Origin of the sequence: Arenibacter hampyeongensis, from assembly GCF_002909255.1 — a bacterium.
Taxonomy (GTDB): Bacteria; Bacteroidota; Bacteroidia; order Flavobacteriales; family Flavobacteriaceae; genus Arenibacter; species Arenibacter hampyeongensis.
Genome location: NZ_PIOB01000002.1, coordinates 288,357 through 519,042 on the forward strand (window position 1 = coordinate 288,357; position 230,686 = coordinate 519,042).

Annotated in this window: 190 protein-coding genes, 2 tRNA genes, 1 other RNA gene, 1 pseudogene and 1 riboswitch (2 of these 195 only partly in view); of the genes and pseudogenes, 111 read left to right on the top strand and 83 right to left on the bottom strand. The window is 38.8% G+C overall.

Annotation, left to right across the window (positions count from 1 at the left end):
- Together CWD91_RS06125 and truA are read right to left on the bottom strand one after the other, a co-directional pair.
- On the bottom strand, window positions 1–1,044 hold the 5' portion of the coding sequence (locus CWD91_RS06125) for an ABC transporter ATP-binding protein (RefSeq protein WP_103440099.1). 723 nt of this gene lie to the left of the window's left edge; only the first 1,044 of its 1,767 coding nucleotides appear in the window; it begins with the start codon at window positions 1,042–1,044; its stop codon lies off the left edge, out of view.
- On the bottom strand, window positions 1,037–1,789 hold the full coding sequence (gene truA / locus CWD91_RS06130) for a tRNA pseudouridine(38-40) synthase TruA (protein ID WP_103440100.1): 753 nt from the start codon (window positions 1,787–1,789) through the stop codon (window positions 1,037–1,039). Before truA ends, CWD91_RS06125 begins: the two co-directional genes overlap by 8 nt.
- 187 nt (window positions 1,790–1,976) lie before the next feature.
- On the opposite strand from truA, the gene CWD91_RS06135 reads away from it, so the two are divergent.
- Entirely contained in the window at window positions 1,977–2,474 is a 498-nt protein-coding gene (locus CWD91_RS06135; RefSeq protein ID WP_103440101.1) for a metallophosphoesterase family protein, read from the top strand.
- 178 nt (window positions 2,475–2,652) lie between these two features.
- On the opposite strand, the gene CWD91_RS06140 is transcribed toward CWD91_RS06135, so the two are convergent.
- Complete coding sequence (locus CWD91_RS06140; RefSeq protein WP_103440102.1) at window positions 2,653–3,063, bottom strand: DUF4293 domain-containing protein; 411 nt, start codon at window positions 3,061–3,063, stop codon at window positions 2,653–2,655.
- A 196-nt stretch (window positions 3,064–3,259) separates the two neighbouring features.
- On the opposite strand from CWD91_RS06140, the gene rho reads away from it, so the two are divergent.
- The 3 genes from rho to CWD91_RS06160 all read left to right on the top strand — a co-directional run bounded on the left by rho (window position 3,260) and on the right by CWD91_RS06160 (window position 6,589).
- A complete protein-coding gene (gene rho / locus CWD91_RS06145; RefSeq protein WP_103440103.1) occupies window positions 3,260–4,942 on the top strand; it encodes a transcription termination factor Rho in 1,683 nt (560 codons plus the stop codon).
- Between the two features lie 234 nt (window positions 4,943–5,176).
- On the top strand, window positions 5,177–5,869 hold the full coding sequence (locus CWD91_RS06155; protein ID WP_157943734.1) for a hypothetical protein: 693 nt from the start codon (window positions 5,177–5,179) through the stop codon (window positions 5,867–5,869).
- A gap of 30 nt (window positions 5,870–5,899) precedes the next feature.
- Window positions 5,900–6,589 (top strand): hypothetical protein, encoded by a 690-nt coding sequence (locus CWD91_RS06160; RefSeq protein ID WP_103440106.1) that lies wholly within the window; start codon window positions 5,900–5,902, stop codon window positions 6,587–6,589.
- Window positions 6,590–6,733: 144 nt separating this feature from the next.
- On the opposite strand, the gene CWD91_RS06165 is transcribed toward CWD91_RS06160, so the two are convergent.
- Window positions 6,734–8,095, bottom strand: a complete 1,362-nt coding sequence (locus CWD91_RS06165) for an NAD-dependent succinate-semialdehyde dehydrogenase (RefSeq protein WP_103440107.1) — start codon at window positions 8,093–8,095, stop codon at window positions 6,734–6,736.
- 107 nt (window positions 8,096–8,202) lie between these two features.
- Window positions 8,203–9,486, bottom strand: a complete 1,284-nt coding sequence (locus tag CWD91_RS06170) for a DUF2254 domain-containing protein (RefSeq protein ID WP_103440108.1) — start codon at window positions 9,484–9,486, stop codon at window positions 8,203–8,205.
- Window positions 9,487–9,968: 482 nt separating this feature from the next.
- Here CWD91_RS06170 and CWD91_RS06175 point away from each other — a divergent pair, with 482 nt between their 5' ends.
- The 12 genes from CWD91_RS06175 to CWD91_RS06220 all read left to right on the top strand — a co-directional run bounded on the left by CWD91_RS06175 (window position 9,969) and on the right by CWD91_RS06220 (window position 19,217).
- A complete protein-coding gene (locus CWD91_RS06175; RefSeq protein WP_103440109.1) occupies window positions 9,969–10,841 on the top strand; it encodes a mechanosensitive ion channel family protein in 873 nt (290 codons plus the stop codon).
- A gap of 320 nt (window positions 10,842–11,161) precedes the next feature.
- The gene (locus CWD91_RS06180; protein ID WP_103440110.1) at window positions 11,162–11,611 is read left to right on the top strand and encodes a ferritin-like domain-containing protein; all 450 of its coding nucleotides are present in this window, start codon (window positions 11,162–11,164) and stop codon (window positions 11,609–11,611) included.
- Window positions 11,612–11,670: 59 nt separating this feature from the next.
- On the top strand, window positions 11,671–12,408 hold the full coding sequence (locus tag CWD91_RS06185; protein WP_103440111.1) for an SOS response-associated peptidase: 738 nt from the start codon (window positions 11,671–11,673) through the stop codon (window positions 12,406–12,408).
- A 309-nt stretch (window positions 12,409–12,717) separates the two neighbouring features.
- Window positions 12,718–12,879: a DUF1328 family protein gene (locus tag CWD91_RS06190; RefSeq protein WP_031443085.1), complete on the top strand. Its 162-nt coding sequence runs from the start codon at window positions 12,718–12,720 to the stop codon at window positions 12,877–12,879.
- Window positions 12,880–12,959: 80 nt separating this feature from the next.
- Window positions 12,960–13,151 carry a hypothetical protein gene (locus CWD91_RS06195; protein WP_103440112.1) on the top strand — a complete coding sequence of 64 codons (192 nt, stop codon included), beginning with the start codon at window positions 12,960–12,962 and terminating at the stop codon, window positions 13,149–13,151.
- Between the two features lie 211 nt (window positions 13,152–13,362).
- Window positions 13,363–13,698 (top strand): hypothetical protein, encoded by a 336-nt coding sequence (locus CWD91_RS06200; protein WP_103440113.1) that lies wholly within the window; start codon window positions 13,363–13,365, stop codon window positions 13,696–13,698.
- A 236-nt stretch (window positions 13,699–13,934) separates the two neighbouring features.
- Window positions 13,935–14,498, top strand: a complete 564-nt coding sequence (locus tag CWD91_RS06205) for a helix-turn-helix domain-containing protein (protein WP_103440114.1) — start codon at window positions 13,935–13,937, stop codon at window positions 14,496–14,498.
- 12 nt (window positions 14,499–14,510) lie between these two features.
- A complete protein-coding gene (locus CWD91_RS06210) occupies window positions 14,511–14,957 on the top strand; it encodes a response regulator (RefSeq protein ID WP_103440115.1) in 447 nt (148 codons plus the stop codon).
- Between the two features lie 12 nt (window positions 14,958–14,969).
- Window positions 14,970–17,549: an ATP-binding protein gene (locus CWD91_RS06215; protein WP_103440116.1), complete on the top strand. Its 2,580-nt coding sequence runs from the start codon at window positions 14,970–14,972 to the stop codon at window positions 17,547–17,549.
- Window positions 17,550–17,815: 266 nt separating this feature from the next.
- Window positions 17,816–17,956, top strand: coding sequence for a hypothetical protein (locus tag CWD91_RS22625; protein ID WP_157943735.1), 141 nt, complete (start codon window positions 17,816–17,818; stop codon window positions 17,954–17,956).
- A gap of 57 nt (window positions 17,957–18,013) precedes the next feature.
- Window positions 18,014–18,157, top strand: coding sequence for a DUF5670 family protein (locus CWD91_RS22630; protein WP_157943736.1), 144 nt, complete (start codon window positions 18,014–18,016; stop codon window positions 18,155–18,157).
- Between the two features lie 28 nt (window positions 18,158–18,185).
- On the top strand, window positions 18,186–19,217 hold the full coding sequence (locus CWD91_RS06220) for an AraC family transcriptional regulator (protein WP_103440117.1): 1,032 nt from the start codon (window positions 18,186–18,188) through the stop codon (window positions 19,215–19,217).
- A gap of 375 nt (window positions 19,218–19,592) precedes the next feature.
- Here CWD91_RS06220 and CWD91_RS06225 read toward each other — a convergent pair whose 3' ends face one another.
- The 3 genes from CWD91_RS06225 to CWD91_RS06235 all read right to left on the bottom strand — a co-directional run bounded on the left by CWD91_RS06225 (window position 19,593) and on the right by CWD91_RS06235 (window position 22,144).
- Window positions 19,593–20,084 carry a Dps family protein gene (locus CWD91_RS06225; protein WP_103440118.1) on the bottom strand — a complete coding sequence of 164 codons (492 nt, stop codon included), beginning with the start codon at window positions 20,082–20,084 and terminating at the stop codon, window positions 19,593–19,595.
- 248 nt (window positions 20,085–20,332) lie between these two features.
- Entirely contained in the window at window positions 20,333–20,656 is a 324-nt protein-coding gene (locus CWD91_RS06230) for a hypothetical protein (RefSeq protein ID WP_103440119.1), read from the bottom strand.
- A 57-nt stretch (window positions 20,657–20,713) separates the two neighbouring features.
- Window positions 20,714–22,144 (bottom strand): hypothetical protein, encoded by a 1,431-nt coding sequence (locus CWD91_RS06235; RefSeq protein ID WP_157943737.1) that lies wholly within the window; start codon window positions 22,142–22,144, stop codon window positions 20,714–20,716.
- A 320-nt stretch (window positions 22,145–22,464) separates the two neighbouring features.
- Here CWD91_RS06235 and CWD91_RS06240 point away from each other — a divergent pair, with 320 nt between their 5' ends.
- Entirely contained in the window at window positions 22,465–22,968 is a 504-nt protein-coding gene (locus CWD91_RS06240) for a hypothetical protein (protein ID WP_103440121.1), read from the top strand.
- A gap of 73 nt (window positions 22,969–23,041) precedes the next feature.
- Here CWD91_RS06240 and CWD91_RS06245 read toward each other — a convergent pair whose 3' ends face one another.
- Window positions 23,042–23,620, bottom strand: coding sequence for a TetR/AcrR family transcriptional regulator (locus CWD91_RS06245; RefSeq protein ID WP_103440122.1), 579 nt, complete (start codon window positions 23,618–23,620; stop codon window positions 23,042–23,044).
- A 706-nt stretch (window positions 23,621–24,326) separates the two neighbouring features.
- Here CWD91_RS06245 and CWD91_RS06250 point away from each other — a divergent pair.
- The 10 genes from CWD91_RS06250 (at window position 24,327) to CWD91_RS06295 (ending at window position 49,873) form a co-directional block, all read left to right on the top strand.
- Window positions 24,327–39,299 carry an Ig-like domain-containing protein gene (locus CWD91_RS06250; RefSeq protein ID WP_157943738.1) on the top strand — a complete coding sequence of 4,991 codons (14,973 nt, stop codon included), beginning with the start codon at window positions 24,327–24,329 and terminating at the stop codon, window positions 39,297–39,299.
- 36 nt (window positions 39,300–39,335) lie between these two features.
- A complete protein-coding gene (locus CWD91_RS06255; protein ID WP_103440124.1) occupies window positions 39,336–40,271 on the top strand; it encodes a PorP/SprF family type IX secretion system membrane protein in 936 nt (311 codons plus the stop codon).
- A gap of 9 nt (window positions 40,272–40,280) precedes the next feature.
- Window positions 40,281–42,224, top strand: a complete 1,944-nt coding sequence (locus tag CWD91_RS06260; protein ID WP_103440125.1) for an OmpA family protein — start codon at window positions 40,281–40,283, stop codon at window positions 42,222–42,224.
- A gap of 54 nt (window positions 42,225–42,278) precedes the next feature.
- Window positions 42,279–42,674 (top strand): hypothetical protein, encoded by a 396-nt coding sequence (locus CWD91_RS06265; protein WP_103440126.1) that lies wholly within the window; start codon window positions 42,279–42,281, stop codon window positions 42,672–42,674.
- A 284-nt stretch (window positions 42,675–42,958) separates the two neighbouring features.
- Window positions 42,959–43,702: a 3-oxoacyl-ACP reductase FabG gene (fabG, locus tag CWD91_RS06270; RefSeq protein ID WP_103440127.1), complete on the top strand. Its 744-nt coding sequence runs from the start codon at window positions 42,959–42,961 to the stop codon at window positions 43,700–43,702.
- 85 nt (window positions 43,703–43,787) lie between these two features.
- Window positions 43,788–44,576: a glucose 1-dehydrogenase gene (locus tag CWD91_RS06275; RefSeq protein WP_103440128.1), complete on the top strand. Its 789-nt coding sequence runs from the start codon at window positions 43,788–43,790 to the stop codon at window positions 44,574–44,576.
- A gap of 67 nt (window positions 44,577–44,643) precedes the next feature.
- Entirely contained in the window at window positions 44,644–45,978 is a 1,335-nt protein-coding gene (locus CWD91_RS06280) for an enoyl-CoA hydratase-related protein (protein ID WP_103440129.1), read from the top strand.
- Between the two features lie 91 nt (window positions 45,979–46,069).
- Complete coding sequence (locus tag CWD91_RS06285; protein ID WP_103440130.1) at window positions 46,070–47,248, top strand: acyl-CoA dehydrogenase family protein; 1,179 nt, start codon at window positions 46,070–46,072, stop codon at window positions 47,246–47,248.
- Between the two features lie 48 nt (window positions 47,249–47,296).
- Window positions 47,297–48,379 (top strand): phosphotransferase family protein, encoded by a 1,083-nt coding sequence (locus tag CWD91_RS06290; RefSeq protein WP_103440131.1) that lies wholly within the window; start codon window positions 47,297–47,299, stop codon window positions 48,377–48,379.
- Between the two features lie 72 nt (window positions 48,380–48,451).
- Window positions 48,452–49,873, top strand: a complete 1,422-nt coding sequence (locus CWD91_RS06295; RefSeq protein ID WP_103440132.1) for a sulfatase family protein — start codon at window positions 48,452–48,454, stop codon at window positions 49,871–49,873.
- 79 nt (window positions 49,874–49,952) lie between these two features.
- On the opposite strand, the gene CWD91_RS06300 is transcribed toward CWD91_RS06295, so the two are convergent.
- The 3 genes from CWD91_RS06300 to CWD91_RS06310 form a co-directional block, all read right to left on the bottom strand.
- Complete coding sequence (locus tag CWD91_RS06300; RefSeq protein WP_103440133.1) at window positions 49,953–50,921, bottom strand: bile acid:sodium symporter family protein; 969 nt, start codon at window positions 50,919–50,921, stop codon at window positions 49,953–49,955.
- Window positions 50,922–51,139: 218 nt separating this feature from the next.
- A complete protein-coding gene (locus CWD91_RS06305) occupies window positions 51,140–52,222 on the bottom strand; it encodes a DUF6544 family protein (RefSeq protein ID WP_103440134.1) in 1,083 nt (360 codons plus the stop codon).
- A gap of 70 nt (window positions 52,223–52,292) precedes the next feature.
- Window positions 52,293–52,742, bottom strand: a complete 450-nt coding sequence (locus CWD91_RS06310; RefSeq protein ID WP_103440135.1) for a hypothetical protein — start codon at window positions 52,740–52,742, stop codon at window positions 52,293–52,295.
- A 157-nt stretch (window positions 52,743–52,899) separates the two neighbouring features.
- Here CWD91_RS06310 and CWD91_RS06315 point away from each other — a divergent pair, with 157 nt between their 5' ends.
- Complete coding sequence (locus CWD91_RS06315) at window positions 52,900–53,742, top strand: universal stress protein (protein WP_103440136.1); 843 nt, start codon at window positions 52,900–52,902, stop codon at window positions 53,740–53,742.
- 273 nt (window positions 53,743–54,015) lie between these two features.
- On the opposite strand, the gene nhaA is transcribed toward CWD91_RS06315, so the two are convergent.
- Together nhaA and CWD91_RS06325 are read right to left on the bottom strand one after the other, a co-directional pair.
- Window positions 54,016–55,323, bottom strand: a complete 1,308-nt coding sequence (gene nhaA / locus CWD91_RS06320; protein WP_103440137.1) for a Na+/H+ antiporter NhaA — start codon at window positions 55,321–55,323, stop codon at window positions 54,016–54,018.
- Window positions 55,324–55,566: 243 nt separating this feature from the next.
- Window positions 55,567–57,801: an FUSC family protein gene (locus tag CWD91_RS06325; protein WP_103440138.1), complete on the bottom strand. Its 2,235-nt coding sequence runs from the start codon at window positions 57,799–57,801 to the stop codon at window positions 55,567–55,569.
- Between the two features lie 204 nt (window positions 57,802–58,005).
- Between CWD91_RS06325 and CWD91_RS06330 the strand changes: the two genes are divergently transcribed.
- The 11 genes and pseudogenes from CWD91_RS06330 to CWD91_RS06375 all read left to right on the top strand — a co-directional run bounded on the left by CWD91_RS06330 (window position 58,006) and on the right by CWD91_RS06375 (window position 67,716).
- Complete coding sequence (locus CWD91_RS06330; RefSeq protein WP_103440139.1) at window positions 58,006–58,905, top strand: MerR family transcriptional regulator; 900 nt, start codon at window positions 58,006–58,008, stop codon at window positions 58,903–58,905.
- A 284-nt stretch (window positions 58,906–59,189) separates the two neighbouring features.
- On the top strand, window positions 59,190–59,846 hold the full coding sequence (locus CWD91_RS06335; protein ID WP_103440140.1) for a TetR family transcriptional regulator C-terminal domain-containing protein: 657 nt from the start codon (window positions 59,190–59,192) through the stop codon (window positions 59,844–59,846).
- Between the two features lie 8 nt (window positions 59,847–59,854).
- Entirely contained in the window at window positions 59,855–61,168 is a 1,314-nt protein-coding gene (locus CWD91_RS06340) for an ABC1 kinase family protein (RefSeq protein WP_103440141.1), read from the top strand.
- Between the two features lie 40 nt (window positions 61,169–61,208).
- A complete protein-coding gene (locus tag CWD91_RS06345) occupies window positions 61,209–62,633 on the top strand; it encodes an SDR family oxidoreductase (protein ID WP_103440142.1) in 1,425 nt (474 codons plus the stop codon).
- A 116-nt stretch (window positions 62,634–62,749) separates the two neighbouring features.
- Window positions 62,750–63,181 carry a hypothetical protein gene (locus tag CWD91_RS06350; protein WP_103440143.1) on the top strand — a complete coding sequence of 144 codons (432 nt, stop codon included), beginning with the start codon at window positions 62,750–62,752 and terminating at the stop codon, window positions 63,179–63,181.
- A gap of 112 nt (window positions 63,182–63,293) precedes the next feature.
- Entirely contained in the window at window positions 63,294–63,371 is a 78-nt protein-coding gene (locus CWD91_RS22945) for a DUF2805 domain-containing protein (protein WP_103440505.1), read from the top strand.
- Window positions 63,372–63,452: 81 nt separating this feature from the next.
- The gene (locus tag CWD91_RS06360; RefSeq protein ID WP_103440144.1) at window positions 63,453–63,683 is read left to right on the top strand and encodes a hypothetical protein; all 231 of its coding nucleotides are present in this window, start codon (window positions 63,453–63,455) and stop codon (window positions 63,681–63,683) included.
- Window positions 63,684–63,695: 12 nt separating this feature from the next.
- Entirely contained in the window at window positions 63,696–64,379 is a 684-nt protein-coding gene (locus tag CWD91_RS06365; protein ID WP_103440145.1) for an SDR family NAD(P)-dependent oxidoreductase, read from the top strand.
- A 3-nt stretch (window positions 64,380–64,382) separates the two neighbouring features.
- Window positions 64,383–64,922 (top strand): glutathione peroxidase, encoded by a 540-nt coding sequence (locus tag CWD91_RS06370; RefSeq protein WP_103440146.1) that lies wholly within the window; start codon window positions 64,383–64,385, stop codon window positions 64,920–64,922.
- A gap of 50 nt (window positions 64,923–64,972) precedes the next feature.
- Window positions 64,973–65,077, top strand: a pseudogene (locus CWD91_RS22635) (hypothetical protein); the annotation flags it as partial.
- A gap of 377 nt (window positions 65,078–65,454) precedes the next feature.
- Entirely contained in the window at window positions 65,455–67,716 is a 2,262-nt protein-coding gene (locus CWD91_RS06375) for a carbohydrate binding family 9 domain-containing protein (RefSeq protein ID WP_103440147.1), read from the top strand.
- 251 nt (window positions 67,717–67,967) lie between these two features.
- Here CWD91_RS06375 and CWD91_RS06380 read toward each other — a convergent pair whose 3' ends face one another.
- From CWD91_RS06380 to CWD91_RS06390, 3 genes are all read right to left on the bottom strand, one after another.
- Window positions 67,968–68,984 (bottom strand): acyl-CoA dehydrogenase family protein, encoded by a 1,017-nt coding sequence (locus CWD91_RS06380; protein ID WP_103440148.1) that lies wholly within the window; start codon window positions 68,982–68,984, stop codon window positions 67,968–67,970.
- Window positions 68,953–69,555 (bottom strand): nicotinamide riboside transporter PnuC, encoded by a 603-nt coding sequence (gene pnuC, locus CWD91_RS06385; protein WP_103440149.1) that lies wholly within the window; start codon window positions 69,553–69,555, stop codon window positions 68,953–68,955. The genes CWD91_RS06380 and pnuC overlap by 32 nt, the downstream gene beginning before the upstream one ends.
- 60 nt (window positions 69,556–69,615) lie before the next feature.
- Window positions 69,616–69,727, bottom strand: a riboswitch (TPP riboswitch).
- Between the two features lie 145 nt (window positions 69,728–69,872).
- Complete coding sequence (locus tag CWD91_RS06390; RefSeq protein ID WP_262509676.1) at window positions 69,873–70,742, bottom strand: DMT family transporter; 870 nt, start codon at window positions 70,740–70,742, stop codon at window positions 69,873–69,875.
- 331 nt (window positions 70,743–71,073) lie between these two features.
- Between CWD91_RS06390 and CWD91_RS06395 the strand changes: the two genes are divergently transcribed.
- From CWD91_RS06395 to CWD91_RS06410, 4 genes are all read left to right on the top strand, one after another.
- Window positions 71,074–71,736: an adenylate/guanylate cyclase domain-containing protein gene (locus CWD91_RS06395; protein WP_103440150.1), complete on the top strand. Its 663-nt coding sequence runs from the start codon at window positions 71,074–71,076 to the stop codon at window positions 71,734–71,736.
- Between the two features lie 44 nt (window positions 71,737–71,780).
- A complete protein-coding gene (locus tag CWD91_RS06400; protein ID WP_103440151.1) occupies window positions 71,781–72,179 on the top strand; it encodes a DUF6010 family protein in 399 nt (132 codons plus the stop codon).
- A gap of 62 nt (window positions 72,180–72,241) precedes the next feature.
- Window positions 72,242–72,760: a helix-turn-helix domain-containing protein gene (locus CWD91_RS06405; protein WP_239985676.1), complete on the top strand. Its 519-nt coding sequence runs from the start codon at window positions 72,242–72,244 to the stop codon at window positions 72,758–72,760.
- A gap of 348 nt (window positions 72,761–73,108) precedes the next feature.
- Window positions 73,109–74,083 (top strand): GlxA family transcriptional regulator, encoded by a 975-nt coding sequence (locus CWD91_RS06410; protein WP_205164606.1) that lies wholly within the window; start codon window positions 73,109–73,111, stop codon window positions 74,081–74,083.
- 1,029 nt (window positions 74,084–75,112) lie between these two features.
- Here CWD91_RS06410 and CWD91_RS06415 read toward each other — a convergent pair.
- From CWD91_RS06415 to CWD91_RS06425, 3 genes are all read right to left on the bottom strand, one after another.
- Window positions 75,113–75,187, bottom strand: a tRNA-Pro gene (locus tag CWD91_RS06415).
- Window positions 75,188–75,335: 148 nt separating this feature from the next.
- Window positions 75,336–75,419: transfer RNA gene (locus CWD91_RS06420), tRNA-Ser, on the bottom strand.
- Between the two features lie 156 nt (window positions 75,420–75,575).
- Entirely contained in the window at window positions 75,576–77,624 is a 2,049-nt protein-coding gene (locus CWD91_RS06425) for an HD family phosphohydrolase (protein WP_103440152.1), read from the bottom strand.
- 238 nt (window positions 77,625–77,862) lie between these two features.
- Between CWD91_RS06425 and CWD91_RS06430 the strand changes: the two genes are divergently transcribed.
- Entirely contained in the window at window positions 77,863–79,038 is a 1,176-nt protein-coding gene (locus tag CWD91_RS06430; RefSeq protein WP_103440153.1) for an acetyl-CoA C-acyltransferase, read from the top strand.
- Window positions 79,039–79,060: 22 nt separating this feature from the next.
- Entirely contained in the window at window positions 79,061–79,813 is a 753-nt protein-coding gene (locus tag CWD91_RS06435) for a C40 family peptidase (protein WP_103440154.1), read from the top strand.
- Window positions 79,814–79,866: 53 nt separating this feature from the next.
- Here the strand turns inward: CWD91_RS06435 and CWD91_RS06440 are convergent, their stop codons facing one another.
- Together CWD91_RS06440 and gyrA are read right to left on the bottom strand one after the other, a co-directional pair.
- Window positions 79,867–81,129: a tetratricopeptide repeat protein gene (locus CWD91_RS06440; protein ID WP_103440155.1), complete on the bottom strand. Its 1,263-nt coding sequence runs from the start codon at window positions 81,127–81,129 to the stop codon at window positions 79,867–79,869.
- Window positions 81,130–81,163: 34 nt separating this feature from the next.
- Complete coding sequence (gene gyrA, locus CWD91_RS06445) at window positions 81,164–83,695, bottom strand: DNA gyrase subunit A (RefSeq protein ID WP_103440156.1); 2,532 nt, start codon at window positions 83,693–83,695, stop codon at window positions 81,164–81,166.
- Between the two features lie 257 nt (window positions 83,696–83,952).
- Between gyrA and CWD91_RS06450 the strand changes: the two genes are divergently transcribed.
- Window positions 83,953–86,505 (top strand): ATP-dependent Clp protease ATP-binding subunit, encoded by a 2,553-nt coding sequence (locus CWD91_RS06450; RefSeq protein ID WP_103440157.1) that lies wholly within the window; start codon window positions 83,953–83,955, stop codon window positions 86,503–86,505.
- Window positions 86,506–86,710: 205 nt separating this feature from the next.
- A complete protein-coding gene (locus CWD91_RS06455; protein ID WP_103440158.1) occupies window positions 86,711–87,121 on the top strand; it encodes an STAS/SEC14 domain-containing protein in 411 nt (136 codons plus the stop codon).
- 33 nt (window positions 87,122–87,154) lie between these two features.
- On the opposite strand, the gene CWD91_RS06460 is transcribed toward CWD91_RS06455, so the two are convergent.
- Together CWD91_RS06460 and CWD91_RS22640 are read right to left on the bottom strand one after the other, a co-directional pair.
- Window positions 87,155–88,699 carry an NAD(P)H-hydrate dehydratase gene (locus CWD91_RS06460; RefSeq protein ID WP_103440509.1) on the bottom strand — a complete coding sequence of 515 codons (1,545 nt, stop codon included), beginning with the start codon at window positions 88,697–88,699 and terminating at the stop codon, window positions 87,155–87,157.
- 75 nt (window positions 88,700–88,774) lie between these two features.
- Complete coding sequence (locus tag CWD91_RS22640) at window positions 88,775–88,918, bottom strand: hypothetical protein (protein ID WP_157943739.1); 144 nt, start codon at window positions 88,916–88,918, stop codon at window positions 88,775–88,777.
- Between the two features lie 49 nt (window positions 88,919–88,967).
- Between CWD91_RS22640 and thrA the strand changes: the two genes are divergently transcribed.
- The 3 genes from thrA to thrC all read left to right on the top strand — a co-directional run bounded on the left by thrA (window position 88,968) and on the right by thrC (window position 93,745).
- Entirely contained in the window at window positions 88,968–91,412 is a 2,445-nt protein-coding gene (gene thrA / locus CWD91_RS06465) for a bifunctional aspartate kinase/homoserine dehydrogenase I (RefSeq protein ID WP_103440159.1), read from the top strand.
- Between the two features lie 36 nt (window positions 91,413–91,448).
- Window positions 91,449–92,381, top strand: coding sequence for a homoserine kinase (locus CWD91_RS06470; RefSeq protein WP_103440160.1), 933 nt, complete (start codon window positions 91,449–91,451; stop codon window positions 92,379–92,381).
- A gap of 68 nt (window positions 92,382–92,449) precedes the next feature.
- Window positions 92,450–93,745, top strand: coding sequence for a threonine synthase (gene thrC, locus CWD91_RS06475; protein WP_103440161.1), 1,296 nt, complete (start codon window positions 92,450–92,452; stop codon window positions 93,743–93,745).
- A gap of 7 nt (window positions 93,746–93,752) precedes the next feature.
- Here thrC and glf read toward each other — a convergent pair whose 3' ends face one another.
- Complete coding sequence (gene glf, locus CWD91_RS06480) at window positions 93,753–94,850, bottom strand: UDP-galactopyranose mutase (protein WP_103440162.1); 1,098 nt, start codon at window positions 94,848–94,850, stop codon at window positions 93,753–93,755.
- Between the two features lie 139 nt (window positions 94,851–94,989).
- Here glf and CWD91_RS06485 point away from each other — a divergent pair, with 139 nt between their 5' ends.
- A complete protein-coding gene (locus CWD91_RS06485) occupies window positions 94,990–96,033 on the top strand; it encodes a beta-1,6-galactofuranosyltransferase (RefSeq protein ID WP_103440163.1) in 1,044 nt (347 codons plus the stop codon).
- An 18-nt stretch (window positions 96,034–96,051) separates the two neighbouring features.
- Here the strand turns inward: CWD91_RS06485 and CWD91_RS06490 are convergent, their stop codons facing one another.
- On the bottom strand, window positions 96,052–97,665 hold the full coding sequence (locus tag CWD91_RS06490) for an aminopeptidase P N-terminal domain-containing protein (protein ID WP_103440164.1): 1,614 nt from the start codon (window positions 97,663–97,665) through the stop codon (window positions 96,052–96,054).
- A 252-nt stretch (window positions 97,666–97,917) separates the two neighbouring features.
- Here CWD91_RS06490 and gcvT point away from each other — a divergent pair, with 252 nt between their 5' ends.
- From gcvT to CWD91_RS06510, 4 genes are all read left to right on the top strand, one after another.
- Window positions 97,918–99,003, top strand: a complete 1,086-nt coding sequence (gcvT, locus tag CWD91_RS06495) for a glycine cleavage system aminomethyltransferase GcvT (RefSeq protein ID WP_103440165.1) — start codon at window positions 97,918–97,920, stop codon at window positions 99,001–99,003.
- Between the two features lie 39 nt (window positions 99,004–99,042).
- A complete protein-coding gene (locus tag CWD91_RS06500; protein WP_103440166.1) occupies window positions 99,043–99,861 on the top strand; it encodes a sugar nucleotide-binding protein in 819 nt (272 codons plus the stop codon).
- Window positions 99,862–99,909: 48 nt separating this feature from the next.
- Window positions 99,910–100,197 (top strand): 4a-hydroxytetrahydrobiopterin dehydratase, encoded by a 288-nt coding sequence (locus tag CWD91_RS06505; RefSeq protein ID WP_103440510.1) that lies wholly within the window; start codon window positions 99,910–99,912, stop codon window positions 100,195–100,197.
- 67 nt (window positions 100,198–100,264) lie between these two features.
- Window positions 100,265–100,975: a YebC/PmpR family DNA-binding transcriptional regulator gene (locus tag CWD91_RS06510; protein ID WP_103440167.1), complete on the top strand. Its 711-nt coding sequence runs from the start codon at window positions 100,265–100,267 to the stop codon at window positions 100,973–100,975.
- Window positions 100,976–101,208: 233 nt separating this feature from the next.
- Here the strand turns inward: CWD91_RS06510 and CWD91_RS06515 are convergent, their stop codons facing one another.
- The 9 genes from CWD91_RS06515 to CWD91_RS06555 form a co-directional block, all read right to left on the bottom strand.
- The gene (locus tag CWD91_RS06515; protein ID WP_103440168.1) at window positions 101,209–102,303 is read right to left on the bottom strand and encodes a hypothetical protein; all 1,095 of its coding nucleotides are present in this window, start codon (window positions 102,301–102,303) and stop codon (window positions 101,209–101,211) included.
- Between the two features lie 415 nt (window positions 102,304–102,718).
- Window positions 102,719–103,606 (bottom strand): PorP/SprF family type IX secretion system membrane protein, encoded by an 888-nt coding sequence (locus CWD91_RS06520; RefSeq protein ID WP_103440169.1) that lies wholly within the window; start codon window positions 103,604–103,606, stop codon window positions 102,719–102,721.
- 34 nt (window positions 103,607–103,640) lie between these two features.
- Window positions 103,641–107,321 carry a thrombospondin type 3 repeat-containing protein gene (locus tag CWD91_RS23125; protein WP_103440170.1) on the bottom strand — a complete coding sequence of 1,227 codons (3,681 nt, stop codon included), beginning with the start codon at window positions 107,319–107,321 and terminating at the stop codon, window positions 103,641–103,643.
- A 400-nt stretch (window positions 107,322–107,721) separates the two neighbouring features.
- Window positions 107,722–108,261 carry a 1-acyl-sn-glycerol-3-phosphate acyltransferase gene (locus CWD91_RS06530; RefSeq protein WP_103440171.1) on the bottom strand — a complete coding sequence of 180 codons (540 nt, stop codon included), beginning with the start codon at window positions 108,259–108,261 and terminating at the stop codon, window positions 107,722–107,724.
- 139 nt (window positions 108,262–108,400) lie between these two features.
- A complete protein-coding gene (locus CWD91_RS06535; protein ID WP_239985677.1) occupies window positions 108,401–109,528 on the bottom strand; it encodes an iron-containing alcohol dehydrogenase family protein in 1,128 nt (375 codons plus the stop codon).
- Window positions 109,529–109,532: 4 nt separating this feature from the next.
- Window positions 109,533–110,234, bottom strand: a complete 702-nt coding sequence (locus CWD91_RS06540) for an HAD family hydrolase (RefSeq protein WP_103440172.1) — start codon at window positions 110,232–110,234, stop codon at window positions 109,533–109,535.
- Window positions 110,225–110,953: a 3-deoxy-manno-octulosonate cytidylyltransferase gene (gene kdsB / locus CWD91_RS06545; protein WP_103440173.1), complete on the bottom strand. Its 729-nt coding sequence runs from the start codon at window positions 110,951–110,953 to the stop codon at window positions 110,225–110,227. The genes CWD91_RS06540 and kdsB overlap by 10 nt, the downstream gene beginning before the upstream one ends.
- Before the next feature lie 116 nt (window positions 110,954–111,069).
- Window positions 111,070–111,633, bottom strand: coding sequence for a DUF4126 domain-containing protein (locus tag CWD91_RS06550; protein ID WP_103440174.1), 564 nt, complete (start codon window positions 111,631–111,633; stop codon window positions 111,070–111,072).
- A 33-nt stretch (window positions 111,634–111,666) separates the two neighbouring features.
- Window positions 111,667–113,100 (bottom strand): ATP-dependent DNA helicase, encoded by a 1,434-nt coding sequence (locus tag CWD91_RS06555; protein WP_103440175.1) that lies wholly within the window; start codon window positions 113,098–113,100, stop codon window positions 111,667–111,669.
- Between the two features lie 101 nt (window positions 113,101–113,201).
- Here CWD91_RS06555 and CWD91_RS06560 point away from each other — a divergent pair, with 101 nt between their 5' ends.
- The 3 genes from CWD91_RS06560 to CWD91_RS06570 are packed head-to-tail and all read left to right on the top strand — an operon-like array spanning window position 113,202 to window position 115,214.
- Window positions 113,202–113,852, top strand: a complete 651-nt coding sequence (locus CWD91_RS06560) for a hypothetical protein (RefSeq protein ID WP_103440176.1) — start codon at window positions 113,202–113,204, stop codon at window positions 113,850–113,852.
- A complete protein-coding gene (locus CWD91_RS06565) occupies window positions 113,830–114,666 on the top strand; it encodes a DUF3822 family protein (RefSeq protein ID WP_103440177.1) in 837 nt (278 codons plus the stop codon). Before CWD91_RS06560 ends, CWD91_RS06565 begins: the two co-directional genes overlap by 23 nt.
- Entirely contained in the window at window positions 114,666–115,214 is a 549-nt protein-coding gene (locus CWD91_RS06570) for an RsmD family RNA methyltransferase (protein WP_103440178.1), read from the top strand. The genes CWD91_RS06565 and CWD91_RS06570 overlap by 1 nt, the downstream gene beginning before the upstream one ends.
- 515 nt (window positions 115,215–115,729) lie before the next feature.
- Here the strand turns inward: CWD91_RS06570 and rnpB are convergent.
- Window positions 115,730–116,046: RNase P RNA component class A (rnpB, locus tag CWD91_RS06575), an RNA gene on the bottom strand.
- 132 nt (window positions 116,047–116,178) lie between these two features.
- Here rnpB and CWD91_RS06580 point away from each other — a divergent pair.
- The gene (locus CWD91_RS06580; RefSeq protein WP_103440179.1) at window positions 116,179–118,026 is read left to right on the top strand and encodes a DNA polymerase III subunit gamma/tau; all 1,848 of its coding nucleotides are present in this window, start codon (window positions 116,179–116,181) and stop codon (window positions 118,024–118,026) included.
- Here CWD91_RS06580 and CWD91_RS06585 read toward each other — a convergent pair.
- From CWD91_RS06585 to CWD91_RS06615, 7 genes are all read right to left on the bottom strand, one after another.
- Window positions 118,023–118,376, bottom strand: a complete 354-nt coding sequence (locus CWD91_RS06585) for a transmembrane 220 family protein (RefSeq protein WP_103440180.1) — start codon at window positions 118,374–118,376, stop codon at window positions 118,023–118,025. The two genes, CWD91_RS06580 and CWD91_RS06585, sit on opposite strands and share 4 nt — an antisense overlap.
- Before the next feature lies 1 nt (window position 118,377).
- Window positions 118,378–119,754: an alkaline phosphatase family protein gene (locus tag CWD91_RS06590; RefSeq protein WP_103440181.1), complete on the bottom strand. Its 1,377-nt coding sequence runs from the start codon at window positions 119,752–119,754 to the stop codon at window positions 118,378–118,380.
- 3 nt (window positions 119,755–119,757) lie between these two features.
- Window positions 119,758–120,951 (bottom strand): metabolite traffic protein EboE, encoded by a 1,194-nt coding sequence (gene eboE / locus CWD91_RS06595; RefSeq protein ID WP_103440182.1) that lies wholly within the window; start codon window positions 120,949–120,951, stop codon window positions 119,758–119,760.
- Complete coding sequence (locus CWD91_RS06600; RefSeq protein ID WP_103440183.1) at window positions 120,945–122,126, bottom strand: 3-dehydroquinate synthase; 1,182 nt, start codon at window positions 122,124–122,126, stop codon at window positions 120,945–120,947. Before CWD91_RS06600 ends, eboE begins: the two co-directional genes overlap by 7 nt.
- Before the next feature lie 11 nt (window positions 122,127–122,137).
- Window positions 122,138–123,037: a UbiA-like protein EboC gene (eboC, locus tag CWD91_RS06605; RefSeq protein ID WP_103440184.1), complete on the bottom strand. Its 900-nt coding sequence runs from the start codon at window positions 123,035–123,037 to the stop codon at window positions 122,138–122,140.
- Entirely contained in the window at window positions 123,037–123,945 is a 909-nt protein-coding gene (locus CWD91_RS06610) for a TatD family hydrolase (protein WP_103440185.1), read from the bottom strand. The genes eboC and CWD91_RS06610 overlap by 1 nt, the downstream gene beginning before the upstream one ends.
- A 248-nt stretch (window positions 123,946–124,193) precedes the next feature.
- Window positions 124,194–127,544 (bottom strand): ThuA domain-containing protein, encoded by a 3,351-nt coding sequence (locus CWD91_RS06615; protein WP_103440186.1) that lies wholly within the window; start codon window positions 127,542–127,544, stop codon window positions 124,194–124,196.
- A gap of 448 nt (window positions 127,545–127,992) precedes the next feature.
- On the opposite strand from CWD91_RS06615, the gene CWD91_RS06620 reads away from it, so the two are divergent.
- Together CWD91_RS06620 and CWD91_RS06625 are read left to right on the top strand one after the other, a co-directional pair.
- Entirely contained in the window at window positions 127,993–129,882 is a 1,890-nt protein-coding gene (locus CWD91_RS06620) for a family 16 glycoside hydrolase (RefSeq protein ID WP_103440187.1), read from the top strand.
- A 5-nt stretch (window positions 129,883–129,887) separates the two neighbouring features.
- The gene (locus tag CWD91_RS06625; RefSeq protein ID WP_103440188.1) at window positions 129,888–131,834 is read left to right on the top strand and encodes a hypothetical protein; all 1,947 of its coding nucleotides are present in this window, start codon (window positions 129,888–129,890) and stop codon (window positions 131,832–131,834) included.
- 88 nt (window positions 131,835–131,922) lie between these two features.
- Here CWD91_RS06625 and CWD91_RS06630 read toward each other — a convergent pair whose 3' ends face one another.
- The gene (locus CWD91_RS06630; RefSeq protein WP_103440189.1) at window positions 131,923–132,780 is read right to left on the bottom strand and encodes an EboA domain-containing protein; all 858 of its coding nucleotides are present in this window, start codon (window positions 132,778–132,780) and stop codon (window positions 131,923–131,925) included.
- 176 nt (window positions 132,781–132,956) lie between these two features.
- On the opposite strand from CWD91_RS06630, the gene miaE reads away from it, so the two are divergent.
- Window positions 132,957–133,538, top strand: a complete 582-nt coding sequence (gene miaE, locus CWD91_RS06635; protein WP_103440190.1) for a tRNA-(ms[2]io[6]A)-hydroxylase — start codon at window positions 132,957–132,959, stop codon at window positions 133,536–133,538.
- A 41-nt stretch (window positions 133,539–133,579) separates the two neighbouring features.
- On the opposite strand, the gene CWD91_RS06640 is transcribed toward miaE, so the two are convergent.
- From CWD91_RS06640 to rpsA, 9 genes are all read right to left on the bottom strand, one after another.
- On the bottom strand, window positions 133,580–134,467 hold the full coding sequence (locus tag CWD91_RS06640; RefSeq protein WP_103440191.1) for a Ppx/GppA phosphatase family protein: 888 nt from the start codon (window positions 134,465–134,467) through the stop codon (window positions 133,580–133,582).
- A gap of 13 nt (window positions 134,468–134,480) precedes the next feature.
- On the bottom strand, window positions 134,481–136,559 hold the full coding sequence (gene ppk1, locus CWD91_RS06645) for a polyphosphate kinase 1 (RefSeq protein WP_103440192.1): 2,079 nt from the start codon (window positions 136,557–136,559) through the stop codon (window positions 134,481–134,483).
- Entirely contained in the window at window positions 136,552–137,043 is a 492-nt protein-coding gene (locus tag CWD91_RS06650; protein WP_103440193.1) for a SixA phosphatase family protein, read from the bottom strand. The genes ppk1 and CWD91_RS06650 overlap by 8 nt, the downstream gene beginning before the upstream one ends.
- Window positions 137,044–137,205: 162 nt before the next feature.
- Window positions 137,206–137,853 (bottom strand): pyridoxamine 5'-phosphate oxidase, encoded by a 648-nt coding sequence (pdxH, locus tag CWD91_RS06655; protein WP_103440194.1) that lies wholly within the window; start codon window positions 137,851–137,853, stop codon window positions 137,206–137,208.
- 268 nt (window positions 137,854–138,121) lie between these two features.
- Entirely contained in the window at window positions 138,122–139,027 is a 906-nt protein-coding gene (locus CWD91_RS06660; RefSeq protein WP_103440195.1) for a ribonuclease Z, read from the bottom strand.
- A 149-nt stretch (window positions 139,028–139,176) separates the two neighbouring features.
- The gene (locus CWD91_RS06665; RefSeq protein ID WP_103440196.1) at window positions 139,177–139,509 is read right to left on the bottom strand and encodes a ribonuclease Z; all 333 of its coding nucleotides are present in this window, start codon (window positions 139,507–139,509) and stop codon (window positions 139,177–139,179) included.
- A gap of 7 nt (window positions 139,510–139,516) precedes the next feature.
- Window positions 139,517–140,443 carry an aspartate carbamoyltransferase catalytic subunit gene (locus tag CWD91_RS06670; RefSeq protein ID WP_103440197.1) on the bottom strand — a complete coding sequence of 309 codons (927 nt, stop codon included), beginning with the start codon at window positions 140,441–140,443 and terminating at the stop codon, window positions 139,517–139,519.
- A gap of 3 nt (window positions 140,444–140,446) precedes the next feature.
- On the bottom strand, window positions 140,447–140,986 hold the full coding sequence (gene pyrR, locus CWD91_RS06675) for a bifunctional pyr operon transcriptional regulator/uracil phosphoribosyltransferase PyrR (RefSeq protein ID WP_103440198.1): 540 nt from the start codon (window positions 140,984–140,986) through the stop codon (window positions 140,447–140,449).
- 283 nt (window positions 140,987–141,269) lie between these two features.
- The gene (gene rpsA / locus CWD91_RS06680; protein ID WP_103440199.1) at window positions 141,270–143,111 is read right to left on the bottom strand and encodes a 30S ribosomal protein S1; all 1,842 of its coding nucleotides are present in this window, start codon (window positions 143,109–143,111) and stop codon (window positions 141,270–141,272) included.
- Between the two features lie 262 nt (window positions 143,112–143,373).
- On the opposite strand from rpsA, the gene CWD91_RS06685 reads away from it, so the two are divergent.
- A complete protein-coding gene (locus CWD91_RS06685) occupies window positions 143,374–143,751 on the top strand; it encodes a LysM peptidoglycan-binding domain-containing protein (protein ID WP_103440200.1) in 378 nt (125 codons plus the stop codon).
- Between the two features lie 104 nt (window positions 143,752–143,855).
- Here CWD91_RS06685 and cmk read toward each other — a convergent pair whose 3' ends face one another.
- Both cmk and lon read right to left on the bottom strand, forming a co-directional pair.
- Window positions 143,856–144,545: a (d)CMP kinase gene (cmk, locus tag CWD91_RS06690; RefSeq protein ID WP_103440201.1), complete on the bottom strand. Its 690-nt coding sequence runs from the start codon at window positions 144,543–144,545 to the stop codon at window positions 143,856–143,858.
- Between the two features lie 203 nt (window positions 144,546–144,748).
- The gene (gene lon / locus CWD91_RS06695; protein ID WP_192877643.1) at window positions 144,749–147,166 is read right to left on the bottom strand and encodes an endopeptidase La; all 2,418 of its coding nucleotides are present in this window, start codon (window positions 147,164–147,166) and stop codon (window positions 144,749–144,751) included.
- A gap of 250 nt (window positions 147,167–147,416) precedes the next feature.
- Between lon and CWD91_RS06700 the strand changes: the two genes are divergently transcribed.
- From CWD91_RS06700 to CWD91_RS06715, 4 genes are read left to right on the top strand one after another with little or no spacing between them, the layout of a single operon-like run.
- Entirely contained in the window at window positions 147,417–147,980 is a 564-nt protein-coding gene (locus CWD91_RS06700) for an RNA polymerase sigma factor (RefSeq protein WP_103440203.1), read from the top strand.
- Entirely contained in the window at window positions 147,970–148,530 is a 561-nt protein-coding gene (locus tag CWD91_RS06705; RefSeq protein ID WP_103440204.1) for a hypothetical protein, read from the top strand. The genes CWD91_RS06700 and CWD91_RS06705 overlap by 11 nt, the downstream gene beginning before the upstream one ends.
- Complete coding sequence (locus CWD91_RS06710; RefSeq protein ID WP_103440205.1) at window positions 148,511–149,602, top strand: hypothetical protein; 1,092 nt, start codon at window positions 148,511–148,513, stop codon at window positions 149,600–149,602. The genes CWD91_RS06705 and CWD91_RS06710 overlap by 20 nt, the downstream gene beginning before the upstream one ends.
- Before the next feature lie 15 nt (window positions 149,603–149,617).
- The gene (locus CWD91_RS06715) at window positions 149,618–150,343 is read left to right on the top strand and encodes a head GIN domain-containing protein (protein ID WP_103440206.1); all 726 of its coding nucleotides are present in this window, start codon (window positions 149,618–149,620) and stop codon (window positions 150,341–150,343) included.
- Between the two features lie 114 nt (window positions 150,344–150,457).
- Here CWD91_RS06715 and CWD91_RS06720 read toward each other — a convergent pair whose 3' ends face one another.
- The 4 genes from CWD91_RS06720 to glgB form a co-directional block, all read right to left on the bottom strand.
- Complete coding sequence (locus CWD91_RS06720) at window positions 150,458–151,786, bottom strand: MFS transporter (RefSeq protein ID WP_103440512.1); 1,329 nt, start codon at window positions 151,784–151,786, stop codon at window positions 150,458–150,460.
- Between the two features lie 76 nt (window positions 151,787–151,862).
- Entirely contained in the window at window positions 151,863–152,672 is an 810-nt protein-coding gene (locus CWD91_RS06725) for a M48 family metallopeptidase (RefSeq protein ID WP_103440207.1), read from the bottom strand.
- Window positions 152,673–152,712: 40 nt separating this feature from the next.
- Window positions 152,713–155,112: a glycoside hydrolase family 31 protein gene (locus tag CWD91_RS06730; RefSeq protein ID WP_103440208.1), complete on the bottom strand. Its 2,400-nt coding sequence runs from the start codon at window positions 155,110–155,112 to the stop codon at window positions 152,713–152,715.
- A 99-nt stretch (window positions 155,113–155,211) separates the two neighbouring features.
- Window positions 155,212–157,107, bottom strand: a complete 1,896-nt coding sequence (glgB, locus tag CWD91_RS06735) for a 1,4-alpha-glucan branching protein GlgB (RefSeq protein ID WP_103440209.1) — start codon at window positions 157,105–157,107, stop codon at window positions 155,212–155,214.
- Window positions 157,108–157,286: 179 nt separating this feature from the next.
- Between glgB and CWD91_RS06740 the strand changes: the two genes are divergently transcribed.
- The 4 genes from CWD91_RS06740 (at window position 157,287) to CWD91_RS06755 (ending at window position 160,458) form a co-directional block, all read left to right on the top strand.
- Complete coding sequence (locus CWD91_RS06740) at window positions 157,287–157,871, top strand: collagen-like protein (RefSeq protein WP_103440210.1); 585 nt, start codon at window positions 157,287–157,289, stop codon at window positions 157,869–157,871.
- Between the two features lie 152 nt (window positions 157,872–158,023).
- A complete protein-coding gene (gene msrB, locus CWD91_RS06745) occupies window positions 158,024–158,518 on the top strand; it encodes a peptide-methionine (R)-S-oxide reductase MsrB (RefSeq protein ID WP_103440211.1) in 495 nt (164 codons plus the stop codon).
- A gap of 164 nt (window positions 158,519–158,682) precedes the next feature.
- Window positions 158,683–160,074 carry a dihydrolipoyl dehydrogenase gene (gene lpdA / locus CWD91_RS06750; RefSeq protein WP_103440212.1) on the top strand — a complete coding sequence of 464 codons (1,392 nt, stop codon included), beginning with the start codon at window positions 158,683–158,685 and terminating at the stop codon, window positions 160,072–160,074.
- Between the two features lie 99 nt (window positions 160,075–160,173).
- Window positions 160,174–160,458: a DUF3817 domain-containing protein gene (locus CWD91_RS06755; RefSeq protein WP_103440213.1), complete on the top strand. Its 285-nt coding sequence runs from the start codon at window positions 160,174–160,176 to the stop codon at window positions 160,456–160,458.
- Between the two features lie 151 nt (window positions 160,459–160,609).
- Here the strand turns inward: CWD91_RS06755 and aroQ are convergent, their stop codons facing one another.
- A complete protein-coding gene (gene aroQ / locus CWD91_RS06760) occupies window positions 160,610–161,035 on the bottom strand; it encodes a type II 3-dehydroquinate dehydratase (RefSeq protein WP_103440214.1) in 426 nt (141 codons plus the stop codon).
- A gap of 266 nt (window positions 161,036–161,301) precedes the next feature.
- Here aroQ and xerD point away from each other — a divergent pair, with 266 nt between their 5' ends.
- Window positions 161,302–162,204 carry a site-specific tyrosine recombinase XerD gene (xerD, locus tag CWD91_RS06765; RefSeq protein WP_103440215.1) on the top strand — a complete coding sequence of 301 codons (903 nt, stop codon included), beginning with the start codon at window positions 161,302–161,304 and terminating at the stop codon, window positions 162,202–162,204.
- A gap of 36 nt (window positions 162,205–162,240) precedes the next feature.
- Here xerD and CWD91_RS06770 read toward each other — a convergent pair whose 3' ends face one another.
- Entirely contained in the window at window positions 162,241–163,533 is a 1,293-nt protein-coding gene (locus tag CWD91_RS06770; RefSeq protein ID WP_103440216.1) for an NAD(P)/FAD-dependent oxidoreductase, read from the bottom strand.
- Between the two features lie 275 nt (window positions 163,534–163,808).
- On the opposite strand from CWD91_RS06770, the gene CWD91_RS06775 reads away from it, so the two are divergent.
- Together CWD91_RS06775 and CWD91_RS06780 are read left to right on the top strand one after the other, a co-directional pair.
- The gene (locus CWD91_RS06775; RefSeq protein WP_103440217.1) at window positions 163,809–164,303 is read left to right on the top strand and encodes an RNA polymerase sigma factor; all 495 of its coding nucleotides are present in this window, start codon (window positions 163,809–163,811) and stop codon (window positions 164,301–164,303) included.
- A 4-nt stretch (window positions 164,304–164,307) separates the two neighbouring features.
- The gene (locus tag CWD91_RS06780; protein WP_103440218.1) at window positions 164,308–164,955 is read left to right on the top strand and encodes a hypothetical protein; all 648 of its coding nucleotides are present in this window, start codon (window positions 164,308–164,310) and stop codon (window positions 164,953–164,955) included.
- On the opposite strand, the gene CWD91_RS06785 is transcribed toward CWD91_RS06780, so the two are convergent.
- Complete coding sequence (locus CWD91_RS06785; RefSeq protein WP_103440219.1) at window positions 164,952–165,755, bottom strand: lysophospholipid acyltransferase family protein; 804 nt, start codon at window positions 165,753–165,755, stop codon at window positions 164,952–164,954. The two genes, CWD91_RS06780 and CWD91_RS06785, sit on opposite strands and share 4 nt — an antisense overlap.
- Window positions 165,756–165,794: 39 nt before the next feature.
- Window positions 165,795–166,436, bottom strand: coding sequence for an NUDIX hydrolase (locus CWD91_RS06790; protein WP_103440220.1), 642 nt, complete (start codon window positions 166,434–166,436; stop codon window positions 165,795–165,797).
- A 101-nt stretch (window positions 166,437–166,537) separates the two neighbouring features.
- On the opposite strand from CWD91_RS06790, the gene CWD91_RS06795 reads away from it, so the two are divergent.
- On the top strand, window positions 166,538–167,257 hold the full coding sequence (locus CWD91_RS06795; protein WP_103440221.1) for a peptidylprolyl isomerase: 720 nt from the start codon (window positions 166,538–166,540) through the stop codon (window positions 167,255–167,257).
- A 99-nt stretch (window positions 167,258–167,356) separates the two neighbouring features.
- Here CWD91_RS06795 and CWD91_RS06800 read toward each other — a convergent pair whose 3' ends face one another.
- Together CWD91_RS06800 and CWD91_RS06805 are read right to left on the bottom strand one after the other, a co-directional pair.
- Window positions 167,357–167,968, bottom strand: coding sequence for a trimeric intracellular cation channel family protein (locus CWD91_RS06800; RefSeq protein WP_103440222.1), 612 nt, complete (start codon window positions 167,966–167,968; stop codon window positions 167,357–167,359).
- 3 nt (window positions 167,969–167,971) lie between these two features.
- Window positions 167,972–168,697 carry an RDD family protein gene (locus tag CWD91_RS06805; protein ID WP_103440223.1) on the bottom strand — a complete coding sequence of 242 codons (726 nt, stop codon included), beginning with the start codon at window positions 168,695–168,697 and terminating at the stop codon, window positions 167,972–167,974.
- Between the two features lie 38 nt (window positions 168,698–168,735).
- Here CWD91_RS06805 and CWD91_RS06810 point away from each other — a divergent pair, with 38 nt between their 5' ends.
- The 6 genes from CWD91_RS06810 to CWD91_RS06835 all read left to right on the top strand — a co-directional run bounded on the left by CWD91_RS06810 (window position 168,736) and on the right by CWD91_RS06835 (window position 174,968).
- The gene (locus tag CWD91_RS06810) at window positions 168,736–169,716 is read left to right on the top strand and encodes a stage II sporulation protein M (RefSeq protein ID WP_103440224.1); all 981 of its coding nucleotides are present in this window, start codon (window positions 168,736–168,738) and stop codon (window positions 169,714–169,716) included.
- Window positions 169,685–170,635, top strand: a complete 951-nt coding sequence (locus CWD91_RS06815; protein WP_157943740.1) for a hypothetical protein — start codon at window positions 169,685–169,687, stop codon at window positions 170,633–170,635. The genes CWD91_RS06810 and CWD91_RS06815 overlap by 32 nt, the downstream gene beginning before the upstream one ends.
- Before the next feature lie 71 nt (window positions 170,636–170,706).
- On the top strand, window positions 170,707–171,360 hold the full coding sequence (locus CWD91_RS06820; protein ID WP_157943741.1) for a hypothetical protein: 654 nt from the start codon (window positions 170,707–170,709) through the stop codon (window positions 171,358–171,360).
- Complete coding sequence (locus CWD91_RS06825) at window positions 171,353–172,543, top strand: DUF4350 domain-containing protein (RefSeq protein ID WP_103440227.1); 1,191 nt, start codon at window positions 171,353–171,355, stop codon at window positions 172,541–172,543. The genes CWD91_RS06820 and CWD91_RS06825 overlap by 8 nt, the downstream gene beginning before the upstream one ends.
- 3 nt (window positions 172,544–172,546) lie before the next feature.
- Window positions 172,547–173,551: an AAA family ATPase gene (locus CWD91_RS06830; RefSeq protein ID WP_103440228.1), complete on the top strand. Its 1,005-nt coding sequence runs from the start codon at window positions 172,547–172,549 to the stop codon at window positions 173,549–173,551.
- Between the two features lie 82 nt (window positions 173,552–173,633).
- Window positions 173,634–174,968: a DUF58 domain-containing protein gene (locus CWD91_RS06835; protein WP_103440229.1), complete on the top strand. Its 1,335-nt coding sequence runs from the start codon at window positions 173,634–173,636 to the stop codon at window positions 174,966–174,968.
- Window positions 174,969–175,014: 46 nt separating this feature from the next.
- On the opposite strand, the gene CWD91_RS06840 is transcribed toward CWD91_RS06835, so the two are convergent.
- Window positions 175,015–175,398 (bottom strand): hypothetical protein, encoded by a 384-nt coding sequence (locus CWD91_RS06840; RefSeq protein ID WP_103440513.1) that lies wholly within the window; start codon window positions 175,396–175,398, stop codon window positions 175,015–175,017.
- Window positions 175,399–175,494: 96 nt separating this feature from the next.
- On the opposite strand from CWD91_RS06840, the gene CWD91_RS06845 reads away from it, so the two are divergent.
- Both CWD91_RS06845 and CWD91_RS06850 read left to right on the top strand, forming a co-directional pair.
- The gene (locus CWD91_RS06845; protein ID WP_103440230.1) at window positions 175,495–175,734 is read left to right on the top strand and encodes a putative signal transducing protein; all 240 of its coding nucleotides are present in this window, start codon (window positions 175,495–175,497) and stop codon (window positions 175,732–175,734) included.
- Window positions 175,735–176,197: 463 nt separating this feature from the next.
- Complete coding sequence (locus tag CWD91_RS06850) at window positions 176,198–177,928, top strand: tetratricopeptide repeat protein (protein ID WP_103440231.1); 1,731 nt, start codon at window positions 176,198–176,200, stop codon at window positions 177,926–177,928.
- A 119-nt stretch (window positions 177,929–178,047) separates the two neighbouring features.
- Here CWD91_RS06850 and CWD91_RS06855 read toward each other — a convergent pair whose 3' ends face one another.
- The 7 genes from CWD91_RS06855 to CWD91_RS06885 all read right to left on the bottom strand — a co-directional run bounded on the left by CWD91_RS06855 (window position 178,048) and on the right by CWD91_RS06885 (window position 186,909).
- Complete coding sequence (locus CWD91_RS06855; RefSeq protein ID WP_103440232.1) at window positions 178,048–178,989, bottom strand: NAD(P)H-dependent flavin oxidoreductase; 942 nt, start codon at window positions 178,987–178,989, stop codon at window positions 178,048–178,050.
- Window positions 178,989–180,611: a S8 family serine peptidase gene (locus CWD91_RS06860; protein ID WP_103440233.1), complete on the bottom strand. Its 1,623-nt coding sequence runs from the start codon at window positions 180,609–180,611 to the stop codon at window positions 178,989–178,991. Before CWD91_RS06860 ends, CWD91_RS06855 begins: the two co-directional genes overlap by 1 nt.
- Window position 180,612: 1 nt before the next feature.
- Window positions 180,613–181,854, bottom strand: coding sequence for a tRNA 2-thiouridine(34) synthase MnmA (gene mnmA, locus CWD91_RS06865; protein WP_262509677.1), 1,242 nt, complete (start codon window positions 181,852–181,854; stop codon window positions 180,613–180,615).
- A 400-nt stretch (window positions 181,855–182,254) separates the two neighbouring features.
- Window positions 182,255–182,809, bottom strand: a complete 555-nt coding sequence (locus tag CWD91_RS06870; protein WP_103440234.1) for a DUF6515 family protein — start codon at window positions 182,807–182,809, stop codon at window positions 182,255–182,257.
- 201 nt (window positions 182,810–183,010) lie between these two features.
- Window positions 183,011–184,867 carry a membrane protein insertase YidC gene (gene yidC / locus CWD91_RS06875; protein WP_103440235.1) on the bottom strand — a complete coding sequence of 619 codons (1,857 nt, stop codon included), beginning with the start codon at window positions 184,865–184,867 and terminating at the stop codon, window positions 183,011–183,013.
- A gap of 119 nt (window positions 184,868–184,986) precedes the next feature.
- Window positions 184,987–186,612, bottom strand: a complete 1,626-nt coding sequence (locus CWD91_RS06880) for a CTP synthase (RefSeq protein WP_103440236.1) — start codon at window positions 186,610–186,612, stop codon at window positions 184,987–184,989.
- 60 nt (window positions 186,613–186,672) lie between these two features.
- The gene (locus tag CWD91_RS06885; RefSeq protein WP_103440515.1) at window positions 186,673–186,909 is read right to left on the bottom strand and encodes a DUF3820 family protein; all 237 of its coding nucleotides are present in this window, start codon (window positions 186,907–186,909) and stop codon (window positions 186,673–186,675) included.
- 304 nt (window positions 186,910–187,213) lie between these two features.
- Between CWD91_RS06885 and CWD91_RS06890 the strand changes: the two genes are divergently transcribed.
- Complete coding sequence (locus CWD91_RS06890; RefSeq protein ID WP_103440237.1) at window positions 187,214–188,083, top strand: hydroxypyruvate isomerase family protein; 870 nt, start codon at window positions 187,214–187,216, stop codon at window positions 188,081–188,083.
- Window positions 188,084–188,149: 66 nt separating this feature from the next.
- On the opposite strand, the gene CWD91_RS06895 is transcribed toward CWD91_RS06890, so the two are convergent.
- The 4 genes from CWD91_RS06895 to guaA form a co-directional block, all read right to left on the bottom strand.
- Window positions 188,150–188,680: a DUF922 domain-containing protein gene (locus tag CWD91_RS06895; RefSeq protein ID WP_239985678.1), complete on the bottom strand. Its 531-nt coding sequence runs from the start codon at window positions 188,678–188,680 to the stop codon at window positions 188,150–188,152.
- A gap of 13 nt (window positions 188,681–188,693) precedes the next feature.
- On the bottom strand, window positions 188,694–189,071 hold the full coding sequence (locus tag CWD91_RS06900) for an osmotically inducible protein OsmC (protein ID WP_103440238.1): 378 nt from the start codon (window positions 189,069–189,071) through the stop codon (window positions 188,694–188,696).
- Window positions 189,052–191,217 carry a PBP1 and LysM peptidoglycan-binding domain-containing protein gene (locus tag CWD91_RS06905; protein ID WP_239985679.1) on the bottom strand — a complete coding sequence of 722 codons (2,166 nt, stop codon included), beginning with the start codon at window positions 191,215–191,217 and terminating at the stop codon, window positions 189,052–189,054. The genes CWD91_RS06900 and CWD91_RS06905 overlap by 20 nt, the downstream gene beginning before the upstream one ends.
- A gap of 123 nt (window positions 191,218–191,340) precedes the next feature.
- Window positions 191,341–192,873, bottom strand: a complete 1,533-nt coding sequence (guaA, locus tag CWD91_RS06910) for a glutamine-hydrolyzing GMP synthase (RefSeq protein WP_103440517.1) — start codon at window positions 192,871–192,873, stop codon at window positions 191,341–191,343.
- Between the two features lie 423 nt (window positions 192,874–193,296).
- Between guaA and CWD91_RS06915 the strand changes: the two genes are divergently transcribed.
- The gene (locus CWD91_RS06915) at window positions 193,297–193,842 is read left to right on the top strand and encodes a pyridoxamine 5'-phosphate oxidase family protein (RefSeq protein ID WP_103440240.1); all 546 of its coding nucleotides are present in this window, start codon (window positions 193,297–193,299) and stop codon (window positions 193,840–193,842) included.
- Window positions 193,843–193,868: 26 nt separating this feature from the next.
- Here the strand turns inward: CWD91_RS06915 and CWD91_RS06920 are convergent, their stop codons facing one another.
- Both CWD91_RS06920 and bshC read right to left on the bottom strand, forming a co-directional pair.
- Complete coding sequence (locus CWD91_RS06920) at window positions 193,869–195,239, bottom strand: pyridoxal phosphate-dependent decarboxylase family protein (RefSeq protein ID WP_103440518.1); 1,371 nt, start codon at window positions 195,237–195,239, stop codon at window positions 193,869–193,871.
- Between the two features lie 80 nt (window positions 195,240–195,319).
- Window positions 195,320–196,921: a bacillithiol biosynthesis cysteine-adding enzyme BshC gene (bshC, locus tag CWD91_RS06925; RefSeq protein WP_103440241.1), complete on the bottom strand. Its 1,602-nt coding sequence runs from the start codon at window positions 196,919–196,921 to the stop codon at window positions 195,320–195,322.
- A gap of 202 nt (window positions 196,922–197,123) precedes the next feature.
- Here bshC and CWD91_RS06930 point away from each other — a divergent pair, with 202 nt between their 5' ends.
- From CWD91_RS06930 to CWD91_RS06965, 7 genes are all read left to right on the top strand, one after another.
- Window positions 197,124–199,580 carry a M14 family zinc carboxypeptidase gene (locus CWD91_RS06930; protein ID WP_103440242.1) on the top strand — a complete coding sequence of 819 codons (2,457 nt, stop codon included), beginning with the start codon at window positions 197,124–197,126 and terminating at the stop codon, window positions 199,578–199,580.
- A 274-nt stretch (window positions 199,581–199,854) separates the two neighbouring features.
- Window positions 199,855–200,307, top strand: a complete 453-nt coding sequence (locus CWD91_RS06940) for a DUF1569 domain-containing protein (protein ID WP_103440244.1) — start codon at window positions 199,855–199,857, stop codon at window positions 200,305–200,307.
- 160 nt (window positions 200,308–200,467) lie between these two features.
- Window positions 200,468–202,567, top strand: a complete 2,100-nt coding sequence (locus tag CWD91_RS06945; RefSeq protein ID WP_103440245.1) for a beta-N-acetylhexosaminidase — start codon at window positions 200,468–200,470, stop codon at window positions 202,565–202,567.
- Window positions 202,568–202,712: 145 nt separating this feature from the next.
- Window positions 202,713–203,447 (top strand): 23S rRNA pseudouridine(2604) synthase RluF, encoded by a 735-nt coding sequence (gene rluF / locus CWD91_RS06950; protein WP_103440246.1) that lies wholly within the window; start codon window positions 202,713–202,715, stop codon window positions 203,445–203,447.
- A 43-nt stretch (window positions 203,448–203,490) separates the two neighbouring features.
- A complete protein-coding gene (locus CWD91_RS06955; RefSeq protein WP_103440247.1) occupies window positions 203,491–205,020 on the top strand; it encodes a carbon-nitrogen hydrolase family protein in 1,530 nt (509 codons plus the stop codon).
- Between the two features lie 462 nt (window positions 205,021–205,482).
- Complete coding sequence (locus CWD91_RS06960) at window positions 205,483–206,820, top strand: carboxypeptidase-like regulatory domain-containing protein (protein WP_103440248.1); 1,338 nt, start codon at window positions 205,483–205,485, stop codon at window positions 206,818–206,820.
- A gap of 97 nt (window positions 206,821–206,917) precedes the next feature.
- Window positions 206,918–207,970, top strand: coding sequence for a S66 peptidase family protein (locus CWD91_RS06965; RefSeq protein WP_103440249.1), 1,053 nt, complete (start codon window positions 206,918–206,920; stop codon window positions 207,968–207,970).
- Window positions 207,971–208,088: 118 nt separating this feature from the next.
- Here the strand turns inward: CWD91_RS06965 and recQ are convergent, their stop codons facing one another.
- Window positions 208,089–210,290, bottom strand: a complete 2,202-nt coding sequence (gene recQ, locus CWD91_RS06970) for a DNA helicase RecQ (protein ID WP_103440519.1) — start codon at window positions 210,288–210,290, stop codon at window positions 208,089–208,091.
- A gap of 210 nt (window positions 210,291–210,500) precedes the next feature.
- Here recQ and CWD91_RS06975 point away from each other — a divergent pair, with 210 nt between their 5' ends.
- The 4 genes from CWD91_RS06975 to lptB all read left to right on the top strand — a co-directional run bounded on the left by CWD91_RS06975 (window position 210,501) and on the right by lptB (window position 213,444).
- Entirely contained in the window at window positions 210,501–211,466 is a 966-nt protein-coding gene (locus CWD91_RS06975) for a KpsF/GutQ family sugar-phosphate isomerase (RefSeq protein ID WP_103440250.1), read from the top strand.
- Complete coding sequence (tatC, locus tag CWD91_RS06980) at window positions 211,466–212,305, top strand: twin-arginine translocase subunit TatC (protein WP_103440251.1); 840 nt, start codon at window positions 211,466–211,468, stop codon at window positions 212,303–212,305. The genes CWD91_RS06975 and tatC overlap by 1 nt, the downstream gene beginning before the upstream one ends.
- On the top strand, window positions 212,289–212,639 hold the full coding sequence (locus tag CWD91_RS06985) for a carboxymuconolactone decarboxylase family protein (protein ID WP_103440252.1): 351 nt from the start codon (window positions 212,289–212,291) through the stop codon (window positions 212,637–212,639). Before tatC ends, CWD91_RS06985 begins: the two co-directional genes overlap by 17 nt.
- A 64-nt stretch (window positions 212,640–212,703) precedes the next feature.
- On the top strand, window positions 212,704–213,444 hold the full coding sequence (gene lptB / locus CWD91_RS06990; RefSeq protein ID WP_103440253.1) for an LPS export ABC transporter ATP-binding protein: 741 nt from the start codon (window positions 212,704–212,706) through the stop codon (window positions 213,442–213,444).
- 127 nt (window positions 213,445–213,571) lie between these two features.
- On the opposite strand, the gene CWD91_RS06995 is transcribed toward lptB, so the two are convergent.
- Window positions 213,572–214,333, bottom strand: coding sequence for a CDP-alcohol phosphatidyltransferase family protein (locus CWD91_RS06995; protein WP_103440254.1), 762 nt, complete (start codon window positions 214,331–214,333; stop codon window positions 213,572–213,574).
- A gap of 180 nt (window positions 214,334–214,513) precedes the next feature.
- Here CWD91_RS06995 and CWD91_RS07000 point away from each other — a divergent pair, with 180 nt between their 5' ends.
- The 8 genes from CWD91_RS07000 (at window position 214,514) to CWD91_RS07030 (ending at window position 224,439) form a co-directional block, all read left to right on the top strand.
- Complete coding sequence (locus CWD91_RS07000; protein WP_239985680.1) at window positions 214,514–215,713, top strand: lipoprotein N-acyltransferase Lnb domain-containing protein; 1,200 nt, start codon at window positions 214,514–214,516, stop codon at window positions 215,711–215,713.
- Between the two features lie 8 nt (window positions 215,714–215,721).
- The gene (locus tag CWD91_RS07005; RefSeq protein WP_103440256.1) at window positions 215,722–217,602 is read left to right on the top strand and encodes an ABC-F family ATP-binding cassette domain-containing protein; all 1,881 of its coding nucleotides are present in this window, start codon (window positions 215,722–215,724) and stop codon (window positions 217,600–217,602) included.
- Window positions 217,603–217,804: 202 nt separating this feature from the next.
- Window positions 217,805–218,131 carry a hypothetical protein gene (locus tag CWD91_RS07010; RefSeq protein ID WP_103440257.1) on the top strand — a complete coding sequence of 109 codons (327 nt, stop codon included), beginning with the start codon at window positions 217,805–217,807 and terminating at the stop codon, window positions 218,129–218,131.
- A gap of 46 nt (window positions 218,132–218,177) precedes the next feature.
- On the top strand, window positions 218,178–218,327 hold the full coding sequence (locus tag CWD91_RS22645) for a hypothetical protein (RefSeq protein ID WP_157943742.1): 150 nt from the start codon (window positions 218,178–218,180) through the stop codon (window positions 218,325–218,327).
- A 125-nt stretch (window positions 218,328–218,452) separates the two neighbouring features.
- Complete coding sequence (locus CWD91_RS07015) at window positions 218,453–219,031, top strand: cob(I)yrinic acid a,c-diamide adenosyltransferase (RefSeq protein WP_103440258.1); 579 nt, start codon at window positions 218,453–218,455, stop codon at window positions 219,029–219,031.
- Between the two features lie 133 nt (window positions 219,032–219,164).
- The gene (locus CWD91_RS07020) at window positions 219,165–219,389 is read left to right on the top strand and encodes a DUF2795 domain-containing protein (RefSeq protein ID WP_013994285.1); all 225 of its coding nucleotides are present in this window, start codon (window positions 219,165–219,167) and stop codon (window positions 219,387–219,389) included.
- Between the two features lie 174 nt (window positions 219,390–219,563).
- Window positions 219,564–222,923 carry a preprotein translocase subunit SecA gene (gene secA / locus CWD91_RS07025; RefSeq protein ID WP_103440259.1) on the top strand — a complete coding sequence of 1,120 codons (3,360 nt, stop codon included), beginning with the start codon at window positions 219,564–219,566 and terminating at the stop codon, window positions 222,921–222,923.
- A 307-nt stretch (window positions 222,924–223,230) separates the two neighbouring features.
- The gene (locus tag CWD91_RS07030; protein WP_103440260.1) at window positions 223,231–224,439 is read left to right on the top strand and encodes a sensor histidine kinase; all 1,209 of its coding nucleotides are present in this window, start codon (window positions 223,231–223,233) and stop codon (window positions 224,437–224,439) included.
- Window positions 224,440–224,718: 279 nt separating this feature from the next.
- On the opposite strand, the gene CWD91_RS07035 is transcribed toward CWD91_RS07030, so the two are convergent.
- Complete coding sequence (locus CWD91_RS07035; protein ID WP_103440261.1) at window positions 224,719–224,943, bottom strand: hypothetical protein; 225 nt, start codon at window positions 224,941–224,943, stop codon at window positions 224,719–224,721.
- Window positions 224,944–225,330: 387 nt separating this feature from the next.
- Between CWD91_RS07035 and CWD91_RS07040 the strand changes: the two genes are divergently transcribed.
- The 6 genes from CWD91_RS07040 (at window position 225,331) to CWD91_RS07065 (ending at window position 229,660) form a co-directional block, all read left to right on the top strand.
- Entirely contained in the window at window positions 225,331–225,894 is a 564-nt protein-coding gene (locus CWD91_RS07040) for a TetR/AcrR family transcriptional regulator (RefSeq protein ID WP_103440262.1), read from the top strand.
- A gap of 74 nt (window positions 225,895–225,968) precedes the next feature.
- On the top strand, window positions 225,969–226,532 hold the full coding sequence (locus CWD91_RS07045) for a carboxymuconolactone decarboxylase family protein (RefSeq protein WP_103440263.1): 564 nt from the start codon (window positions 225,969–225,971) through the stop codon (window positions 226,530–226,532).
- A 104-nt stretch (window positions 226,533–226,636) separates the two neighbouring features.
- Window positions 226,637–226,942, top strand: a complete 306-nt coding sequence (locus CWD91_RS07050) for an EthD family reductase (protein WP_103440264.1) — start codon at window positions 226,637–226,639, stop codon at window positions 226,940–226,942.
- Between the two features lie 87 nt (window positions 226,943–227,029).
- Complete coding sequence (locus CWD91_RS07055; RefSeq protein WP_103440520.1) at window positions 227,030–227,677, top strand: DsbA family oxidoreductase; 648 nt, start codon at window positions 227,030–227,032, stop codon at window positions 227,675–227,677.
- A gap of 39 nt (window positions 227,678–227,716) precedes the next feature.
- Window positions 227,717–228,958 (top strand): beta-ketoacyl-ACP synthase II, encoded by a 1,242-nt coding sequence (gene fabF, locus CWD91_RS07060; protein ID WP_103440265.1) that lies wholly within the window; start codon window positions 227,717–227,719, stop codon window positions 228,956–228,958.
- Between the two features lie 462 nt (window positions 228,959–229,420).
- Window positions 229,421–229,660, top strand: coding sequence for a DUF1059 domain-containing protein (locus tag CWD91_RS07065; protein WP_103440266.1), 240 nt, complete (start codon window positions 229,421–229,423; stop codon window positions 229,658–229,660).
- Window positions 229,661–229,835: 175 nt separating this feature from the next.
- Here the strand turns inward: CWD91_RS07065 and CWD91_RS07070 are convergent, their stop codons facing one another.
- Complete coding sequence (locus CWD91_RS07070; RefSeq protein WP_103440267.1) at window positions 229,836–230,075, bottom strand: hypothetical protein; 240 nt, start codon at window positions 230,073–230,075, stop codon at window positions 229,836–229,838.
- Window positions 230,076–230,400: 325 nt separating this feature from the next.
- On the opposite strand from CWD91_RS07070, the gene CWD91_RS07075 reads away from it, so the two are divergent.
- Window positions 230,401–230,686, top strand: partial view of a class I SAM-dependent methyltransferase gene (locus CWD91_RS07075; protein ID WP_103440268.1) — the 5' portion only. The gene runs 362 nt beyond the window's last position; 286 of the gene's 648 nt are visible here — the first part of the coding sequence; its start codon is at window positions 230,401–230,403; its stop codon lies beyond the right edge, outside the window.

Consider the following 230,686-nt stretch of genomic DNA (forward strand, 5'->3'; position numbering starts at 1 on the left):
AAATTCTATATCCCCAATTACACTTTCCTTATCAATTGTCCCTATATCCTGAATATTACTGTCCGTGTCCAAAATTTTAAACACCCTATTCGCAGCTACCATTCCCATTTGCAGGGTATTAAACTTATCCGCTATTTGCCGTAAGGGGCGGAACAACATGCTGGACAATAAAATAAACATAAAAATGGTACCGTATTCCTCTTGGCTAATATTTGCGACATTCTGCAACCCCCCGTACCACACGATCAAACCCACAGTAATGGATGAAACAATTTCGGCGACCGGAAAAAAAATGGAGTTGTACCACACCGTTTTTAACCAAGCATTTTGGTGTTTCTCATTGATTTCCCTAAACTTTTCCTTCTCTATTTCCTCCCTTGTAAATAACTGCACTATCTTCATGCCGGTTATACGTTCCTGTACAAATGAATTTAAGTTGGAAACCTGTGCCCTAACCTCTATAAAAGCTACCTTCATGGCCTTTTGAAAAAGCCTTGTGGCGTATAATATAATGGGTAAAACGGCAAATACGATCAAGGAGAGTTTCCAATTTGCCACCAGCATTACTATGGCTACGACCAACATTTTAAGAAGGTCTGATACGATTACAAAGAATCCCTCACTAAAAATCTCACCAATCCTTTGCATATCGGTCACAGCACGAGTAACCAATAATCCAATGGAAGAATTGTCATAATATTTCATCTTAAACCCCATAAGATGATTGAATAACTTTATCCGAATATCCTTTATAACCGATTCTCCCAACCAGTTGGCGTAATAATTAAAATACAGCTGGCTTAAAACTTCCCCTAGTAAAACACCTACCATGGCCAAGGTCAATGTCAATAATCTTTGACTATCCTTATTGGTGATGGCGTTATCCACTATCTCTCCCACCAGTATAGGGGTGAGCACAGCAAAACCTGATAGTAGTATTGCCGCTATGGCAACGCCATAAAAGGTTAATTTATATGGTCTAACATGTCTAAGCAGTCGCTTAAACAATCTGTAATCAAATGCCTTTCCTGTATCCTTATCCATTGTGATCCATAATATTTTTTGGATATTTTATTGATGTCAAATATAATCCTTTTGCAGGCACCGACACCCCTGCATTGCCCCTATCCTTACTGGCCAAAATAGACTCTATGTCCTCTAGGGAAGATTTACCCAATCCAACATCTACTAGAGTCCCTACGATAGCACGTACCATATTTCGCAAAAATCTATCTGCGCTAATGGTAAAAACCAACTTATCGCCTTCCTTAACCCATAGGGCCTTTCTAACATCGCAGAAATAGGTTTTTACATCGGTATTGGACTTTGAAAAACATTTAAAATCCTTATGTTCCACTAAAATAGCAGCCGCTTTGTTCATCTGCTCTATATTTAACGGATATTTCACATAATAGGCCGCATCCGCCAAAAATGGATTCTTATCCTGTACTATCCAATATTCGTATATACGTTCCAATGCATCAAAGCGGGCGTGTGCATCTGCGGGAACTCCAAGAATTTCCATTATGGCAATATCATCGGGAAGGAAGGCGTTTAATCGGTAAACCAAATCTTTACCAATAATAAGTTTATCGGAATCAAAATGCGCGTACATTACCTTGGCATGTACCCCTGTGTCGGTCCGCCCCGCCCCTGTCAAGGCTACCGGTTCCTGCAGGATCAAGCTCATCGCATTTTCCAAAACCTCCTGCACCGTAATCGCATTAGGTTGTTTTTGCCAACCGTGATACACCTTGCCTTTATAAGAAAATTGGACGAAATATCTCAAATGAATGCTTTAGTTTTGTAATTGGCAAAGATACTTGTTCTAATGGAGAAAAACAGAATGCGGAAGCGTTTTACAAAGATGAAATTGTAGTTTTGCGCTCATTTAATTATTTTTTTGGCTTGACCGGTTTAACCATCCGAATCTTTATACCTAGTGTTCAACAAGCCTTAATATTTTACAGCACTATATGAAAAAAATACTCTTGCTCTCCGATACCCATGGCCATATGGACGAAAAAATTCTAAAATATGCCAAGGTCGCAGATGAAATTTGGCACGCAGGGGACATTGGCAATTTGGAGGTAATGGATACGCTACAAAAAATAAAGCCTATAAAAGGAGTATATGGAAATATAGATGAATATAAGGTCCAATTGGAGTACCCGTTGGACAACCGATTCACATGTGAGGATGTTGATGTCTGGATAACCCATATAGGAGGATATCCCAATAAGTATAATGTGCGGATCAAGGAAGAAATCAAAAGGAATCCTCCGAAACTATTTATCTCCGGACACTCCCATATTCTAAAAGTAATGTGGGATAAAAAGTTGAACCTGCTACATATGAACCCAGGGGCATGTGGAATACATGGTTTTCACCAAATACGGACTATGCTGCGATTTGTAATTGATCAAGAGAACATTAAGGATTTGGAAATTATAGAACTTGGAAAAAGAGGATAATTCATAGTAGCCTTTATGGTTCTATAATACTAAACCACTATGCCCCGCTAAAAAAGCGGGATTAGTTCTACCAACAGTTTTAAATTAGTTGTAATCAACTTTTTAAAACTGAGTTTCACTAATAAAAAACCCGGGCACTACCCCGGGTTCACGCACTAATACTACTAAGATGTTAGGTTTAACGTAAACGATCCACAGATTTTACAAGATCTTCATCCTTTTTTATTGCCCTGTTGGCCAGGACTAAAAAAACGATAGAAAATACAGGAATCAGCATCCCAATACCCTTCTCAGAAACAATAGTTTCTCCGGATAAGTTTAGTGATCGGTAAACGAAAAATCCTAGTAAAAAAAGATTCAATATCATATTCAACCTGTTTACCACAAATTGATTTTGTCTATTCTTAAATAAAACTATGGCCAATAGTCCAAGGACAGCCACAATATAAAAAGCTATGGAAAGGAATATTTCATTTTCAGCGAATATTTCATTTCCCCCGGCATCAGACCATAGATTTACAAAAAACGGTACAACCGCCCCTAATAGTATAACTACGATTAAATAAAGTGTCTGAATTCTTTGAATCATGCTTTTTAATACAATTGAAAAGCAAAAATAAGTGTCTTTTTAAAAATTATCACCTAAATATTGAAAATAATTTGTAATATTGCTACGTTATAAGTCAGATTACTTACCAACAGGGGATTTCATTCCCTTTATTATCCATAACAAGAACAACATACACTTCATATTTTCGTAATAAGTATAATTTATTCAAAACTTAATGTTTGAGATTTCAGATTTAAAATCAAAAAAGCTTCCTGAGCTTCAGGAAATAGCCCAGGGACTTAATGTTGCCAAGTTTAAAACTTTAAAAAAGCTAGATTTGGTATATCAAATTTTGGATGTACAAGCATCCAACCCCAAAATTGTCCAGGAAAGAACCGAGATAGCTTCAGAGGAGAGCACCGCTCCCAAGCCCAAGAGGTCCAGAATAGCAAATGACAAGTCTAAGCCAGCCGTTACAAAGTCGCCAGTTGCCATTAGACCGGAAACTAAATCTGTAGAAATAATAGAAAAACCTACTGAGCAGGAGGAAAAACCTGTGACAGTCGAGGACAAGAAGGAGGACAAACCCGAAAGAAAACCTCGCCAACACAATAAACCCGTTCCGGCAAAAAAGGAGTTTCAAAAGGCTGCACCTCAACTAAATACATCGCAACAAAATACTCCCCAATCCAACAAACCTCAACATAAAAAAAATCCACACCATCAAAAAAATAGCGTTGACAAAATCAACAGTAATTTTGACAAGGATCTAAAAAATAAATACAAAGAACCTGAATTTGAGTTCGACAGTATTATTGAAAGTGAAGGTGTACTGGATATTATGCAGGATGGCTACGGATTTTTAAGATCTTCGGATTACAACTATCTTTCTTCACCGGATGATATTTATGTATCCCAGTCCCAAATAAGATTATTTGGACTAAAAACTGGAGATACGGTACTAGGTAATGTACGCCCACCCAAAGAAGGTGAAAAGTATTTCCCTCTCATTAAAGTGAATAAGATAAACGGGATAGATCCTCAAATAGTTAGGGATAGGGTGTCTTTTGAACACTTGACCCCATTATTCCCTCAGGAAAAATTTAACCTCGCCGAAAGGCAGAGCACCATTTCCACGAGAATAATAGATTTATTCTCCCCTATCGGAAAAGGACAAAGGGGCATGATCGTTTCCCAGCCTAAAACTGGTAAGACTATGCTCCTAAAGGATATTGCCAATGGTATCGCCGCCAATCATCCTGAAGTTTACCAAATTATTCTTTTGATAGATGAACGTCCAGAGGAAGTTACCGATATGCAACGCAATGTTCGCGGTGAGGTTGTTGCCTCTACTTTTGACAAGGAGGCTACAGAACATGTTCGGGTTGCCAATATTGTTTTGGAAAAAGCAAAACGTTTGGTAGAATGTGGACACGATGTTGTCATCTTATTGGATTCCATTACACGTCTGGCACGCGCCTACAATACTGTACAACCTGCCTCAGGAAAAGTCTTGAGTGGTGGTGTGGATGCCAATGCACTTCACAAACCAAAACGTTTCTTTGGTGCTGCACGTAATATTGAAGGAGGAGGTTCCTTAACCATTATTGCAACTGCACTTACCGAAACCGGCTCTAAAATGGATGAAGTCATCTTTGAGGAATTCAAAGGAACAGGAAACATGGAATTACAACTGGATAGGAAAATATCCAACCGTAGAATATTCCCTGCTATCGACCTTACTTCTTCGAGTACAAGGCGTGATGATCTTTTATTGGATGAAAACACCATTCAGAGAATGTGGATCATGAGAAAGTATCTAGCAGATATGAATCCCGTGGAGGCCATGGAATTTATTGAACAAAGATTTAGGCAAACAAAGAACAACGAAGAGTTTTTATTGACCATGAATCAATAAGCCATAATAGAAAGATCCCCGTAAAATGGGGTAAAGTTTAAAATCCCATTTGGTTAAAAGGCCAAATGGGATTTTTTTTGTTTCAATTCTTGGCATTTAAATTCACTTATTTTTTTAAGTGATTTTTTTAGATGTACAATAATCAGTAATTTAACATATAATTTAACAAGTGTTTTCCCCCAACGCTTATCACAAAATTCACTTTTTTTAACACTAACTGTAAAAATTTGACTTATGAAAAATCTAAAAAGAATTTGTACAAAATTATGTTGTGGTGCCCTAGTTATTTTTGGTTTCATGTCCTGCGAACAAAAAAAGGAAAAACCGCCCGTACAAGAACAGGAACCCAGTGAAATTATGGCCCCTAAACAAATTGTTACCGTGGCCCAAGCCAAAACTATGTACGACTCCTACGGTGAGCGTAGGGTGGGCCTAATTGAAAAATACGAAAATGAACTTGCGCCGGAAAAAAAATTCGATGTGGCCCGTTTTGGATATTATGATTACAACACCATTAAAGAATACATGAACTATATTGAACAGGAAGCGAAAAAGGCAAATGTGGAGATTTCCTCACTGCGTTTTTATTTTTCCAATTATCCAGATAAAAAAACATTTGAGGATGGTAGGGAAATAAAACATCCTAAACAAAATTCATTTTTTATCATTCCTGCCACAAAGGTTGAAAACAATCGTGAGTATGGCTTTTATATTATGGAAGAGGACAATGGAAAAAACATTCCTGTTTTGCTTACCGATAATTTGGAACCAAAAAAAGACGGAGATATGGACAGACAGCAGTCGGGAGCAGCCAAATCGGAGGCCTCCTTTATGCCTACGTCCTCTCCCGCTCCCTTCTATGTTAAAAACAAAAGTCTTGTTTTAAACGAGGCCAATATGGTACCACCTCCCTACCATACCGATTAGTAAAACCGGACAACCCCAATCGAAGCAAAAATGGAAGTATTGGATACTATTTTAGAGAACGCGAGTGAGCCGCTCTATGCCGTAACCTTATTGATAGCACTAATAAAATACCCAAAATATTACAGTAGTCCATTAAAGTATTTTCCCGTTCTGTTAATGTATACCTTCTTAACAGAATTATTAGGTTATTTTACAAAGAACTACGAAGTGTTCCATATTTCCATTTTTACTTCTATTGTTAATCACAATGTTTTTATTTATAATATTTACAATTTAGTATTCTTTCTCTATTTTTTTTACGTGTATTGGAATTATATAGAAAATACAAAATACAAGAACTACATATTGTACGGCGGCATATTTTATCTACTTATCTCCCTTTTGAATCCTTTTTTTCAAAATTTTAAATTGGAATCCCAAATCTTTAGTTACCTGGCCGGGGCACTTACCGTTTTGATATGCATAATTCTCTTTTTTTGGGAACACCGTTATGCAACCAAAAGATTGGATTATAGGTATACGGGAATTAAATGGATAAGCATTGGTCTCTTAATTTTCCATATAGGTTATGTCCCCATTAAAGCTTCCCGATTTTACAACTACATAAACCAAATAAACGAATACGTGCATTTTAGAAGAATCCACCTAACGCTAATAATAATAATGTATATCTGTTTTATGGTTGGTTTCTTAAGAATGAAACGCAAGTTCTGGATTTGATCTGGGCATGGCATTTTTCACACCTTTAAATTAAAGAGACTGAATTTCCCCAAAACCTATCCTCTTTCGTCTATATAAAGACAACACCAAGGATTTAGACAACAATTTAACTTAAATATATAGGGCAAAAGCCTCTATTCCCGCCTACTTTTTAATATAAACCGTCTTTTTGTTCACAAACTCCAACATACCCTCCATAGACAATTCCCTACCATACCCTGATGTTTTGGTACCTCCAAAAGGCAATCTGGGGTCGGACTTTACCATTTCATTTATAAAAAATGCCCCATCGGGTATATCCCCAATTATTTTTCTTGCTGAAGTTATATCCTCCGTGAACAGCATGGAACCCAGTCCAAACTTAGAGTTTGCGGCCAAGGCAATGGCTTCCTCCCTATCCTTTGCTTTTACGATGGCCGCCACAGGCCCAAAGAGTTCCTCATCAAAGGCCGGCATCCCTGGAACTACTTCTGTAAGTATAGTAGGCTCATAATAGGAACCACTCTGGTTATTGCCAAATAAAACCTTGGCACCCTTATCTACTGACCTCTTTACCTGTTGCGCAAGGGTTTTTGCTAGGTCCTCTCTTGCCATTACACCTATTTCTGTTTGATTGTCCATTGGGTCCCCAGATTTCAGACTATGGACTTTATTCCGAAATTTCATTAAGAACTCTTCATAAATAGCCTCCACCACTATAAATCTTTTTGCCGCTATACAACTTTGTCCGGTATTCTGCATTCTGGCCATTACCATGGTATCCATATGGGAATCCAAATCGGCATCTTCCCAAACAATACAGGAATTATTGCCACCGAGTTCCATGACGGATTTTTTTAAATACTTTCCTGCCTGCGCCGCTATTGCCCTACCTGCTTTCTCACTCCCTGTAAGGGTAACCCCCTGTACAATTGGATTGCCAATTATAGACTCCAACTGTTTATGGTCTGCAAGAATAAACTGGAAGCTTCCTTCAGGATAACCTGCCGATTTAAATAATTCCTGAAGTGCCAATCCACATCCAGGAACATTACTGGCATGTTTTAAAATTACTGTATTACCGGCAGTGAGAGTAGGGGCTGCAAAACGGATAACCTGCCAAAAAGGAAAATTCCAAGGCATAATGGCCAATACGCAACCAATGGGGTCATAACTAATAAAACTTTCGTCGGCCTCTGTTTCTATTAGATCATCCGCAAGGAATCCAGCTGCATTCTTAGCATAAAAATCACAGGCCCATGCGCATTTTTCAATTTCAGCAATACCCTGACTTATAGGTTTGCCCATTTCTTTGGTCATTAATTGGGCATAATTTGTTTTATTTTTCAATAAAGCCTTGGCTAAATTTTTTAATAATCCCGCTCTATTTTCTACAGCTTCATTTTTCCAAGTTTTAAATACTGACTCCGCCCTTTCCATTACTGTTTCAATTTCCCCATCAGAATAGATTCTATACTTTTCCAATGGCTTTCCATCATATGGATTTACTGACACTATATATTCCATTTGTTGTAGTTTTAGTATTTGTAATCAATTCAATATAAAGGGATCGTTTTTATTGCTTAAGCAATACTATAAATGTTGAATGGTATTGCTATTCCAAATTTCTTGATCTATACAAACAAGGCCAAAATTTTCTCCCGGTCAAATTTATTGGCAATGTTTTCCTCGACATCCATTTTTAACGCCTCCAATTCCTTTTGAACTTCTTCCTTGTTTTCCTTTGAGATTTTCGTATCCTGGGCCATATACTTTAAGGCACCCATAAGGGCAAGCACCACCGAGCTATCCTTTTTTGCATACAACCTGATTGGCTGAATAATCATTTGCAATAATTCCTTTGCTCTGAGGTTATTTGTTACTAAAATTATCTTTCCTTCCCTCAATGAGTTGGACGTTTTATTCGGAAACCTCATTGTTTTCATAAGCAATGGGGCCAATTTATTAATGGCATCAATGGCAGTCCCTGGGTCATTTATTCCCGGCGACATGGCTTTGACCGCAATTTCCATTAATTTAATAAATCCACCAATACCCTTGTTATTATCTGCTCGATTATTGGACATATCTACACAAAATAATAGGTCTTCCAAATCCTTGCCTTCAATCGACTTCTGAACCTGTATAAGCGGCATACCCTCCCACATATGCTTCCCAACAAATGGCAATACTTCTATATGGTGGCCTTCGTCAATTAGGGAATCACCTAATAGTGAGGCATCAAACCCCCTATAGTAGCCAGATTTATGTGAATAAATGGTTTCAAAATTATTCAACCGCAGTTCTTGTAGTCCAACTTTCAAGGAGTTAAAATCTTTATATTCCTCATCCAAATATCTTGAGCTGGAGCGAAATATATTATCGATTATATTTTGAATTTGAATGGATGTAGAAATGCTATGAATAAAATACACAAACAATCCAATACAGAACACTCCCGAAATTGCGGCGAACATAGTTGAAAACCCCACGGAATGTGCATCTATTCCCTGCGCTCCAAGAAAAATCAGAATTATGATACAGTATAAAAGAGTACCTATATATACCCCCAAAATTAATTGATGCCTTTTATTGGAGACCAAACTTGGCAATAATCTTGGCGAAAAATTGGAAGATGCTTGACTTAGCACAACCATAACCATGGTAAAACTAAATACTGTCAAAGAAAGAATACCACCAACAAGGGTTGTTAATATGGCCCTAGCCGTTTCATAATCCTCGATAAAAAAGTAAGGCATCCGTTGTTTTAAGTCTTTAACCAACTCCAAACTTTCCAATTCCAATATCTTGAAGGCCAATAATAAAAACCCAACCGAAATCAGGACTGGATAAAAGGCAATACTTTGCAAAACCCTACTATAAAGATTCTTCAATAATTTTATAGCCGATTTCAACATAGGAATATCAATTTTATTGATATTTAAAGGTAGTACATTCCCATTTTTGGAATAGCACTATACCTATAAATTGTATCACAAACGATTGGAAATAAATGAAATGCACCACTTACAGTACAGTAAGTGGAATCTGTTGTGTAAAAGAGTTAATAATAATTAGAATACAGCACGGGTATTTTAACTTTCTTAAATAAATTTGACATAACAAAGGACGATTGCCTTCTACGAATTGGCAATTGGAAAAGCCTAAATTTCGGGGGACATTTAGGATAAAAAGTATTCTGTTTTGAATTACTACGAACTACAAAAGTAATTCAAGGTTAGATGGTTAGGTTGGTTGTTAATTAATGGTTCCGATATTTCAATACGTCGGAACCATTTTTATAACCTTAGCTCCCTAAAATTCGGTATATTTATATGCCATAAGGGTGAATAAAAATAATCTTCTTAAATTCTATACCAAAGACTAAACAATAACTATTATGGATTTAAATATTGACGAGGCTTGGAAGGAAATGATAAATAGACTAACAACCTGGTTAGATAGTTTAATTGTGAATCTGCCAAACTTCATTCTTGCCTTGGTCGTATTCACCCTTGTTATTATTCTTTCTAAATATGTCTCCAAACTCACCTGGAAACTACTGGAAAATAGTAGTCTTCAGAAATCCATGAAAAATGTTATTGCCAAGCTACTTTCTATTCTAGTAATACTGACTGGACTATTTTTGGTACTTGGAATATTGGATTTAAGCAAAACCCTAAACACTATTTTAGCGGGTGCCGGAGTGGCCGGCCTTGCTGTTGGTCTTGCCCTACAGGGAGCCTTGGCCAACACCTTCTCCGGAATTGTCCTCTCTTATATAAAACATATTAAATTTGGGGATTGGATAGAAAGCAACAATTATGAAGGCGAGGTAATCGACATAGATTTAAGGGCAGTGACCATTAAACAATCGGATAATAATTTGGTTTACATTCCCAATAAATTGGTATTGGAAAATCCTTTACGAAACTTCTCAACTACGGCCCAATCCCGAGTAATCCTAAAATGTGGCGTGGGTTATTCGTCCGATTTGGAATTTGTCCGTGATTTGGTCTGCAAAACAATTAAATCCAATTTTGATAATATAGAGAATTCCAAGGAAGTGATTTTTCTATATACCGAATTTGGCGATAGCTCCATTAATTTTGAAACGCGGTTTTGGATACAATCCACTTCAGCCATAGAATTGTTGAAAGCAAAAACTACAGCCATGATTGCCATTAAAAAGGCATTTGACCAAAATGGTATCAACATTCCTTTTCCCATTCGCACATTGGATTTTCCTAAAGATTTCATGAAGTCCACATAATATTATCCAAAGCGTAACGATTTTTTTCTTCTGAACTTAAATGGATCATTGGCAAAGCTTCTAAAACTCATTTTACAACAGTTATCCGCCCAAATTAGTATGGGGAAATAATTCATTGCCATATACCTTGACCCTGCTTGGGACACTCTCATAGGAACGAAAAAGCCACACCTCCAGAATGCACTTAAAGCGATGGAACAAAAATTATATTTTATAGCGTTAACACTCTCCTTAACAACATATTAACTTAGCCTTAGTCTGATGCCATTCAGGAGGCATCATTAAAAAAACTCTTTGATAACTATAAAACCCTAATTAAAATGAGCACATATACGGAAACTATAAGTGAAAAGTTAAATGATCTTCTAGAAAAAACATACGATGCCGAAAAGGGATACAAAAAAGCGTACAACAACACGGACAACCCCTTTCTAAAATCCTTCTTTGACAAAAAGAGTACGGAAAGGAATAATTTTGGAACGGAGCTGAAAAGTGAAATTACAAATTTTGGACAAAAATGGGAAAAAGATGGAAGTGTAACAGGGGCGTTACACCGAACATGGATGGATGTTAGGTCGCTCTTTTCTACTAAGGATGACGAAGCCATGTTGGAAGAAGCCATTAGAGGTGAAAAAGCATCAGTACAAGAATATAGTGAGGTGCTTGCGGACACAAGCTTACCCCCTAGCACGGTTACGATTTTGACCCAACAAATGAACCAAATTCAGGCCGACCTGAATCAGGTAAAGCGTTTGGAAGATTTAAATTAATTAATTGTTAGACTAAAACTAAAGCACCCAAAAAATATAGATTTCGCTAAATTAGTATTATGTACCATAAACTATCCAATACAGCTAGTGCTACAACATTGGAAAAGGAATTCAATAGGCGCTTTAAATACCCCTATTTATTTCAAAAACAAGTGTTGATCAACGGCATGGACGAAGTTACAATACCCATAATACCTATGGAGGAAGCAGAATTACTGGTTCCTGCCATTTGGGGCCTATTACCTGAAGGATACAAGGATGATTGGAATGCATTTCAAGATATCTTCAATTCCTTAAACCTCAACATCAACTCTTTGAAAAACCCGTCATGGTATTCCAGTGCACTATTAAATAGAAGGTGCCTTATTCCTGTTACTGGATTTTTTACATCATACCTTATCAATGGTATGCTTTATCCTTACTATTTTCACAGAAGTTCCAGTTTGCCATTTTGCTTGGCGGGAATCTACAATAAACTGGATGATGGTTTCCTAAGCTGCTCCATTATCACAACCCATGGCCATCAAGGTCTAAAAGCAATTAAAAATATTGACGGTACCTTTCCTTTGATGCTACCCAAAGACCTTAACAGCACATGGCTAAGTCAAGATTTAAATAAAAACGACATCCAAAATCTCTTTAATATTACCCCTAACTTCGAGTTAATAGCTCATCCCATTTCAAAGGAATTTTTTAAAAATAATATTTCATACTCCTCCATGTTGGAGCCAGTATACTATGAGGCTGTACCAACTGGAATGATCCTTAAACACGGTGTAGAATTGCTTTCCTTATAATTAAGTAAGCTTAGCACACAATTTTGTAACCTTTGTGGGGTTTAAATTTCAGTACAAAAGGTACAAAGTCAAAGCCCTGATCCAAAAATAGACCATAGTAGTATTGGAATAGTTCTGACAAACTTATTCAACTACACTTCTCAACTACAACAGCAACTACTTCAATATTAAATCGTTACCAATTACCTTTTATAGCTATCTGAGTTAAACATTAACTGGATACCGCAAAGGAATTTGGGAAAATACTTGGACATTTGTATAAAGGGCATCGAATAGTGGCCCACAATATTAACCTTAAAAACACATACTATGTTACGTTGGACAGTCACATTTGTAATATTGGCAATTATAGCCGCCATTTTCGGATTTGGTGGAATTGCGGCAGGAGCTGCCAGCATTGCTAAAATCTTATTTTTTATTTTCTTGATACTTTTTGTAATCTCATTGTTTACGGGACGAAGCAAAATATAAACACAGATCTTTACACCATAATTAAGCTTATGGCATATAAACAATAGTACTTTTTAAACTAATCTAAAATCTAGACAATCATGAGAAAATCGTTATTATATTTTGTATTCACACTATTATTCACCGTTTCGCTTACCGCCTTAAATGGCTGTAGGGAAGACAAATCTGCCGGAGAAAAAATTAAAGATGGGGTGGAAAAGGTAGGTGAGGACATTGAAGAAGGTGTAGAAGAAATTGGGGATGAAATAGATGATGCTACGGACGATAATTAAAACATCATTATTAACTGGCTTATTTTTAATCGAAACGGACATTTTCCTTACAGGACCATGTCCGTTTTTTAATTTAAAAATTAGAATCGAATAGGAACCCGCACTCAATAAAATTGGATGAAATAAAATACTTGAATGACAATAACCTTGTAGGATATACAACAATAAGTGTAAATACTAAGAACTGCACATCAATTTTAAATCTAATGACATGAAAAATAAGTTCGCCAAACATGAAAGGGAAATAATTGACAAATATCAGAAGAAGGGATACACAGGCAACTATAGGGTTGACTACAATAGTTTAGTGGATTTGGACACCAAAATTAATTATCCCCCGCAAAATGTATATATAGTTGCCGAATACAGGTTCGAAGGAATGAGCAATCCTTCGGATATGTCCATATTGTACATATTGGAGACCAAGGATGGCAGCAAGGGAACTGTTTTGGCAAATTACAGCCCAGCCAGAAATCTAGAAACTGCCGAATTTTTCAAACAAATTCCTAAAGAAAACTATTTAAAGGATAATACCAAGGCGCAGTAGTGCCGACAGATGTTAACTACATTTTTTTAATTTCAAATTATATGTTCCGAAGAACACAAGCCAATAGAAAAGTAAAATAGCCCCAATAAATGGCATGGAACATGGAGTCTATGGATAAAAAAATGATTTAGGAACTATAATTCAAATCAAAAAATCATCATCTTTGTTTATAAGGCCAATTCTTCATATTTTAAAAGAATTTAAAGGTCTTTTCAACCTATAATGGCAAACAATTGATGAGAGTCTATTTGAAATTCGATTTTAATACTATCTGTAAAACTGTTTTACGGGAACAATTGGATATATTGGGTATTGATTATACCATACACGGTGTTGGTGAAATTGAATTTATTAGACAACCCACTGGGATCGAAGAACAGAAAATAAGTAATATGTTGGGCAATTATGGCATAGAAATTATGGATGATCAGCAAGTAGCTTTGGTGCAGCGCATAAAAGATACCGTTACGGAATGGATACATGATGAAGAGAACCCAAAACGAATTAACTTCTCTACTTATCTTTCGGAAAAACTGGACTATACCTATACGTACTTGTCATCAATCTTTTCGGAAACTACCTATTCCTCTATAGAGAATTTTGTGATTTTGAAAAAAATTGATTATGCTAAAAACCTCATAAGTCAAAATGATTCAACTCTAACGGAAATAGCATACAAACTTAATTATAGTAGTGTAGCCCATTTATCTGCCCAATTCAAAAAAACTACTGGTCTTACCCCCTCCACATTTTTGAAGATAATTCAAAAACGAAAAGAAAGATCTATAACCAAAGAATAACCGAATAAGATTATGCCTTTACGTACCATGAATATTGCCTTGGCAGATGATGATGAGGACGACAGAATGTTGTTTAAAGAGGCCATTGAAGAGATTAAAATCAATACCAATCTATCATTATTCAACAACGGCCAAGAATTAATGGATTATTTGACCTTGCCCAAGGTAGTATTACCGCAAATTATTTTTTTGGACTTGAACATGCCCATAAAAAATGGAATGCAATGTCTCAATGAAATTAGAAACAACTCCTGCCTTAAAGAGTTAATGGTCGCCATATATTCAACGTCTTCCTCGGAAGCGGATATTGAGGAGACCTTTATAAACGGGGCCAATATCTATATTAATAAACCAAACAGTTTTGGAGGTCTTAAAAATGCCATAGATAAAGTGTTACAGTTAAATTGGCAATACCATACCTCCGCTTTAAACCGGGATAATTTTTTGTTACGTATTTAATGGTCCAATAGTATGACATTTAAAAAATTGGCTTCTTCATCAAAATTTTTTGCGGTCCTGCTAATCTTGGCCATTGCCCTCTTAATGTTTATTGGGAGCGTAAGTTACAAACAGGTTGTACGCTTAGGTGAATCGGCAAATTGGGTAACCCATACTCTGCAGATAAATAAGGAAATAAACCAACTTTTTACTTACTATGACCAAATGCAATCTACGGAATTCAAAAACGTATTGCTACGGGACACCTTGGGCATATCCTCATTTAAAGTTTACCAACCGGAGGTATTGGCGTCTTTCAAAAAATTAAAGGAACTTACGGGCCATAACCCCACACAACAAAAAACTCTTCTTAAGGTAAGCCAATGGCAGGATAGTCTCTACCAGGCCCTTAGTGTCATCTCACAAATTCCTTATCAAAAATCAACTTATTCTGAAGGTGATCAAAATAAAATAACCGATGTATCCAGTGCAGTGACACAGTTGAACTTGCTTGAAAATCAAATGCAGCGAGAAATGCAACTGCAACTTACAAAACGAACGGAAGAATATAAATCACAGATTTTTTTCACCCCTATAATGACCCTTTTGTTAGGAACGTTTGCATTGTTCATATTCGTAATTTCCTTTTTGCAGATCAATGCCCAAAGAAAGAAAACAGTTACCGCAGAGAGATTTATGCAAAAAATTATTGCCAGTACAGACAACATTATCAGTTATTTTTTGCCCGTATATGACGCTTCAGGGGAAATTAAGGATTTCATCATAGAGTTTACCAACGAAAAGATAGAGGTTGTGTTGGGAGAAAAATCCAAGGATATAGCTCATAGAAAAATGTCGGAGCTTATTCCCATAAATTTTCAGAATGGCATTTTTGAAGAATTGGTAGCTGTTATAAAAGAAGGTACCCCCCGTAAATTTGAAAAGTTGTTTGATTATAATGGGAATTCATTTTGGTTTAAGACCACAGCAGTGATAATGGAGAAAGGTGTTCTAACTACCTCTACCGACATCACCGCTGAGCAGCAGCACGCCAAGCACTTGAAAATCTTGAACGAAAAGTTGGAAACACAAAACAATCAACTTGAGGAAACCAAGGCGTTATTGAACAATATCCTTGAAAGTACAAGCAACACCATCAGCCATTTAAGTACGGAAAGAGATTTAAATGGGAAGGTTTCCGATTTTAAATATTTATTTACAAACAAGGAAAGTGAAAGGCTTACTGGAAAACAAACAAGCGAGGTCATAGGTAATTCCATCTCTAAAATCTTTCCGTTTGTTCATGAAAGTGGATTGTTTGATCTAATGGTAAAGTGCGCTGACAAAGGAATTATTGCAACCCATGAAGCTCAATATACTTTGAAGGGAGAGGCAGTTTGGATACACACTACCATGAACAAATTGGACAATGGCATTACTCTAACTTCATATGACATTACCCAAATTGTAACTTCAAAACAACGTCTGTTGGAGTTAAATGAACAATTGACGATTCAGAATTCCATTTTGAACGACGCCGAAACGGAAGCAAATATTGGCAGTTACCGATTGAAAATTACAAATATGGAGTCGCACATGTCCGACAATTTTTACCGGTTATTGGAATGTGAACCCAACGAATTTATACTCAGCCCTGAAAACTATAGGCCATTTATACATCCCAAAGATCTAAAAATTTATGACGAGAAAGTAAAATTGGCCATTGAGGATAAGATCATCAGCAATTTTAGATATCGCATTATAACGAAATCCGGAAAGGTCAAATATTTACAGAATACAGGACACTACCTTCAAAACGAATTTATAGGGGTGGTAAGGGATATCACCAAAGAGTTACAAAACGAACAAAAATTAAAGGATAAAAACCTAGAATTAAAACACTCCAACAATGAATTGGAATCCTTTAACCGAGTTGCCAGTCATGACCTTCAGGAACCACTCAGAAAAATACAATTATTCATCTCCCGGATTACGGATAGTGGTTCCGATAATTTTTCCGGACAGCAAGAGGAATATTTAAACAAAATAGCCATATCTGCCAATAGGATGCAAACCCTTATAAAGTATCTTCTATCCTATTCCCGGATTAATATCAGTAAAAAGGATTATGTCTTGGTTGATTTGAACCTGGTTATGGAAAAGGTTCTGGATGATCTTGAAGCACCTATCAAAGAATCGGGAATGGAAATCCAAATAGCAGATCTTCCCGAAGTAAAAGGAGTACCCTTCCAATTGGAACAGCTCTTTAGTAACCTGGTTTCAAACTCGGTTAAATATCACAGTACCCAACAAAGTCCTAAGGTCACAATCGACTGCAGAAAATTGGAACGCAGTGAGATTCAACATGACTTTAGAAAAAAAGCCAAACAATATTACTGTATTTCAATTGAAGACAACGGCATTGGATTTGATCAGAAAGATTCCGACAAAATATTTGAACTTTTCCAACGTCTTCACCACAAAAATGAATATTCGGGATCAGGAATTGGACTGGCTATCTGCAAGAAAATAGTAGGAAAGCATAAAGGCCATATTGTGGCTCAAAGTGAACCCAATAAAGGAGCTTCATTTTTCATTTACCTACCCGCCTAAATTATCCCAGATCGTACTCTTAAGCGACCAAAAGCTTCTTCATTATCTCTTCCTTGAATCCACTTTCGGAATAAGGTAATTCCACACCCCTTATAATATAACCGTCCAAAAACATTGGCTCAAGCCATAAAATTACTGCCGTTTTTGGTCAAAACACCTCATTTTCGTCGAATTATATAACAGAATATAAAAATTGTATAACACAAAAGGCTCCCTCTATATCGAAATTTGTACAACACATTAACAAACATTTAAAGACAACAACCATGAAAAAGACAATAAATCAAATTCCATTGAATTCGAAAGTCGGAAAAAGTTGGACGTTGGAATCCAACCCTAACCAAAGTAGTGGTCTGCCTGAGAATTTTATTATGGGAATGACCAATCAAAAAGTTGAATCCGATTAGGATTAAAATCAATATGCAATGACTTGGTAAGTCATTTTTATTTACCAAATACAAATAATGTCCAAAATGTTGATTGTTGTAGCCTTAATTATGCTCATTATTTGGGTAATAGGCCTTTTTATGTTGGATATGGGCATTAAAATACATTTTTTCCTATTGGTAGCTGTAGGACTTTGTATTGCAAGGGTGATAAGAGAGTAATAAAGAAATTAACTTAAAACAAGGAACCATGAAAATAGTATATCTAAAATCGAATAATATAGACAATATTTTTAATCAGTTACAACAAGATTTAGGAGGTAGTTTAGTCGCCCGTCCACAAGAATATAACCTGCAACTGGACAACAATTTTGTTCGTGGTGAAATTAGGGGAATCTCATTTAAGAACAACATTGCCTTTATGGAATTTGATCTTATTTTTAGTGAAGATACCATTATCATAAACAATATGCCGGTATCCAATCCCATTCATTTTATGTACTGCGCTCAAGGAAAAGTATCCCATAGTTTTGGAATTAAGGGGGAGAAAAGAATCCTGAACCAGTTTCAAACCGGAATCTTTTCTTGCGACCCCAACAAGGATACCACCTTATTTTTTGAAGAAAATGTAAATATTAAGCTTTCCAACATCATGGTAGACACCCACGAGGTGACTTCCAACGATGAGGGCAGCGACCTATTGCAAAAGCAATTATTAAAGACCTTTATGCCCAAAAACAACAATGAAACATTTGCCTATACAGGGTCTTATAACTTACAAATAGCAGAAAGAATGCAACAACTGGAAGCTATTACCCAAAAAGGCTTGGTACGAAACTTATTGACCAAAGGTATAGTCCACCTTATTCTGGCGATGGAAATACAACAGCATAAAGAAGATAAGAAAAATGCAAAAAACAATTTTGGGTCATTGAGCAGGGAAGAGATTGAGGATATAAATGAATTGGCCAATTTTATTAAAAATTATCCTGAAATTCAATATAGTCTCAAATACCTTAGCACTAAAACCGGCCTATCGCCAGCAAAGCTACAGGAAGGATTTAAATTGATATTTGATAGGACCGTAACGGATTACATAAGGAACATAAGGGTTGAAACTGCAGAACATCTTATTAAAACTACAGACCTCAACATTTCTGAGATTGTATATAGCGTAGGATTGACCAGTAGAAGTTATTTCTCCAAAATATTTAAGGAGAAATATAACTGTAGCCCTAAATTCTATCAGGATCACCAAAACCCGATAGCTGCAACAGCTTAATATATTTTTGTTTGATAGGTTTATCAACAACCAGTCCTTAGGGCTGGTTTTTTTTTGTTTTCAACCAGTAATCTTACCTTATTACCGATCATACTTTTAATTATACAACTTATGGTCGAATGGATGGGTTGTAAATTGTAAATGGAAATTAAATGGGCAGTCAAGAGGGGTGTAATTTTATACTCTAAAGGAATAAGGGCTTATAAAATTTAAGTACTTAGAGCAATTAACTATATGACAAGTAAGTGGTGTACCATAAAAACGCTTTGGGCAATTAATTAATGGATTGCCAACCTCAGGAACCTATTCACGTATAATACAAAACGGCAAGAAAAATATTCATGCCGTTTGCTATTGTTGAGTATGGTATATCTACTATTTAAATGTTTTTAAGGATGCCCTAAGCATCCAGGACATCTGCTCATGAACTTGCATAATCCCTGTTATAAAATCTGCAGTACCCTCATCGTTATGCTCTTCTGTATTTTCCCCAATACTCTTTCTAATAAACTGTATAATGGTTGTATGATCCTTTAATAAGACCTCCATAAAGCTATAACTATCATTCTTTTTTGGACTTTCATCGTTTAGATGTGAAAGATCTAAAAACTCATTTAAGGTTCCAGGGGAATAAAATCCCAACATACGAATTCGCTCGGCGACCTCATCCACAATTTTTTCAATTTTATTGTATTCTTCCTCAAAAAACACATGCTTGGTATGGAAGTCTATTCCCTCAACATTCCAGTGGGCATTCCTAAGTTTGGTATAAAGCAAATATTCGTCCGCCAAAAGTTTACGAAGCATTTCTACCACGGCCTTTCTGTTATCTTTCTTAATTCCGATGTCGGTTTGTGTTGTTTCCATAATGATTTTTATTTTTTGTTAATATCTATTATATTAAGGTTCCCTTTTTGGATACCTTGATCGGAACCATTTTTTGATTTGCTCTATTGCATTCAAGCCTAACATTATTGCAGTCCAAAGATTTCCTTTGGTACGCCTAACTTATGCCAATGCCTAAATCATCCAATTCCAGCAATTCAACGCACACCGAATAAGTTTTTATTGGGATATATATGTCGTCTATAATTACTATAGGGCAATTGAGCAATTCAGACCGGTTTTAAGTATTTATAGCCCTTCATCCTCCACCATTTGCAAATTCCCTTTTCTAAATTTTGTCCTGGAATCCGTATGGTCCTTATTAATAAGATCAGCTCTTTCGATGTCCAAACCATCCCGCATTTCAATACATTAAGTGCACCTAAGGTGATTTTTGTAATATCAATGGTCAGAATATAATTTTTCGATGAAACAACATAGGCAAAGGTTAACTTTCCCCTAGAGTTTTCGGAGTGGTAATACAGTATAATTTGTTCCCTGTCTTTTGAAATGGCTCCCATATAACTTTTAGCTAAAAGTGATTTGAAAACCATGATTTGAAATGTTATTTACCATTTTTTAATTAATACCATTAAACTTCCTGAAATAACCTAATCCTTTTTACCATCTCCGGTTAGGGTATTCATAATACCATCCATAACATTGAGCCATAAATAATTAAAGAACGATTTGGTGGTATCCCTTTCAACGTATATCTCTCCGTACCTATATCCCATATCATCTGTTTTAGAACCGTCATTGGTGATCATATTACCTAAAAATGTTAAAAACTTATTGACACCCAATCTATCCTTTTTCAGAACCATAAAACGAAAATCCCGATACTTCATTTTTATATCCCCCTTAGAACTTGTATTATCCCCGCTAATAGTGAAATAAAGCTCATTTATACTACCTTCTGCCTTCGTCCGAAGATTGGATTTTAAAAATTGGTTGATACTTTCGGATTCAAAATCCTTAACAATTCCAGATACGTAAAAAGCATCATTTTCCTTACTCGGGCGAAAATTCCACTGGAGTTGAATTGGGGAACTTCCCATAAGAAGCGCCCTAGCCTCTATCTTGGCCTCCTCCATATTCCCATCAGTATTTGAAATGTTCTTCAAGCTTGCATCCAAATCCGAAAACACAAGTTCCCCTGGCAAACTCCCTTCATTAACCAATTCTGCATACGATATATATCCATTTATAATACTGATCTCGGAAATATCCAAATCCATTCGCATTTCCCTTAATTTTTGGCTGTATAATTTTTTCTGCATCAAATCATCGGCAACTAATTTGTCACGATAAATGGATAGAATGGGTTGTTGAACTACCATTGAGCCGGACTTTAAAAAAAAACGTTCAGAATTAAATCCAAAATCTATTTTGGACAATTTAACTTCCTCGACGGTCAAATCGAGGTGGTCGTGTTCTTTCTTCAATCTTTGGGAAAATTCTTTTCTATCGTACTTGGTCTTTAAGTTTAAATTGGACAATTGAAGCTCATTCCCCTCTACTATGGAACCTTTAATCGTTAATATTTCAAATGGGTCAATATCCAAAAACATTCTCCCCGTACTCAGGGAATACTTTCCATAGGCAAAGGGGATTTTCATTTTGAACAAACTTCTATCGGTTTTTAAATCTTCGACAGATAGATTCAATTTTTCCGCCATTAACTTTATGGTGTTGGTTTCTTTTCGAATAACTACAATTTCACCGTCCACAATTTCCAAACGGTCCAATGTAAAAACCTTCTCAGTTCCGGCCAATAAAATGCTATCTGAATTAATTTCCTTCGAAGAATTATTGCTATAATAACGTACCTTAGGGTTAAGCAACTTTATTTTATTGGCCCCAATAGTGTTACCGAAAAAATAGTTGAAATATCCAAAGCCTTTCAACCTAATGGCTTCCATTTGCATTTCTGTAAGTATAACACCTGAATCCCTATTGCTTATACCTAAGGTAATATCCTGTAATTGAATAACGCCAGCAACAAGGTTTACTTCTATTTCCCCGTACACCAAATGCATATGGTTCGGTATTTTTTTATCAAGGAAATTGACAATATATTTTTTGACTGCGAATTGAAAGATCACAATCATCATAAAAAATATTGCAATCGCAATAACACTTATTCTGAACAATCTATTTTTAAAAATTACGAATGCCATGTTTGGTAGTAAAAGACCATTATTAACAAAATTGGGGACTTAATAACATATTTAATGGTCCAACAAAATTTAAAATTAACTGAATTGAACAATAAGCTATTGCGTTATAATTTATTTTGATGGCATCCTTTTTGATCCCAATTTTTGACTAATCTTGCAATCAAATTAAAAATATAATAATGAAAAAAATATTTAGTGTATTAGCAATTGTTGCAATAACAATGGTTACGGCCAATGCCCAATCCATTTCCAAAAATGCCCTAGGATTGAGATTAGGTGACAATGACGGTTTTGGCGGTGAAATATCTTACCAAGCACGCTTAAGCACTACCCATAGGTTGGAATTGGACTTGGGTTGGAGAGATGGTAAAAATTATGATGGATTTAAACTTGCCGGCCTTCACCAATGGGTCTGGAATATTGAAAATGGTTTTAATTGGTATGTTGGACTTGGTGGTGGTATTGGATCCTATAGTTTTAATGACAACAAAAACTTTAATGATGGTAATGATTATACCGATACTTTTGTTTTTGGAGCAGGAGATATAGGAATTGAATACAATTTTGATATCCCCTTGTTAATTTCTTTAGACTTTAGGCCCGAAATAGCTTTTGGTGACGAACGTTATAACAACAACGATTTGGGACTGGATATTGCCCTTGGTTTAAGGTATCAATTTTAAATAAATATACCCTAGGAATCAATTGAACGAAACCTAGGGTATTCTTTTCTTATTAAGATTTCAATAATAAAATTTACTGCTTGGAAATTCCAAGAAAAATAAAATCCATAAGCTGTTTCTCCATTTCAATCGGGTTAATTTTTTCATTTTCATTGATAACCATATTAAACAACCATCTCATTGATGAAAATATCATAAAAGTAGAGAACGCAGTATTCATGTGCCTTAAATCCCCATTTTCTATACCCTCCGAAATTAAATGTTCAACTTTCTTCATATAGCTTATCCTCATCTCCTCAAACTCCTTAAGCTTCGGTTGATTTAAGTTTCTCCACTCATTCACAAAAAGAGATATCACATAAGGTTTCATAGCGGTATACTGCACATGTCTGGAAATAACTAGCTTCAATTTTTCCACTGGCGAATAGGAGGATGATACAATGTTATCCAAATATTCAGTGAAATCAACTAGGACATCGAAAAGATAATTTTCTAGGAGCGAATCTTTGGATTCAATATAATTATAAATGTTGGCTACTTCAAAATCCATTCTCTCGGCAATATCCCGCATTGTAGTTGCCTTAAAACCTTTTTCACTTATTAACTTTAATGTCTCGTCAAAAAACTTCTCCTTTTTGGTAATAATTTTCATGGTAGCTGAAATAATTTGGTAAATAGATTGGTTGTTATCTATTGCATTAAGAATAGTTGCTAATATATTAACAAACGTTCATACTGTGTTTTATTGTACCTTATATTTAAGATTTTTTTGTTCATTAATCTCTAACCCATTTATTTTTAAATAGATGGCGTATCCAATATTCATCGTAATATCAGCTGAAGGCAATACAGTAAAACATTGGGGATTACATGTATATACCCAATAATTTCGGCCAACAATGGGCATGCTATCATAATTTTCCTACTATAATTTATTTCGGTTTATCAGGGTAGGTATTACATATACCTTTTATATTATTCTGTCAATCCCCTATTAACAAGTCGTTATATATGTTCATATATAAGTGAACATCTATAATTATTATCATACATAACAATTCCAATTAACATTATTTTTGTAGTCTAATTTTATTATTGTGTAGGATTTTAACAATACAGGCTTATATTTTAGCAGAGTTTACATACAAATTTTTCCTGTTCACAACAAAAAGTATATAATACTGGCTTCTTCCAGTATTTTTGGAATAATTGTTAATTGTTATATATACAAACGTTCATTTTATATTAGTTCACTTTTAACAAACTGGCGAATAGGATTTTAATCAAATCCATTGCCGGTAATACTTAAAATCAATCAAAATAAAAGAAACAGTTTAATTAAGCTTGCCAACTTGGTTATGAAATTTATCCCCACTTCCCTAGTACGAAAATTAAAAAATGCAACAATAGCCGACTTCAATAATTTATTTACCCTGCCGAATTACAGATTTTTGGTGCTTTTGGTCATTTATTCCTTTATTGGCCTGCAGACAATAAGCGCGCAAGGTCCAACCTGTCCTAAGGCAGAAATTCTTTGTACACCCAATGCCGCCTTTCCTGCAAGAACATCAGGACCTAATTTTGGAGCTGTGCCATCATGTGCAGGAAACCAAGCCGTAAATAATTGCACAAGTTGTACTGTAAATTCAACCGCTAATTCCGCTTTTTACACTTTAACAATTGTAAAGTCAGGAAATCTATATCTTACATTATCCAACTCGGGTTTAAGGGACGTAGATTTTGCTATATGGGGCCCCTATACCAGTCCAGATGCCGTTGCCAACTGTTCTGGGGGCAATTTTCCTCCAGGCAATCCATTTGATTGTAGCTACAGTGGGGGTGCCACGGAGCAAATTGATATACCGAATGTTAAAAGAGGTGAATCATATATACTTCTAATAGCCAATTATTCAGGAAGATCAACCAACATAACCCTAGTACCCAATAATATTAACGGAACCAATACGGCTGGAATGGGAGGGCCTTTGGCATTTTCCGAATCTCAGCCACAGGAAATCTTGATAAACTCGGCTCCGGCCAACTTACAGACCAATCCGCCAATTGGAAATCCAAACCTTTCCAATGTGAATTTTAGTGGATCGGGAATTACAAATTCATCAACTGGAACTTTCGATCCAGCAATTGCGGGTTTAGGCTCCCATGCTATAACTGTTACCGGTGATTCTTGGGGATGTCCGGTAACCACCACAATCGATATTTTGGTGGAGGAAGATACCGATGGAGATGGAATTTATAATTCAACAGACACTGATGATGATAATGATGGGGTGCTTGACGGTTCGGACAACGCACCACTAAACCCTTCTAGTTGCCGAGATGTGGATGGTGATGGTTGTGACGATTGTTCTGCCACTGCCGCTAATGATTTTACGCCTGGAGCAAATTTTAATACCGCTAACGATGGCCTAGATTCTGATAATGATGGAATTTGTAATGATAGAGATCCAGATGACGATAATGATGGTAATCCGGACGGCTCTGACCCCAATCCGTTGGTTGCTACTGCAGTTGATGATTTTTCAACAATGATTCAAGGAGTTTTAGGGAACGTCAATATAGTTTCGAATGATGATTTTTCCCCTGGCCTAAATACAACCTTGACTAGAGTTGGAGGTACCGCTAGCGGAATTGTTGGGCTGGATAATATTAGTGGTGAATTGGCCTATACGGCCACAGCTGGTGAAACAGGGACTACAGTAACTATAATCTATAGAATATGCAATACAGCAGTTTCCCCATCTGTTTGTTCAGATGCTACTGTAAATATTTTAATTGACATTGATACTGATGGAGATGGGGATCTAAATTCAGTAGATAGCGATGATGATAACGATGGGGTTGCTGACGGATCCGATGCCGCACCACTAGATCCTTCCATATGTCAAGATGTGGACAGTGATGGTTGTGACGACTGTTCGGCAACATCCAATACAGACTTTACCGCCGGAAACAATATCGACCCTGCCAATGACGGTACCGATACCGATGGGGATGGTATCTGTGATGATGGTGATACGGATAATGATAACGATGGGGTATTGGATGGTGATGACACAGATCCTTTAGACCCTTCTATTTGCCAAGATCTGGATGGTGATGGTTGCGACGACTGTTCCGCAACATCAAATACAGACTTTACCGCCGGAAACAATTTTGACCCTGCCAATGACGGTACCGATACCGATGGGGATGGCATCTGTGATGCCAGCGATACCGATGACGATAACGATGGGGTGTTGGATGGCGTGGATACTGCGCCATTTGATCCTTCTATTTGCCAAGATCTGGACAGTGATGGTTGCGACGACTGTTCCGCAACATCAAATACAGACTTTACTGCCGGAAACAATTTCGACCCTGCCAATGACGGTACCGATACCGATGGGGATGGTATCTGTGATGATGGTGATACGGATAATGATAACGATGGAGTATTGGATGGTGATGATTCCGATCCTTTAGACCCTTCTATTTGCCAAGATCTGGATGGTGATGGTTGCGACGACTGTTCCGCAACATCCAATACAGACTTTACCGCCGGAAACAATTTCGACCCTGCCAATGACGGTACCGATACCGATGGGGATGGTATCTGTGATGCCAGCGATACCGACGATGATAACGATGGGGTTGCTGACGGATCCGATGCCGCACCTCTAGATCCCTCCATCTGCCAAGATGTGGATGCTGATGGTTGCGACGACTGTTCCGCAACATCCAATACCGACTTTACCGCCGGAAACAATTTCGACCCTGCCAATGACGGTACCGATACCGATGGGGATGGAATTTGTGATTCAAGCGATAGCGACGATGATAACGATGGGGTTGCTGACGGATCCGATGCCGCACCTCTAGATCCCTCCATCTGCCAAGATGTGGATGGTGATGGTTGCGACGACTGTTCCGCAACATCCAATACCGACTTTACCGCCGGAAACAATTTCGACCCTGCCAATGACGGTACCGATACCGATGGGGATGGAATTTGTGATTCAAGCGATACCGATGATGATAACGATGGGGTTGCTGACGGATCCGATGCCGCACCTCTAGATCCTTCCATCTGTCAAGATGTGGACAGTGATGGTTGCGACGACTGTTCGGCAACATCCAATACAGACTTTACGGCCGGAAACAATTTCGACCCTGCCAATGACGGTACCGATACCGATGGGGATGGTATCTGTGATGCCAGCGATACCGACGATGATAACGATGGGGTGTTGGATGGTGTGGATACTGCGCCATTGGATCCTTCCATTTGTCAAGATCTGGATGGTGATGGTTGTGATGATTGCTCGGCAACATCCAATACAGACTTTACCACCGGAAACAATTTTGACCCTGCCAATGACGGTACCGATACCGATGGGGATGGTATCTGTGATGCCAGCGATAGCGACGATGATAACGATGGGGTTGCTGACGGATCCGATGCCGCACCTCTAGATCCTTCCATTTGTCAAGATCTGGATGGTGATGGTTGTGATGATTGCTCGGCAACATCCAATACAGACTTTACCACCGGAAACAATTTTGACCCTGCCAATGACGGTACCGATACCGATGGGGATGGTATCTGTGATGCCAGCGATAGCGACGATGATAACGATGGGGTTGCTGACGGATCCGATGCCGCTCCTCTAGATCCTTCCATCTGTCAAGATGTGGACAGTGATGGTTGTGACGACTGTTCCGCAACATCCAATACCGACTTTACAGCCGGAAACAATTTTGACCCTGCCAATGACGGTACCGATACCGATGGGGATGGTATCTGTGATGCCAGCGATACCGATGATGATAACGATGGGGTTGCTGACGGATCCGATACAGCACCACTAGATCCTTCCATATGTCAAGATTTGGACAGTGATGGTTGCGACGACTGTTCGGCAACATCCAATACAGACTTCACCGCCGGAAACAATTTCGACCCTGCCAATGACGGTACCGATACCGATGGGGATGGTATCTGTGATGATGGTGATACGGATAATGATAACGACGGGGTGTTGGATGGTGATGATACCGATCCTTTAGACCCTTCTATTTGCCAAGATCTGGATGCTGATGGTTGTGACGACTGTTCCGCAACATCCAATACCGACTTTACCGCCGGAAACAATTTTGACCCTGCCAATGACGGTACCGATACCGATGGGGATGGTATCTGTGATGCCAGTGATACCGACGATGATAACGATGGGGTTGCTGACGAATCCGATGCCGCACCTCTAGATCCTTCCATCTGTCAAGATGTGGATGGCGATGGTTGTGATGATTGCTCGGCAACATCGAATATAGACTTTACGGCCGGAAACAATTTCGACCCTGCCAACGACGGTACCGATACCGATGGGGATGGAATTTGTGACGATAGTGATACGGATAATGATAACGACGGGGTGTTGGATGGTGATGATACCGATCCTTTAGATCCTTCTATTTGCCAAGATGTCGATGGTGATGGTTGCGACGACTGTTCTGCAACATCCAATACCGACTTTACCGCCGGAAACAATTTCGACCCTGCCAACGACGGTACCGATACCGATGGAGATGGTATCTGTGATGCCAGCGATACCGACGATGATAACGATGGGGTGTTGGATGGTGATGATACCGATCCTTTAGACCCTTCTATTTGCCAAGATCTGGATGCTGATGGTTGTGACGACTGTTCGGCAACATCAAATACCGACTTTGCCGCCGGAAACAATTTCGATCCTGCCAATGATGGCACCGATACCGATGGGGATGGTCTTTGTAATAGTACAGATGAAGATGATGATAACGATGGAATAACCGACACCGTTGAAGGATCAACAGATTTTGATAATGATGGCATTCCTAATCATGAAGATTTAGATAGTGATAATGATGGTATTCCTGATGTAGTAGAAACAGGAAATGGTAGTTTCGACATAGATGGTAATGGATCTATTGATGCCGCAGAAAGCAGTGTTGGCACAAATGGTATTCCAGATGTAATAGAGGCTGGCAGTGTTGACGGCGCAGGGGTGACTGCAGTTCCTGTGAATAGTGACAATTTAGGAGGCGCCAATTATTTGGATATTGATTCTGATAATGATGGTATAAAGGATTTAGTTGAATCTCAGACGGATGATGAATTGGTACAAGCATCTGGTAATGATTCCGATAATGATGGAATCGATGATGTTTTTGATATCGACAACGGTGGTAATTTTACAAATGTGCTCGAAAATTATGATTCGGATGCCCATCCTGACTATTTGGATTTGGATTCTGATGCCGATGGGATAGTGGATAATATAGAATGGCAATCTACTTCTGGGTATCTTAGACCAAGTGCTGACACTGATGGAAATGGACTAGCGGATAATTACGAAACAGCCCCAGGATCAGGGCAATCCATTTATCAACCTATAAATTTTGGTGGCCTAAGTAATCCTGATTTTAGGGATGACAATTCGGATAATGATTTGTATAGTGATCTAATAGAAGCGTACGACCTTGATGGCGACAATATTTCCGAAATTACCCCATCAGGAAATGACATAGATAATGATGGATTAGATGATGCTTTTGATCTAAGTATAAGTCCCACTAATGGAATAGCGGATGTAAATGGAGCTACCAATAACAACCAGGATGTCACCCTGTTTCCCAATGACCAAAATCCGGCTACAAGTGAAGTCGATTTTAGGGAAACCATAGGGTTTTCTGATGCTGTAGATACCGATGGAGATGGGATTAACAATGATATAGACATTGACGATGATAATGATGGTATTCTGGATTATGTTGGATCCTTAGGCTTTAAACCTACAGATACCCAAGGGGATGATTGTGGCATCCCCCCTGGTTCTTTTGTCGGAGGAACTTATGTTACAGGTACAGGCTCTGGACCGGGCACTATAAATGCTGAGTATCGGTTCTCAAGTGTTGTTACCTCAAGCCTAGGAGTATTGGACGCCATTGTTGTAATTTCAGCAATGAATAATGCTACTTTGAACTCCATTGATGATACTTCCACCGGAAACAATGATGCTTGGCAACCGAGTTTTGATGTAGGAAGTGTAGCTAGTGTAGCTGGTGAGACAGGAAGTATAACCTTTAATGTAATTTTGGTAGCCGCTGGAACTAGTTTTCAAGTTACTCTTATTCGATTTGGTGGTGTAATTTATGATATTGACGGAGCAAACACCAAAGAAAGTGTTACCCTTGCACGTCCCGGGTTATATGCCGTAGATAACAACAGCCTGCTAAGCGTTACAGAAAATTTAGCTGCAGGTACAACATCCTTCGACGGACCTGCACAGACATGGCCAGGGGTTAATCTTGGCCCGAAACTAGCTGTATACTTTAATTATTATGATACAGCGGATTTAACCATCACATTTTCAGGAGAGCTGCAATCTGGTTTTACTTCAAATGATTATTTAGGTTCTGTTTTATTTCAAACATGTGATATAAATGGGTTGTTCGATCCATCAAATACCACATCTTCAACTAATACTGCTGGTTCACCTGCTGGTGTAGCTTCAGGCCCTGGTTCTTTTCCAATATTTACAGTAAATGATGGAATAGATTCTGATGAAGATGGTATTTCAGATGCATTGGATATCGATGCCGACAATGATGGTATTCCGGATAATGTAGAATATCAAACTACCCTATCTTATATCGCTCCAGGCACACTGGATACTGATAATGATGGTTTATTGGACGCCTACGAAGGCTCTGGAAATGAGGGTTTAACATTTATTGACACAGATTCGGATGGTATTCCTGATTATGTGGATTTGGACTCCGATAATGATGGAATATCTGATACTAAGGAGGCGGGCTTTGCCCTAGCTACAAACAATACGGATTTTGATCAAGATGGCTTACTTAACGCATATGACAACGTTGATACTACTGGGGGCCTATTCGATTCAAATGACGATCAGGACAATGGCACTTCAGACTTACCAAATATTGCAATCAGTTCAACTCCCGAAGTAGATTTTAGAGAAGTTGGTGTTGATGATAATGATTTGGATGGAATCCCTGATTCAGTCGATTTAGATGATGATAATGATGGAATATTAGATACATTAGAGACTTCAGGAGGTATTGACCCAAGCGTTGATACAGATGCTGACGGAATACTGAATTATAGAGACCTTGATTTTGGGGTTGATGCAAATTCCGATGGAATTGTAGATATTTTTGATACTGATTCCGATGGGGTACCTAATCATTTTGATTTGGATGCTGATAATGATGGAATTTATGATGTAGTCGAATCTGGTGGTGGACAACTTTTTTCCATTGGACGTTTAAATGGAGCTGTAGGAACCGACGGTATACCGAATTCAGTTCAAGCGGGCGGGCAACAGAATAGTGGAACGGTAAATTATACCCTTTTAGACTCTGAAACTTCTGCAGATGGTATTGCAGATTATTTAGAATTGGATGCTGATGGTGATTTATGCCCTGATGTTGTTGAAGCCGGTTATACTGATCTTGACACCGATGGAATTTTAGGGGATGCTCCAACCATAGTAGATGTTAACGGTCTTGTTACAGGTGCCAACGTTTCTGACGGTTATACCACACCTAATAATGCAGATAGTGCTTCTAATTCACAGTACGATTTTCAACAACCGGGCGTTGCACCAACTATAGCAACAGGAACAGAGCAACCGCAAGATATTCTTACGAATGGTAGTGCACCTGAAACCTTTTCAGTAACCGCTACTGGTACAAGTTTAGCATATCAATGGCAGGTAGATGATCAACAAGGATCTGGTTTTATAGATATTGATGCGGCAAATACTTCTGATATATATACCGGAAGTAATACCAGTGCATTAACATTAACGGCCGTTACTAGTACCGAAAGTGGATATGAATTTAGGGTGATAATCACCGAAACTTCTTTCCTTTGTTCACCTATTAACTCCAATAATGCATTATTAACCGTTGATGTAACTCCACCAGCAATACCAACTGTCGAAACTCTAATTACCAATGACACAACACCGGTACTCAGCGGTACGGCCGAGATTGGAAGTACCGTTACCGTAGTGGTAGCGGGTGCAACCTATACGACTACGGCTGATGGTTCCGGAGACTGGAGCATTGATACGGAAACGGCAACACCAGTTAGTGGGGCTTTTAATCCCAATGTGAACGGTACCAATGAAGTAACGGTGACCAGTACGGATGCTGCCGGGAACAGTACTGTGGATACGTCTTCCATGGAGTTGACCATAGATACTACGGATCCTGCAGAACCAACAGTTGTGAGTCAGACTACGAATGACACAACACCTGTACTCAGTGGTACGGCCGAGATTGGAAGTTCCCTTACCGTAGTGGTAGCGGGTGCAACCTATATTACTACCGCTGATGGTTCCGGAGACTGGAGCATTGATACGGAATCGGCTGTTCCTGATAGTGGAACTTTTAATCCAAATGTGAACGGTACCAATGAAGTAACGGCGACCAGTACGGATGCTGCCGGGAACAGTACTGTGGATACATCTACCTTGGAGTTGACCATAGATACTACGGATCCTGCCGAACCCACAGTTGTGAGTCAAATTACCAACGACACAACACCGGTACTCAGTGGTACGGCCGAGATTGGAAGTATCCTTACCGTAGTGGTAGCGGGTGCAACCTATACGACTACGGCTGATGGTTCCGGAGACTGGAGTATTGATACGGAAACGGCAACACCGGATAGTGGTACTTTTGCACCAAATGTGAACGGTACCAATGAAGTAGCGGTGACCAGCACGGATGCTGCTGGGAACAGTTCTGTGGATACGTCTACCTTGGAGTTGACCATGGATACCAACGATCCTGCCGAGCCAACAGTTGTGAGTCAAATTACCAACGACACAACACCGGTACTCAGCGGAACGGCCGAGATTGGAAGTACCCTTACCGTAGTGGTAGCGGGTGCAACCTATACTACTACGGCTGATAGTTCCGGAGACTGGAGCGTTGATACAGAAACGGCAACACCGGATAGTGGGGCTTTTAATCCCAATGTGAACGGTACCAATGAAGTAACGGTGACCAGTACGGATGCTGCTGGCAACAGTACTGTGGATACCTCTACCTTGGAGTTGACCATAGATACTACGGATCCTGCAGAACCAACAGTTGTGAGTCAGACTACGAATGACACAACACCGGTACTCAGCGGTACGGCCGAAATTGGAAGTACCGTTACCGTAGTGGTAGCCGGTGCAACCTATACGACTATAGCAAATGGTCTAGGTAACTGGAGCGTTGATACGGAAACAACGACACCGGATAGTGGAGCTTTTGCACCAGATGTTAACGGTACCAATGAAGTAGTGGTGACCAGTATGGATGCTGCAGGGAACAGTTCTGCGGATACCTCTACCTTGGAGTTGACCATGGATACTATCGACCCTGCCGAACCAACCGTCGCAACTCAAATTACCAACGACACAACACCAGTAATTGAAGGTACTGCAGAAGCAAATTCTGGAATAACTATCATTGTAGCGGGTGCAAACTATACCACTACAACAGATGGTTCGGGAGACTGGAGCATTGATACGGAAACAGCTACCCCAATTAGTGGAGCTTTTAATCCAAATGTGAACGGTACCAATGAAGTAGCGGTGACCAGTACGGATCCTGCCGGGAACAGTACCGAGGATACGTCTACCTTGGAGTTGACCATAGATACCACCGATCCTGCCGAACCAACCGTCGAAACTCAAATTACAAATGACACAACACCGGTACTCAGCGGTACGGCCGAAATTGGAAGTACCCTTACCGTAGTGGTAGCGGGTGCAACCTATACGATTACAGCGGATGGTTCCGGAGACTGGAGCGTTGATACAGAAACGGCAACACCAGTTAGTGGGGCTTTTAATCCCAATGTGAACGGTACCAATGAAGTAACGGTGACCAGTACGGATGCTGCCGGGAACAGTACTGTGGATACCTCTACCTTGGAGTTGACCATAGATACTACGGATCCTGCAGAACCAACAGTTGCAAATCAAATTACCAACGACACAACACCGATACTCAGCGGTACGGCCGAGATTGGAAGTACCCTTACCGTAGTGGTAGCCGGTGCAACCTATACGATTACAGCGGATGGTTCCGGAGACTGGAACATTGATACGGAAATAGCAACACCAGTTAGTGGAGCTTTTAATCCAAATGTGAATGGTACCAATGAAGTAGTAGTGACCAGTACGGATGCTGCAGGCAATAGTACTGTAGATGCAACAACTTTAGAGTTGACCATCGATGCAACTCCACCAGCTGTACCAACAATAGTGAGTCAGATTACCAACGACACAACACCGGTACTCAGCGGTACGGCCGAGATTGGAAGTACCCTTACCGTAGTGGTAGCCGGTGCAACCTATACGACTACGGCTGATGGTTCCGGAGACTGGAACATTGATACGGAAATAGCAACACCAGTTAGTGGTACTTTTGCACCAAATGTGAACGGCACCAATGAAGTAGCGGTGACCAGCACGGATGCTGCTGGCAACAGTACTATGGATACCTCTACCTTGGAGTTGACCATGGATACCAACGATCCTGCCGAGCCAACAGTTGTGAGTCAAATTACCAACGACACAACACCGGTACTCAGCGGTACGGCCGAGATTGGAAGTACCCTTACCGTAGTGGTCGCAGGTGCAACCTATACGACTACGGCTGATGGTTCCGGAGACTGGAGCATTGATACGGAATCGGCTGTTCCTGATAGTGGAACTTTTGCACCAGATGTGAACGGCACCAATGAGGTAACGGTGACCAGTACGGATGCTGCTGGCAATAGTACTGTGGACACTACTACCTTGGAGTTGACCATGGATACCACCGATCCTGCCGAACCAACCGTCGAAACTCAAATAACCAACAACACAACACCAGTAATTGAAGGAACTGCCGAGATTGGAAGTACCCTTACCGTAGTGGTAGCCGGTGCAACCTATACGACTACGGCTAATGGTTCCGGAGACTGGAGCGTTGATACAGAAACAACGACACCAGTTAGTGGGGCTTTTAATCCAAATGTGAACGGTACCAATGAAGTAGCGGTGACCAGTACGGATGCTGCCGGGAACAGTACTGTGGATACCTCTACCTTGGAGTTGACCATGGATACTACGGATCCTGCCGAACCTACTGTAGAATCTCAAATTACAAATGACACAACACCAGTACTCAGTGGTACGGCCGAGATTGGAAGTACCGTAACCGTAGTGGTAGCCGGTGCAACCTATACGACTACGGCTGATGGTTCCGGAGACTGGAGCATTGATATAGAAACGGCAACACCAGTTAGTGGGGCTTTTAATCCAAATGTGAACGGTACCAATGAAGTAGCAGTGACCAGCACGGATGCTGCCGGGAACAGTTCTGTGGATACCTCTACCTTGGAGTTGACCATGGATACCACCGATCCTGCCGAACCAACCGTCGAAACTCAAATTACAAATGACACAACTCCGGTACTCAGCGGTACGGCCGAAATTGGAAGTAACCTTACCGTAGTGTTAGCGGGTGCAACCTATACGATTACAGCGGATGGTTCCGGAGACTGGACCATAGATACGGAAACGGCAACACCAGTTAGTGGAGCTTTTGCACCAGATGTGAACGGTACCAATGAGGTGGCGGTGACCAGTACGGATGCTGCAGGGAACAGTTCTGTGGATACGTCTACCTTGGAGTTGACCATAGATACTACGGATCCTGCCGAGCCAACCGTCGAAATTCAAATTACAAATGACACAACACCGATACTCAGCGGTACGGCCGAGATTGGAAGTACCCTTACCGTAGTGGTAGCCGGTGCAACCTATACGATTACAGCGGATGGTTCCGGAGACTGGAACATTGATACGGAAATAGCAACACCAGTTAGTGGAGCTTTTAATCCAAATGTGAATGGTACCAATGAAGTAGTAGTGACCAGTACGGATGCTGCAGGCAATAGTACTGTAGATGCAACAACTTTAGAGTTGACCATCGATGCAACTCCACCAGCTGTACCAACAATAGTGAGTCAGATTACCAACGACACAACACCGGTACTCAGTGGTACGGCCGAGATTGGAAGTACCCTTACCGTAGTGGTTGCGGGTGCAACCTATTCTACTACCGCTGATGGTTCCGGAAATTGGAGCATTGATACGGAATCGGCTGTTCCTGATAGTGGAACTTTTGCACCAAATGTGAACGGTACCAATGAAGTAGCGGTGACCAGTACGGATGCTGCAGGGCACAGTACTGTAGATGTAACAACTTTAGAGTTGACCATAGACATTACAGATCCTTCCGAGCCAACAGTTGTGAGTCAGATTACGAATGACACAACACCGGTACTCAGTGGTACTGCCGAAATTGGAAGTACCCTTACCGTAGTGGTAGCGGGTGCAACCTATATTACTACCGCCGATGGTTCCGGAGACTGGAGCATAGATACGGAAATAGCAAAACCTGATGATGGCGTCTTTGCACTAAATGTGAACGGTACCAATGAGGTAGAGGTGACCAGTACGGATGCTGCAGGCAACAGTACTGTGGATACCTCTACCTTGGAGTTGACCATAGATACTACGGATCCTGCCGAGCCAACAGTTGTGAGTCAGATTACGAATGACACAACACCGGTACTCAGCGGTACGGCCGAGATTGGAAGTACCGTAACCGTAGTGGTAGCCGGTGCAACCTATACGATTACAGCGGATGGTTCGGGAGACTGGAATATTGATACGGAAATAGCAACACCAGTTAGTGGAGCTTTTAATCCAAATGTGAACGGTACCAATGAAGTAGCGGTGACCAGTACGGATGCTGCTGGCAATAGTACTGTGGACACTACTACCTTGGAGTTGACCTTGGATACCACCGATCCTGCCGAACCAACCGTCGAAATTCAAATTACAAATGACACAACACCGGTACTCAGTGGTACGGCCGAGATTGGAAGTACCCTTACCGTAGTGGTAGCCGGTGCAACCTATACGACTACGGCTGATGGTTCCGGAGACTGGAACATTGATACGGAAATAGCAACACCAGTTAGTGGTACTTTTGCACCAAATGTGAACGGCACCAATGAAGTAGCGGTGACCAGCACGGATGCTGCTGGCAACAGTACTATGGATACCTCTACCTTGGAGTTGACCATGGATACCAACGATCCTGCCGAGCCAACAGTTGTGAGTCAAATTACCAACGACACAACACCGGTACTCAGCGGTACGGCCGAGATTGGAAGTACCCTTACCGTAGTGGTCGCAGGTGCAACCTATACGACTACGGCTGATGGTTCCGGAGACTGGAGCATTGATACGGAATCGGCTGTTCCTGATAGTGGAACTTTTGCACCAGATGTGAACGGCACCAATGAAGTAACGGTGACCAATACGGATGCTGCTGGGAACAGTACTGTGGATACATCTACCTTGGAGTTGACCATAGATACCAACGATCCTGCCGAACCAACCGTCGCAATTCAAATTACAAATGACACAACACCAGTACTCAACGGTACGGCCGAGATTGGAAGTACCGTAACCGTAGTGGTAGCCGGTGCAACCTATACGACTATGGCTAATGGTTCCGGAGACTGGAGCATTGATACGGAAACAACGACACCAGTTAGTGGAGCTTTTGCACCAGATGTTAACGGTACCAATGAAGTAGCGGTGACCAGTACGGATGCTGCTGGGAACAGTACTGTGGATGCAACTACTTTAGAGTTGAGCATCGATACAACGCCACCAGCTGTACCAACAATTGCGAGTCAGATCACCAATGACATTACCCCAGTACTAAACGGCACGGCCGAGACTGGTAGTACTGTAACCGTAGTTGTAGCGGGTGCAACCTATACGACTACGGCTGATGGTTCCGGAGACTGGAGCATTGATACAGAAACGGCAACACCAGTTAGTGGGGCTTTTAATCCAAATGTGAACGGTACCAATGAAGTAGCGGTGACCAGTACGGATACAGCTGGGAACAGTATGGATGACACAACAACTTTAGAGCTGACCTTCGATACTACTGCTCCTGTTATTCCTGCTTTTACTGGCATTAGTGACGATTCTGGAGCAGATAATACAGATGGGGTCACCAATGACAATACGCTGTCCTTCAATGGAACCGCAGAACCAAATTCTTCCGTGGAAGTGTTCGTGTTCGGTACTGGCATTGGAACCGTGACTGCCGATTCAACTGGCAACTGGCTCTTTGACTATACTGCTACCTCACTTGCCGATGGCAATTATGAAATTACCTCACAAGCAACCGATGCGGGTGGTAACACGAGTGAAATATCCAATGTACTTCAAATTGTAGTGGATACAAACTCACCAACTGTGGATAATACCGCTGCTATGGTCACAAGGCCTGTATTAACGGGACAGGGAGGGCCCAATGAGGCCTTGGTCATCGAAATTGATACCGATGAAGATAATATTGCAGATGTTTCTTATATCGTAATTACAGATGTAAACGGTAATTGGAATCTAGATACTGGAGTTGTGACTCCGGATAACGGCACCCTTCCTACATTGGGCAACGAGGATGTTTTAAATATTTCGGTTATTGATACAGCTGGAAATACTGGTGTGGGAACCATAACCATTTCATTGGATGATGATGGGGACGGTCTGGCCAACGAAGAAGAAACCGTTTTAGGCACCGATCCCAATAATCCTGACACTGACAACGATGGTATAAGTGATGGCCTAGAAGTTATTGATAATACCAATCCTTTAGATGATTGCGATTCCCTTGGCGGTACTCCACAAGGCTCCAGCGATTGTGATTCTGATGGCCTTACCACCAATGAAGAAGACAACTTGGGCACAGATCCTGCAAATGAAGATACGGATGGTGATGGCATTTTGGATGGCCAGGAGGTCATAGATGGTACGAGCCCTCTCGACGCATGTGATTCAATTGGAGGGAATCCACCGGCTGGAACGGCCTGTGACATTGCAATTGAAAGCGATTTGGTAACACCAAATTCCAATGACGGTATATTCAAAATCAACTTTATAGAATTGTTCCCAGAAAATACAGTTGAAATTTATAATCGTTGGGGTGTAAAAGTATCTGAAATCAAGGGGTACAACAACAATTCCAATGCCTTTAGGGGAACATCCAATGGCAGGGCCACTTTACGAGCTAATGAAGAGCTTCCCGTTGGAGTCTACTTCTACATTATTAAATATGTCGCCAATGGGGACGGTAAGACCATGTCCGGTTATTTATACATCAACAGATAAACTGCAAATTCATTATAATAAAATATTAAAGAGACCATGAAAAAATTAATTTTAACAATTGTACTTACTATAGGCTTTGTGGTAGCAGCCACCGCCCAGCAGGATGCCCAATATACGCAGTACATGTACAATACCATAGGTATCAACCCTGCCTATGCCGGTTCACGTGGAGTGTTGAGCATTGCCGCCTTACACCGTTCCCAATGGGTGGGCCTCGATGGAGCCCCCAATACCCAGACACTAAACCTGCATACCCCTATAACACAAAGGGTTGGATTAGGGTTTTCCATCGTAAATGATGAAATTGGCAATGGCACAAATCAAGATACTTATTTTGATGCTGCCTTCTCGTATACCATACCGCTATCTGAATCGGAGAGACTATCATTTGGGCTAAAGGCCGGTGGACATCTTCTTAATTTGGATTTCAATAAGCTTAGAAATTACAATGGGGAGGAAGTGTCCGGAACCAATGGAATAGATAAACGTTTCTCTCCCAATTTTGGAGCCGGAATCTATTATCATACAGACCGTTTCTATGCTGGACTTTCTGTACCCAATTTCCTGGAGACCGAACATTTCGATGGTTCCGGAGAAAATAGCTCCTATTTGGCCAAGGAGCGCATGAACTGGTACCTGATAGTAGGGAATATATTTGATTTGAATCCCAATCTAAAATTAAAGCCAGCCGCTCTTTTAAAGGTAGTTACCGGTGCACCCCTTCAAATAGACCTATCCGCCACATTCCTTTTGAACGAAAAATTTTCTCTCGGTGCCGCTTATCGTTGGGATGCCGCACTAAGTGTTTTATTTGGTTTTCAAATGAACGATAAGATCATGTTAGGGCTCGCTTATGATAAGGAGACAACAGAATTGGGCGCTACACAGTTCAACGATGGGTCCTTCGAGATATTTCTCCGATACGAGTTTCTCACAAGGCATAGAAGAGTAGTGGCGCCAAGATTCTTTTAAAATAAAAAAATGTGCAAAAAGTTATCATACATTCTATGTGTCTCGGCTTTGGTCTGTTTCCCTTCCGGTGCACAAGAAAAAAAAGTGGACAAAGCCAATTCGGACTTTAGCCAATATGCCTATTCTAATGCTATAGGCTCTTATGAAGACCTAGTGAAAAAAGGGATGTCCTCTAGAGAAATCTATAAAAGACTCGGGGATGCCAACTTTTACAACGCCCGGTATACAGAGGCCGCTCTTTGGTACGAAAAATTATATATCCTTGATAAGGAAAAGATGGAAAGCGATTTCTACCACCGCTATGCACTCACTTTAAAATCCCTTGAAAAATACAGAGAATCAGACCTTGTAATGGAAAGGTTGCGGGGTTTGGACAATTATGACAGTCGCGTGCAACAGTTTAACAAGAATCCAGATTACAGGGAAAGCATAGGTAAGAATTCAGGTAGATACACCATAAATAATATTTCCATCAACTCCGATAAATCCGATTATGCCCCAGCAATTTATCTTGACCAACTGGTTTTCTCAACTGCCCGGGACACAGGTATTGTATCCAGGAACATAAATGAATGGGACGGTAATCCTTTCAACAATCTCTATTCTGCAACTGTAAGTGAAAACGGGGAACTTGTCGGCACCGCAAAGTTCTCTCCCAATTTGAATACTAGGACCCATGAGGCATCGGCAATATTTACCAAAGATGGCAGCACTATTTATTTTACTAGGAACAACTCCAGGAATGGGAAATTTGCAAGGGATGGAGACGGAGTCAGCCGACTCAAAATATATAAAGCAGAACTACGCAATGGTGATTGGACAGACATTACCGAACTCCCCTTCAATAGCGATGGCCATTCCGTGGCACATCCCTGTCTAAGCGCGGACGAAAAAACATTGTACTTCGCCTCCGATATGCCTGGTACCAAAGGTGCCTCCGATATCTTTTCCGTAACCATCAATGCGGATGGATCTTACGGCCCTCCTACAAACCTGGAAAGCCCGATCAATACCGAATCAAGGGAAACCTTTCCCTTTGTTTCAAGCGATAACATTTTGTACTTCGCATCAGACGGTCACCCTGGTCTAGGCGGGCTCGACGTATTTGCCACCCCATTGAAGAGCACATCGGAAATACAGGTGCTTAACCTGGGCAAGCCCATAAACAGCACAATGGATGATTTCTCGTACATTATTGACATGGACACCAACAAGGGATACTTCGCATCAAACAGGAAAGGTGGAGTTGGAAGTGATGACATATACAGCTTTGTCCAACTCAGTTCAATTCCGTTTTCATGTTCAAACTTAATTACCGGAACCGTCAGGGATAGTAGAACCGGTGAGTTCCTTGCAGGCACTGAATTGGTCCTAACGAAAAGAGAAGGAGAATCAATTGTCAAAAATATCACTTCCAAAAACGGCACATTTACTTTGGAAGCAGGCTGTAGCATAGGGAATCATAACATAATAGCAACCAAGACCGGATATGAAACAGAGAACACACCTGTAACCCTTAGAAATACTACTAAAAATAAGGAGTTGGAAATACTCCTTTCCGCCAATATTGAAGAGGTAAAAATAGGTACCGACCTGGCCATAAGCCTAGACTTGGAGCCTGTCTATTTCGATCTTGACAGATCTGTAATCACGAAAGACGCTAAAATTGGTCTGAACGAAGTAGTGGCCTATATGAAACAATACCCACACTCCTCCATACAGATTCGTTCACACACCGATGCCCTAGGGGATGCAGCATACAATTTGCAACTTTCCAAAAAAAGGGCGCACGCCACAATGGCGTACTTGATTGAAAAAGGGATAGAACCAACTAGATTATCGTCCGAAGGCTTTGGGGAAACAAGACCAACGAACCATTGCCACTCCGGTGTAAAATGTTCAGAAGATGAATACCTCAAAAACCGAAGATCCGAATTTATTGTCACGGAATAAAAATCTGAGCAAATATTAATAGTAATGAACATTCAAATTAACTATTAAAAAGAAATGAAAGTCTACATCTTATCCAAGGATAATATTTTCCTCTATCTGACCAAAAGGTCAATAGAAAAAATCCCTAACCTTCATTATGACAATAATTTCTTCGCGACACAGGACCTTATCATTTACATCACTCAAAATCATTCGGACATGACCTCTGTACCGATTATCATATTGGTGGATTTCGACAATTTAGCCAACGAAAGTTGTAGCTTTCTTAATGAAATAAGCAAAATAAAACCAGATTTTAAAGATAGGATTCATCTCTATGCCTGTACTTCTTTTATTCCTTCAAATGACATATTAGAGGCTTTAGAAAATAATATAATATTAGATTATTTTACTAAACCACTTAATCACTTAAAATGGCAAAAAATTGTTGACCGATCATATGCTAGATGAATAATCCCTACCTATTGTAGAGCAAAAAAATAAGTCGTGTAAATGATTTACTTTATATACTTCAATTTCAAATCCAATTTTCGTCCTTGGCACATCTGAACAAAATGTTTCCAATTTTGTAGGAATAAATCAATTTACATTCAATAATTATTCTCCTAGACTATTTCCGATCGTATAAAAGGTAAAGGTTAAGGCTTTCAGACCATAATACTTGTTCCTTCATTAGAGTTTGTCTTCAAAGTTTTTTAAATTACTGAATTAAAATCGGTCAAACTTTAATAAAAATGAAAAAACTGGAGGGACAGCTCGTCATCGTTACAGGTGGGGCAAGAGGAATTGGTGAAGGAATCTGCAAGGTATTTTGTAATGAAGGCGCAACTGTAGCCCTTTGGGATGTTTTGCAGGATGGCCAACAAACTGCCGACAAAATTACTAAGGCTGGAGGCAAAATATTCTTTCAAAAGGTAGATGTTGGCAACCAGGAATCCGTTGACAATGCCGTTGCCAAGATCATATCAGATCATGGCAAAATAGATGTCCTGATCAACAATGCAGGAATTATTCGCGACCGCTCCATCTTAAAAATGAGTCGTGAGGAATGGGACCAAGTAATGCGGGTGAATGTCGATTCCTTATACATCACTGCCAAGGCGGTAGTACCACATATGAAGGCAGCCAATTATGGGAGGATAATTTCGGCATCCTCAATAAATGCCTTCCAGGGAGCATTTGGACAAACTAATTACAGTGCCAGTAAGGCGGCCATAGTGGGCTTTACACATGCCCTCTGCAGGGAAGTTGGCAAATACAATATTACCGTAAACGCAGTTGCCCCAGGATTTATAAAAACCGAAATGACAGATTCCATGCCCGACGATGTAATTCAGGCTGGGATTTCTACGATACCGGTGGGCCGAATAGGCACCCCTGAAGATATGGGACATGCCTATCTGTTCCTAGCCTCAAAAGAAGCCGGTTTTATAAGTGGTCATACATTGCATGCCAATGGTGGTGCCATGCCGGTGTAATAGAAATAATTAATGCTTTGTAAAAAGGCAATTTTAGGTGCCATAACAAATTCAACACTCATAACGCCTTGCAATTAAAACCATCATGACAACAAGAATAAAACAAAAATTCGATTTAAAGGACAAAGTGGCCATAATTACAGGGGCTAGTAAAGGCATTGGTGAATCAATTGCCAGAGGTCTGGCCGAATATGGTGCCAAAGTCGTCATAAGCTCCAGAAGCCAGGAGGCCGTTGACCTAGTGGCCCACAATTTAAAAACAGATGGACTGGAAGCAATGGGGATAGCATGCCATGTTGGAGATGAAAAACAAATCCACAATTTGTTGGAACAAACCCTTAATGCCTACGGAGGCGTGGATATATTAGTGAACAACGCCGCGACCAATCCATTTTATGGCACATTGGATACTATGGATTATGCCCTTTTCGATAAAATAATGGATATAAATGTTAAGGCGCCCTTCCTTTTGGCCAATCATTGTTATCCGATCATGAAAAAAAGGGGAGGCGGTAGTATAATCAATATTGCCTCGGTAGAAGGAATGAAACCTACTGCTGGATTGGGATTATACAGTGTAAGCAAGGCTGCGGTCATAATGTTGACCAAATCACAAGCAGTGGAATGGGGCAAATTTGGCATCCGTGCCAATGCCATTTGTCCGGGTCTAATAAAGACCAAATTTAGTTCCGCCCTTTGGCAAAATGAAAAAATATTGGCCAGGGCAACAAGTGATTTACCTTCAGGGAGAATGGCCTTACCCGATGAAATGGCAGGCCTGGCCTGTTTTTTGGCGTCCGAAGCTTCAAGTTATTGTACCGGATCGGTATTTACGGCTGATGGGGGCCATATGATTGCGGGTGGATTTAATTAAAAATTACATATAACCGAGCATTCCAAGTTACATAAAAGAAAATATTTTTAGATATAATACTTACAATATGGCAGAAGAGAAAGTAATAGACAAGGCGTATTCCACTAAAATTCCAAATCTATCAGACTTGACCCATTATCAAGGTAAAGAGCTGGGATTATCCAATTGGATGACCATAACCCAAGAAATGATCGACACTTTTGCCAGAACCACGGACGACAACCAATGGATTCATGTCAATCCTGAAAAATCCGCCAAATACTCCCCCTACAAAAAAACGGTGGCACATGGTTTTTTGGTCTTATCGTTGGCCTCCAAATTCTGTTATGAAACCTTCAAAATATTGGACGTAGCCATGGGAGTAAATTACGGGTTGGACAAGGTTCGTTTTATGAATGCCACCCCGGTAGGCGCCTTTTTAAGGGCGAGAGTGTCTTTAATGGAATTCAGCCCTATTGAAGGCGGGGCCAAATACAAATTAAAGATTGTATTTGAGCTAAAAGGGGAAGAGAAACCAGCCTGTGTTGCAGAATTTATTGCACAGGTATACTCCGATCCCAATAAGAAACAAGAAAATTCTGCAACCAACAAGGAAACTTCCAAGACCATCCAAAAAAATGACAACAATACCGTTCTTTTTGAAAAAGAAGGTGACATCGGAATTATAACCCTTAATAGGCCAGAAAGATATAATGCGGTTACCGATGATGTTGTAAACGGGATTACAAATGCCATAAACTTAATTCGCAAGGATGATGATATACGTGCCGTAGTAATAACTGGTGCAGGCAAAGGGTTTTGTGCCGGCGCCGATATGGCGGTCTTCGGTCAAATTACACCTGAAGAAGGCCGTGCTTATATTACCAAAACCTACCTACCCTTAATGCGCACTTTTTTTACACTTCGCAAGCCTATTATCGGGGCAATAAACGGAACGGCTGCCGGTGTAGGTGCCTCGATTGCCCTCGCCTGTGATTTTAGGGTAATGTCCAAAAGCAGTTCCCTATTATATGCCTTTGTAAATATAGGTTTGGGCCCAGACGGTGGGGGAAGCTGGCTTTTGGCAAGACAAGTGGGCTATAGCAAAGCCCTACAGATAGCTGTGGAAGGAAAAAAAGTAACAGCGCAGGAGTGTTTAAGCCTTGGTTTAACCAATAAATTGGTTGAGGATGATGCCGAATTGCTTTCGAGCACTAAAACCTGGGCCCATGAATTGGCCAAGCGCCCAACACTGGCAGTAGGCATTACAAAGGAAGATATGTCCTATGCCATGGGCCATGATTTATATGAAACCATTGCTTTTGAGGCCGAAAAACAAGTAACCACTTTCGGAAGTCACGATTTTGCAGAAGGTGTAAGTGCCTTTTTAGAAAAACGTCCAGCCAAATTTATTGGTAAATAACCATAAATTAAAAGGCAGCAACCAACCACTTATAAAAGATACCCTAAGCCGATTTTACTTATTAATTGGAGTTTCCAAAAAATAAAAAAAAATGAATTTCGAAGAGATAAAGAGTAATATTCGTGCCTTTGTACGAGAGGAATTATTTCCCTTGGAACCATGGATTTTAAATTGTAGTTGGGAGGAAAAATTACCAAAACTGAATGAACTTCGCAAAAAAGTAAAAACGCTGGGCCTTTGGCTGCCACAGATTCCTCAAGAATACGGTGGCTTAGGACTTACAAATTCCGAGCACGGGGAAATTAGTGAAATCCTAGGGGCTAGTCCCTATGGACATTACACCTTTAATTGCCAAGCTCCTGACGCTGGCAACATGGAAATATTGATCGAATTTGGAACCAAGGAACAAAAAGAAAAATACCTATACCCTCTATTGGCCGGGGATATTAGGAGTTGTTTTGCAATGACAGAGCCAGATTATGCCGGCTCCAATCCTGTAGATATGGGGACAATGGCATTTAAAAAAGAAGGCAATTATGTAATAAATGGCCATAAATGGTTTACCACTGGCTTTGATGGTGCTGCCTTTGCCATTGTGATGTTGGTAACTAATCCCGATGCTTCGGATGCGCATAAAAAAGCTAGTCAAGTTATTGTACCAACCGATGGCGAAGGTGTAAAATTGATTAGGAACATACCCCTTATGGGACATCCCGGTAGTGGCTGGGAAAGTCATTCCGAAATAAAATTTCAGGATGTAACAGTACCACAGCGCAATATACTGGGTGCCGAAGGCGAGGGCTTTACCATTGCCCAAAACCGATTGGGGCCAGGGCGTATTCACCATTGCATGCGATGGATGGGTATTTGCGAGCGTTCTTTTGATCTAATGTGCAAACGTGCAGTTGCAAGGGAATTGGCACATGGCAAAACATTGGCAGATAAACAGACCGTTCAAAACTGGATTGCCGAATCCAGAGCCGAAATTAATGCTGCCCGCTTGTTGATTCAGGATGCCGCAAAAAAAATTGATACACAAGGAGCCTACAAAACAAGAAAGGAGATATCGATAATAAAATTTTATTGCGCCAACGTACTCCAAAGAGTAGTAGACAAGGCCATTCAGGTCCATGGTGCCTTAGGCCTTACTGACGATACCATTTTGGCTTTCTATTATAGGCATGAACGCGCTGCCCGAATTTATGACGGTGCGGACGAAGTACACAAAAGCAGTTTGGCCAGACAGATTTTGAAAGAATATAGAACATAATAACCAAATGGTTTTAATAACCTCCTTGGTCCAGAAAAAGCAACAAACATGTTAAACACTTGGAACGATACATCGGCGACGGTCCGCCAAGGGGAAGAATTACCAATGGATAAATTGCAATCCTATTTAAAGCAATTCTTTACCATCGACGGAGATTTTAGACTAAGCCAATTTCCAAGTGGCTATTCCAACCTAACTTATCTCCTGCACATAGGAAAAAGGGAATACGTGTTGAGAAGACCGCCTATAGGTGCCAATATTAAATCCGGTCACGATATGAAGCGTGAGTACGAAATTTTAACGGCCTTAAAACCAAATTACAGTAAAGTACCCACTCCTATACTTTACTGTGAAGATGAAACTATTTTAGGCTGTCCCTTCTACCTGATGGAGCGAATGGAAGGTGTCATTTTAAGGGCAAAAATGCCATTGGAAATGATTCCCGATCCAGAGCTAATGCTACGCATATCAAATAGTTATGTAGATACCTTGGTAGACCTACACAAACTGGACGTAAGGAAAATTGGATTGAATGATTTTGGCAAGCCAGAAGGGTATATGCAACGTCAGATTGAAGGTTGGACCAGGCGTTACTACAAATCCAAAACAGACGAAATACCAAGAATTGAATCAGCAGCAAAATGGTTGAACGAGAATATGCCGAAGGAACCAAAACACTTTTCTTTGATTCATAACGATTTTAAATACGATAATTTAGTGTTGGATACCCAGGATTGGACCAAAATCAATGCCGTACTGGATTGGGAAATGGCCACAATTGGAAACCCATTAATGGACTTGGGTACCTCCCTTGGTTATTGGATAAACCCTAAAGATCCAGATTTTATGAAGGTCTTGAACCTAACACCTACAAATCTTCCGGGAAACCTATCCCGGGAAGAAGTGGTACAGCAATACGCTCTAAAAAGTGGACGGGAGGTAAACAATATTGTCTTTTACTACGTTTATGGATTATTCAAAATAGCGGTGATTATTCAACAAATATACTACCGATACAAAAAGGGAATTACTCAGGACCAACGTTTTGCAAAACTAATTGATGGGGTAAACCTGCTTGGTGAAATAGCCCATATGGCCATAGCAAAAAAAAGATTGGACAATCTTTTTTAAACTGAGGTAGTTATCTAATTTACCTAAAATCTTTTTTTTATCTTCCAACCTAAATAAACTAGAGACAGTTCCATGATAAAACCCAAGCACGCCGCAGATCAAATTCCTAAAATTCTAATGACCCTTTTGTTCATTGCCGCATTATACAGCAATGGCTACAGCCAAGAAAACTTGGGAAAAACTCCTAATTTCATTATCATCTTTGCGGATGATTTGGGGTATGGTGACATAGGCGCTTATGGTCACCCTACCATCAAAACCCCACATCTTGATCAAATGGCGGCGGAAGGGCAAAAATGGACCAATTTTTACGTAGGGGCCAGTGTCTGTACCCCTAGCAGGGCAGCCTTATTAACCGGAAGATTACCAGTTAGAAGCGGTATGGCCAGCGATACAAAAAGGGTATTGTTCCCAAACTCCAAATATGGATTACCAAGCTCGGAGATAACCTTGGCAGAACAATTGAAGAAAGCCGGATATAATTCCGCCTGTATAGGTAAGTGGCACTTAGGACATAAAGAGGAATACCTACCTACAAACAACGGTTTTGATTACTATTTTGGCATCCCCTACTCCAATGATATGGATTTTGTTGGCGATTATAAGGCCTTTAAGGAATCAAAAGGAAATTTACCCACCGAAAATTTTAATGTTCCTTTGATGAGGAATACCGAAATCATTGAAAGGCCTGCCAATCAAAATACAATAACCAAAAGATACGCTGAAGAGGCCATAGCCTACATTAAAAAAAACAAGGATAACCCCTTCTTTATTTACTTGGCCCACAATCTGCCCCATATACCACTATTTGCCTCCAAAGATTTTTTGGGCAAAAGTAAAAGGGGTATTTATGGCGATGTTTTAGAGGAAATTGATCATGGTATTGGCCAAATAATTGCTGCCTTAAAGGAGGAAGGATTGGACAAGAATACCATTGTTGTCTTTACCTCGGACAACGGCCCATGGCTTTCCTATGGGGTTAATGGTGGAAGTGCAGGATTGCTGAAAGCTGGAAAGGGTATGACCTGGGAAGGCGGTATGAGGGAACCTTGCATTTTTTGGTCCCCAAACAATATTAAACCAGCTGTTATATCCGAATTGGGTACCACTATGGACCTTTTCTCTACATTTAGTGCCTTGGCCGGTGTACCAATGCCCAAGGACAGGATCATGGATGGTTATGACCTAAGTGGTACGTTATTTAAGGGCGATCCAACTCCAAGAAAGGGTGTTTTCTACTATAGGGGAACACAGTTGTATGCCGCCCGACTTGGAGATTACAAGGCACATTATATTACGGAGGGTTCCTATGGGCAGTTTGGCGAAAGGGAGGTACACGATCCACCTATCCTATACAATTTAAGTGTGGACCCATCTGAAAAATTTGATTTAGGCGCAGGTCACCCAGAAATTCTTGCCGAAATTGATCTTATGGTCAAGGAGCACCAATCCAAATTGGTAAAAGGAAAAGACCAACTGGCAGATATAGAATAAATTATGGTAGGGAAACAGCCCTAAAGTTCAATGGAAATTTAGTCTATTAAGCTTTGGGCTATTCTTTTACTATAGATTACTACTCATCCAGCCTAGTGGCCCGCTTTCCAGCAATTAAACTTAAGATCAAAATCTGCGTAGCATGGAATATCATAAGGGGCAGTAAAATGATCCCTATGGAAGCCATATTGCCAAACAGAATTTTTGAAAAAACGGTCCCGTGCACCAAGGATTTTTTTGTGCCGCAAAATTGGGCGGTAATCTGGTCCTCCATATTAAATTTCAATTTTTTAGCTACAAAACCTGTTAAAAAAAATGCTACATAAAACAATGCCAATACCGCTACAAAAAGTATCAACAATTCCAAAAAAGACACAGTACTAAATATGTCATTTCCGAACGATTGAGCAAAACTTTTATAAATAATGAGCAAAATAATCGACTTGTCAAAGAGCGACAATTGACCGCTATATTTTTGTGCAATAAACCCTAAAAAGCGTTGTAATAATAAACCCATGAAAACGGGAAACAAAATTTGCAGTATTAGCTTTGTGTATATTTCCATAAAGTCGAAATCCGTATGGGTTTTCTGCACAAAAAGTCCCATCCATAATGGGGTGAGGACTATCCCTATGACACCGGAAATACTGGCATTAAAAATTGCAGCCGGGATGTTACCTTTGGCCATGGAGACCATGACCACCGAGGAAGATACCGTGGATGGTAAGGCAGCCAAAAAGAAGAACGCCAACCAAAGGGTCTGTTGCCCTACACTATGTATGAGGGGATAAAATGCCAAAACAATTAAGGGAAAAATCAAAAAAGTGGATGCCTGTACCAATAAGTGCAACTTCCAGTTCTTAAGTCCGGCCTTTAATTTATGTGGACTCAATTTTAATCCGTAAAAAAAGAAGATAAATGAAATTCCTATCACACTAATTGTATCGATCGGAACGCCACTATCTGCCATACCCCAATGTGGAAAAAAATAAGCTATCCCTATGACAGCTATTATGGATAGGACAAACCCATCGATCTTAATTTTCATATTAGATTTCTATTTTATGATTGGTCTGGTTTAAAATATGAAGTAATCCCATTTTGGATAAATTTATAACACCAGAACCTAAGGCCAATAAAAATTCGAATCCTTACCATTTTGACTTCAAACAAGCGGGCATTGCGGCATCAAAAATAGAATATTATTTTGTAAGTTGGTAACTGTTTCTACTTCCAATACATCATTCAAAAAATAATCTATAAATTCTAATCGGAAACATTGTATTCGATATTCATAACCTTGAATTTCCCATAAACAAATTCCCCCTTAGAATAGTGCCATATCGCCTCGCCATAGGTAGGTAATTTATAACCATTAACATCCTTATAATTGCTTGCAGGAGTGCTAAAAGGGAAAGCCTTCATTTCTGGTATGGAATAACGGTCATGGGATATGAAGTTTACCAATTGACCTGCTTCATTAAAGTATAAAATGGCAGTTATTATGGTTCCATGGTTATTAAAGGTTGCTTTTGCGCTCAAGGCATCCAAGCTTTCCCAGCTAATACTATCAGCAATAAGGGCTGCCGGGGCAAATAAACACAGTTCGTTGAAGTAGGTAACGGTTTCCGTAGGATACATTTCAGAATCGTGAATATCCACAACCGAAAATAAGGATAGGAGTTTGATATTCATACCGGCTCCTTCCCTATTGTATTTATGGTAACCATTTGTAGGAAGTCCATTTACCTTGGCCTTCATAAAGAACAATCTCGCGGGCGAACCAAAAAAATTATATTGTTCTGAAGTAAATTTAAACCAAGCCTTTCCCCTTTCCCTCATTTCTCCCTCAAAGATAATTTTCATATTATAAATTTTTGGCTTTCCTACTGCCCCCACATAACGCAGATAGTTCTGGACGCATTCTGGCAAATGTTCCAAATCTTTTTCATTTAAAGTTTCATGAATTGGGGCCACTGCCTTAAGTGCAGTATCAACATCCCGGGTATAACTCCCCTCAAATGTCAAATTGGATTGGCCTATTATGGCCGCTCCCAAAATAATGACATTGACAATAGTCCCATATTTGGCATCTGCCCAGGTTATAAAAATCAAGCATTGGGAAAGAATCACTATAACAATGCCAAGTAATGGCCACCAGTCCTTTCTTAAAAAGAATCCAATTGCCGTCACTATAGAGAGTAAGGCCGCTAAAATCCAAAGTAAGCCCATTGGCCTTGAAATTTCTCTGGCAAATTGTGACATCTCCCCAAATTGGAAAGCTTTGGCAAAACCCAGCAAATGTATAAGGCCGTGTAAGATCATTAATAACACCAACGCAATGCGCATATTCCACTCCTTTAAAATTAACAATAAACAAATCTAAAAATAGCCACTTGTGTCAGCGATGTTGTTTAATTCAATGGTCCAGTAAATTGGCGAGGGACTCACTATCGATTATAAATTCTGTTATGGCAAAGGCCCCTTTCCTATTAGTACGAAACAGTTTCACGAAATTCTCCACCTCCTCTTCAAGATGTTCATGCTCTGTCCTAATTATGCCAGCATCGACTTTATTATGATTTGCAACCATTTGTCCTAATGTATTCTTATGTCTTCCAACTTTCTCAAGTAAATCCCTATTTTTTTTCTTTAAGTCATACAATCCAGCTTTTAGTTTTTTCACCATATCCAAATTCTCAGGCCTGGTAATCCACATAAAATATTTATCTATTAAATGATGTATAAAGCGAAGATCATCCCTGTAGAACTCCAGATCCGATTTCCAGTGCTCGGTCAGTACATACAGCTCGGACCATGGCCCGTCCTTAACAAATTGAGCTTCCCTATTGTTTTCCATGTTTTGCATGACGATAATTTTTAAGGATTATAGCATTAAAATTAGACCGTATAGAGGTCTTTGAAAATGATATAAATCATATGGCCTTTTAATACGTATGACAAAGGTCATTGGTAAATTGGGAATATTGATTTAGTTTCAAGAACGCAACTCAAAGCATTATGAAATGAAAACCATTCTTTACGCTACAGACTTTTCCCGGCAGGCGGTCGCCGCATTAAGGTTGGCCTACCTAATGTCTGAAAATTTCAACTGCAAATTAATTGTAATGCACGTATTTAGTATTCCAATAACCCTTAGTACCGTCTCCGTAAGCCACATTAATAAAGAAAAAAGATTATTGTCCGAAAATCACAGCAAATTGAGAGACTATTGTACCCGTTACCTTGGGGAAATTCGGGAAAGTAGCAATATTGATTTTGTAGTCGAGGAAAACGTTTCGATCACAGACGGAATCATAGGGAAAGCGATAGAATTTGATGCTGACCTCATCACTGTAGGAACCAAAGGTGCAAGTGCCATTAAGGAATTTCTATTGGGAAGTACAACCAAGGGTTTGATCAAAAAAGCGTCTTGTACAGTTTTGTCGGTTCCCGAAATGTCTAGAACCGATTCCTTCAAAACCATGGTCTATGCCACCGACTTTGAACAGGCCGATATTTTTGCCATTAAAAAACTTGAGATAATCGCCAGTATCTTCGACGCCCAAATAAGGATAGTTCATATTTCTTCCAAAGAAGAATATGCGGGAGATCAACAAATGGAATGGTTTAAAGGTATGTTACAGCAAAATGTACGGTATGGAAAAATAACTTTCGATTTAATATTCTCCGATCAAATTTTTGAGGAATTAAATGGTTACTTGGATAAATCCGAAGCCAACTTGTTAGCCATGCTGGAACGAAAGGACAACTCATTTCTACAGAGATACTTGCGTAAAGATCTGGTACAAAAAATGGTATCCAATATTGCCATTCCCCTCTTAAGTTTTAACACTGCCGGATTATAAACTGTAATGTAAACCCCTTTGCTCCAAGCAATAGTTAAGTCTAAAAGTCATATTATCCTTCCTGTGAAGAAAAATGATGTTTATACGATTACAAAAACCAAAACTTCCAGGTTCTCACCCGTAATAACCGATAAGCCTGTACTGGACAGGGATAGTACAATAATCCTTATTTGGATCAACAAACTGAAAAAATTAAATCAAAAAAGCTACTACCGGCATTGGCTAAAGAACTATTTCTAAACTTTCAGCACTTTTAAGATAAGGCAAGGGCCATTAACGGCCCTCTTCCCTTCCGCCTGCATATCTCAGTACCAGATATCCTACCAAACCGGAAACAACCGAGCCGATCAAGATACCCACCTTAGCAGAGTCTATGAGTAATACGTTATCTGAAAATGCCAGGTTAGCAATAAAAATAGACATAGTAAAGCCCACCCCCGCCAAAATAGCTATTCCGGAAACCTGTATAAAATTCATGTCATCGGGCAATAGGGCTAACTTGAATTTAACACCCAACCAAGACATCAATGTAATACCTACCAATTTACCGAAAAACAAGGCCAAAGCGATATTTATCATCAAAGAGGTATCAAACTCTACATTGGTACTGAAAACCACTCCTGCATTGGCCAAGGCAAAAACCGGCATAATAAAATAAGCCACCCAACCATGAAGTCGATGCTCCAACCTTTGAAGTGGCGATGTAAATTTATCGGTCAAGTCTTCCAAGTCGTCCATATGTTCTATTTGTTCTTTGGATAAGACTGGAACCTTTTCGTTATTCGATCTGGAAATACCTTCAATTATTTTGGATAGGTTCTCATTAAAATAATTCATATCGATCTTTTGCCGTATGGGCACTGTAAAGGCCACTAGCACACCTGCTATTGTAGGATGTATACCCGATTTCAAAAATAACAACCAAATAATAAATCCAAGAATTACAGTCAAATATTTGGAATAAATACCTTTAAAACCGAGATAAGAAAGCACTAGAAAGGGAATCAAAGAATATAAAATTAGAAGCCAATCAACCCCACCGCTATAAAAAATAGCAATTACCAAGACAGCACCTAAATCGTCCACTATGGCAAAAGCCGTAAGGAATATCTTTAAACTTAAGGGCACTCTTTTGCCTAGGAGCTGAAGAATTGCTAATGAAAAAGCAATATCGGTTGCCATTGGAATCCCCCATCCCGGAGCCGTTTGGGGCTGATTATTCAATAAAAGAAATAAAGCCAGTGGAAAGAGCATTCCCCCCATTGCTGCAAACAACGGAAATATAGCTTTACGGAGTTCGTTAAGTTCTCCAATCAGCAATTCTCTTTTTATTTCCAAACCGATTAAAAAGAAAAATAAGGCCATGAGCCCATCGTTGATCCAAAGAGAAAGCGGTTTTGTAAGCTTAAAAGCGTCTGAACTGATACCTATATTATATTGCCATAAGGAATTGTAAGATTCACTAAACCCAGAATTTGCCCAAATCATGGCTATGAGTGTGGCACTAAACAAGAGAATACCACTTAAACTCTCGATTTTTACAAATTTTTGAAACGGTGTAAGAATAATTCTTTTAATCATATAATTTAAAAGTGTGTGAACGGAAATGCCATGAGTGTATAAAAATACATAAATGCCACCAATAGCAAAGGACAAGTCTTTATTCCTATATCGGAATTCTCCACCAAGTCATAGGGATAACAATCAAAAAATCATTAAGATCCGGTTTAAATCAAATTATTTCCAAGGCACTTAAAAGCATTAGGCTTGCCATAGTTTCCCTTCTTTTCCCTTTGGTCATAAACCTTATGTCTGGACGGGTTATTAATCAAACTCGATTTTTGATATCAACCTTAGCATTTTCCCGCTTAGGGCAAATAGCCACTGCATTTGCTCCGTAACTAGATGGGCTTCTTGAAGATCTCGATCCAATCGAATATCCAAATTGGGGGAAAGCTCTATATTCTGTGGAACAAAGGTTGGAAGCTGTTCCTTAGAAAATTCATCCAAGTGCTGGTCGTTGGGCGCATCGTTTGATTCCGAATCTTTCAAGGCCATTAGTACTTGCCCCAGGTTTTGATCAATTTTAGAAATAAAGTCTTTGAATTTTACAGAGGCCTCTGTGGTAGGATTGTTCTGGATATAGGTACTAAACGATGCCAATGATGATAGAAAGGTATGGTTCAGCACTACCAATTCGTAAATTTTATCCAAATATTTTTGTTTGGACACGGGTTCTTGTGCCATTCGTTGAAATGCAGAACTAAGGTTGGAAGTTTCTACGAATGCTTTCTTGCGTGACACCTTGTAGGTGGTAGTCACTTTTCCCTTGAGTTCATAATAAAGGGCTATTTGGACCAGGAACTCCCTATTGGCTCTAACGCTATTTTCCAATTGCTGCCTTATTTCCATGAATCCCCAAGCCGGCCAAATCCATAACATGGCCACAAGGGAAAGTCCCGCACCGATTAATGTATCCAGTACTCGGAATTGGATAACTGTTAGCACATCCGGGCGGATAATGGCGTATATAAAAACTACACTCAAGGTTATAAAGGTTGCCCCTGCCCTATAATTCTTCTGAACCATAGAAAATGCAATAACCAATGATATCACTCCCAGAACTCCAAATACATAGGGATTCTGAGTTAGAAAAACAAAGCCTGTTGCAATGGCACCGCCTATAAGAGTTCCAATAATTCTATCCTTTGAACGCGATTTGGTAAGACCGTAACTGGGCCGCATAATTACGATAATGGTCAAGAGAATCCAATAAGGATTCTGAAAATCGAAGTAAGAACCAAGAGCGTACCCAATCATAACAGTAACGGCTAACCTCAATGAATGTTTAAATATGGTGGACTTAAAACTGAAGTTCCTTATCAATAGTTTGTGATCATAATCTTGGTGAACTATAAAACGCCTGGAAGCAGTCTGATCCACTAAATCGACCGAACCCATATCTGGATTCCCTAGAAGCCATTTTATCTTTTTAAGTTTTTCAAATTGCTTTTCCTGATATTCCAAAAGGTTTTGCAGCATTAAGAAACCCTCGTAATCCGAAGCTTCCCTCTCCTTCCTTAATAAAGCTACTTCCTGCTTTACCTTGGCAAAACATTCGGACAGTTTGGAGTTATTCGGAAACTTACTTTGGTCGGTTCCCACTTCGGCCATTATCCTTAATTGGCGGGACATTTCAAAAATTAGGTTTTGAAAACTCCTAATATACTCCGGATGGTCGTTAAAAAGAGCATCCATTTTGTCATAATTCACAGGGTTGGCGATTGCCGTTTCTAGCATATCTACCAATTCAACAAATACCAATAATCGTTTGGCCTGATAGTTAGATCGGCCTGAGCTTCTTCGTGACAGAAGCAAAATTTCCCTTAGGGTTTCGTGATGTTCAATTAATTTACTTTGTACCTCATATAATTTGGACTGCAATTCCTTTCGAACGGCATGTGGTCCTACTAAATTACCTCTAGTTTCCAGAAATTGAGCAGTAAGAACAAAGGTTTCTCCAAAAAGTTCCTCGGTCTGCGCTTTTGGGTTTATACGGTACCAAAGGACTGCCAATAATAAATACCAAAGTCCACCAACACCAACCAACAACGCATATTGATAGATTTCCAATTCCTGGGAATCATGGGCGAAACTCAACACCAGGGCCAATAATCCCGAAAAACTAATTAGCGAAGCCCTAAACCCATAAATAGAGATAAATGCAATTGCAAATGTTAAAATTCCTAAAATTGGCAGCATCAACCATGTCTCGAACTTCAAATATCCGCCAATGAAACTCACTACCATGACCAATGCAGCAGAAAACAGGATTCCGAACTTTTTGTGGCGGTAGCTTCCACTTACATCACTGGGGGAACTCCAAAAAGCTCCCAAGCTAAGAGCCAATCCAATTTCTAAATGTCCGAACAAAATACCCCCTAAAATAGGCACGGTAACTGCAATGGCGATGAGTATGGCCTTGGAGAAACTAGTACTTTTCAAGAACTGCAACAGCTCCTTACTATAAGAGGTAATGATTTGGGAAATTGATTTCAAAATGTATTATTTCAGCTTTAAAGATACAATTTGCCCAAGTGCACAACAAATATTAAAACCTAGTATTTGTTGGGTTTCCAAGTTTTAAGCTAACAAAGCAGCCTAAAAAAACCAAAGGGCTGAGCTACATTGAAATTAGCTTAGGCCCCAACTTTGAAATAAGTCATAAAAACTATATTTTTGTTTAACCTTTTTTTAGAAAAAATGAACAACGTTAAAAGTAACTTTAGCATCAAGGACCTTGAAAATCTCTCTGGCATAAAGGCCCATACTATTAGAATATGGGAAAAGCGTTACAATCTTTTTCAACCGAACAGAACGGATACCAACATAAGGTGTTACAATATAGAGAACCTTCAAAAACTGCTTAACGTTACGTTTCTCTATAATAACGGTTATAAAATTTCCAAGATATCGCAACTTGGAGGGGATAAAATTCCGAAGGTTGTGAGAGATTTGGTTTCAGAACAAAGTAACAACGGACATGTTTTAAATTCCTTTAAAATGTCCATGATGAATTTTGACCAAGCCCTGTTCTTCAAAACTTATAACGAGCTATTAAAAGAAAAATCTTTTAGGAATATTTTCTATGAAGATTTTATCCCCTTTTTACATGAATTGGGCCTACTTTGGCAGACAGATACCATAACGCCCTCCCACGAACATTTTATATGCGCCTTGATAAAGCAAAAGATTTTGGTGAATACTGAAAAATTGCAAATTAATACGCACACCAAAACCTGCAAAACCTTTGTACTGTATCTTCCTGATAACGAAATTCATGAGTTGGGCCTAATGTTTCTCAATCATGAAATCCTATCAAAAGGATATCAGGCTATTTTTCTTGGACAAAGTATCCCAATATATAGTTTAAAGGATTTAAAGCCTCTATATGACAATATTGTATTCGTTTCCTATTTTACAGTTCAACCGGGCAAAGATAATATAATGTCATATCTCAAAGATTTTCATGATTTGCTATTGGCAGACAATACCTCAGAGCTATGGCTATTGGGCAAAATGCTTAAGGAAATAAACCAAGGAGATTTGCCCAAGTCTATAGTTCCTTTTTCCAAAATTGAAGAATTGGTAAAAAAGCTTTAGTCCACATTATATTGATGTAAAATTACATACATATCCAACATTGCTTTCCAAAAATTATTAGCGTTATAAGCGGTTATTCTTACATTAAGAACACTCCAGATTTAAATCAAGGGGTTAAAACCTGATTTCGGCCAATACTTGAGCCTGTATACATTTATGGGGAATCGCTTTTGGTCTAAAAAGCCCACAATAAACCACCAAATTCCAAAATCACGTTAAATTTTGTTTAATATTTAAAACAAAAGGTTAAACATTTTGTATCTTGTGCTATACAATCCAAAGTCATGGCAAAAAAGAAAACAATTTCAGAAAACGACATCATTTCAACATACATGGATTTTGTTCTTGAACATAATGAAAACCCAAAATCGGTCTACGCCTTTGCAAAAGCCTACAACTTTGAAGAATCTAAATTTTATCAATTTTTTGGTTCTTTTGAAGCTATTGAGAAACATGTTTTTAAAGCTTTTTTCGACAATACACTTTCTGTTATGGAGAAAAGCGATGATTACAAATCTTTCGATGCCCGAAATAAACTATTGAGTTTCTACTTCACTTTTTTTGAAAATTTGACTGCCAATAGAAGTTATGTAGTTTATGCACTGGATAGGCATAAAAACGGTCTAAAAAGATTAACCATATTGTCGGAACTAAAAAAGAGTTTTACCGCCTACATTGAAGGTCTGGACATAAAAACTCTTGAAATTAAACAAGAGCAAATAGATAAAATTCAGCGGCGAGCGCTTCAAGAATCGGCTTGGCTGCAATTACTCTTGACCATGAAATTCTGGATAGACGACACCTCCTCCTCTTTTGAAAAGACCGATATTTTTATAGAGAAATCGGTCAACACTAGTTTTGATATTTTAAATATAGCTCCTCTTAAAAGTGTGATCGACTTTGGAAAATTCATTTTCAAGGAAAGGATGCACACGAATTAAAATCCAAAATGAAATCAATAGACAATATACCTGTTTCAAAAATTCATCGTGCCTCAAAATTAGTGTCCACCGGCGCTCGTGTTGGGGTTAATTATCTCAAGTACTACGGCGATAAAATTACCAAAACCGAAATTGAGGCTAGGACACGACTCAATGAAAACAATGCCGAGGATATTTATGACAGCCTTAAACTACTTAAAGGAAGTGCCCTTAAAGTGGCTCAAATGTTAAGTATGGAAAAAAGCATAATGCCCCAAGCGTATGTAGAAAAATTTTCCTTGGCTCAGTTTTCCGTACCACCCTTGTCGCCCCCTTTGGTACTTAAAACCTTTAAAAAATATTTTGGCAAATTGCCAAATGAATTATTTGATTCCTTCAACACAACTTCAGTAAACGCCGCTAGCATTGGACAAGTCCATGAGGCAGTAAAAGATGGGAAAAAACTCGCTGTGAAAATCCAATATCCTGGAGTTGCCGAGAGTATAGCATCCGATTTAGCCTTGGTTAAACCCATTGCTATTAAAATGTTTAACATAAAAGGTAAAGACTCCGACAAGTACTTTAAGGAAGTTGAAGGAAAACTATTTGAGGAAACAAATTATGTTTTGGAAATGAAACAGAGCAAGGAAATTGTGAAGTCCTGCTCCTTTATTCCCAATCTTTTGTTTCCTCAATATTATGAAGAACTATCCTCTGATCGTTTTATTACTATGGACTATATGAAAGGAGAACACCTTTCTGAATTTACGGCCTACAATACCGATCAATCAAAAGCAAATAAATTAGGGCAAGCACTTTGGGATTTTTATATGTTCCAAATACATAATTTAAGAAAAGTACATGCAGATCCACATCCAGGAAATTTCTTGGTGTCCGAGGAAGGTGAATTGATCGCATTGGATTTTGGCTGCATAAAGACTATTCCCAATGAATTCTATATCCCCTACTTTGAACTGGCCAAACCAGAAAGTATAAGTGATCATAATTTTTTTGTATCTAAATTATACGAACTGGAAATTTTGCGTGAGGACGATTCTAAGGAAGAAACCGAATTTTTTACAAGTATGTTCCATGAATTGTTGAGCCTTTTCACCCAACCGTTTCATGTAGAAACCTTTGACTTTTCGGATGGGGAATTCTTCGGAAAAATCACCGAACTTGGACAACGTTATTCTAAAAGTACCGAATTGCGAAAAATGAATGGCAATAGAGGTTCCAAGCATTTTATTTATATCAACAGGACGTTTTTTGGATTATATAACCTCATGTTCGATTTAAAAGCCAACAATATCAAGATCAATAATTTTATTGACTTGCAATAATAAGTTGTTCTTAAACAATATATCTAATTTAATGTAATAGATGAAAATTCTCGTAACTGGTGCAACAGGGTATATCGGAAAACGATTGATCCCCATTTTAATCAACGAAGGTCATCATGTGGTCTGTGCCGTAAGAGATAAATTAAGAGCTGACAAAAATTATCTTGAAGATGAACACATCACTATAGTTGAGGCAGATTTTTTAAAGCAAGACACGCTAAATAATATTCCTAAAGATATTGATGTAGCCTATTATTTAATCCACTCAATGTCTAACTCTTCCAACAACTTTGAACGCTTGGAAGCAGTTTGTGCGGCTAATTTCAAGTCCTATTTTTCATCTACCCAATTAAAACAGGTGATTTATTTAAGTGGCATAACCAACGATGAGCAACTTTCCAAACATTTACAATCCAGGAAAAATGTAGAAGATATTTTGGCTTCGGATTCATATGGCCTTACCATCTTAAAGGCAGGTATCATCGTGGGATCAGGAAGTTCATCCTTTGAGATTATTAGGGACTTAGTAGAAAAATTACCTGTCATGGTAGCGCCAAAATGGCTCAATACCAAAACACAACCATTGGCGGTAAGGGATGTCTTGGCGTTTTTATCACGAGCAAAGGGTAAAAAAGAGTTTTTCAACACTTCATATGATATTTTTGGTCCCGAAATTTTGACCTATAAGCAAATGCTCTTGGAGTTTGCAAAGATAAGGGACCTAAAGCGCTATATCTTAACGGTGCCGGTTATGACTCCAAAACTTTCTTCGTATTGGCTGTATTTTGTTACCTCCACCTCCTACAAATTGGCAACAGCACTAGTAGATAGTATGGGAGTCCAAATTGTTGGGAAACCAAGCAATATAAATCAACTTCTGGAGGTGAAACCAATAACCTACAAAGAAGCTGTGGAATTGGCTTTTGAGAAAATTGAACAAAACAGCATTGTATCAAGTTGGAAAGATTCCATGGTAAGTAGTGGCCGCTTAAAGAATAGTCTGCACAAATATATTAATGTACCCAAATACGGATGCTTTAAAGACTATAAAGAACGTAAAGTCCAAAATGAGAAAGATACCATCAAAAAAATCTGGTCCATTGGAGGCACGACAGGTTGGTATTACGGAAACTTTCTATGGAAAATAAGGGGTTACCTAGACAAACTAGTAGGCGGTATTGGATTACGTCGTGGTAGAACCCATAATTCCGAATTGGATGCGGGAGACGCCCTTGATTTTTGGCGCGTGATTTTCAGTGATAAAAAAGAAAAAAAACTATTGCTCTATGCCGAAATGAAGCTGCCGGGAGAGGCTTGGCTGGAATTCAAAATTGATGAAGGTCTACTTAAACAAACTGCAACCTTTAGGCCGCGTGGACTTGCTGGCCGTTTGTATTGGTACAGCGTATATCCTTTCCACGGTTTTATCTTCACTGGATTGATCAATAAACTCGTTTCCAAATAGAACATTTTTATATAGTAATAGCCTATACTGTCATAAGCAAATAATATCCAATTCTGTTTAACAAATTTTTACATTTCTTAAACGTTTTGTAACTTTGATAACAGGGTTAAATCAAGATGATTTTAGAAACTTCACATAAAAACAAAGGCATTTCCTTACTTATCAATGATGTTGTAGGGAAGCCTTTCAGTTTTATAAAAATCATAAAAATGAAAGGGTGCAGTTCTAAAAGAATGATTATCGAAGATTCCAGTCCCAATTTGAAAGCCTACCAAAACCGGGCCAATGACCCTACCTATGCAAATATAGAATTACGCCCCTTGGGAATCCTAATAAGAATTATAAAAGGCCTGAGCAATTTTACTTGGGTAATTCCCTATTATCAATTGGTTATTTACAAAAGTAACAACAGCCATATATATTCTCAAGGACGTTTTATTCGATTTAGGGCAGACAAGAACTTCGAAGGGAACAAGGACTTCTTTCAGAAGCTTATGGATCAAAAAGAAAAGTATGAGGCCAAATTTGGTTATCTAAATTTTAAATGATCAATAACGAAAGGGTATTGATTATACTATTGAAATGGCCTCGGAATATAGAATGCCCTTTGAAACCATTGAAAATTAGTTTTCAATTTCTAAACTGGAGGAAATATAACTGATGCATTGGGAAATACGGCCAAGTAGTTTTAAAAGGTGGAGTTCACGTATTAATGGTCGGACTACCAAACACCAATAATTAAGAACGTTTGGCAAAGTGCGCTTTAAACGCACAATACAAAAATATCGGAATTACAGAACAATCTTAAAAATTAATAATATGGATCTCATAAACGAAGCATTGGAATTTGAACAAAGAAAACTAAAATCGCTTTCAACTAGTGACAGGATTGAAATTTCACGAAAAGCAAAAGCATTAATTTTGGGCTTGAACGAAATCTATAAGAGCAAAAAAGACGATAAGATCATGGAGATCATGAAACGCCTTACCGCCATTAAACGGAAAGTAGAAAAAAGATTAAAGGGCAGGCCCTTGATTTCCAATACATAAGACATCCTTAAAATGAGAACAGTAGTTATCATTGGAGGCAGCAAAGGGATAGGTAATGCTATTCTTGAAACTTTGGTTGATTCCCATAATATAGTCAACATTAGTAGGTCCGTTCCTAAACAGACCCACTCCAATTTAACACATTTCAATTGTGATATACTTAAGGACGAATTACCAGAAATTACGGCTATGGATGCCTTGGTATACTGTCCAGGAAGTATCAATTTAAAACCTATTGGCCGATTAAGCTTGGAAGACTTTAGGGAAGACTTTGAAATAAATGTTATTGGGGCAGTAAAGGTTATTCAAAAGTATTTGAACGTATTAAAAAAAGGCGAACGGCCCTCGGTTTTACTCTTTAGCACGGTAGCTTCCAAATTAGGTATGCCTTACCACGCCAGTATTGCCACGGCCAAATCCGGTGTGGAAGGACTGGTAAAATCCTTGGGTGCGGAATTGGCACCAACCTTACGCATAAATGCCATTGCACCTACGGTTACAGATACGCAATTGGCTTCAAAGCTTCTGCGCAACGATAAGATGATCGAAAATATTAAGGACCGACATCCGTTAAAAAAATTCCTAAATCCTAAGGAGGTAGCAGATACGGCAGAATTTTTATTATCGGACAAAGCCTCCTCTTTCTCGGGACAAATCTTTGAAATGGACTGCGGAATAGTAACTTTTAAAATTTAATGTATGAATCCGTTCAAAATATTTGCGGCAACTCTATTCTCGGGTCCAAAACCTGCAGAAAAGCTAGATTTGCAAACCCTACATCACATCAATTTAAATGACTTAAGCAGTAGGCCTATACACCTCAAGGACTTTGAAGGAAAGCATGTTTTATTTGTAAACGTAGCATCAAAATGCGGCTTTACTCCCCAATACAAGGAACTACAAGAACTTCATGAAGCCTATAAAAACAAATTGGTGGTCATAGGATTGCCATGCAATCAGTTTGGGGGCCAGGAACCTGGCAAGGCTAAAGACATTGAGGTGTTTTGTGAAGTGAACTACGGGGTAAAATTCCTCATAACTGAAAAGCTTGATGTGAAAGGCAAAAACCAGCATCCCGTGTATCGATGGCTTACGAACAAAGCTTTAAACGGTGTTAAAAATTCGACGGTAAAATGGAATTTTCAAAAATATCTTGTGGACGACAAAGGAATTTTAATCGATTATTTTTTCTCAAATATCAGTCCCATGAGTACTAAGATTACAAAATATTTAAAATAATGGTCATGTTCGGAATATTCAAAAATAAATCCAAATAAGAAAAGTATAACGGCCTTATGAAGGAATGGCATACACTTTCTAGTATCCATAAAGCGGAAAGCCACAAAAAATATGTAGAAGCGCAGGAAGTTTTGGAAGAACTCGTGGCCATGTAAATTAATTGAACCCAACAGTCTATTTTCCTTGAACAAAACAATTTCAAAGCATCACATAATAATTTGGCCAAGCATCTGCTACAACCGCTTCCTAAAACTCTTCTCGCCCAATATCTTTAAATCGCCAATTATTGCCCTTTCCATTTCCCTTTCATTGATTTTTTCCCTAGGTTACAAAAGAATCGTGTTTTATACCCCATGACCAATTCTGATTTTTTAATGTATTTTAAATTCACAATGGCCTTGGCCACAATTTTCCTTTCCATTATTTCTTTAAGTAAATCCAAAGGTCAGATGGACAGCGACTCCAATAAAAAATTACCGTAAATATTATATCTTTAGAACTGATAGTATTCAAACTAATTAATTCAGAATAGATGAAGTTATCAGTACTTTTGGCCTTTCTTTTATTATACTCAGTGGGATATGCCCAAAACATTCCTGGAACAAAATTAAATATCAAAAAATTCAATGGGGAAATTGTATTGGATGGAGTCTTGGATGAAGTTGCTTGGAAGGAGGCCGATGTTGCCGACAATTGGTATCAAAACTTTCCCGTAGATAGTTTGCCTTCCCCCTTTCAAACAGAGGCACGAATGACCTTTAATGATGAATTTCTGTATGTCTCGTTTGTCTGTTATGATGATGATACCCCAGATGTTGTAAGTACGCTTCGTAGGGATTTCAAGTATGCCATCAACGATAATGTTTCCTTCATATTCGGACCCTACAATGACCGTTTGAACGGTTATTTTTTTAATGTCACGGCCATCGGGGCGCAAAGGGAAGGTACCGTCTCCAGTGGTGGCAATGGTGAAAATGCCTTCAATATATATTGGGACAACAAGTGGTACTCCAAGGTTGTTAGGTACAAGGATAAATGGATTGCCGAATTAGCAATCCCATTCAAAAGTTTTAAGTATAAGAGTGATGTAAACCAATGGAACGTCACCTTTGATAGGCTGGATAAAAAACGAAATATTAAGTCGGCATGGGTACGCACCCCTAGACAATTCTATACAGGCACATTTGCCTATGCAGGCCAGCTGGTATGGGAAGATCCCATTCCTGCTGCCAGTACCAATATTTCACTTATACCCTATGTTTCGGGAGGGGCGTTCCAAGATCGAGAGCTAGACCCTATTGAATCCTCTACAGAAATACAGACCGGTTTCGATGCCAAAATAGGCATTACACCTTCTATGAATTTAGACCTCACCGTAAACCCCGATTTCTCCCAAATCGAAGTAGATGAACAAATTCTCAATTTATCCAGATTCGAATTTCGGTTTCCCGAGCGAAGACAATTCTTCTTGGAAAATAGCGACCTTTTTGACAACGCCGGTTTTGATTCGGCCAGACCATTTTTCTCAAGACGTATAGGCATAATTCAGGATACATCCGGAATAGCGCAAAAAGTACCTATAATGTACGGCGCTAGACTCAGTGGTACCATAAATCAAAAATGGCGCTTGGGCCTTATGAATATGCAAACCAAGAAAATGTTGGAATTGGGACTACCTGGCCAAAACTATACTGTGGCAACCGTGCAAAGGATGTTCTATGAACAATCCAGTTTTTCCATGACCTTTGTGAACAAACAAAGTCTAGGGGTTTCGGAAAGTGATTCCTTGAAATATTTCCATCCCAGTATTTTTGGCCGGCCTACTATGGCCGAGCGTGTTCGGCCAAACACTTACAATAGGGTCATTGATGCCGATCTAGTGTTGAGAAGTAAAGATAATAGGTGGTACCATAGTTCTTTTTTAGCCCAATCTTTTGACGATAGAAATAAGGCAAAGACCATGTCCGGTTCGGCCTTTTTCCAGTATTCCGACCGTAGTCTCCTGGCCAATTTAGGAACCTTTTTTGTTAATAAAAACTTTAATGCCGAAGTTGGCTATGTACCGGGAAGCATGGTATACCCCGGGCAAATGGGCTATTATTCTGAATTGGCCTATAAAATCTACCCTGAGAATAATAGTTTGCTTTATTCTGGGCCTCAGGCTAGAATAAATGATACCTATTTACCAAACGGTACCTTGGTAGATAGAGAATATGCCATAGGATATGCATTTGAATTTAAAAACTCTTCTAACCTTAGCTTGGATTTAGAACGTGTTTTTCAACAACTGACCTTTGATTTCAATCCCGTGAACGACGCGGAGTCCAGAAAATTTTTGGAAGGGGAAGAATATAGCTGGAATACTATTTCTGCTACATATCAAAGTAACACTACAAAGAAAATGAATTTCTTGTTGAATTCCACTTATGGCGGATTTTACAACGGCACCAATCTTAATATAGCCGGACAGCTCGATATGAGATTTCAACCCTATGTAAATATTGCTATGCGTTTCGACTATAATAATCTAAAATTGGATGAAGACTATGGAAGCGCAGAGTTAATACTTTTAGGACCAAAGTTGGATGTTACCTTTACGGACAAACTTTTCTTTACAGGTTATTACCAGTACAATAATTTAACGGACAATATGAATTTGAACGCAAGGTTTCAATGGAGATATAAGCCCGCTTCGGATTTCTACATAGTTTATACGGAAAATTATTTCCCCTCTAATTTTACAAGCAAGAATAGGGCATTGGTTTTTAAACTTACCTATTGGATCAATCTCTAACCAACTTTTTGTATATAAAGGGCAACCAAACAACCTTACCCTTTTTAAAGAGGATTGAGTAGGCCGTACTGCAATTCTGACCTATCGTTGATAACGATGTTTTTTATAAAGTGCACCTATACCCTTTTTACTTATTTTATAGTCAATTACCACAGGGTAAGCCAACGAGGCATCGGATGGACGCTACCGATAACATTTCGACGCCCGCCCGAACGGAACGGGGGGCAAGCGTCGGGGCATTCAAATCTCACCTAGTGAGTAAAAATATGATGCTGTGTCGCAGTGAAATAATCACAAAAAATTTGGTTTAACGGATGGTTTTTTCTACTTGCTTTTACTCCTAAATAAGGGAAGATTTCTATAATTTCCCTAGAAATATTTTTCACGGAATTTGCTGCTTCTGTATGTATTAGTTCCATATAATCCTTTTTAAAAAACATTCCATCATCTAATCCTTTCTCTATTTCCGCAGCGTAATAAGTTACCTTTTGCCCTGAAACCTCAACAATACCTTCCAAATCTGTCATTTTCCCATTTGTCCCGCAAATTGCAGCTTCTTCCAATAAATGTTCTGCCATTCCAATATAATTAACCCAAAGCGTTAAATCCGCAAAAAGGCCAAATGGAATTTTAAAAATGGGGTGAGGCAAATAATTCTCGTTATACCGAAAACTACAGTCATTGTGGACCATAAGATCCTTAACTTCAAAAGAATGGGTAGCCGAAGCCTTCAAGCCCATGGCATTCCAGTCTTCAATAATCTGTACCCCATCTTTGGGAATAACAAATGATAGCACTTTTGGTGAACCATCATCATTTATAAATTTATTTCCGTTTTCAAAAATTTCGGCATTTAAGGTAAAATGTGTAAGATAAGGAGCTCCCGTAGCATAGCGCCATTTTCCTGATATGCTATAATGATCGTCACATATCACAGCTGTTCCAGAAACACCCCCACTTCCTCCCAAACAAACAGGTACCTTGGAATTTAGAAAAATATCACGGGCTTTAAATTCCTTTAAGTTTCCAATAAAATAGTTGGCACCGCTGCAAAGTGTAACCGTCCATCCAAGGCTTGCATCGATCCTGGCCAATTCCTTCAGTTTATCCAGTCCTTCAGTTAGGGACAGCTCCAATCCTCCATATGTTCTAGGGACCCATAAACTCCATAGGTTTTCCTCCCCTATCCAATCCAAAACTTTTTTAGGAAAAATTTCTATTCCCAAACAAAGTTCCCTAAGCTCTTGCAGTTTGTCTACCTGTATCATGCATAATTATTTTTCTCCATTTAAAATATCCCGAGGTTCCCACTATGAATAAGAAAATGGTAAGTGCGGCGTATATGTAAAGTTCTTTATAAAAGAGAAGGGGGATAGCCACAATATTGCTAATATTTAGATAGATCCAGTTTTCCATCTTTCTTTTGGCCATGAGCCACATCCCGGCCCATGCAAAGGCACTTACAGCTGCATCCCAAATGGGAACATCCGTATTGGTGTAAAATACCAGCCAAAAACACATAAGTGCGAAACAAATCAGTACAATGCCCATTGCAGTTATACGTTCCGTGGTGTTGGCATAAGAAATTGGAGTTTCTTCTTTTTGTATACCGAATTTCCAATAAAACCAACCATAGAAACTCATAACCAGATAATAAAGGTGGAGTATAATGTCTCCATACAGCTTTGATTGATAAAGCACCCAGATACCGATCAAAATAGAAGCAATCCCAAATAAATAATTATGAATATTGTTATTCCGCGCCAAGAGCACTTGTGTTACGCCAAAAGCAGTACCCAAGGATTGTAACAAGGTAATATGCGTGAAAAAATTGTCCATCGATTCCCATTCTTAAATTAATGAAATGGAAAGATGAAGAAAGTATGGATGTGCAAAAGTGCTACATCACACTAAAATCCCTACGCCGGCATTATCCGGATCAGGTTCAGAGTAAAAACTCCTGGGTATCATCTCAGCCTGCGGTTTATGGCAAGCACCCCATTTCAAAAACAAATCTAAAACTATTTTTATGATTTGTTATTCATTTTAGAACAATTATAAAAAAAAGAAGATCTCTTAGAAAAATTTCGATATTTATAAAAACAGCTGTAGAAGTTGATAGATGAAGCATCCACCAAAGTTAGAATACTTCGGTTTTAATCTTTTTTCACCAAAGTATTCAAGATCAAGGCCGAGATAATCATAAACAGCCCTATAAAGCTATAGATGGAGTAGGCTTCATTGAACCAAAAAACACCAATTGAAATGGTAAAAATCACTTCAATGTATTTTAGCGGAGCTACAAGATTGGTCTTTGCAATTTGAAATGCCTTGGTCATATATATTTGTCCCATAAAACCAAAAATACCTAGGAGAAATAAAAATGCCCATTCATAACCAATGGGTTGTACCCATACGGTAATAGCCAAAAGTCCGCCAATTGCAGTTCCTACGAACATAAAATAATTTACTACAACTGCAGGATGGTCCGACACCCCTATTTTTCTAATAACTACATATACCATTCCACTAAAAACAGATGCAGTAAGGATTAAAGTTAGCCCTGTAGTATTAATATTGCCATCAAATCCTTTTAAAACCAGCACCCCGGCAAAAGCCGTAATAAAGAAAAGCCATTGAATATTTTTTAATTTTTCCTTTAGCAAGAAAACGGCAAAAATAGCCGCAAAAATAGGAGCAATATAGCGCAATGAAACTGCTGTGCCTACGTGTAGGTGTTTTAAGGAAAGGAAGAACAAACTCATAGCCGTTAAGCCGAGGATAGCTCTTAACAGCATTAGTCTACGCTTGTTACCAAATATTGGAATCCCTTTTATCAAAATAAAAGTAGTTGCCAGTACAAAGGAACCAAAACATCTAAAAAATACAATTTGGAATGTTGGGATACGGGCCAAATATTTTACGGAAACATTCATCAAAGCAAATGAAAAGGTGCTGATGACCATAAAAAGCAATGCTTTTTTTAAATCCAATCCGGAAGGTTTACTCCATTTAATATTTAACAAAATAGGGCTATTATTTAGCCAAAAGTAAGGTCCATTGGCTTAAAAACGCTAAGGTATGAATACCTCACCTTTACTAACGCCTATAGCCGAATAAATTCCAAGATTCAATATTATTAGGTTTTGGCGCTGTCTGTGGTTTTCAAGCTTAATGAAGGTGACGAAATAACCTCAAAGTGTTAAGAGAAGTTGGTTTCGGATTTACTTAAGTCGAGGGTTAATCAACTTCCAACTCACTTCTGACAAAACAAAATTAATGTTGTCCGTTTTTGACATATTGTTGTCCATATCATGCGTAAAATCTTAGATACATTTGTATTATAAAACAAAAATTATGGAAAAGAATATAGCTATTCTAATGGCAGATTTATCAGGGTATACCGCGCTTACGGAAACCCATGGCGCTACCTCTGCCGCTGATTTAATTGATAAATATATCAGTATTGCAGAAAATTGCCTAGTTGGCGACAGTAAACTGCATCAACGAACAGGGGATGAATTAATGTTCGTCTCGGACTATCCAGACTTTTTACTTGCTACTGCACTTAATTTAGAGGCCAAAACAACAAAAGAAGAAAATTTTCTTCAAATCCATGGCGGATTACATTTTGGTAAAGTTTTGAACAGGGCGAATAGTTATTTTGGATCTACTGTTAATCTGGCGTCAAGAATTGCCGCTAAAGCCTTGGCAGGTACCTTTTGGTGTTCTGATGACTTTGTAAGATCATTAACGAATAAATCTATTTGTGCATTTAAATCGAAAGGCAGTCATCTTTTTAAAAATATTAATGGACAAAAAGAAATATTTGAAGTGAATATAGAAAAAGCAAGGACCACCTATATCGATCCCATTTGCCGTATGTTGATCGTCAACCCTCAAAATGCAATCCATCATCCAAATGAAATCGAGCTTTATTTTTGCTCCGCACAATGTCGCGAAGAATATAATAAAAGCCATAGTATAGTTCAATGTATAGAAATGCAAGAGCATTCTTAAAACCAGTTAATTTCTAATAAAGTCTATCTAAAAAACAAAATACTATGATACCAATCACTATCGGAATATCCTCTGGACTACTGATTATATTAGTGTTTAGCATATTAAAACAATTGGATAAAATGACAGTCTATGGGCTTATTCTATCCGGAATCGGATTCCTCTATGTAGGTTTTGTCTGGACAGATTTACAAACATTGGTGGTAAATTCCACCCAAGCAGTTTTGTTCCTATTATTAGCCTATTACGGTATAAAAAAAGGAGTTCATATACTAGCTCTTGGCTATTTTCTGCATGGATGTTGGGATGTTGCCTATAATTTTTTTTCGGACCCAGGATTGATTCCTCCAAGCTACGATATGTTTTGCTCCTCACTTGATTTTACTGTAGGTGCCTATATTTTAGTCTTCAACAACCAGTTCAAAGTGAATATTAATAAATAGGTATAATGACTACAACCACCCTACTCGTCAAAAATATGGTGTGCCACCGCTGTATACTTGCAGTGGAAAATATTTTAAAAAATATTTTAATCCCTTATCAAAAAGTCAATATTGGGGAAATTAGGTTAATGGTAGTGCCTTCAAGAAATGAAAAAGAACGGCTTAATAAAGAACTCAATGCAGTAGGATTCGAAATTATTGATAATAATACCGGGCGACTTATTGAAAAAATTAAAAACTTGGTAATAAAAATGGCACGCAATGAAGTGGATGAAGAAGTAAACAGGATAAATTTGTCCACTTACCTCTCTTCCAACGTTCATCATGAGTATACTTACTTGAGCAGTTTATTCTCATTTATTGAAGGAAGAACAATTGAGAATTATTTTATTGAACAGCGCATTGAAAAGGCGAAAGAGTTGTTGACCTATGACCAGATGACATTATCTCAAATTGCCTGTGAACTAAATTATTGTGGTGTTTCCCATCTATCAAAACAGTTTAAAAATATTACTGGATTAACTCCCTCTTTATTTAAGAGCCAGGGTATTGCCCAACGTTTCCCAATTGACAAGATTTAACCCAAAACTATACAATCAATTCCCAAAGAAGTATAACAAATACATCCTTGCATAAGCTAATTTTACTTTATTAAAAAACAATAAAAAAACATATTATGAAAACAACAACAGTAAACAAAGGTGCTCAAAAAACAAGCAATGTAAAATGTGGAAATCCAAATTGTAAATGTGTCAATTGCAATTGCGATTCAACATGTACCTGTGTAAATTGCATTTAAACAATTTTTGGTTAAATTTTAAAGGCCGTTCATTAGTGGACGGCTTTTCTTGTCTATTTAGATCCACTACATCTTTTGGAATTATCAAATTCCGGTCAACGATCAGGGATTGGCTGAAATTGACGCTTTAATGTCTGATATTAGAATTAGACTTGGCTTATCTTTATTAAATAGATTTAAAAACAAGAATATGCACAAGGTCGCTTTTATTATTCCGCCAACTGTTGAATTACTCGACCTTGCCGGGCCAGTACAAGTTTTTACCGAAGCTAGGTTTTACGGCCTTCAATTGGATATTGAATTTTATCAATTCAAGGATAAACCGGTAAGTACGGCAGGATTAGGGTTTGAAAAAATCAAGAACTATAGCGAAGCAAAATTAAATGATGGGAATTTTGTCTTTGTTCCAGGAATGAATTTTGATTATGTTAGCAGTATTGCTTTTAAGGCAGAAAGAGAATTTTTTAAATGGCTCCAAGATTGTTCAGAGAAAGGGATAACGGTGTGTTCCATTTGTAACGGAGCTTTTGCTTTGGGGTATGCAGGTTTATTAAAGGATACAGAATGTACTACACATTGGCGAAGAATAAATGAGCTGCAACTCCAATTTCCAACGGCAAAGGTTGTAGCCGATATTTTATATATTAAGAGTAATAATGTATATACCAGTGCCGGCATTAGTGCAGGAATCGATCTAGCCTTGGCCATTATCGAAGATTTAAAAGGTCCTCTATTTACGCATAAGGTAGCAAGAGGGCTTGTTGTATACCATAGGAGGAGTGGTAAACACAAACAGCAAAGTATTTACCTCGATTATAGAAACCATATCAATCCACATGTACATCAAGTTCAAGACTTCCTTATTGAGAATCTTTCGAAAGAGAATGACATAGAATCCCTAGCGTCACTTGTTGGGATGAGTTCTCGAAATCTTAGTAGGGTATTTAAAGACAGGACAGGGTTAACGGTATTGGAATACCTAACGCTATTGCGAAAAGAATATGCCAATACCATGCTTAATAATCCCGACTATACTATTGAATATATAGCCTCTAAATGTGGATTTAAAAGTGCAAGGCAATTACAAAGAATTTTAAAAAAGTAAACTATTACATACGCACCAGATGTTGGCAAGGACAATGAAATCGAAATATATTAATAATTTTGAGAAAAGCCTATTGGATCAATCCTAAAAGTTGTGTGTGAATTAGAAAAAGATAGGATAGACTTGCCCAGAGTTTGTGTTCTGTTCATTTTTTGCATCGCCCAAAAAACGAACCAAAAAACGCTAGGCCGATTTTCCGTAAACCTACATAATGTAGATAAATCATTATCATTAATTTAATGTCATTGAACATTGTCTTCAAAGCCTATGGTCTGGTTGGTCTTCTTCCGTAGTGGAGATGTCATGGCCGTTAAGAATTATTGAAGCCTTGGAGATAATTTAGGCCATGGCAGCGGTCCATAAAATCCCGAGATTTTAGGGGCCACCTAGTGAAGAAGGGTCTTTTCTTTTGTTTAGCTCATGGCCGGTTATTTTCTTAAATATGAATTCGTGAACCAGCGGTTTCGTTTTATTCATTGCCCGTTTATTTTGGAATAAGGTATTCATAAACCTCCTGCGTCGGTTTCTTTGGACAGCAAAGAAATCGAAGATTCAGGAAATCCAATTAAAAACAATAAAAACCACTTGAGTAAAATGAAAGAATAATTCTAACAATAATTTCATTCGATTTTGACCAATAAACAAAGCTAAAATCAAAAAACACGAAATATTATGTTCATCCTAATTTTTGAAGAAACACAACAAATAAGTATGATCCAGCCTATTAGAGGAAAAAAATTGCAAGGCCAAGCTGCGGTCTTAGAACCCAGTCCCCACTTACAGGACTCGATATGAACCTAGTCTGGGCGCTTTTAGCACCTAGTGTTACCAACTATAAATATAATAGTTCATTTCGTTCCAGGATTACCTCACTGCGCTCGGTGAACCTGTTTAAGGGGCGGTGCTCATGAAAATCCAGCACAGGCTGGCGCCTGTACGTCTTTTTTGTTTTACACCGCTTAAGCACCTAGCGGTGCTACGCAGTGGAAAACAAAAAATCCGATCACATATGTGATCGGATTTTCTTAGTCGGGGTGGCAGGATTCGAACCTGCGACCTCCGCGTCCCAAACGCGGCGCGATAACCGGGCTACGCTACACCCCGAATTTTAATAGAACTGAATGTTTTAATTGGGAAATTCAATCCTATTTTTTTATTTACAACTGTTTGAGCATAGTTTATGTCATACATTACACGGTACTACACCCGGAAATGGCAAAACCATCTCAACAATACTTCTTTAAAAAAAAAGCGGAGAGACAGGGATTCGAACCCTGGCGACAGTTACCCGTCGACAGATTAGCAATCTGCTCCGTTACCACTCCGGCACCTCTCCAATAATTTTAAAGATCACGCATTAAAAATGCGGTTGCAAATGTACTTTTTCATTCATAAGAACGCAACATTTTTTTAATATTTTTTTCACTTCTTATATCTTATTGGGCATTTCTTGGACCTATCTTATTAACCCTCAAACAATTCATAAAATCAACTAGTCAGGATATTCCACTCTTAAATGGTAAATATTGACCAATTTCTGCTTTAATATCTTCTTGATCGCCTCAATTTCCTTAAAAGTAATATTGGCATTTAAAAATTGATCTGCCTTTATCTGGCCCTCAATAATCCTTTCCACAAATTCATCGATTATCAAAAAAGTTGGATTCTTTAAACTCTTGGAAGCTGCCTCCACAGAGTCTGCCATCATTAATATGGCAGTTTCCTTGGAAAACGGAATTGGTCCCGGATATCTAAAATCCTCTTCATTGACCTCTCCGTCCAATGCCTCTTGTTTCTTGTAAAAATAAAAAACCAGAGAAGTGCCATGGTGGGTCCTAATAAAGTCTATTACACGGTCCGGCACCTTATTTTTACGCGCAATTTCTATACCTTCAATGACGTGGTTGATAATAATGGCAGCAGCATCCATAGGCTCCAAATCGTCATGTGGGTTTACATTGGTAATTTGGTTTTCCGTAAAATAGGTTGGATTGTTCATTTTACCAATATCGTGATAAAGCGCTCCTACCCTAACCAACATAGCATTAGCCCCAATTTCATTGGCGGCCGCTTCCGCCAAATTGGCCACCTGTAGGGAATGGTGAAAGGTTCCTGGAGCCTTATTGGACAATTCCTTTAATAATTTTGAATTGGTATCGGACAATTCCAAGAGAGATACATCGGAAACCAATCCAAATATTTTTTCATGAATATAAATCAATGGCTGAACAAACAATGTTATCATGCCATTAAGAAAAAAATATCCAAAAGCCATCCATTGAATATCGTCCAAGTTGCCTTCGTGAATCATATGAAATGCAAAATATCCAACAATATAAATCAGGGTGATCTGACCTACGGATATAAATAAATTAGCCCTTTTATACAGTTCCGATACCGACAAGATGGTTACAATTCCCGCCAGGGTCTGTAGAAATATATATTCAAAACTGTTGGGCACCACAAAACCCAGAATTAAAACGGTAAGAACATGGACAAAAAGCCCCAATCTAGCATCAAAAAAAGTCTTGAGTACCAATGGCAGGATACACAAAGGAACCACAAAAACATACTCTACATTGTATTTAACCACCATTGTGGTCATAAATACCATTATTAGAATATTGACTATAATAAAGGTAACTCTAGTATTATCCTTAAAGATTTCCGGGCGATATTTTTTTAGAAATAAAAAAAACATCATTAATACCATTGCCACCAACAAGGTGTACCCGAAAAGTATTAAATACTGGTTATTTTCTTCCCATAATTCGGACTCGAACTCACTTTTCAGCGAATCCAATACCCTAAGGTCCCCTTCCTCCACTACCTCACCTTTGGCAATAATAAGTTTGCCCTCGTCCACATTACCTAAACTATAAGAAATCTTGGAATATTCCGATTCCAACTCCTTGTTCGACAAATCATTATCGAAACTAACATTGGGTTTAATAAAATTAAAGAATAGCTCCTGAAATGAAGGTTCATAAACAGACAATCTACTTTGTGCCAATTTTCTTCTTACAACTCCTTCTACATCCGATAGGCTATATACTTCATCAAACTTTAGCTTTACAGCTTCATTGTTCCTAACCAGGTAAAGGTTATTCTTGTTACTTCGCCGCTCAATTTTGGACAGGATACCATTTGCATAGAGATCGACCAAAACATCTTTGGCCACACTCTTTATCCCATCCAGTTCGTTCCTATCAAAATCGGATGAATTAAAGACCTTGGTCAATTCCCTTTGTATGGTGCTATCTACTTCCGCTGGAATATTGGCATCATAGCTATAGTAGTCAATGTGATCACTTTCAATTTCCTCTCTCTCTTTTGTAATTTCCTCTTCGCTCTTGTTTACCGAAAAATCGAACGGGGCATAAAAGTTATTGTATTGCCAAGGTTTGCCTTTTTGGTATTCATATTTAAATTTTCCTCCTCTGGGGAAAAAAAATACAATAAAGAATACAGCCAAGAAATATAAAAGATACTTATAAACCAGTGAATGATTTTTATAAAGGCTGTCCAAAAAAGTGCGCATACGGAAAGTATATATGGTCAAAAATAGAAAAATATAAACTTAAAATGACACTTTACATAAATAACACAGTTTTTGAAAAGCGACATATAATATTTTACACGGGGCAAGAGGATATGTTTCCCAAATTACACCTACTATAATTACTCCCGTATATTCATAAAAAACTTGGAATATTCCTCCGTTGCACACCTCATTGCACATTAATTTATTAAATTCGCAAATAATAAATTTGAACTCGATGAAAGATGTTGTAATCGTTTCTGCCGCAAGGACACCCATAGGAAGCTTTATGGGCTCATTGTCCACTATTACGGCACCTGAACTTGGTGCAATTGCAATTAAAGGGGCATTGAATAAAATAAAATTGGACCCCTCCATGGTGGAGGAAGTCCTTATGGGGAATGTTGTTCAAGCAGGGACTGGTCAGGCTCCGGCCAGACAAGCTGCCATTTACGCTGGAATACCAAATACTGTACCCTGCACCACTGTTAATAAAGTTTGTGCTTCCGGAATGAAGTCGGTTATGATGGCCGCCCAGTCCATAGCCTTGGGAGACAATGACATTGTTGTTGCGGGAGGTATGGAAAACATGAGTCTAATACCCCATTATATTCATTTGAGGAACGGTCAAAAATTTGGACCTGCCACTTTAATAGATGGCTTGCAAAAAGATGGGTTGGTAGACGCCTATGATCAGCAAGCCATGGGAACTTGTGCAGATGCCTGTGCCAAAGAATACCAATTTAGTAGGGAAGATCAAGATAATTTTGCCATACAATCTTACCAAAGATCAACAGAAGCTTGGGCGAATGGAAAATTTGCCAATGAAGTAGTTCCTGTAGAAGTTCCTCAGAGAAGGGGTGAGCCCATACTGGTAAGTGAGGATGAAGAATTTAAAAATGTAAAACTGGACAAAATTCCTGGATTGCGCCCAGCATTTTCAAAGGATGGCACTGTAACGGCAGCCAACGCCTCAACTATTAATGATGGGGCCGCAGCCTTGGTATTAATGAGTAGTGAAAAAGCAAAGGAACTAGGATTAAAGCCTTTGGCCACTATAAAAAGCTATGCAGATGCAGCGCAGGAACCAAAATGGTTTACTACGGCGCCAGCAAAGGCACTTCCAAAAGCCTTGAACAAAGCGGGCATTGGTATTAAGGACGTGGATTATTTTGAGTTTAACGAAGCCTTTTCTGTAGTTGGCCTTGCCAATATGAAAATACTTGGCCTTAATGACAAAAACGTAAATGTTAATGGTGGAGCCGTTTCCTTGGGCCACCCCTTAGGTTGTTCTGGAGCCAGAATCATAATTACATTGCTCAACGTACTTGAACAAAACAATGCCAAAATTGGAGCAGCGGCCATTTGTAACGGTGGTGGTGGAGCTTCCGCCATAATTATAGAAAAAAATTAATAAGTTCTTGTAAAGCAAACCCATGCAATACGGTATTTGCCACCTTAGTATTGTCCCAGTGCGTTCCATTGCAGATGACACTAGCGAAATGGTATCCCAACTTTTGTACGGTGAACATTTTAAGGTTTTGGAACAAAGAAAAAAATGGAGCAAGATTCGAAATGCCTTCGACAATTTCGAGGGCTGGATAAGCAACCAGCAATTTACGATAATTGAAGAGGACCTTTATACGGAATTGGAAAGTTCGGATTGTAAAAAGGTATCGTCTGAGCTTATTTCATTTATAGAAACCGATCACAATATACTGCTCCCGATTGTACTTGGCTCGAACGTACAACATAATTGCTTTTTAAATCACAAGTTCGATGGCTCATTGGCCTCAGGACAGCAAGATAAAGACCAACTAGTACATAAGGCGCTTCTCTATTTAAATGCCCCTTACCTATGGGGTGGAAAAACTGCATTTGGAATTGATGGCCCTGGTTTTACCCAAATGGTCTACAAAATAAATGGACATCGTCTCCTTAGAGGCGCCCAACAGCAATCTACCCAAGGGGAAGCTTTAAGTTTCATTGAAGAAAGTGAGCCTGGTGATTTAGCCTTTTTTGACAACAACGATGGCATTATAGATCATGTGGGAATCATAATGGAGAACAACTATGTTATCCATGCCTTTGGCAAGGTCAGGATAGACCGTATAGACCATACAGGCATCTTCAATACCGAAACCAACACCTACACCCATAAACTAAGGGTAATTAAAAAGATCATATAAAAAAAGGGCCTTCGTAATGCGATGGCCCTTTATCATTTTTATAAATATTTCATTTACTCCCCAGCAAGTTTTTTAAGACGCAGGAAGTTTTCGTTGTCGCCTAATGCACCGTAAATATTCTTAAGTTGGGAAAGAATACTTTGGTTATCAGGATTCAATTTTAGTGCATCTTCCAAGATTATGGCACCATCGCGGAACAAACTATCTTTTTGCTCTTTTAGCTCGTCATATCTAGCGATATCCTTTTTGGAATTTCCAAGAGAATTCATTTCATCTATCAAACCATTGCCTTCATTAACATAGGTGGTAGAAAGATTTAATTGCGCATTTACATACCCTGGGTTAATTTCGATCGCCCTTCTATAAGCCTTTCTTGCCTCTTCTATGTTGTCTTGTTCCATGTTGATAACACCAACATTATAGAATAAATCTGGATTATCCGGAGCTACTTCTGAAGCTTCAGCCATTAAAGCTTTAAATTTATCCTTATCACCCAATTTGTAATAAAGGTTCGCTTCGTTCAAAATTAGGTTTACATCCTTGGGATCTTTTGCCCTGGCATCCTTGTAAGCATCCAATGCCTTGTCATCTTGACCCAATTGCGTATATATCAAAGCAATATTCTTAACTATTTCTGTAGTTTTAGAAGGTGTTTTTTCATCCTCTGGATCTTTATATGCCCCAGATTTAACCATTAACTCTCTTTGAGTTTTCTCCATTTCCTCGACCTCACCGGTAGAAACATTGGTAGCCTTGTAGACAATTCCTCCACCATCATAACCTAAATCCTTTAACTCATTGTAGTATTTAAGCGCTTTTTCATAGTGACCTCCATTAACTGCACTACTGGCAGCGTAATATAGATAAACGGTATCCATTGGACTTAGCTGGTAACCCATATAAAGTTTGCCAGCCGCTTCCTCATAATTTTTGTTATTGTTGTCTTCTACAGCAGAATTAATTAGATCGGCAGTCATACTGGAAAGCTTTTGCTTGGCTTCAGATCCGTATTTGGCCTTTCCACTTTTCTCCTCCACTTCACTAACTTTTTTTAGGGAAGTAATAGCCTCATCAAAAGCACCCTCGGTACCTTTTTTTGCCAATTCGGCATAAGCACTCCCCCTTAGGAAGTAATATTGAGCCTGCATTTTTTCATCCGCACCGTTAATTAGTGAAGATGCTCCGTCCAAAGCTGTTTTAGCAGCCATGGCGTCACCAGACTTTAATGCCTTATCAGCTGTTTTGATCTCATCCTTTTGAGCAATTCCGACTACTGAACAAAACATAGCCGCGATTATTAAAATATTTGTTTTCATTTCAATAAAATATTTATGTATTAGTGTTTAATTGTTATTCTTTGGTTTCCGCACTATCATTATCAAGAGCCGTGCCATCTTCTTCGCTGGCATCTACCTCCAAGGTGGTAATATCATCTATTTCATCTTCATCCTTCATTACTTTGGCCACTGCAGCAATGGAATCGTTGCCTTTAATATTAATGAGTCGAACACCCTGTGTTGCCCTTCCCATTACCCTTAAATCTTCGACACTCATCCTAATTGCGATTCCCGATTTGTTGATAATCATTAAATCATCGGAGTCAGAGACATTTTTAATGGCTACCAAACCACCTGTTTTATCGGTAATGGAAATGGTCTTCACCCCTTTACCCCCTCTATTGGTAATCCTGTAATCTTCGATACTGGAACGTTTTCCGTAACCATTCTCCGACACCACCAATATTTCTTCCTCAAAATTGTGTACGGCCACCATTCCTATTACCTCATCCTTATCATTCGCCAAAGTTATACCGCGAACACCAGAGGCATTTCTACCCATTGGCCTGGTCTTTACCTCTTCGAACCTAATGGCCTTGCCCGACTTAAGCCCCAAGAATATCTGGCTGGCCCCAGTAGTAAGTTTTGCTTCCAAAAGTTCATCATCCTCACGAATACTTATGGCATTAATTCCATTCTGTCTTGGCCTTGAATATTGTTCCAAAGATGTCTTTTTAACAATACCCTTTTTAGTGGCCATTATAACATAATGACTGTTTACGTATTCCTCATCCTTTAAATCCTGAGTACAGATAAAAGCCTTCACCATATCGTCATTCTCAATGTTGATCAAGTTTTGGATGGCTCTACCTTTGGACGTTTTTGTACCTTCCGGTATTTCATAGACCCGCATCCAGAAACATTTTCCCTTTTGGGTAAAGAACAACATATATTGGTGGTTGGTACCTACAAATAGGTGTTCCAAGAAATCTTCAGTCCTCGTGGAGGTTGCCTTTTGGCCAACACCACCTCTATTTTGTGTCTTGTATTCGGAAAGCGGTGTTCTTTTAATATAACCGGCATGCGAAATGGTAATAACCACTTGCTCATCTGGAATCATATCTTCCATACTAAGATCCCCGCCCGCAAAATTAATTTCGGAACGTCTGTTATCCCCGTACTTATCCTTAACTTCCAGCAACTCATCTTTGATTATCTGCATCCTGCGCTCCTTTTTAGCAAGGATATCCTTCAAATCGGCTATGGTCAAGATTATTTCGTCGTACTCCGTTCTTAATTTATCCTGCTCCAGACCTGTCAATTGACGTAAACGCATTTCAACAATGGCCTTGGCTTGAATTTCACTAAGCTTGAAACGCTCCATAAGATTTTCCCTGGCCTCATCGGCATTGGAAGAAGCTCTAATAATAGCAATAACCTCGTCTATATTATCCGAGGCTATGATAAGACCCTCTAGGATATGCGCCCTGTCTTCAGCCTTTTTCAATTCAAACTCTGTACGCCTAACTACCACTTCATGACGATGCTCCACAAAATAATGGATCATCTCCTTAACGTTCAATAATTGCGGTCTTCCCTTGACCAAAGCAATATTATTGACACTAAAAGAGGTCTGCAACGATGTGTATTTGTACAGGGTATTTAGAACGATGTTTGGAATAGCATCCCTTTTCAAGATATAAACGATTCGCATACCGTTCCTATCCGATTCATCCCTTATGGTGGAAATCCCCTCTATCTTTTTTTCATTGACCAGATCGGCAGTCTTCTTGATCATGTCCGCCTTGTTGACCTGATATGGAATTTCGGTAACAATAATGCTCTCCCTTCCCTGTACTTCCTCAAAACTGGCCTTTGCCCTCATAACAACACGACCACGTCCGGTATGAAAAGCCTCCTTAACCCCATCATAGCCATAAATAATTCCGCCGGTTGGAAAATCCGGTGCTTTTATATGGGTAATTAGCTCATCGATTTCAATATCGTTGTTCTCAATATAGGCCACAGTGCCGTCCACTACTTCGGAAAGGTTATGTGGCGGCATATTGGTCGCCATACCTACAGCAATACCTGAGGCACCATTTATCAACAAATTTGGTATCCTTGTGGGCAGTACCGTTGGCTCCTGCAAAGAATCATCAAAATTAAGTTGATGATCAACAGTATCCTTGTCTATATCGGCCAACATATCATCCGCAATCTTGCGCATACGGGCCTCCGTATATCGCATTGCCGCCGGACTGTCGCCATCAATGGAACCAAAGTTACCTTGACCATCGACCAACATATACCTTAAACTCCATTCCTGGGCCATACGTACCATGGAATCATAAACTGAGGTATCACCATGTGGATGATACTTACCCAGAACCTCCCCGACGATACGGGCAGATTTTTTATGGGCACTATTTGACCTAACACCTAACTCGTGCATTCCGAACAAAACCCTTCTATGCACTGGCTTTAAACCATCCCTAACATCTGGCAGGGCACGTGACACAATGACCGACATTGAATAATCAATGTAAGCAGATTTCATTTCATCTTCAATGTTAATCGGAATTAATTTTTCTCCTTCTGCCATTTAAAATCTTCTATTTATTTTATGTTAAAAAAGCACGACAATATACGTAAAATCGATACTATACAAGTATTTAGGGCATACTTTTGTAAAGAATTTATCAACACTTTCAATATCGGCCATGGTTAACAAATTGATTGTTAATTTTTTTGTAATTCATGGATTTTTTCGTCACTTAGACCGTCTTTAACGAATATTAGGTATAGTATTTGCCATAGATTGGTATAGATTTACTATTTTTAAAGTTGAAAGGATATTTTATGGACGACAATTTTTCCCCTAGAGTAAAAGATGTAATTGCTTACAGCAAGGAAGAGGCCTTAAGATTGGGCCACGACTTCATTGGTACTGAGCACTTAATGCTTGGATTACTGCGTGATGGCAATGGAAAAGCAATAAGCATTTTAGACGCATTGGATGTGGACTTGGATCACCTGAGAAGAAAAGTGGAGATATTAAGTCCTGCCAATCCAAACGCTGGTAGTGCACAAAAGGACAAAAAGAACCTGCATTTGACCAGACAGGCGGAGCGTGCTCTGAAAACAACATTTCTGGAAGCTAAATTATTTCAAAGCTCCTCTATCAATACAGCCCATTTATTACTGTGTATTCTGCGCAATGAGAACGACCCTACCACCAAATTATTGCATAAATTAAAAGTGGATTACGATGGGGTAAAGGACCAATTTAAATCAATGATAACCAGTGATGACGATTATATAGACTCTCCAACTTCCGAATCCTTTCCCAGTGATTCAGACGAACCCAATGAGGAAAAAGAAGGAAGTTTCGGCACCTCAGGAACAGGACAAAAAGGAAGTAAAAAATCCAAAACCCCCGTTTTGGACAATTTTGGGCGCGACCTTACCAAAATGGCCGAGGAAAACAAGTTGGACCCAGTCGTGGGCCGTGAAAAAGAGATAGAAAGGGTTTCGCAAATCCTTAGTAGAAGAAAAAAGAACAATCCCCTATTAATTGGAGAACCTGGTGTTGGTAAAAGTGCCATTGCCGAAGGTCTTGCCCTGAGAATTATTAACAAGAAAGTCTCAAGAATTCTTTACAATAAGAGAGTTGTAACCTTGGACTTGGCATCCTTGGTGGCCGGCACCAAATATCGCGGCCAATTTGAAGAAAGAATGAAGGCGGTCATGAACGAATTGGAAAAAAACGATGACGTTATTTTATTCATTGATGAGATCCATACCATTGTAGGAGCAGGCGGAGCAACTGGTAGTTTGGATGCCTCCAATATGTTTAAGCCAGCTTTGGCAAGGGGAGAAATTCAATGTATAGGAGCCACTACTCTTGACGAGTACAGACAATACATAGAAAAAGATGGTGCATTGGAAAGGCGCTTTCAAAAAGTAATTGTTGAACCTACAACCGTCACGGAAACCATTGAAATATTAAAAAACATTAAAGGCAAATACGAGGACCACCATAATGTAATTTATACTGACGAAGCTATAATTGCCTGTGTAAAACTTACAAACAGGTATATGACCGATAGATTTCTTCCAGACAAGGCCATTGATGCCCTGGACGAAGCCGGATCTCGTGTCCACATCGTAAACATGGATGTTCCAAAACAAATCTTGGAATTGGAAAAACAGTTGGAAGACGTTCGTGAATTAAAGAATACGGTCGTTAAAAAACAGAAATACGAGGAAGCTGCAAAGCTGAGGGACGATGAAAAAAGGATAGAAAAAGATTTGGCCATTGCCCAGGAAAGATGGGAAGAGGACAGTAAACTTCACAAGGAAACCGTTACTGAGGATAATGTTGCGGACGTGGTATCCATGATGAGCGGTATTCCCGTGAACAGGATTGCACAAACAGAAAGCAACAAATTGGCAGAATTGCCAAAGCTTATCAAGAGCAATGTAATAGGGCAGGATGATGCAGTTGCCAAGGTAGCCAAGGCTATTCAACGTAACCGTGCCGGTCTTAAAGATCCGAACAAACCTATTGGCTCCTTTATCTTTTTAGGACAGACAGGAGTTGGTAAAACACAGCTTGCCAAAGTATTGGCTAAAGAATTATTTGATTCCGAGGACGCCTTGATCAGAGTGGATATGAGCGAGTATATGGAGAAATTCGCCATATCCAGACTAGTTGGTGCACCTCCGGGATACGTAGGATACGAGGAAGGTGGACAGTTGACCGAAAAAGTACGCCGTAAGCCTTATTCCGTTATTTTGTTGGATGAAATTGAAAAGGCCCACCCAGATGTATTCAACATGCTTCTACAAGTGTTGGATGACGGCTATTTAACAGATAGTCTTGGCAGAAAGATCGATTTTAGAAATACCATCATCATAATGACCTCGAACATTGGGGCAAGACAACTTAAGGATTTTGGTCAGGGAGTTGGTTTTGGTACCTCAGCAAAAAAGGCCCAAGCAGACACCCATCAAAAAAGTGTTATTGAAAATGCCTTAAAAAAGGCCTTTGCTCCGGAATTCTTGAACAGAATTGATGACGTAATTGTATTCAACGCACTGGAACGTGAGGATATTCATAGGATAATAGATATTGAACTTAACAAATTGTTCCTTAGAATTAAGGACATAGGATACGATTTACAACTTACCGACAAGGCCAAAGATTATATTGCTGAAAAAGGCTTTGACAGGCAATACGGTGCAAGACCGCTTAAGAGAGCCATTCAAAAATACATTGAAGATGCCTTGGCCGAAGAAATCGTAAATTCCAAATTAGAGGAAGGTGATACTATCCACATGGATTTGGATGAAGCAAAAGAAGAGCTTACCATTAACATCAAAAAAGCAGAAAAGTCGTCCAAAACCTAGTTTGGACCACAATATAAAAGAAAAAAGGAGTAGCCATTGGCTACTCCTTTTTTTTTAGGTATTCCCCAAGCTTTGTAAGAAATAAAACACAGTAATCCAATTTCCACTCCACATAAACGATTAAAGTGTCTTTTATCTAATAATTTTTTAAATAGTTCCACTTAATTCTACATTCGCTCCAGACACACTATATAAAATACGAAGAATGAAAGTCGGACGACCCAAGAAGACTATTATCGTACGAGAATATCAACTGGACATTGGAAAAGTACAGGTATTTGACGATTACATGGTTTCTATTTTTGATGAAGGAAGCACTATTACCAAGGAACGCGTTTTTCAAATTATTGGTATCATGGAAATTCATTTCAGAAATAAAAATTTCGGTTACATAAGTTTAAGAAAAAATTCCTATGCCATTGACCCAATGGTATACAGTCAGATCAGGGAAATAGATAATCTCAAAGCTTTCGCCGTAGTTTCTATCAAAGAAATAGACATGCACAATTTTAATATTGAGAGACTGTTTTACAAAAAATCCATGAAATTTTTCATTGACCAGGACAATGCCCTTGCATGGATTAAAAGGCGTGTAAAAACAGCGAATATTGACTAAATTATGTCATTATCATGAATTGATAATGACATACTATTTTTCACTTTCCCTCTGGACACCTTCAGGTTCCGGTACATGAAAGAGGTCCAAATAAGCCTTGCCAATATTATCGATTATCCCACTTGCAATTAAGGCCTGAAAACCACAGTTCTCTACGGCAATATCAGCCGCTTTACCATGAATATACACTCCAAATATAGCCGCATTTAAGGGCAAATATCCCTGTGCAATAAGCCCAGTTATAATTCCAGTCAGCACATCGCCACTTCCACCAGTTGCCATTCCCGGATTCCCAGTAGTATTTACATAGCCTTTATCCCCATATATTATGATGGTATTAGCGCCCTTAATTATAACGATACAATCGTATTTTTTGGAAAATTCCTTGGTCTTTTTCAACTTGTCAAAATCATCCTTCCATTTTCCAATGATGCGCTCCAACTCCTTGGGATGTGGCGTTAAAACGGTTTTCGATGGCATTTTTTTGAACAAATCAGGATTCATGGAAAGTATGTTCAGGCCGTCCGCATCTATAACCAAAGGAACCTTATTCCTATTCAGAAATTCGGAAAACGCCTCAACGGAAGACTTACTTGTACCAATGCCGACCCCAATACCAATTACACTCGGGGACAAACTAAAATCAATATTTGTAATTTCCCCCTCTTGGCTATCCGTTAAGACCATTGCTTCGGGCAAGGCCGTTTGCAAGGGCAAATAGCCACATTTAGGTACATAGGCAGTGACCAATCCGCTGCCTGCGCACATACAACCTTTGGCAGCCAAAACAACAGCCCCGATCTTGCCATAACTGCCCCCGATAATCAAAGAATGTCCATAACTGCCCTTATGGGAATATTTTTCCCGAGGCATATACATTGATAACGTTTCACTTTTGCCAACCAATTCATATTCAGATTCTGAATTGGCTAAAAATTCCTGATCCAAACCAATATCCAAAATCTCCCAGTGACCTATATATTTACCGGTTTCGGGAAGAAAAAACACGAGTTTCGGTACTTGAAAAGTAAGCACATAATTTGCCCTTATTACCCCATCCTTATTAGGTAGTCCACTTTCCATGAAGAGTCCGGAAGGCAGGTCAATTGAAAGTATAAATGCACTTGAACCATTAAGGTGTTGCATTAGTTTAACAACCCAAAGATCAGGTAGCCTGTTCAATCCAATTCCGAAAATGGCATCGACCACAATATCCTCTTGCCCAATAACTGGTAATTCAGATTCTTCGTTCAAAAAATTGGGCCATATCTTTATTTCCTTTAATCTATCAAGATTTATTAAAAAATCTTTTGACCTATGCTCACTATAGTTAACTACATGAACCTCAATATTATATCCGTGTTCCCGTAAATGCCGGGCTAGCACCAACCCATCACCTCCATTATTACCAATCCCACTGAACAAATAAATCTTTGTTTGCGCACCTTGCAACCGCGAATGTATCCAGTTAAAAATCTGAATTGCAGCCCTTTCCATGAGTTGGTCACTGGATATCCTCTCCTTATCTATTGTGAATTTATCAGCATCGTATATCTGTTTGGTATTAAAAATCTTCATTCCATAAGATTGTTTAGTAAAAATTGATGATTTAGTAAAAATCCCTCCAAACGTTTGATTGGGCATTCAAAAATACTACATTTGATTCTTTATATTTATGATGACATTTAACAATCTGGACATAAAACTACCTAAATCACCATTATTTGATGGTTGCATTGCTATTACCGTTATCAGCAACACTACCCCATTGGGGTAAGCTACTACATATACGTCCATTACACAATTTTATCAAAATACAGTTTTTATTACTTAATCCTATTGAACCATGAAAGTTCTAAAATTCGGTGGTACTTCGGTTGCCAACGCTAAAAATATAAGCTTAGTAAAAAACATTATAGCCAACCTTGAATCGGATAAAACCGTAGTTGTGGTTTCAGCTCTTGGCGGAATTACAGATCTGCTATTAAAAACCGCAGCTTTGGCTTCCTCACAGGACCAAACCTATAAATCTATTTTAAAAGAAATAGAGGACAGGCATCTATTGACAATTAAGGAACTAATTCCCATTCATTCCCAAAGCAAGGTACTAAGCAAGGTAAAAAGTGAGCTCAATACACTGGAAACACTTCTTGAGGGGGCTTTTCTCATTGGAGAGATCACCCCTAAACTATCAGACAAAATTGTTAGTTATGGAGAGTTGCTTTCCTCCTATATTATAAGCGAGTATTTTATTGTTGAAGGATTGGACATTTGTCATGCCGATAGCAGGCAGCTCATAAAAACCAACTCCAATTTTGGAAAGGCGGCCGTAAACTTCGAACTAACAAACCAAAACATCACTGCTTACATTGAGAATTGCAAAAACAGTGTTATAGTCATAGGGGGCTTTATTTCCTCTGCTGTAAACGGCGATTCCACCACTTTGGGAAGAGGAGGCTCGGACTATACCGCCGCAATTGTAGCCAATGCAATAAATGCGGAAGTTTTGGAAATATGGACCGATGTAAGTGGCATGTATACCGCCAACCCGAAAATAGTAAAACAAGCTATGGCCATTCCCCATATTTCTTATGAAGAAGCTATGGAACTGTCCCACTTTGGGGCCAAAGTCCTTTACCCTCCCACAATTCAACCGGTATTGACCAAGGGTATTTCCATAGTCATTAAAAACACTTTCGATCCAGAAGCTCCAGGTACTTTAATTACCAAAAACAAAAATGGTCAAGGTAAAACGGTCCGCGGCATAAGCCATGTGGAAAATATTGCTTTGGTATCGCTTGAGGGGCCCGGCATGGTGGGAATCACCGGTATTTCCAAACGCTTTTTCGAAGTTATTTCCACTGCAGGCATCAGTGTTGTAATGATTACCCAGGCTTCATCGGAACATTCCATATGCATAGGAATTGATAATCAGGACGCTGACCATGCGGTACAGGTAATTAACGATGCTTTTGATATAGAAATTTCCCTAGGTAAAATAAAGCCGGTAATAGCAGAAAAAGATTTGGCTATAATCGCTCTTGTTGGGGATAATATGAAAAGTCATCAAGGCCTAAGTGGAAAAATGTTCAGTACCCTTGGCAAAAACAACGTTAACATAAGGGCAATAGCGCAAGGCGCTTCCGAAAGGAATATATCCGCTGTTATCCTGAAGGAAGATGTTAAAAAGGCGCTCAATACCTTACATGAAGAATTTTTCGAAGAAAATGTAAAGCAATTGAACCTCTTTGTTATGGGGGTAGGTAATGTAGGGGCAAAGTTTTTGAACCAGATACAATCCCAAAAGAAATATCTAAAGGAAAAACTAAAACTTAATATCAGGGTTATTGGCATGTCCAATTCCAGGAAAATGATTTTTGATGAAGATGGAATTCCCCTTAAAAACTGGCAAGAACTGCTAAATAATGGAGAGGAAGCCAACAGGGAATTATTTTTTGACAAGATTAAAAAACTCAATTACAGAAATAGCATTTTTGTTGACAATACTGCCAGCCATGAAGTTTCAGAAACCTACAATTCCTATTTAAGAAATAGCATTTCGGTGGTAACCTGCAATAAAATTGCTTGTTCATCGGCTTATGACAACTATCAGGAATTAAAAGATCTGGCAAGACAGTACAATGCTCCTTTTCTTTTCGAAACCAATGTTGGAGCAGGCTTGCCAATTATAGACACTTTAAAACACCTAGTGGCATCGGGAGACAAAATACTTAAAATTCAAGCTGTACTGTCCGGTAGTTTAAATTTTGTATTCAACAATTTTAACGACAACACTACATTCCATGATATAGTAAAGGAAGCACAGGTGGAAGGCTATACGGAACCAGACCCCAAAATAGATTTGAGCGGGGTGGATGTTATGCGTAAAATATTGATTCTGGCAAGGGAAAGCGGAAATGTACTGAATATTGAGGATATACAAAACAATCCTTTCTTACCTAAAGAGAGTTTGGAAACAACCAACAATGAAGATTTCTTCAAGTCGTTGACGAAGCATGAATCATCGTTTCAAGAGATGTACAAGAAGGCAGTGGACGAAGATAGCAAGTTGAAATATGTGGCCCAGTTCGAAAACGGCAAAGCCAGTGTAGGCTTGCAACGTATCCCAAAAGGACATGATTTTTACAATTTGGAAGGAAGTGACAATATTGTGTTGTTCTATACAGAACGCTATCCCAACCAACCCATGATTATAAAAGGGGCCGGGGCCGGAGCCGATGTTACGGCATCCGGAATATTCGCCGATATTATACGCATCGGTAATTTTTAAGGAAGTTGGATAAGACTGAAATGAAATTGATTTTAAATGAAAACTAACGAAATAAGAATCTTTTGTCCTGCTACCATTGCAAATGTTTCCTGTGGCTTTGATGTTTTAGGACTTGCTTTGGACTCCGTAGGTGATGAAATGGTAGTTAGGAAAACCAGTGAAAAAGGCATAAAAATCACTAAACTCATCGGCCAGGACCTTCCCACAGAGACCTTGCAAAATGTTGCCGGAGTTGCCGGTCTGGCCCTATTGGCAGAAAGCGATCAAGTTGGCGGTTTCGAAATCGAAATTTATAAGAACATAAAGGCAGGCAGTGGCATAGGAAGTAGTGCTGCCAGTTCTGCCGGAGCCGTATGGGCCATGAACCAGTTATTGGGTAAGCCTTTTAGCACTTTGGACTTGGTGAAATTTGCCATGGAGGGCGAGCGTTTGGCGAGTGGGGTTGCCCATGCCGATAACGTGGCCCCTGCCCTATTTGGCGGTTTTACCCTGGTACGCAGTTACCTACCCTTGGATATTGTAAAAATTCCGACACCCCCAGAATTGTATGCCACAGTTATACACCCGCAAATAGAAGTTAGGACATCGGACTCCAGGCGGATTCTTAAAACATCAATTTCTTTGGAGGACGGTATTAAGCAATGGGGCAATGTTGGTGGATTAATTGCCGGACTATATACCAATGACTACGCCCTAATTGGAAGATCTTTAGTAGATCATATCGTAGAACCCATCCGCTCCATTCTTATTCCAGGATTCGATAAGGTCAAGGAAGATGCCTTAAATGCCGGAGCTCTAGGCTGCGGAATTTCAGGCTCTGGCCCGTCTATATTTGCCCTGAGCAAAGGAAAAGAGAACGCTATTAAAGTAGGTGAAGCCATGAGAAATGTTTATGAAAAAATTGGTGTTGATTATGATGTACACGTATCAAAAATTAACACGGAGGGTATTAAAATACTAGAAAATTGAGAAACAAGTCTGCATGAAGTTTTGAAATCAGAACTAAAAAATATATTTCACCATAATAATAATTACCAATGAACTTTTATAGCCTAAACAAACAAGCTCCAAATGTATCCTTCAAAGATGCCGTTATAAAAGGAATTGCCCCTGATCGCGGGTTATATTTCCCAGAGTCCATTACAGCATTGCCCAACACTTTTTTTGAAAAGATAGAAGATTACTCCCATCTTGAAATCGCCTATTTGGCTATACAGCAATTTGTGGGGGATGATATCCCAGAAGAAGCTTTAAAGGAAATACTTGCAGATGTATTGGATTTTGATTTTCCCATAGTGGAAATTGAAGATGGGGTGTCCACATTGGAACTCTTTCATGGCCCTACCTTAGCTTTTAAAGATGTGGGAGCTAGATTTATGGCGAGATGTCTTGGATATTTTTCATCGGAGAACACAAATGATGTTACCGTATTGGTAGCGACTTCCGGAGATACCGGAGGTGCCGTAGCTAATGGATTTCTTGGAGTGGAAGGGGTTAAGGTTGTTATTCTATACCCTAGTGGAAAGGTTAGCGATATACAGGAAAAGCAGTTGACTACCTTGGGCAAAAATATTAAAGCCTTGGAAGTGAACGGCACTTTTGACGACTGCCAAAGTATGGTGAAATCAGCCTTTTTGGACGAAGAGTTGATTCAGAATATGCAATTGACCTCTGCCAATAGTATTAATGTGGCTAGATGGCTTCCCCAAATGTTTTATTTTTTGTTTGCCTACAAGGAGATGAAATCCAAAGGCAAGGAAATCATATTTTCAGTACCTAGTGGCAACTTTGGAAATATCTGTGCAGGTATTATGGCCCAAAGGTTGGGAATGCCTTGCAATCATTTTATTGCTTCAACGAATGTGAATGATGTAGTTCCGCGTTATATGACAACTGCTTCCTATGACCCTATGGATTCCATCGCCACTATATCCAACGCCATGGATGTTGGGGATCCAAGCAATTTTATTAGGATTAGGCATTTGTACAATGATAATTTTGAAGAGCTCTCCAAAAACCTATCTTCCTATTCCTTTACGGATAAAGAGACTAAAGGGGCTATGCTTAAATTATACAACGATTATTCCTATGTAGCAGATCCACATGGTGCCGTGGGCTATTTGGGTTTAAAGAAGTATCAGGAAACCCATCCGGACACCTTTGGTGTTTTTCTCGAAACAGCACACCCTGTGAAATTTTTGGATGTTGTTGAGGATACGATTCGTGAAAACATAGACATACCGGATAGCATAGTGAAAGTTATGGGCAGGAAGAAAAAGGCAATCAAAATTGCCCAATACGATGAACTAAAGGACTATTTATTAGGTAAGTAAAAAGAACCTAGTTGAAGATTTTTTTACATTTGACCAATGCAGAGCCTATTACCTGATGCATATCGTAATACTTATACTCTGCTAGCCTTCCACCAAAAATAATATCGTCCTGTTCGGACAATGCCCTGTATTTGGTGTAAATTTCATTGTTCCTTTGGTCATTAATGGGGTAATAGGGTTCCTTATTACCAGACCACTCCGTAGGATATTCTTTTGTAATTACGGTCTTTTTCTGAGTCCCAAATTCAAAATGTTTATGCTCTAAGATACGGGTATAAGGTATATCCGAGGCAGTGTAATTTACTACGGCATTGCCCTGGTAATTTTCCATATCCAAAGTTTCGTGCTTGAACTCCAAACTCCTGTATTCCAGTTTACCATAGCAGTAATCATAAAATTCATCAATCTTTCCAGTAAACACAACCTGATTTGCCAATGACATTAATTCGGCCTTATCCTTAAAGAAATCGATCTCTAACCTTGTTTCAATGCCATCCAATAATCCATTGACCAACTTATTGTACCCACCAATTGGAATTCCTTGATATTTGTCATTAAAATAATTATTGTCAAACGTAAATCGCAAGGGCAACCTTTTAATGATAAATGCCGGTAGCTCGGTAGCTTTTCTCCCCCATTGTTTCTCAGTATACCCTTTGATCAATTTTTCATATATGTCCTTTCCTACCAACGACAAGGCCTGTTCTTCCAAATTCTTTGGATTTTCAACCCCTACTTCCCTGACCTGTTCCGCTATGACCGCCTTGGCCTCCTTGGGGGTCTTTACCTTCCATAGCTGATAAAAGGTATTCATATTGAAAGGCAAATTATAAAGCTCATTATTATAATTGGCTACTGGGGAATTGGTATATCTATTAAATTCCACAAAGCCATTTACATAATCCCAAATTGCTTTGTCGTTGGTATGAAAGATATGTGCCCCGTACTTGTGTACATTTATACCCTCCACTTCCTCACAATAGACATTGCCCCCAAGATGGGGACGTTTATCGATTACCAGGCATTTTTTACCTTTCTTCTTGGCCTCATGGGCAAAAACAGCACCAAAAAGTCCAGCTCCAACAATCAGGTAATCATATTTCATTTTAGGTCAATTAGAGTAAGCATTATGTGATAAAAAAGTAAAACTAATGCATATTATAGTGTTTACGAATTGAATTCAAAAAAAAAATCCCTTTTGCAATAACATAACTATATTTGTAAGGCTTAACAATCAACCTGTAATGACCAATTTATTTTACATCTCCCGAAATTACAAGGCTACCAATAGTGCGGCCTCCAAGCCCAAAACAGATTGCGAACGGATTTTGGATAATATAGGTTTCAAAAATTTAGGCTTTAAACAGACTACTTTTGCCAGTTCGGCCATTGGAGCTATAGTAAGTTTTCTTGGCATTACAAAAGGGGTTATTCGTTTGCCTAAAAACTCCACCTTGGCCATTCAATACCCCCTAAGCAAATATTACAAATATATTACCACCATAGCGGGAATTAAAAAATGTAAAATTGTATTGATCATTCACGATGTTAAATACCTCATGGGGAAAAACAAGGACATTGCTCGGGAAATGAAAAAATTTTCCTGTGCCGATGTGATCATAGTACATAATGACAATATGAAGAAGTGGTTCGAGGAACAGGGATCCACTGCTAAACTAATACCGCTGTACATGTTCGATTATTTGGACGATAGCTCTAACTATATTACTCCAGAATTATCTAAGAACGGTATGTTCGATGTAGTTTTTGCCGGAGGATTGGGAATGGCAAAAAGTGCGTTTATTTATAAATTGGATGCCCTAAAAAACAATAGTTTTCATTTAAAACTATACGGTAGTGGTTTTATAAAGGATGACGTAGAAACAGCAAACTCCATCATAAGTTTTGAGGGCATGTTTTCACCGGATGAAGTGGCCAAACACATAAAAGGTTCCTTTGGCTTAGTTTGGAACGGTAATTCCATAACCGAATGTGCCGGTCATTTTGGGCAATATCTTTTATATAACAATCCACACAAAACATCCCTTTATTTGCTTTGCGGTCTTCCTGTAATAATTTGGGATAAAGCTGCCATCGCAGACGTTATCAAAGAACGTCATTTGGGTATTTGCATTTCGTCCTTGGAGGAGTTGGATGGGAAATTGAAGGACCTGTCCAATCAAGACTACCAAAAAATGGTAAAAAATGTGGCCGAAGTTAGGAAAGAAATTATTTCAGGTGGATTTTTAAAAGAAGCTATGAACAAGGCACTTGTAGAACTTTCCTGATTTATTTCAAGACAATTATTAATCCAGTAGTGGCAATTTAAAATTGTCCAGAGGGCTGGGCAGTTTCATCACCGCCTCTATAGCTTCGGTAGTCCTCGGGGCCATTCCCGATAAATTTACGGGACCATCTTTGGTAATTAGGATATCATCTTCAATTCTTACTGCAATCCCCCACCACTTCTTATCACAATCACTGCCTTCCGGTATATAAATTCCGGGTTCCACGGTGATAACCGTGTTTTCCTTAAAGGGCTGGTAAGTTCCTTTATCGTGAACATCGAGCCCCAAATAATGGGAGGTGCCATGCGGAAAATATTTTCTGGCCTTTTCAGGGCTATCAATAATCCCAAGATTAATCAGACCTTGCGCAACAACTTCATTAGCCGCTTCTCCAGGCGCCTGAAATGTAGCCCCTACCAAACTGGCCCTTATTCCAGCTTCTTGTGCGCTATACACGATATCGTAAATCTGTTTTTGTTCCTTAGAAAATTTTCCATTTGCCGGAATGGTTCTGGTAACATCAGCAGTATATCCGTGATATTCGGCTCCTAAATCCATCAACACCAAATCGTTCCCCACCTTAGGTTTATTATTTTCAATATAATGTAAAATACAGCCGTTATTACCGCCACCAACAATAGAAGGATAACCTTCATATTCAGCGCCGTACTTCTTATAGACAAACTCATGTACACCTTGTATTTCCATTTCGGACATATTGGGGTGCATGGCTTTCATTACCTCCAATTGCCCCACTGCAGAAATCTCCACGGCCTTCTTTAAAAGCACCAACTCTTCCTTGGTTTTAATTTCTCTTAGGTTGTTCATTATCTCCTCCAACTTGGAGCTGTTAAGATTATTGGATTTCAACTGTAGGGCTACCTTTTCCTTAACTTCGTTCCTTGATTTATCATCCGCGGCACCAACAAAATCAACCAACAACTTATCCGAATTTAATTCCTGATAATAGTTCAAGTACCTCCCCAAGGTTTGGGCAACATTGGCACTATTTTCTAAATCCGTAGATTTGATCATACCATAAAGTTGTTGTTTAGTGGCATTATAATCCGATGGATAATTGGATTTCTCCTTAAAACTTCGCACTAAATCAAATATATCCGCAGGGTCAGTGCCATCCCTAAAATCATTTTTAAAGTCGAAAAATAGCACATTATCAAACTTGGAAAAATCAATGTCCGAGCTCAAAAATTGTTCGGCATTAAAAGCACGTTCAAAACCCAATTGCTTTTTTACGCCTTCCACCCCCAGTCGCTTACCGTTCCATTGTTCCGCTTTTTCATCCCTTTTTTGAGCGTAAAATACCTCGTCAAATCCACTGCCTGCATTATCCCTTTGCATTTCGGAATAAATAATCAAAAGGGCATTGGGCTCTCTATAACCGGTTAAATAATAAAAATCCGGATCCTGATGATATATATAATCCACATCATTTGCCCTATTCCTTACGGCGGCGGCAAAAAATACAGCTACACTGTTTGGAGGCATGGCCTTACGCACTTCCTGTCGTCTTCCATTATGAAAATCCGCAGTCAAAAAATCGTTGGGGACCTCCTGGGCTTGAAACCAGGAAGCACAGAAAAGAAAAAAAGAAACCACCAATAAATTCTTCATAGCTATGCAATAAATTAAAGTTTAAAAATAATCAATTTTGATACCAAACCAATCGAGCGCTATAAATAGTGGGCAAAAAGTTATCCTTAAAATCCATAAGGACACAAAATACATAAAATTCAATTTAAACAATTGGGCCACTCCATTTGGAAAACGTGTATATCCCATTTAACATTAATTTGTGCAAAACTATAAGTCTATAGATTTTCCCTTCGATTAATTTTCGATATTTTTACCCTCTAATCTATTCAAATGAAAAACACAGCACTGACTAAGATTCACGAAGCACTAGGTGCTAAAATGGTACCTTTTGCAGGATATAATATGCCTGTTTCCTATGAAGGAGTTAACATAGAGCATGAAACCGTCCGTACCGGTGTGGGCGTTTTTGATGTATCCCATATGGGTGAATTTTTAATAAGTGGGCCCAAGGCATTGGACCTTATACAAAAAGTAACTTCCAATGATGCCGCAAAATTAACCATAGGAAAGGCACAATACAGTTGTCTGCCCAATGAAACTGGTGGAATTGTTGATGATCTTATAGTCTATAAAATTAAGGAAGAACAATATCTATTGGTCGTAAACGCCTCCAACATTGATAAGGATTGGGAACACATTAGCAAATATAACAAGGACTTTGATGCTGATATGCGGAATATATCGGAAGGTTATTCCCTTTTGGCCATTCAGGGTCCAAAAGCTGTGGAAGCAATGCAAGCGCTAACTTCAATAGACTTAAGCACTATTAAGTTCTACAATTTTGAGGTGGCTGATTTTGCCGGTGTAGAGCATGTAATTATTTCTGCCACAGGATATACAGGTTCGGGCGGTTTTGAAATATATTGTAAGAATGAAGAAGTGCAGCAGATTTGGGACAAGATCTTTGAGGCCGGTGATGCACTTAACATAAAGCCCATTGGACTTGCCGCTAGGGATACCTTGCGATTGGAAATGGGTTACTGTTTGTACGGTAATGATATTAACGATTCCACCTCTCCTCTGGAAGCCGGTCTGGGATGGATTACCAAATTCACCAAGGATTTTGTGAATAGTAAAGCCTTGGCAAAACAAAAAGAAGAAGGAGTTACCAAAAAACTGGTAGCTTTTGAGATGGATGAAAAGGGAATTCCAAGGCACGATTATGATATTGTGGATCAAAAAGGAAAGAAAATAGGGGTCGTAACCTCGGGTACCATGTCACCGTCCATGGGGAAAGGTATTGGTTTAGGATATGTCCCTACTGGTATATCCCAAAATGGCGGTAAAATCTTTATTCAAATTAGGAAAAATATAGTTCCTGCTACCATTGTTAAACTCCCTTTTTATAAGGAATAGCAGTGGTAACGGTTGAGTTTTGCAAAAGGAGGTGATAGAATGAACAAAATACTCATTTTAGGAGCGAGCGGTTTTATAGGAAATGCCATATATAAGGAATTACATTCCTATTTTGACACCTATGGTACCTACTATTCTTCAAGAAAGAGCTTTGAGAACAATCAACAGTTCTTCAGGTATGATCTGGAAGAAGATGATGTATATGGAATATTGGAAAAGGTAAAGCCCGATCTAATTATCTCTGCCATAAGGGGAAATTTCCAGGCACAGGTCATGGCACATCAACATATCGTAGAATACATTCAAAATAGGGACTGTAAATTGTATTTTATATCCTCTGCCAATGTTTTTGACGCCTACAGCAAATACCCTTCCTATGAAAATGACAAAACCTTGTCTGAAAGTATCTATGGCCGACTCAAAATTAAAATAGAAAATATGTTGCTAAGGATACCCATTTCAAAAATGGCAATTCTTAGAGTCCCTATGGTTTTTGGCAATAATTCACCAAGGATTAAAGAAATTAAAAACGCCCTGACCCATAATGAACCTATTGAGGTATTCCCCAATTTGATCATAAACGTCACCAATGATGACAAGCTAACACAACAGATACATTACCTTATAAATCACAATAAAACAGGGATTTTTCATTTGGGCAGTGTAGACCTAATACACCATGAAGATTTTATAAAGGAAATTGTAAACAGGATGGGCAATTTCAAACCTATCTACAAGCGTGTCTTTACCACCAATGAAGACCGCTATCTGGCCGTACTGCCAAAATCCAACCGACTTTCAAAGAACTTATTATTCAATTATCAGGAAATAATTGACCATCACATCTTTAGTGAATAGGCCACAATGAATTGTGCCGTTTTAATTAACTTTATAAAAAATAGCGACATGAAAAAATTATCGGAAGCAGAAATAGAAAAACGATTGGAAGAATTGGATGGATGGGACTATGTGGATGGTGCCATTGAAACTTCGTTTGAATTCAAAAATTTCAAGGATGCCTTCTCTGTAATGACGAGAATTGCCTTTGAATGTGAATCCCAAAATCATCATCCAGATTGGAGTAATGTATATAATTCCCTTAATATAAGGCTATCTACCCATGATGCGGATGGCGTTACTGAAAGGGATTTTAAATTGGCGCACAGTATTGAAGAAATTATCGTAAGCAACTAAGCTTAACACTTGCAACAGGAGTAAAAATTATTAAATTTGTTTCATATTATTCTAATTAAACCAAGAAATGGGAAGAGCTTTTGAATTTAGAAAAGCACGTAAAATGAAAAGATGGTCCGCAATGTCAAAGGCCTTTACCAGAATAGGCAAAGATATTGTTATGGCGGTAAAAGAGGGAGGACCAGACCCGAATTCCAATGCACGGTTAAGGGCGGTAATCCAAAATGCCAAGGCCGTAAACATGCCCAAGGATAATGTGGAAAGAGCCATTAAAAGAGCCTCTGACAAGAGTTTAGGGGACTTTAAGGAAGTTCTTTTTGAAGGATATGCACCTCACGGAATTGCCATATTGGTGGAAACAGCTACAGACAATAATACAAGGACCGTGGCAAATGTTAGAAGTTACTTCAACAAATGTAATGGTAGTCTGGGAACTTCCGGTTCCGTTGAGTTTATGTTCGACCATACCTGTAATTTTAGGATTTCAGCTGAAGATATCGACCCTGAGGAATTGGAATTGGAAATGATCGACTTTGGAGCCGAAGAAGTTTTTGCCGATGAGGATGGTATTTTAATTTATGCTCCCTTCGAAAGTTTTGGAGCCATTCAGAAAGAACTGGAAAACAGGGAGATTGAAATTCTATCTTCCGGTTTTGAACGTATTCCACAGGTAACCAAGGCCTTGAGTGAGGAAGAAGCTGCAGATGTTGAAAAACTCCTGGAAAAAATAGAAGAGGACGATGATGTACAAAACGTATATCACACCATGCAGGAATAATTATTTTCATTAGTCAATTACCTCATGGGCTTGCCTTGAGGCATCGGATGGAAACTACTGATAATATTTCAACGTCCGCCCGAACGGTACCGACCGGCAAGTGTCGTAGCATTCATATCTCACTTAGTGGGTAAAAAAATAAAGAAGAGGCCCTTGATGAGGCCTCTTCTTTATTTATGGATTTAATGCTTTTTATATTATAAATCAATTCCAACATTTGGAAACACCCAACTTTAGTGCAGTTCTTCGTCAGCTTCTATTAGGAGTGATTTGTTCAAGTTAAGAAAAACAGTGCCGTCATTTTCCGATGGAGAAACCGATTCAATAAAATTGTTCTGTTGGTTTCCAGTTGCTACGATAGGATTACCGTACCACATATTTCCATTGTTGACAAAAATATTATTCGTAATAGTAGTTTTGGAATCATGTTTAAAACCTCCGCCAGTATTAATAATAGTTCCTGTATTGCCCTGAAATAGGTTTCCGTCAAAAAGGGTATTATTGGCACCCAGGGTATCCTCGCCCCACGATGGAGTGTCTCCAATTTTACTTGAAAACGTAAACAGCAGATTGCCGGTATTGTTTACGAAGGTAGAATTCAAAACCTGGTAGCGGTTTACCCCCCTAAAACTGGCAATTTGACTATGGTTCCTACTAAATTTGCAATTTTCTATTTTTACATAGCGCTCCGTGGAAAAAATTAAGTCCCGATTGTTGCTAAATGTAGATCCCGTTACCGTAATTCTATTTGTATAGTCACTTTCATTATCTGATGTTATACTTGGAGTAGATCCCCAATAGCTTCTAAATAGGGTGGCCGAATTGTTTTTAAAAATGGAATTGGTGATATCAATGGTCGAATTGTCACCTTTGGACCAAAAAGCAGTTTGGTTGGAAATTCCGGTAACCACTATTTCAGTAGCTATAACAGATGATCCGGAGACATCAAAAATAGTCCCGTTATTATAATTATCGGCAGAATCTGTAAAGGTGAATCCAGATATATCCAATGTAAATCCCGATTCAATTACAAACATTCGGTATTCACTAGCACCAGAAATAGTAATATTATCTGCCCCGCCCCCTCTAATAATCATATTACTGGTCACATTCGGTAGGTTGGAGTTTAAGTTAATTAAACCCTTCAGCCCTGTATCAAAAACAATTTTATTGATTTTGAAATCCTCATTGGCCCTATTTATCGCCCAGCGTAAGGTTCCTATACTATTATCATCGGCAAGGGAAGTTACCGATATATCCCCTTGTGCATAAGATCCTGAAAAACAGAAGATGGCAATGAGAAAATATATTATTTGATTTCTTTTCATTCTCGATGGAATTTATACAATAGTTGCTGGTTTGTACAATGCTTTTCCTTGATATAAATACGCTTATACATTGTTCATTCATAACGTATTGATATCAAATTTAGTATTTCAACTATAGTAAAGGATTTATTACAATACTAAAGATGTGTAAGTGTTAAAAAATGTTGTGAACTGCCCTATTGGTACAGTCTTGTTTTCGGAGAGTTACCAATTCCATGCCAAAAACTGCTCTTGGATTAAAAACCGAATATTGAAATTTGTCCATTCCGGAATACTATATTGGAGAATACTATAATTGAGACTCTTCCCGTGCATATGAAGAAATGGGAAAGAGGCTTCAATTCAAAATAGTTTTGAATCAAAAAAAGGGCTAACACCTGTGTATTAGCCCTTTTTACAATAGTTTATATCTTCTTTAAAACAAAAACCTCAACAAAAATTCATTGGTATTTTTGGCACTGGCCAATTCGCTCCTAGTACTTACTTCATAGGCATATCCCAATTGCAATCTTTTTTTGATGCTGAAATTTACCAGCCCGGCAAAAGCACCATCAGTCCGGTAACTGCCCCCGAACTCAAAGCTTTCGTCGAAAGATAGCATGGCATTGAAGTCCACTGAAACCGGTGCCCCACTTACATAACGCCCCATGACCGAAGGTTTAAGCATTAGGTTGCTAGGTGCATTTAATAGAACCGCATATCCGGCCGTAGCGTAGACATGTGGCTTGGCCAAAGCTGCCGTGGCCACTCCATTGTTATTATCCGCTCGGTCTGTGGACAAAAGCCGTGGTACGGCCAGGGAAGCGTACCACTTGCCATTTTTCAACAAGGCCCCTACCCCCACATTGGGATTAAAACGGGAAATTGATGAGATACTCGGGTCTGAATTTACGTTATATGTTTCCAGTCCGGAGGTATTGACACTATAAGAGTTACCGCCTGCCTTTAGCCCCAGATAAAGATCCGTCCCTTGGGTCAACTGTAACCTATAGGAAAAATCGATACCTGTAAAAGTCTGGCTTTCCACAAAAGTATTACTGTTGTAGATGGATATGCCAATTCCCAGCTTTTTGCCCAAGGTGGTCCCAAAGGATACCGCTTCCGCACTTGGCGCATCCTGGATGCCGGTCCATTGTTGTCTGAATGTCGCCGTGACCATTGTCTCCCCGTCCACCCCAACATAGGCCGGATTATAAGAATTCATATGGTACATATAATTGGTGATTACCCCTTCCTGCTGGGCAAACATACTTCCGCCCACTAACAAAAGTGCGCCTATAATAATCTTATTGTATTTCTGCATGTTAAAATGTCTTTGGTTCTAATTTATGGTTATGTTAACGTGAAGTGATATAAAGCCATCCGTCCTGGTCTACTTTTCCATCACCTTCAAAATCGATCTGGAAATAGTAGGATCCGGCATCTGGAAGTTTGGCTCCTAGGTCTTTGTAACGGCCGTCCCATGTATTTTGGTAATTCCTAGCCGAGAAGACCTCTTTTCCCCAAGAGTTGAATACCCTTACCAAAGAATTGGGATAGTTCTCTATGTTATGGATCATCCAGGTATCATTGATTCCATCGCCGTTAGGAGTAAATGATTGGGAAACGTTGAGTTCCATGGTATCACAAACATCACCAAGACCATCGTTGTCCCGGTCTTCCTGACCTGGATTGCGCACTTCCGGGCAGTTGTCCAATGAATCCTGAACACCATCACCGTCGGCATCCTTCTGGGAGTCGGCACAGCCTTGGGCATCTACACTTTCACTGGACGGAGTATTGGGACATTCGTCCATATTATCACTTACTCCGTCGTTGTCGGAATCCTTTTGGGAAGGAGTACACCCATAGGTGTCCACTGCTTCATCTTCGGGCGAATCAGGACATTGGTCCTCTTCATCGTTCACCCCATCAAAATCATTGTCCTTTTGGGAATCGGAACAACCATTGGTGTCAACAGACTCTCCAGCGGGAGTAGCAGGACAATCGTCCATCTCATTGTTGACGCCATCACCATCTGCATCTTTTTGAGAAGCGGAACAGCCCGTGCTATCTGCATTTTCACCTCCTGGGGTATTACCACAGATATCAATTGCATCGGAAACACCATCGTTATCTGCATCCTGTTGGCTATCTGAACATCCGTTGGCATCTACTGTTTCTCCAATTGGTGTGTTAGAACAGGTATCAATTGCATCAGAAACACCGTCATTGTCGCTATCCTTTTGACTATCCGAACAACCATTGCTATCTACAGATTCCCCACTTGGAGTATTCGCACAGATATCAATTGCATCTGAAACACCATCGTTATCAAGGTCTTTTTGACTGTCCGAACAACCATTCGCATCAACTGTTTCTCCATTTGGAGTATTCACACAGGTATCAATTGCATCAGAAACACCGTCATTGTCGCTATCCTTTTGACTATCCGAACAACCATTGCTATCTACAGATTCCCCACTTGGAGTATTCGCACAGGTATCAATTGCATCTGAAACACCGTCGTTATCACCGTCTTTTTGACTGTCCGAACAACCATTCGCATCAACTGTTTCTCCATTTGGAGTATTCGCACAGGTATCGACATCATCCATAACACCATCGCTATCACTGTCCTTTTGACTATCCGAACAACCATTGCTATCTACAGATTCCCCTGTAGGCGTATCGGCACAAGTATCGATAGCATCTGAAACACCATCGTTATCGGCATCCTTTTGACTGTCTGAACAACCGTTGGCATCTACTGTTTCTCCTGTTGGGGTATCACCACAAATATCAATAGCGTCTGAAACACCATCATTATCGGCATCTTTTTGAGAATCTGAACAACCGTTGGCATCTACTGTTTCTCCTTCAGGAGTGCCCAAGCAATTATCCAAACTATCTTTTATTCGATCCCCATCTTCATCAGGACTAGCCGTACTTCTCTCATAACTAAAACCACCACCGCTTCCACCACTTTCCCATGATAGGATTTTAACATCAATATAGATATCATCCGTAATAAGGTGAAGAACAAAATCGGTATTGGTATAACAGGGAGGACACCATCCCATGGTATTTATCCAAGTTGAAAAATTAAGAGATCCAAAATCTGCAGTGGTACCCTGCGCCCATTCGGTATCTTTTGGGGAAATATAAATATTCTCATCGTAAACAGTTTCAGCAGCAATGTTAAACAAGCCTTTATTATTGGCTCGGGTAATTATTACGTTATCTGTTAAAAAATCCTGATTCTCCCCTTGGGTCCAATCTGTACTGGATATTTTTTCAACAATAATTTTCGGACCGTCCCAAATAAATGGTAGCTGTGGTTGATTATTAATTATTGCACCGGAAACACTTTCGTTACCTGCCAAATCATAGGCCTTCAGGCTGTAATAATAGGTGGTATTGGCTATTAAACCCGTATGGTAAAATTCATTATAGCTAATATGGGAAAGATCTGCAATCAAAGTCAAGGAGTTTTCATCTGTCCCTCCATATAAGTGGTATCCTACCGTATCTTCTGTATTAGAATCCCATTCCAAATGTATTTGGTATGCACCAGCAGTACTTGTGAATCCAATGGGAGCCAGTGGTTCCGTAATATCCGTACATCCATCTGCTTCCACAACCTCACCAGAAGGAGTGTTAGGGCAAAGATCTTGGTAATCGGCAACCCCATCATTATCATCATCCAAAAAATTTAAATTGATTGTACCATTATTCTGTGCAATACTTGCTCTATTCACATCTACATCATAAATAGAAATCTCATCAAATGGGGATATAGTTAACTCCTCCGTTCCGTGAATAGTGCCCAAAATATTTATTCCTAAGACATAAGTATTTCCACTAATAGATATACTAGTCGGTGACGAAGAGCCCAAAGTAGCATTACCGCCTGAAAGTGAAAATTGAAAGTCATTGGCTTCCAATGCACCAGACCCTAGATCTGAATTAAAAACAGGTCTGCTCATGGTTACCGATACCGTAGCATCAATTGCGGAATGTGTAACCGAGGTAATAAAATTTGGCAATAAATTACTGGAGACCACAATTGGATTACCCGTCCAATTGGTGCCATTGTTTTCAAATATATTATCAAATATGGTGGTCTTATTGTCATAATTGGAACTCCCTCCGGGATTAATAACGGTTCCAGTGTTCCCAATAAAGGTATTGCCCTCAAAAAGAGTATTATTGGTACCTAAGGTTCCTTCGCCCCAGGAAGGATTCTGCCCAATCCAACTATAAAATGAAAATAATTGATAGCTGGTATTATTGGTAAACGTTGAATTTAATACCTGATACCTGTTGACTCCTCTAAAAAGTCCAATTTGACCGGTATTATCCTCAAAAATACTATTCTCAATTTTCACATAACGTTCTGTATAGAATATTAGGCCTGAATTGGAACTGAAAGTAGATCCGGTGACGGTTATTCTATTGGTATAGTCAGTTTCATTATCAGATGTTGTAGTAGGTGTTGAACCCCAATCACTCCGGAACAAGGTGGCCGAATTGTTATTGAAGGTAGAGTTGGTTATATTAATAACAGAATTGTCACTTTTGGACCAAAAGGGAGTACTATAAATAATCCCCGAAACCACTATATCTGAAGCATTTACGGTTGATCCGGATACTGCAAAAATAGTTCCATTGTTATAATCATTTGCACTATTGGCAAAGGTAAACCCAGAAACATCCAAAGTATAACCAGAATTAATAACAAACATTTTAAACTGATTGTTTCCAGAAATAGTAATATCTGAAGCGCCAGGACCTGTAATGACCATACTACTGGTCACATTTGGAAGATTGGAAGTTAAGGTAATAGTCCCTGATAGCCCGGAATCGAAAATAATCTCATTGATATTGGCATCGGCATTGGCCGTGGTCATTGCCCAACGCAAAGTGCCTAAAGTGCCATCATCGGTTAGCGAAGTTACCGTGACGGTTGTTTGCGCCCAAGATGCCGAAAAACATAAAAGGGCAATTAAATAAGTAAAAACAGTTTTTTTTTTCATTCTCAATGTAAATTAAAATTTTGATTAGTTGGTATTTATATGTAGCCTATTTCCTGAATTTTAACAATCCAATACTTATTACGTAAATAGATTACTACGGAATCAAAAGTAGTATTATACCCATATAATGTGTAGTTTGTCAGCGCCAAAGATGTGTAAGTGCCGAATTATGTTGTGAAATTTATTAATACCGTAGTAGGATTAATTTGTAGGAAAATTAATCGCTTACAACTATTCTAAAAACAGATAATTTTAGTACTAAACTATTGCCGTAATCTAGGAATTAGATTAAGAATTTAAGAGAAAAATAGATTCAATAAAGAAATTGGATAGTATAAAATAGGCAGTTGTACGGAACTCAAATAAATTCCATGTCAGACAAAAACAAATTTTCGGAACCTTAAAAACTATTCTCGGGAATCTTGCCTTCCACTCCCTTAAAGAATTCCTTATAGGTTGAGAAATCCTGTTCCTTGTCGTCTGTAGGATATTGTGGTTTGGAAATTTTTATTTGCTTTTTTCCAAAATCGAACGCCACCATTACAATGGGAACTTTGGCCGCCTTGGCAATATAATAGAACCCTGTTTTCCATTCCGCAACTTTTTTTCTAGTTCCTTCAGGGGATAGCGCCAATCTGAACTTTTTATTCTGCTCGAATATTTTGGTCGTGGCACCTACGGTATCCATTTGTTTGCTTCTATCTATAGGGGCACCACCCATCCAGCGAAAAAACCACCCAAAAGGCGGTTTAAAAAGAGCTTTCTTTCCTATAAAATGAATATCCTCGTTCAAGACCCGTCGAATTAGCAGTCCCAGGAAAAAATCCACCCAGCTGGTATGAGGCACCACAATTACAACGCATTTGTCCAACTGTGGAAAGGAACCAATTAGTTTCCATCCTAATATTTTAAAATAAATAAACTTTGCAAGTGCATGCATAAACCATCAATTATTTAAAATGTTAAGGTCTCAGTTAATTTTTAATTCAAAAAAAACATTTTATCATTTTCTACCCAATCCCCAATGAAATCAAGTTGCAAATTGGCATTAATAAACAGATTACGAATTTTTGGTAATATTATATTTTTTTATAAATAGACTTTAATTTCTCTGGGTTTATAATAGTTCTCCAAGCACTTCCCAAGGCGTTTTCCCATAGGGGTTCGAGGCTTAAAGCTACATTGATCATAATATCAAAATCGTTATTGGTCAATTCATTGCAGATGCCTTTTGGAAGTTGGATATTGTGTTTTTCCTTCATTTCATTAAACAACTCAACACCATCTGGATAAAACTCTTCCAAATGCTGAAAAACCAAGCAATTGCCAATACCATGCCGTACTCCCAACAAGTAGGACAAACCATAGCTCATTGCATGGGCCACGCCCACCTGCGAATATGCAATACTCATACCGCCATGCCAAGAAGCCATCATTAACTTATTTCTGGAATCATCTTCCTTCAAATCTCCCAAATAAACTTCTTTGCACAATTCCAATGACTTTTCCCCGTAGCTTTGACTAAAGGCATTTAAAAAAGTGCCGTTCAGTGATTCTATGCAATGTATAAAACAATCCATTCCTGTATAGAACCATTGTTCTTTTGGGACACCCAGTGTTAGATCGGGATCCATGAGCACTTGATCAAAAGTGGTGTAATCCGAATTAATCCCTAGTTTTTTCTCGGGCCCCAATAATACAGTGGTCCTGGAGACCTCAGCTCCCGTACCACTAATTGTGGGAATACCTACGTGATATATTGATGGTTTATTAACTAAATCCCATCCTTGATATTGATAGGCATTGCCCTTATTGGTCAACATGATTGCCACAGCTTTTGCCAGATCCAACAATGTACCTCCGCCAATACCAATAATTCCTGAAGGCAAATCGGCAAAATCATTTTTAATTTTAATTACCAAGGCGTCTACTTGGTCTGTTTTTGGTTCCTCTTCCGCTGAAATAAAAATTATCTGATCGTTAAATATCAGAGGTATTCTGGAAACTAGTTCAGTGCCTTCAAACACATCGTCGACCAAAAAGATAAATGGTGCCTCTGAATGAATCCTTTTGGGCATCAAAATTTCCCCCAATTGTCCAAAACATCCTTGGCCAAAAATGACCCGGGGTACCATAGGAAAGTTCTTATAATTCGTCATCAATCCGGGGTGGCTAATAGTATTATTATTTTTACTCTTTACATTCATAAACTTAATTAAGATATTCCAATATATCCGAGATAGTGTTCAAGGTAAGATGATCATTCTTGTGTTCTTCCAACTTTACTTCTTCATGTTGCCATGTGGTATGAAATGGAATATGTACCGCCTTTGCCCCAATATTCAAAATTGGCAATACATCCGATTTCAATGAGTTTCCGATCATCAAAAACTCCTCTACAGGAATTTCCAAATGATTCAGTAGATTCTTATAATTATCCTCCTTTTTATCACTAAGTACCTCTACATGATGAAAATATTTGGACAAGCCCGACTTTTCCAATTTTCTTTCCTGATCCAACAAATCACCTTTTGTCAATACAATTAATCGATATTTATCCTTTAATTTCTCCAACACTTCCTCCACACCATCCAATAACTCAACCGGGTGCAACAACATTTCCTTTCCTAGATTCAATATCTCGACAATCCTTGTCTGAGAAATCCTATTATTGGATAAATCCAGGGCAGATTCAATCATGGACAACATAAATCCTTTTATACCATAACCGTATAATTCCAAATTCTTGATCTCGGTTTTAAAAAGTTCCTGATCAATTTGATTTTTGGTTTCATAATTATCCAAAAGGCTGGCAAATTTTTCTTCCGCATTCCTAAAATACGTTTCGTTTACCCATAGCGTATCATCGGCATCAAAACCAACTACTTTTATTTTCTTAAAATCTATTTCCATACCTTCTTGGCTTTTTCCAAATCTTCGGGCGTATCAATTTCAATACCTGATACGTTGGTTTCTACCATTTTAATTTTTTTTCCATATTCCAAATAACGAATTGCTTCTATTTTTTCAGTAGCTTCCAATATTAGCATGGGCAATCTCTGAAAATCCATGAGTGCACTTTTTCTAAAGGCATAAATTCCTTTATGCTTAAAATACGGAATGTCCAATTCCCTTGACCTAGGGTAAGGAATGGGGGCACGGGAAAAATAAAGGGCAAAATTCTGATTATCAACAATTACTTTTACTGTATTGGGGTCATTGATTTCCACCCAATCCGTGATTCTTGTCATTAAGGACGCTAAATCTATTTCTTTGGCAATATCGTGCTTAAAAACTTCAATTACACTAGCAAGACTTTCCCTGTCCGTAAATGGTTCATCTCCTTGAACATTAACAATAATATCGACATCCATAGCCTCCACAGCCTCAGCAATACGATCACTACCGCATTCATGCTGCTTAATGCTCATAATAGCTTTTCCCCCCACTTTTTTAATAGTATCATATATTATGGCACTATCCGTAACTACATACACTTCCTGAAACAAGCCAGTATTTACTGCTGCTTCATATGTCCTTTGTATTACCGGTTTCCCCTGTAGGTCCTGCATAAGCTTTGCCGGAAATCTTGATGCGGCGTAACGCGCCGGTATCATTGCAATGATTTTCATTTGTAGATATTTATTGTTTTTGAACGGTCATATGTAATACGCATATCTTCATTGATTTTGTGACCAGTTTTGGATCATGGCCATTTCACACGAAAATTATTTAAGGTTAATTTGGATTATGTTTTAGGTTTAAGTTTTCTATAAACCCTAAAAATGACGACCAATATTATAAGGACCATGAAGGCTGCCAGAATGGGTGCAAAGATTGAAGCTGTAGCCACTGCGGCGGCAGTCCCTGTTTCCACTAGACCAATTACAGGATTGGCCGTACCACCGGTGGTGGCCGTCGATGCCAATCTACCTGTGGCAGAAGCTCCTTTTATGGCCGTAGCTGTTCCACCTCCGGCAATTATAGCTAAAGTCCAAGTAATCAGGGGATCTAAATTGGATGCCGTTGAAACCATTACTGCTGTACCCGCCAAGGCGGCCATAGGTACGGCAAAACTATCCAACAGATTGTCCAGCCAAGGTATAAAGTAGGCAAAAATTTCCACGATCGTTGCAACCCCTAGAACTATTAGAGCTGTAATACTTCCTATCCACTGCCAATTTTCATTCAATTCCCACAAATTAAAATAAGCGGCCAAACTTAAAAAAAACAATGGTAAAAAGATTCTAAATCCCACAGATGCCGCTAGCCCGACACCTAAAAATATGCTTAAAATGGTCTCAAAAGTCATATTCCAAAATTATAATGCGAAATTAGACTATTCCTAATCAACAAAAAAATCGTTCTTGAAGCCTATAAGATACAGTTTGTGCTTTGCCCTGGTCACCGCAGTATACAACCATCGAAGATACTCCCTGTCTATTCCGTTGGGTAAATAAGGTTGTTCCACAAACACAGTATTCCATTGACCTCCCTGTGACTTATGACAGGTAATGGCATAAGAGAATTTAACCTGAAGCGCATTGAAAAATTTATTGTTCTTAACCGCCAGAAACTTCTTGTATTTGGATTTTTCATCAGCATAGTCCCTCATCACTTCCTGATACAGCCGATTACCATCATCATAGGATAAAGACGGGGTCTCCGCCATAATGGTATCCAGCAATAGAACTGTTTCAAAAGGCTTTTGGTTGGGATAATCTACCATTTTCACCTTTACCTCGGCAAATTTAAAACCGTACAACTCTTTTATCGAAAATATCTCCAACACTTCAATAATATCCCCATTGGCAATAAAACCAGCCTCTGAAGTAGGCTTCAACCAAAAATAGTTGTTTTTAACCACCATCATGTAATCCCCTACGGCAAGTTCATTTTCAAGGTAGAGAATTCTATTCCTAATGTTTTCGTTATATAAATTGGCCCTCTTGTTGGACCTAACGATAATGGCGGTTTCCTCCTTGCCATTTTGCGAATAGGATTCGTCTATTGCCTCCTGAATATCATTCCCATCCACTAGGCGCACAATATCACTATACTGACTTACCAAAAATTTAAAATCATCGTAAAATTCGCCCTGAAGCTGTTCCCTTAAATTAGTGGCATTTACCAATATTCCAGAATCCTCTGCCTGTCTAACTACCTCGTCCAATTCCAATTTTATGACTTCCTTATTATAATTTAAGGACAATTGATTTTCGTCCAAGGCAGGACTAATATTCAAATGTACAGGGGGAAGCTGAGCGGTATCACCAATTAGAATCAACTTGCAGTTGTGTCCTGAGTAAACAAACATCAATAAATCGTCCAATAGAGAGCCATTCTCAAACAACTTGGAATCTGCGGGAGTATCCGGAATCATTGAGGCCTCGTCCACAATAAATATAGTATTTCTGTGCTTGTTGGGCGACAATACAAATTGAACCCCACCTCCACTTTGTTTTTTGGGGAAATAAATTTTTCTGTGAATTGTAAAAGCCTGTGTTCCGGAATAATTGGACATTACCTTGGCCGCCCGGCCCGTGGGGGCCATTAAAACCGCCTTCATCGTGGTTTTCCAAAGATTGGTTACTATGGTGCCGACAATGGTTGTCTTTCCCGTCCCTGCAAACCCTTTTAACATGAAAACACTATCCTTTTCCTTGGATAAAACAAAGCTTGCAAGTTTTTCCAAAGCAACTGTCTGCTTGGCAGTTGGATCATGGGGAAATTTGTCTTTGAGTAGTTTAAAAAAAGTAGCGTCCGTTATAGAAGTCATAGGTCATCAAAGATAATCAGTATTTTTAAGGTCAAATACTTTTACCATTAAAAAAAAATTGTAGATTTGTGACAACCACTAAATAAAATAACACTTACAAGATGAAGACCATATTACAAATTTTCCTTTGGATAGTATCTATCGTGTTGGGATATATGATTTATAATTCTGTGAACGGCCCAATTGAATTTAAAAAAGTTAAACAGGAACGCTATGCTAAAGTGATATCCAATTTAAAGGACATCAGAAATTCCCAAGAAGCCTATAAAACTGTAAATGGTAGATATGCAAAAGATTTTAACGCACTTGTTAGTTTTGTAGATACTGGCCATTATACCATTACCCAACAGAGAGATTCCTCTTACTTGGAATACGACAAGAATTTCGGAATAGATATGTTGAAGGAAGTTAAAATAGTAGATACACTTGGTACTGTTTCCGTAAAGGATTCCTTATTCAAAAAAGATGATCGTTTCAAAACAATGATGAATGTACCTTTTGCCGCCAATGGCGAAAAATTCGAAATGAAGTCGACCATCATCGAAAAAAGTGGATACAAAGCTCCTGTTTTTGAAGCAAAAGTGAGTAAAGCTGTAGTATTACATGACCAACCCAAAACTTTGTTGGCAAGGGAAAATGCCCAAATTAATGTTGATGAGGTAAATGGAAACATAATTAGGGTTGGATCTTTGACCGAGGTAAGCACCAGTGGAAATTGGCCATCTATATATGACAAACGAAACGATCAATAGCATTTTAGAAAATTCTAAATCGGAATATCATAAATTGTCCATTCAAGTTAGCTTGAATGGACTTTCTTTTTGTGTTCTGGACACACTTTCCAACACAATCCTGACTTCTGAAAAGATAGTATTTGAAAATGAGCTTACCCCATATGCCGTTCAAAAGGAAATAAAACAGCTTTTTGAAAAAAACAAGATAAGGGATGTACAGTTTTCCGAGGTCGTTGTAATCCATAGGAACAATCTTTTTAGCCTTGTCCCACAAGCCCTTTTCAACAAAGAAGAACTTGCCAATTACCTGAAATTCAATGCGAAAATCCTGGCCAACGACCATCTGGAATATGATGAAATTAAAAGTTTGGACATGGTAAACGTTTATGTTCCCTTCATGAATATAAATAATTACATCTATGACCTTTTTGGAGAATTTGAATTTTTGCACCATGGTACTATCCTAATCCAGACTTTGGCCAACAGCCATGGCAACCTAAGTGATCCCATTTGTTATATACATCTCATTGAGGGGCATATGGACATTACTGTGATTTCGAATAAAAAGTTGATTCTATACAACAACTTTAGTTTTAACACCAAAGAGGATTTTATCTACTATCTATTATTTACTTTGGAACAATTAAAATTGGACACTGAAACTACCAAACTTAAACTTTTTGGATCTATAGAAGAAAATGATGAATTGTACAATATGTGTCATCAATATGTAAGGGATATTTCCATTTTTATCCCTTCCAACACAACATTTTATCATTTTGGGGGATCGGATAAGGAGACTATAGATTTTACACTGCTAAACACCCTTTAATGCGCATAATATCTGGCAAAAACAAAGGCCAAAGACTTACTGCCCCGAGACAACTCCCGGTTCGTCCTACAACGGATATGGCAAAGGAAGCCTTGTTCAACATCCTAAACAATCAATACTACTTTAACGATGTAAGCGTATTGGATCTTTTCGCAGGCACCGGAAATATCAGTTATGAATTTGCTTCCAGAGGCTCTGAAAATATAACAGCGATAGACGCTGACCTAGGGTGTATTAAGTTTATTGCCAAAACCTCCACAGACCTTAACTTTCCCATTATTGCAATAAAGAAAGATGTTTTTCAATATTTGGAAGCCAACCCAAAAAAAGCACACATCATCTTTGCCGATCCACCTTACGACCTATCCCCGGAAGAATTCTCGGCTATTCCCAAACTGGTTTTTGAAAAACAATTATTGTTGGAGAATGGTGTTTTGATTATGGAGCATTCCAAGCATACTGATTTATCCCATTTGGAATATTTCACCAATCAAAGAAAATACGGTGGCAGTGTGTTTAGTTTTTTCGAATGGACCGAGGACAATTGAAGTCTTATATCCCGGAGCAATACTTTAAAAAAAGACCTGAAACGCCATTGGGGAACTAATTAGTTGTGCCTTTTAATAATATAACTAGTTGAACTATTTGGCTTTAGATATAAAACCTATTGACAGGATATCCCCTTTGGCATCATTATATTGTCCCTATACCACCATCAAGTGGCATTAGTTGTTATTATACCGCCTGCGGCGGCATTAATTCGACTACGCATTTGCTGCGCAAATTAATCAAAACGATACCGTATGGGACGGCAGTATGTTGTTATTATACCGCCTGCGGCGGCATTAATTCGACTACGCATTTGCTGCGCAAATTAATCAAAGCGTTACCGTATGGGACGGCAGTATGTTGTTATTATACCGCCTGCGGCGGCATTAATTCGACTACACATTTGCTGCGCAAATTAATCAAAGGGATACCGTATGGGACGGCAGTATGTTTTTATACCGCCTGCGGCGGCATTAATTCGACTACGCATTTGCTGCGCAAATGCTGTCTCATTAAAAAAAGCAGGTCATAAGCCGGATTCTGTTGACCTTGAATTACTTCAAGGTCTCCTTATCATTTATCTAGGCCAAAAGTTGCCCGTTGGCTCCAACCGCCTACCCTTCAGCTCGAGCGTGCAGCCCTCAAACACTGATTTACATGACGTTGCACCGTATAGAGTTTACCTGGTTTCACTACAGCATAACCTGTACATACTTTCTGTTGCACTTGTCCTCATCTCACGACGGACGGGCGTTACCCGCTATACTGCACTATGGTGTCCGGACTTTCCTCCCCCCACGGAACGCGGGGAGCGATAAGGCGACCTGCTGCTGCAAAGGTAATTCAATTGTTGATAAATAAAATACTAAAGAGCGTTAAATAGGCGCTATAATGCAATGCTATTTTTATATTTGTACCTCACCCTCCGCGCAGTATTTTTGCGCTGAACTTAAGTCGATAGCCTTGGAACCTTTTATAGTATCCGCCCGAAAATACAGGCCCCAAACATTTAAGGATGTTGTTGGGCAACAGGCTATTACCAATACATTGACAAATGCCATAGACAATAATCATCTGGCGCAGGCACTTTTGTTTACAGGGCCAAGAGGTGTTGGAAAAACCACTTGTGCCCGTATTTTGGCCAAACAAATCAACCAAGATGGCAGGGCACATGAAGATGAGGACTTCGCTTTTAATATATTTGAACTCGATGCTGCATCCAACAATTCAGTGGATGACATAAGGGAGCTGACCAGTCAAGTGCGCATACCTCCACAAGTAGGAAAATATAAGGTATACATTATTGATGAGGTACATATGCTATCCCAGGCAGCCTTTAATGCTTTCCTAAAGACCTTGGAGGAACCACCTGCGCATGCCATATTTATATTGGCCACGACGGAAAAGCATAAGATTATCCCTACCATCCTATCCCGTTGCCAGATATTCGACTTTAAACGCATTACAGTTAAGGATGCCGCAGAATACCTAAAATATATTGCCGAGAACCAAGAAATTGAAGCGGAGGACGATGCACTCCATATTATAGCCCAAAAGGCCGATGGCGCCATGCGCGATGCATTATCCATCTTTGATAGGGTAGTGAGTTACTCCGGCAAAAAACTGACTAGAAAAGCCGTAACGGAGAATTTGAATGTTCTGGATTACGATACCTATTTCGCTGCCACCGATCTTATTCTGAAGCATGATATTCCCGGCTTATTGATTCTTTTCAATGAAACCTTGGCCAGAGGGTTTGAAGGACACCATTTTATAAGTGGTCTGGCTTCGCACTTTAGGGATTTAATGGTTTGCCTACACCCGAACACCATAGAACTCCTGGAAGTTGGTGAGGAGGCAAAAAAGCATTATAGCGATCAATCCAAAAAAACTTCGAGTTCCTTTTTATTAACGGCTATTGACCTCGCCAATGATTGTGACATAAAGTACAAGTCCAGTAAAAATCAGCGCCTTCTTGTTGAATTAACTCTAATGAAATTAGCCTCTATCGATTTTGATGGAGAAAAAAAAAAGTCTGAATCCTTAGGAAATGGTCGTAGCAAGCCGGATTTTATAATTCCTGCCTCATTTTACAGGATAAACCGCCCTGCAGTGGGGAACAAGGAACTTAAGTCCAAGAAAACTGAGGAAGGTGGAATTAATACTACAGCCCTACCTACAGAAACTATCCCTAAGGAAAAACAAGGTATTCAGCCCCAAACATCTACACCCAGTACCTCCGATCAACCTCACCGTAAGGAAGAGGCTGGCAGTATGGAGGTTACCTTGGATCATATTCCAGACCCTACTCCCAGTCCCAGGACCAAAATAAATCTAAAATCGAACGAAAGGAGGGTTTCAGGTCTTTCACTTTCCAGCTTAAAGGCAAAAAAAGAACATCAACTAAACAAAAAGGAAGATGTTATAGATGAAAGCAACCTTCCCAAAGCTATATTTACGGAAGAGGAAATGCAAAAACATTGGGCAGATTTTGTAGATATGGCGGATAAGGATGGACGTAAAATTTTAGCTTCCAACCTACATTCCGATGTGCCCAAGTTAACTGAAAATTTTACCATTTGGATAGAATTGCCAAATGGCACTATGAAGAAGGAAATTGAGCGGGATAAGTATGACTTAATGGAATACCTAAAATTAAAACTCAACAATCACTTTGTAAAACTTAGAATATCGGTCAACGAGGCTACTGCCAAGAAATTTGCCTTTACCCCTGAAGAGAAGTATCTAAAATTAAGGGAGAAAAATCCAGCCATCGACCTTCTGCGCAAGGAGTTCGATTTAGATATTTAAACCTTCCCTACCCTTTTTATCCTCCAAGCATAAAACAACATCACCAAGGCGTTTATTATAAGGCCCAAAGATTCCCGTGCATGTTCTATATTATTTATATTTCCCCCATCTATGGAAACCCCTTCAAAGTGCTCTGGCCAAAATATATAGGCACCTATTAAAAAAGCAAACGATAGTACCACCGGCACTATCAAAACCAATTTTTCCATTAAAAACAAAAACGAAGCTATTGCCGCCAAACCGTAAATAAAATACCATAACAGGGCATCGGGATCGTTGTACTGTAGAAATGTCGCCCAAATAAACAGTATGGTAAATACAGCCGAAATAATCTTGGAAAAAAGTCGCATACTAAGAATTTAAAAGGTGGTTTTCTATAATGCCGCATACTTCTGTCGCCATCAAAGTCTCATTTAAATCAGCTCCCCTTTTGTTGGTAATCAGAATCGGATGATCATTGGAATCTTCCGGGATTCTACCATGTGAACCCTTCACCAAAGTGGCGTCCAACGGAATAATATCCATTATGGTTCTGAAACCTAATTTCTTCTTCAATAACTTCCAAATAACCTTTGGCATCAATAGTTTATCCTCTGGATCTGTCAACATCTCAACGGGGTCATATCCAGGCTTTTTGTGAATATCCACCATTCTGGCATAATCGGGCGCCTTGCTGTCATCCAACCAAAAGTAGTAGGTAAACCAAGAATCCTTATCTGCCAACACTACTAAATCCCCACAACGTTCATGATCTAATTGTAATTTTTGAATTTCACTGCCCGAAAGCACTTGTTCCACCCCTTTGATATTCTTCAATATGGCCTTAACCTTGGCCACATCCTCTTTATCCTTCACATAAACATGGGCCAACTGATGATCTGCAACCGCAAAGGCCTTACTTGCACCGGCATCCAATAATTCCAATCCCCTTTCGACTCGAATATCTAGGTATCCCTCTTGCCTTAGCTTTCTATTTAAATGAACGGGATTGTTAACATTGGTTATCCCATATTCTGATAACAAAATAATATGGGCGGATTTACTTTCATAATACTCTACCAACTGCTTAACCACATTATCAATCTTATTTAAGTCCTTAGATATTTTACTTAAATCAGTTCCATAACGTTGCATATTATAATCCAAATGCGGCAAATACACCAAAGTCAGGGTAGGATCATGTAATTTATCGGTCTTCAAGGCAGCGTCTGCTATCCATTGACTAGATTTAATGGAGGTTTTTGGGCCCCAAAAATGAAAAAGAGGGAAGGTACCCAATTCACTTTGCAATTGGTCACGAAGTTCCGCCGGATAGGAATACACATCCGGGATTTTTCTTCCATCGGCCAAATAATTTGGTCTTGGAGTAACACTGTAGTCTACATTGGAATACATATTATACCACCAAAACATATTGGCACAGGTGAAATTTTTATCCTGCTTTTTAAGTTTGTCCCAAATTTTTTCTGCTTGGATCAAGCTATTGGATTGTCGCCAAAATTTAACCTCTTGTTCTTCTTTAAAATACCAACCGTTTCCCACTATTCCGTGTTCCGATGGTGTTTTTCCGGTCAAGTAAGTAGCCTGCACACTACATGTTACTGCGGGTAATTGCGGCCTAACTGTTGCCGATGTACCTTTCTCCAAAAAAGAATTGATAAAGGGAGTATGCACCCCTATCAATCCCCTAGTTAATCCAACTACGTTAAGTACTACGGTTTTCTTCATGCTTTATAGATTGCACTTTAACCATTCCAATTCACGTACAATGGAATTGGACAGTTCAGTTTTAAGATTTTTGGGCAATACGTCCCAAGTATAGGTCTCTATCTCCAATTGATCGGAGAATTGATCTTTCTTAAGGTATTCCAACACCTTGATTATTTGATCCTGGGTGGAAAATAAATGATCATACTTTTCCAAAAAAATGGGAACATGAAAGTGGGATCTTAACTCTGCCACCTTTGGGCGTTTCTCCAAGACCTCTGCCAAATCCTTATAAGTAATAACTTTGCCCCCAACTTTTTCAGTCACCTGATGTAAGTATGTGGGTTCATTGAACTGAGCCAAAGAGCGCCATATTTCCTCATTTTCGCCTTCATTAAAAAGTATTTTAAGAGCCGAGCTCACTTGTATTTTTCCAACCTTTATCCCAGCCTTTCCAAATTTTTCCAAAGTATACTCCGGTTCTTCATAGGCTAAAGAAAAATGACAAACGTCGTAACAAATTGTTATATGTTTTAAAATTAATTCCCTGGCCGTTTCTTTGGTACAGCCCAGAGCTGCCGTCAATTTATGAGTGGCTAAAGGTATTAGATATGCTTCGTAAAAATGAAGTACCTCATCGCTATTCTCCATCATACCATCAGGTTCAGGTTCAATGTCCAAATGAAGACTTTTACCCGTATTTCTTTCAATATCCACCAAATGTAAAACAACCTTAGACATACTTTCCGCGCCTGTTATGAAAGCCTTATCCAATGCTTCCGATGAAGTATGCCAATGCCTGTAACTGACAGGCGAAGTAGAAATACCCCCTGAAATACCTTCTGGGATCAAAAAAGCCAATTGATCAAAAAGACGTTTGGTATAATCCAATCTTTCCTTGGTGGTCCAATCCGGTGCATGAACCATATCCTTTACCCGCTCATTGTGAAAGTTCCCATAAGGGAATCCATTCATGGTAAAGACGTAAAATTGATTTTGATCCAACCAAACCTTAAAATCCTGCAAATTATCACCTTCATTAAGTCCCAAACTCGCAATATTGGACAAGCGTAATCCTATTCCAAAAGGTGTTTCCGGGGAAACATCCTTTTTAATTTTGGGTAGATAGGTTTTTAGGCTATGTAAGGTCTGCTCCCAATCTTCACCGGGATGTATGTTGGAACAATAACTAACATGATATTTATTATCTACTAACATATGCTATTGGATACTTGAGGTTTGTACTTTTCCTTTAACCAAATTATTGCTTTTCCCATGGTAGCCAAATCAATTTCATGCACATCATGCTTAGCTCCTATTTTGGAGATCAATGTTATGGTAAGTTCACCACCTAAATGTTCCCTAAATTCCTGAATACCATTTAACAACTCATACAATTCATTATCTTTTTCAATAGGTATATGTAAATTGAATCCAATTTGCTCCAATACACCTAATATACGGTCCAGCGTAACTTTATTAATTAAGCCTATAAAATGGGCATAGACCAGATCTACGGCCATACCTATTGCAACAGCCTCTCCATGCCTAAGTTGGTAATTGGTCATGTATTCCAATTTATGTGCGGCCCAATGACCAAAATCCAAAGGTCTGGAAGAACCACTTTCAAAAGGATCTCCTCCTTGGGCAATATGCTCCATATGCATCTCTGCACAGCGATAAACCAAGTACTCCATTGACTCCATTTCGCGTAACTGAAGTTTTGTGCTGTTTTTCTCTATAAATTCAAAGAATTTCCCATCCTTGATCAAAGCTACCTTCACTGCTTCCGCTATACCTGAAATCCAGTCGCGTTGATGTAAGGTGGTTAAAAAATTACTGTCATTAATAATGGCATAGGCAGGGGCAAATGTTCCCAAAAAATTCTTTTTGCCTAAAATATTAAAGCTGTTCTTAACGCCAACGGCGGAATCGTTCTGAGAAAGTACTGTGGTAGGTATTCGTATAAGTTTTACTCCCCTGTGTGCAATGGCAGCGGCATATCCAACCAGATCTATTATTGCCCCCCCTCCAATAGCAACAACAAAAGAATGTCTACAGATACGATTGTCATTTATAGCCTTCAATATACGCTCCACATTTTGGTAGTCGTTCTTACACTGTTCCCCACCCGCAATCTCCATTTGTGCGGTCAGATTTATTACTGAATCATTCAACTTGCAATAGGAGGATATTTGTGAGCTTAAATTTGGATGACATTCCTGAACACCACTGTCTATAACAAAAAGCACCCTTACGCCTCCCTTCTTATTGTAACCCTTAATGATATCTTTGAACAGAGGGTTATGGGTACTAAATACATGTTCGGTAAAATGCAACCTATACTCATAAGATACTTTGAAGGACTGCTCAATTGGCTGATAATGTGACATACTCTTAAAAGTTAGGTAACTGCGAACAGTTTGGATAAAAAAATTGACAGGGGCAATAGCAATAAGGTTATCAAACCTACCCACCAATAGGAAAATCCAACGGCCAAGGTTGCATCCAAAACAATGATCGATATTACCCCGGCCATCACTGCTTTTTTTATGTTTTGTGGTGAATTTTCCCTGTAGGCTTTCAATAAGGGCTTAAATACTAAAAAAGAAAAGAGCAATAAAAAGGGAAGGGATTCCAGTAGATTCAATTCGGAAATTGAAAAAAGTATTATTATACCCAAGATAACACTGGAATATAACCCTCCTGCAAACAGAATGTGACTCCTATTTTGCCCGTGAACTTCCCCTCTACTGATAAGTGTTATGGCCGCGATGTAAACCACCGGGAAGATGAAATATCCCCAATTGCTCAAATCGCTCAAAATGGAAATTCCGAGCAACAAGTTCAATCCCCTACAAATACCCATATTTAATGGGCCAAAGAAGGAATGATGCTTCCCCAACGCATCATACAAAAGAATGGAAAGCCCCAGAGCAAAAGCGATTATGCCACATACGGAGCTCACTAAAAATGCACTTAGCACCCCCAAATTCATTAATACACCACCAAAGATGGCTGCATATTTCACCGGAATTAATCCAGAAGGAATGGGTCTTTCCGGGCGCTCTATTTTATCCAACCTATGATCAAAGACATCATTGAGCACAACACCTGCAGCATATAGGAACACTGAGGCAAATACCAACAACAATATTTCTACAAACCTAGATGTACCCCAGGTACTTGCGGTTATGCCTAAAAATAAGCCCGAGATAGCTACGCCTGCTATAATATCGGCAGCCGCGGTAGGTAAATTTGCAGGTCTGGCCAGACGTAAATATCCTTTAAATACAGGATTCATTATACTATTTTATTCGCATCAACCTTAGGCTCCTGCCCTCGCAAAACACTATTATCATTATATAACTTGGTCTGATTGATGCCTCCTGGTTTCAACCAATCGGATTCTTTCATTTTACCATTCTTGCCAAAAATATCCAGTGCATTTTGGTAACAAGTTTTAACCACATCCGATTTGGCTATTCCCCTTTTCAACATAAGGGATGCCGTTTTTGGCACCGCTAGCGGATCACTAACACCCCAATCGGCGGAACTATCCACAATGATACGATTGCTTCCATAATTTCTTACCACCTCAACCATTCTTTCATTACCCATTTTGGTTTTTGGATAGATTGTAAATGCAGCCCAAAAACCGCGATCCAATACATCTTTAACGGTTTCTTCATTGTTGTGATCAATAACAACCATAGCTGGATCTAAACCATGCTCCAAACAAACCTCCATACTTTTTAAGGTTCCCGATTTTTTATCCCTATGTGGGGTATGTATTTGTACCGGTATATTTAATTCTTTGGCCAACTCCAATTGCATCCTAAAATATTTGTCCTCTGCCGGAGTCTGATCGTCATATCCTATTTCGCCAATGGCCACTACATTTTCCTTATGTACATATAGCGGTAATAACTCAATTACTTGTTCTGCCAATGCCTCATTATTGGCTTCCTTTGAGTTTAACCCTATAGTGCAATAATGATGTATTCCAAACTGGCTAGCTCTAAATGGCTCCCAACCTACAAGGCTGCTGTAATAGTCCTGAAAAGAACCAACCTGAGTACGCGGTTGCCCCAACCAAAATGAAGGCTCTATAATAGCCACTACACCAGCTGCTGCCATTGCCTCATAATCATCTGTAGTCCTAGACGTCATATGCACATGTGGGTCTATAATCATCATTTTCTCTTCCATAATATTCTTGTATACTTTAATTGATAAACATGCCTAAACCAAAATGTTGCATTGCACAATTCGGACTTAATTATAATAATCTGAATAAATCATCTTTTTAAAAGCAATTCCAACCGCTAAAGTTAATTAAATAATGGGTTTTAACGCTTATAACAACTCCATTTTAAAAGTGTTTTAACAGAAAACCAAATTACAATCCTGAGTTTCGGACTAAAAAAATCACAATAACTACAAATACGATCTTCGCCTTAATATTTCAATATCATAGAGTTAAAATTTCCAATAATTTGTTCCTTATCGCCCTCACCCTTAAATACTAGATATATATCCTCAAAATCCGAAATTGGCTTAACAGGGATATCATATTTCTTCTTGGCGCCTTTTTCCTTATTAAAATACTTCAATGAACTTTCTCCTATAAGGTTACCGGTAGGACTATTCTCCCTTATTTCAAATGTTCCCTCGTATGGATAGTCCGCTCCAAAATACATGGACAGCTCTATATTCTTCAGACCCTCCAATCCAATATTATTAAATTTCAAATAAGAATTATTTTTAATGGACCCAACTACTTCATCACCCTCTACTTTCCAATTACTTAATCCCCCACTTTTTTCATCGGCGTTCACGCCTACATATTTTGGGAATTTAAAAATTATTTGATCTCTTGCCGACAGGGAGGATTCAGGCTGCGCTTTGCTTCCTTTATCCGAATATGAGGCCATTAAGACATACTTTCCTTGGCTTCTTTTAGCCTTATGTTCATTAAAACCAACTTCGCCGGATAGGGGAAGTTGGTTTTCATCTTTCCCCATTTTCGGATCGAGTGAAAGAATGTAATCCACTATTCTATCTACTTCTGCGACCTTTAATTGAGGGTGTGCAGACATCATACTCTCTCCCCAAACCCCAGAACCGCCTTTGATGATTTTATCTATCAGATAATTTTTATCCTCTGCTGAATAACGGGCTGCAATTTCCTCATAAGTAGGCCCATTCACCTTTACATTCACGGCATGACATGCCTTACAGTCCGTTTCGTCCATAATTAATTTGCCTTCCGGAATAGTGTTCTGCTGATGGCCAATGGTGGCCTTAACCATATCCTCACCCTCGGGAATATAATCGAAGGTAACTTTAACCTCCTTGGGGTCAATGGTACCGTCCAGTGTACTACCATCCTGTTTATCGGTCACAATAACCTTGTAAGCCACTTTCCGGCCATCCCAATAGGTCTTGTTTTTAGAGTCCAATTCTATTTTTATTTCGGGTATATCATTCCCTACCAATATTTTATGGGTCGATATATCCCAATTTCCGGCTTCGTCGGTCACCTTTAAACGGACCGTATAATTCCCTGGCTCGTGGAATGTAAAACTAGGTTCCATTGAAGCATCTTGGACCTCATCTGAATTAAAATACCATTCATACTTCAACTTATCCTTATCAAAATCCTCTGATGAACTACCGGAAAATTGTACCGTAAAGGGTTGGGCCCCTACCATTTTGTCCGATGTTATTCTGGACACTGGTTTGCGATTACCACTTACGTAACCAATTCTATTTAAACGGGCATCCATATTTTGTGAATTCCATTTTTGTCCATATTCAAGAACATATAGATTGCCATCCGAAGCAAAAAGCATGTCCATTGGATGGGAAAACTCACTACTCGGCATAAAGGGATCTGCCTTGACATAGTTGTGATTGTCATCCAAGGTCACCACATATACCCAATCCCTCATCCACTCATATAAAAGAATCTTATTCTCAAAATAATCTGGAAAATTATTGGTGGCCTTAGGATAATTCGAAGCATGATAAATAGGACCTGCCATAGGGTTAACACCTCCCGAACCCAACCATGGAAATTCCTCAGAAGCGGCATAGGAAAACCATATCATTGACTCCTGTGCAGGGGGAAGCTCCCTTATACCCGTATTATTTGGTGAATCATTTATTAATTTATTAGGGTTAAATTTTTCTCCAGCTGTTTCCGTAGCAAAATCATAATCGTTGTACGGCTGATTGTTTCCTCGAGTATACGGCCAGCCCCAATTCCCGGCTTTTCGAGCTTGGTCAAATTCGCCCATACCATGAGGTCCACGTTTGGGGTCCCCCTTACCTGCGTCCGGACCAACATCTCCCCAATAGAGATAGCCCGTTGCACTATCAATAGAAAATCTAAACGGATTTCGACTACCCATTACGTATATTTCAGGCCTTGTATTTGCGGTGCCTTCTGGAAAAAGGTTGCCCTCCGGTATAGAATAAGTACCGTCATCCTCTGGTTTAATCCTCAATATTTTTCCTCTAAGATCATTGGCATTGGCGGCCGATTTTTGAGCATCCCATAACGCTCTGCCTGCCCTTTCATCTATTGGGGCATACCCAGAAGATTCAAAGGGGTTAGTGTTGTCCCCCAAACCAATAAATAAGTTGCCATCCGGTCCAAATTCCAACGCACCTCCACTATGACAGCACTTACGGATTGTTGGTATGGTCAATAAATTTTTCTCTGACGCCAAATCCAACGAATCGCTCACCAAGGTGAATCTTGAAATACGTTGTTCAGATATTTCCCCAGGTGCGGAATAGCATAAATAGATCCAATTATTATTCTGATAATCGGGGTCAACTGCAATACCCAATAATCCGTCTTCATTGCCATAAAACACATCCAGCTGGGCTATTTTCTTTGTTTTTTCCTCCTTAAAATCATAAAGTTTTAAAGCTCCCCTTCTTTCCACGAACAAAATTCCCCTACCAGGAAGTTCTTCGAGTTCCATGGGCTCGTTCAGGTTAAAATCGAGTACAGTGCGAACATACCTGTTTTCCTCTGGAATCCTTTCCGTTTTAGACTTACTATAATCCAAGTCAACTTTCCCAATAACGTACTGAAGTCCGCCCAAAACATGATTTAAAAAATCACGATTTTCAAAAGTGGCATCGGTATGCCCCATTTCCGTATAAAACGATTTACCCCCGTCATAGTCATGATACCAAGATATTGGATGATGTTCCCCATTTTCCCCACCCTCATAACTGGTTTCGTCAATTTCAATTAGTACCTTAATATCTGGATTGATATCCCTAAAATTATACCATTCGTCCGTCTTCATCCATGTGTCGGACATAGATTTTGTAGCTGGATGGTTTTTGTCCACAATATTCAACCTTGCTTCTTGAATTTTCGGGTGTCCTTTAAAATATGCCCCGACCAAATCATTGTACCATGACCAACCGTATTCGGTATCTGTAGCGGCATGTATTCCAAAAAATCCGCCGCCCGCCTGAATATATCTCTCAAAATCGGCCTGTTGCTCCTCATTTAAAATATCTCCCGTAGTGTTTAAAAATATCACGGCGGAGTATTGCTTTAGTATTTCCTCGGTAAAATAGGTAGCATCTTCGGTAGCATCAACATTATAAGCGTTTTGTTCACCTAATTTTTTCATAGCTACCACACCTGCCTCGATGGAACCATGTCTAAATCCTTCCGTTTTACTAAACACCAATAATTTTACTTCCTTGGATGTACATGAACCAAGAAAACCAACCAAGATCAATACTAGTAATGATTTTGAAATGTTACCCATATTACCTTTTTTATTTAGTTTAGTTAATAAATTATAGAGACTCAATCTTGGTCCAGTAATGATTTTCCGACCTTAATAAATTTCAAGATTATATAAATATATGCCGAAATTGATACTTTTTTTGCTTAAACACCATGATATCGTCCAATAATGTGGCAATTTAAATCATTTGAAAATAATTCTACAAAATCTTGGGAAAAAATACCACAATGCCCAAGAATTCATCTTTCCAGCCCTATTTCTTCCATAATCCAAACAATTCCAAATAAATCGTCTAGATACAGGCATCCCAACCAAAAAAACAATCTAAAATCATTAAGTTATTCTTTCCTCGTGGCCAAGAAAAAAAACCACAAATGCATTAAATGTTAAATTACCACAGACCCTATTGTTAAACTCTGATTAATGATACCTTTAGATCCAATTTTTAACAACCAAGTATATCAAAATGAAAATTAAATTAGCAATCCTATTACTTTTTTCCGGATTTAGCATGATGTCCCAAGTACAATTATCGCTGGAGAACCTTAATGGTTTTAAGGACCCGACCAGCAATTGGAAAATAGTGGGTGATGTCGTTGCCGACCGCAACATTACCGTTCACACGCATCAGGACCCGGAACCAATTATTTTATCCAAAAAGGAAAAACGAAGACAAAAAAAGTCAAAAGAATCCATACACCCCATACATATTGAGCCCGGAACGGGTGTTTTGTTCAATGATTACTCCTTTACACAAAAAGATCATCTTTTGTCGCAGTGGCAACATGGGGATATAAAATTGGAAATGGAGGTCCTAATACCTAATGGCTCTAATTCAGGAATATATTTACAAGGCAGATATGAACTTCAAATTAAGGATAGCTGGGGTGTATTGAATCCTACTTCCTATGATTTTGGTGGTATCCATCGAAATTGGGAAGAAGAGCCATCAAAGAAATTTCTGGGAATTACCCCATTGAGCAATCCGGCCAAGGCACCAGGTTTATGGCAAAAGATCAATATTCACTTCGAGGCTCCAAAATTCAATGAATCCGGAGAAAAAATTGCAAATGCTAAATTTGTTTCCGTAACATTGAACGGAGTAACAATCCACAGCAATGTAGAAGTTCCGTTACCTACCGGCGGTCCTATTTCCACACAAGAAACCGCTATGGGCCCGCTTATGATTCAAGGAGATCATGGCCCGATGGCATTTCGGAATATTAAGTATCAGCTATTGAAAGAATCACAAGTCACTTTATCGGATTTAAGTTACATCACCTATAAAGGCGATTTTAAAGGCTTGGAAGAATTGGAAGATGCAGTGGCGTCGGAAAAGAAATCAGGGGAACTAATAGACGTTAATGCTGTACATGAGGAAGATCGTTATGGTATTGCCTATACGGGTAAAATTATTATTCCCGAAGCGGATGACTACCACTTTTCCATAGGATACACAGGTGGAATAAATTTTACCATTGACGGCAAAACCATTGTCACCAATAATTCTTCGGATGCCCAGGAAAATTTGGAGAAAACGGTTTCTTTAAATGCGGGAGCGCACGTATTTACATTGACCAATATAAAAAATGCAGGCTGGAGAGCACCTAGGTTGGGACTTTCAATTGCAACAGCCAGTACCAATCCCAAAAACTTTCATGTTTATGATTCCTATCCACCAGATATAAGTTCTGTTTCCCCAATTTTAGTCAACGCCGAGGCTACTCCACGTATGTTAAGGGGTTTTGTAAGTTTTAAGGGTAATGAAGAGCGGCTTTCCCACACCATAGGCCTAGGGACACCCGAGGGCATTAATTTTGTATATGATATGGGTGCCGAAAATCTTGTAGGCATGTGGCGCGGTGCTTTTATAGACGCTACACCTATGTGGCACAGTAGAGGTAACGGATCCTTTAAACCTAATGGAGCCGTTCAGTGGACTTTTTTGAACCAGCCTCTGGCCGAACTGGCGGACTTAAATAGTCCATTTCCCAAAACTGGAAGCGCTCCTGAATTTAAATCTGGAGGATATACTATGAACCCGGCCAACGGGCTACCTATCTTTAAATACACTTACAAAGGCGTTGAGGTAGAGAACAGGATTTATCCCAATGACAAAAACACCCATCTGATAAATGAAGTGAGTTTTTCCAAAACCGGAGATCCTAATTGGTACTATAAAATTGCCTCTGGAAAAGCCAAGAAATTAGCTGACGGGTCATTCGATGTTGATGACCACCAATTCTACATAAACATACTTTCTGGGCAAGAACCCATCCTTAGAGAGGTTAATGATGAAGCTGAAATAATTATTCCAGTGGATGGCAGTACTATTAAATATGAAATAATTTGGTAAGTGATATGAGAACCATAACAAAAAATATAAAAACAGCCATTAAGACATTCGGCTTCCTGACGATACTTCTTTCAGCAACATTTTTAGTTGCTCAAAATGCTTCCACCGAAGAGGATTACTACAGACTAACCACGGTACCAACACCAGAGGGAATCCAAATGGAAGGCGGAGGCGTATTATCCCTTCCCAATGGAAATCTTGCCGTGTGCACGAGACGGGGAGATGTTTGGATTATTGAAAATCCGTCCATGGCCAATGGTGTTTCGTCAACATTTAAAAAATTCGCTTCTGGTTTACACGAACCCCTGGGACTTGCCTACCATGACCAAGCTCTTTACACTGCACAAAGAGGCGAGCTAACTAAACTAATTGACACCAACGGAGATGATATTGCCGATGAATACAAGACCATCTATGCCTGGCCTGTTTCCACCCACTATCACGAATATTCCTTTGGACCGGTACTGGCCCCCGACAATACCTTTTTCGTGACCGCCAATGTTGCCTTTGGCGATGAAGAATGGTGGAGAGGAGAAAGCAGGGTGCCATGGAGGGCCTGGACCATGAAGATAACCGAGGACGGCAAAATGGAACCATGGGCAACGGGCATGCGGTCTCCCGCTGGATACGGCCTGGTAAATGATGAATTATTCTATACGGAAAACCAAGGGGACTGGGTAGGATCCGGGGCTATTTGGCATCTTCCAAAAGGGGCATTTGCAGGACACCCCGCAGGACTAAGATGGACTGGTCACGAAGATTCTCCTATTAAACTGACGGAGGAAGAATTTTACGGGAAGGTGGACAAAAGACAAGTCAGGGTAAATGGCCGGTATGTAAAACCCGAAAATATTAGGGATGAGGCAAATCCGGATTTTGCATATGAATTAAAGAAATCTTTCCCTGAATTAAAATTACCGGCAGTAATCTTACCGCACGGCATTTTGGGCATATCCAATTCCGAAATCAAGGTGGACGAGACCCAAGGTAAATTTGGGCCATTTAATGGCCAATTACTTGTTGGGGACATGGGCCAAAGTAAAATTATGAGGGTAGTTCTCGAAAAAGTCAAGGGTGAATATCAGGGAGTGGCATTCGACTTTAGGACAGGCTTCCAATCTGGAGTTATGCGTATGGATTTTGATAACGAAGGAAGACTTTTTGTTGGGGAAACCAATAGAGGTTGGGGATCTGCCGGTACTACCAATTCCGGCCTGGAATATTTGACATGGACAGGGCGCACACCCTTTGAAATGAAAACTGTAAACGCTATGCAGGATGGATTTGAAATTGAGTTTACATTGCCTGTAGACAAAGTTTCGGCGGAAGATCTGGATTCCTATTTTGGCAAGAGCTACATCTATAAATATCATGCTGCATATGGCAGTCCGCAAACCAATATAGAGGAGATCAAGTTCAAAGGGGTAAAAGTAAGTGATGACGGAATGAAAGTACGTGTCGTTGTAGACAATCTTCGTCAATACTATGTTCATGAAATTATGTTGCCTGGGATAAAAGCCAAAGAATCTGGCAATACTATCTTACACCCTACATTGTATTACACTTTGAACAATATACCAGAAGGTGCTACTGTGCCCATATCTGAACTCTCCACCAAACGCTCCAGCTTATTAAAAAAAGCGGTTAGCACTAAGAAAACCACACCAAAAAAATCGACCACTACTGCCAAAGCATTAACAGACACTGAAGTACAGCCTCTATTAATGACCAATACTTGTGTGGCCTGCCATCATAAGGACAAGAGGGTCATTGGACCTTCCTTTACGGAGATTTCAAAAAGGAATTACAGTAATGAAAAAATTGTGGAATTAATTTACAATCCACAGCCCAAAAACTGGCCGGAATATGCCACTCCAATGGCTCCAATGCCCCATGTTCCAGAGGACGAGGCACTAAAAATAGCTGGGTGGATCAACTCATTGAAAAAGTAGTCCCCGCGAAGACCAAATAAAAAAGTGCGGTTCAAAAAGTTATACACAGAACTTTTGAACCGCCTTTATTTTTACATTTGGTATAGTATTATTCTTTTATGTTCTCCCAAGTAATAATTCCCTTTTCAATTTCTTTTGAAAGATCGGGAAATTCGGCCAACAGTGCCTTTGCAGCACTTGAATTGGAATTATAGCAACAAAGACCGGCAGCTTTTCTTTCGGTCAGATTATCACTGGAAAATAGCCGTTTCATATCCTTTAGCAATTTTTCGTCCATGAAGTTGCCCACCGGCCTCCAAAAGCTTGGATCTATTGCCCTTGATGCTGCCCAACGCTCGTGAGCATAGTCGGAAATAATTCGAGTCAGTTCCTTATTTGCCCTTTTATCTACTTGAACTATTTCATTAAGATTTTGCTGCATAAATGCCGCCTTAAGATACATTTGGTTCCATTGCTGCTCATTAAAATAAAGTGCAGGATAAGGATTGTTCAATGCAATGGCATCAAAAACGGTAGCTATATTGGTCCGGAGTGCCTCTACAGCCTGAAACTTATAATTTTCGGGATTAGGAAGCAACACCAGAAATTTCAAAAAGGTTTCCAATTCACTCTTATCAGCAACTTCTATAATATTTGCCACCTTGGCTTTAAAAAAATCTTCCTTTGCCTCCAATACCTTGTAAAGCAGGAAAATTCTAGCAATCTGTTGTAGGTTTGCTTGTTGAACTTCCAGATATGCCTTTAATTCTTTGTCATCCAATAAAAGTGACAAATCTTTCTCCGTCTTAATTTTGGTAGGAACCAAACTATAGGTTAAATACAGATCCTTAGTTGACTCCGTTTCCACAATGCTTTCTATTTTGGACAATAGCCATTGCCTATTTTCCTTATCCACATTATCCTCCAAAATTTTTAAGAGCTGTGAACCTATATTTTCAAATACCATATAACAAGATACTTTTTATTGTTAAACCAAATGTTTTAATAAGACCATGCGTAGGCAATTTTGTCTATTCAAATCAATTTCCATTGCACACCTAGAAGGCTTAAATATAAAACTATATCATCATAAATTACTGCGGTTTATGGTATTCTTTCTATTTTTGAAAAGAAAATTACACTATGCTAGGATTAAAATTACCCACAGACCCCAGATGGGTCAATATTGTTGAAAAAAATATCGATGAAATATTGACAGATCACGCCTATTGCGAACAAAAGGCGGCTAGTACAGCTATTTCCTTAATAGTGAGCTTTCCTGAGTACACCGAGCTTACCCAAGAAATGATAGCGCTATCCCGGGAAGAAATGGGGCATTTTAAAATGGTACACGATCGTATTTTGGCCCGTGGCAAAACCCTTGGAAGGGACAGAAAGGACGAGTATGTGGTAGCCCTGTTAAAATTCTTTCCAAAAGGTGGTAGTAGAACAACCCAACTGGTTCATCGCTTACTCTATGCCGCATTAATTGAGGCCCGTAGTTGTGAACGCTTCAGATTGCTTTCCGAGGAATTAAAGGATAAAGAGTTAGCTGATTTTTACCACAAACTAATGGTCAGTGAGGCTGGCCATTATACCATGTTCCTAAATTTTGCCCGTCAGTATGGAGATCGAAAAGAAGTGGACAGGAAATGGGATGAACTACTAACTTACGAGGCGGCCATAATGAAGGACCTGGGTAAGAATGAATCGGTCCATGGCTAAAAATCACTACGTCCACAAAGGCTTTTCAACACTTAACATCCTTATTTTTTGGCGTAGTAAAGGGTCTTTATAATTCCATCTGACAGCCCTATTTTGGGAACATGAATTTTTTTGGCCCCGATCCACTTGGCAGAAGAAACAAAAATCTCGGTTGCCGGAATTATTACGTCCGCCCTATCTGGATTTAGTCCCAATTCCGAGACCCTTTCCTCAAATGTTAAACTGGACAAAAAATGATATTGTGCCCTTAACCAAATATAGGAAAGTGACTCGCCTTCCTTCCTACCCGACATTTTATGCAATTTATTAATATTGCCCCCAGAACCAATGATCGATAGATTGGGCAGCCCCTTAACATGCTTCTTCAACCAAAGTTCCAATTCATTCCACATTGCATCATCCACCATACCGTTTAGTAGCCTAACGGTTCCAATCTTGAAGGATTCGGATATTTTTATTTTCCCTTCGGAAAAGACCGTAAATTCGGTACTTCCTCCGCCAACATCAATATAAAGATAAGTTTCATCTTTCCTTATCAAATTCTTAAGGTCTGTAGATGCAATGATAGAAGCCTCTTTTTCCCCATCGATCAATTGAATTTTTACTCCTGAAGCTTCCAAAATATTAGCAATAACCATCTGACCATTATCCGCCTCCCTCATTGCCGAGGTAGCACATGCCATATATTTCTCCACCCCATGTACTTCCATTAAAAGTTGAAATGCCTTCATAGCACTTAACAATCGCTCTTCGTTACGCTTGGAAATGCTCCCATTCTTAAAGACATCCTCCCCCAATCTGATAGGCAATCGGACCAAAGCGCTTTTTCTAAAAAGGGTTTCTTTCCCTTCCTCTTCTATTACGTTATGGGTAAGCAAACGTATGGCATTGGAACCGATATCTATTGCGGCATATTTCCGTACTTTCAAATGAGATTTATTTTTAAGAGTTCAATTTATTCAGGTAATAATCATAAGTCGCGAATTGCGATCGCACTTTTGTGTTATTGTTCTTTCTATAGGCATTGTCATGCTTTTCAGAAAACACCCTAGCTTTAACGTTATCCCTCCAAGAGATGTCGAAAGTGTCCAAAAGTTCCTGTTTAACATCAGTATCATATATTGGTACACCAACTTCTACCCGATAGTCCAAATTTCTTGTCATCCAATCAGCCGAGGATATATACACTTTGGAATTGCCATCATTACCAAAAATAAAAACCCTTGGGTGCTCCAAAAATTTATCCACAATACTAATGGCTTCTATATTTTCGCTCATCCCCTTAACACCGGGCACCAAACAACAAATACCTCTTATAATAAGTTGAATTTTTACACCTGCCCTACTAGCTTGATACAGTTTGTCCACCATTTTATAGGAGGTAAAGCTGTTCATTTTAATTTTAATGTAGGCTTCTTTGCCTGCCTTGGCATTTTGAATTTCCTTATCTATCAATTTCTTGAACACATTTTTGGTGTAATGTGGAGAAACTATGAGATGTTTGTATTTGTTGATTTTATAGGTTGTTTCAAAGAAATCGAAAACCTTGTTCAATTCCTTTAAAATTCCATCATGGGCCGTAAACAAGGTATAATCTGTATAGATACGGGCCGTAGATTCATTAAAATTTCCTGTACTGACAAATCCATATCGCTTAATATGTGAACCTTCTTCCCTTTCCACCAAACATATTTTACTATGCACTTTTAGGCCACGAACACCAAATATTAGTTTAACGCCCTCTGCCTGTAACTGTTCCGCATATTCTATATTGGCCTGTTCGTCAAATCTGGCCTGCAATTCTATCTGTACCGTTACGTGTTTTCCATTTTTTACGGCATTTATCAAGGATGCCGCTACTTGGGAGTTATCTGCCAATCTATATACCGTAATCTTGATGTTTCTAACTTTGGGGTCCAAAGCTGCTTCCCTTAAGAATTTTATGATATAGGAAAAGGTCTGGTACGGCGTATATTGTAAGAAATCCTTTTCTGAAATCCTTTCAAAAAGACTACCCTCCATCGAAATTCCTTTAACGGGCAAGGCAGTAATCTTTTCATACATTAAATCATTTCTACCCAAACTTGGAAAGCCCATATAATCACGTCTGTTGTGGTACCTTCCTCCAGGAATTACGCTATCGGTGTCCTCAATGTCCATTTTTTCCTTTAGAAAATTAAGTGTATCCTTTCCAATACTCTTATCATATACAAAACGAACAGGATCACTAATTTTGCGATGCTCTACACTCGAGGATATTTTTTCTATAAAACTCTTACTTAGATCGTTATCAATGTCCAGCTCCGCATCACGTGTAATCTTGATCATATGAGCCGATATGGATTCGTAATCGAACATATTAAAAATACTCCCCAAGCAAAATCTGATAAGATCATCCAAGAGGATTATATAATTTTTATCCCCCTCTTTTGGAAGCACTACAAAACGGTCTATACCTTTGGGGATTTCAATAAGGGCATAGCGTTTCTCTTTGACAGTTGAGCCGCTCCCCGGTTGTTTCTTTAAAATCAATTTTACCGCCAGATAAGCTGCTGTGTCTTTTAGCATTGGAAAGCTTGCCAAATCGTTCAAAATTATTGTCATCAGGACCGGACTCACCTTTTCAATGAAATAATTCTTGATAAACGAGCACTGGGCCTCAGTTATTTTTGATTCATTGATCAAAAAAATATTTTGGGTTTCCAACTCCTTTTCAATATCGCTGAGTATTTTTAAGCTTTTGGTTTGCTGTTCAATAACGATCTCGGTAATTTCTTCCAACAAATCCTTGGCACTTTCACCACCCAAAACACTTTTTCCAGTTCTGCCAGCTTCTACTATTCTTTTTACAGTGGCATACCGGACCTTAAAGAATTCATCCAAATTATTCGAAAATATTCCTAAAAATCGAAGTCGCTCTATTAAAGGAACATTCTTATCAGCACTTTCTTGTAAAACCCTCTCATTAAAACTTAACCAACTAATTTCTCTGTTTATATATTGATTCTTACTTTTAATCATTCTTTAATTGTTTTGGAAAAAGTGTCCGTACCGTAATCCCTTTTGTGACGGCACTCCAATCGTTAGTGTCAAATTTTAATTGTACCAATCCACTTGTGGGAACATTGTCAATATACATGTTTCCCAGAGAATTGGCAATATGGGTAAAGGCTTCATTGTGCCCAAATATAATAACGGTGTCCTTATCATTTTTCAAACCCTTTATAAACCTGTGAACATCCTCACCTGAAAAATCATATAATTCATTGGACAATTCAAAATTTGCAAATGAAAAATTCAATGATCTTAGGAAAATCATAGCTGTATGCATGGCCCTATTGGCAGGACTTGAATATGCTGCATCGATATGAACCAAATCTGACAGAAATGCCTTGGCAACTCTGTTAACATCTTTGATTCCCCTTTCCATTAACGGTCTATCCCTGTCCGAAACATTATATTCCCAAGACGATTTTCCATGCCTTACCAATATTATCGTTTTCATATCTTTAAATCTTTTTAATTATAGAAAAAAAATTAAAAAATTGGGACCGTATATTACCGTTACGCACTCACATAAAAAAAATTAAACCTCACATTTTATGAAATAAATTCAAAATTAGTCAATGCTTTCCCGCTTCAATGCCAATCAAAAGGAATTGGTCAACTAAGGCGCCAGCCTTTCAATTTTCCAATCAAAATTATCCTGTAAACTATAACGTATTCTATCATGCAATCTATTGGGCCTACCCTGCCAAAATTCCAAGGATATAGGCTTCACAATAAATCCGCCCCAATATTTGGGTCGCTCTATCTCCTTATTTTCATATTCCTTCTCCAAATCCTTTAATTTCTTCTCCAAAAACTCCCTACTTGGAATTACCTCGCTCTGGTTAGAGACTATGGCACCCAGTTTACTGCCATCCGGCCTAGATTCAAAGTAACCATCGGATAAATTTTCAGCTATTCTCTCTGCCTTTCCTTTTATAATAATCTGCCTTTCCATATTAGGCCAAAAAAACGAAATACACATATTGGGGTTATTGGCTATTGCCCTCCCTTTTTCACTTTCGTAATTGGTATAAAAGATAAAGCCCTCATAGGTATACTTTTTTAGAAGGACCACCCTATTCTTTGGAAAACCATCCAAACCAATGGTTGAGACCGTCATGGCATTGGGCTCATCTACCCCATCCGATGCCTCTACCTCATAAAACCATTTCTGAAACAACTCCATGGGGTTATCAGAAATAACCTCTTCGTTAAGAGCGCTTTTCTCATAGGATTTCCTGTAATTCCCTAGGTCTTTTTGCATGTGGGCTCTTGGATAATTATATCGTGAAAGTTACTATACAAAATTGCATAAAACAAACTGAAACACGAAAAGTAAGCCGAGTTTTTTTAAGGTCTTTAACCATAGTATTGTTAAATAAAACAAGCAATATTTACAGCTAAATGGCAAATTGGCCAAAACATTGCAATTAACACCAATTAATAGCAAGGCTTTTACGAATATAAACCTCAAAGAAAGTTACCCAAGATTATAGGCCCACAGCGCAGTATTACAATGTAAATGCTTGCAATTAAAGATCAAACTCCCTGCCGTCATCAGCAAGTTCCACATTGGGAAATATGGTTTTGGCCTCATCCCTAAAAAGGTCCAATGATTCATATCTAGTAGAGAAATGACCTAAAATCAACATCCCAACATTGGCCTCTTTGGCAATGGCAGCAGCCTCCTTGGCAGTGGCATGTTTTGTTTTTGGAGCCAATTTCCTTTCAGTTTCCAAAAAAGTGGCCTCATGGTATAACACATCCACATTTCTGATCCAAGGAATAATTTTCTCCGAATAAGCAGTATCACTACAAAATGCATAACTCTTGGGCAAAGGGGGGTCAAATGTCAATAAGGCATTGGGTATTATCGTGCTATTTTCCAAAACAATGTCCTTACCGTTCTTTATATTCTGAAAATAACACTTGTCAATTTTGTATTTGGCAACTGCAGAAATATTCAATTTGCGTTCCGCCAACTTTTCCCTAAACAGGAAACCATTGGTGTAGATTCTATGATCCAAAGGAATTGTAGTAATTGAAACTTTGTCATCCCCATAAATTTTTTCGGGCTCTGTTGATGATAACTCGTGGAAAATAAGCGGATAATTAGTCCATGAATCGCCCAATTTTAAAAATAAAGTAATGGCTTCCTTTATTCCCTGGGGACCATAAATATGCAATTCATTGGTTCTGCCCAATAACCTGAAGGTAGAAATTAATCCGGGTAAACCAAAAAAATGATCTCCATGTAAATGGGAGATTAGAATATGGTTGATCCTTGAAAATTTGATCTTGCTTTTTCTTAATTGTACTTGTGTACCCTCGCCACAATCTATTAAAAACAAATGATTTTTAATCTCCAGTACCTGGGATGTGGGATTGTTCAAAGATCTTGGCGTTGCCGCATAACAACCCAATATAGTTAGTTTCATAAAAATGAAATATTGAAAATGGAAAATGGAAAATGGAATATCATACCCTTGCTATTTCGTTTTGAGGATTTTACAATTGATGCCAACAAACCTATACTTTGAGTTAATTCTTCAACTATATTCCCACTTCCGTTTTCAATTATAAATTCCTATAGCTCCAAATCCCTTTCAATCTCTTCCATTTCAATAATGTCTTTCGCCTCTTGAAGGGTAGGCACAACACAGATACTATCAGGAACTTCATCGTAGGTTACTTTTTCGGTCACCAAAACGAAGGATTTTTTGGTTTTTCGATGCGTATCCGAAAGCTCCAAAAACTCCAAGACATCATTGGAAGTAAGTTTTGCAAATGAAAAAAGATTAATAACAATATGATCGTTCTTAATTTTAGGATATATATCCCTAAAATTGGAAATAAACTTGTTTAATGAAATATTCTCTTGGAGAACAGTAGTCACATTTCCTTCTTTATCCAATATCATAGGTCTATTATTTAATTTTTGACGCCAATAAATAAATCACCGCCATACGTATGGCTACCCCATTTTCCACCTGATTCAATATAATGGATTGCTTTGAATCAGCTACATCACTAGTAATCTCCACACCGCGATTAATGGGCCCGGGGTGCATAATTACTATTTCCTTGTCCAAACTATCCAATAACGCCTTGTTAACCCCAAACTGCTGGGTATATTCCCTTGTCGTCGGAAAATAACTGATATCCAAGCGTTCATTCTGAATACGTAGCATATTGGCCACATCGCACCAGTTTAAAGCTTTGCGCAAATTGGTTTCTACCGTAACTCCCAAGGATTCCACATGTTTGGGGAGTAAAGTTTTGGGCCCACAAACCTTTACATTTGCTCCCTGCAATTGCAAAGCAAAAATATTGGAAAGTGCCACCCTGGAATGAAGGATATCACCCACGATGACGACATTTTTTCCAGCTACGTCGCCTAACTTCTCCCTTATGGAATACGAATCCAGCAAGGCTTGTGTAGGGTGCTCATGAGCACCATCACCTGCATTTACAATAGAAGCCTTAACATTTTTGGACAGGAATATTCCAGCTCCCGGATTTGGATGGCGCATTACCACCATATCTACCTTCATCGATAGAATGTTGTTTACCGTGTCTATCAAGGTTTCCCCTTTCTTTACGGATGACTGTGCCGCAGAAAAATTGATAACGTCCGCAGATAGCCTTTTTTCCGCCAACTCAAAGGAAAGCCGGGTACGTGTACTGTTTTCAAAAAATACGTTTGCTATAGTAATATCTCGAAGTGAGGGAACTTTTTTAATAGATCGATTAATTACCTCTTTAAAATGATCGGCAGTTTCAAAAATGAGCTGAATATCCGATTCTTTCAGATATTTTATTCCCAACAAGTGTTTTACACTTAATTCGCCCATGCGCTATGTCTTTACTAAATAAATTACATCCTCCCCATCATTCTCCTCCCACATTACCTTGACCTTTTCTCCATTTATCGCATCCACTTGCCGTCCCCTATAATTGGGCTGTATGGGTAAATGCCGGCTAAATCGGCGGTCGATCAAGGTTAACAACTCTATTTCCAACGGTCTTCCAAAAGATTGTATTGCCGTCAATGCCGCCCTAATACTTCTTCCTGTATAAAGTACGTCATCTACAAAAACTACTTTTCTATCCTCCACAAGAAAGTCGATTTTGGTCTTGTTAGCCTCCAGAGTCTTCTCGCCCCTTCTAAAATCGTCACGATAAAATGTAATGTCCAAAAAACCCAGATCGATCTTCTTTACCCCGTAATCCTCTTTAAGGATCTTAGCCAGACGCGATGCCAAAAATATGCCCCTAGGCTGTATGCCTATTAGAACAGTATTTTTAAAATCCAGATGATTTTCTAATAATTGACAAGCCAAGCGATGCAGGATAATATTTATTTCTTTGGAAGAAAGTAATACTTTTTGACTCATAGATGATTTGGCCAATGCTTTTGAATTACAAAAGTAGGGATTTCTATTTAATATTGGCGTTATAAAGACAAAAGACCTCCACAATACCGGACTAAGGAAATTGTACCGCCTTACAACCCGTTGAGAGCCTAGGAGTTGTCTATTACACTATAACTGAAAATCCCAAACCAAAAACAGATTGTGAGATAATCATATTAGTAAGGGATTTGTATTCCAATTCAATTTATTCCAAAAAAAAGCCCTGACAAATGCCAGGGCTTTCCTATATCAATAATCTAAAAGCTTACTTCTTCTTCTTGTCGTTAGCTTCCATTTTATCTTTCAACGCTTGCAAAGCTTCGTTTGCGTCACCTAAAGTAGGCTTGGCTTCGTCTGCAGATGCTGCAGCTTTCTTAACGGCCGCTTTTACATTACGTTGTTCCTCTTCTCTAAAAATAGCGGTATGACTAGCTACAACTCGTTTGAATTCTTTGTTGAATTCAATGATTTTAAACTCAGCCTCTTCACCTTTTACCAATTTCTTGCCATCTTCTTTTTCCAAATGACGTGATGGTACAAAGGCAACGATATCTTCGTTAAAATCGATTGTTGCTCCTTTATCCACTATTTCAGCTATACTTCCTTTGTGAACAGTGTCCAAAGCAAATTCAGTTTCGTACTTGTCCCAAGGATTATCAGTAGTTTGTTTGTGTCCTAAACTTAATTTACGACCATCAACATCCAACTCCAATACCTCAACTTCCAAAGTGTCACCTACAGTAACAAACTCGGATGGATGCTTAATTTTCTTGGTCCAAGAAAGATCGGAGATATAGATCAATCCGTCTATTCCTTCTTCCAATTCAACAAAAACACCAAAATTAGTGAAGTTACGTACAATACCTTTATGCTTAGATCCAACAGGATATTTGGTAGTGATATCAGTCCATGGATCTGGAGTTAATTGCTTAATTCCAAGAGACATTTTACGGTCTTCCCTATCCAAAGTCAATACTACAGCTTCAACCTGATCACCAACTTTTACGAAATCCTGAGCGGAACGTAAATGTGTGGACCAAGACATTTCGGAAACGTGGATCAACCCTTCAACACCCTCTGCAACTTCGATAAATGCACCGTAATCAGCGATAACAACTACCTTACCTTTAACTTTGTCTCCAATTTTAATGTCTTCGCTAAGAGCATCCCAAGGATGTTTCTCCAATTGCTTAAGACCTAATTGAATTCTAGACTTGTTCTCATCAAAGTCAAGGATAACCACATTCAGTTTCTGATCCAATTCCACCACTTCATTTGGATGATTGATCCTGCTCCAAGAAAGATCGGTAATATGCACCAATCCATCTACACCACCAAGATCTATAAAGACACCATAAGAAGTAATGTTTTTAACAACACCTTCCAATACCTGTCCTTTTTCCAATTGACCGATAATCTCTTTTTTCTGCTCTTCAATATCGGCTTCGATCAAGGCTTTATGGGAAACAACTACGTTTTTGAATTCGTGGTTTATTTTCACCACTTTGAATTCCATAGTTTTGTTTACATATTGATCGTAATCACGAATAGGCTTAACATCTATTTGTGAACCTGGCAAGAATGCCTCAATTCCAAATACATCCACAATCATACCTCCTTTAGTTCTGCACTTAACAAAACCACTAACAATTTCCTCTTTGTCATGAGCCGCATTTACGCGATCCCAAGCCATGATAGTTCTTGCTTTTCTATGGGAAAGTACCAACTGTCCACTTTTATCCTCACGGATATCGATCAACACCTCTACTTTATCACCAACTTTTAGGTCTGGATTGTAACGGAATTCGTTCAGAGAAATAACACCTTCAGATTTGGCATTTATATCAATAATTGCCTCACGCTCTGTTAGGTAAACTACCGTTCCCTGTACAACTTCTTCGTCTGCAGTATCTACAAAGTTTTCCGCCACCAACTCCTCAAACTCCTTTAGTTTGGTATCATCAACGCGCTCAATTCCTTGCTCATACTTGTCCCAATCAAAATTTGCCAAAAACTCTTTTGGATCCTGTACTGGGGCCTCTACTTTTGTTTCTTGTGTAGTTGCAGTAGTTTCCTCTACCTCAACTGTTGTTTTTTCTTCAGCCATTTGCTGATTATAAATTTGTATTCCATGGAGTTACAAGAGTTAACAATTACCACAGAAGAAGTTATATTGATTTTTTTTCGTCCCTTTTTTCTCTTGATACTTCGCTAAAAAAGGAGTGCAAAAATACAACTAAAAAATGGTTTCACAAACCTAAAAATGAGATGAGTGCCAATTACTTAACTATTTTGCACAAATTGATGAAAAACATGCCAAGATTTCCTATATTGGATTGTTAAATATTAACCGTTAAATAAATTCTATTATGAGTGTTAAAGCAAAGTATCAAGCTGTATTGAACCTAGGTGAGGAACTAAAAATAAAAGGTGGGGACGTTAGCGAAGAAGCAGGTATTCTAAAAATAAAAGGTCAGGCCGCAACCCAGTACGAAAAAAACCTTTTGTGGGATAAAATTAAAGAATTGGGTGGAGAAAATCCTTCTGATATCAAAGCGAATATTACCGTTGCAGACGAAAGTGTTTACCACAGGCACACTGTAAAAAGCGGAGAGTCTCTTAGCAAGATTGCCAAAAAGTACTACGGTGACCCTATGAAGTATAAGAAAATTTTTGAGGCTAACACCAATATCCTAAAAAATCCGGATGTTATTCATCCAGATCAAGTTTTAGTCATCCCTAACTAGATGCTGAATTAATTCATTTTGGGCGGAGTCTGGAGATTGGTCGAATTGGCCAATACCTTCATTGCTGCGCCCAAATTGGTATTTTACAAAATAAAAATTAACAATTATCCCCCTATTTTACGGAGCGCAAAATTATACATACGTTCCAACTGCTCCTTTAAACCCATATCGCTATTATCAAATTCTATGGCGTCCTCCGCTTTTCTCAAAGGCGAAAATTCACGATGTGAATCTATATAATCCCGGGTTTGAACATTTTTGAGCACTTCCTCGTAGGTTACCTTCTCCCCTTTTTCCAAAAGCTCTTTATATCTTCTAAAAGCTCTGGTTTCAGGAGATGCGGTCATGAAAATTTTAAATTCGGCATCCGGAAATACTACGGTACCAATATCCCTGCCATCCATTACTACCCCTTTTTTCTTTCCCATTTCCTGCTGCATAGCTACCAATTTCAAACGTACCTTCTCAATGGTAGCGATCTTACTCACTTGCTGTGAAACAGCCAAGGTTCTAATTTCATTCTCCACATTTTCCCCATTCAAATACATTTCTGAAAATCCAAGGGATTTATTGTAAACAAATTTAAGATCAATCCCAGAAAGAGCATTTCCCAAACCTTCCAGATCATCCCTTTTACCTCCAATAAAACCCTGCCGCATGGCAAAAAGGGTCACCGCCCTATACATGGCACCGGTATCTACATAAACATAATCCAGTGCTTTTGCCAACTGTTTTGCTATAGTGCTCTTTCCTGTTGATGAAAATCCATCAATTGCAATAGTAATCTTTCCCATGTGTCTAAAAATAATAAGAATTGCTCAATTCCATAGTATGGATAAGGCTAATGTTGACAATAAAATATCCCAAAGTTAATAAATTGGACCTATCCGGAATCTCCAACCGCTTTACGGTTTATTCCTTCCTCAAAAAACAAAACAAAAAAGTACCTAGCCCTTAATTGCCAGGTACTTTTGATAAAATAATTTTAAAAAATTACTTAGAGTTGCTTCGGATTTTTAACGGAATCGTTTGTAATGGCAATATCTATTACCTCCTGCATATCGGTCACATAATGAAAAGTAAGACCCTTTAGATAATCTTCCTTAATTTCCAAAATATCCTTCCTATTATCCTCACAAAGTATAATCTCCTTTATTCTTGCACGCTTAGCGGCCAATATTTTCTCTTTTATTCCCCCTACAGGAAGCACCTTGCCCCTTAAAGTTATTTCCCCTGTCATGGCCAAACTCTTTTTAATTTTTTTCTGTGTAAACAGGGACACCAAAGAGGTTAACATAGTAATACCCGCACTAGGTCCATCTTTTGGTGTTGCCCCTTCAGGAACGTGGATATGTACATTGTATTTATCAAACACCTCCGGATCTAAGCCATACCTATCCGAATTGGATTTAATGTATTCCATGGCTATAGTGGCAGATTCCTTCATCACGGTACCGAGGTTACCGGTAATACTTAGATTTCCTTTTCCCTTAGACAAAATGGATTCAATAAAAAGAATATCGCCACCAACACTGGTCCATGCCAATCCCGTAACCACTCCTGCCACATCATTATTCTCATATTTGTCCCTTTCCATACGTGCCGGACCCAAAATCTTTTCAATATCTTCCGAGGAAATCTTAAGGTTATACTCCTCCTCCATGGCAATGGATTTAGCTGCATAACGGACCATTTTGGCAATTTGCTTTTCCAAAGACCTAACCCCAGATTCCCTGGTATAGCCTTCAACAATTTTTTCCAATTGTGGCTTGCCAATTTTCAAATCTTTCGTGGACAAGCCATGTTCTTTCAATTGCTTTGGCAATAAATGCTTTCTGGCAATTTCTACCTTTTCCTCAATGGTATAGCCTGTTACGTGAATTATCTCCATTCTGTCCCTGAGGGCAGGCTGAATTTCACCTAGGCTATTGGCCGTAGCAATGAACATAACCTTGGATAGGTCGTAACCCATTTCCAAGAAATTGTCATGGAACTCATTGTTCTGTTCAGGATCCAAGACCTCCAACATAGCAGAAGATGGGTCTCCTTGATGACTATTGGACAACTTGTCTATTTCATCCAAAATAAAAACGGGGTTGGATTTACCCGCCTTTTTTAGGCTTTGAACTATTCTGCCTGGCATTGCACCTATGTATGTTTTACGATGGCCACGTATCTCTGCCTCATCTCTGAGTCCCCCAAGGGATATCCTTACATATTCCCTTCCCAAAGCTTCCGCAACAGATTTCCCCAAGGAAGTTTTACCAACACCAGGAGGTCCGTACAAACAAAGGATAGGCGATTTCATATCGTTACGCAGTTTTAAGACAGCCAAATATTCAATGATTCTCCTCTTTACATCTTCCAATCCATAATGATCTCTATCCAATATTTTTTGAGCTCTTTTTAAATCAAATTTATCCTTGGAATACTCGTTCCAGGGCAATTCTATAAACAAGTCCAAATAATTACGTTGGATGGAGTACTCGGCCACCTGTGGGTTCATCCGTTGCATTTTTGCCAATTCCTTGTCAAAATGCTCGGCAACTTCCTTACTCCACTTTTTCTTTTTGGCTTTAATCCGCATCTCATCCACTTCCTCTTCATATGAAATACCACCCAATTCTTCTTGGATAGTCTTCATTTGTTGATGAAGATAGTACTCCCTTTGCTGTTGATCCATATCGGTTCTAACCTTGGACTGAATGTCATTTTTCAGTTCCAGCTTCTGAAGCTCTATGTTCATGTATTTAAGTGTGGCCAATGCCCGATCCTGCAAATTACCTATCTCCAAAAGCTCCTGCTTATCCTTTACGCTCAAGTTGAGATTGGAAGAAACAAAATTGATCAAGAATGAATCGCTCTGAATATTCTTTATGGCAAATGAGGCCTCACTTGGGATGTTGGGATTATCCCTAATAATTTGCAGGGACAGTTCTTTAATAGAATCTATTATTGCCCTAAATTCCTTATTGTCCCTCTCTGGTCTTACTTCTTTTGTTTCCCTTACCGTAGCGGTGATATATGGTTTTTCTGTAAGCACTTCCGCCACTTCAAAACGTTTCTTGCCTTGAATGATCACCGTAGTGTTTCCATCGGGCATTTGAAGCACCCTCAAAATTCTGGCTACAGTTCCCAAGGTATTTATATCCTTTACCCCAGGATTTTCCGTTTCCTCATCCTTTTGGGAAACAACCCCGATTACCTTTGAACCGTTATTGGCATCCTTTATTAATTTAATGGATTTATCCCTTCCTGCTGTAATAGGAATAACCACACCAGGAAACAAAACAGTATTGCGCAACGGCAATATAGGCAAGGTTTCGGGCAATGTTTCATTGTTAATTTCCTCCTCATCCTCTGGTGTCATCAATGGTATTAATTCCGAATCCTCCTCGATCCCGTGCAATGACATAGTGTCAAATTTTATGTTTTTTGTTTTAGCCATATTCTTATATCGGTCATTCTGTCATTCACAGACAGAAAAATAATTTATATTCAATCCTAAATACACCCTCATTCCTATAAAAATAAGGAGGTTATGGATCTTGTTATTTCCTTTTAATTCTAATTGGGCAATTCTTATGCCAACAAGTCAAATCTTTTTATAAATAAACTGTAACATTCCCTAAATTACTTCATCTATTAAGCAAACCAATTTCTTTTTGAGCCTAGAAAAGACACATATTGATGAACTAATACCAATGTGCTTAAGTAGTAACAGACACGCACAAATGGAAGTTTACAATCGCTATTACAAGGGAATGTACAATGTTTCTTTTAGGATTGTAAAAGATAGCGCCATTGCCGAGGATGTTATGCAGGAATCGCTTTTAAGTGCGTTGACCAAACTTGATACCTTTAAAGGAGAAGTATCTTTTGGGGCCTGGTTAAAGCGCATTGTTGTAAACAACAGTATTCATCAATACAGGAAGCAATTAAAGCGTCAAGAAATTGATCTTGACAAAGTAATGTACAAGGTCGAAGACAATGATGGATATGTCCCAGATAATGGTATGATTGAACTAAAGGCTCAAAAAGTGATTGAAACCATGAAACTGCTAAAAGACAATTACAGAATTTCTTTGACCTTACATTTAATAGAAGGATATGATTATGAAGAAATAAGCGAAATCATGAATTTGAGTTATGCCAATTGCAGGACAATGATTTCAAGGGCCAAAGAGAGCCTAAGACAAAAATTAAATACGGTATACGATGGAAAATGACCATATAGAAAATCTGTTTAGGGAATTACAAGGCTCCTTTGATAAGGAAGAACCTACCGAAGGACATAAGCAACGGTTTTTAACAAAATTGGAGACCTCCTCAGCTGAAGGAAAAAGAGGAAAAAGGACTGGTATATGGTGGAAATCACTATCCATAGCTGCGACCGTGATTTTGCTTTGCACAATTGGATTTGATTTATTTAACCCATCCCCAAGTGTACAACAACAAGTTTCAAAAATTTCACCGGAAATCACCAACACCGAATACTACTTTGCAAGTTTAATTGAGGAACAGGTAAAAAAAATGCAAAGTGAAAATGCACCTGCAACACAGAAGTTGATTGCCGATACCATGACTCAACTTAGGACGCTGGATAACGATTACAAAGAAATGGTGCAGGATTTATTAAATGGCGGAAATAGCAAACTGATATTAAGCGCCATGATTACCAATTTTCAAACCAGAATTGATCTATTGAATGAAGTATTGGAGCAAATAGAAGAAATAAAGATTTTAAAAAACTACAAAGATGAAAATATTACAGCTTAGATATATGCTCGCCATATCATTGATTATTCCTTTCATGTTATTTTCCAACAACGATATACCCAGGGGCAAGTATACCAAGGAAAAAACCATTAAAAAAGAGTACAACGTAAATTCGGACGCCCTTTTGAAAATCTCCAATAGCTACGGCAGTCTAAATATAACCTCATGGAACGAAGATAGGGTCACGATAGAGGTGCATATTAAGACCACAGGGGACAATGAAGACAAGGTGCAAAGTAAGCTTGATGGTATTACAGTGGATTTTGAAGCCAATAACAATATGGTTTCCGCTTCAACTATCTTCCACAAGGAAAGAAATAGTTGGGGCTGGAACTGGGGCAATAACAACAACGTAAATATGCAAGTGAACTATACGGTTAGAATCCCTATTAAAAACAGCGTTAACCTCAGCAACGATTACGGCAGCATAATTCTGGATAGGATAGACGGCCACGCCAAAATTAATTGTGATTATGGCAGGTTGGAAATTGGGGAACTACATGGCAGAAGCAACCAGTTGTCCTTTGACTATACCTCCAAATCTACCATTGGTTATATAAACAGTGGCAAAATCAACGCAGACTACTCCGGTTTTACCATTGAAAAGGCAGGAAACCTAGATATTGTTGCGGACTATACCAATGCTACCATCCACACTATGAATGACCTTTCCTATGTTTGCGATTATGGTAATTTGGAAATCGGGAAGGCCAAAAATATTCAGGGCAATGGCGATTATGTAAATGTAAAATTAGGGGATATCCATGGTAATGTGGATATAAAATCGAGCTACGGGTCCGTGAAAATAGACCAGATGGCCTCTGATGCCAAAAATCTTCAAATAAGTAGCGATTATACGGGTATTAAGATAGGTTACTCACCTGAGTATCATTTCAATTTTGAAATTGAAACCGAATATGCAGGAGTAAGTGGCAAAGATGATTTCGAAACAAACATAAGCAAGGAAAAATCCAACACAAGCTACTACCAGGGTTATCACGGGAGTCAAAATAGTGGTAATCTGATGTCTATAAATAGCGAATACGGCGGAATATCGTTCATAAAAAAATAATATTAAATTATAAAAATGAAACAATCAACAACTATCCTCATCATATTATTTGCCATGGGTGCTTTGACCGCTCAGAAAAATAAAAAAATAAGCGGTAATGGCAATGTGACCACCATAGAAAGAACCACATCGGATTACGATCATATTGCAATTTCCGGTTCATTTGAAATTGAACTAGTGGAGGGCCGTGAAGGCAAAATTATCCTAGTAGGGGATGAAAATATTTTGGATCATATCATCACCGAAGTTACCAGCAATAAATTAGTAGTAAAAGTTGAAGAAGGGTATAACCTGAATCTATCCCTTTGGAAAAAAGGAGTTTCCATAACCATTCCCGTAGAGCATATTAACAGTCTATCTTTGTCCGGATCAGGCGATATTGTTGGCAAAAAGACGATAAAAACAGATTTTTTTGAAACCTCGATGTCCGGCTCGGGAGATATCGCATTAAGTTTGGATGCCACTTCGGTAAAAGCCAGTATGTCAGGATCTGGAGATATGGCCTTAAGTGGAATTACCACCAATTTTGAAGCATTTATTTCAGGATCTGGAGATATCAATGCCTATGACCTTATTGCAGATAATGTAGTAGCCACTGTTTCGGGTTCGGCTAATATTGAGGTTACCGCCAACACGAAACTAGATGCCAAAGTATCGGGATCCGGCGATATAGATTACAGAGGGAATCCTGAAAAAATAAGTAGTAAAGTTTCAGGTTCCGGAGATATCACCAAACATTAATTTACAATATTATTGCTATCCAATAATTATTGTTGCTGGGCAAGGTTTTGTTTTAAGGTACTGTCCATAAGTTGAGCTGTAACTATGCTCGCTGTAGGAATTCATCCTAAGAGTTTAATAATCCTTGACCTTGTTTACCCTGGTCAAAAGAAATGCGCCACCTAAAAAAAACAATCCCAATAATATTATGGCATATCGCATGCTTCCAGAATATTGTGCTGCAAAACCATACAAAAAGGTACCGATTACAATTCCTATCTTTTCCGCTACATCATAAAAACTGAAGAAAGAGGCCGTATCTTTAGTGTCTGGAATAAATTTGGAATAAGTTGATCGCGAAAGCGCCTGAATCCCTCCCATAACAATTCCAACGCAGCCTGCGGCTATATAAAAATCTATGGGTGTAATTAGAAAATAAGCATAAATGCATATTATTACCCACAATATATTAACTACAATAAGTGTCCCAATATTACCGAATGCTTTGGAAGCCCTAGCCGTTAGGGTAGCCCCTAAAATTGCCACCAACTGAATAAGTAGGATGCTTATAATTAATCCAGTTGTGCGTTCGGAATCCGAATGCCATTGAATCTCTTCTTCCCCGAAATAGGTCGCAATCAGCATAACGGTCTGTACCGCCATGCTATAAACAAAAAATGCACCCAAATATCGCTTCAATTTTTTTTGTGCCCCAAGTTGATGCCAAACACCTCTTAGCTCCCTAAATCCATTTAGTATTATATGCCGCCTTTCCCCTTCCCTTTTAAAACCTTTTGGCAGAAAATAAAAGGTGTACTGTGCAAATACTATCCACCAAATACCCACCGATAAAAATGAATACCTCATAGCTTTTATTTCGGCAACACCATTAACATCGGATTCAATACCAAACAAATTGGGTTCCATTACCATTGCCAAATTAAACAACAGCAAAATAACACTCCCAGCATATCCCAATGAAAAACCTTTTGCACTGATGCCATCTTGTTGTCCTGGAAAAGCAACATCCGGCAAATAGGAATTATTAAAGGCAAAACTCACCCAGAAACCTACCAGTCCAAAAAAATAGCAGATGAGACTGAAATAAATATTATCCAAAGAAAACCAATATAACCCAATACAGGACAATGCCCCCAGGTAACAAAATAATTTCATAAATAGCCTTTTATTACCCAAATAATCGGAGATGCCGGACAAAATTGGCGTAATAACGGCTATGAACAAAAATGCTGCCGAGGTTACATAACTTATTAAGGGAGCCCTAGCAATTTCCCCACCAAAGACAACTACCTTCTCAATTTCGGCCACCCGAAACAAGGCTCCGTAAAAAATGGGAAATATTGCCGAAGAAATTACAAGACTATAAACTGAATTTGCCCAGTCATAAAATGCCCAGGCATTCAACAATTTTTTACTGCCCTTTTTTGGAAATGTTCTAGCCATACATAAAAAAAAGCTGCCCCATAAAAAGAACAGCTTCATAAATGAAATTACTTTATAATTCTTATTCTAAAAACCACTATTGAAATGAGGTAACACCAAATTTTGCAGCTTCTTGTTTTGCCAATGGTGCCCATTGGGTAAGGTTGGCGATCCGCGTATCATTTGATGGGTGTGTACTTAAAAACTCTGGTGGTGCGGCACCTCCACTATTGGCCTTCATTCTTTGCCAAAGTTCCGCAGCCTCATCCGGATTATAACCGGCAATGGCCATAATTTGCAAACCAATTCTATCGGCTTCCGTTTCATGACTTCGACTAAAAGGAAGCATTATCCCCACTTGGGATCCAATGCCATAAGCTTGGTTAAATATGTTCCTTTTTTGTTCGTCCTGAATAGCCACATTACCAGCTACTGCTCCCAATTGCTGTAAGGTACCGGCACTCATGCGCTGTGCACCATGATCGGCAAGGGCGTGGGCCACTTCATGCCCCATTACCACGGCAACCCCTGTTTCACCTTTACAAATAGGTAGAATGCCAGTGTAAAAAACAATTTTACCTCCAGGCATACACCAGGCATTGACGGTTTCGTCATTTACTAAATTATATTCCCATTTGTAATCCTTCAAATAACCGGGATAACCGTTGGCGGTCAACCAACGTTCGGCGGCAGCGGAAATACGTTGGCCTGTTCTTGTAATCATTCTAGCGTCCTCGGTCCCTGTTATTACCTTGTTCTCACCAAGAAATTGGTCATATTGAGCAAAAGCCGTTGGAAAAATCTGACTATTGGGGTAAAAATTCAAAACCTTCTGCCCCGTAAAAGGATTGGTCTTACAAGCCGCAACTCCTAAAAAGACCATTATTATTAAAACAATTTTTTTCATCTTGGAATTATGTATTTATTCATCGAAAATTACAAAAAAATTAGGCGCCAATAATGTGCAACACAGTAAAATCTTTGCTCAAATGAATATTATTATTGCCATTTAACTTCACTTCCTTTAAATCAACAATCTCATTATCTACCTGTATTTGCTTTATTTTAAAGGGCAATCCATGAAGATTCATTTTAAAGGTTTTATAGGAAGTAATAAAACTACCGTCCTTAAACTGTTGGATCACCAATTCATTTTCTTTACCTTTAAAATTAAAGTTTCTAAGACTGTACCTGCCTTTTTTGTAGTCATATCCGTCCTCACCATCTTCGTAAACGGTTGAAGTTTCCACTCCTTTTTTATAATATACGTCCAGAACCAGTTCTTTAATTTCCAGTTCCCCAACATATTGCTGGACCGGATATTTAGGAATCATGGCCCCTTCCTTAATGAAGATCGGGATTTTATCCAAACCGGCTACCACCCATTTCTCCATGCCACCAACAACAGCTTCATTGGTCCAATAATTATACCAGGTACCTCTAGGAATGTACATCCTACGACCTTGGGCATTGGGTTCCTGTACTGGACATATTAAAATTTGCTCCCCAAAAATAAATTCATCTGTCCTAAAATGGGTCTGATGATCCTCCTGATCAAAATGCACCAACGGCTTTAACATTGGCACTCCCTCTTTGGAATACCTGTAGAACATAGTGTACAGATACGGTAACAATTGATAGCGTAATTCAATAAATTTACGCACTATACTGGTTACTTCGTCATCAAAAGACCAAGGCTCTTGATCTCCGTGATCACCACTGGAATGAACCCTGCAGAAAGGATGAAACACTCCCAACTGAATCCATCTCGCAAACAGCTCCCCATTGGGTTGCTCTGCAAAACCACCAATATCCGAACCTATGAACGAATACCCACTCATACACATCCGTTGGGCCTGTACATTTGCAATCCATAAGTGTTCCCATGTGGCAACATTATCTCCGGTCCATGTAGATGAAAATCTTTGGGTTCCAGCAAATGCGGCCCTGGTAATTACAAAAGGTCTTTTTGGATAAACGTATTTTTTTATTCCCTCATAGGTAGCACGTACCATCTGCATTCCGTAAACATTGTGGGCCTTCCTGTGCGAACAAGGATGGCCATCATAATCATGACGGGTATCCAAAGGTGCTGTCTTGGTGGGCACCTCCATAACGGCCGGCTCATTCATATCGTTCCAAACGGCATGTACGCCAATTTCGGTCATCATCTCCTTATAAAGTTCAGCCCACCATTCCCTTACCTTTGGGTTGGTAAAATCGGGGAAATTACATTCCCCTGGCCATACCTTACCTTTCATAATAGCACCATCGGCCCTTTTACAGAAATAATCGTTTTCTACACCCTCTTGATATACCCAATAATCCTTATCGATCTTAATCCCGGGATCGATCATAACCACAGTCTTAAATCCCTTCTCCTCCAAATCGGAAATCATCTTTTTGGGATTGGGAAAACGGGATTTGTCCCATGTAAAACACTTAAATCCGTCCATATAATCTATGTCCAAATAAATGGCATCACAAGGGATTCTCAATTTTCTAAAAGTTTTGGCCAGTGCCCTAACATTGCTTTCCGGATAATAGCTCCATTTGGATTGATGGTAGCCCATGGCCCACATTGGAGGCAATTCCGGGGTCCCTGTTAGATTTGTATAAGACTTTACCACTTGGCTCATTTGCGGGCCATAGATAAAATAATAATTCATCTCACCCCCATCTGCCCAAAAGCTGGTTACGTTTCTTCGCTCGTGCGCAAAATCAAAATTGGTTTTAAAGGTATTGTCAAAGAAAATACCGTAAGACTTATTATTATGTAACCCAATAAAGAAAGGAATTGCCTTGTATAACGGATCTTGATCTTTACCATAGGCATATTGGTCGGTTACCCAGTTGCTTACACGCTTACCTTTTAGGTTTGAATGTGTGGCCTTATCGCCCAAGCCATAGAAACTTTCAGCGTTTTGGGTAATCTTACTCATTTTTACGGAATTCCCCCCAAACTCATAGTTTTCCTCCCAATGAAAACCAAGTTCATCCTCATTAATGATATTGCCCTCCAAATCCGAAATCTGTATCCTTAAGGTCTTTTTATCGACCAATACCCTAAGTTTCGCAGTATGTACCAGATATTCCGTTGCATTCTCCTCTACCTTAAGGTGATTAAACCCCAAACTCACATCTTCACTGATCGAATAGGAGAAGTCAGGTTCAAAAATATTTTCGGTAGCATATCTAAACCTAAATATACTATCACGCAAAATTGTCATCTCTAAAACAACCCCGTTTGAAGTAGTAAAATACAATTTATCCGTATCCCTGCGGTACTCGACAATTGTATTGGGGTATAAATTGCCTTTGTATTCAAGTTCAGTATTGGTGATCATGGTTTGTTATTTTTGCGAATACAAAAAAAAGACATTCACCCGAATTAACGAAATGATATGCTTCGCATTTATAATCAATTGCGCTAAAAGACCTCATAATCACTTAAAAACGACTACTCCAAGTGGTGGAATAGTGATTTCCACGGACTTATCGTATCCATGCCATGGAGTTTTACTTATTTTTAGTGTACCATTTTTCATTCCAGTACCACCGTATTTTGTATCATCACTATTAAAAATTTCCTTTAATTGTCCTGTTTTGGTAATTCCCATTCTATATTTTTCCCTTGGAACAGGAGTAAAATTACAGGCTATGTATACATTTTCTTTGGGATTAAGTCCTTTTCTAATATAGGTCAAGACCGAATTGGCATGATCCCCATAATCTATCCATTGAAAACCTTCGGGACTAAATTGTTTCTCGTATAGGGCAGGATACTCTTGATAAAGTTTATTCAAATCCTTTATCAGATTTTGGATTCCAATGTGAAAATCATATTGCAGTAAGTGCCAGTCCAAACTTTTTTGAAAATTCCATTCTGAAGATTGCCCGAATTCACCGCCCATGAAAATTAAATTAGCGCCAGGATGGGTATACATGTACCCAAAAAGCAATCTTAAATTGGCAAATTGTTGCCATTCATCTCCCGGCATTCTGTATAACAGTGACTGTTTACCATAAACCACTTCATCATGTGAAAATGGGAGCATAAAATTCTCGGTAAATGCATAGGTGGCACTAAATGTCAAATCATTTTGATGGTGTTTCCTGTAAACAGGTTCCTTTTTAAAATATTCAAGCGTATCGTGCATCCATCCCATCATCCATTTCATTCCGAAACCCAACCCTCCCATACTAACTGGTTTGGACACCATAGAAAAGGAAGTAGATTCTTCTGCAATCATCTGTATTCCTTCAAAATTGGAATAAACGGTTTCATTTAATTCCCTTATAAATGAAATGGCCTCCAAATTTTCATTGTTCCCATATATATTGGGCTCCCACTCACCTTCTTCCCTGGAATAATCCAAATATATCATGGACGCCACTGCATCTACCCGTAGGGCATCAACATGGAATTGATCCAACCAAAACATGGCATTACTGATCAGGAAGGCCCTAACCTCATTTCTACCGTAATTAAATATTAGACTTTTCCAATCTGGGTGATATCCCCTTCTACTATCAGGGTGTTCGTAAAGATGGGAACCATCAAAAAATCCCAATCCATGTGCATCCTCGGGAAAATGAGAAGGCACCCAATCCAGGATTACCCCAATTCCATTTTGATGCAATGTATCTACCAACATTTTAAAGCCTTCAGGTTTTCCAAATCTAGAGGTTGGGGCAAAATAACCTGTTAATTGATATCCCCATGAAGGATCATAAGGGTACTCCATGATGGGCATAAACTCCACATGTGTAAAATTCATTTCCTTTACATATTCCACAAGATCCTTGGCAAATTCTGAATAGGTCAGATAATCATTATTCGATTTTCGCTTCCATGAGGCCAAATGCACCTCATACACCGCATATGGTTTATCCAGGGCATTTTTGTCCTTTCTTGTTTTCATCCATGTACTATCCGTCCATTCGTGTTTGGCATCCCATACAATTGAGGCTGTCATTGGAGGGTGTTCACAACTTCTGGCGAAAGGGTCAGCCTTTTCCGTAACTACTCCATGATTGGTAGAATGAACAATATATTTATATAAAGTACCCTGTCCCAATTCGGGCACAAACCCTTCCCAGATACCACTTCCGTCCCAACGAACATTGAGTTGATGATCTGCTTCATACCAATTGTTAAAGTCGCCCACCACCGAAACAGACCGCGCAGACGGGGCCCAAACAGCAAAATAAGTACCCTTTACTCCGTTGACCTCTATGAGATGGGACCCCAACTTTTCATATAATTTGAAATGTTTACCGGCCTTAAAAAGATTAATATCAAAATCTGTAAATAAACTATAGGATACTACTTTGGTCATGATTACGTTATTTAGTGCAATATTAGACAACTTTGGTCCGTATCTTTGATACAAGAACCCTAAGTTTTAACTAAAACCTAACTTTGCAAGTATAGATATAAAAATTGGAACGCTTTTTGAAACTACTATAAAAATACAATAACAATTATACAATTCGTTAAAACTCTAAAATAAATATTATGAAAAAAGTTACCTTATTACTCGGCGCATTTATTGCTTTATTTTTTATCTCCTGCGAAGGACCGGCAGGACCTCCAGGCTTTGACGGTTTTGATGGACAGGATGGATTGGACGGACAAAATGGACAGGATGGTATCCAAGGACAGGTATTTGAAGTGGACAATGTCAACTTCAACTATGATGCTGGAGGAGATATCTTTACCTATATTATAACATTTGCCGATTTTACCAGTTTTGAGGTCTTTGAATCGGACGCGGTTTTGGTCTACAGATATGATGGAACTGTTGATTATCAAGACAACACGAGCGCAGATGCTTGGAGCTTAATTCCACAAAATTTCTTTCTACCGGAAGGTACCATTCAATATACAAATGCCCATACCTTTATAGACGTGGAATTATTTATTGACGGAAATTTTAATCTAGCCAATTTAGACCCAGATTTCACAGACAATCAATTATTCAGAATTGTTATTCTTCCTAGCCAATTTGCAGAATCGAAATTGGACAAATCAAATATCAATGCGGTAATGAGGACTTTGGGTGTTGAGGAGAAGAATGTACAGCGCTTTAAGTTAAATTAGAGGTTGCCTAATAATTTTCTTAGCCCTTATTTCCCAACGGAATTAAGGGCTATTTTTATATTTTGAAACCTCAACTATAAAATTCCCGTACATATGTATTGCAAGGAAACTTCAACATTTCCGTCTAAATCATTAAAAAAAACAAAAGTCAAATGAAAAAAATAATATTTGCACTTTGTATCGTATTCATTGGATGCAAAGGAACTTCACAGGAAAAGGAAGTATCCAAAATAGATTCCAAAAAAAAGGAGCAGTTTAAAGTTACCAAAACCGAAGCTGAGTGGCGTAAACAATTAACGGATATGCAGTTTTATGTGCTGCGCAAGGCAGGTACAGAAAACCCTGGATCAAGCGAATTACTGAAGAACAAACAAAAAGGTATTTATACATGTGCCGCCTGTGGGACGGAACTTTTTAAAAGCGAACACAAGTTTGATTCCGGAACGGGATGGCCTAGTTTTGACAGGGAGATAAAAGGAAATGTTTCCTTTGATGTGGATTACGATTTAGGCTATGCCAGAAAAGAAGAACACTGTGCAACTTGCGGTGGTCACCTTGGTCATGTTTTTAACGATGGCCCTAAAAATACCACTGGCGAGAGGCATTGTATCAACGGGGCGGCCTTAAACTTTGTCCCGGAAAAATAGGCCTGTCCAAAAGTTAAAAAAAATTACGTATTGTATTGGGCTGGCCAATTCATTCATTTGGGCCAGCCTTATTTATTCCAATTAATTTAAAATGGCATCCGTGTGAATTCAGTATGGTTTTGTAACTTTGCCACTTCATAATTTATTTATCAAAAAAAATACAAATGAGCAATTTCGATATTATTGTATTAGGTAGTGGTCCTGGAGGTTATGTAGCCGCAATCAGAGCCTCTCAATTGGGATTTAAGACTGCCATTATAGAAAAAGAAAATCTTGGTGGCGTTTGTTTAAATTGGGGATGTATCCCTACCAAAGCATTATTGAAATCCGCTCAGGTTTTCGAATATTTGCTTCATGCAGCAGATTACGGACTTAAGGCGGAAGGTGTGGACAAGGACTTTAACGCTGTAGTAAAAAGAAGTAGGAATGTAGCGGAAGGCATGAGCAAGGGCGTTCAATTTTTGATGAAAAAGAATAAAATTGAAGTCATTAATGGTTACGGAACCTTAAAACCGGGCAAAAAGGTGAGTGTTAAATCTGATGATGGTAAGGAAACCGAGTATTCGGCCAATAATATCATTATTGCTACCGGTGCCCGTAGCCGGGAACTACCAAGCTTACCACAGGATGGCAAAAAAATTATAGGTTACCGCGAAGCCATGTCTTTGGATAAACAACCAAAGAAAATGATAGTAGTAGGTAGTGGAGCCATTGGAATAGAATTTGCCTATTTCTATAATGCCATGGGTACGGATGTAACCGTAGTGGAGTTTTTGCCAAATGTTGTACCAGTAGAGGACGAAGAGATTTCAAAACAATTGGAACGCAGTCTTAAAAAGACAGGTATCAAGATTATGACCTCATCAGAGGTAACAAAGGTAGACACTTCCGGTGCTGGGGTGAAAGCCACTGTTAAAACTAGCAAAGGCGAAGAAGTTCTTGAGGCCGATATTGTTTTGTCTGCCGTGGGTATTAAAACCAATATCGAAAATATTGGCTTGGAAAATGTTGGAATTGCTACGGATAGGGATAAAATTTTAGTAAACGATTATTACCAAACCAACATTCCCGGATACTTTGCCATCGGTGATGTTACCCCGGGACAGGCTCTGGCCCACGTTGCCTCGGCAGAAGGTATTCTATGTGTTGAAAAAATAGCGGATATGCATGTAGAGCCATTGGATTATGGCAACATCCCAGGGTGTACTTACTGCTCTCCGGAAATTGCCTCGGTCGGACTGACCGAAAAGCAGGCCATTGAGAAAGGATACGAAATAAAGGTTGGTAAATTCCCATTTTCGGCAAGTGGAAAAGCCAGTGCTTCTGGTAACAAGGACGGATTCGTAAAAGTAATATTCGACGCCAAATACGGCGAATGGCTAGGATGTCATATGATCGGTGCCGGAGTTACGGACATGATTGCCGAAGCTGTTGTGGCCCGTAAATTGGAAACCACTGGACATGAAATCTTGAAAGCGGTACACCCCCACCCTACCATGAGTGAAGCGGTAATGGAGGCTGTTGCACATGCCTACGGGGAAGTAATACATATATAATTAAAGGCTTATTGGTCCTTAACAAATTTAGACCCGTCAGGTTTTAAAGCCTGACGGGTCTAAAATAATACTCTGATCACGAACACCACCGAAAAAATTATGTTGAAGATTTTCAGTTTGACCGCAATTCTCGAAGGTATTTCCTATTTATTGCTTTTTGGCGTTGGAATGCCCTTAAAATATTTGGCCCAAATACCTGAACCTAATATCTATATTGGGTATGCACATGGATTTCTGTTCATGGCCTATGTGGTCCTGGCCATACTGGTATGTATTGAAAGAAAGTGGGACTTAAAGATGTTTGCTATCCTTTTTATTGCCTCCCTTGTTCCTTTTGGGACTTTTTATATAGATAAGAAGTATCTAAAGCCACAGATGGCATAAAAAGTGAACAGTCTTTGGTAAACAGTCCTCAGTGTGCAGAGAATAGTGCCGAGTGAGGTGGTTACAGATTAGTCTATAATAATCCCAGCAATTAAAAAATCACTGTTTTCAATTTTGGATGGCAATTGATTTCTTCAATCCAACAACTACTTTAGCCCTTATTTAAAAAGCTTTGAATGGCCAGGTCGTAACCTTTTAGCCCAAAACCTAAAATAACGCCTTTGGCAACAGGGGAGATATAGGAGGTGTGTCTAAACTCCTCACGTCCAAAAGTATTGCTAATATGCACCTCTACTACAGGGGTAGTTATACCTTTTATAGCATCGCCGATACCAATGGAAGTATGGGTATAGGCACCAGCATTTAAAACAATGCCCTGATATCCTTCAAAGCCACAATCGTGTAATTTATTAATGATTTCCCCTTCTATGTTGGACTGATAATATTCCAATTGCACATCTTTAAACTGGAATTGCAGGTTAGTAAAATACTCTTCAAAAGTTGTTCTTCCGTAAACCTCTGGCTCGCGTTTTCCCAAAAGGTTAAGGTTTGGTCCGTTGATAATTATGATTTTCATGTGCTAAAAGTAATAAATAGTAATTCATAAAAAAAGAGGGCCAAATAATACTTTTGGTCGCTTCCTTACAAGGGAAAAACAATCATTTCCACAGCCACCCCAATTGGACACTTAAATTAGCTTAAATATAGGATTCTACATCAAACATATTTGCCTGACATAAGAAGCCATAATCATTATAAAATAAATGTAGAATATCCCCTAAAAATTGGAGTTAAGACGAATTAATCCTATTTCAACCCAAAAAAGTACTTTATATTTAGCCCATGAATTGGAAGCAGGCCCTTCATGATTTTCAGCATTACTTGAATTTGGAACGAGGTTTATCCAAAAATTCCATTAGTAACTACGTTTTGGACGTTGAGAAATTAATATTGTTCCTAGAAAAGCACCAACTTGCAGACACCCCTTTACAAATTAAAAAAGAGACCATACAACAATTTATTTATGAGCTGGCCAAGCAGGTAAATCCCAGGTCCCAATCAAGGATAATATCCGGATTAAAAAGCTTTTTCAATTACTTGGTCTTCGAGGATTATCGCAAGGACAACCCCATGGAATTAATAGAATCCCCAAAGATTGGCCGCAAACTCCCGGATACACTTTCCGAGGGTGAGATCAATGATTTAATTGGGGCTATTGACCTTTCCAAGCCTGAAGGGGAGCGTAACCGTGCCATTTTGGAAACACTTTATGGGTGTGGACTAAGGGTTTCCGAACTTCTTGGCCTAAGACTTTCCGATCTTTATTTTGAGGAAGACTTTATTAAGGTAACCGGAAAAGGAGATAAACAACGCTTTGTTCCCATTAGTGAAATAAACAAGAAATACATAAATATCTATAGGAAAGAGGTACGCATACATATGGCGATCAAAAAAGGTTTTGAAGACATTCTATTTTTGAATCGCAGAGGAAGACAATTAACACGTGCCATGATATTTACCATTATAAAACAACTTGCCGTGGATATTGGACTTCATAAAAGCATAAGTCCACATACCTTTAGGCACTCTTTTGCCACCCACTTATTACAAAATGGGGCCGATCTGCGAGCCATTCAACAAATGTTGGGACACGAAAGCATAACGACTACCGAGGTATATATGCATGTAGACCGTACACATTTGGCTGAAGTTATGAACAAGTACCACCCGAGAAAGACGGATTAGCCAAGCTTAAATATTGATTTTGACTAATAGTGCTCATTAATCCTTAAAAGCACTGTAATCCCTATTGAAGGGCCTAATAATCAATCGAGCTTCCCTGTCGAACCTAATATAGTTGTACACCCAATTCACAAAGACGATCATTCTGTTTCTAAACCCGATAAGAAAGAAAAGGTGCACGAACATCCATACAAACCAAGCAAAAACCCCTTGAAATCTAATATTTTTCATGTCCACCACTGCCTTGTTCCTGCCAATAGTGGCCATACTCCCCTTATCCTTGTAGACAAATGGCTCCAAGGGTTTGTTTTCAATTAAGCGCACCAAATTCTCACCCAAGTTCCTTCCCTGTTGCATGGCCGGCTGAGCCATCATTGGATGCCCTTTTGGGGTTTCTTTGGTTTGCATACAGGCTACATCTCCCACAGCGAAAATATTGTCATGACCAATGATTTGATTATATTGATTCACTGGCAGCCTACTTCCGCCCAACAAAAGATCTTTGGCATTTAAACCTTTAATCTCAACACCTTTAACTCCTGCCGCCCAAACCAAGGTTGCCGTTTCAAAATCAGCCTCTGTATCTGTCGTCACTGTTTTGCCATCATAACCTGTTACCCTCGTATTTTTCCATATTTGCACCCCAAGACTTTCCAAAAAGTCCTCCGCTTTTTGCGAGGCTTTTTCACTCATTTCCTTAAGGATTCGTTCACCGGACTGTATTAGGTGTATCTGTACCCTTCTGGTATCCAAATCAGGATAGTCCTTAGGTAGGATTCCTTTTTTTATTTCTGCCAAGGCACCCGCCAATTCAACTCCTGTAGGACCTGCCCCTACTATAACGAAATTCATTAGGGCATCCCTTTCATGATATTGATCTGTAAGTAATGCCTGCTCAAAATTTTCCAAAATCAAACTTCGAAGATTTAGGGATTCCGGTATGGTTTTCATGGCCATACTGTTTATTTCAATCTCCCTATTCCCATAGTAATTTGTTTCAGAACCAGTTGCAATCACTAAATAATCATATTCCAAGGTACCAATATTGGTCACAATGGTATTTTCCTCCGTTTTTATTTCCTCCACGTTGGCCAGCCTAAAGAAAAAATTGGTAAAGCCCTTTAAAACCTTGCGTATAGGATACGCAATGGAATCTGGCTCCAGCCCTCCGGTGGATACTTGATATAGTAGTGGTTGAAAATTATGGTAATTATGTTTATCCAAAAGTACTACCTGTACTTCCTTATTTTTTAATTTTTTGGCCATGGAAATACCTGCAAAACCACCGCCTATAATAACAATTCTTGGAAAACTAGTCTTAGGAATATTCATACTCGTAAATATGGTTAAAAATAAACATTCGCCAACTAATCAAGAAGAAGAAAATTAGTTTTCAGTATATTTAAGCCCCCCAAATTTCAATTAATATGCATCTTTGATTTTTTTTATTTATTAAATATCCATATCTCTATTGTCTTAACAAGCTGTTTCTTGACATAAGTCATTCTACAAATTGGAATACAGGTATTGAACTTAATATTTCTGAATTTCCTTTGTAACAAAACTTAATTTATGGCTACTAATCATCAACTAACTACTAAAACCGAGTGACCAAAGATTTGGAACATCAATTCGTGACAGAATTAGAGTGCAATCAGAATATTGTACACAAGGTCTGTACTTTGTATACCAATGACAGGGATTCCCATAATGATTTATTTCAGGAAATAACAATTCAATTATGGAAAGCCTACCCCAAGTTTAGGGGCGAATCCAAATTTAGTACTTGGATGTACCGGGTTGCACTAAATACGGCGATTACACTTTATAGAAAATCTAAAAAAAGTGTACCGACCCAGGATTATGAATCGGTCATTTTTAAAATAAAAGCAGATGAATATGACCCTACCGAGGAACAACAACTTAGATTAATGTATAATGCGGTAAAACAATTGGGAGACATAGACAAAGCTTTGGTCTTTCTTTATTTGGAAGACAAGGACTATGCAGAAATATCACAAACTTTAGGTATTACCGAAGTAAATGCCAGAGTAAAGATGAACCGAATAAAGAATAAGCTAAAAACCATATTAAATCCCTAGGTATATGATGGATGAATTGGAATTATTAAAAAGGGATTGGCAAAAAAAGGACAAACAATTGCCACATATCTCCTTTGACGAAATTTATAAAATGATATGGAAGAAATCCTCTTCTATCGTTAAATGGATTTTCTTCATAAGTATTATTGAATTTGCCTTGCCCCATTTATTGTACTTTCTACCTTCCATGTCCAAAAGTTTGGCAGTATGGAAAGATTTGGGCCTCGGAAATTTCTTATTGGTTTCCAACGTAATTCAATATTCCGTGGTGCTGTTTTTTATCTTTCAATTCTATAAAAGATACAAGGAAATATCGTCATTGGACAATGCCAAACAACTATTGTCCAACATCTTAAAGACTAGAAAGACCGTTAAATACTATGTCATTTTTTGTTTATCCTTAATATTCGCGTCCTTTATGGTAATGGCCGTTGGAATATATTTGAACGAGGACCCAATGGCCGCCATGGGCTATAGCTACAGACCGGAAAATATTTCTCCCGAAAAATTAAAGACCACTTTGATTGCCACGGTAGTTGTTCTAGGGGTTGCTGTTACCCTGGTAATGGGATGCATCTATTTTTTACTATATGGAATACTCCTAAAGAAACTTAAAAAGAACTATAAGGATCTTAGGGACATGGATATTTAAACCCTGAATTTTCTTTTTTTGTTTTCCTCTTCGTAAGCCATCAATTCACTTTTGGGAATAACTTTCAGGAAAGAAGGGTGTTGCTCAATGGCATATTCCAATTTTTCTATTATGGAGTCAAAAGATTCATTTTCGTAGTCGATCTCCAAAGGCTCCTTAATCACCATAGATTGTAGAATTCCCTTCTTCTTAATGCGTAAACCCTTTTTATCAAATGATCGGCGAAAACCATCTATAACCACAGGAACCACAATAGGTTTGTATTTTTTAATAATATGCGATGTTCCTTTTCTCAAAGGCTTCCAGGGTGTTGTAGTACCTTGAGGAAAGGTAATTACCCAACCGTCATTAAGGGCCGTACCAATATTGGATATATCGCTAAATTTAACCTTGCGGTTAACATCCTTGCCTTCAGATCGCCAGGTGCGCTCCACGCTTATAGAACCGGCATAGGCCAAAATCTTGGTCAACAGACTTTTTTTCATGGTTTCCGCTGCGGCCACATAATACATATTTAACTTGGGCTGCCATATGTATCCTAGATTTTTTATGGAATCTTCACGACCACTTAAACTAGCATTAAAAACATGGAACATTGCCACAACATCGGCAAAATAAGTCTGATGGTTACTTACGAAAAGTACATTTTGTGGTGGCAGTTTTCGAATAATATCGGACCCCTCGATTTCAATAGTATTAAATCCCCTATATCTTTTATGGGTAATAACGGCCAATAGACGTATAAGCCACTTTTTTAACAACAAATTATGTCCAAACGGATTTTTCTTAAACAAGCCCATATTTTTTTGGTTAACATTCAAAATTACAAAATAAGTGCCTTATAACACCTGTCTAAACATTTCCTTAATTTCGTTCAGCATCATTGCCGTTGCTCCCCAGACTGTATAACCATTTAGTTTAAAGGCAGGTACCTCCACATTATTGGCGTATGATGTATTCAAAATTTGTTGGAATATTTTCTTATCGTCCATAAAATCCTGTAAAGGAACCTCTACTATGGCCGCAACCTCATCGGCTTGCATTAAAAATGGTTCCTCCTTTTTATACAACCCCAAATATGGAGTGACTTCAAAATTGCTAGGAGGGATATAGATTTCACTCATGGAACGGATTACCGTTATTCGCTCCCGAACGGCCCCCACTTCTTCCTGGGTTTCCCGCAGTGCAGTTTCCAATAGATTAAGGTCCTTCTTTTCCGCCTTGCCACCCGGCAGCCCAATTTGGTTACTGTGAATGCCCTTATAGGTATTTCTTAATATAAGGAGAAGATTGGTCTCGTTGGCTACATTTGGGTAAAAAAGGGCCATAACTGCTGCACGTTTGGGATTTTTCTTTATAATTTTACCCTCCTCCAATTCCTTTAACCTGAACAAAGGGGCCATTTTATAATGCGAAGCGTTCCCTGGAAGTTCTAGATTTTCTATTTTTGATATTCTATTGGAAAATTCGTCAAAATTCACAAATCCTATTTTTTGTATTTTTCAGCAAATTAATTAAAAACAACCGTCCATAAGAGGGATAGTTATCATTTAACACACTAATATAAAATAATACAAAGTACATGGCAATTAAAGAGATTTCACTTTTTGGAATATTGTTTTTGTTTCTTTTAGGGAGCTGCAAAGATCAGCAGTCCCCAAAGGAAAAAGTCCTACCCCAAAACAATGTAAAAAAAGATAGCGTTATTGCCAAGGAGCCAGCTTTGGCTGAAGAAGAGGAGGAAAAGCAGGCCTTTGAACTCAATGAGGATAATGCCATTGAATTTTTCTTTAACTACAACAAAACCTTAAAAGAGGATAAGGTAAAACTTACCACTAGTATGGGAAACATAACCATTCAATTGTTCGACAACGTCCCCTATCACAAGGCCAACTTTATCTACCTTAGCAAAATGGGGTATTTTAACAACACCTATTTTCACAGAGTAGTGAAAAATTTTATTATCCAAGGAGGAAATGCCGACAATGTAGAAACCGCGGAAAAAAGGTCTAAAATAGGGCGCTATTTATTGCCCCCTGATACAAGAAAAGGCCACAAACACCATAGGGGAATCGTATCCATGCCCAGCAGTGAAATAAACAATCCCCATAAGTTGGCATCGCCCTACGAATTTTTTATTGTGGTTACCAAGCCTGGATCTTATCACCTGGATGGCGGGTATACCGCATTTGGGAAAGTTATTGAAGGAATGGATGTTGTTGACGAAATTAACAGCCAACCGGTGGACAACGGGGACTGGCCTTCCCAAAACATATATATACTAAAAGCGGAAGCGTTTTAATAATCTATAAAGATTTAATAGCGATCAATCCGAAAGTTTTCCACTCCAAGTACCTGAATATTTAACCAATTTAGTCCAAGCCCTATAATATAGATACCATCATCTAACAGGGCGATATATATTGGGAAGGGATATCTTAAATCTAACAGCTAGCAATCTAATCCCTATCACTATCAATATGGTAGCTACATAGGCATAAGCATCGTCATATGGCAATTTGCGTATAAGGAAAAAGCTAAGGCCGCCCATTATACAGGCCGTAGCATAAATTTCCTTTCTAAATATTACTGGTATTTCATTACATAATATATCGCGTATTACACCTCCGAAGCAAGCTGTAATGGTCCCAAGGGCAATACACATGACCGGAAGTAGGCCTGCGTTGAGTCCATGTGATATACCAACCATGGTATACAAACCTATTCCAATAGTATCGAAAAGAAAAAGAGATTTTCGTACATATTTCAATTGACTCCTAAAAACAATGGAAAAAATAACGGTTCCTGCAATTACATAAACATAGATAGATTCCTGCATCCACAAAACCGGTGTATTTCCAATAAGCAGATCTCTTAATGTACCACCTCCAATAGCTGTTACAAAGGCAATGATAAACACCCCAAATAAATCCAATTTCTTATCCATTGCTACCATAACCCCCGAAATAGCAAAAGCAACTATCCCTAAAATATCAATTACAAAATAGAACATGGGTTATGATTTTTGAGTGTAAAAATTATAATCTTTTAATACGGTATCAATATATTGAACGTCGTATAAATCTGAGTTTGAACTTAATAGACTTTCAACTTTGTCTCGCAAGGCTTTCAAAGTTTTAAAGTCATGACTTTTCCTGGCAATATAATAAGTTTCCTTTATTAAGCGTACATCTTTATCTGTCAATAAAGTAACATTAACAAACTTGGGAACATAGGTTTCCTCTACCTCTTCCAAAATGGTATGTGAGATTTTAACTTTATTTTTCGTACTTATTACTACTGTGCCCGCAGCGGCATCCCCTAGACGCTGTTTCTTATCCGTGAACAAAATGGTCAATAATCCGACGGATCCAACAAAAAGCCAAATATCTACAAAACGTAGCATCCACCTTACCAATAAATTCGACCAGTGTACAGGTGATCCGTCCAATCTTACTACCCTAATTTTCATAATCATCTTTCCTACAGTTTGCCCGTTGAACAAGCTGTGCATGATCAGGCTATAAAACATGGCAGGTAGAAAAATAAGGCCCACCAATCCTATTTGTGTCCAACTGTCATCAAAAACATATCCTATGGCCCTTCCTATTAATTGGACAAGGGCAGCATAGAGATATAACAAAAATCCATCAATCAAAAAAGCCAAGATTCTTTCACCAATACCCACAATTTTATAATCCAGGTTCACATTTTGCGATGTATTGATTTGAAGTTTGGACATATTAGTACTATTTTTATTTTTTAAATGATTATCCCTGTATGCGTGAGGCAGCTTTTGTGAAGCAAAATAAAGAAAAATGGATAGCATTTGAAAAGGCTATCAACTATAAGGCCAACATTAACCCGGACGAACTAGCAAATGGCTATATTCAACTCACCAACGATCTGGCCTACGCACAAACCTATTACGCGGAAAGCAAGACTTTATTGTATTTAAATTCCCTAGCTTCCCAAGCCCATCAAAAAATATATAAAAATAAAAAAGAGAGTCGGAATAGAATAATTGATTTTTGGAAAACCGAATTCCCACTTTTTTTTAAACAATATCATAAAACGCTGGGAATTGCATTCCTAATCTTTATGATGGCCACAGCCATAGGCAGTATTTCTGCTATTAACGATGTTACTTTCGTGAGATTAATTTTAGGGGATGCCTATGTTAATGAAACCCTCAATAACATTGCGAATGGCGACCCAACGGCAATTTACAAAGGAGGAAGCGAAATTGGCAGTTTTTTGGGGATTACCATCAACAATATTAAAGTAGCCTTTATGGCATTTTCCTTTGGTGTAATCACTAGTATTGGCACTGCTTATATTCTTTTTAGTAATGGGGTAATGTTGGGAGCGTTCATTACTTTTTTTTACACCCAGGAAGTCTTTTATCAGGCCAACAAGCAAATATGGCTTCATGGGACCATAGAAATATCGGTGATCATCATAGCAGGGTGTGCAGGATTGATTATGGGAAATAGTATCCTATTTCCTAAAACCTATTCCAGACGCGTCTCCTTTATGAAAGGTGCCAAGGATGGATTGAAAGTAGTGGTCAGCACTATACCTTTTTTTATTATTGCCGGTTTTATTGAAGGATTTATTACGCGGTACTCCAATATGCCTGCATGGTTGGCGTTTTTAATTATAGGCAGTTCATTATTACTCATATTGTTTTATTATATCGTTTATCCCATATTGTTAAACCAATCCTATGCAAATAAAAGACCAAGAAAAATATATTGAACTAAGGGTAGATAGGGACTTTGGTGATATCATCAATACCTACTTCGACTTTTTTAAACAGAACCTTAAAAAATTTACCAATGTTTTTTTAAGCTACAATGGTATTTTTCTTATAGGGCTATTGATTGTAAGTTACTTGCTGGTATCTGGGGTAATAGGCCTTATTACCAACAGCCAAAATTCAGTCTTGGAAACGGTAGGATCCAGCAGCGAAGCCTATATCATGTATTTTATTTTTGGTGGAATATTGTTCTTTCTAATTTTCTTAATGGTGGCCGTGTTGAATTATAGCCTAAGCACTTCCTATATGATAAAATATGAAGAAAATAAAGGACAAAATTTCATTAAAACCGACGTTTGGGCAGAGGTGAAAAACAATTTAGGAGATATTGTAGTTTTTATTTTAATATTAATAGTGCTCTTCTTGGGCCTTATGATCGCTGCGGTTGTTTTGACCTTCATCCCATTGGCCGGAATGCTTGCACAATATGTAATGCAATACTTTGTAATGGCCTGGGTAGGTGTGTCTTTTTTTGTTATGTTGAAAGAGAAAAGAGGCGTTACCGATTCTCTTGGGGAAGGTTGGAATTTGGTGACCAAAAACTTTTGGAGATCGGTAGGGGTTAATTTTATCTTGGGATTCCTAATTGGTCTTTTGTTTATGGTAGTTATTATGATACCAGGCATTCTCATTGGAATCTACACTTTCCACGTGGTTCAAAATGATGTTGACCTAGGTGCCTCAATTGTGCCGACCATAATTTACACCCTGGGTACCTGCCTTCTCTTGATTATAGCTGTTTATTCCCAATGTTTATCCCAATTTGTAAATGGTCTGCTGTATTTTTCCTTGCACGAAAAAACGTATAATTTAAATTCGAGAAGCAAAATAGACCAAATAGGACTTGAGGAACAGTGATAAAATTACAATATACCCTTTACTGTTTTTTATTCATATGCTCAGGGTCCGCCCAAGAGGTAAAAGATTCTATGGCGTTAAAGTTGGATAAGGATGGCAACATTCTATTGCGGTCTTTAGATCAAAATCTTTCACAAAAATATCAGGGGAAGGAATTTAACTACGACATTAAGGATGGTGAATCCCAAAATTTATTGGCACGTTTTCTCAATTGGCTTATGAACGGATTAAGGGATGTTTTTGGCATAAACCTTCCCCCGGGGATCACCCAAATATTGGAATACCTTATATACTTCCTTATGGGCATATTGGCCATATACCTGCTTGTGAGATTCTTGACCGGAGAAACTGCCTCTGCCATATTTAGAAAAAAGGCTACTTCATTTATAAATATTAACCTAGCCGAGAAACATATAGAAAGTTTCGATTTGGATGTTCTGATAAGCGATGCCATTGAACAAAAAAATTACCGATTGGGCATTCGCTATCAATACTTAAAAGTTCTAAAAACACTTTCACAGCAACAGATTATTGAATGGCATTATGAAAAAACAAATCAGGATTATGAAAAAGAAATAAAAGGGCAGAAAACAAAGCTGCTCTTTAAAGATGTATCCTATTTGTACGACCATATTTGGTACGGGGAACAGGAGATAGACGAGGATAGGTACAGGGCCTTCCAGGTCAAATTTACCAATTTAAATAATATGGGGACCAATGGATAAGCGTTCTAAAATTATATTGGCCATCTTTCTTGCTGTACTTATAGGTATTGTGGTAACCGAAATTGTACGCCCCAAACCCCTGAACTGGAGACCATCATATACTTCATCGGACAAGATACCTTTTGGTTGTTATGTTTTGTACAAAGAACTTACAAATCTATTCCCAGGACAAGAAATATATTCGTCCAACGAAAGTCTTTACAATATCTTGGTAGGTCGGGATTCCTCCAAAACTTCCAATTATTTGTTGATAAATGATTTTCTGGATTTTGACAAACAGGAAACCCATCAATTACTGCAGTACGTACATGATGGCAACGACACTTTTATTGCAGCTACCAGCTTTGGCACCTTCTTGGCCGACACCCTAAATATAGAGTTGGAAACCCAACATTCGATAAAAGAAGATACCGTACAAATTCGTCTTACCAATAATTCCTTTTCAAGGGGTGTTTACAATACGCATTTCTCCTCTGTAGACACCATAAACAGTACTATTTTAGGTTACCTTGAATTCGACCCTAAAGAAGGGCTTATAAATTCGTCCACCCAAGAAAAGACCGAAAGCCCCAATTTTGTGAGAATAAAATTTGGTAAGGGGAATTTTTACCTGAATACTACACCGCAGGCGTTTACCAACTATTATATGTTAAAGGAGAACGCCGGATATGTTGCCAATGCCTTTTCCTATTTAAAAGATAAGGATGTATATTGGGACAATTATAAAAAATCCGGACGTATTGTTATAAACTCTCCCATGCGCTTTGTACTTAATCAAGAATCCCTAAAATGGGCCTATTATCTAAGTATGATCGGTTTATTTATTTTCATAATATTCAAGGCCAAACGGGAACAACGAATTATTCCAGTGATCAAACCTTTGGAGAATTCATCCATTGAATTTGCCAAAACCGTTGGGGGCCTTTATTACGAACACAGGGATTATACCGATTTAATTTATAAAAAAATCAACTTTTTCCTGGAGCATATCAGAAGTCATTATTACCTCAACACCGAAACCATAGACGATAAAACTGCTAGAGATTTAGCCGCTAAAATGAGCAAGCCACTTTCGGAAATCCAAGACATTTTAGATTTCATAATACTTCTCAGGAATAAACCACATCACAGTGAACAGGACGTAATTCAACTGAACAAAAAATTGAATCAATTTAAAAAATAAGACATGGAAGAAATTCAGAAAGGGGAAGATAACAACCCGTTGGAATTTAAGAGCAGAATAGACCTTGGCCAGTTGCAGACCTCGGTAACAAGGATAAAATCGGAATTGGGGAGAGTGATTATTGGTCAACAAGACATGATCGAATTGCTCATTATATCTATCCTTGCCAACGGACATTCCCTAATCGAAGGAGTACCTGGAGTAGGCAAAACTGTTACCGCAAAACTATTGGCAAAAACTATGGATGTTGGTTTTAGTAGAATCCAATTTACCCCGGACCTAATGCCGAGCGACATTTTGGGCACCTCCATTTTTAATGTAAAAATTTCTGAATTTGAATTTAAAAAAGGCCCCATATTTTCCAATATTATTTTGATCGATGAAATAAACCGCGCTCCGGCAAAGACGCAGGCGGCCCTTTTCGAGGCCATGGCAGAAGGACAAATTACTATGGATGGTCTCACCTATGAAATGGAACCTCCCTTTTTGGTATTCGCTACCCAAAACCCCATTGAACAAGAAGGCACATACCGACTTCCAGAAGCTCAATTGGATCGATTCCTATTTAAAATTAAAGTGAATTATCCGTCCTTGGAGGAAGAGATACAGATATTGGAAAGTAAACATCGTCAGAAAAACAAAAACATTGAAGGCCTAATAACTTCAATACTTACGGCGAAGCAAATAGCAAACTATCAGGATACCATTAAGGAAATTATAATAGAGGACAATTTGATGAAGTACATTGCTGGCATTGTCAACAACACCCGCAGCAATGCAAATCTATATCTTGGAGCCTCCCCTAGGGCCTCCCTAGCCATAATGGATGCCTCCAAAGCGTTGGCCGCAATCAACGGTCGCGATTTCGTAACCCCGGATGATATTAAAAAAGTAGCGGTTCCCATTTTAGTGCACCGGGTTTTATTGACTCCGGAAAGGGAAATGGAAGGCTTTACCCCTGATAAAGTCATAAAACAAATTTTGGAGACCATTGAAATTCCAAGATAATAGGTTCATTATCAATTTGATCCTGTGCAAACGCAATAGTTGGTGATTTATCCAATGGGGAAATGTATAGCATAAACAAATCATGAGAAAAATCATAAAAAGTATTTATCTACAAAAGCGATTTTTTATCGTTTTATCTAGCTTGGTACTCGGCTTTATAATATCCTATATGGTCCCTGATATTTTGGGGGCAATAGAATTGATGTTCTATATTTTTTCCTTGATTTTTTTGGTTGATATTATTTTGGTTCTTGGCTCCAAGGGCGGAATAGGTGCTGAACGCATAGTTCCCGAAAAACTTTCGAATGGGGACGGGAACGAAATTGAAATAAAAATAAGCAATTCATATTTGTTCCCGGTAGGTTTGAAGATTTTGGATGAAATTCCCCATCAATTTCAAAAGCGCGATTTTGGTATTGAAACCGCTCTAGGCAAAGGCAAGGAAAAGGTATTCCAATATTACCTTAGGCCTACGGAACGCGGTGTGTATTCCTTTGGAAATTTAAACGTCCTTGCCCATTCCCCAATTGGTCTGATCGCTAAAAAATACACTTTTGGAAACGCCTTGGAAGTCCCAGTGTACCCTTCCTTTTTACAATTGCAGAAATACGATTTAATGGCCTTTACCAATAGATTGTTCGAATATGGTCTAAAGAAAATTCGCCGTATTGGCCATACCATGGAGTTTGAGCAAATAAAGGATTATGTTCAAGGGGACGATATTAGGAATATTAACTGGAAAGCTACTGCCAAAAAGAGCCAGTTAATGGTAAATCAGTATCAGGATGAAAAATCACAGCCTATATATTCCGTAATCGATAAAGGTAGGGTGATGAAAATGCCTTTTGACGGACTTAGCTTACTGGATTATGCCATTAACGCTACTTTGGTCATATCTCACATTGCCCTTAAAAAGCAGGATAAGGCCGGAATGTTCGCTTTTGGCAAGAAGATTGAAAACCGGGTGGTAGCCGAAAGGCGTAGCTCCCAAATGAACCTAATATTGGAAACACTTTACAATTTGGAAACCAATTTTGAAGAAAGTGATTACAGCCGATTGTATGCCGATATTAAGCGCAATATTAACCATAGAAGTCTAATATTACTATATAGTAATTTTGAGACCTTGGACGCCCTGCAACGGCAACTCCCCTATCTGCAGGCTATTGCCAGGCAACATTTATTAGTGGTCATTTTCTTTGAAAACACCGAATTGACCAAGTTTGTGGATGAAAAAGCGGAGACCATCCAGCAAATTTTTGAAAAAACAATCGCAGAGAAATTTGTTTATGAGAAGAAACTTATCGTCAACGAATTAAGAAAGTATGGCATGCAGACTATACTGACCAAACCCGAGAATCTTACCATAAATAGCATCAACAAATACTTGGAAATAAAAGCTCGGGGACTAATTTAATGCTTTATATTGGCCGTATTGGACAAGATACCGTGATTATTAATGTTCACTGTTCAATACTCACAGCCGTCCCTTTGGATAGGCTAATCAACATCTCTTTGTTCCTTCTTTTTTTCTTTTCCGAAAAAATATCAATGGTAACCCCAACAGAGACCCCGCCCAATACTGTGGCCGTTAGGTCCCTATTATCCCAGCCGTTATACCTTTGCTCATCATAAGCCTCTTTGGCCAAACCTGCCAATAAACTGGATGCGAAGGCACCCGCTATTCTCCAATATCGATTTCCATCGGAGATACGATCTGCTATATCCGCACCAATGGCACCGCTGAGTGCACCAGCTGCAAAATGCTTCACCTTATCTTCCTGCAGTTGTGCGCAAATTGATAAAGTTGAAAAAGAAATGAGAATACCTAAAATTATTCCTTTCATGGGCAACAAAGATACTAAGGCCTTTATAAATACTTTTAGAATATGAGCCAAAAATAAATTATGTAAATTGCCCAAAACTCATTAACACAGAAGAAAATGGATTCCAATTACACCAAGATATTTGCCGGTAATTTTATTTTGTCCCAAGCGATAATAAATCAATTAAGGGAAATAGGTATAGAACCGGTGATAAAAGACGAATCGGAATCAGGAAGATTGGCAGGTTTTGGTTCTCCCATGCAGGGCGATCAAGAAATATTCGTCAATGCTGAAGAGTTGGTTAAAGCACAAAGTATTGTCCTAAAAGTTATTGGTGCGCAAAAGACTACTCCTTAAATTGTCCTCTAATTAATTGAGAAAATTGACAATAAGTGGTGTTAACCCCTAGGACAAGATAAGGTCCTCTTTAAGGAACCTAGCCAATGGTAGGCCACTAAACTGGAAATACTGCCAAAAAGGTGGCATTCATTCGACTATTGCTTTTTCAATTTGCCCGCTGCTTTTAAAGTAGAGGCTTCACGAATATAAGTAGGTGGTATGGGCTCCTTTGTCCAGAAATACCCTAATAAAATAAATCGATTCTGGCATAACTCCCTAGAATTCACTACTTTTAGATAAAGAAAATATAGGTTTTTTCTTCCCCCCTTCAGTTGGGCATTATTAATTCTCCCCTTGCAAATTGGATTAACACTATTATGAACCCAGGCAATCTATTTTTAAACATAGGTTGGCTTTATATGGCAGCTTAATAACCCCCAAAGTAAAAGCAATTAACACATCAATACAAAATTTGAAGATCATGAAAACAAAATTAAGTCTCTTGATAATAGCCTTAGTGCTATTACCACTTGTTTATTATTGGACACCCGAACCTACACCGGAAGTATTGGAAGTAACACAGGAAGCTAGTTTTTACTCCATGAAATGTACCGTTGCCAAATACCTCTTGAAGGATGTGGACACTACACAACAAATTGCACCTCTGTTCGAGAATCTAGGTAATTTACATTTCGGCATAAGCACCGAAAACCAGAAGGCCCAAGCTTTTTTTAATCAGGGCATAAAACTCACCTTTGCCTTTAATCATGCCGAAGCCCACCGTTCGTTTAAGGAGGCATCCCGACTTGACCCTAAGGCTGCAATGACCTATTGGGGTCAGGCATATACCTTAGGTCCCAATATAAATGACCCCATGCCCGATGATGAGCGTAGGACAAAATCCTATGAAGCACTTAAAAAAGCTAAAAACTTGGCCCAAAATGGTACTCCAAAAGAAATGGCTTTAATAGATGCTTTGACCCATAGATATAGTGGTGAATTAACAAAGGATATTCCTGAATTAAATATGGCTTACATGAATGCCATGGAAAAAGTAGCGGAAAAATTTCCCGACGATGCAGATGTACAAACCTTATATGCGGCTTCAGTAATGAACACAATGCCCTGGAATTATTGGGACAATAATGGCAACCCAGCTCCCAATACACTCAAGGGGAAAACCGCCTTAGAGCGTGCCATGGCCCTGAATCCCGATCATCCTGGTGCTCATCATTATTATATCCATATGGTAGAACTTCCCAAACCGGACCTCGCCATTCCCAGTGCGGATAAGCTAGGGTCCCTAATGCCCGCAGCAGGACATATTGTACATATGCCCTCCCATATCTATATAAGGGTAGGTAGGTACGAGGATGCCGTAAAGGTAAATCAGGCCGCTATTTTGGCAGATGAAGATTATATTTCCCAGTGTTATTCACAGGGTATGTACCCACTGGGTTATTATCCTCATAATTTACATTTTCTATGGTCTGCCTCTACCCTTTTGGGTAATAGTGATATTGCTATTGACGCCGCCAAAAAAACCGCTGAAAAAGTCCCTATTGGCGAAATGATAACTATGCCATTTCTACAAGATTTTGCATCCACGCCTCTTTTGGCCTATACCCGGTTTGGAAAATGGAATGAAATCTTAACAATACCCTATCCGGGCGATGAATATAAACACCTAAAACTTATTTGGCACTATGCAAGGGGCATTGCCTTTATTAGAAAAAATAACATTAAGGAGGCCATGGAAGAACAAGAAGCTCTTACCGTTATGAAGAACGACCCGCAGTTGGAAACGGTAGTTGCCAATTATACCAATCCATCCTCAATTATTGCTCAGATTGCCCATGCCGTTATTTCGGGTGAGATTGCCGCCGCAGAAGGCGATATACCCAAGGCCCTGGAGCACCTATCAAAAGCCATTTACCTTGAGGATCATTTAATTTACAGCGAGCCAACTGCCTGGCATATACCCGTGAGGCAGACATTGGGTGCCATCTTGTTAAAAGCTGAAAGATTTTCGGAAGCTGAAAAATTGTATAAGGAAGATCTAGCAGTTCTACGCCAGAATGGTTGGTCTTTAATGGGTCTACACGAAAGCCTAATTGGGCAAAGTAAATTGGAAGAAGCTAAAATAATCAGGCAAGAATTTGATACCGCTTGGAAACATGCAGATATAAAGATAACATCATCTATACTATAACTTTGAAAAGATAATTTGCAAGTGAAGTTACACTTCAATGCTATTGGGTTTGGAAAAGTGGTTTCCCCAATTGCGTTATGCAACCTAGGTTTGGCAAAATACCTTAAATAATAACAATTTTACAAACGCTTCACCTCGGCCTTCGCAAGTGTAAATTCCTTTATTAGATCGGACACGATTTGCGCAGCGGGTTTAATATCATGGATAATAGCGGCAACTTGGCCTATTTCCAATTCTCCTTCTTCCAAATCACCCTCGAACATACCTCTTTTGGCACGCGCACGGCCCAACAGCACTTTTAGTTCCTCTACGGAAGCACAATCGGCATAGGCCTGCTGTATGTCGTGAAAAAATTTATTTTTTATCAATCGTACCGGAGCCAATTCCTTTAAGGTCAAAAGGGTTGCCCCTTCACCAGCCTCTACCACTTTTTGCTTAAACAAGGGATGGGAAGATGCTTCATCACTGGCTACAAATCTACTACCTACCTGGACCCCATCGGCACCCAAAACCATAACGGCCAACATTGCCCTACCTGTAGCTATTCCCCCAGCAGCTATTAGAGGAATACTTATCTTTTCTTTCACGGCAGGAATTAATGTCAATGTAGTGGTCTCATCCCTTCCATTATGTCCACCGGCCTCAAAACCTTCCGCTACAATAGCGTCTACTCCTGCTTCCTCAGCCTTTTGGGCAAATTTTACACTACTCACCACATGTACTACTGTAATCCCCTTATTTTTTAAAAAGGAGGTCCAAGTTTTTGGATTGCCAGCCGATGTAAATACAATCTTTACACCTAGGTCTACAATAATATCCATTAGCCTATCAATATCCGGATAAAGCATGGGCACATTTACGGCAAAAGGCTTATTGGTAGCCAATTTACATTTCCCTATATGTTTACGCAGTACCTCAGGGTACATGGATCCTGCTCCCAATACACCTAGTCCTCCCGCATTGGAAACCGCTGAAGCCAAACGCCATCCGCTGGCCCAAACCATTCCAGCTTGAATTAATGGGTATTCTATTCCAAAAAGATCGGTTATTCTATTTCCCATTAGTTTTTAATAAATTTAAATTCCTTACGAACACCATCAACCCTCACCTCCACAATATACAAAGCCCTACTTAAATTTTCCACAGGGATTTCCTGATTGTTTGGAGTAATTTGTTTTTGCAAAATTAGTTTTCCGTAGGTGTCAAAAAGTGATATTGAGGCACTGCCATAGGTCGGAGGAAGTTCTACCTGAAACTCGGATTTGGAGGGATTCGGAAATAGGTACCACAAAGTCTCATCCAAATCGGATTCATTTATCCCCAACATCACCAATGGTAAGGAAAAATTAGGTATACCATAGCCCATTTGGGAGTTTGGGTTTTGATAATGGGAAGATGATTCCCGTACCATTGCCATAATCTCAAGGTTGGTTTTTTGTGGGAACGCCTGCCAAAAAGAAGCTATGGCACCTGCCATTATAGGTGAAGCAAAAGAAGTCCCATTGTTTGGTACGAGTCGATCATCCGGACCAATAACTGTTGCCCTTTCCCCCATAGCCATCCCATCCGGTTTTATCCTGCCGTCCGAGCTTGGTCCCCTTGAACTAAAATTCGCATAATTGCCATTTCCATCAACTGCACCAACACCAAAAACGTTGGCATCCGCAGGGGCCGTAATTATTCCCCAATTACTATCCCCGGAATTCCCTGCCGAATTCACAACTAAAATTCCTTTTTCCGTAGCTATATTGGCCCCTTTGGAAATAAAAGCGGTATTACCGTCCATATCTGCAGGTGAATAATTATATCTGGGATCATCATAAGTGCTGTAACCCAAAGAGCTATTGATAATATCTACCCCAAGACTATCTGCCCTCTCAGCTGCCTCCACCCAATAACTTTCTTCCACCGGGGTTTCACTGGCAGCATCCTCCGTTCTAAAGAGAATATAGCTGGCGTCCGGAGCTGTTCCCACAAATTGTCTGTCTATAAAACCTGCCATATCCGATAACACCCGAGTACCGTGATCATTTACATTGGCCCTATAGATGTCTGTTGATCGTACCACAAAATCATACCCTCCCCATAAATCATTGTTGGATCGTAAACGGACAAATGCATTCATTTGATCTACATTGGGAAACCCACTGTCCAAAACAGCAATTAATATACCTTCTCCGGTAAAGTTATTTTTGTGCAATACATCTACCCTCAACTGTTTTACTTGCGTATCACTATGGCCATAGACAAAATCGGTCCTTTGTTCCTGAAACTTATTTGTATGGTTGTCCCATATATTTCTTGATGCCAAGGTTAATTTGGCACTAATACTCCTATCGGCAAAGAAAATGTGGTCTACGAACGGGAGATCTATTAATGCGGTAATATTTGTAATATTGCCAACCACATGGGCACAATTGAACCATTTGGACTTAGCCTTGACCGCAATCCCGGTTTGAAGTTTTAACTGGGCAATATAAGCCTCATTGATGGGAACGTCCCTCTCATCTATGGGTATATTAAATCTACTCTTTTTTTGTAGTGCCCTTTCAGTTAAAATACTTGTTGGGTCTGCAAGGGACTCCACTACCCTATCCTTATCTTTAAAATATACCCAAGCATGGTCCTGTGCCTTTCCCCAAATGGAGAATATTAAGCATAGAATGAGGGTAGCCCTTGACATATTAAGAAATTACACCGGACCCAACCAATTCTTCCCCTATATACCAAGCAACAAACTGCCCTTCCGTAATAGCCGATTGCTTTTCTTCAAAATCCACATACAAACCCCCATCTACTCTATATAATGTTGCCTTCTGCAATGGTTGCCTATATCTTATCCTAGCCATGACTTCCATGTTCTGATCTACCTCCAGGGCCAAATCTGTACGTACCCAATGTAATTCCTCATTATTTACAAATAAGGTCCTTCGGTAAAGTCCAGGATGACTTTTGCCTTGACCAGTATAAATTACATTTTGATCAACATCGGTCTCAATAACGAATAAAGGTTCTTTAGTACCACCTACATCTAAACCTTTGCGCTGTCCCTTGGTAAAATAATGGGCGCCTTGGTGTTCTCCCACTACCTTCCCGTCTGTTAGGTTATAGTGCGGCTTTTCTGCGAAAAACGCCAATTCCTCCATCTTGGAATTAAACTCCGGAACATTATGGACATACTGCTCCAATACGGCAGGAACCTCCACGATAAAGCCTTTTTTTGGTCTTAACTTTTGTTGCAAAAATTCGGGCAAACGAACTTTTCCAATAAAACAAAGACCTTGGGAGTCCTTTTTGTCAGCAGTGATCAGATCATTTGCTGCTGCTATCCTACGTACTTCAGGCTTTAATAATTCCCCAATAGGGAATAAGGTTTTGGAAAGCTGTTCCTGGGAAAGCTGACATAAAAAATAGGATTGGTCCTTATTTCCATCTGCACCGGCCAATAATTGATAGGTTTCCGTCCCATCTTCATTTTTGATAATACCTTTTCTACAGTAATGCCCTGTGGCCACGTAATCTGCACCTAGCTGCATGGCTATTTTCATAAACACATCAAACTTGATTTCGCGATTACAAAGCACATCGGGATTGGGTGTCCTGCCTTTTTCATATTCCCTAAACATATAGTCCACGATACGTTCTTTATACTGGGCACTCAAGTCTACAGTCTGAAACGGAATTCCCAATTTTTCGGCAACAATAAGTGCATCATTACTATCCTCCAACCATGGACACTCCTTGGAAATAGTAACGGAATCGTCATGCCAGTTCTTCATAAATAGGCCTATAACCTCATATCCCTGTTCCTTTAAGAGATATGCCGTAACACTGGAATCCACACCACCGGAAAGTCCGACAACCACCTTTTTCATACGTTTAAATCTACTTTTGTTTTTGGTAGCCCTTTGGTCGTAATTGACCAAGAGCGACTTACAATTTAGTATGCAAAAATACGAAATAGGAATTTGGTTGTTTTAAAAATATGGCTCAATCACAACCAAGGGATAGCCCATGCTTTGATTATCAATAATAATCATCACTGATTAGGAATGGAGCAATAAAAAAAGGCGCCAAAAATAATTTAAGGATTTCAATCGGATATAATGTGAATAAAAATGCAAGAATCCAATTAATTAAAATGCCAAACAACAAAAGAAGCCACTTTAGCATACTAAATCGGCCCCTTTACAACTATTAGTTTTACACAGTTTAAAAAATTACAATCTTTGAGGACCCAAAACTTACCAAACTAAACCAAATCAATGCTAAAAACCCCGACTTAATGGCCGGGGTTTTTTGTTTTACAAACTATCCTCCAATACTTCAATCTTCTTCTTCCAGGACATCAATTATTTCATAACCATCTTGGACAGCTTTATACACGGCATCATTTAGTTCATACGCCGGGATTCCATCAAAGTCGATTTCCTCTGCATCTACAGGCAGCTCATAGACAACAGCTCCCTTGGGTGGTGCAACAATTTCATATTCATCACCAATTTGTTGATAGAAAACTCCATCGGCGTATCTATAGGCGCCACCCCTCACTACAATTCTAATTGCAGTTCTTGGTAATATGCGAACTCTAAACCCTGGTCGTGGAAAACTTCTTACATAAACGCCTTTCCTAGCAATATAGAACATGCCCCCTACTGGATAATAGGCAACCTTTCTATGCATGATGGCCTTAGTACCCTTTGGCAATCGCCTAAGGGTTCTACGCTCAACCCTTCTGTTGTGCCTTCTTACCTTTCTTTTGACCTTATGTACTTTCTCAACTTTGGTTCTATTGACTACTTGGGTTTGAGCTTCCAAATTAGGGTTAGGCAAAAAGAACATTACCAATGCCAATCCTAGAACAAAATTTAAATGTTTCATAATAACAGAATTAAGGATTATACATATCTATGACTCTTGATGAAAAAAAAGGTTTAAACACATCTTAATTCTCCAAATGAAATGAAACCGATGGTAAATCGATTTTCCAGTGGAAACAGACAAATAATCAAGAATAACCTCAAAAAAAAAAGTGCTTGAAAAAATTCAAGCACTCTAATTGTTCAGAAGGCAAATTTTGATTTATTTCTTGCCTATTTTTTTTTGTTCCTCTGCCTGTTCCATCATCTCCCGCATCTTCTTTTGAAACTTGTTTTCTTTCTTAGGCTTCTTCTTATTCTCTTGTATCTGAGCATGGATCTTATCCTCATCCAAAATAAATTTCTTAATGGCCAACATAATAAAAATGGTAATCAAGTTAGACACAAAGTAGTATAAACTAAGTCCACTGGCATAGTTATTAAAGAAAACCAACATCATTAACGGAGACAGATACATGATAAATTTCATATTGGGCATTCCGGGCTGGGTCTGCATATTCTGACCAGTTGTCATCATCATATAAAAAAAGATGGCAACGGACGCCAATATGGGAAACAAACTAACATGATCCCCATAAAAAGGAATTGTGAATGGCAATTGAGCTATGGCATCATAGGAAGAAAGGTCATCTGCCCATAAAAACGATTTCTGACGCAATGCAAAGGAAGTAGGGAAAAACATGAACAGCGCATAGAAAATTGGCATCTGCAGCAATGCAGGTACACAACCGCTCATAGGGCTCACCCCTGCCTTGTTGTACAATTTCATAGTTTCCTGTTGCTTTTTCATAGCATTGTCCTTAAATTTCTCATTAAGCTCAGTAATTTCAGGTTTCAACACCTTCATTTTGGCTTGGGACAAATAGGACTTGTATGTTGCCGGGGACATTATTAGTCTCACCAAAATAGTCATGACCACAATAGCAATACCGTAAGGTAGAAAGGAACTCAAGAAAGTATAAACCGGGGTAAAGATATACCTGTTTATCCATCCAAAAATTCCCCATCCAAATGGAATGGAATCATCCAGCCCCAATTCCTTGTATTGTGCCAAAACCTTAACATCTGTAGGGCCGTAATACCAGTTAAAATTATATGCCAACTCCCCACCTACCAACTTCAAGGGTACTTCTGAAGCAAACTCTTTGGTAAATTGTTGGGTGTGGCTTTCCTCCTCCACCAGATTAATGGAGTTGAGCTTGGCTGTTTCAAATTTATTGGCATAGGTAAGAATGGAACTAAAGAAATGCTGTCTGTAGGATATCCATTTTACATCCACTTCAGTTTCTTCATCCTCGCTACCCTCTGAAAGTTTACTTATTTTATCATCATCGTGATTATAAGTGACCCTGGTATATCTATTTTCGTATTGTATACTTTTGGAATGCCGAATTGTCTTCAATTTCCAATCCAGATCTATGGGTTTGGAATTATTCAGAATTCCATTTAAACCTTGGGAACGTACGGTAAAACCAATTAGATATTGGTCCGGCTTCACTTCATATCTATATTCCAAGAATTTGTCCGAGGCAACTTTGGCCTTCATGGAAAGCACCTGATTTTCTCCGGATTTGGAAAGTGTAGGTTCAAAATATAAATCGTTGGTATTCAGAACGCGATTGTCCGAAGTACTAAAATTGAGCGCAAAATTGGCATTTCCGTCCTTAATTAAATAAACCTGAACGGAATCATAGGTAACATACCCCTTCATTCTTGCCTCTACAATCTGACCTCCCTTGTTGCTTATTTCCAAATAAACCACATCGTTTTCCAAAACTGTGGTCCCTTCTGTAGGAGCCGTAAAGCCAAAAGCGCCAATAGCGCTTTTATAACTTGCTACAGCCGTTGAATCTTGAAGATCAATCTTCTTGGGCTGAGTAATTTCTTCCTTGACCGTATTGGCCTTTTGCGATTCAGCAGCTTCTACCTGCTCTTGTTGTGCCTTCTTTGCTTCCAGCTCTTCCGGTGTTGGCTGATTCTGCCAAAACATAAAAATAAGAATACCAAAAATCAGTACAAAACCGATAATGGTATTAATATCCAATTTCTTTTCCTCCATCTAAAGTTTAATTTTAAAATATTTTCGGCAGGGATGCAATCAATATCAACGTTCCCAACAGATTAAAACAGCTTGCAAATATATGCCCAATTAGGTTATTTATGTCAAACTGGCATAGTTTATTGCTTTCCTTCCTTCTGGTGCTTTAGAGCAGCTTTTACAAATCCCACAAATAATGGGTGCGGATTGTCAACTGTGCTCTTATATTCAGGATGATATTGCACCCCAATAAACCAAGGGTGCGAAGGAATCTCTACGATTTCTACCAAACCAGTTTCCTTATTTACCCCAGAAGCCACAAGTCCAGCTTCCTCCAGTTGCTTTTTATAACTGTTGTTAAACTCATAACGGTGACGGTGGCGCTCTGAAATTTCGGATGCCCCGTGATAGATTTTTTGCACTAAACTGCCCTTTTCCAAATGACAGTCCCAGGCACCTAAGCGCATTGTACCTCCTTTATTTATGATGTTTTTCTGTTCCTCCATAATACTGATTACAGGATTAGGGGTGTTTTCGTCCATCTCTGTGGAACTGGCATTTTCAAGGCCAAGTACATTTCTAGAATACTCTATTACCGCCATTTGCATACCCAAACAAATTCCTAAAAAAGGAATTCCATTTTCCCGGGCAAATTGAACCGCCTTGATCTTTCCTTCTATTCCTCTTTCCCCAAATCCAGGTGCTACAAGTATGCCATCAAGTCCTTGCATCTTCTTTTCAATATTCTTGGCGGTAAGATGTTCGGAATGAATCGATTTCACTTTTACCTTTACATGGTTCACAGAACCTGCATGGATAAAAGATTCCAAAATGGATTTATAGGAATCCTGCAATTCCACGTACTTCCCAATAAGCCCTACGGTTACCTCATTTTTAGGATTCTTGTGCCATTGTAAAAATTGATTCCATTTAGTAAGATCGGGAACTACATCATCCGGAAGGGCCAATTTTTTAAGCGTTACGGTATCCAAACCCTCCTCTTGCATTAAAATAGGCACATCATATATGGTTGATGCATCTATGGATTGTATAACCGCTTCTCTTTTAACATTGCAGAAGAGAGCAAGTTTATCTTTTAATTCATCTGGAATTTCGTGTTCGGTCCTACAGACCAAAATATCTGCCTTTATCCCACTTTCCATTAATGTCTTTACAGAATGTTGGGTAGGTTTTGTTTTTAACTCCCCTGCAGCTGAAAGATAGGGCACCAAGGTTAAATGAATTACAATTCCATTATTATCACCCAACTCCCATAGCAACTGGCGCACAGCTTCTATATATGGCAATGATTCTATATCACCTACTGTACCACCAATTTCGGTAATTACAATGTCGTAATCCCCACTTTTACCCAGCAATTGAATGCGCTCCTTTATTTCATTGGTAATATGGGGTACCACTTGAACCGTTTTTCCCAAAAACTCACCTCTTCGTTCCTTTTCTATAACACTTTGGTAAATTCTTCCAGTGGTAACGTTATTTGCCTGTGAAGTCCTAACATTTAAAAAGCGCTCGTAATGCCCAAGGTCCAAATCGGTCTCCGCACCATCATCGGTAACATAACATTCACCGTGTTCATAGGGATTTAAAGTTCCAGGATCAACATTGATATAGGGGTCTAATTTTTGTATAGTAGTTCTATAACCTCGAGCCTGTAATAATTTGGCAAGAGAGGCTGCTATAATCCCTTTTCCAAGGGATGAAGTAACCCCACCGGTTACAAAAATATATTTAGTCTGTGACATGAAGCGTTAGGTTGAATTCGTAACGCGAGCAAAAATACGAATTGCAATAACAATTAACGGCTAATATTGGGGAAAATCTTTTTGAATTTTTCTAATAAGCCCCTCCAATCCGTTAATTTTAATTTCCAGCATGGCTCTTAACAAATTTCCAAGCTTTCCTTCTGGAAATCCACTTTGTTGAAACCATATCAAGTATGGTTCGGGAAGTTCCACCAAATATCTTCCCTTAAACTTCCCAAATGGCATTCTGTAGTGTGCCAATTCTATTAATTGCCTCTTATCCGGAACTACATTCATATTTAATAATCTATTCAAAGATACCATCTTAGGACCTCCTTTCAAATTGTTTGATCGAAATAATCTCCCCAATTTAAACTTGGCTCGATTTGAACAATCTATTTCTAAATTCCGTATTTTTAATACAAATCACCTATCTTTATACATGTATAATTTACATTTATAACTGGATAAACCTTAAAATACTGTTATAGTGGTATTTAATGCAGTTAGGGTTTTAATTTATTCTACACTACCTTATTGAGTAATAACCTAGTGTGTAGCAGAAATCAACTAAGAAGTTTCAACAAATATAATTAAACCGATGAAAAGAAGAACATTTATAGGAACCTCAGCAGCCGCATCTGTTGGCTTGCTGGCTTGCAAAAATGGAAATGCAATGGAATTAAATAAAGAAAAAGAAACGAAGCTAAACAACAACATTAACCATAGCGTATGCTATTGGTGTTACGGCAGCATCCCACTCGAAGATTTTCTTAAGTCGTTAAATGACCTAGGGGTAAAAAGTGTGGACCTTATTGGGCCTAAGGACTGGCCGTTACTTAAAAAATACAATATTAATTCCTCTATGTGCAATGGGGCAGAAATTAGCCTTACGGAAGGTTGGAACGATCCCAAGTATCATAAAACTTTAATTAAAAATTACACAGAAATGATTCCCAAGGTGGCCGAAGCGGGCTACACCAATCTTATCTGTTTTAGTGGTAACCGAAGGGGAATGGATGATGCTGTTGGTCTACAAAATTGTGTAGACGGGTTAAAGCAGATTATTCCCCTGGCCGAAAAACATGGTGTGATAATACAAATGGAGTTATTGAATTCCAAGGTGAACCATGAAGACTATATGTGCGACCATACTGAATGGGGTGTGGAATTGTGCAAAAAGTTGGGATCCAACAATTTTAAACTGCTTTATGATATTTACCATATGCAGATTATGGAAGGGGACATTATACGCAACATTCAAGATTTCAACGCGTATTTTGGACACTACCACACTGGTGGCAACCCAGGAAGAAATGAAATAAACGAAACCCAGGAACTGTATTATCCCGCCATTATGAAGGCTATTTTGGCCACAGGATTTAAGGGACATGTGGCACAGGAATTTATACCAACCTGGGACGATAAAATCGCTGCCCTAAAAGAAGGGGTCACTATTTGTGACGTATAACAGCTTGTCTATCCAACAAATTAAAAATGTATAGATCTAAAAGGAAACCTTTTACACGGTTTCCTTTTAATTGTTTAATGCTTTCTTGATTTTTTTATTCCAAATTAATTGCTGAACCATATCCCTTGAAAAATTGGTTTCAGAATCGTATTTATTTTGAAAATCGTTTAAATCCTTGAGGATTTTTCTATAAATCTCCTTAACCTCGGATTTTGCATTTTTAGTGAATTTGGTCTTGGCCAATTCCTGTCTCATTTTACGGGCATAAACTTCAGTGATATCAAAATGCAATTGTTCGTGACCCAAAACTGTAGGGTTGGCAAGTTTAGGCTTATACCAGGATTTGTTGGGATAAAAATGACAGCTTACCTTGAAATCGAGTTCCATTTTATCAGCGGTTCCCTGAGCAGAAAAATTGTAGGTTATTCCACTTGCAGTAATAGCAGCGGCATTGGAAATATTGGAAGGCTTACCCTTGAAATCGGCCCAAGTCAATTTTTTCCCAGGGTGCCATTCAACAACCTCTTCCTCCTGACCAAAACCCAAATTGAGCACCAGGCAAACAATAATTAGAGCAATTGATTTTATAGTTCCCAATTGAAAGTGATATTTAGTTATAATGTACTGGATAGGTCCCAGCACTGTACTCCAATATTTCTTCCTTTTTATCCGGAATTTTATTGGTCACATTAAATTTAAAATCGACCCTGGTAATACGTCCGTATTCGGCTTCAATGCAATCTTTCACTCCAGGCCCGGAATACTCAAAATCCCAATCCAGATTCTCGGCCTTTAGTCCCATAACGAAATTATTGGCCAAAGCTGTGGCAACTGTATCCGTTGAAGAAAATGCATGCCCCAATCCATGGTTTTGCAATGGGGCAGCGGTAATATCTGAATTACCTGGAATTATGTTCACAGCTGCGCTTACAATCCTTCGGCATAGGTCACTTTCCAGATCATCGTCATTATTCTTTAAGCTCCACAATCCTCATATTTTCATAGCCCAGTATATAGGAAGCCCTATTAAAATATCCTGATGAGATGTCCTTGTTAAAATTAAACTTGTTACCAATATATTCAGTTTCACCAATAAGTTTGGAGGCCACAACCAGGTCGTTTTTATATGCAAGTTTTAGAAGCATATCCAATGTTAGATCAAAACCACGAACTGCATATTCATCAGGATCCGAACCATATTTTGTTCTATACATTTTTAAGAAACCATTTCCTTCGGCCTCTTTTGAAGCGGAAGGATATGTAAACTTCAAATTGGAGAGGTGGGAATAAGAAACGGCTTCACTATCAAAAGCCTTGTTCTTGTCCGTTGTAAAAAGCCTAATACCAATTTCCTTGCTTATCAAGGAATTCAACAATGATCCCACGTGATACACAACATTGGCCTGATCGGTTTCAAGAAACACCCAATTCTCAGTCTCCAATGACAATATCTTGGTAATTTTATCAATGTCCACCGTTCGATCTTCTTTTAAGGCCACTATTTTAGCCCCAGGAAATTTAAACATCAAAGCAGATTCCGTAGCCTTATTCTTTTGATCCGCAATTATAATAATATTTTCTTTGGTCCTTAAGCCCTCAACATAGGTCATCATATGCTCCTCCATAACTTTTTCAGAGGGAAGGGCGAAAAACACGTTGTTTAAACTTAAATCACTTTTTTCGGTCAGAGGGGCAACCACCGGAACTCCGTATTCCCCAGCCTGCAGTGCAACCTCTTTTAAAGATTGCGGCTCCAAGGGACCAAAAATTGCCGAGACTCCAATCAGATTCTCCTTTTGTAATATTCCTTTGGTACGATTTATGTCCAATTGGGTATCATAGGTTTTCACATCTACGGAAATCCCCAATTTGGCTATTGAATCCAGGGCCACCATTGCCCCGGAATATAGTCCCAAACTATATTTTACATCCTTTCTATTTTCTATGGCATTTTTGGTGGCAGCATTGTCCTTTAAATCCAGCCTATCCAGTCGGAAGGGCAAAAGAAATAGTACCCTGGGCCTGTTAAGTCTGTTTATGCTATCCACTAATCTTATCTTATCTAAAATCAGGGCATTTTTCACATCAAAATTACCTGTCTGTGCCTTGGGCAATTTTAAGACCATTCCAGCCTTTAAACCGTCCTTTAACTCTGGATTAAGTTCCAATAATTCTTTATAAGTTACCCCAAATTTACGGGTAAGTGAAAACTCGGTCTGCTTAGGTTTCACCTCATAAAAATTGTAATTCTCAATATTGACTTCCCCGCTCTCTACCTTTTGTACAGGTATCCTCAACACCATTCCTTCCTTTAGGCCACCCCTTTCCTTTATACCAGGATTCAAGGCTATAATTTCGCTGGAGGTTAATCCAAACTTTTTCTCCAAACTATAAAAAGTCTGTTTGGGGGGAACGGTATATGAATTGTACAACTGGGTTTCTTGATCTTTAAGGGAGCTGCCCAATGGCCTTGGCAATAACAACTCCTGACCAGAGGATAAATAGTCTGTTATTTTCGATAATTTGGGATTTAGAACCAATAAACTATCAATGGTAATCCCATACTTATTGGCTATACTCCAACGAGTTTCCTTAGGTTGAACCGTGTAGATTTCATAATTACCCTCAATAAATGCCTTTTCGGCAGGATCCACCCTTTTATATTTGGGAATCTTGAGAATCATTCCCTTTTTCAACTGAACCGAATACAACTCTCTATTGTAGCGTTTAATATCATCTTCCGAAATATTATACTGCTTGGAAATGCCAAACAGTGTTTCTTTTCTTTTGGTACGGTGAGAGATATAGCCAACTGGCTGCTGCTGTTGAAGACCGGCTTCATTTCCCTTTAATGCCTGCAACAAGGCAGTTACTTCGGTTACACTATCTTTTTTTACCACAGTACCGTTTGCCGTGGGAATAACCAAAATAGTATTGGCCCTTAAAGCCTGACCCTTTTTTATCTCCTTGTTATAATTTAATATCCCCTGCTCGGGTACATTATAACGTTTTGCTATACTTTCCAAAGTTTCGCCAGCTTTTACAGAATGGGTAGTGAATTTTTGTGCTATTGCGTTAATGCTCAACAACAATAAAAAAACCGTTGTAATAATTACTTTACTATATATTTTCACAAGTATGGATTTTATTTGTTCTATTTATAATAAGCCAAGTACAAAATTGAGAACGAACACAAACACAACAATGTTATACTAAAAATTAAATTTTATTGTCAAACTTGGAAATTTAATGGCTAATTATTCCCATTCAATCGTTGCAGGAGGTTTTGAACTAATATCGTATACTACCCTATTTACCCCTCTAACCTTATTTATAATGTCGTTGGAGGTTTTCTGCAAAAACTCATAAGGTAAATTTACCCAATCCGCGGTCATCCCGTCCGTACTTTCAACTGCCCTTAAAGCTACACATTTTTCATAAGTCCTTTCATCGCCCATTACACCTACACTATTGACGGGCAAGAGCATTGCTCCCGCTTGCCATACCTTGTCATAAAGTCCCCATTCCTTTAATCCGTTAATAAAAATGGCATCTACCTCTTGAAGTATAGCCACTTTCTCACGAGTTATGTCACCTAAAATACGGATCGCCAACCCTGGTCCCGGAAAAGGATGCCTCCCCAATAATTCCTTATCAATGCCCAAGCTTGCACCAACCCGCCTTACTTCATCCTTGAACAACATTCGCAATGGTTCTACTACCTTCAACTTCATATAATCTGGCAATCCACCTACATTGTGATGACTTTTAATAGTGGCAGATGGGCCTCCTGTGGCTGAAACGGATTCAATAACATCAGGATATATTGTACCCTGAGCCAGCCATTTTGCATCTTCCACCAAGTGCGATTCATCATCAAAGACCTCTATAAAAACCCTGCCAATGGCCTTTCTTTTCTTTTCGGGATCACTTTCTCCTTCCAAGTTATCCAAAAAGCGTGCCGAAGCGTCCACGCCCTTAACATTTAACCCCATACCTTCATATTGGTCCAATACCGATTGAAACTCATTTTTACGAAGCAGTCCGTTATTTACAAAAATGCAATGCAAATGTTTCCCAATTGCTTTGTGTAGCAAAACTGCCGCAACGGTAGAATCTACTCCACCGGATAGGCCAAGAATTACCTTTTCATTACCAATTTCAGCCTTTAATTTGGCTACGGTAGTTTCCACAAACGAATCCGGGGTCCAAGTCTGCGCCACACCAGCTATATGTACCAAAAAGTTTTCCAATAACCTTTTCCCATCGGTGGTATGATACACCTCCGGGTGAAATTGAATGGCATAGGTCTCTTCGTCTTTTAACTTATAGGCCGCATTATCCACATCGTGGGTACTGGCCAATTTAATTGCTCCAGCTGGTAATTCCTTTATGGTATCACTATGGCTCATCCAAACCTGGCTACCTTCCGAAATTCCTTCAAAAAAGGATTCGGTGTGATCAATAAAGGACAATTTAGCCCTCCCGTATTCACGGGTATCGGAAGGCGCTACCTTACCCCCATTAAAATGGGCCAAATACTGGGCACCGTAACAAACAGCCAACAAGGGCATTTTGCCTTTAATTTGTGATAGATCAGGATGGGGGGCATCATCGCCCCTTACAGAAAATGGTGACCCCGAAAGAATCACGGCTTTGTATTCCGATACATTCTCGGGCAAATGGTTGTAAGGTTTTATTTCGCAGAAAATATTTAGTTCCCTGACCCTTCTAGCGATGAGCTGCGTATATTGGGAACCAAAATCTAATATGAGGACGTTATTTTGCATGGGCAAAAATAGTAATTTGAAATTTTTGTAAAAGTATCTTTGAGGTATATTAATCACAAAACTTATAAACAGAATAAATTTGCACACCAATATTTGCCAAATAGGCCCTAAAATAATGGGATTCGTTCAGTTGATAGCAAATAGAATTATTCCGGATCGGGTTTTTAAAATTGGAATTATAGAAGTTTAAAATATAGCTGGATGCCCATTCTTCCATCAATTTAAGACAAAAATAAAGCCCGGTAACCAACCGGGCTTTCTAATCAAAACCAACCTAAACCAATTAACTAATTATAACTACTCACAATTTCATTCGAAATTATTTTCAAATTCATAGCAATTTATATCTATAACAACTGAGAAAAGAAAAACCCTACTCCAACTTTTATTTTTATCTTTAAGAAAACAAACTAAACGATATTCATGGCTACCGCTTATTTACAGGAAATTAGGGAAGAGCTGCAAAAGGGGCCCACTGAAAAAGACCACCCCTTTAGATTTTTTACGTTCTCAACCGTGGGATTAGATCAGGTTGCGCGTTTGCGAACGGTGGTCCTAAGGGATGTTTCCAAGGACCTAAAACTAACTTTTTACACTGATAGACGTTCTAAAAAGATAACCCATATCAAAGAAAACAAAAGGGTAAGCCTACTCCTTTACCACCCTACCAAATTGCTGCAATTAAAGATCGAAGGCACAGCAACCTACAAAGATGATGTTGCCACCAAAGAGAAATATTGGAGTAATCTGGATGCGTACGCAAAAAAGCAGTACACAACAAGCAGATCTCCCGGAAGTAATTTAATTAATCCCCAGAATTTGGAATATTTAAGTGAAGAAAATCATTTCTGTGTAGTAGAGATTACGCCGTATAAAATTGAATATTTAAAATTAAGTCAACCCAATCATATTAGGGTCCGTTTCTCCAAGGTTGGTATTCAATGGGAAAGTGAGTATTTGGTACCCTAAGCTCCTTGCCAACTTTATAGTACGCCCTAACCCATGGAATCCAATATCATTGAAATATCCTTCTCCGTTGTATCCGGGTTAATAAAACAAAATCGTGCCACTGTTTCATAGACACCCTTTTGCTTGTACTTTGTAGGAGTTACCAAAGCAAATCCTTCCCTGTGATTTTTATAGGTCCAATGGGTATAATCCTGAGGGGACCATCCTTTTCTTCTAAATAACACACATGAAAGACTCGGCTCCCTGACCAATTCCACCAAGGGATGCTCACGAATAAGCTCCCCAGCCTTATTGGCCAATTCAATACCTTGATCAACTGCCCAAGAATACTTATCCGTACCGTGCATGGCCAACGAAAACCAAAGCGGCAATCCCCTTACCCGGCGCGTTAACTGTATTTGATAGTCCGAAGGATTAAATCCATGAGCACCTTCATCCTTAAATATTTCCAAATAAGATCCTTCTTGGGAATGAGCTTCCTTGGCCAATTCCGGATTTTTATAAATTATGGCTCCACAATCATAAGGTGAGAAAAGCCATTTATGGGGGTCAATAGTAATACTATCCGCTTGCTCAATCCCATGGAACAGCGGTCGGGCCATTCTGGAAGCCAAGGCACCACCACCATAGGCCGCATCTACGTGAAACCAAAGGTATTCCTTATTACAAACTGCGGCAATACCCGACAAATCATCAATAATACCCGCATTGGTTGTACCTCCGGTTGCAACAACTGCAAACAACCTATCCCTTTGTTGGGAGTCTAGGGAACCTATTTTTTCAATTAGCGCCTCAGCGGTCATTTGTTCCTCGGTCTCTACCAAAAGCACATCACAGTCAATAACCTTGGCCATGGATTTTACCGATGAGTGGGCCCCGGAGGAAGTTATGATCAATCCTTTTTTATTGGAGTTACTAGGGTTTTTGCGCCAATTTTCCCTAGCGGTAACCATAGCGGATAAGTTTGCGGCCGTACCCCCGCTTGTGAATACCCCAAAGGAACCCCTTGGCAAACCTGTTAGGGAAACCAACCATTTCATAGCCTCGTTCTCACAAAATATTCCGCCCGCACCTTCCATCCAATAAGCTCCATGGATACTTGATGCCGAAGTGACCAAATCAAACATAACCGCTGCGCGCGTTGGTGAGGCGGGTACAAATGCCAAATGTCTGGGATGATCTATGGGTACTGTAGCTTTTATCAGCACTTCTTTGAACAATTGAAATGCTTTTTCTCCCCCAATGCCCTCCGGAGTTACAGTTTCCCCAACTAAGGCCTTTAACTCCTCTTCTTTCTTGGGCTTGCCCAATTCCGGAGATGGATTGGTAATGCGGCCAATGGCGTATTTAACGACATCCAATGTCATTTCCACCATTTCAAAATCTACTTTGTGCATGGACATAGTCTGTTTTTAACAAATATAACCTTTTGGATTGTTACCATCTTTCAAGGGATCGCAATAAAAAAGAATAGATTTCAGTCCATTTTTACAATGGAAAAAACTCCGGATAACGGCCTCAATGCCTTCATTAAACTTGGAATCAATCGATCTCCATACTCTAGATATAGTTCGGAAAAATTAAGATTGCGCTCTTGTAGTGATTTATTGGGAAAAAGCTGATTCTGAATTTCGGTCATACGCATCACTTGATCCTCCAACTTTCGTTTTTGCGCTTTTAGCAACCTTTTCTCTAAGTGATCCAGACCTTGCAATTGCTTTACCTCCTGCGCTTTTACTGCCCCTAAAAAAGAAGCGTCCGTTTGGGATGCCAGTTCGTACAATCCTTTAAACTGCTCTTCCAAATGTTTTTTTTGAGGTGTAAAATCGATATCAATATTGGAAATCTCCCTAATCTTTTTATTGATAAAACTACTTTGCCCTAAAAATATATCCGCTAGGGAAATATTCATGCGATGTAATTTCTCCATCTGTTTACCAGTAATGATCAAAGCCGAATTACGAAGTAATAATACAGGGAAAGTCACGTTCATTTCCCCAAACATAGCCTTCAGCTCCAACCAATAAGCCAATTCCCCACCCCCACCTATATAACAAAGGTTGGGTAAAATAACTTCTTGGTATAAAGGTCTAGTGATTACATTCGGAGAAAAACGTTGAGGGTAATTTTCCAGTTCGTCAAGTATTTCTTTCTGACTGAATTCGATTTTCGTTTCGTTTACATAAAACTTGCCATCACGCTCCAATATCCTTTCACGAACACCATCGACCAGATAAAAATAATTTATCTCCCTAGGATTAACCTGAATACCATAATTATCCGGTAATGCCTGAAGTTGATCTATTGTTGCAATTACTTTCTTATAGGAAGCATTCTCCAACAAATCCCGTTTTACATAGGGCTGTAATAAACGTTTTAATTCGGTATTATTTCCATCTAAAATAACCAGCCCGTATTCACCAAACAGCTCATTGGCCAAAAAGCGGGTGGCATCCGTCAGGTTATCGTGCTCCAAATACGCCTTAGAAAACCATTCCTTTAGCCTATTGGCATTGATGCTGTTGCCCATTTCATTTGAAAATGCCTCCAAGATAGCTTCCAACCCATCAGTTTCCAGAGGTCCAACCGCACCGGAGGTCCTTTTATTCCACTGTAATTTCTTCCCCTTAAAATTGAAGTAGTTTATTTCATCAAAATCGTGATCTTCTGTCGCCATCCAGTAAATAGGCACAAAATTATTCTCAGGATTGGACAGCTTCAGTTCCTTGGTTAGATTAATGGTAGAGATGATCTTATATAAAAAATACAGGGGACCTGTAAACAAGTTTAATTGATGCCCGGTAACAACGGTATATGTTGAGGCTTCCTTAAGAAGCGATATATTTACCTTGGTATCTTCCGAAATTTCAATATCCCTATACTGATTTTTCAAAACCGAATACAGCACTTCACGATGCGATTTTGGAAAATTTTGTTTGGCCTTAATCTGCTCCTTAAATTGCCCTATATGGGGAGGTTTACCATAAAAAGGCAATAGAGTTTCCTTGCCTTCCAGATAATCACATATTAAATCAGAAAAATAACCAGTTTTTTTAAAGGGTATGCCTTCGACTTCCATAGAAACATTGGTAATAGCTGGTAAAGATAAAATTATCCCTTTTTTCAGTTCCTAAAAATACGTTAAGAAGTTTAATTTATACTCTATTAATATTTTTTTTGATGTGCGCCTTAAGCAATCTTAAAATGTCAAGAATTAACGGAAGACAACTAATTTCACGAATATTCCTTAGATTTGATTCTTAGCAAATCAATGGATTTAAATGAAAAAACTTCTACTAGCCTTTTTTCTTCTTACGAACACCTTTGGCAATTCCCAAACTTTACTATCCCCCTCCGAATTTTTAGGATATGAATTAGGGTCAGAATTTACGCGGCACCATCAAGTGGTCGACTATTATAAATATCTGGCCGAAAATGCTTCAGATCGCGTTAAGCTCACAGAATATGGAAAAACCAACGAACGTAGACCATTGATCCTGGCCTATGTATCCACAGCTGAAAACATTGGTAATCTGGAGGCCATTAGGGCGGAACATATAAAAAACACTTCAGGTGAGGGATCGCCTACCAAAGCCATTGTATGGTTAAGCTATAATGTACACGGAAATGAAAGTGTAAGCACCGAGGCATCAATGCAGACCATTTATGAACTATTGACCAGCAAAGCGTCCTACCTAAAAAATACCTTGGTTATTTTGGATCCATGTATTAATCCTGATGGGCGGGATCGATATGTTAACTGGTACAATCAATTTAAGAACACTCCCAACAATATAGACCCCAATAGTAAGGAACACCATGAAAGTTGGCTAAGCGGGCGTTCCAACCACTATATGTTCGACTTAAATAGAGATTGGGCATGGCTCACCCAAGTGGAAAGTCAACAGCGCATAAAGGTTTTTAACCTTTGGCTGCCACATGTCCATGTAGATTTTCATGAACAGGGAGTGAATAAACCTTATTATTTTGCTCCGGCCGCAGAACCCTTTCATGAAGTTGTAACTAATTTTCAGCGCGATTTTCAAGTTACTATAGGCAAGAACCACGCTAAATATTTTGATGACAATGGCTGGTTTTACTTTACAAAAGAAATTTTTGATCTTTTATACCCTAGCTACGGTGATACCTACCCCACTTACAACGGCGGTATAGGAATGACCTATGAGCAAGGAGGTAGTGGACGCGCCGGATTGGGCATCAAGACTATTATTGGGGACACCCTTACCCTTCAAGATCGTATAGCACACCATCTTACTACGGGACTGTCTACAGTGGAAGTAGTCTCCCAGAATACAGAAAAACTAAACAGGGAATTCAAAAAGTTTTATCAAAACAAGAATTTCAAGTACAAGAGCTATATACTGAACGGGGATCCCGATAAAATTGATGCCATTGCGGCACTACTTAATTCCCATGAGATCAAATATGGCTGGGCCAAGGAAGGTACTGCCAAGGGACATCTATATAGTTCGGGGAAATTGGGAACCTTAAAAACCACCCCTTCCAGTTTGATTGTCTCCACCAACCAGGTCAAAGGTACTTTGGCCCAAGTACTTCTGGAGCCCAATACAAAGCTAAGTGATTCTCTAACCTATGATATTACGGCTTGGTCCTTACCCTATGCCTACGGATTGGAGGCTATTGCTTCCCAGACCTTGGTGGAATCCGTCCCTTCAGGGGATTGGGAAATTCTCCCGCCCAAGCGTGCCAACATCAACCTTGACACCTATGCCTATGTAAGCGATTGGTCCAGCATGAAAGATGCCCGTTTTTTAACTGCATTGGTGAAGGAAAATATCAGGGTGCGATTTGCAAAAAACCCTTTTTGGGCGGAAGGCAAAAAATTTGAAAGGGGCAGCTTGATCATCACTAAAGGAGATAATAAAAACCATAAAGACTTTGTAGAGACCTTGAGCCAGGTTGCCTATGACAATAAGACTATATTAACTCCGACGAATACAGGTTTTGTTGAAAAAGGAAATGATTTTGGTTCCAGCTATGTACCTATGATAGCGAATTCCAAAATAGCAATGCTATCGGGCGAACCTACAAGCACCTTGGAATTTGGGGAAATTTGGCACTTTTTTGAACAACAACTCCGCTATCCACTAACTATTTTGGATACCGAATATTATGATGAAGTGGATATATCCGAATACGATGTCCTTATTCTCCCCAACGGATGGTATACCAAGTTCTTCAACGAAAGCAGGCTTAAAGATTTAAAGGAATTTGTAAGCAATGGAGGGAAATTGATCGCCATGGAAGGAGCCATAAAAGGGATCAATGGGGAAAATGGGTTTGCCATTAAGGAAAAGGAAATAAAGAAAGACAGCACAGAAATCATACTTCCGTACGAAGAGGCGGAACGGGAAGAAATCAAAAATACGATTACTGGAGCTATTTTTAAAACCAAGGTTGACCAAACCCACCCCTTGGCCTATGGTTTTGGCGACCACTATTTTACCCTTAAATTAAGCGATGACGCCTATGAAACTTTAGAGACAGGTACTGTAGTCTATTTGGAGAATGCGAATTCGCAGGTTGCGGGATTTGCGGGAAGTGAGGCAAAGAAAAAAGTTGCCAATACTTTGGTTTTCGGAGTAGAGGAAGTGGGCAAGGGACAAGTTATTTATATGGTAGACAACCCATTGTTTAGGGGATTTTGGGAAAATGGCAAACTCTTCTTCGTCAATGCCCTATTTATGGTAAAATAACTCTCGCGGGACCAATTTGTCCGGTTGGATCAGCAGGAGCCAAATAATTTTGAAACCATTAAATCTAAGTTCAATTATTGGTACATTCAGGTTATTCCATCCCGGAACTTTGAAACTAGAATTAATTTTTACATATAACAAAACCAAAACAGGGCCTATGAACCCGCATTTTGGCATCATTGCCACAAACCCATAAAACCTTCCAAACAAGCGTTTATTAAAACAGATCAATACAACCGAAATAAGTATTAGTAATAACCAAAAACACAAGAAAATGAAAAATATTTTCGAAAAAAAAGTAGTAGATGAGTTAATAGGTAGAATAAACAAATTAAACTCCAAAAGTACCGGCCTATGGGGTAAAATGACTGTGGCCCAGATGTTGGCCCATTGTAACGTACCCTATGAAATGGTTTATACTGATAAACATCCCAAACCCAACGGAATAATGAAATTTATGCTTAAACTATTTGTAAAACAACCAGTAGTAAGTGAAAAGCCATACAAAAAAAACAGCAGGACGGCTCCAGCATTTCTAATTGTAGACGAAAGGGACTTTGAAATTGAAAAAAAGCGATTGACAGACCACCTAACAAAAACACAAGAGCTTGGAGAAGATTACTTTCACAATAAGGAATCCCATTCTTTTGGCCCACTTACCAACATAGAATGGAACAATTTGTTTTATAAACATCTCAACCACCATTTGGAACAATTTGGAGTATAAATAATTATTTAACAACAACTAAAACCCTCCCTGGCCTGACCTTCAAAGTTCTTGTGGACATTTTTCCAAAAATATTCCATAATTGAGTATTATTCAATATTTTTGCAAATTAATCAACCTTTTAAGTGCTTAAAAAAAGCAAATACATTTTAAATACCTTATGAAAAATTTAACCGGCATCTATCTATTGACAGTTTCCTTATTACTTTTCTCCTGCAACCAAAAGGAGAATAAACTGGGCGACTTTAAACTACTGCCCCAACCTCAGGAATTTCAGGTTACGGGAGCCAGTTCAATATCTTACAATGAAACCTTAAAAGTTATAGCCCAAAACAGTGAAGCACTGCCAATAATTAACACGGATGTCTTAATAATTAGTGAAGACCAGGGTAAGGCCACTTTAACTTACGAAATAGACGCCAATTTGGATACACCGGCGGAAGGGTACACCTTGGCCATTGCGGACAAACAAATTAACATAATTGGGAAGGATAAAGCTGGATTGTTTTATGCATTCAAGACCTTGGAACAATTGGTGGTAGATGCGAAAGACCAAAAAGCAAACCTACCATTGTGCCAATTAAAAGATTTTCCACTTTTGGCCTATCGTTCCGTGCATCTGGATGTAAAACATCATTTGGAAAAGACCGAATACTATTATCAATTGATGGACAAGTTTGCCAGCTACAAAATCAATGGAATTATCTTGGAAGTTGAGGATAAATTAAAATTCAAGCGCCAGCCTATAGTTGCCTCCGATGATGCACTGAGTATTGAGGAATGGAAAAAGATCAGTGATTATGCCAAAGATCGTAATATAGAGATCAGTCCTTTGATACAGGGGTTAGGTCATGCCTCATTTATACTAAAGCACCCAGAGTACATGGAGCTAAGGGATAATCCAGAAAGCGATTGGGCTTTTAATCCATTGGATGCCAAAACTTACGAGGTGCAGTTTGACCTCTATTTAGACGCTATGGAAGCCTTTCCATACGGTAAATACCTGCATGTTGGTGGTGATGAAGTACATACTACAGGAAAAGGCAGTAAGGAATCGCCCTTAAAATTGCAATTATTGTGGCTTGACAAAGTAGCCAAATTTGCTGAAGAACATGGAAAAACTCCTATTTTTTGGGATGATATGCCCCTTAAACAGGCAGATGTTTATGATCCTATGTTTAAAAAGGACATGACCCAGGAAGAAGTGGATCAAGTCTGGCTGGAGAATGAGCATAAATTGTTGGAGTTTCTGGATATTTTTCCTAAGAATTGCATTTATATGAGATGGAACTATAGTTCCCCCCAAGCTTTAGGAAATATTAAGGCCATGAAATGGTTTACAGATCACGACCTTCAAGTAATGGGGGCAACTGCTGGCCAAACCCGATGGGTTTTGATGCCCCAGGAAGAAAGTAATATGGAAAATATTAGATCTTTTGCTGTTAGCTCTATTAATAGTGGCCTAAATGGGCTGTTATTAACCCTATGGGATGATGATTCCCCACATTTCGAATTGTACATGAGGGGTATCTTGGCCTTTGCCGAATATTCCTGGATCGGTGATAAGCGGACAAAAGAGGAAATTAAATTGGCATTTAGACAGAGAGAATATGGGTACACTATGGCCAGTGAAGACAATGCCTTTATTACCGAACTGGAAACACCAGTGATTTTTTGGAAAAATGCATTACTAAAAGGCAACCAACGAAACTATTTACCTTCTATGGAAAATCCATTGGAGAAGTCTATAATCGATTTTCCTGATAAGAAAAATATAGGAACATGGAGTTTGGCCAATGAAGAGAGGATAAAAACTGCTACCGAAATGCTATCGCAAACCGATAGTATAGCAAAAAAAATAGAAAATGCCCGTTCTATCGCGCTACGCAACGACCATAACCTACAAGTTTATGAGCAAGTGAACAAACTGGCCCAATTTAGCCCTAAAATGTTACTAGCCCTGAGAGATTACGACAAGGCGGAAAGCAGGGATGATATTTTAGCAACAGCTACCAAGCTGAAGTCACTGGAGGGAGAATTCAGCACACTTAGAAATGATTTGGAAATGGTCTACGGTAAAACACGTATTTTAAACAAACCGGATAATTACATACTAGATCAAGACCATCATGTACATTTGGCCAACCAATCCATAAATTTCGATTGGCAATTCTATGCCGAAATATTGTTCTTTAAAAAATTGAACAATGCACTGGAAAAGGAATTGTATATGGAAAATGCAGATCCCATAATAAAATAATTAATTACAAGAATTTGTGATTAGGAATATAGGTACAAAAAAGAGTAGCTAAAATAACTTGTGTCCCCTGTTGACCAAAATAAGAGTTTAATTAAGTATATTTCGCCCATAAATCCGATTTATTAATCGGAGTTAAGGAGTGTTTATGAAAGAGAAGGAAGCCACCCGAATAAACAAATTTTTAAGCGAAGTAGGCTATTGTTCGCGACGTGCCGCGGACAAACTTATAGACCAAGGCAGGGTTACCATTAATGGCAAAGTTCCTGAAATGGGAACAAAAATTACCGCTTATGATGAAGTCAGGGTAGATGGCGAGCTTATTTCCGAACCTCAAGAGAAGCCGGTATATATTGCTTTCAATAAACCCATTGGCATAGTATGCACCACAGATACCAGGGTTGAAAAAGACAATATTATCGACTTCATTAATTATCCTAGTAGAATATTCCCTATAGGTAGATTGGACAAGCCTAGTGAAGGCCTTATCCTTTTGACCAATGATGGTGACATAGTCAATAAGATCTTAAGGGCCAGAAATAAACATCAGAAAGAATATTTAGTAACAGTGGATAGGCCTATTACCAAAACTTTCCTCGAAAAAATGGCCAATGGGGTACCTATACTTGATAGGGTAACCCGAAAATGCGAGATCGAGGAAATTGGCAAATTCCAGTTTAGAATTGTACTAACACAAGGCCTTAACCGTCAGATCAGAAGAATGTGCGAGTATTTGGGTTACAATGTTACCGCTCTTAAACGCATAAGGATCATGAATATTCAATTGGATGTTCCCGTGGGTAAATGGCGATATTTATCCCTAGAGGAGTTAAAAGAAATTAATGATATGATTTCGAACTCCACTAAGACACATCAGAAATAAAAGCAGTATAATAATCCCCTAATTTAATTTTAATAGTATGACTATGAAGATGGAAGATATTGAAAATATTGAGTTAATATATTTAAGTTTAGACGACTATCAAGAGCTTAAGACCGCTATGATAGCCTCCTATTCCAATATGCCCAACTCATATTGGAGGGAGAAGCAAATAGAGAATTTAATATCCAGATTTCCGGAAGGACAGGTAGTCATAAAAGTAAACAACCAGATTGCCGGCTGTGCACTTTCCCTTATTTTGGATTATACCGAATTCGAAAACAAGCATACCTATCAACAGATTACGGGCAATTATACCTTTAACACCCATTCCCCTGATGGGGATGTGCTTTATGGGATCGATGTTTTTATAAAACCTGAGTATAGGGGAATGCGTTTGGGCAGAAGGCTGTACGACTATAGAAAAGACCTTTGTGAGCGCCTAAATTTGAAAGGGGTTGCATTTGGCGGCCGAATTCCCAACTACCATAAATATATGGACACCATGTCGCCAAAAGCGTATATTGAAAAGGTAAAGCGCAAAGAAATAAACGACCCAGTCCTTAATTTTCAGATTTCCAACGATTTCCATCCCAGTAAAATTCTAAAAAATTATTTGGAAGGAGATTCTGATTCCAATGATTATGCCGTCCTTTTGGAGTGGGATAATATTTATTATGAAAAGAAGAATAAAAAGGCAAGTGTCATTAAAAAAGTAGTGCGCTTGGGGCTTATTCAATGGCAAATGCGTCCCTATAAAAATCTGGAAGACGTGCTGCAACAAGCAGAATATTTCATTGATGCCGTTTCGGGCTATAGATCGGATTTTGCCTTGTTTCCCGAATTTTTTAACGCTCCGTTAATGGCGGAGAACAATCATTTATCGGAGTCCGCTGCCATCAGGGAGCTGGCCAAACACACCGCCACAATAGTTCAGAAATTTTCCGAATTGGCCATTTCCTATAATATTAACATTATTTCGGGAAGTATGCCTGAAATAAAGGACGAAAGGCTCTACAATGTGGGGTACATCTGCAAAAGGGATGGCACGAAGGAACGATATGAGAAATTACATGTAACACCCGATGAGGCAAAGGTGTGGGGTATGCAGGGAGGCACTGAACTCAAAGCTTTTGACACCGATTGTGGAAAAATTGGCGTATTGATCTGCTACGATTCTGAATTCCCGGAATTAAGTAGACTATTGGCAGACGAGGGCATGGATATTTTATTTGTACCCTACCTAACAGATACCCAAAACGGATTTTCCCGAGTAAGGAATTGCTCACAGGCCAGAGCCATAGAAAATGAATGTTATGTGGCCATTGCCGGTAGCGTGGGCAATCTTCCCAAAGTGCACAATATGGACATACAATATGCCCAATCCATGGTATTTACACCCTGTGATTTTGCCTTTCCCGCTAACGGTATAAAAGCCGAAGCCACTCCAAATACGGAAATGATCCTCATTGTTGACTTGGATATAGATTTGCTGAGAGAACTTAATCAGTTTGGAAGTGTAAGGAACCTTAGGGATAGAAGAACGGATATTTTTGAACTTCGGAAAAAGAACTAACCATAAATATTTTATTCCAGATTCCTTTTACAGGTTTAAATAAAAATAAGTGATTCAGCTTTAGCGCAATACAATTGTACAATGGACAAAATATTTCAAAACCATCCTTTAGGGACTTATTGAAATACTTGGTTTTTCCATTCACCTAGTCACAATAACGGATAGTTTTAAAACTATCCGTTATTGTATTATTTCGAAGATAATCGATTAATATTAGGCACTTTATACTATACAACATAAAAACCTACTCCATTACCTAGACTTCCCCGGCAAGGGTTACTTAAAATATATACTGAAATTTAATAGGGTATATCGTTAAAAATCATTAACTTAGGAAGACAATCGTTCATTGATATAAGCAGTAAATGCTTAGCTTGAATTTACCTAAACCAACCTGCACCAACCACGATTTAAATTTATTGCAAATACCTCTGAGCGATAAAAACAGTAAAATTTGAACAGATGAAACTTAAAAAAAATCCCTTTGTAAAAACTCCCCTTATAACCGCAATTTTAATTTTGCTGTTGATAGGGGTAACGCCCTCCGTTTCGGCGGCATTGCTGTACCAAGATGTGCAGGAACAGGAAAATTCCTTTAACCAATATCACGGTAAAATTGTTGATAGCGAAACCAATAATCCATTGGTCTTTGCCAACCTTACGATTGAAAACTACAATATAAGTACCGTCAGTAATACGGAGGGTTACTTTTCCTTAAAAGTTCCCAAAGAAATTAGTGAGGGCCAAGTTATTGTTTCCTTTTTAGGATATAAGACCAAAACAATCCCTTTAAGCCAACTTAAGGAGAATAAGAATGAAATTGCACTGGAGGTAAGCATTACGGAATTGTCAGAGGTGAGCCTTGCAGTACCAAAAGATGCCAAGGCCCTTGTCAAAGAAACATTACTGAGAAAAGGTGATAATTATTTTGACGACCCTACCTTAATGACGGCTTTTTACAGGGAAACCATTAAAAAAAGAAGGAAAAACGTATCCTTGTCCGAGGCAGTGGTCAATATTTATAAATCTCCCTACAATTCCGATCGCAGGGACGCATTACAGCTTTACAAGGCAAGGAAAAGTACCGATTATAACAAATTGGACACATTGGCCATTAAACTACAAGGAGGACCTTTTAACACCCTATTTGTGGACATGATAAAATATCCACAGTATATTTTTACCGAAGAAACCTTTGATGATTATACCTTTACTTTTGAAAACTCCACCCAAGTAAATAATAAACTAATTTTTGTTATCAATTTTAAGCAACTGGAATCTATAACAGATCCCCTTTACCAAGGAAAGTTGTATATAGATGCTGAGAAGAAAATTTTGACCAGCGCCATTTATTCCCTGAACATTACTGACCAGGAAAAGGCTTCCAAAATGTTCGTACGTAAAAAACCAGCGCATGCAAATGTTTGGCCAACAGATATAGCCTATCGGGTGGATTATAGGGAAAAGAACGGAAAATGGTATTACGGTTATAGCAATGTACTCTTGGAGTTCAAGATAAATTGGGACGACAAACTATTCAATTCGGTATATAGCATGACTTGCGAAATGGCCATTACCGACTGGGAAAAGAATACCAGTGGTGAAACTCCTAAATTTAAGGACCGTATTAAGTCTTCCATCATTCTGGAGGATGAGGCCATTGGATTCTCCGATCCCGATTTTTGGGGTGAGTACAATATTATAGAACCTGAAAAGTCTATAGAATCTGCCATCAAGAAAATACAACGACAATTGAGAAGAGCCAAATCCAAAGAGGACTCATCCTCCCTTGGCATATAGTTTTATTTTTAAAATACAAATATGAAGTCCGCCACGCACATGGCGGATTTTTTTTGTTTGATATTTAATATATTTAAGTCTTACAAAAAAAACTAAAATGAAGAAAAGGAGACAATTCTTTAAAACAGCCGTAGGTGCAGGCATGGCAACATTAATTCCTTCCGCAATAATGGCAAGTGCCCCAGAAAAAAAATCCAATAATACCATAAAGCCTAAAGCATTAAAAAAGGGAGATACCATTGGGCTTATTGCACCCGGTTATGCCATTAAATCAGAAATATTGGTAGAAGCCAAAGAAACTTTGGAAAAAATGGGATTTATTCCTTTCCATACAAATCGCTTATATGGAAATCACGGGTACTTTAGCAATACCGATACTGAAAGGGTCGCAGATTTAAACGAAATGTTTGCCAATAAAAATGTAGATGGCATTCTTTGTGCCAGGGGAGGATATGGTTGTACCAGAATTATGCATTTGATCGATTATGAACTAATAAGAAACAATCCTAAGGCCCTAATTGGTTTTAGCGACATAACGGCCCTTTTAAATGGAATTCACCAAGAAACTGGCCTAATTACCTTTCACGGACCTGTTGGAAGCACCATCAACGATCCCTATAGTATAGAGCAGTTACAAAATGTAGTAATGAAATCAAAAGCATGGTCCTTTATTGATAATGTTGAAATAACGGATCAAGAGGAATACAATAAACCAGAATATAATAGATATTGTATTACCCCGGGAGTAGTATCAGGAAAACTGGCAGGAGGTAGTTTAACCCTGGTAAATGCCCTCATAGGAACTCCACATGAAATTGATTTCACCGATGCAATAGTTTTTCTTGAAGACATTGAAGAAGCCCCCTATCGCATTGATAGGATGTTGACCCAGTTAATGCATGGCAAAACTTTTAATAAGGCTGCTGGATTCGTTTTTGGAGTTTTTAAAGGATGTGACAGCATCCCAGACCCAAAATCTTTTACGTTAAAGGAGGTTATAATGGACCGGATAAAGCCTCTTGGGATACCCGCGGTTTATGGTATGACTTTTGGCCATATTGAAAACAACTTTACCCTACCTATAGGAATAAAGGCCAAATTGGACACTGATAAAATGACATTGCATTTATTGGAAAAGGCTGTCGAATAGAAAAAGGTCCAAAACTAGCTTGGCCGATTATTCTTGGGGACATAGAAATTGTCATAAAAGAGCACCACGGCACCTCTTAATGAAGACCACACTTCCCTGATCAAAGAACTGACACCCTTTAATTGGCTACTTCGCTAATAAACTTCAACCTATACAACCTAAGTTCTTCGTCTTCATATTCACCGTCAAATTCCTTTAATGCCACTTCTAGGTCATCGGTTTGGGCCTCTAGGAAATAATCATGGATTTCTTCCTGCTGGTCTTCATCCAACATCTCATCAATCCAATAGGCTATATTCAATTTGGTTCCACTAAACACAATTTGTTCCATTTCCTTGATCAATTCTTTCAATTCCAATCCTTTGGCGGAAGCAATGTCATCCAAGGGCAACTTCCTATCCACGTTCTGAATGATGTATAGCTTCAATGATGAATTGGCACCCGTACTTTTTACGATCAAATCGTCCGGTCTCAAAATATTATTATCCTCAACATAGGCGGCAATTAGCTCAATAAAGGGCCTACCGTACTTCTTCGCCTTGCCTTCCCCTACTCCGTAAATATTTACCAATTCATCCAAGGATATCGGATATTTAAGTGCCATGTCCTCCAAGGAGGGATCCTGAAATACCACAAAAGGAGGCACCCCCAATTTATGGGCTTCTTTTTTTCTTAAATCCTTTAAAATCTTCAACAAATTATCGTCGGCCACACCGGCAGAGGATTTTGCCGCACTAACTATGGCATCATCGGCCTCCTTATTGTATACATGATCCATCGTCATCATAAAGGAGGTAGGGTTCTTTAGGTATTCCTTTCCAGCAGGAGTTACATGAAGAATACCATATTGTTCTATTTCCTTTTTAAGCAGTCCGGCAACCAGTGCTTGCCGAATCAAAGCCATCCAATATCCCTTATCCCTATCCTTTCCCGTTCCAAAAAATTCCTTCTCATCGGTTTTATGTGAAGATATCAAGGCGTTAACCTTTCCTATCAATGCCCTGACAATTTCCTTGGATTTAAATTTTTCACTGGTACCCACCACTACATTGATCAATTTAACCACATTGTCTTTGGCCTCTTGCTTTTCTTTAGGATTTCTGGTATTGTCATCCATTTCGGCACCATCACCGTTAATTTCGTCGAATTCCTCCCCAAAATAATGAAGAATGAATTTTCTGCGTGACATTGAGGTTTCTGCATAACCCACAATTTCCTGAAGCAGAGCGTTGCCTATTTCTTGTTCGGCCACAGGCTTTCCAGACATGAATTTTTCAAGTTTTTCCACATCCTTATACGAGTAAAATGCAAGGCAATGTCCCTCTCCCCCATCTCTTCCGGCCCTTCCAGTCTCTTGATAATAGCTTTCTATGCTTTTGGGAATATCGTGATGTATAACAAAACGAACATCCGGCTTATCTATACCCATCCCGAAGGCGATGGTCGCCACTACCACATCCACATCTTCCATTAAAAACATATCCTGATGTTTGGATCTGGTTTTACCATCCAATCCCGCATGGTAAGGTACAGCGCTAACGCCGTTGACTTGCAATACTTGGGCCAACTCCGTTACCCTCTTCCTACTTAGACAGTAAATTATACCCGATTTACCAGAATTTTGCTTTACAAAACGAATAATGTCCCCATCAACATTTTGGGTCTTTGGCCTTACTTCGTAATAAAGATTTGGTCGATTAAAACTGGCCTTGAATACCTTGGCATCGGTTATACCTAAATTCTTGATAATATCTTCCTGAACTTTGGGAGTGGCTGTGGCAGTTAGGGCAATTAGAGGAATATTATCACCCAATCTGTTGACAATGGATTTTAGATTGCGATATTCAGGTCTAAAATCGTGTCCCCATTCCGATATGCAGTGTGCCTCATCCACTGCAACGAACGATATTTTCTCGCCTTGTAAAAAATCCACATATTCCTCTTTGGTCAAGGATTCGGGAGCAACGTACAAAAGCTTGGTCACCCCGCTGCTGACATCCAGTTTCACCTGTCTAATCTCTGTCTTTGTCAATGAAGAGTTTAAAACGTGGGCCACCCCGATCTCACTGGACACGTCCCTTATGGCATCAACCTGATTTTTCATTAAGGCTATCAAAGGCGATACCACTATGGCCGTACCTTCCTGCATAAGGGCAGGGAGTTGATAGCAAAGTGATTTACCGCCACCAGTGGGCATTATTACGAAGGTATTTTTACCTTGTACAATATTCTTAACAACGTTTTCCTGTAAACCTTTAAATTGGGAGAATCCAAAATATTTCTTTAGGGAGGCATGTAAATCAATCTCATCTATACCCATACCGTACTTCACCATTTTTATTAATATATTATTGACACCAAAGCCAAAAAGAAATTCCTTAAGTTAAGGAATTTTTGTCTTTTTAGTAAGTATTTATTGTAAATAAATTTGTTCAAATTTAAAATATACTATAAAATTAAGTTTATGTAATTTTGTAGAATAAATATAAGACTTTCTTTTAGGAAAATCATCACATAATTTTAAATTACTTTGAGCGATACCAAAGCTATATTGGCCATAGCGAAGAAAACCATTGAAACTGAGGCCGCGGCAATATCCCATTTAGGCTCCCTCTTAAACGAAGACTTTTCCAATGCTGTGGAATGCATCAGACATTCTAAAGGCAGGGTTATAATTTCCGGTATCGGAAAAAGTGCCATCATTGCCTCCAAAATTGTTGCTACCCTAAATTCTACAGGAACCCCATCTATTTTTATGCATGCCGCAGACGCCATCCATGGAGATCTTGGCACCATTCAGAAAAACGATGTGGTTATCTGCATTTCCAAAAGTGGAAATACAGCCGAAATTAAAATGCTGGTACCGCTAATCAAAAGTGGGAACAATAAATTAATAGGGATGACAGGAAACCCTGATTCCTTCTTGGCCAATAATGCGGACCATATATTAAATACCTATGTTGAGAAGGAAGCCTGCCCCAATAATCTGGCACCTACCACCAGCACAACTGCCCAATTGGTTATAGGCGATGCCCTGGCAATTTGCCTTTTGGAACTAAAAGGGTTCAGCAGTAAGGACTTTGCAAAATACCACCCGGGTGGTGCTTTGGGCAAGAAACTGTATTTAAGGGTCGGCGATATTTCAAATAATAATCAAATCCCCCAAGTGCTTACTACTACCGATGTAAAATCTGTAATCGTTGAGATCTCTGAAAAAATGTTGGGGGCTACAGCGGTATTGGAGAATAATAAAATTGTTGGTATAATTACCGATGGGGATATTAGGCGTATGCTCAACAAATTTGACAACATATATGGTTTAACCGCCAAAGATATTATGAGCATAACACCCAAAACCATTGCCGTGGACGTACTTGCCGTAAAAGCTTTGGAATTAATGCAGGCTAAAAACATATCACAATTATTGGTTGTTGAAGGGGAAAATTACAAAGGAATAGTACATTTACACAATTTAATAAAAGAAGGCATACTATAATGGCAAAAAACATTAAGATCCCAAATGAAATGTCGTTCCTGGACCATTTGGAAGAACTAAGATGGCATTTAATACGATCAACCCTAGCCATCGTTATTATTGGAGGAATAGCTTTTCTAATGAAAGGCTTTATTTTTGATACAGTCATTTTCGGCCCTATGATGCCAGATTTTCCAACTTACCATGTATTTTGTGACTTTTCAAAGATGCTAGGTTTTAGTGAGGCCTTCTGTAATACCGAACCAGAATTTACAGTGCAGAGCAGACAAATGTCCGAACAATTTTCCGCACATATTTGGACCTCCATTTGGGCTGGTTTCATCATTGGCTTTCCTTATGTACTATATGAATTGTGGAAATTTATTGCTCCTGGTCTTTATGACAATGAGCGCCAGAATGCGCGGGGATTTATCTTTATAGCTTCCTCTCTTTTCTTTATGGGGGTATTGTTTGGATACTATGTGGTAGCCCCTTTGTCCATTAATTTCCTAGGGAGTTACTCTATAAGTGACACCGTAGTGCGTGAAATAGATTTGGTATCCTATATCTCCACCGTTAGAGCATCAGTGATTGCTTGCGGTTTAATTTTTGAATTGCCCATTATCATATATTTCTTGACAAAAATAGGTCTGGTTACCCCTGAAATACTACGTAAATACAGAAAAATAGCCCTTGTAGTAGTACTTATTCTATCTGCTGTAATTACACCACCGGACGTAGCCAGTCAGATCATTGTGGCAGTACCCATTTTAATCCTTTATCAAGTGAGTATCTACATCTCCAAGGTTGTATTGAGAAGAGAGGCCAAAAAACAGAAGAAAAATGTCAAATCAAGTTAAGGAGTTTAATGACTATCGTTCCAAAATGAACGAAAAGTTACTCGCTCACAACAATAAGATAATTAAAAGAATTTTCAACCTGGACACCAATGCCTATGCCGCTGGTGCTTTGGATGTAAAGACCAAGGAACTTTTGGGACTTGTTGCCTCTGCAGTGCTTCGTTGCGATGATTGTGTTAAATACCATTTGGAAAGCTCGTTCAATGAGGGTGCAAGTAAGGAAGAAGTTATGGAAACTTTGGGAATAGCCACCCTTGTGGGCGGCACTATAGTAGTACCCCATTTGAGAAGAGCCTATGAATATTGGGAAGAATTGGAAAAACAGGAAGGTTAAAAAAATTACAATATCTTTTCCCTAACTAATATAAGGCTTAGTTTTGGAGGATAGCAAAGGTACTATGAAGCTAAGAGCAGATAATATAATGAAGTCCTACCGAGGGCGACAAGTGGTTAAGGGAATTTCCTTGGAAGTTAACCAAGGAGAGATTGTTGGTTTATTGGGTCCCAATGGTGCCGGAAAAACTACATCGTTCTATATGATCGTAGGTTTGATCAAGCCCAATGGCGGCAATATTTATCTGGATAAAATGGAAATCACGCGCTTTCCCATGTACAAAAGAGCGCAAAATGGTATTGGTTATTTGGCACAGGAAGCCTCTGTATTTAGGAAATTAAGCATCGAAAAAAATATTCTCAGCGTACTTCAATTGACCAACTTGAGCAAAAAAGAGCAGTTGATGAAAATGGAATCGCTTATAGAGGAATTTGGACTGGGCCATATTCGAAAAAACCGGGGCGATCTTTTATCCGGGGGCGAAAGAAGGAGAACTGAAATAGCTAGAGCCTTGGCCACAGACCCCAAATTTATATTATTGGATGAACCCTTTGCCGGAGTAGACCCCGTTGCCGTTGAGGATATACAAAGAATTGTGGCCCAGCTTAAAAATAAGAATATTGGTATTTTAATTACAGATCACAACGTACAGGAAACCCTGGCGATTACAGAACGCTCTTATTTAATGTTTGAAGGAGGCATCCTTAAATCTGGGATTCCCGAAGATTTGGCAGCCGATGAAATGGTCCGAAAAGTGTATTTGGGACAAAATTTTGAACTACGTAAAAAGAAACTGGATTTTTAATTTTTTTTGAACCACTTGCAAATCCTTAGTTCTTTATTAGTATTGTATTTCCCTAAACCAACACTACTAATACACCTCTTTCTAAAAATTACTGCAATCAACTGCTCCAATGGTAATATTACAGCACTCAAACGGTTTTTGGGACATTTAATTGATTCACCAGGGAACTTATAATGTAGAAGGCAATAATGGCCGGAATAGCCATAAATTTCATGGTAAGGATAAGCACAAAACTTACCACTATAAAAATATAACGCAATGCGTTATCCTTAAAACCCCAATTTTTAAACTTCAAGGCAAAAAGGCCAATTCGTGCATTCAGCAAATAGGAACTCAGTAGGGTTGTACCGATCAAAAACCATTTATTGAGGATTATGGTATTTAAAAAATCATTGTTATGATATAGCAATATTAGTGGAAAGGAAAGTATCAGCAGGGCATTGGCCGGAGTAGGAAGTCCCACAAATGAGGAAACCTGATTCTCATCCAGATTAAATTTCGCCAAACGATATGCCGAAGCCAAGGTAATCAGAAAACCAAAAAAAGGAAGCAACGGAATATCAAATGCCGCCCACCTCATTGTTTCTGCTGAATCCAATTGCAGTCCTATATTCCATCCACCGCTATAAGACATACTCAATAGCTGAAACATTACAATACCAGGCACCAACCCACTGGTAATCATATCGGCTAGGGAATCCAATTGCAGTCCCAATTCACTCTTTACATCCAATACACGGGCCGCCAATCCATCAAAAAAATCAAAGAATATGCCCAAAAAAACAAAAGCCGCAGCCAACTCCAATTTATTCAAAACAGCAAACACAGTGGCCACACAACCACAAAAAACATTTAACAAGGTTATAATATTGGGAATATGGCGTTTCATAGTTCTATTTTTAAATCATTTAATACCAAAATCTGCAGAATTCAGGTAGGTACCGTTGCGTAAAAATACCATTTATTAAAAAATGCTGTTAAAATATATCCTGTTTTTTATAATACCCTATACTATGCTACACAAATCCTTTAAATTATTCGATATTTGCGTTGATATTTTCAAAAATTAGTGGCCCTACAGTATATGCGTATAAAGATTCTTTTTTTTACCTTTTTTTTAGGCCTAATATCCTTCGGTACTGCACAGCTGAGGGAATTGACCCCTGAAGCCCAAATAAGCGTTTTAACCTGTGGCTCGGGCAATGACCTATACACCACATTTGGCCATAGTGCAATTAGAATCCAGGATTCCGCACAAGGAATGGACTGGGTATATAATTATGGGACCTTTAATTTTGATCCGCCCATGTTTTACATGGAGTTCGCTATGGGCAAATTATACTACTCATTGAGCAAGCAGGACATGCCCAACTTTTTGTACGCCTACGAAATGGAAAACAGATGGGTAAAAGAACAACTTTTACAGCTTACACCCTTACAAAAAAATGAGCTGTTCCAATTTTTGGAAAACAATTATCGCCCTGAAAACAGGGACTATAAATACGATTTCTTTTTTAACAATTGCGCCACCAAAATAGGCGACGTATTGCAAGAAGCACTAGGTGAAAAATTACTGTTCAACGAAGGGCATTTAGAAAAAAAATACACCTTCAGACAACTGATCCACCAAAACCTAATCGCCAATTCTTGGTCCAGCTTTGGGATAGACCTCGCTTTAGGTTCAGTGATCGACAAGACAGCCACCGTAAGGCAACATATGTTCTTACCCATTTATGTTATGCAACAATTGGGCAATACTACCTTGGCAGACCATGATCTTGTACTTAGGGAAAGAACCATATTGGATTCCGTAAAACAGAAGGGAAAGGGCTACTTCCTGGCCTCTCCCCTATTTTGGATCTTGGCCTTGCTAGTCTTTGTTCTTGTTATAACTTATATTGATTACAAAAATCATATTAGGAGCAGGGTCATAGATTCCCTATTATTTTTTATGACTGGTTTAGCCGGAGTTCTATTGGTTTTTCTTTGGTTTTTTACTGACCATACGGCCACAGCCAACAACTTTAATATTTTATGGGTATTCCCATTAAATTTAATTGTTGGTTTTATAATTCTTAAAAAGAATAATAATCCGGTGTGGCTGCCCAAATACCTATTATTTCTATTGGGATTATTGGGCTTGACCCTAATTTTGGGAATATTCAAAATACAGGTGTTCTCCTCTCTAGCCATACCACTTTGGATTATGCTGGGCGTGAGATATCTTTTTTTATGGAAGTATTTCCAGCAACAAATAAGTTTAAAATAAAACCTTAAATGAACCTACTTACTGTAGAAAACATATCCAAATCATTTGGCGAGTTATCACTTTTTTCAAATATATCCTTTGGCATCAATAAAGACCAAAAGATTGCACTTATAGCAAAAAATGGAAGTGGTAAAACTTCCATCCTAAATATACTTTCGGGAAAGGATGCTTCCGATACTGGCCAAATTAATAGCCGAAAAGGTATTCGAATTTCATTTTTGGAACAAGAACCTGAATTAGACCACCTATTGACTATTGAAGAAACAATTTTCGCTTCTGACAACGAGGTACTAAAGGTTATTCAAAACTACGAACACGCTCTTCACAATCCTGAGGATGAAAACGCCTACCAAAAGGCGTTTGAAGCTATGGAACGTTATGATGCATGGGATTTTGAAACGCAATACAAGCAGATCCTGTTCAAATTAAAATTGGAAGATCTTGATGTAAAGGTTGGCCTGCTCTCTGGGGGACAAAAAAAGAGATTGGCTTTGGCAAATGCCCTTATCAATAGACCAGACCTTCTTATTTTAGATGAACCTACCAACCATTTGGACCTTGAAATGATCGAGTGGCTGGAACAGTATTTCGCAAAGGAAAACATGACCCTGTTCATGGTTACCCATGATCGCTATTTCCTGGAACGCGTCTGTAATGAAATCATAGAGCTGGACAATGGCCAGCTGTATTCCTATAAGGGCAATTATTCCTATTATTTGGAGAAAAGGGAAGCGCGTATAGAACAGGAAGTCGTAGAACAGCATAAATCCAAGATTTTATTTAAGAAAGAATTGGATTGGATGCGTAGGCAGCCCAAAGCGCGAACCACAAAATCCAAGTCGAGAATAGACGATTTTCATACCATTAAGGAAAAGGCCAGTCAACGACGAAAAGAACACGAGGTACAGCTGGAAATTAATATGGAACGAATGGGGAGTAAAATTGTTGAGCTCCATAAAATATCCAAATCTTATCCCAATAAACCCATTTTGGATAAATTTGAATATAATTTCCTTAAGGGGGAGCGCATAGGCATTATTGGAAAAAATGGTACCGGAAAATCTACCTTTTTAAATATATTGAGTGGTGTTGATCAGCCGGACGGTGGCAAGGTGATCATAGGAGAAACCATTAAGTTTGGATATTACACCCAAGATGGCATTGCCATAAAGGAAGGACAAAAAGTTATTGATGTCATCCGCGAATTTGGGGATTACATTCCCTTAATGAAAGGAAAACAAATTTCTGCCCAGCAATTATTGGAACGTTTTCTATTCGACCGTAAAAAGCAGTACGATTTTGTTGAGAAATTAAGCGGGGGGGAGCGTAAGCGTTTGTATTTATGTACGGTATTGATACAAAATCCGAACTTTCTGATTTTAGATGAACCTACAAACGATTTGGATATAGTTACCCTCAATGTACTGGAAAGCTTTCTACTCGACTTCCCTGGCTGTCTTTTGGTAGTTTCCCATGATAGGTACTTTATGGATAAAATTGTAGACCACCTTTTTGTTTTTAGGGGGAATGCCGAAATTGAGGACTTTCCGGGCAACTATTCAGATTTCAGATCATACGAAGACAGTAATGTTCAGGAAAGCAAGGCTATCAAGGAAAAAGCTGTAGAAATAAAAAATTCCAAAAACACCTGGAAGGCGGAAGAAACAGAAAAAAAACCTTCCTTTTTGGAACAAAAGGAATATAAACAATTGGAAAAGGAAATACAGAAACTGGAATCCAAAAAGGAGGAAATCCAGAATAAATTTACGGACAGCGCCCTTTCAGGAGATGAAATCTCCAAATTATCCATTAAGCTAAAAGAAATAACTGATTCCATAGAAGAAAAAACGGAACGCTGGTTTGAACTTTCGATGGCCATGGGCGAATAGTTCTTAAAAAATAGAGCGTAAGATGTTTTATCGCCTTTTCTCATTTTTAAAATTTCGGATAAGATCAAGCAACCAACATGGGCTACACTCCCCATTTGTATACCGCTATGTTACTAAATGCCTTTATGCTCCTCCTAACTTTATAAGCAGCAAATCCCATAATATACTGCTAAAAACTATAGTCCATTTTAAAATAAGCCAGGTGCAATTGGTTCCATTCGAGCCTGCTTTGGAGAAGGAAATAACCAACTACTTTAAAACAGTGACGATCGGCAATTCCTCCAGCGAGTTAATATTTATAGGCACCTTGAACAAGGAAACCATTGATCACTATATTGTTCAAAACGCAGACATTTCCAACGACACCATCGTGTATATAGATAAAATACACAATTCAAGGGAATCTTATAAATTGTGGAGAAGTATAAGAGAATTGGAACAGGTAAGGGTTACCATAGACCTCTTCTACGGTGGATTGGTATTTTTCCGAAGAGAACAAGTTAAGGAGCATTTTAAGATTCGGATTTAAACCCGTATTTTTAATGGTCATTACAGGAATTCCAAAAATCTGATCAATGGACTACATCATTTACATTGTGTTTGCCGTTCTTGGGGTGATTTTCTTGGTGACCCAAGGATTTACCAGGCGAAAATCCAGGGACATGAAATCGAGAAAATTCATGGAGGACTACAAGAACGAGAAAAGAAGTAAATCAAAAAAATAAGTATTGTATAATTATCATTGCCGGAAAGCGATTTATGCTAAACAGCGATTAGAATTGATTCAATAGACTACCGTACGTAGTTACCGAGAATCAAAATTCCCTTAAATTAACAAACACCAACCCACATGAAAATATATACCAAAACAGGTGATGACGGCACAACAGGTCTGTTTGGAGGTACTAGGGTACCCAAGCATCATATACGGATAGAAAGTTATGGCACCTTGGACGAGCTCAATTCCTGGATCGGATTGATTAGGGACCAAGATTTAGCAGATTCGTCCAAGAAAATATTGATAAAAATACAGGAGAAATTGTTTACTATAGGAGCCTTATTGGCCATTGACCCCAAGAAGGAAAATCTTAAAAATGGCAAAGACCGATTGAATATCCCAAAAATTGGCATTGAGGATTTAAATCTGTTGGAAAAGGAAATAGACAAAATGGAAATGAACTTGCCACCCATGACCCACTTCATTCTACCTGGTGGGCATACAACCGTGTCATATTGTCACATTGCCAGGACCATTTGCCGTAGGTCGGAGCGTCTGGTCTCCCAATTGAACGATTTCGAAGCTGTGGATCCCACCTTATTGTCCTATATAAACAGACTTTCCGATTTCCTATTTGTATTGGCACGAAAATTGTCCCATGATATACAAGCCGAGGAAATAAAGTGGATTCCAGAGAAACAGGACAAATAAATTCGTTAATTCTTCGTTATCAGATTACTAAAGCGATAAAATTCTAAATGATTAAGATGAATTTTATGCAAAAAAACTTGGTAGTCTCAGTTTAAAAATTACTTTTGCAAAATATTAAAAATAAATAATTACGATGTATTGGACATTAGAATTAGCATCCTATCTAAGTGATGCGCCCTGGCCCGCAACAAAAGACGAATTGATAGATTACTCAATCAGAACCGGTGCTCCTTTGGAGGTTGTAGAAAATCTGCAATCCATGGAGGAAGAAGGTGGGGAAATTTATGAATCAATTGAAGAGATTTGGCCGGACTACCCTACAGAAGAAGACTATCTTTGGAACGAGGACGAGTATTAAAATATTAACGGAATTACAACAAAAAAGTCTCATATGAGGCTTTTTTTTTACGTAATTTTGATGTTGGAATATCTTTTATCCAAAAGATAACATTGCACGTGCCAACATAAGAAAATTGTGTACACACATAGTAAAGGGCTTTAGCGAAGCCTTTCATTAATAACAGAAAACATTATGAGTTTTTTAAATTCGATATTAAAGGTATTTGTAGGGGATAAATCAAAGAAAGATGTCAAGGACCTTCAACCTTTAGTCAATCAAATAAAATCTTTCGAAGCCGCCTTGGAAAAATTAAGCCACGATGAACTTCGCGAAAAAACAATTCTCTTCAAAAATAAGATAAAGGAAGACTGCAAAGAGATCAATGAGCAAATAGACAAGTTGCTTAAGGAAGTAAAGGAATCTGCGGACATAGACAAGAACGAGGATATATATGCGGATATAGACAAACTAAAAGAAGAGATTTATTCCATTTCTGAAAAGACCTTAACGGAAATGTTGCCCGAGGCCTTCGCGGTAGTCAAGGAAACTGCAAAACGATTTACAAATAATGAAACACTAACGGTAAAGGCTTCTGAGTACGATAGATTGCTGTCTGGTTCAAAAGATTATGTTACCCTCAACGGCGACCAAGCCATCTGGAGAAATTCATGGGATGCTGCCGGGAAGCAAGTTACCTGGGATATGGTGCATTACGATGTGCAATTAATTGGCGGTATAGCCCTGCACCAAGGTAAGATTGCAGAAATGCATACAGGAGAAGGTAAAACCTTGGTGGCTACCCTCCCATTGTATTTAAATGCACTAACCGGAAATGGGGCACATTTGGTTACGGTAAACGACTACTTGGCAAAAAGGGATAGTGCCTGGATGGCTCCTATTTTTGAGTTCCACGGACTTTCAGTAGAATGTATCGACAAACACCAACCTAATTCTGATGGACGAAGGGCGGCTTATAACTCAGATATTACCTACGGTACCAATAATGAATTTGGCTTTGATTATCTTAGGGATAACATGGCACATACCCCTAGCGATCTGGTTCAAAGACCACACAATTACGCTATAGTGGATGAGGTGGATTCGGTTCTTGTGGATGATGCCCGTACCCCCTTGATAATTTCAGGTCCAGTACCTGAAGGGGATCGTCATGAATTTAATGAGCTTAAACCAAAGGTAGGCGATATTGTCAACCTTCAACGAGCCTATTTAACGGGTGTTTTGGCAGAGTCGAAAAAACTAATTGCCGAAGGAGATACTAAAGAAGGCGGTTTCCTATTGCTCAGAGTTCATAGAGGCCTTCCTAAAAACAAGGCTTTGATCAAGTTTCTGAGTGAAGAAGGGGTAAAACAATTACTGCAAAAGACCGAGAACTTCTATATGCAGGACAACAACCGTGAAATGCCGAAGGTAGATGAAGAACTTTGGTTTGTTATCGATGAAAAAAATAATCAGATAGAACTTACCGAAAAGGGAGTGGAATATCTTTCGGGGGATGGCGAGAAGGACTTTTTTGTAATGCCGGATATTGGTAATGAAATAGCCAAAATTGAAAATCAAGAGCTTGAGATAAACAAAGAAGCGGAATTAAAGGAGGAATTGTTCAAGGATTTTGCCATAAAAAGCGAACGCATCCATACCATGAATCAGCTTTTAAAAGCTTATACCCTTTTCGAAAAAGATGTGGAGTATGTGGTTATGGAAAACAAGGTAATGATCGTGGATGAACAAACTGGCCGTATTATGGACGGTCGTCGTTATTCAGACGGACTGCACCAAGCCATTGAAGCCAAGGAGAATGTAAAGATCGAGGCAATGACCCAGACCTTTGCCACTGTAACCCTTCAGAACTATTTTAGGATGTACAGCAAACTGGCGGGGATGACAGGTACCGCGGTAACCGAAGCAGGTGAATTTTGGGAAATTTATAAATTGGATGTAATGGAAATTCCTACCAATAGGCCCATTGCCCGAGACGACAGACAGGATTTGATCTATAAAACCAAACGCGAAAAGTACAATGCCATAATAGAGGAGGTAACCAAAATTTCACAGTCCGGTAGACCGGTACTTATTGGTACAACCTCTGTAGAAATTTCTGAATTGCTTTCCCGTATGTTGACCATTAGAAAAGTACCACATAACGTACTTAACGCAAAATTGCACAAAAAGGAAGCGGACATCGTTGCCGAAGCAGGTAATGCGGGAATAGTAACCATCGCCACGAACATGGCAGGTCGTGGTACAGATATTAAATTAAGTACGGAGGTAAAAAAAGCTGGAGGTTTGGCTATCGTAGGTACAGAACGACACGATTCCAGAAGGGTAGACAGACAGCTTAGAGGTCGATCAGGACGTCAAGGAGACCCAGGAAGCTCTCAATTCTACGTTTCCTTGGAAGATAACCTAATGCGATTATTTGGATCGGACAGGGTAGCCAAAATGATGGATAAAATGGGCTTGGAAGAAGGCGAGGTAATTCAGCATTCCATGATGACCAAATCTATAGAACGGGCGCAGAAAAAAGTTGAGGAAAACAATTTTGGTGTGCGTAAAAGATTATTGGAATATGATGATGTAATGAACGCCCAAAGGGAAGTGGTCTATAAAAGAAGACGCCATGCCCTACAGGGAGAGCGTTTAAAAGTAGATATTGCCAACATGATCTATGACACCTGTGAGGTAATTGCGGATACCAACAAGGCTGCCAGTGACTATAAAAACTTTGAATTCGAACTTATAAAATATTTCTCCATTACTTCTCCTGTTAGCGAAAACGAATTTGCAAGAATGGGTGTTCAGGAAATGGCAAATGTTATTTATAAAACTGCCTATACCCATTATAAGAACAAAATGGAGCGCAACGCTGCCACGGCGTTTCCAGTAATCAAAAATGTGTATGAGGACAATGCCAATAAGTTTGAAAGAATCGTAGTGCCATTTACAGATGGTATAAAATCCTTGAATGTGGTAACCAATCTTCAGGATGCTTATGAAAGTAATGGAAAACAATTGATAACGGATTTTGAAAAGAATATTTCCCTTGCCATTATCGACGATTCATGGAAAACACATTTGCGTAAAATGGACGAGTTAAAACAATCCGTTCAATTGGCCGTACATGAACAAAAGGATCCTTTATTAATTTACAAATTCGAAGCCTTTGAACTCTTCAAAGGAATGATCGAAAAGGTAAACAAAGAAATTGTTGCCTTTTTATTCAAAGGGGAGCTACCTAATCAAAGCCCAGAAATTCAAGAGGCTAGAAATATTCGTAGACCCAAGGAAAATTTGAAGACCTCTAAGGAAGAAATCCCAAACAGTGATGAAATGTCCGCCCGAAGCAGGGCCGTAGGCCAAAACCAAGGTGGACGGCCGCAGGTAACAGAAACTATTGTAAGGGAAAAAGCCAAAATAGGTAGAAACGAAAGGGTAACCATTAAGAACGTAATGTCCGGCGAAAGCAAGACCTTAAAATATAAACAAGCAGAGCCATTATTGGGCAAAGGAGATTGGGTGATCATAGAAGAATAAGAAACCCCCTACTCTATACAAAAGTAGCTCGCTACACTATAAAAAAAGCGACGGCCTAAGGGGTCGTCGCTTTTTTATTGTCCAAATTTTAATATATTTATAATAAAACCAATGCTTTTTCCTACGTTAAGGTTAATTGTGCAAGTATGATAGACTTGGGAATTTTGGACGAAAGTTTAGCTGTCGGGTATACAAGTAACTTATTGGGGAGAATCACATAAATGTATTGTTTTAACTTTAAAATTCATCATGCTTTAATTCAAACGATTATCTTTACCTTCAGAATACAACCATTAACCAATTTTTAATGCAAATACCCGATCAGGATCAGTACCGACTACAGGACAAAATCCGCTTAACCTTAAGGGTCAACTATATCTCCTCTGTCCTCTCCATTGTTTTTGGTATTGTCTGCATATATTTTCTCAAAATCACCCAAATAATTCCGACTACTTTTATTGCTTTCGGTGTTCTTAATTTAGTCAATACTGTTTTGTTCCACAAACATAAAACACTAACAGTAACCTATAATCTTACTTCAGTAATGGCCTTGGCTGCCTCTGTCATTATTACGATATACAGTGGAGGCATTAACAGTCCATTTATTTTTGTGCTGGCCTTGGTGGTATTTGCCGGTTATATCAGCACAAAGGTTTACGGGAGGGTATATTTAAACTTAAACCTTCTCATTATTATCCTAATTTATTCACAGAGTGTAGCTGAATTTAATTTTACAGAAAACATGGTCCCTGTTGCAAGCAAAAACATGTTTGCCCTTTTTAGTATTCTTTTCTCTGTTTACCTCTTGGGCGGTGTCATTGGTAAAAACCTCCTAAAGGCACATAACGAACTACACAAAATCAGAACCGAAAATGAGGCTCGTATTAAGGAGAAAGACACACTTTTAAAAGAAATACACCATAGGGTCAAGAACAATCTACAGACGGTATCCAGCTTACTTAGCCTTCAATCCAGAAGTATAGAAGAGCCTAGAATTAAAACTTTGATAAAAAGCAGTCAAAACAGGGTGATTTCCATGGCCATGGTACATGAAATGTTGTATATGCGACATGATCTGTCAAAAATTGAATATAAGTCCTATGTAGAGGAATTAAGTGATTATTTGTTGCGATCCTTTAAGGGCACCGACAACAATATAAGCTTGAGCATAAAAATTCCAGATGTGAAACTGGGGATAGATACAGCTATACCTTTAGGTCTATTAATCAATGAGGTAATCACCAATGCCCTCAAGTATGGGATAAAGGATAATGATGAAGGCGAAATTCACATTGAACTTCTAAAATCCAGCAGTAAGGATTACATTCTTTATATTGGTGACGATGGTGAAGGCTTTCCAGAGAACATAAGCCATAAGAACACCAAGTCCTTAGGCCTAAAACTTATTCATAATCTGGCCCGACAGTTAAAAGGGTCCATAAATAGGGATTTGTCGAAAAAAGGCACAAACTACATTGTGAAATTTTCCGATATACAGCATACATTTAAGACCTAAGCTTTACAGTGGAATCTCTCCAGATTCTTGATAGAACCCTTTTTCGATTTTCCAAAAATTTTAGAATCGATATTATTTCCTTATAAATTAGGTCAGGGCAAGATGCCTTATAACCTTTCCTGTTCCATAGGTACTTTTAATGGACGAAGAACGCCTTTGGTTTTCGGAAAAACAATGATATAACTAAGACAAAGGAATACGGGAACTAAAAGAGCAAATAACATCATAGTGGTCCAATTTAGTACTACATATTTGTAGCAGCCGGTTAATAATTGAGTATTAAGCCAATTTAGCTTTGTTTAATTTGGTAGTGAAAGACAATTCCTTGGTTACCCTAGAGTTTTTGAACATATACAAACGGGCAACACTGTTTTCATTTTTCACGGTAACTTCTGTAACGATACTCATGGTAACGATCTCAACTTTTTCTACCTTATTACCCTTTTGAGCTTGAGCAGCCAGGCCGATAAAAAGAACAAAGATTAAAGTTAATATGGTTTTCATGACTTGCGTTTTGTTATATATATAACTTGGGCAAGTGTATTTTTATAGGTTATGATTCGTTGAAAAACAAGGTTTCTCGTTGAGCTGAAAAATGTCTGTTGAAGTGTAAAAAAATGCCGATAAACGCAACTGGGCCCATAATCCCTTTAGCGATAAAACAAGTATTTAATCGTTTATCACTAACTGCCAATCCCAATAATCCATATGTTTCTGAGTCAATTGGAGCAAATACGAACTTTGAAAAACATATTATGCATGAACTGTCCTCTACAGGTTACAATATGTATTGCCCTACTATTACCAATCCACCCCACTCAATTTAAAAAAATGTTAAAATATTCCATTATACCTAAACGATTGTTTAGTTTTGTTCCGTAGTTAGGAATTATGGCAAGAAAGAAGGCATACTTAGAAGAAGAGGTTATTGAAAAAGCCATGCTTTTATTTTGGCGTAAAGGCTACGAATCCACCTCCATGCAAATGCTTGAACAAGAAATGGGCATTAACAAGTTTTCCATCTATTCCAGTTTTGGAAGTAAGCATGGTGTTTTTTTGGAAAGCCTAAAAAGCTACAAAAAAAAGGTTAATGGAATTTTTGAAAAATTTAAAAACTCAACCAATGGTGTTGAGGGCATTAAGGAATTTTTTTATGAATCCATAAATATATGTCATCAAGATGGAAATCAAAAAGGTTGTTTAATAAGCAATACTTATAATGAGTTTTCAGAAACTGAAGATGAATTGGTAAAAGGTGAGATGACTTCTTTCATGGACAATCTTAAAACACTCTTGATAGCTAAATTGAGTATGGATGGGACTAAAGATGAAAAGACCATAATGAAACAAGCCAATTTTTTATTATTGGCCAAACACGGTTTAGCTACTGCCTCCAGAGTTAATAGCCCCCAAGAAATTGAAGACTATATTGAAATAACCTTTAAAAATCTTTAAACATTTTTTTTAATCAATAACTAAACGATTGTTTAGTTATTTTACAACAAGTGCAACAATTAAAATTTGAAATTATGACAACATTAAAAGTGTACAACATGGAATCTGCTCCTGAAGCCAGCAAACCATTATTGAAAAAATCCCAAAAAGCTTACGGTATGATACCTGGACTACACGGTGTATTGGCTGGAGCTCCAGAAGTGCTGGATGCTTATCAAAAACTCCATGAATTATTTGTAAACACATCTTTTAACGAAGAGGAATTAACCGTAGTGTGGCAATCCATAAACGTTGAACACGCATGCCACTATTGTGTACCTGCACATACAGGAATAGCAAGAATGATGAAGGTAGATAATAGTATAACCGAAGCATTACGTAACGAAACAGCACTTGAAAACACAAAATTAGAGGCTTTACGCACCATGACATTAACAATAGTTCGCAATCGAGGAAACGTAACTCAAGAAAACTTGGAAACATTCTATGCAGCAGGGTACGAACAAAGACACGTTTTGGAAATTATATTGGGTTTATCACAAAAAGTGATCAGTAACTATACGAACCATATTGCAAATACAACAATAGATCCCGCTTTCAAGAGTTTTGAATGGAAAAAAGAGACTGTTGGGATATAAGACCATGTATTCATAGCTCCAAGCCTTCCGTTTAATCGGAAGGTTTATATATTACGAAAGAATAGATTTAATAATTTCAATTAGTTTATGAAATTTAAACATACATGATTAAATTAACAGCAACATATTCGAATACCAAGGATTTAAAATTCGCTAAAAAATATTATACCACTAAACATGGTCAGTTACTTTCATTGCTTTTGGCCGATGCGGTAAAGGCCTCCGATATGAATTTAGGACTTAGCGGAGCCAGTCCTGAGCAGCGTGCAACATATGTAGTCTTTGCCAACCTTACTTTAGAATCCTTGGCGTTATTTCAACAGTCCTTTGGAGCATATGCCGAAAAGATCCTGGCCGATCTACCCAATTTCACAAAGGTAAGGCCAGTAGTTCAAATTAGTGAGGTTTAATAAATCTGAACTATTATTGCAATGGAAAAGGAGTTTAAATTTGGATTTTCCCAATATAATATAGATTACACATTAAAGAATAGAATTATGGTCGATAAAATTAAACTGGATATTGTATCCGATATAGTCTGCCCATGGTGTACCATAGGTTATAAACGTCTGGAAAAAGCAATTGCCGAATTAGGAATAGAAGATAGAATAGAGTTGGAATGGCAGCCTTTTGAACTAAATCCAAATATGCCAAAAGAGGGTCAGAACGTACAGGAACATCTTACAGAAAAATATGGTTCTGGTTTGGAAGACCAAAAGCGTTCACAGGAATATATGGCCGAGGCAGGGGCAGAACTGGGATTTACCTTCGATTACTTTGATAAAATGAAGATAGTAAACACCAGGGATGCGCATATTTTATTAGAATACGCAAAGGAAAACAACAAACAGACCGAACTAAAAATGCGTCTTGTAGCCGCTTTTTTTAGCGAACGAAAAGATGTTTCCAACAGGGACGTACTTCTTCAAGAACTAGAAGTAGTGGGGCTTAATGCGGACGAGGCCATAGTTAGACTGGATAGTGACGATGCCCGTAATCAGGTGCAGTCAAAAGAAACCTACTGGCAAGGTCTTGGGGTTTCCTCGGTACCTACAATGGTATTCAATAAGAAAAGTGCACTTACCGGAGCTCAACCCGTTGATGTCTACAAACAAGTGTTAACAGAGTTGCTTGAAGAAAGGTAAATACCAATGGCAATTGGGTAATAACCATAAAAAAACTATATGAAAAGAGTAGTGATTACAGGACTGGGAGCCTTGACTCCAATTGGAAATTCGGTTGATGAATTTTGGGAAAGTGCCATAAAAGGCAAAAATGGATTCTCAAAAATCACTAAGTTCGATTCTTCTTTGTTTAAAACGACCTTCGCCGGTGAATTAAAGAATTTCGCCCCCGAGAAATATCTTGATCGTAACGAAATAAAAAGGAGTGATCCCTTTACCCAGTATGCACTCTGTTCCGTAACAGAAGCTTTCGGTGATAGTGGTTTAAACTTGGATACAATTTCCCCTTTTGATATTGGAGTAATTTGGGGAACTGGTCAGGGCGGTATGAAAACCTTTGAGGATGAAGTGAAGAATTATACCCAGGGTGGTATGAATCCTCGCTTCAATCCCTTTTTTATACCCAAACTTCTTGCTAATATGGCCTCGGGAATGATTGCCATGAAATTTGGATTAATGGGAATTAATTATACAGCGGTTTCGGCCTGTGCATCTTCAAGTTCTGCCATTATGGATGCATTTAACTATATTCGATTAAACAAGGCCAAAGTTATGGTTACAGGGGGTTCGGAAGCTCCTATAACCGAGGCCTCTATTGGTGGCTTCAGCGCTATGAAGGCTTTGTCTACCAGAAATGATGATCCTCAAGGGGCGTCAAGACCATTTGATGAAGATCGGGACGGATTTGTTATGGGCGAAGGAGCCGGCGCCTTGATTCTAGAAGAATTTGAACATGCCAAAAAACGCGGTGCAAAAATTTACGCCGAAATAGTAGGAGCCGCTATGACCGATGATGCCTACCACATTTCAGCCACACATCCGGAAGGTATCGGTGCTATAAAAGCTATGCAATTGGCTATGCAGGAAGCAAAACTTAATTCGGGAGAGATCAATTATTTAAACACCCACACTACCTCTACCCCTGTTGGTGACTTAAGTGAAATAAAGGCTGTGGCAAAAACCTTCAACAACGAGTTTAACAACCTGAAAATAAGTGCTACAAAATCCATGACCGGGCATTTATTGGGTGCGGCAGGTGCAATAGAAGCAATTTTATCCATAAAGGCGATTCAATACAATATAATACCACCAACTATTAACACCACAAAGATCGATTCCAGTATTCCCGCATCCATGCCTATAGTACTTCAGGAGGCCATTGAACATCCTGTAAATGTGGCCATGAGCAACACCTTTGGATTTGGCGGGCACAATGCCACTACTATTTTTAAAAAAAATTAGAACCTGCTTTTGTGCAATCATAGCAACCGATTTAAAGACATTTTGAGAAATTGGAATTGAGTAATAATAGGTGATTTTGTAAAAAGGCTGCCATGCAAGGAAAAAAACTATGCAGCCAGATGGCACATAATTTATTGCAGGACATGCCCTCATCACCACTATGATGGTGGCACTCTATGTACATTTCCATCCCAATATATTTGCAGGAGTTTTGCTTTTTAAGGTAAACCTCCTTACTTAACGCTATTCTAACTAATATTGACTTTTATTAATCTATCCTCATTTAAAAAACACAGATAAATAAAGACCTCGAATAACAGAAGGGCTCAAAATCCCCGATACTAGTTTGAAGCTTTTTCATTAACTTGTAACCTCAGCCTACTATTTAGATAAAACTAAGTGTTAACAGGAACCATCTCCGAGACAGTGGCCTTCTGGATAAACTTATCTTAAACAATCGATATGAAAACAATGACATGTAAACAATTGGGAGGTGCCTGTAACATGCAATTTCACGCCAATACGTTTGAAGAAATGGCAGAACAAAGCAAAAAGCATGGCATGCAAATGTTTCAGGCCGGCGACAAAGAGCACATGGCGGCCATGAATAAAATGCAGGAACTCATGAAATCAAAAGATGCCATGACCAAATGGTTCGAAAACAAAAAAAAGGAATTTGAAACGCTCCCGGACAAATTATAAATCTTAAACGATTGAATATAACCTATGTGAGTTGGAATTATTTGTCCAGATTCACCCGCTTGTTCAAAGCGCTTGTATTTTCAGTTGGTTTGGGAAAGACTACCATATAATTCAGACAGATGCAAATGGGGACTAGAAGTGCAATTAATATCAAAGTGTTTTGTTTTATTAAGTATTAAGTCAATTTAGCTTTATTCAATTTGGTAGTGAAAGACAATTCTTTGATTACCTTAGAATTTTTGAACATGTACAAACGGGCAACAGCGTTGTTACCTTTAAAAGCAACTTCTTGTTTTGCCGTAGCAGTTACAATACTCATGGTAACAGTTTCAACCTTAACTTCGGCAGCATCGTTTTGAGCTTGTGCAGCTACTCCGATAAAAAGAACAAAGATTAAAGTTAAAATGGTTTTCATGACTTGCGTTTTGTTATATATATAACTGAGGCAAGTGTATTTTTACAGGTTCTGATTCGACGAAAAACACTGATTCTCGTTAAGCGGAGAAAATCCTGATAAAGTGCAAAAAAATCCCGATGAACGTAACGGGCGTCAAAACCACTTTAGCGTCAAAAAATTGCATTTCATCGATCTTTGCGAGTGTTTACTTACCACTTCAGCTCCTCCAATTAATAATCTTCTACACTTAAAATAAAAAAATGATAAAATACTTCAGTCCTGCTTAGAAGATAATTCCCGATATTTATATCTATTAATCGTCATTTAAAAATGAAATACCCCATTGGACCGCTATAAGGAAACATTCGAGACTTGGAACAAAATAGCATCCTTATACCAAGACAAGTTTATGGACCTGGACTTGTACGATAAAAGTTATGATCTTATTTGTAAATCGATATCAACAAAAAATGCCCGAATTTTGGACATAGGTTGTGGTCCAGGAAACATTACGAGATATCTTTTATCCAAAAGGCCCGACTTTAACATACTGGGGATAGACGTTGCGCCAAATATGATAAAACTAGCCGAAAAGAACAATCCAACTGCCACATTCAAGATTTTGGACT

What these genes read in the sequence shown, in the direction of transcription:
- CWD91_RS06965 (WP_103440249.1), top strand. Translation starts at nt 206,918, where the DNA reads ATGAAGAAAAGGAGACAATTCTTTAAAACAGCCGTAGGTGCAGGCATG.
- CWD91_RS06245 (WP_103440122.1), bottom strand. Translation starts at nt 23,620, where the DNA reads ATGAAAATTATTACCAAAAAGGAGAAGTTTTTTGACGAGACATTAAAG.
- CWD91_RS06825 (WP_103440227.1), top strand. Translation starts at nt 171,353, where the DNA reads ATGGATAAGCGTTCTAAAATTATATTGGCCATCTTTCTTGCTGTACTT.
- CWD91_RS06450 (WP_103440157.1), top strand. Translation starts at nt 83,953, where the DNA reads ATGGACGACAATTTTTCCCCTAGAGTAAAAGATGTAATTGCTTACAGC.
- CWD91_RS06505 (WP_103440510.1), top strand. Translation starts at nt 99,910, where the DNA reads ATGAAAAAATTATCGGAAGCAGAAATAGAAAAACGATTGGAAGAATTG.
- glf (WP_103440162.1), bottom strand. Translation starts at nt 94,850, where the DNA reads ATGAAATATGATTACCTGATTGTTGGAGCTGGACTTTTTGGTGCTGTT.
- CWD91_RS06255 (WP_103440124.1), top strand. Translation starts at nt 39,336, where the DNA reads ATGAAAAAATTAATTTTAACAATTGTACTTACTATAGGCTTTGTGGTA.
- CWD91_RS06685 (WP_103440200.1), top strand. Translation starts at nt 143,374, where the DNA reads ATGAGTGTTAAAGCAAAGTATCAAGCTGTATTGAACCTAGGTGAGGAA.
- CWD91_RS06360 (WP_103440144.1), top strand. Translation starts at nt 63,453, where the DNA reads ATGGATCTCATAAACGAAGCATTGGAATTTGAACAAAGAAAACTAAAA.
- CWD91_RS06310 (WP_103440135.1), bottom strand. Translation starts at nt 52,742, where the DNA reads ATGCAAAACATGGAAAACAATAGGGAAGCTCAATTTGTTAAGGACGGG.
- CWD91_RS06460 (WP_103440509.1), bottom strand. Translation starts at nt 88,699, where the DNA reads ATGAAGATTTTTAATACCAAACAGATATACGATGCTGATAAATTCACA.
- CWD91_RS06705 (WP_103440204.1), top strand. Translation starts at nt 147,970, where the DNA reads ATGGAAAATGACCATATAGAAAATCTGTTTAGGGAATTACAAGGCTCC.
- CWD91_RS06805 (WP_103440223.1), bottom strand. Translation starts at nt 168,697, where the DNA reads ATGTCCAAACTTCAAATCAATACATCGCAAAATGTGAACCTGGATTAT.
- CWD91_RS06725 (WP_103440207.1), bottom strand. Translation starts at nt 152,672, where the DNA reads ATGAAAAAAATTGTTTTAATAATAATGGTCTTTTTAGGAGTTGCGGCT.
- CWD91_RS06160 (WP_103440106.1), top strand. Translation starts at nt 5,900, where the DNA reads ATGGAAGTATTGGATACTATTTTAGAGAACGCGAGTGAGCCGCTCTAT.
- CWD91_RS06665 (WP_103440196.1), bottom strand. Translation starts at nt 139,509, where the DNA reads ATGATATTGGATAAAGAAGGAAATGTGACTACTGTTCTCCAAGAGAAT.
- CWD91_RS22630 (WP_157943736.1), top strand. Translation starts at nt 18,014, where the DNA reads ATGTCCAAAATGTTGATTGTTGTAGCCTTAATTATGCTCATTATTTGG.
- CWD91_RS07070 (WP_103440267.1), bottom strand. Translation starts at nt 230,075, where the DNA reads ATGAAAACCATTTTAACTTTAATCTTTGTTCTTTTTATCGGAGTAGCT.
- CWD91_RS06565 (WP_103440177.1), top strand. Translation starts at nt 113,830, where the DNA reads ATGACAAACGAAACGATCAATAGCATTTTAGAAAATTCTAAATCGGAA.
- CWD91_RS06440 (WP_103440155.1), bottom strand. Translation starts at nt 81,129, where the DNA reads ATGAAAACAAATATTTTAATAATCGCGGCTATGTTTTGTTCAGTAGTC.
- CWD91_RS06430 (WP_103440153.1), top strand. Translation starts at nt 77,863, where the DNA reads ATGAAAGATGTTGTAATCGTTTCTGCCGCAAGGACACCCATAGGAAGC.
- thrA (WP_103440159.1), top strand. Translation starts at nt 88,968, where the DNA reads ATGAAAGTTCTAAAATTCGGTGGTACTTCGGTTGCCAACGCTAAAAAT.
- lon (WP_192877643.1), bottom strand. Translation starts at nt 147,166, where the DNA reads ATGTCATTGCACGGGATCGAGGAGGATTCGGAATTAATACCATTGATG.
- CWD91_RS06730 (WP_103440208.1), bottom strand. Translation starts at nt 155,112, where the DNA reads ATGATCACCAATACTGAACTTGAATACAAAGGCAATTTATACCCCAAT.
- CWD91_RS06290 (WP_103440131.1), top strand. Translation starts at nt 47,297, where the DNA reads ATGTTAAACACTTGGAACGATACATCGGCGACGGTCCGCCAAGGGGAA.
- CWD91_RS06250 (WP_157943738.1), top strand. Translation starts at nt 24,327, where the DNA reads ATGAAATTTATCCCCACTTCCCTAGTACGAAAATTAAAAAATGCAACA.
- lptB (WP_103440253.1), top strand. Translation starts at nt 212,704, where the DNA reads ATGAAGCTAAGAGCAGATAATATAATGAAGTCCTACCGAGGGCGACAA.
- CWD91_RS06940 (WP_103440244.1), top strand. Translation starts at nt 199,855, where the DNA reads ATGAAAAATATTTTCGAAAAAAAAGTAGTAGATGAGTTAATAGGTAGA.
- CWD91_RS06945 (WP_103440245.1), top strand. Translation starts at nt 200,468, where the DNA reads ATGAAAAATTTAACCGGCATCTATCTATTGACAGTTTCCTTATTACTT.
- CWD91_RS06850 (WP_103440231.1), top strand. Translation starts at nt 176,198, where the DNA reads ATGAAAACAAAATTAAGTCTCTTGATAATAGCCTTAGTGCTATTACCA.
- CWD91_RS06235 (WP_157943737.1), bottom strand. Translation starts at nt 22,144, where the DNA reads ATGCATTTGGTGTACGGGGAAATAGAAGTAAACCTTGTTGCTGGCGTT.
- CWD91_RS07055 (WP_103440520.1), top strand. Translation starts at nt 227,030, where the DNA reads ATGGTCGATAAAATTAAACTGGATATTGTATCCGATATAGTCTGCCCA.
- CWD91_RS06350 (WP_103440143.1), top strand. Translation starts at nt 62,750, where the DNA reads ATGATTTTAGAAACTTCACATAAAAACAAAGGCATTTCCTTACTTATC.
- CWD91_RS06615 (WP_103440186.1), bottom strand. Translation starts at nt 127,544, where the DNA reads ATGGGTAACATTTCAAAATCATTACTAGTATTGATCTTGGTTGGTTTT.
- CWD91_RS06455 (WP_103440158.1), top strand. Translation starts at nt 86,711, where the DNA reads ATGAAAGTCGGACGACCCAAGAAGACTATTATCGTACGAGAATATCAA.
- rpsA (WP_103440199.1), bottom strand. Translation starts at nt 143,111, where the DNA reads ATGGCTGAAGAAAAAACAACAGTTGAGGTAGAGGAAACTACTGCAACT.
- CWD91_RS06590 (WP_103440181.1), bottom strand. Translation starts at nt 119,754, where the DNA reads ATGAAGAAAACCGTAGTACTTAACGTAGTTGGATTAACTAGGGGATTG.
- CWD91_RS06740 (WP_103440210.1), top strand. Translation starts at nt 157,287, where the DNA reads ATGAAAAAAGTTACCTTATTACTCGGCGCATTTATTGCTTTATTTTTT.
- CWD91_RS06470 (WP_103440160.1), top strand. Translation starts at nt 91,449, where the DNA reads ATGAAAACTAACGAAATAAGAATCTTTTGTCCTGCTACCATTGCAAAT.
- CWD91_RS06800 (WP_103440222.1), bottom strand. Translation starts at nt 167,968, where the DNA reads ATGTTCTATTTTGTAATTGATATTTTAGGGATAGTTGCTTTTGCTATT.
- CWD91_RS06210 (WP_103440115.1), top strand. Translation starts at nt 14,511, where the DNA reads ATGCCTTTACGTACCATGAATATTGCCTTGGCAGATGATGATGAGGAC.
- pdxH (WP_103440194.1), bottom strand. Translation starts at nt 137,853, where the DNA reads ATGCAAAAAGACCTAGGGAATTACAGGAAATCCTATGAGAAAAGCGCT.
- CWD91_RS23125 (WP_103440170.1), bottom strand. Translation starts at nt 107,321, where the DNA reads ATGAAAAAAAAAACTGTTTTTACTTATTTAATTGCCCTTTTATGTTTT.
- CWD91_RS06555 (WP_103440175.1), bottom strand. Translation starts at nt 113,100, where the DNA reads ATGACTTCTATAACGGACGCTACTTTTTTTAAACTACTCAAAGACAAA.
- CWD91_RS06520 (WP_103440169.1), bottom strand. Translation starts at nt 103,606, where the DNA reads ATGCAGAAATACAATAAGATTATTATAGGCGCACTTTTGTTAGTGGGC.
- CWD91_RS06630 (WP_103440189.1), bottom strand. Translation starts at nt 132,780, where the DNA reads ATGGTATTTGAAAATATAGGTTCACAGCTCTTAAAAATTTTGGAGGAT.
- eboE (WP_103440182.1), bottom strand. Translation starts at nt 120,951, where the DNA reads ATGTTAGTAGATAATAAATATCATGTTAGTTATTGTTCCAACATACAT.
- rluF (WP_103440246.1), top strand. Translation starts at nt 202,713, where the DNA reads ATGAAAGAGAAGGAAGCCACCCGAATAAACAAATTTTTAAGCGAAGTA.
- CWD91_RS06410 (WP_205164606.1), top strand. Translation starts at nt 73,109, where the DNA reads ATGTCTGATATTAGAATTAGACTTGGCTTATCTTTATTAAATAGATTT.
- CWD91_RS07065 (WP_103440266.1), top strand. Translation starts at nt 229,421, where the DNA reads ATGAAAACAATGACATGTAAACAATTGGGAGGTGCCTGTAACATGCAA.
- miaE (WP_103440190.1), top strand. Translation starts at nt 132,957, where the DNA reads ATGCTAGGATTAAAATTACCCACAGACCCCAGATGGGTCAATATTGTT.
- CWD91_RS06260 (WP_103440125.1), top strand. Translation starts at nt 40,281, where the DNA reads ATGTGCAAAAAGTTATCATACATTCTATGTGTCTCGGCTTTGGTCTGT.
- CWD91_RS06530 (WP_103440171.1), bottom strand. Translation starts at nt 108,261, where the DNA reads ATGCATGCACTTGCAAAGTTTATTTATTTTAAAATATTAGGATGGAAA.
- glgB (WP_103440209.1), bottom strand. Translation starts at nt 157,107, where the DNA reads ATGACCAAAGTAGTATCCTATAGTTTATTTACAGATTTTGATATTAAT.
- CWD91_RS06855 (WP_103440232.1), bottom strand. Translation starts at nt 178,989, where the DNA reads ATGGGAAATAGAATAACCGATCTTTTTGGAATAGAATACCCATTAATT.
- kdsB (WP_103440173.1), bottom strand. Translation starts at nt 110,953, where the DNA reads ATGAAAATCATTGCAATGATACCGGCGCGTTACGCCGCATCAAGATTT.
- gcvT (WP_103440165.1), top strand. Translation starts at nt 97,918, where the DNA reads ATGAAAAACACAGCACTGACTAAGATTCACGAAGCACTAGGTGCTAAA.
- CWD91_RS22625 (WP_157943735.1), top strand. Translation starts at nt 17,816, where the DNA reads ATGAAAAAGACAATAAATCAAATTCCATTGAATTCGAAAGTCGGAAAA.
- CWD91_RS06295 (WP_103440132.1), top strand. Translation starts at nt 48,452, where the DNA reads ATGATAAAACCCAAGCACGCCGCAGATCAAATTCCTAAAATTCTAATG.
- bshC (WP_103440241.1), bottom strand. Translation starts at nt 196,921, where the DNA reads ATGGAAGTCGAAGGCATACCCTTTAAAAAAACTGGTTATTTTTCTGAT.
- CWD91_RS06890 (WP_103440237.1), top strand. Translation starts at nt 187,214, where the DNA reads ATGAAAAGAAGAACATTTATAGGAACCTCAGCAGCCGCATCTGTTGGC.
- CWD91_RS06785 (WP_103440219.1), bottom strand. Translation starts at nt 165,755, where the DNA reads ATGGGCTTGTTTAAGAAAAATCCGTTTGGACATAATTTGTTGTTAAAA.
- CWD91_RS06660 (WP_103440195.1), bottom strand. Translation starts at nt 139,027, where the DNA reads ATGAAACTAACTATATTGGGTTGTTATGCGGCAACGCCAAGATCTTTG.
- CWD91_RS06845 (WP_103440230.1), top strand. Translation starts at nt 175,495, where the DNA reads ATGGATTCCAATTACACCAAGATATTTGCCGGTAATTTTATTTTGTCC.
- CWD91_RS06810 (WP_103440224.1), top strand. Translation starts at nt 168,736, where the DNA reads ATGCGTGAGGCAGCTTTTGTGAAGCAAAATAAAGAAAAATGGATAGCA.
- CWD91_RS06190 (WP_031443085.1), top strand. Translation starts at nt 12,718, where the DNA reads ATGTTACGTTGGACAGTCACATTTGTAATATTGGCAATTATAGCCGCC.
- CWD91_RS06485 (WP_103440163.1), top strand. Translation starts at nt 94,990, where the DNA reads ATGACCAATTTATTTTACATCTCCCGAAATTACAAGGCTACCAATAGT.
- CWD91_RS06715 (WP_103440206.1), top strand. Translation starts at nt 149,618, where the DNA reads ATGAAACAATCAACAACTATCCTCATCATATTATTTGCCATGGGTGCT.
- CWD91_RS06225 (WP_103440118.1), bottom strand. Translation starts at nt 20,084, where the DNA reads ATGGAAACAACACAAACCGACATCGGAATTAAGAAAGATAACAGAAAG.
- ppk1 (WP_103440192.1), bottom strand. Translation starts at nt 136,559, where the DNA reads ATGATTAAAAGTAAGAATCAATATATAAACAGAGAAATTAGTTGGTTA.
- CWD91_RS06585 (WP_103440180.1), bottom strand. Translation starts at nt 118,376, where the DNA reads ATGCGACTTTTTTCCAAGATTATTTCGGCTGTATTTACCATACTGTTT.
- tatC (WP_103440251.1), top strand. Translation starts at nt 211,466, where the DNA reads ATGGCAAAAAACATTAAGATCCCAAATGAAATGTCGTTCCTGGACCAT.
- CWD91_RS06550 (WP_103440174.1), bottom strand. Translation starts at nt 111,633, where the DNA reads ATGACTTTTGAGACCATTTTAAGCATATTTTTAGGTGTCGGGCTAGCG.
- CWD91_RS06955 (WP_103440247.1), top strand. Translation starts at nt 203,491, where the DNA reads ATGAAGATGGAAGATATTGAAAATATTGAGTTAATATATTTAAGTTTA.
- CWD91_RS06205 (WP_103440114.1), top strand. Translation starts at nt 13,935, where the DNA reads ATGAGAGTCTATTTGAAATTCGATTTTAATACTATCTGTAAAACTGTT.
- CWD91_RS06720 (WP_103440512.1), bottom strand. Translation starts at nt 151,786, where the DNA reads ATGGCTAGAACATTTCCAAAAAAGGGCAGTAAAAAATTGTTGAATGCC.
- CWD91_RS06395 (WP_103440150.1), top strand. Translation starts at nt 71,074, where the DNA reads ATGGAAAAGAATATAGCTATTCTAATGGCAGATTTATCAGGGTATACC.
- CWD91_RS06670 (WP_103440197.1), bottom strand. Translation starts at nt 140,443, where the DNA reads ATGGGCGAATTAAGTGTAAAACACTTGTTGGGAATAAAATATCTGAAA.
- CWD91_RS06300 (WP_103440133.1), bottom strand. Translation starts at nt 50,921, where the DNA reads ATGAAAATTAAGATCGATGGGTTTGTCCTATCCATAATAGCTGTCATA.
- CWD91_RS06930 (WP_103440242.1), top strand. Translation starts at nt 197,124, where the DNA reads ATGAAAAAACTTCTACTAGCCTTTTTTCTTCTTACGAACACCTTTGGC.
- pyrR (WP_103440198.1), bottom strand. Translation starts at nt 140,986, where the DNA reads ATGAGTCAAAAAGTATTACTTTCTTCCAAAGAAATAAATATTATCCTG.
- CWD91_RS07020 (WP_013994285.1), top strand. Translation starts at nt 219,165, where the DNA reads ATGTATTGGACATTAGAATTAGCATCCTATCTAAGTGATGCGCCCTGG.
- CWD91_RS06195 (WP_103440112.1), top strand. Translation starts at nt 12,960, where the DNA reads ATGAGAAAATCGTTATTATATTTTGTATTCACACTATTATTCACCGTT.
- CWD91_RS06140 (WP_103440102.1), bottom strand. Translation starts at nt 3,063, where the DNA reads ATGATTCAAAGAATTCAGACACTTTATTTAATCGTAGTTATACTATTA.
- CWD91_RS22645 (WP_157943742.1), top strand. Translation starts at nt 218,178, where the DNA reads ATGGACTACATCATTTACATTGTGTTTGCCGTTCTTGGGGTGATTTTC.
- secA (WP_103440259.1), top strand. Translation starts at nt 219,564, where the DNA reads ATGAGTTTTTTAAATTCGATATTAAAGGTATTTGTAGGGGATAAATCA.
- CWD91_RS06375 (WP_103440147.1), top strand. Translation starts at nt 65,455, where the DNA reads ATGAAGTTATCAGTACTTTTGGCCTTTCTTTTATTATACTCAGTGGGA.
- CWD91_RS06780 (WP_103440218.1), top strand. Translation starts at nt 164,308, where the DNA reads ATGATGGATGAATTGGAATTATTAAAAAGGGATTGGCAAAAAAAGGAC.
- CWD91_RS06280 (WP_103440129.1), top strand. Translation starts at nt 44,644, where the DNA reads ATGGCAGAAGAGAAAGTAATAGACAAGGCGTATTCCACTAAAATTCCA.
- CWD91_RS06380 (WP_103440148.1), bottom strand. Translation starts at nt 68,984, where the DNA reads ATGATACAGGTAGACAAACTGCAAGAGCTTAGGGAACTTTGTTTGGGA.
- CWD91_RS06560 (WP_103440176.1), top strand. Translation starts at nt 113,202, where the DNA reads ATGAAGACCATATTACAAATTTTCCTTTGGATAGTATCTATCGTGTTG.
- CWD91_RS06500 (WP_103440166.1), top strand. Translation starts at nt 99,043, where the DNA reads ATGAACAAAATACTCATTTTAGGAGCGAGCGGTTTTATAGGAAATGCC.
- CWD91_RS06490 (WP_103440164.1), bottom strand. Translation starts at nt 97,665, where the DNA reads ATGAAGAATTTATTGGTGGTTTCTTTTTTTCTTTTCTGTGCTTCCTGG.
- CWD91_RS07045 (WP_103440263.1), top strand. Translation starts at nt 225,969, where the DNA reads ATGACAACATTAAAAGTGTACAACATGGAATCTGCTCCTGAAGCCAGC.
- CWD91_RS06435 (WP_103440154.1), top strand. Translation starts at nt 79,061, where the DNA reads ATGCAATACGGTATTTGCCACCTTAGTATTGTCCCAGTGCGTTCCATT.
- CWD91_RS06230 (WP_103440119.1), bottom strand. Translation starts at nt 20,656, where the DNA reads ATGGTTTTCAAATCACTTTTAGCTAAAAGTTATATGGGAGCCATTTCA.
- CWD91_RS06860 (WP_103440233.1), bottom strand. Translation starts at nt 180,611, where the DNA reads ATGTCAAGGGCTACCCTCATTCTATGCTTAATATTCTCCATTTGGGGA.
- CWD91_RS06200 (WP_103440113.1), top strand. Translation starts at nt 13,363, where the DNA reads ATGAAAAATAAGTTCGCCAAACATGAAAGGGAAATAATTGACAAATAT.
- CWD91_RS06650 (WP_103440193.1), bottom strand. Translation starts at nt 137,043, where the DNA reads ATGAAAACGATAATATTGGTAAGGCATGGAAAATCGTCTTGGGAATAT.
- CWD91_RS06425 (WP_103440152.1), bottom strand. Translation starts at nt 77,624, where the DNA reads ATGCGCACTTTTTTGGACAGCCTTTATAAAAATCATTCACTGGTTTAT.
- xerD (WP_103440215.1), top strand. Translation starts at nt 161,302, where the DNA reads ATGAATTGGAAGCAGGCCCTTCATGATTTTCAGCATTACTTGAATTTG.
- guaA (WP_103440517.1), bottom strand. Translation starts at nt 192,873, where the DNA reads ATGCAAAATAACGTCCTCATATTAGATTTTGGTTCCCAATATACGCAG.
- CWD91_RS06345 (WP_103440142.1), top strand. Translation starts at nt 61,209, where the DNA reads ATGAAAATTCTCGTAACTGGTGCAACAGGGTATATCGGAAAACGATTG.
- CWD91_RS06870 (WP_103440234.1), bottom strand. Translation starts at nt 182,809, where the DNA reads ATGAAACATTTAAATTTTGTTCTAGGATTGGCATTGGTAATGTTCTTT.
- CWD91_RS06180 (WP_103440110.1), top strand. Translation starts at nt 11,162, where the DNA reads ATGAGCACATATACGGAAACTATAAGTGAAAAGTTAAATGATCTTCTA.
- CWD91_RS06340 (WP_103440141.1), top strand. Translation starts at nt 59,855, where the DNA reads ATGAAATCAATAGACAATATACCTGTTTCAAAAATTCATCGTGCCTCA.
- CWD91_RS06995 (WP_103440254.1), bottom strand. Translation starts at nt 214,333, where the DNA reads ATGAAACGCCATATTCCCAATATTATAACCTTGTTAAATGTTTTTTGT.
- fabF (WP_103440265.1), top strand. Translation starts at nt 227,717, where the DNA reads ATGAAAAGAGTAGTGATTACAGGACTGGGAGCCTTGACTCCAATTGGA.
- CWD91_RS06265 (WP_103440126.1), top strand. Translation starts at nt 42,279, where the DNA reads ATGAAAGTCTACATCTTATCCAAGGATAATATTTTCCTCTATCTGACC.
- CWD91_RS06985 (WP_103440252.1), top strand. Translation starts at nt 212,289, where the DNA reads ATGTCAAATCAAGTTAAGGAGTTTAATGACTATCGTTCCAAAATGAAC.
- CWD91_RS06215 (WP_103440116.1), top strand. Translation starts at nt 14,970, where the DNA reads ATGACATTTAAAAAATTGGCTTCTTCATCAAAATTTTTTGCGGTCCTG.
- CWD91_RS06315 (WP_103440136.1), top strand. Translation starts at nt 52,900, where the DNA reads ATGAAAACCATTCTTTACGCTACAGACTTTTCCCGGCAGGCGGTCGCC.
- CWD91_RS06625 (WP_103440188.1), top strand. Translation starts at nt 129,888, where the DNA reads ATGAGAACCATAACAAAAAATATAAAAACAGCCATTAAGACATTCGGC.
- CWD91_RS06885 (WP_103440515.1), bottom strand. Translation starts at nt 186,909, where the DNA reads ATGAATGTAGTTCCGGATAAGAGGCAATTAATAGAATTGGCACACTAC.
- msrB (WP_103440211.1), top strand. Translation starts at nt 158,024, where the DNA reads ATGAAAAAAATAATATTTGCACTTTGTATCGTATTCATTGGATGCAAA.
- CWD91_RS06610 (WP_103440185.1), bottom strand. Translation starts at nt 123,945, where the DNA reads ATGGAAGAGAAAATGATGATTATAGACCCACATGTGCATATGACGTCT.
- CWD91_RS06275 (WP_103440128.1), top strand. Translation starts at nt 43,788, where the DNA reads ATGACAACAAGAATAAAACAAAAATTCGATTTAAAGGACAAAGTGGCC.
- aroQ (WP_103440214.1), bottom strand. Translation starts at nt 161,035, where the DNA reads ATGAAAATCATAATTATCAACGGACCAAACCTTAACCTTTTGGGAAAA.
- CWD91_RS06600 (WP_103440183.1), bottom strand. Translation starts at nt 122,126, where the DNA reads ATGTCACATTATCAGCCAATTGAGCAGTCCTTCAAAGTATCTTATGAG.
- CWD91_RS06175 (WP_103440109.1), top strand. Translation starts at nt 9,969, where the DNA reads ATGGATTTAAATATTGACGAGGCTTGGAAGGAAATGATAAATAGACTA.
- recQ (WP_103440519.1), bottom strand. Translation starts at nt 210,290, where the DNA reads ATGGGTATAGATGAGATTGATTTACATGCCTCCCTAAAGAAATATTTT.
- CWD91_RS07050 (WP_103440264.1), top strand. Translation starts at nt 226,637, where the DNA reads ATGATTAAATTAACAGCAACATATTCGAATACCAAGGATTTAAAATTC.
- CWD91_RS06515 (WP_103440168.1), bottom strand. Translation starts at nt 102,303, where the DNA reads ATGAAAAGAAATCAAATAATATATTTTCTCATTGCCATCTTCTGTTTT.
- lpdA (WP_103440212.1), top strand. Translation starts at nt 158,683, where the DNA reads ATGAGCAATTTCGATATTATTGTATTAGGTAGTGGTCCTGGAGGTTAT.
- CWD91_RS06710 (WP_103440205.1), top strand. Translation starts at nt 148,511, where the DNA reads ATGAAAATATTACAGCTTAGATATATGCTCGCCATATCATTGATTATT.
- CWD91_RS06335 (WP_103440140.1), top strand. Translation starts at nt 59,190, where the DNA reads ATGGCAAAAAAGAAAACAATTTCAGAAAACGACATCATTTCAACATAC.
- eboC (WP_103440184.1), bottom strand. Translation starts at nt 123,037, where the DNA reads ATGAATCCTGTATTTAAAGGATATTTACGTCTGGCCAGACCTGCAAAT.
- CWD91_RS06835 (WP_103440229.1), top strand. Translation starts at nt 173,634, where the DNA reads ATGAGAAAAATCATAAAAAGTATTTATCTACAAAAGCGATTTTTTATC.
- CWD91_RS22640 (WP_157943739.1), bottom strand. Translation starts at nt 88,918, where the DNA reads ATGGACGTATATGTAGTAGCTTACCCCAATGGGGTAGTGTTGCTGATA.
- yidC (WP_103440235.1), bottom strand. Translation starts at nt 184,867, where the DNA reads ATGGAGGAAAAGAAATTGGATATTAATACCATTATCGGTTTTGTACTG.
- CWD91_RS06165 (WP_103440107.1), bottom strand. Translation starts at nt 8,095, where the DNA reads ATGGAATATATAGTGTCAGTAAATCCATATGATGGAAAGCCATTGGAA.
- CWD91_RS06920 (WP_103440518.1), bottom strand. Translation starts at nt 195,239, where the DNA reads ATGCACAAAGTAGATTTTGAAATGGTGGAAATGACATTGGATGTCGTT.
- CWD91_RS06305 (WP_103440134.1), bottom strand. Translation starts at nt 52,222, where the DNA reads ATGCGCATTGCGTTGGTGTTATTAATGATCTTACACGGCCTTATACAT.
- CWD91_RS07005 (WP_103440256.1), top strand. Translation starts at nt 215,722, where the DNA reads ATGAACCTACTTACTGTAGAAAACATATCCAAATCATTTGGCGAGTTA.
- CWD91_RS06155 (WP_157943734.1), top strand. Translation starts at nt 5,177, where the DNA reads ATGAAAAATCTAAAAAGAATTTGTACAAAATTATGTTGTGGTGCCCTA.
- CWD91_RS06795 (WP_103440221.1), top strand. Translation starts at nt 166,538, where the DNA reads ATGGCAATTAAAGAGATTTCACTTTTTGGAATATTGTTTTTGTTTCTT.
- CWD91_RS06240 (WP_103440121.1), top strand. Translation starts at nt 22,465, where the DNA reads ATGAAAAAAATATTTAGTGTATTAGCAATTGTTGCAATAACAATGGTT.
- CWD91_RS06815 (WP_157943740.1), top strand. Translation starts at nt 169,685, where the DNA reads ATGCAAATAAAAGACCAAGAAAAATATATTGAACTAAGGGTAGATAGG.
- CWD91_RS06535 (WP_239985677.1), bottom strand. Translation starts at nt 109,528, where the DNA reads ATGAATGTAAAGAGTAAAAATAATAATACTATTAGCCACCCCGGATTG.
- CWD91_RS06185 (WP_103440111.1), top strand. Translation starts at nt 11,671, where the DNA reads ATGTACCATAAACTATCCAATACAGCTAGTGCTACAACATTGGAAAAG.
- cmk (WP_103440201.1), bottom strand. Translation starts at nt 144,545, where the DNA reads ATGGGAAAGATTACTATTGCAATTGATGGATTTTCATCAACAGGAAAG.
- CWD91_RS06840 (WP_103440513.1), bottom strand. Translation starts at nt 175,398, where the DNA reads ATGAAAGGAATAATTTTAGGTATTCTCATTTCTTTTTCAACTTTATCA.
- CWD91_RS06820 (WP_157943741.1), top strand. Translation starts at nt 170,707, where the DNA reads ATGGCGTTAAAGTTGGATAAGGATGGCAACATTCTATTGCGGTCTTTA.
- CWD91_RS06915 (WP_103440240.1), top strand. Translation starts at nt 193,297, where the DNA reads ATGGCTACCGCTTATTTACAGGAAATTAGGGAAGAGCTGCAAAAGGGG.
- CWD91_RS06400 (WP_103440151.1), top strand. Translation starts at nt 71,781, where the DNA reads ATGATACCAATCACTATCGGAATATCCTCTGGACTACTGATTATATTA.
- fabG (WP_103440127.1), top strand. Translation starts at nt 42,959, where the DNA reads ATGAAAAAACTGGAGGGACAGCTCGTCATCGTTACAGGTGGGGCAAGA.
- CWD91_RS07035 (WP_103440261.1), bottom strand. Translation starts at nt 224,943, where the DNA reads ATGAAAACCATATTAACTTTAATCTTTGTTCTTTTTATCGGCCTGGCT.
- CWD91_RS06830 (WP_103440228.1), top strand. Translation starts at nt 172,547, where the DNA reads ATGGAAGAAATTCAGAAAGGGGAAGATAACAACCCGTTGGAATTTAAG.
- CWD91_RS06370 (WP_103440146.1), top strand. Translation starts at nt 64,383, where the DNA reads ATGAATCCGTTCAAAATATTTGCGGCAACTCTATTCTCGGGTCCAAAA.
- thrC (WP_103440161.1), top strand. Translation starts at nt 92,450, where the DNA reads ATGAACTTTTATAGCCTAAACAAACAAGCTCCAAATGTATCCTTCAAA.
- CWD91_RS06220 (WP_103440117.1), top strand. Translation starts at nt 18,186, where the DNA reads ATGAAAATAGTATATCTAAAATCGAATAATATAGACAATATTTTTAAT.
- CWD91_RS22945 (WP_103440505.1), top strand. Translation starts at nt 63,294, where the DNA reads ATGCATTGGGAAATACGGCCAAGTAGTTTTAAAAGGTGGAGTTCACGT.
- CWD91_RS07040 (WP_103440262.1), top strand. Translation starts at nt 225,331, where the DNA reads ATGGCAAGAAAGAAGGCATACTTAGAAGAAGAGGTTATTGAAAAAGCC.
- pnuC (WP_103440149.1), bottom strand. Translation starts at nt 69,555, where the DNA reads ATGGACAATTTTTTCACGCATATTACCTTGTTACAATCCTTGGGTACT.
- CWD91_RS06540 (WP_103440172.1), bottom strand. Translation starts at nt 110,234, where the DNA reads ATGGAAATAGATTTTAAGAAAATAAAAGTAGTTGGTTTTGATGCCGAT.
- CWD91_RS06620 (WP_103440187.1), top strand. Translation starts at nt 127,993, where the DNA reads ATGAAAATTAAATTAGCAATCCTATTACTTTTTTCCGGATTTAGCATG.
- gyrA (WP_103440156.1), bottom strand. Translation starts at nt 83,695, where the DNA reads ATGGCAGAAGGAGAAAAATTAATTCCGATTAACATTGAAGATGAAATG.
- CWD91_RS06880 (WP_103440236.1), bottom strand. Translation starts at nt 186,612, where the DNA reads ATGTCACAGACTAAATATATTTTTGTAACCGGTGGGGTTACTTCATCC.
- CWD91_RS06170 (WP_103440108.1), bottom strand. Translation starts at nt 9,486, where the DNA reads ATGTTGAAATCGGCTATAAAATTATTGAAGAATCTTTATAGTAGGGTT.
- CWD91_RS06135 (WP_103440101.1), top strand. Translation starts at nt 1,977, where the DNA reads ATGAAAAAAATACTCTTGCTCTCCGATACCCATGGCCATATGGACGAA.
- CWD91_RS06365 (WP_103440145.1), top strand. Translation starts at nt 63,696, where the DNA reads ATGAGAACAGTAGTTATCATTGGAGGCAGCAAAGGGATAGGTAATGCT.
- nhaA (WP_103440137.1), bottom strand. Translation starts at nt 55,323, where the DNA reads ATGATTAAAAGAATTATTCTTACACCGTTTCAAAAATTTGTAAAAATC.
- CWD91_RS06755 (WP_103440213.1), top strand. Translation starts at nt 160,174, where the DNA reads ATGTTGAAGATTTTCAGTTTGACCGCAATTCTCGAAGGTATTTCCTAT.
- CWD91_RS06570 (WP_103440178.1), top strand. Translation starts at nt 114,666, where the DNA reads ATGCGCATAATATCTGGCAAAAACAAAGGCCAAAGACTTACTGCCCCG.
- CWD91_RS06285 (WP_103440130.1), top strand. Translation starts at nt 46,070, where the DNA reads ATGAATTTCGAAGAGATAAAGAGTAATATTCGTGCCTTTGTACGAGAG.
- CWD91_RS06330 (WP_103440139.1), top strand. Translation starts at nt 58,006, where the DNA reads ATGAACAACGTTAAAAGTAACTTTAGCATCAAGGACCTTGAAAATCTC.
- CWD91_RS06770 (WP_103440216.1), bottom strand. Translation starts at nt 163,533, where the DNA reads ATGAATATTCCTAAGACTAGTTTTCCAAGAATTGTTATTATAGGCGGT.
- CWD91_RS06510 (WP_103440167.1), top strand. Translation starts at nt 100,265, where the DNA reads ATGGGAAGAGCTTTTGAATTTAGAAAAGCACGTAAAATGAAAAGATGG.
- CWD91_RS06960 (WP_103440248.1), top strand. Translation starts at nt 205,483, where the DNA reads ATGAAACTTAAAAAAAATCCCTTTGTAAAAACTCCCCTTATAACCGCA.
- CWD91_RS07015 (WP_103440258.1), top strand. Translation starts at nt 218,453, where the DNA reads ATGAAAATATATACCAAAACAGGTGATGACGGCACAACAGGTCTGTTT.
- rho (WP_103440103.1), top strand. Translation starts at nt 3,260, where the DNA reads ATGTTTGAGATTTCAGATTTAAAATCAAAAAAGCTTCCTGAGCTTCAG.
- CWD91_RS07030 (WP_103440260.1), top strand. Translation starts at nt 223,231, where the DNA reads ATGCAAATACCCGATCAGGATCAGTACCGACTACAGGACAAAATCCGC.